This is a genomic window from Micromonospora sp. WMMD730 (assembly GCF_049178955.1).
In the GTDB taxonomy this organism is placed as follows: domain Bacteria; phylum Actinomycetota; class Actinomycetes; order Mycobacteriales; family Micromonosporaceae; genus Micromonospora; species Micromonospora wenchangensis.
Window position 1 is genome coordinate 228,922 of record NZ_JBMHML010000002.1, and the last position, 228,869, is coordinate 457,790.

Sequence of the window (228,869 nt, forward strand, 5' to 3'; positions counted from 1 at the left end):
CGGTCTCCACGCCCTCACCCGCGAGGGCAGCCGAGGGGGAGAGCGCGTGATCGACTCATGTGGGTCGAAGTTGTGGGGTGGAGGCCGGCGGATACCGCTGTTTCGGCCCAGATGAGTCGATCATCGGCCAGGCCAGGCCAGGCCAGGCCGGGCCGGGCCGGGGACGGTCAGGACAGGGCGGCGGCGATCGTCCGGGCGGCGGTGGTGACCTGCGGGCCGACCGTGTCGACCGGCAGCGGGGCCAACGAGATCACCCCGACACTCGCCTCCAGGCCGGGCACCCCGAGCACCGGCGCGGCCACCCCGTACGCCCCGGCCTGGAGTTCCCCGGCGGTGCTCACCGGGCCCGCGTGACCGGCCCGCCCGGCGAGGACGGCCCGCCCGGCGGCCCCGCGCTCCAGCGGGTGTCGGGCCCCCGGCCGGTACGCCACGTGGAACGACGTCCAGCTCGGCTCGACCACGGCCAGGGCGACCCCCTCGCCACCTTCCACCACGGTCAGGTGGGCGGTCGCCCCGGTCTGTTCGGCGAGCCGCCGCAGCGCCGGCAGGGCCCCCTCGGCCAGCAGCGGCTGGGCCCGTCGGGCCAGGTGCAGTACGCCGACGCCGAGGCGCAGCCGGCCGTCGCCGCCCCGGCGCAGCATCCCGTGTCCGGTCAGCGCGCCGACCAGCCGGTACACGGCAGCCCGGCCGATGCCGAGCCGGTGGGCGGCCTCGGTGACGGTCAGCCCGGCCGACGCGTCGGCCACCAGGTGCAACAGGCGCAGGCCCCGGTCCAGGGTCTGCGCCGTCTCGCCCCCGGCAGGAACCTGAAGCCCCGGCCCGCCCCCCGCAGGCGCGCGCGGGCCGGGCTCGCCGCCGGTAGGCATGCGGCGGCCGGGGTCGTCACCTGCCGGCACCTGGTTGCCCGGCTCGTCGGGGGCCGCCGTCGTCTCCACAGCAGGCAGCGTACGACCCGGCTCGGGCCGACCCGGGGGAGCACGGACAGCTACCCTGGTACGGTGACGCTACGCCTGTATGACACCGCCGCCCGATCGGTGCGGGACTTCGTTCCGCGACAAGCCGGCAAGGTGGGGGTCTACCTGTGTGGTCTCACCCTCCAGGCACCGCCGCACATCGGCCATCTTCGCTCGGGCGTCAACTACGACGTGTTGCGGCGTTGGCTGTCGGCCGCCGGCTTCGAGGTCACCTTCATCCGCAACGTGACCGACATCGACGACAAGATCCTCGTCAAGGCGCAGGAGCAGGGCCGCCCGTTCTGGTCCATCGCGTACGCCAACGAGCTGGTGCTGGCCCGCTCGTACCAGGCGTTGAACGTGCTGCCGCCGACGTACGAGCCGCGGGCGACCGGGCACATCCCGGAGATGCACGAGCTGATCGCCCGGCTGATCGAGACCGGTCACGCCTACCCGGCCACCGACGGGTCCGGCGACGTCTACTTCGACGTGGCCTCCTGGCCGGCGTACGGGTCGTTGTCCGGCCAGTCGCCCGACGACATGCAGTCCGCCGGGGACGCCCCGGAGCGCGGCAAGCGGGACCCCCGGGACTTCGCGCTGTGGAAGGGCGTCAAGCCGGACGAGCCGGCCGACGCCTACTGGCCCTCCCCGTGGGGCCGGGGCCGTCCCGGCTGGCACATCGAGTGCTCGGCGATGTGCCTGCGGTACCTCGGCGCGGAGTTCGACATCCACGGCGGCGGGCTCGACCTGACCTTCCCGCACCACGAGAACGAGATCGCCCAGTCGCAGGCCGCCGGGCTGCCCTTCGCCCGCTGGTGGGTGCACCACGGGCTGCTCAGCATCGGCGGCGCCAAGATGGGCAAGTCGCTCGGCAACGCCCTCGACCTCGACTACGTCGACTCGCTCGGGGTGCGCCCGGTGGAGCTGCGCTACTACTACGCGGCGGCGCACTACCGGTCCCGGATCGACTACTCGGAGGACGCGCTGCGCGAGGCCGCGGTGGCGTACCGGCGGATCGAGGGGTTCGTCCAGCGGGCCGTGGAGCGGGTCGGCGCGGGGCAGCTCGGTGAGCTGCCCGCCGGGTTCGTGGCCGCGATGGACGACGACCTGAACACCTCGGCCGCGCTCGCCGTCCTCCAGGCGACCCTGCGGGACGGCAACACCGCGCTGGCCGACGGCGATGATGTGACGGTCCGCACCACCCTCGCCGCCACCCGGGCGATGCTGGATATCCTCGGCGTCGACCCCCTCGACCCGGCCTGGACCGGTGGCGGTCGCGTCGACGACCTGCGGGGCGTGGTGGACTCCCTGGTCGCACTGGCCCTGGAGCAGCGCGCGCAGGCCCGCAGCCGCAAGGACTGGGCGGCCGCGGACGCCGTACGCGACCAGCTCAAGCAGTCCGGCGTGGTGGTCGAGGACACCCCGCAGGGCCCCCGTTGGACTATTGGAGAGCAGGACTGATGGCCGGCAACTCGCAGCGCCGTGGCCGGCGACTGACGTCGAAGGCGGGTGCCCCCAAGGGCTCCGGCGGCAAGAACAAGGACTCCCTCGCGGGCCGGGGCAAGACCCTGCCCGCCGACGAGCGTCCCTGGCACAAGGCATACTCGGGGACCGAGAAGCTGCCCCAGCGCACCGCCTGGAAGCAGGACAAGGAGCGCCGGGCGGCGGCCGAGGAGGGGCGCGCTCCCAAGATCGGCCAGCCGGGCACCAAGGACACCACCTGGGGCAGGGGCACCCGGGGCGTGGCCCCCGTCCGGTCCGGCGGCGGTGGTCGGTCCGGCGCGGGTGGCCGGGGTGGCGCCGGTGCGGGCCGCAGTGGTCCCCGGGTCGCGCCGGGGCGCAAGTCCAACCCGTCGCGCGACAGTCCGGAGCTGCTGGTGGGCCGCAACCCGGTGCTGGAGGCGCTGCGCGCCCAGGTGCCGGCGACCGCGCTCTACACCGCGCAGGGCATCGACGCCGACGACCGGGTCAACGAGATCACCCGTACGGCCGCCGACCGGGGCATCGCCATCCTGGAGATCAGCCGGGCCGAACTGGACCGGATGACCGGCGGTGTGCTGCACCAGGGTGTCGGCCTCCAGGTGCCGCCGTTCGCCTACGAACTCTTCGAGGACCTGCTGGCGACCTCCCTGGAGCAGCCCGCGCCGCTGCTGGTCGCGCTGGACGGGGTCACCGACCCGCGTAACCTCGGTGCGGTGATCCGGTCCGCTGCCGCGTTCGGCGCGCAGGGGGTGTTCGTACCGGAGCGGCGGGCCGCCGGGATCACCGCGACCGCCTGGCGGACCAGTGCCGGCGCGGCGGCGCGGGTGCCGGTCGCGCAGGTCACCAACCTGACCCGGTCGCTGAAGGCGTGTCAGGACGCCGGCTTCATGGTGGTCGGCCTGGACGCCGACGGCGACACCGACCTGTACGACCTGGAGGCCGCCGTCGGCCCGCTGGTCGTGGTGGTCGGCTCCGAGGGGCGCGGGCTGTCCCGGCTGGTCGGGGAGACGTGTGACCTGACCGTCAGCATCCCGATGATCTCCGACGTGGAGTCGTTGAACGCCAGCGTCGCCGCCGCCGTCACCCTCGCCGAGGTGGCCCGCCGCCGCGCTGCGGAGGGCTGATCCGGCGCGGGCACCCGCGCCCGGGACGAAGACACGACGAAAAGGGGCGGCCCGCCGAAGCGGACCGCCCCTTTTCCGTGCGGTGGGATCAGATGCGGTGACCGGTGGCCGCGTTGAAGACGTGGCTGCGGCCGGCCCGCGGCTTGACGAACACGGTGTCACCCATGTTCGGCATGGTCCGCCGGTCGGTGCGGACCACGAAACGCTCCTCGTGGCCCTCCAGGGCGGCGTGGCCGTAGACGTTGGCGTCCGAACCGAGATCCTCGACCAGCTCGACCACGACCGGCATGCCGCCCTCGGTGGGGCTGACCAGGTCGCAGTCCTCCGGGCGGAAACCGACGGTGACCCGGTTGTCGCCACCCTCGCTGCGGGCCGCCTCGACCTGCTCGCGGGTCAGCGGGATGTGCATCTCGGCGAAGGCCGCACCCCGCTCGTTCAGCGGAACGGTCTTGATGTTCATGGCGGGGGAGCCCATGAAGCCGGCGACGAACACGTTGGCCGGGGTGTCGTAGAGCGCCCGCGGGGTGTCCACCTGCTGGAGGACGCCGTCGAGCATGACCGCCACCCGGTGGCCCATGGTCATGGCCTCGACCTGGTCGTGGGTGACGTAGACCGTGGTGATGCCCAGCTTGGCCTGGAGCGAGGCGATCTGGGTACGGGTCTGCACGCGGAGCTTGGCGTCGAGGTTCGACAGCGGCTCGTCCATGAGGAAGACCTGCGGCTCGCGGACGATCGCCCGGCCCATCGCGACCCGCTGGCGCTGACCACCGGAGAGCGCCTTCGGCTTGCGGCTGAGGTACTCCTCCAGCTGGAGCAGGCCGGCCGCCTCCTTGACCCGCCGGTCGATCTCGGCCTTCGGGGTCTTGCGCAGCTTGAGGGCGAACGCCATGTTCTCGTACACCGACATGTGCGGGTACAGGGCGTAGTTCTGGAAGACCATCGCGATGTCGCGGGCCTTCGGCGGGAGGTGGGTGACGTCCCGCTCGTCGATGTAGATCGCGCCGTCGTCGACGTCCTCCAGGCCGGCGAGCATCCGCAGGCTGGTGGACTTGCCGCAACCCGACGGGCCGACCAGGACGAGGAACTCCCCGTCGCCGATCTGGAGGTCGAGTTGGTTGACGGCGGGGCGTTCGGTGCCCGGGTAGATCCGGGACGCCTTCGCGTACGTGACCGTAGCCATGGTGGTGCGCTTCCTTTCACCGGCAGGAACGTGCCGGACGATCCGAGTGAAGGAGCTGTCGGCACCCACGGTGCCGACCCGCGGACCCCGTCCGGAGGCAGCCTTCGCCGACCCCGGGTGTCATCCGTGTCACTGCACGGTAAACGGGATTTCCAGCTGTGCCAAGACGGGATACACCGAGTGGGACGGACGGCATACGCATTTCGGTCAGGCGGGCACGGCCGGGCATCAATCCCCTCGCCTGACGGGGTTCCGGCGCGTCGATTCGTCGGTGGCGCGGGCACAAGATTGACGTTTTCCATGCTCGGGGACCCTGCCGGCCGGGATTTCCCGACGTCAGTCGCTATGCTGACGTCGCAACACGCGCCCCTGTAGCTCAGCTGGCCAGAGCACTCGCCTTGTAAGCGAGATGTCGCCGGTTCGATCCCGGCCGGGGGCTCCAATTCCACAGCACGGCCGCCACTGGCGTTGCCGCCTGTCGATCCGTCGATAGCGGCCGGCGCACGTTCCTGCGGTCATCTGTGCGCTGCGTGACCGAATGGTCGCTTCCGGTGGATGGATCGAGCTGGTTGAGTGGGAGCACCCCACCCCACCGGCTGAGACGGACTACCCATGATCCTCGTCGCCCCGCGTCGGCTGTGCACCATCCTCACCGCCGGCCTGCTGGCGGCGACGCTTGTCGCACCCGGTGCCGCGATGGCCGCGCCGAGGACTGGCAGCGCCCCGGCCTGCATGATGCATCCACTGCCCCTGCCGCCCGGCGCGAGCCTGGCCTGGGACGCGATGCTCGTCGACCCGGCCGGCCGGTTCATCGTCGGCACCGGCAGGCGGGCCACCGATCAGGGGCAGGAGTCGCTGCTGCTGCGGTGGGACGGCCCGCGCGTCACCGTGTTGACGGGATCACCCGGTCTGCTGGTGGCCGTCAACCGGCACGGCGTCCTGGTCGGCGACAGTTCCACCAGCGCCGGCAACCGACCGTGGCGCTACCGGGACGGCCGGGTGGAGTGGCTGCCCCTGCCGCCGAACGGAATCGGCGGCTATGTCACGGCCGTCAACAGCCGAGGGGACATCGTCGGCTACGGCGGTTACCTGGAGGAGCCGGTGACCCTGCGCTGGCCGGTCGACCGGCCGGACACCGTCGAGGTTCTGGAGCCCGGTGGGATCCCGGTGGCGATTCTCGACGACGGCACCATCGTCGGCGAGGTCCCCGGCGAGGAGGACCGCTCGTCGCCCGGTCCCGGGGCGCGTGGTGCCGGCGGGCGCGGGGTGGCCCCGCCGCCCGTCGCCTGGGTGCGTCGTCCCGACGGGCGGGTCGACCGGCTCACCGCGCCCGGCGCGGTGAAGTCGACGGTACGGGCGGCCCGGGGGAACTGGGCGGTCGGCCAGGTCGCCGACACGGCGGACGGGCAGTACGAGCAGATGGTGCGCTGGGATCTGCGTACCGGGGTGGCGACGCCGGTCAGACCGGGATTGATCGCCATGACGGGCGTCAACGCCACCGGTAGCCTGCTCTCCTACTCGGAGGTCGATCACCTTGATCGCCGGGTGCCGCTGCGCAGTGTCGTCTCGGACCCGGTGACCCGCGTCGTCGCCGAGGCGATCGCCGACAACGGTCTGGTCGTTGGCAGGACCGCCGGCCTGCAGGTCACCTTTCCGGTCCGGTGGAGCGGCTGCTGAGCGTCCCGGATCTCCGCAGGGCCCACCGTCGCCGCTCGCGCGGGACCACGCTTGTCGGTCCGGCTGGGTAGCCTGGTCGGCGCGAACGGGGACGACGGGCGGGGGCCGATGAGTCGTGCGGTGGAGCAGTCGAACCGGGCCATGTTGCGGGCCCGGGACGCGATGGACCGGGCGTACGCCGAACCGCTGGACATCCCGGCGCTGGCCCGGATCGCGCTGGTGTCCGAGGCGCACTTCATCCGCACCTTCCGGGCCACCTTCGGTGAGACCCCGCACCGCTACCTGCAACGACGTCGGGTGGAACGGGCGATGTCGATGCTGGTGGAGACCGGCCGGGACGTCACCGACATCTGTTACGCCGTCGGGTTCAGCAGTCTCGGCTCGTTCAGCCGCACCTTCCGGCAGATCGTCGGTGAGTCACCCAGCGAATACCGCAGTCGCCGGTCGGCCGGCGACGCGACGGTGCCGAGCTGCTTCACCAAAGCCTGGACCAGGCCCAGCAGTTTTGGATAAGCGGCAGGTCAGCGGCCTGACATAGCGTTCCGGGCATGACGATGAACGCGATCACCCGCTCCCAGCTCTACGTCCTCGACCAGGACGAGGCGCTCGACTTCTACGTCGGCAAGCTGGGCTTCGAGGTCAACACCGACCAGGATCTGGGTTTCATGCGGTGGCTGACGGTCAACGTGCCCGGCGACCCGCAGCGGGAGGTGCTGCTGGAGAAGCCGGGCCCGCCCGCGCTGGACCCGGCGACTGCCGAGCAGGTCCGGGAGTTGCTGACCAAGGGCGCGATCGGCGGGTGGCTGAGCATCACCACCGACGACGCCCGCAAGACGTACGAGGACCTGGTCGGCAAGGGTGTCGACATCACCGACGAGCCGACCGAGCGCCCGTACGGCATCGACTTCGGCATCCGGGACCCGTTCGGCAACCGGATCCGCATCGGCCAGATGTTCCCCCGGGCCTGACCCGGCATCGCGGGTATTGCGGATGTGGGCGGTGGGGTCGCCGGGCTACTGTCGCCCGGTGACCACACCGAGCCCTACCGACCTGCCCAAGTGCGAGTTCGCCTTCCCCGGCCCGCTGCGTGACCAGCTCGTGGCCGCAGTGTTGAGCGGGGCGAAGACCTCCACCACGGGCCTGTTGCAGGACTACGGGCGCGACGACGAGCCGTTGCCGGCCGTGGGCGACCGGGCGGTGGTGGTCGATTCCGCCGACCGGCCGGTCGCGGTGATCGAGGTGACCGGGGTGCGGGTGGTCCGGCTCGGCGACGTCGACCTCGACCACGCCCGCGACGAGGGGGAGGGGTACGACTCGGTGGCGGCCTGGCGGGCCGGGCACGAGGATTACTGGCACGGGTCGGACTACCTGGGTTGGCTGGGTGATGCCGGGTTCCGGGTGGACGACGACACCCTCGCCGTCGTCGAACGCTTCCGGGTGGTGCCGGGCGTCACCGGCTGACCCGGCGCGGCCGGGACGGTGGCGGGCCGGTCAGCCGGTGGTCTGTTCCAGCTCGTCGCGGATGGTGAGGAAATCCTCCTTGCGGTCCGGCTGTTTGGTGGCGGTCAGGAAGACCACCACCCCGGCGACCTCCGGGTCGGCCCAGGCGCAGGCGGTGAGGTGGCCCTCGTCGGCGGTCCGTCCGCGCCCGCACCGGGCCTCGCCGCCGTACCGGCCGAACTCCACCGACCGGGGCTTCGGAATCCGGTACGGCTTGAGCAGCCGGTCCAGCATGGCCTGCGGGTCGGGGACGGTGCCCGAGACGGCGCTCACCACGATCGTCTCCGGGCTGCGTCGGCCCCGCCCGTAGACCGCCTCGACGGTGCTGGTGGCCGGCGTGGCCTCGCGGGTCAGCTCGTTGAGCCGGAACCGGGGCAGCCCGGCGGGCAGTGGCGTACCCGAGCGGGGCAGCCCCAGCAGGGTGTCCGGGGTCCGCAACGTCCGCGCCACAGGTGTCGGGGTGGGCGCGGAGGTCCGTTCGACGTCGGCGACCGCGCACCCGGTGGCCAGGACGGTGGCGACCACCGCCGGCAGCAACCCGATCCGGCCGAGCAGCCGGCGCGGGCCGACCGGACCGGCCGTGCGCGGCAGGCCGGGGCGCAGACGCGGGCCGGTCGGCTGCGGCGGGCGGTGTGCAACGGTCGGGCCGGACCGGTGGCCCGGACCGGCGGGTCGTCTCTTCGGCACAACGCTCCTCGCACGAATCGGAGCGGGTAGGTTATCCGACCAGTGTCACCCCGGGGTGGCGTCCGCCCACGCAGGCCGCCGTGAGCCGCGCCACCGGCGACGCAACCGGTGGCCGGCTCGCAGGAGGCGACCTCGTGGTCAGCCGGTGGTGGTGGTCTTCAGCAGCAGCGCGGCCAGTTCCCGCGTGGCGTCCGGTGGTCGCGGGCCGGTCGGGCAGTCGGTCCAGTCGACGCGGGTCGCCCCCACGATGAGCTGATAGCGGTACGTGTCGGCGCAGCCGTCGTCGGACGGGACGCCGGCATGGTCGCGGGTGGCCGGGCCGACGAGCATCCGGAGCCGGTCGAGGGCCGCCGCGTCGAGCCGGCCGGTACGCGTCGCGCCGGCCCGGTCGGTCGTGGTCCACCGGCCGTCGGGCTCGACGGTCACCGTGTCCCGGTTCCCGGCGAAGCCGCCCGAACGGGTCAGGGTGACCCGGTCCGCGCCGGCCCCCCGGGCACCGGGGTCGCCGGGCATCCCGGTCGACGGGTTTGCGGCCCCGGTCGGGGTGCCTGGGGTGGTGGTCCCGTCGGAGGTCGCAGCGGTCGTGGCCGCTGGTGGCGCGGGGGTTCCCGGCTCGGCCGCCGAGCAGCCGGTCAGTAGCGCGGCGGCGGTCGTGACGGCGGCCAGGACCAGAGCGGATGATCTCATCCCGATGGGACGTGCATCGACGTCAATCGGTTCCCTGGGCAGGGCCCCTCCTCCGTTCGGCCAGTGTCGTGTCATGGAACCGCTCCATCCCTTCTCTTTTCCCGGGTGTATCGCTATATCTACATGCGTGACTACCCCCGTCACATCTTTCCCTTGCCAGGAGGGCACGTGAAAAGACCCCTCGCCGCCGTCAGCGCAGCTCTGCTCACCAGCGGAATGCTGACCTGCGTCGCCACCGCAGCGCACGCGGCTCCCCCCGCCCCCGCCCCCGATGCCGCCCCCGCCGCCCGCGCCGAGAGTCTGCTGCGCAGCAACCCGGGCGCGGTCCAGGGCACCAGCGCGGAGGCGTACCAGGCGGTCCGCACCAAGGTCGATGCCAACGGCGCGGCGCACACCCGCTACACCCGTACCTACCAGGGGCTGCGGGTGTACGGCGGTGACTTCGTCATCCACACCGCGCCCAACGGCACCCTCGCCGGCACCTCCGTCGGCCTGGCCGCCCCGCTGACCCTCGGCACCACCGCCAAGATCAGCCCGGCGGCGGCCGCCGCGACGTCCCGCAAGGCGTTCTCCGGCAAGATCACCGAGGTGGGCGCGCCGGAACTCTTCGTCGACGCCACCTCCGGCAAGGGCCGGCTCGCCTGGGAGACCGTGCTGTCCGGCTGGAAGGCCGACCAGCAGACCCCGTCGAAGCTGCACGTGATCACCGACGCCGTCACCGGCCGGGTCATCGGCGCGCACGACGAGATCGAGTCGGTGGTCGGCAGCGGCCAGGGCATCTACACCGGCTCGGTCAGCATCGACACCACGCTCTCCGGCAGCACCTACCAGATGATCGACCCGTCGCACGGCAACGGCCGTACCTGCGACATGAACAACGGCACCAGCACCTGCACCACGTTCACCGACGCCGACAACGCCTGGGGCGACGGCACCAACGCCAACCGGCAGTCCGCCGGCGTCGACGCCCACTTCGGCGCGGCCAAGACGTTCGACTACTTCAAGAACGTGCACGGCCGCAACGGCATCTTCGGCAACGGCGCGGGCGTGCCGAGCCGGGTCCACTACGGCCGCAACTACATCAACGCCTTCTGGGACGGCGCCCAGATGACCTACGGCGACGGCGCCAGCAACTCCCGGCCGCTGGTCTCCCTCGACGTGGCCGGCCACGAGATGAGCCACGGCGTCACCGAGGCCGTCTCCGGCCTGGTCTACTCCGGCGAGTCGGGCGGCCTCAACGAGTCCACCAGCGACATCTTCGGCAACATGGTCGAGTTCTACGCCGCCGCGCCGAGCGACCCGGGCGACTACCAGGTCGGCGAGAAGATCAACATCAACGGCAACGGCACCCCGCTGCGCTACATGTACAACCCGTCGCTGGACGGCTCGTCCGACTCGTGCTGGAGCACCAGCACCAAGAACAAGGACGTGCACTACTCCTCCGGCGTCGGCAACCACTTCTTCTTCAACCTCGCCGAGGGCACCGGCGCCACGTCGTACGGCACCTCGCCGGTCTGCGGCTCCGCCCCGGCGGTCACCGGCATCGGCCGGGAGAAGGCCGAGAAGATCTGGTTCCGCGCCCTGGACGTGTACTTCACCTCCAACACGTCGTACGTCAACACCAGCACCCCGGCCAACACCGCCCGCGCGTACAGCCTCAAGGCGGCGACCGACCTGTACGGCAGCTGCTCCACCGAGTACAAGGCCGTCCAGGCGGCGTGGACCGCGGTCAACGTCGCCGGCAGCGACGCCCCCTGCTCCTCCACCGGTAACGACTTCTCCGTCTCGCTCTCCCCGACCTCCGGTTCGGTGACCGCGGGCGGTTCGGTCGCCACCACCGTCGCCACCGCGACCACCAGCGGCACCGCGCAGACCGTGACGTTCTCCGCGTCCGGCCTGCCGACCGGCGCGACCGCGACGTTCAGCCCGGCCTCGGTGACCTCGGGTGCCGCGTCGACCCTGACCATCGCCACCTCGGCCAGCACCCCGGCCGGCAGCTACCCGGTGACGGTCACCGGCACCGGCGCGGTGGCCCACTCGGCCAGCTACACGCTGGTCGTGAGCAGCGTCGGTGGCAGCTGCACCGCCGGCCAGCTCCTGGGCAACCCCGGCTTCGAGTCCGGCAACACGGTCTGGGCGGCCAGCACGGGCGTCATCGGGCAGAACGGCGCCAGCCAGCCCACCCACGGTGGCACCTGGAACGCCTGGCTGGGCGGCACCGGTGGCACCCTGACCGAGACGCTCTCCCAGTCGGTGAGCGTGCCGGCGGGCTGCTCGACGTACAACTTCAGCTTCTGGCTGCACATCGACTCGCGGGAGGTCAGCACGACCACCGCGTACGACAAGCTGACCGTGCAGGTGCTCAACTCCTCCGGCACCGTGCTGGCGACCCTGGCGACCTACTCGAACCTGAACAAGGCCACCGGGTACACCCAGCGCTCGTTCTCGCTGGCCGCGTACGCCGGCCAGAGCGTGACCCTGAAGTTCACCGGCACCGAGGACGCCTCGCTGCGGACGTCCTTCGTGGTCGACGACACCGCGCTCGACGTCTCCTGACCTGACCCCTGCGTCGGTGGGCCCGGCGGCCACCCCTCCTGGGTGGTCGCCGGGCCCGCGCCGTTATGGTCGCCGCACCGGTGACGCGACGAGAGGGGTGCGACGGTGTCGGATGCGGAGTTGGCCGTCGGGGTGACCGGCGCGGTGGCGACGGTGACCATCCGTAACCCCGGCCGGCGCAACGCGATGACCCCGGAGATGTGGCGACGGCTGCCCGTGCTGCTGGACGGGCTGGAGGCCGACCCGGCCGTACGCGCCCTGGTGCTCACCGGCGCCGACGGGGCGTTCTGCGCCGGTGCCGACCTCGGTGACCTCGACGAACTGCTGGACGCCAACGGGGACGTGGGCGACGCGGTCGCCGCCGAGGAACGGTTGGCCGCGTTCGCCAAGCCCACCGTCGCGGCGGTGCAGGGCCCCTGCGTGGGCGGTGGTTGCCTGCTCGCGGTCGCCTGCGACCTGCGGATCGCCGCCCCGGACGCCCGGTTCGGGGTGCCGCCGGCCCGGCTCGGGCTGGTCTACCCGGCCCCCACCACCCGGCGGCTGACCCGGCTCGTCGGCCCGTCCACGGCCAAGTTCCTGATCTTCACCGCCGAGCTGATCGACGCCGAACGGGCGCTGCGGGTCGGCCTGGCCGACGAGGTGGTCGACGACCTGCCCGGCCGGGTGACCGCGATCACCGCCGCCATCGCGGCCCGCTCCCAGCTCAGCATCGCCGCCGCCAAGGAGATCATCGACGACCGGGCCAGCCCGGCCCGGATCGCCTGGTGGCACCGGAAGGCACGGGACAGCGGCGAGGCCCGCGAGGGCGTCGCCGCCCACCACGAACGCCGTCCGCCCGACTTTCCCTGGTCACCGTCCGCCGGTCACTGATCCGGTCCGCCCGGCTGCCACCGTCGGGGTGGGCGCACGATCGTGGATGTAGTGGTAACGGAGCTGACGGATGCCACTACATCCGCGAAAGTGAGCCGATCACGGTGGCGGGGTCTGCGTTCCCGGTGGGGTGGTGAGGGCCGGCGGGCGTCGCACCGGGCGTTCCCCGACGCGACCCCCTGTGCCCGCCGGCCGGTCCGGTCACCGCCCGGCGAGGCCCGCCCAACTCGGCGTCGCCGGTTCCCGCCGCAGCGGCATGTCCGCCTCGGCCGGGGTCCGGTCACCCTTGTGCTGGTTGCACGGGTAACAGGCGGCGGTGGTGTTCCGCCAGGTGTTGCCGCCGCCGCGTGAGCGGGGCAGCACGTGGTCGACGGTGCTGGCCGGCCCGCCGCAGTACGCGCACCGCCCACCGTCGCGACGCAGCACCCCCGCCCGGGACCAGGCCGGGCCGGCGCTGAACCGCCAGCGGGTGACGACGTACCGGACGAGGCGGACCACCCGGGGGACGGGGAAGACCCCGATCACCCGGTCCGGCTCGGCCTCGTGGATCTCGGCGATCCGACGGCACAGCATCCGGATCGCGTGTTGGACGGTGACCCGGTGCAGCGGGCCGAGGTCGGCGTTGATGACGAGGACGGCGTCCACCGGGCTCTCCCTTCGCGGTCGGTGGGTCGATCGGGTCGGCGGGTGGGGTCAGTGGTCCGCAGTGGCGGCGACCCGGACCGGGTCGCCGCCGACGGTCGGCCCGGACGACGAAGGCCGCCCGGTCCTCGGGTGGGACGGGGCGGCCGGCGCGTACGGACACGCGTCAGTCGGGATTCCCGTCCCGGGGATCTTCGGCTCGGCAACCGCCGACGGGTAGCGTCGACCACGCGCTGGTGAGCTGCGGTGACGTCATGCTGTGCTCCCGGTTCGACTGGTTGACCGTGCGTGGATCACGCTATGCGCGGCGGTGCGAGCGGGCAACGTATTTCGATGCCACCCGCCGGCCGTGCCCTCCCCTTGAGAGCTGCCGGACCGGCAGACCCGGTTACGAGCGGACCGACCAGACGGTCACGTCGACCGAGGCCGGCGTCGCCTGGTAGCGGTTGTGGTCGATCCGGACGTAGTTGACCACCGTCGGGTCGCCCGGATCGGGCTGGCAGTAGGTGACCGGGGTGGGTTCGAGCTGTTCGAGGTCGATGCTCGGATACCGCTGCGCCTTCGGGTTCCGGCAGCCCTCGTAGCTGAGGTCGGTCGGGTCGTCGGTCCAGTCGTAGAGGGCGAGCTGGTGGTGCTGCGCCTGGAAGATCAGGGTGCCCGCCCCGGTGCCCCTCGCCACCCGGGGCCTCGGCAGGAAGTAGACCGAGTCGTCGGCGTGCAGGGTCCAGTGCGGTGCACCCGCCGGCGGCACCCAGTCCGGCCCCGCCGGCCCCCGGGTCGGCGTCGGTCCGGCGGTGGGGGTCGGCGCGGGGCCGGTCGTCGGCCCGTCCGGACCCGGGGCCGGGGTCGCCGGGGTGGTGGGTGTCGCTCCGGACGGATCCACGGTGGGTGTCGGCCCGACCGGGGTCGCCGTGACGCCGGGGTCGGCCGACGCGGCGTCGACGGAGGTCGTGGGGGAGGCGCCCCGCGCGTCCGGCGTCCGGTCCGTCGGCCAGGAGAGCACGGTCACCGTACCGACGATCACCAGCAGCAGCGCGGCGATCCCGGCCGGCAGCCGCCAGCGTCGCCAGCGGCGGCGCAGCCCCGGGCCCGACCCGGTGCCGGCGGCTCCGCCCGGTGCGTCGGGTGCGGCCGGGGTCGCCCCCGACGGCAGGGCGGCGGCGTCCGCCGCCGCCCGGGACAGCCGAGGGTCGATCGCGCTGAACAGGGACAACAGCCCGAGCGCGCTCGCGGCGAAGACGCCTGCCAGGCCCACCAGGGCATTGGCCTTGTCGACCCCGATCCGCCAGGCCAGCACCGCCACCCCGATGGCGGCCACGGCGAGCAACGTGTAGGCCTTTCGCGGTCCCGTCATGCGAATCATGGTGGCCGGGGGCGGCGGGGCACGGTGTCGGGTAGGCGACGCTGCGTGGTCACCGCTCGACATCGGGACCTTCGGCTGACCGGACACGCCCGGGACGGCGCGACGACGGGACCTTTGGCCACCGAGGGACGGGTCCTTGCGCCCCACCGCCGAGACGGCTGTCGATGAATGCTGAAGGTGTCCGAGAAGCCGCCAACCGCCGAGGTGAAAGCATGTCGACCGAACTCGCCACCACGATCGACGCCCTGGTCGCCGACGGCCTCAAGGCCCTGGCCGACTACGACCGGTACGACCAGGAGCAGATCGACCACATCGTCCGCAAGGCGTCGGTGGCCGCGCTGGACCGGCACGCCGCCCTCGCCCAGCTCGCCGTAGCCGAGACCGGTCGGGGGGTGTTCGAGGACAAGGCGGTGAAGAACATCTTCGCCTGCGAGCACGTCACGCACAGCATGGCGAAGACCCGCACCGTCGGGGTGATCGCCCGGGACGAGATCAGCGGCATCGTCGAGATCGCCGACCCGGTGGGCGTGGTCGCCGGGATCACCCCGGTCACCAACCCCACCTCGACCACCATCTTCAAGGCGCTGCTGGCGCTCAAGACCCGCAACCCGATCATCTTCGCCTTCCACCCGGCGGCGCAGCGGTGCAGCGTCGAGGCCGCCCGCACGGTACGCGACGCGGCCGTCGCCGCCGGGGCCCCGGAGCACTGCATACAGTGGATCGAGGAGCCGTCGGTCGAGGCGACCACCGCGCTGATGCACCACCCCGGGGTCGCCACCATCCTCGCCACCGGCGGCAACGCCATGGTGCGGGCCGCGTACTCGGCGGGGAAGCCGGCGCTCGGCGTGGGCGCGGGGAACGTACCGGCCTGGATCGAGGCGACCGCCAAGCTCAAGCGCGCGGTCAACGACGTCGTGCTGTCCAAGTCGTTCGACAACGGCATGATCTGCGCCTCCGAGCAGGCCGTCATCCTCGACGCGGCGATCCACGACGCCGCCATCGCGGAGTTCCGCACCCTGCACGCCCACCTGGCGACCCCGGCGGAGAAGGAGAAGCTGGAGGCGCTGCTCTTCCCAGCCGGCAAGCTCAACCCCGACGTGGTCGGCCGGACCGCCGCCTGGATCGCCGACGCCGCCGGCATCACCGTCGCCCCCGACACCTCGATCATCCTGGTCGCGGTCGACCGGGTCGGCCCCGACGAGCCGCTGACCCGGGAGAAGCTCTGCCCGGTGCTCGCCGTGCTGCGCGCCGACAGCCGCGAACAGGGCCTGCGGTACGCCGAGCAGATGGTCGAGTTCCACGGCCTCGGGCACAGCGCGGTCATCCACACCGCCGACGAGGAGCTGGTGGAGGAGTTCGGCCGCCGGGTCAAGGCGGTCCGGATCATCTGGAACTCGCCCGCCTCGCAGGGCGGCATCGGCGACATGTACAACGCGTTCCTGCCGTCGCTGACGCTGGGCTGCGGCAGCTACGGGCGTACCTCGGTGTCCGACAACGTGTCGGCGGTGAACCTGCTCAACATCAAGCGGATCGGCCGGCGGAACAACAACATGCAGTGGTTCAAGGTCCCGTCGAAGATCTTCTTCGAGGCGAACGCGATCCGCTACCTCGCCGAGATGCCCGACGTGCACCGGGTCACCGTGGTCACCGACGCCACCATGACCCGGCTCGGCTTCGTCGACCGGATCAACCGGGTGCTGCAACGCCGCCCCGAGCGGATCGCCCTGCAGATCATCGACGACGTGGAACCCGAGCCGAGCGTCGACACCGTCGACCGGGGGGCCGCGCTGATGCGGGCCTTCCGCCCGGACACCATCGTCGCCCTCGGTGGCGGCTCGGCGATGGACGCGGCCAAGGTGATGTGGCTGCGCTACGAGCACCCGGACGTGGTCTTCGACGACATGCGGGAGAAGTTCTTCGACATCCGCAAGCGCGCCTTCACCTTCCCCACCCTCGGCGCGCTGGCCCGGCTGGTCTGCGTGCCGACCACGTCGGGCACGGGCGCGGAGGTGACCCCGTTCGCGGTGATCACCGACCACCGCACCGGCAAGAAGTACCCGCTGGCCGACTACGCGCTCACCCCGACCGTGGCGATCGTCGACCCGGTGCTGACCGCCAGCATGCCGGCGACCATCGCCGCCGACAGCGGCTTCGACGCCCTCACCCACGCCATCGAGGCGTACGTGTCGGTGTACGCGAACGACTTCACCGACGGGCTCGCCCTGCACGCCATCCGGCTGATCTTCGGCAATCTGGAACGGGCGGTGGTCGACGCCGACCCCGAGGCGCGGGAACGGATGCACAACGCGGGCACCATCGCCGGGATGGCGTTCGGCAGCGCCTTCCTCGGCATCGTGCACGCCATGTCGCACACCCTCGGCGCGACGTTCCACATCGCCCACGGCCGGACCAACGCGGTGCTGCTGCCGCACGTGATCCGCTACAACGGCACCGTCCCGGCGAAGCTGTCGGGCTGGCCGCGCTACGAGAGCTACCGGGCACCGGAACGGTTCGCCGAGATCGCCGCCCAGCTCGGCCTGCCGGCGGGCACCCCGGCGCAGGGGGTGGCGTCGCTGGCCGAGGCGGTGGAACGGCTGCGCGACGCGGTCGGCATCGAACCGTCGTTCGCCGCGATCGGCGTCGACCGGGCGGCGTTCGAGGCGGCGCTGCCGCAGCAGGCCCTCAACGCCTACGAGGACCAGTGCGCCCCGGCGAACCCCCGGATGCCGATGCTCGACGACATGCAGCAGCTCATGCGGGACGCCTACCAGGGCACGTCGCGCTGACCGGCCGGTCCGCCCGGCCCGACGGGTCGGGCGGGCATCCGGGGCGGTTCACTTCCCGGCGAGCAGTCCCCGGGGGCGGATCGAGCGGACCGGCTCGGTGGCCGCCCCCGCGGCGCGCAGGATGTGGTTGGCGGCGATGATCCCGGTCGCCGCCGACCGTTCCATCAACGCGCTGGGGAAGTCGGTGCCGACGCCGTCCCCGGCCAGGTAGAGGCCCTCGGCGTCGGTGCGTACCCCCGGCCGGCCGGCGTGGCTGCCCGGGGTGAACGCCGGGGCCTGCGCCTCGACCCGGGCGCGCAGCTCCCGCACCCCCAGCCCGGCGACCTCCGGCCAGAGCGCGACCAGTTCGGCGCGCATCCGTTCGGCCAGCTCCTCGGCGGGCACCCCCTCGTCGCAGGCGTACGCGTGCAGCTCCACCACCGCGCCGCCGGTGCGTTGCGCCCACCGGCGGGACTCGTTCTCCAACCGGTGGTAGAGGGTCACCGAGTCCAGAGTGGGCTGGCGGGACACCCCGCTGAACACCGCCCGGTCGGCCCGGACGTCCCCGTCGAGCCAGTACCGCGCCACCGCGTACGGCGGGCCGGGCCGACCGAACGCGGGCATCCGCGCCACCAGCTCGGGCGCCACCGCGACCAGGCCGGGGGAGGCGTCGACCAGCGCCGCCAGCGCGGGCGGGTCGACGGCCAGCACCACCTGCCCGGCGGGGTGGACCGTGCCGTCGGCGGTGGTCACCCGCCAACCGTCCGGCTCCCGGTCCAGCCGGGTGACGGCGGCCCCGGTGCGCACCCGGCCGCCGTGCTTCTCCACGTACCTGGTCAGTGGCTGCCAGATCGCCGTGGCGTAGTCCTCGTCGGGGCAGTCGAACGCCAACCCCTCCGGGTTGCCCAGCAGATAGAAGTGGAACTGGGCGATCATCTCGGCGGCCGACATCTCGGTCTCGTGGTTGAAGAACGAGTGCGAGAAGACCTCGAACAGCATCGCCCGCGCCCGGTCGGGCAGCTTCAGCGAGGCGAGCAGCGCGTCGGCGGTGGTGTCGTCGAACTCGGCGTAGGTGCGCACCGGGTCGTAGCTGAGCAGCGGCAGCGCGGCGTCCCGGTCCATCGTGCGCAGGTCGGCCAGGCGCAGGCTGGGGCTGCGCAGCAGGAGCGCCAGCAGGTTGGCCGGCGGGGCCGGGGGCAGCCTGCCGAACTCCTCGGTGGGCCACTGCGCGGACAGGATCGGGTAGCCGGGGATGGGCTTGAGGAAACCGAGCGTCGGATCGACCCGCCGCAGGATCGACCGCCAGTTGTAGTACTGCCGGAAGAACGCGTGGAAGCCGTGCTCGTTGAGCTGGCTGCCGTCGGCGAGCGCCTCCGGCCACGCGCCGAGCCGCCCGCCCAGCGTCGGCGCGGCCTCCAGCACGGTGACGTCCACCCCGCGTTCGGCGAGCACCACCGCCGCCGACATGCCGGCGATCCCGCCACCCACCACCACGGCCGTGGTCGGTCGGGCCACCCGGGGGGCGCCACCCCCGCCCGGGTCCACCACGTGCTCGCGTACGCCGATGAGCCGACCCAGCTTCTGCGACAGCGCCATGTGCACCTTCCGACCCGAGGGACCCCCAGTCTGCCCGACCAGGGGCGATCCGGCCCGGTCAGACCGGTGCGGTGCCGCCACCGGAGTCGTCGGCGGGGTTCGGCAGCCCGGCGGCGAGCGGGGGACGGTCGGACGGCGGCCAGACGTACTCCAGATCGGACGGCACGTCGCCGAACTGCGGGCGGTAGTGCTCCGGGTCCTTGCGCAGCAGCGCCGAGCGGTGGCTGCGGTGCAGGTCCTCGCGGCCCAGCCAGGGTGGCAGCTCACCGGCGGCGGCCAGCTCGGCCTGGCTGCGGACCCGGCCGTGGCCCCGGGCGGCGGTCAGGTCGGTGACCAGGGTCGACGCGCAGGTGTCCGCCCGGCCCGTCGCCGACCAGACCGCGCACACGTCCAGCCCGTACCGGGTCAACGCCTCCTCGTAGCCGGCCCACATCTTCACCGCCGGGTGGTTGCGCCAGCCGTACCCCGGCCGGGTCAGCCCGCGCAGCACCTGGAGCGCCTCCACCCGCTGCTTGCCCAGCCGCCGCTGGTCGAGGGTCCGCGCGCTGGCCAGAAAGTCCGGGTACGGCAGGAACGTCTGCACGCCCGCTGCTCTACCCGCCGCCACGCCCACCATGCCTGCCCGACCAACCGGCACTGTCCGGTGCGCTCACCAGGGCTGCGTCCCCGGCGACCGGCTGGCTACCATCCGGGCATGGCCGAACCCCTGCGGGACCGGGCCCGGCGCGCGACCGGCTGGCGGTTACGGATGAACGGCGACACCCGCCCGCACTACGTGGTCTGCGGCAACGACCCGCTGGCGTACTGGGTGGTGCGGGCGCTGCTCGGCACCGACCTGGCCCACGGCCGGGTCCGGATCACCCTGGTGGTGCCGGAACGCCGCCGCTCCGAGGGCCCCGACGGGCGGGACGTCGACGGGGTCCAGGTGGTCCGGGCCGACCGGCTCGACGAGGCCACCTTCCACCGGGCCGGCCTGGCCGGGGCGGACGGGCTGGCCCTGCTGCACCAGGACGACGTGGGCAACATGCACGCCGCGCTCTGCGCGCAGGAGGTCGAGCCCCGGCTGCGCCTGGTGGTCCGGATGTTCAACACCAGCCTCGCCAACGGCCTGCGGCAGCTCTTCCCCGACTCGGCGGTCCTCTCCGACGCCTCGATGGCCGCCCCGGCGTTCGTCGCCGCCGCCCTCGGTGAGGTGGCCCCGACCCACTTCCGGCACGGCGGTCGCACCCTCTACGTGGCCCGCCGCGTCGACGTCCGCCCCGCCGACGTGGTCTGCGGGCTGGCCGTCACCACCGATCCGGAGCTGGTCCGGGTGCTGCCCGCCGACGAGCAGGCGGCCGACGTGGTGCTCGCCGAGGCGACGGGGCAGCCCGCCGGCACCGAGCTGGCGGCCCGCCGGCTGGTCCGGGCCCGACGTCGCCGGCGACCCCTGGCGGTGCTGCTGCGGGCGGTCCGCAGCTTCGCCACCCGCAAGATCGGCATCGCGGTGCTGACCCTGCTCGGGGTGATCGCCCTGCTCGGCTGGCTCAACGCCCGTGCGGTCGCGGTGAGCTGGACGGAGGCGCTCTACCTGACCCTGGTCACCACGCTCAGCGGCCAGGACCCGGACGTCACCAAACCGGCCGCCGCCCAGGTCATGCAGGTCGTGCTCAACCTGGCCGGGTTGGCGCTGATCCCGCTGATCACCGCCGTGGTGGTCGACGGCATCGTCAACGCCCGGCTGGCTCTGCACGCCGGGCGCATCCAGCCGGAACGCACCGGGCACGTGGTGGTCGTCGGGCTGGGCAACATCGGCACCCGGGTGATGGCGCAACTGCACGACTTCGGCGTCGAGGTGGTGGCGATCGACCGCAGCGCGGAGGCGCGGGGTGCGGCGTTGGCCCGGCGGCTGGGCGTACCGCTGATCGTCGGGGACGCGGCCCGGGAGGAGACGCTGCGTTCGGCCTCGGTTGAGCACTGCCAGGCGCTGGTGGTGGTCTCCACCGACGACGGGGTCAACCTGCGGGCCGCACTGAACGGCCGGGCGCTCAACCCGGAGCTGCGGGTGGTGCTGCGGCTCTTCGACGGCGACTTCGCCGAACGCATCCAGCGGGCGTTCGGCATCGGCATCTCGCGCAGCGTGTCCTACCTGGCCGCGCCGTCGTTCGCCGCCGCCCTGCTGGACCGGGCGGTCATCGCCACCATCCCGGTCGACCGGCACGCCCTGCTGGTGGTGGAGGTGCCGGTGGCGGCCGGCGCGGCCCTGGACGGTCGGCCGCTCGGCGCGGTGGCCCGCCCCGGCGAGGTGCGCCTGCTGGCCCACTCCCGGCCCGGCCACAAGACCGACTGGCGGGCCGATCCCCGGATGGTGATCTCGGCGGGGGACCGGCTGACCGTGGTGGCCCGGCGGGCCGGGTTGGGCGCCCTGCTCCGCGAGACCACCCCGCCCCCGCCCCCGCCCCCGGCCCCGCCGCCGCCCGCAGGGGTGCCGGCCTCACGTGATCCGCAGGAGTGACTAGCGGGGTCGGACGGCGTACCAGAGCGCGCCGAGGGCGAGCACCCCGAAACCGGCGAGGACGCTGGCGGTCGGCAGGCTGACCGCGAGCAGTACGCAGCCGACCAGCCCCAGCGCGGCGAGCGCCCGGACGGGCAGCCGTCGGGCCGGGTCCGGGCCCAGGGTCCACGCGGCGGCGTTGGTGATCGCGTAGTAGACCAGCACCGTGCAGCTGGAGAAGCCGATCGCGCCCCGGACGTCGCCGAGCGCCACCACCGCGACCACCACGGCGGCCACGGTCAGCTCCGCGCGGTGCGGGACGGAGTGCACCGGGTGCACGGCGGCCAGCGTCCCCGGCACGTCGGAACGGCGGGCCATCGCCAGCAGGGTGCGGCCCACCCCGGCGAGCAGGGAGAGCAGCACCCCGGTCACCGCCACCGTCGCCCCGGCCCGGACCACCCAGGCCAGGCCGGGCAGCCCGGCGACGGTCACCACGTCGGCCAGGGGCGCGGCGGAGGCGGCCAGCCGGTCGGGGCCGAGCACACCGACCGCGACCACCGCGAGGAGCAGGTAGACCGCCAGCACCACCCCGAGGGCCAGCGGCACCGCCCGGGGGATCGTGCGGGCCGGGTCGCGGACCTCCTCACCGAGGGTGGCGATCCGGGCGTACCCGGCGAAGGCGAAGAAGAGCAGCCCGGCGGCGGTGAGCACACCCCGGGCCGTACCGCCGCCCTCGGCGAGCCGGTCGAGCCGCACCTCCCCGGCGGTCAGGCCGGTCACCGCGACCAGGGCCAGCACCGCCAGCACCACGACCACCAGCACCTTCGTGGCGGCGACCGTGCGGGTGACGCCGCGCAGGTTCACCCCGGTCACCGCGAGCACCGCGCCGACCGCGACCAGCCGGGCCTGCCCCGGCCACAGGTACGCCCCGATGGTCAGCGCCATCGCCGCGCAGCTCGCCGTCTTGCCGACCACGAAACCCCAGCCGGCGAGGAACCCGGCGAACGGGCCGAGGCGTTCCCGGCCGTAGACGTACGTGCCGCCGGACTCCGGGTAGCGGGCGGCCAGCCGGGCCGAGCTGGTCGCGTTGCAGTACGCGACGAACCCGGCCAGCGCCAGCGCCACCAGCAGCCCGGTGCCGCCGGCCGCCGCGGCGGCCGGGGCGAAGACCACGAACACGCCCGCGCCGAGCATCGCCCCGAGCCCGACCACCACCGCGTCGGGTACGCCCAGCCGCCGCCGCAGTCGATCCACCACGGCAGGTTACGGGGCGGAGGTGAACGGGCGGCCTCGATCGGGCGACCGGCCCGGGTCGGCGGTGAACGGGCGGTCCCAGCCGCGTAGCCGGGCCGGTAGCGGCAGGTCGTCCCAGGGGATCCGGTGCAGCAGCCGGTCCAGCAGCAGCCCCAGCAGCAGCCCGGCCACCGAGTCGGTAAGCCAGTGCCAGCCCAGGTAGGTGGTGGTGCACAGGACCACCAGCGGCGGCACCACCCGCACGGCGGTGGCCAGCCGGGGTGGCATCCGCCGGCCGAGGGTCCGCAGCAGCGGGACGAGCAGCAGGGCGAGCACGCCGTACCAGACGATCGCGTTGGCCACGTGCCCCGACGGGTACGACTGGGCGTAGCGGACCGGCAGGTCGTGCTGGAACAGCGGCAGGGTCTGCTCCGGGGGCAGGAACGGTTCCTTCATGCTGGCGCTCGGGGCCGGGCGGGCCGTCCACACCTTGAGCGGGCCGATGGTGAGATAGGTGAGCACGAAGGCGACCACCGGCGGCAGCACCGGGCGCACCGAGCGCAGTCGGACGGCCAGCAGCACCCCCAGGGCGGCGGCGAGCAGCGTCAACGGGGTGCCCTGGCCGAGCAGGTTGAGCACCCGGGCGACCCAGTAGGCGGCGGTCGGCCGGTGTGCCCCGGCCCAGTCGGCGACCGCCCGGTCGACGCCGAACAGGTGGTCGGTGGCGAGCGCCCCGGTCAGCGCGACCAGGGCGGTGAGCAGCAGCAGGTCCGGCCACCAGCCGGCCGGGCGGACCGGTCTGAGCCGCACCCCGCCGCGTACCGTCGTGGTTCGCTCCCGCACGCGATCACGCTACCGGCCGGCCCGGGGGGCCGTGGTGGCACGGCCCGGGTCGATGTGTGCCGAACCACGAAGGGAAGCGTCGGACGGGGGACACCCGGCACACTTGTCCCCGTGCGGATCACCTCGGCCCTCGTCGACCCGGCGCTGCTCGACCTTCCCTGGTCGACGCCGCTTACGCAGTGGCCCGCCCGGCACCTGGTGGCGCTGCCGCAGGGCATCTCCCGGCACATCGTCCGGTTCGTCCGCCTCGGCGACTACGTGTACGCGGTCAAGGAGACCGGGGAACGGGTCGCCGAACGCGAGTACGACCTGCTGCGGGTGCTGGAACGGATCGACTTCCCGTCGGTGGAGGCGATCGCGATCGTGGCCGACCGGCAGGCCGACGACGGCACCCCGCTGGACCCGGTGCTGATCACCAGGCACCTCCAGTTCTCGCTGCCCTACCGGGCGCTGTTCTCCCGCACGCTGCGTCCGGAGACGATGGGCCGGCTGCTCGACGCCCTCGCCGTGCTGCTGGTGCGGATGCACCTGACCGGCTTCTTCTGGGGCGACTGCTCGCTGTCGAACACCCTGTTCCGGCGGGACGCCGGGGCGTTCGCCGCCTATCTGGTCGACGCCGAGACCGGCGCGCTGCACCGTTCGCTGTCCAACGGGCAGCGCGGTGAGGACCTGGAGATCGCCCGGGTCAACATCTTCGGTGAGGCACTGGACCTCCAGGCGGCCGGGCTGCTGCACGAGTCGATCGACCCGGAGGTGGTCTGCGAGGAGGTCGTGCAGCGCTACGAACGGCTCTGGCACGAGATCACCTACGAGCAGCAGGTCGAGCGGGAGGCGCGGCACGACATCGAGCGCCGCATCCGCCGCCTCAACGACCTCGGCTTCGACGTGGCCGAGGTGGCCCTGTCGACGGTCGACGACGGGCGGTACCTGGTCCGCCCGAAGGTCGTCGACGCCGGCTACCACACCCGGCGGCTGATCCGGCTCACCGGCCTGGACGCCGAGGAGAACCAGGCCCGCCGGCTGCTCAACGACCTGGACGCCTACCGGGTGGAGAGCGACCTGACCGACGAGCAGCAGGCGGCCCACCGCTGGCTGACCGAGGTCTTCGAGCCGGTCGTCCGGGCCGTCCCCGCCCACCTGCGGCACAAGCTGGAACCGCAGGAGATCTTCGCGCAGATCATCGAGCACAAGTGGCTGCTCTCCGAGCGGGCCGGCCGGGACGTGGGGATGGGTCCGGCGGTGCAGTCCTACCTGGCCGACGTGCTGGTGCACCGCCCCGACGAGCAGGCCGTCCTGGGCGTCGAGGTCCCCACCGTCTGACCTGCCCGCCCCCGCGTGCGAGCGGGGTCAGTCGAGCCAGGTGCCGGCGCGCATCACCCTGACCACGGTCAGCTCGTCGTCGAGCACCACCAGGTCCGCACGGCGGCCCGTCTGGAGCGCGCCGACCCGGTCGCCGAGGCCGATGGCGCGGGCCGGGGTGGTGGCGACCATGCGTACCGCGTCGGTGATCGGGATGCCGGCGGTGACGGCGTGCCGCAGCGCCGCGTCCATGGTGAGGGTGCTGCCGGCGATCGCCCCGTCCCGGGCCAGCCGGGCCACCCCGTCGGCCACGGCGACCGGCTGGCCGCCCAGCTCGTACTCGCCGTCGGGCATCCCGGCGGCGGCCATCGCGTCGGTGACCAGGGCGATCCGCTCCGGGCCGGCCACGGAGGCGGCGAAGGTGAGCATCCCGTCGTGCAGGTGCACCCCGTCGGCGACCAGCTCGCAGACCACGTTCGGGGCCTCCAGCAGGGCCACCACCGGGCCCGGTTCGCGGTGGTGCAGCGGGCGCATCCCGTTGAACAGGTGGGTGCCGACGCTCGCCCCGGCCGAGACGGCGGCCCGGGTCTGCTCCCAGGTGGCGTCGGTGTGGCCGACGGCGGCGACCACCCCGTGCGAGGTGAGCAGCTTGATGGCGTCCAACGCGCCGGGGCGCTCGGGGGCCAGGGTGACCATGCGGACCGCCCCGCCGCCCTCGGCGACGAGCCGGCCCAGCTCGTCGGTGGACGGGTCGCGGAGGAACTCCGGGTTCTGCGCGCCGCACCGGGCCGCCGACAGGTACGGCCCCTCGAAGTGGATGCCGGCCAGTACCCCCTCGCGGACCAGCGGCGCGAACGCGGCGGTCGCCGTGCGCATCAGCTCGAACGGCGAGCTGACCAGGCTGGCCAGCAGGGTGGTGGTGCCGTGCCGCCGGTGGAACGCGGCGGCGGCGCGGGCGGCGTCGGCGTCACCGGTGGTGAAGGTGTGCCCGCCCCCGCCGTGGGTGTGCATGTCCACGAACCCCGGCATGATCCAGTGCCCGTCGCGCTTGGCCGGGTACTCGGCGACGGCGGTGATCCGCTCGCCGTCCAGCTCCACGCACCCCTGCCGGATCACGCCGGTCGGGGTCACCACCTTGCCGGTCACCCGCTGGGTCATCGTCTCTCCAGACTGTCGAGGGCGAGCAGGGCGGCACCGAGGCAGCCGGCCTCGTCGCCGAGGGCCGCCGCGACCAGGCGCGGCTCCCGATGGAAGGTCATCCGTTCGTGCAGGGCCGCGCGGAGCGGGTCGAGCAGTTGCCCGCCGGCCCGCGCCAGGCCGCCGCCGATGACCATGGTGTCGACGTCGTAGAGCGCCTGCCCGGTGGCGAGCCCGTCGGCGAGCGCCTCGACGGCCTCCCGCCACACCCGCCCGGCCAGTTCCTCACCGGCCGCCGCGCGCCCGGCCACGTCGGCCGCGCTCGCCGTCACCCCGGCCAGTTCGGCGTAGCGGCGGGCCACGGCCGAGGCGGACGAGACGGCCTCCAGGCAGCCGGGCCGGCCGCAGCCGCAGCGCGGGCCGTCGGGGCGTACCAGGATGTGGCCGATCTCGCCGGCCGCACCGTGCGCGCCGACGGCGGCCGACCCGGCGACCACGTGCGCGGCGGCGATGCCGGTGCCGATCGCGACGAAGAGCACGTGCCGGGCGTCCCGGCCGGCACCGAGCCGGGCCTCGGCGATCCCGCCCACCCGCACGTCGTGGCCGAGCGCCGCCGGCAGCCCGAGCCGCGCCCCCACCAGATCCCGCAGCGGTACGTCCCGGAAGCCGACGTTGGCCGACCAGACCGCCACCCCGGCGGCCTCGTCGACCACCCCGGGCACGGCGACGCCGCAGGCCACCGGGGTCGACCCGGCGGCGCGGGCCCGGTCGGCCAGCCCTTCGGCGACGGCGAGGACGGTCTCCACCACGGCGTCCGGGCCGCGTCCGGCGTCGGTCGGATGCCGTTCGGCGTGCAGCACACTGCCGTCGGGGCGGACCAGGGCGCACTTCATGCCGGTGCCGCCGACGTCCAGCGCGACGACGACCCGGTCGTCGCCCGGCGGCCCGTCGGTCATGCCAGCACCACGGAACGGGTCAGGTGCCGGGGCGCGTCCGGGTCCAGCCCCCGGCTGGTCGCCAGGGCCACCGCGAAGCGTTGGGCGAGGATCAGGTCGGCCATCGGGTCGACCGGGGTCCGGCCGGCCGCCCAACTGCCGAGCACGGTGTGGCAGCCGTGGTGCCGGCTGTGCACGAACGCCGCCCCGGTGGCCGCCACGTCCTCCGGCAGGCCCTCGGGCAGCTCCCCGAACGCCCAGACCAGCCGGCCGGGGCCGGCGATCGAGATGGGGCCGTGCCGGTAGTCCATCGCCGGGTACGCCTCGGCCCAGAAGGTGGCCGCCTCGCGGCACTTCAGCGCGGCCTCCTGGGCCAGCCCGACCGTCCAGCCGCGACCGAGGAAGGTGGCCTGGTCGATGCGGGCCGGGTCGAGCGGCAGCGGGGCGCGGACGGCGACCTCGGCGTCGGCGGCCAGCGCCTCGACGTTGTCGCCGAGGTGGGCGCGCAGCAGAGCCAGGGCGGTGGTGGCGAACCGGGTCTGCACCACGGAACGCTCGTCGGCGAAGGGCATCGGCACGGCCGTGTCGGCCAGCGTGACGGCGGGCGACCCGGGGTCGCCGACCAGGACGGTGGTGGGGGTCCGGCCGCGCAGCGCGGCGAGCAGGTCGAGCACCTCGGTGGTGGTGCCGGAGCGGGTGACCGCGATCAGCCGGTCGTAGCGGCGCTCGGCGGGGAACTCGCTGGCCTGGAAGGCGTCGGTCTCGCCGTGGCCGGCCCGTTCGCGCAGCCCGGCGTACGCCATGGCCATGAACCACGAGGTGCCGCAGCCGACGACGGCGACCCGCTCTCCGGGGCGGGGGAGGGCGCTGGCGACGGTGCCGGCGAGTCGGGCCGCCTCCCGCCAGCAGTCGGGCTGGCTGGCGATCTCCGCGTCGACGTACGCCATGGGGAACTCCTCGCACAGGGGAGGGAGGTGCGCAATACGGCTCATTACCACCGTCTTTCGCGCGCTATTCTGCGCGAAACGAGGTGCGCGTGGCAACCTGCCCCCGGATCGCGCAGTCGGGGGTTTTGCGCACTGCGAGTTTCGCGCACTACTGTGCACGCATTCGATCACCCTTCGTGCAGAGTCGGAGGCCCCCCGTGGACCGGTACGCCAGGTGGAACGCTCTGCTCGAAATGCTCACCGACAGTGGTCGGGTCAGCGTCGAGGAGGCCGCCGAGCGGCTGGACGTCTCCCAGGCGACCATCCGGCGCGACTTCGACCAGCTCGCCCAGCAGCAGATGATCACCCGGACCCGGGGTGGGGCGGTCGCCAACGGCGTCTCGTACGACCTGCCGCTGCGTTACAAGACGGCCAAGCACTCGGCTGAGAAGCAGCGGATCGGGGCGGCCGCCGCCGCGCTCGTCTCGCCCGGCACCGTGGTCGGCCTCAACGGCGGCACCACCAGCACCGAGGTGGCCCGCGCCCTGGCCGTCCGCCCCGACCTGAACACCAGTGCCGAGGGTGCCCAGCTCACCGTGGTCACCAATGCCCTGAACATCGCCAACGAGCTGCTGGTGCGCTCCCGGATGAAGGTGGTGGTCGCCGGGGGTGTGGTGCGACCGAAGTCGTTCGAGCTGGTCGGGCCGCTGGGTGGGGCGCTGCTGCGCGAGGTCACCCTGGACGTCGCCCTGTTGGGCGTGGACGCGCTCGATCCCCAGTTGGGTGCCGCCGCCCACCACGAGGGTGAGGCGGCGATGAACAACCTGATGGTGGCGCGGGCCAAGCGGGTGGTGATCATCGCGGACTCGTCCAAGCTGGGCGGTCACGCGTTCGCCCGGATCTGCCCCGTGGAGCGGGTGGAGACCCTGGTGACCGACTCCGGGGCGGCCCCGGAACTCGTCGATGCGTTCCGCGCCGCCGGAGTGGCCGTCATCTGCGCCTGAGTGACCCGTTGATACACCGTCGGTAGTAATTGAGCGCCGATGCATACCGGGTATTGCCCTGGCGGGTATACCGAGTATGGTGACCGCTGTCATCAGCCACCATCGGGGGAGGCGCAGCTTGTCGGCTGTCCTGGAGATCGAAGGTCTACGTAAGACGTACAAGAGTCGCCGGCGTGGGGTCCGCAACGCGCTGGACGGCTTCGACATGCGGGTGGAGGCCGGTCAGGTGCACGGCTTCCTCGGCCCCAACGGGTCGGGCAAGACCACCACCCTGCGTACCCTGCTCGGGCTGATCCAGCCCGACGGCGGGCGGATGGCCATCCTCGGCCACGAGGTGCCCGGCGCACTGCCCACCGTCGCCGGTCAGGTCGGCGCGATCGTGGAGAGCCCGCAGTTCTTCCCGCACTTCTCCGCCCGGGACACCCTGTCCCTGCTGGCCGGGGCCGGCGACGTCCCCGCCGTACGGGTCGACGAGGTGCTCGAACTGGTGGGGCTGCGGGACCGGGCCGGCGAGCGGGTCAAGACGTACTCGCTCGGCATGAAGCAGCGGCTCGCCGTCGCCTCCGCCCTGCTCAAGAACCCCAAACTGCTGATCCTCGACGAGCCGGCAAACGGTCTCGACCCGGGCGGCATCCGGGAGATGCGCACCCTGATGCGCACCCTCGCCGAATCCGGGATGACCGTGGTGCTCTCCAGCCACATTCTCGGCGAGATCCAGCTCATCTGCGACGAGGTCACCATCATCTCGCTGGGCCGCCGGGTCGCCGCCGGTCCGGTGGAGCAGGTGCTGGCCCAGCACTCGCACGGCGGCGTACGGGTGCGGCTGGACGCCGCCGAGGACCTCGCCGCCGCCGCCGAACTACTCGGCCGGGCCGGCGTCGCGGTCACCCGCCACCCGGACCACCTGATGCTGGCCGGAGTGGACAAGCCGGCCGCGGTCAGCCGGCTGCTCGCCGAACAACACCTGTACGTCAGCGAACTGGCCCCGGTCGCGGTGGACCTGGAGAGCGTCTTCCTGGAGATCACCGCCACCGCTCCGGTCCCCGGTCAGCACCGCCAGGTCGACCAGTCCGCCAAGATCGGCGAGCCGGGCCACACCGCCGGCACCACGGGAGGGTGGGGCGCATGAGCCTGTACGTCACCGAACTGCGTCGGCTGGCCAAGCGCCGGCTCACCCGGGTCATGCTGGTCCTGCTCGTCCTCGGCCTGGCCGGCATCGTCACCGCCTTCACCTTCTCCAGCCACAAGCTCTCACCGGCCGTGATCGCCCAGGCGCAGGCGGAGTCGGACGCGAACTTCCGGGACGCCGTCCGGGAGTGGGAGCGGTCGATCGCCGAGTGCGACGCGGCCAAGGCACGCGGCGAGCAGACCGACGAGCGGTACGGCCCGAACTGCGGCCGGGACTGGAAGCCCACCGCCGAGATGTTCGACCCGAAGTGGAACCTGCCCTACCAGTTCGACTTCCGGGCCGAGTTCGGCAACTTCATCGCCATCTTCGCCGGGGCGGTGGCGTTGTTCGGCTTCCTGATCGGCGCCTCGTTCGTGGGCGCCGAGTGGAGCACCGGCGGGATGATGAACCTGCTGCTGTGGCGGCCGAAACGGCTCACCGTGCTCGGCACCAAACTGGCCGCCGTGCTCACCACGCTGACCGGGGTGACCGTGGTGCTCGGGGCGTTGTGGACCCTGGCCTTCTGGCTGATCGCCACCTTCCGGGGAACCACCGAGAAGGTCACCTCCGGGGTGTGGCAGTCCGCCGGGATCAGCGGCCTGCGGGCGCTGGCGATGATCCTCGCCGCCGGTGCGGTGGCCTTCGCCCTGGCGTCCCTGGGCCGGCACACGGCGATGGCACTCGGGGTGGCCGTGGGGGCCGGGGTGATCAGTGAGATCGGCATCCGGATCGCCACGACGATCGCCGAGGTCCGGTTCGGTGACCGGTGGGTGCTGTCCACCTATGCGCTGGCCTGGTTCCAGAAGCAGTGGGCGCTCGTCGACTACCGCTCCTGCGAACTCGTCCAGGGCGAGTGCACGCCCAAGGAGCTGCTGGTGACCTGGCAGGACTCGGCGCTGGTGTTCGGCATCGGCACCGCCGTGGTGATGGTCGCCGCGTTCTGGATGATGCGCCGGCGGGACATCACCTGATCGGGGTGCCGCCCGGTTCGGGCGGCACCCGAGGGCGACGGGCCCGGGTCGACCACGTGTCGAGCCGGGCCCGTCCGTCGTCCGGAAGCGTCGCCCACCCTGGTTAAGCTGGGTTTCCCCGGCCGGTACGCCCGGTCGTCCACCCTGCCGAGGAGCGCCGTGCCGCCGCCCACCGACGCCATGCCGCCCGTGCCCCCCGCCGACCCCCCACCGCCCGCCGACGTCCGGTCCGCGCCGCCGCCGGTGCCGTCGCCCCGGCCGGCACCGGAGGACGACGCGTCCTCACCCCCCGACGCCGACGTACCGTCGCCCCGGTCCGGACCGGCGGCCGGGTCGGCCGGTGCGCGGGCGACGGCCGGCGGCGACGAGCTGACCGAGCGGGAGCGGTCGATCCTCGCCTTCGAACAGCAGTGGTGGCGGCACGCCGGGGCTAAGGAGCAGGCCATCCGGGACACCTTCGGACTGTCCGCGACCCGCTACTACCAGTTGCTCAACGCCCTGCTGGACCGCCCGGCCGCGCTGGTCGCCGAGCCGCTGCTGATCGGCCGGCTGCGCCGGCTGCGCGCCTCCCGCGCCCGCAACCGCCGCCGCTGAGCCCTGCCCACGCTGACAGCGGAGCGTGAGGTTCCCAGCTCCGGTGGGACGACCGGCCGATACCTCCGACCGGACCGCCAGTCACCGGCCAAAAGGGTGGACGATGGCCGGCGCGGGCGGCAGACTGCGGCACGTGGCAGGTACGGTACGGCTGGAGCCGGTGGACGAGGCGAACCTGGAATCGTTGCTCTCCGTAGCGGCGGCCGAGGCGGAGCCGAGTGACGTCATGCCCCCGGTCGACGCCCCCGCCGGCTGGTCGCTCGCCCGCCGGGAGGCGTTCCGTGACTTCCACCGGGCCAGCTTCGGCGGGCTGGACGGCCCGACCCGCACCCTGATGTTCGCCGTGTGTGCCGGCGGCGAGGTGGTCGGCATGATCCGGATGACCCGCTGCGACGCCCCGGGGGTGGTGGAAACCGGGATGTGGCTCGGCCGGTCGGCCCGGGGCCAGGGCCTCGGCGCGGCGGCCCTGCGGCAACTGCTCAACGCCGCGGCGGCGGCCGGCATGCACTCCGTCGTCGCTGATACCACCCCGGACAACCTGGGGGCCGTCGCGGTGCTGCGCAACTGCGGCGCCAAGCTCCGTGAAGACGACCACAAGGTGTACGCGGAGATCTCGCTCGACGCGACGCCCCCCGCCGACGGCTGACCCCCTCGTCGGCCACCGCGCGGGCGGCGTGTCGCCGACGGTCGAGATGCCCGCAGCGAGTGATATGACTACCTGTCATATTTATGCCGCTCAGGCATACCGCTCACCGCTACATCCACCCGCCCCGACGACACGCCCGGACCGGCCGACGCAGCACCCACGGCTGCACCAGCAGGCTCAGCCCGTGTGCTTGTCGGCGTAGGCGGCCAGCCAGGCGACCTGCCCGGGGTCCAGGGAGGGGCGCACGCGGTCCCTGGCGGTGGCGACGTGCGCGGCGGTGACCGTGGCGGCCGACAGCGACTCCCGCATCGCGGCCAGCGCCGCCTCCCGCACCAGCGCCGCACAGTCCGCCGCCGAGAAGCCGGTCAACTCCTCGCCGAGCGCCGCCAGGTCGACGTCCTCGGCGAGCGGCACGGCGCGGGACGCGGCCCGCAGGATCTCCGCCCGGGCCGGGCCGTCCGGCGGCGGCACGTACACCAGCCGTTCCAGCCGGCCGGGACGCAGCAGGGCCGGGTCGACCAGGTCCGGCCGGTTGGTCGCCCCGATCACCACCACGTTGCGCAGCGCCTCCACCCCGTCCAGCTCGGTCAGCAGGGCGGCCACCACCCGGTCGGTCGTACCGCCGTCGGTGGCCTGTCCGCGTACCGGGGCCAGCGCGTCCATCTCGTCGAGGAAGACCAGCGTCGGTGCGGCCTCGCGGGCCCGGCGGAACAGCTCCCGCACGGCCCGCTCGCTCTCACCCACCCACTTGGACAGCAGCTCGGCACCCTTCACCGACAGCACGTTCGCCCGTCCGGTCCCGGCCAGGGCGGTCACCAGGTAGGTCTTGCCGCACCCGGGCGGCCCGTAGAGCAGCACCCCCCGGGGCGGCTGCACCCCCAGCCGGGCGAAGGTGTCCGGGTAGGTCAGCGGCCAGAGCACCGACTCGGTGAGGGTCTGCTTCACCTCGCCGAGGCCGCCGACGTCGTCCAGGGTGACCGTCGCCAGCTCCAGCGTGGACGCCGCCATGGTGGTCGGCCGGACCACCTCCAGCGCCGCCGTGAAGTCGGCCATCGCCACCGTCGGCGTCTGCGCCGTCTTCTGCCGCAGCGCCGCCCGCACCCCGGCCTCGCGGACCAGCGCGGCCAGGTCGGCGGCGACGAACCCGGGGGTACGCCCCGCCACCTCGTCGAGCCGGACGTCCTCGGCCAGCGGCACCTGCCGGGTCAGCACGGTCAACTGTTCCCGACGCAACGCCGGGTCGGGCAGCGGCACCGAGATCCGCAGCGACAGCAGATCCGGCGCGCGCAACCCCGGATCGACCGACTCGGGGCGCGAGGTGGTGCACACCACCGCCGTACCCGACCGGACGGCACCGGCGAGCACCTGCCGGAACACGGTGGCCAGCGGCCCGGCGTCCTCGGCCGGGGCCAGCGCCTCCACGTCGGTGACCAGCAGCACGGCCGGCCCGCCCGAGGCCAGCTCGGCGACGGTGTCGCGTAGCCGTCGGGCCGCCGCGTCGTTGGTCAACGCGGCGAGTTCCGGCGCCCACAGCGGGCGTACCCGGGCGCCGACCGTCTTGGCCACCGCCCGCACCAGCGCCGACTTGCCCGAGCCGGCCGGCCCGCTGAGCAGCACACCGAGCGAGACCGTGGTACCCAGCCGCCCCAGCACCTCGCGGTGGTGGAAGCCGAGGTCAAGCAGCTCGGTCAGCTCCTCGGCCTGCGCCCGCAGACCGGGCAGCTCGTCCACGTGCGGCACGTCGTCGTGCTCGGCCCCGCCGGCCTCCCCGGCCCCGCCGGCCTCCCCGGTCGGGCCCGTCGGGCTGCCGGCCGGAGCCGTCCCGGTACGGCCGGTCGAGCCCTGCCCGGGGCCGGTCGGGCCGGACGAACCGTGGGTGACCTGGCCGTGTTCCCAACCGACCACGGTGTCCATGGTGACCAGGCCACCGGTCTGCGGGTCGGCGGCGACCACGGTCAGCAGGGTGCTCGTCCAGGCGTACCCGACGGTGTTGGCGAGGCTGCGGCGGGCGGCCTCGACCAGACCGCGTACCGAGGCGTCGGGGAGCACGTCCTGGGGGAGCAGCGAGACGTTGTCGCCCTCGCTGACGACCTTGCCGAGCAGAGCGAGCCGGAGCATCTCCGGGGACACCGCGGCGAGCACCGACACCGGACCGGCCAGGGTCACCCGGCGGGCCGGGGTCACCGGGGCGGGACCGACCGTCACCTGCCCGCCGTCGCGCAGCCCGAGATTGCCCAACGTCAGGTCGTCGGCATAGAGCAGGGCGGCGCTGGCGGTCGGCTCGGCGGGCGCGACGATCCCGGCGGTGACCCGCCTGCCGGCCAGCCGTACCGGGTCCCCCGGGCGCAGGGCCAGGGCGGTGAGCACCTCCGGGTGCAGCCGGACGATGCCACGTCGGGCGTCCAGCGCGGCCGGGCGCAGGCTGGCGGTCAGGGTCAGATCCGGTGCGGGCATCGCCCGACAGTAGCCGCCCGCCGCCGCCGACGCCCGGCGGTCATCCGGTACGACCGCCCAGGCCAGCCGCCCGGTCGGCCCGGAAGCGGGGTGCCGCGCCCGGTCGTACCGTCAGGTGTCGTTGTCGAGCAGCGTCGGGTCCCGCCGGATCAACTCGGCGAGCCGGGCCGCCGGATCGACCCCCGGCATCTCCCGGGCCGGGGTCCACGCCGGTGGCGTCCGGTCGGCCAGCGGCCAGGCCGGCGGCGGGGTGGCCGACGGGTCGACACCCGCCCGCGCCACGACGTCGGACCGCTCGTTGCGTACCCCGTTCTCCGGTCGCTCGGTGCGTGCCCCGACGCCCGGCCGCTCGTTGCGGGCCACGGGTTGCGCCTGCTCGATCCGCAGCGGATACGTACGTCCGGCGTACTCGACGCGCAGCACCACGGTCAGGCCGGGGCGGGCGGCCACCACCCGGCGGACGGCCTCGGCCACCTCCTCCACCGGGTCGCCGTCGGGGTCGGGCGCCGGCCCGGCCCACCCGGGCCCGGTCCGGGCCAGTTCGCCAGCCGCCGGCGTGGCGGGTCCCGGCCCGGGGCGCGCCGGCCCGGTGGCGGCCGGCGCCGGGCCGGCCGGTTGCGTCGCTGCCGGCCCGGGGTGGGCCGGGGCGGTGGGCGGGTGGCCGGTGGCCCCGAAGGCCAGGGTCGGTCCGCCGTCGTCGGTCTCCGGATCGGCCGACCGGCGGCGACGGGCCTCCTCACGGCGGGCCAACCGGGCGAGTGTCTCGTCCAGACCACCCCTCATCACGTCCCCCTCTCCGATGGAAACGACCGGGCGTCGGCTCGGTCAGGCGCCCTTCTCCCGTACCGCCCGGTCCAGCGCCCGGTCCAGGACGACCAGCAGGGCGTCCCGTACCGACAGCCGTTCCCGGGCGTCGAACTGCACCAGCGGCACGTGGTCACCGATCGCCAGCGCCCACCGGATCGCCCCCAGCTCGTGGGTCAGCCGGCCGTCGAAGGTGTTCACCCCGACCACGAAGGGCAGGCCGGCCCGCTCGAAGAAGTCGACCGCCGGGTAGCAGTCGTCCAGCCGGGAGCTGTCCACCACCACCAACGCGCCGAGCGCGCCCCGCGCCAGGTCGTCCCACATGAAACCGAACCGGTCCTGGCCGGGCGTGCCGAACAGGTAGAGCTTCAGGCTCCGGTCGATGGTCACGCAGCCGAAGTCCATCGCCACCGTGGTGGTGGTCTTCCCGCTGCGGGCCCCCGGGTCGTCCACCCCGATCCCGGCGCTGGTCATCTCGGCCTCGGTGGTCAGCGGGGCGATCTCGGAGATGGCACCGACCGTGGTCGTCTTGCCCACCCCGAAACCTCCGGCGATGAGCAGCTTGACCGGGATCGGCGGAGCGGCCGGCGGGCCGCTGCGGGTGTCCGTCGTCGGTGTCGCCGACGCCGCCGGTGGTCGGTACGGCAGTGGTGCGCCCGGGTGCTGGGGTGCCGTCGGAGGGCCGCCCACGGGCTGTCCGTAGCGGGCGGAGGCACTGTTCGCGGCGAGCCCGCCGAGCGGGGCGACCGGCCATTCAGGAGATCGCACGGAGTCCATCAATCACTCGCAGGATGAGGTCGGGGTCAAATGCGTCGTCGACGGCGCCGACGTGCACGTCGAGATGGCCGGCGGCCCGCAGGTCACCGACCAGCACCCGGGTCACGCCGAGCTGCAGCCGCATCCGGGCGGAGATCTCCGCCACCGAGATCGGCTCACCACACAGGGCGACGATCGCCTGCAACTCGGGGGCCAGCAGGGCCGCCACGGCGGCGGCCCGGCCCGGCCCGGTCCGGGCGGTGACCTGGGTCTCCAGCCCGATCGCCGGGTCCGCGCCGGCCACCCGCCCGGCGGTCAGCACGAACGGGCGGGGGCTGGCCGGGCGGCCGGCCTCCGGCTCGGGGACGGGCGCGGGCGTCGGTGTCGTATCGCCCGCCGGGGTCCGCAGGTAGGGGCGGACCCGGACCATGGGTTCGGGTTCCGGTTCCTCGCCAGCGGCGTCCCGGGTCATTGCTGAACGGCGTTCTTCAGCTCGGCGATGAGTCTCGGTGTCAGCGCGCCGCCGGCCCGGCCGGCGAAGAGGGTCATCTCGTACGCGACGGTGCCCAGGTTGGCCGACCGGTCGGCGATCACGCCCAGCACGGAACCGCTGCTGATCGCCGTGATCAGCAGGTAGCCGTCGGCCATGTCCACGATCACCCGGTTGAGCCCGCCGAGGGCGTACCAGCTGGCGGCACCCCCGGCCAGGCTGGTCATGCCGGAGACGACGGCGGCGAGGCGTTCCGCGTTGGACCGGTCCTTGATGGACGACATGGCCATCAGCAGCCCGTCGGAGGAGACCGCGATGGCCTCCAGGACGCCGGCGGTGCTGGAGGTGAACGAGTCCAACAGCCAGTTGAACGTGCGCGCCTCCGGGCTGAGGTCCCCGGCCGGGTGGTTCTGGTAGTCGACGTTCTCGTGTACGTGCGGGCTGGTCACCGTGTCGTTCCTTCTTCAGTGCGGTGGTCGGTGCGGACTTCGCGCAGAGCGCGGGCGACGCCCGTCTCGAACGCGTTGATGAGATCGCGGACCTCGCCCGGATCTCCCGGATTCTCACTCGGTGCCTGCCGGGGCGGTGAGACGGTCAGGTTGGCGCCCGGGATCCGCCGGGTCAGCCGGGGCACCGCCGGTGCGGCGGAGGGTTGGGCCGCGGAGGGTTGGGCGGCGGTGGGTTGGTTGGCAGCGGGTCGGGTGGCAGCGGGTCGGGTGGCGACGGACGCGGCGGCCGGCCCGGCCTGTTCGGCCCGGTGCACCCCGGACTGGAACTGCTCGACCAGGGCCCGCGCGGCCTCCGGGTCGGCCCGGCTGCCGTCCACCGGCCCGACGACCGGTGCGGTACGGGGCAGGCTCGCGCCGGGGACCCGCTGCCGGATGCCCGGCAGCGGGGCCGGTCGGTCCGTCGTGGGCGGCGTGGTCTGCCCCACGGTGGGGAGCAGAACGGCCTGCGGGACCGCCGGGTGGGGCGCGTCGGCCACCGGGGCCACCGTGGCGGTGCCCCGGGCCGGCAGCACCGTCGTGGCACCGGCCGGGTCGCCGCCGGTGGGATAGGCCAGGTCCGGTTCGGTGCCGGGGGTACGGGCCGGCTCCTGGTCGGCCGGCGCGGTGCTGAACGCGTCCCAGGGGCCGGTGGCCGCCATGCTCATGGTCGCCTTGCTGAGCAGCGTGGGGTCGAACCCGGGCAGCGCCGTGGCGTCGACCGTCGGCCGGGCCGACGCCGCGTCGACCGTGGGCCGGGCGGGACCGGCGTCGAGCACGACCGGCGTGCGGCCGGTCCGCAGGGGGACGTCGGTGCCGGGCCCGGTGTTCGGGCCGGTCGGTCCGGGTCGTTCCCGCGTCGGCAGTCCGGCCGGCGGGGTCGTCACGGGGCGCTCCCGCGACGGCAGCGCGACCCGGCTGACGGGTTCCCCGCCACGCCCGGTCGCGGGGCGGGCCAGGGCGGAGCCGGGGAGCACCAGGCTGGCGGTCACCCCGCCGCCCGGGGTGGCGGCGAGTTCCACCGTCCAGCCGTGCCGGCGGGCGAGCCGACCCACCACGAACAGTCCCAGCACCTCGGAGGGGGCCAGGTCCAGCCGCTCCCGGCGGGTGAACCGGGCGTTCTCCTCGGCGAACCGTTGCTCGCTCATCCCGATGCCCTGGTCGATGACGGCCAGCCGGGCGCCGTCGTCGGTCGTCTCGGCGGTGACCACGACCCGGGTGTGCGGCGGGGAGAACACGGTGGCGTTCTCCATCAACTCGGCCAGCGTCAGCACCAGGTCACCGACGATCGCCGGTGCGGCGACCACCTCCGGCGGGACCTGCACGTCCACCCGGGTGTAGTCCTCGATCTCACCGAGGGCCAGCCGGACCACGTCGGCGACCGGGACCGGTGCGACGTGCGCGTCGTCGCCGGTCGCGCCGGAGAGCACCACCAGGCTGCCCGCGTTGCGGCGCAACCGGCTGGAGATGTGGTCGAGCCGGTACAGGTGCTCCAGCCGCCCCGGCTCGGTCTCCTGCTGCTCCAGCCGGTCGATCAGGGCGATCTGCCGGCCGACCAGGTTCTGGGTACGCCGCCCGACGTGGCCGAACATCTGGGCCACGTTGCGTCGGCTCGCCACCTGCCGTTCCACCAGCCGGGCGGCGGTGTTCTGCACCCGTTCGAAGGCGCGGGCCAGGTCGCCGATCTCGTCCCGGGCACCCACGTCGACCGGGTCGAGGCGTACCGGTGAGGTGGTCTCGGACTCGTCGTCGGCGACCCGGACCAGTTCGGACTCGGCGACCCGGGCGACCCGGTCGGCGGAGCGGGTGAGCCGGGTGAGCGGTCGGGCCACCGCCCGGCCGACCGCCATGGTGAGCAGGATGACCGCGATCAGGATGGTCACGATCAGCAGGGTCACCCAGTACGCCCCGGCGAGCGCCACCTGCCGGTCGGCGCGTACCTCGGCGGTGACGTCGGCGGCCAGCTTCTTCTCGACGAACTGGCCGAGCGTGATCATCGAGCCGACGGTGGGGAAGAGGGTCGCCACGTCCAGCGCGCCGATGGCGGTGGCCGGGTCGACGGCGCTCTGGTCGATGAAGTTCGGCCCGGTGCGGTTGGCGACCGCGACCTCCTCCAGGGTGAGCAGGTCGAGCTGCTCGGGGGTGACCAGGGCCTGGAGCCGGGCGCTCTCGTCTTCGAGGACGGCGAAGTTCGCCACGTAGGCGGTGACGGTCTGGGCGTTGGGCCGGGCGGCGACCAGCACGATCAGGGTGGCGCCGGCGCTGAGGCTCTCGCCGGTGCGCAGCAGGCCGTCCAGGGCCAGCACCTGTCGTCCGGCCGGGGTACGGGTGTCCGCGTTGAGCCGTAACCGCAGCGAGTCGATCAGGGCGGTGTTCACCGGCCCGTACCCGGCCATGAGCTGGTCCGGGCCGGTCTGCCCGGCGACCGCCGCCGTCCGCAGGGCGGCGAGCTGGCGTACCCCGTCGAGGGCGGTGTCGACCTCGCCGGGCAGGTCGTCGCCGAGGTCGGAGCGCAGGTCGGCGACCCGGTCGTCCACCTCGGCGATCTTCTGCACGAGGTCGGTGCGCTGCACCTGCCCGAGTAGCAGGCCGACGGCGAGCAGGCGTTCCTGCTGGAGGTGTTGCAGGATCGTGCCGACCCGGCTGGCGATCCGGACCCGGTCGGCGATGTCGCCGGCCCGCTGGGCCGCGGAGGCCCGCTCCCAGACCACCGGCACCGTGAGCCCGGCCATGCAGAGCAGCGGGACCACCACCAGCAGGGCCAGCTTGCCCCGGATTCGCAGCCTACCGAGCAGCATCGAAGGGCCTCCACCGGTCGGGTTCGGTGCCGCGGCCGGCCGGCTGGAGTACCGGCCCGGTGGGCAGGCGGCCGGGCGGCGTCGGCGGCTCCCACGGGGCGGGTCCGCCCGCGTCGGCCGGCTCGACCGCCGGGGTGCCCCGGCCCGTCGGGCGCTCACCGCGACGGGTCAGCCAACCGCTCGCGCCGAGCGCCACCAGCAGCAGCCCGGCCACGCCACCGGCGGCGAGGATCAGCAGGGCGTCGCGGTCGAGCTGGTCGATGCGCTGCCGTAGCAGCCGGTCGAGTTCGTCGAGGAGGACCGGCTGCAGCTCCCGGCTGGCGGTCTGCGCCTGGTTGCGGGCGGCGGCCAGTTTCGCCACGTCCAGCTCCTGGGCCCGGCCCCGGGGCTGGGACAGCGCCCCCAGTGCCTCGACGGCCCGCTGGTAGTTGTCGAACGGGGTGAGCACCCCGGCACCGATGTCGGCGCTCTCCGAGGTGTCGACCACCGTCTGGAGGTCGTTGACCAGGTCACCGGCCGGTTGCAGGGCGGCGAACCGGAGGGTGGCCAGCTCACCCACGGTGCGGGCCTGGTCGGCGGCGGGGCGTCGCTGCGCCAGCACGGCCAGGTCGATGAGGCGTCCGGCGGCGACCGTCGCCTCCGGCATCTCCTCGCCGACGCCGTCCTGCAGGAAGTACGAGTCGGAGCCGGGGTCGCGGATCAGGCCGGAGGTTTCGCGGATCTTGCCGTGCAGTGCCAGCAGCAGGTCGGTGACCTCGCCGTACGCGGTGAAGGCGGTTTCCGGGTCGGTGAGCGACCGGCTGGGCAGGCCCTCCAGTTTCGCGCGCAGGCCGGCCCACCGTTCGGTGCTGCGCAGTTCGCCGCCGACCCGGGTGTCGACCGCCGCGGCCTCCTCCACCGCCCGGTCCAGGGCGTCGCGGGGCACCGGCCGGCCGGCGACGGCGGCGGTCTGCGCGTCGACCAGCGCCTCGGTGACCGGGCCGAGGGCGCGCAGGTACTCGACGCCGAGCCGTTCCCGTTCGGCCAGTTCGCGGTCGGTGTCCACGAGCCGGTAGCCCTGTACGACGAGGAACGCCACCGGCAGCAGCAGCGCGGTGGCGAGTAGCAGCGGCAACAGGCGGCCCGGTGTCCTGGGCCGTCGACGGACCCGCGAGGCGGGAACGGTCATGGTTGTCTCCTCCGGCGGCGGCGCAGGGGTCGGGGATGGCGTGACAATTCGGTCCCGTGCGTCGGACCGAGAACCTAATCGACGGGCGATCCCTGGCCGGAGGTCTACGCGGGTCAGTTTTGCGTCACTTCGAGTGATGTGACGCAAGATTGACCCGCTCGTGACGCTGCGTACTGTTGTCACGGTGACATGCTCGTTTCCATAGCGATATAGCGCCTTACGCGTGAATTCACGTAATCCGAATTCGTTCTGCGTGAACGCCGGGTGACCTTGTGCGGTTTCCGCTGTTCGACCGACGATCGGCTGCCCAGGACGGACGTACGGCGGATCTCAGCCAACGCTCAGCTTCCGGGCCGTACCGTGAGCCGAATGAAATCGCCGTTGTCGGCCGCACGGGTCCGTCGTGCCCTGCCCACCGGTCGTCGCGCGGTCGCCGCGTCGGTGGTCGTCGTCCTGCTGGCGGCGGTCGTCGGCTGGGCGGTCTGGCCGGACCGGCCGGATTTCCGCACCGAGTCGACCATGCTCACCGTGCGCTCCGGGCCGGCCGGCGACGAGCCCGTCGACCTGGACACCACCTTCTACCTGCCGAAGGGCGCGTCGGCCGGCCGGAAGGTCCCGGCCGTGCTGCTGGCGCACGGCTTCGGCGGTACGAAGGACTCCGTCCGCACCGACGCCGAGGACCTGGTGGGCCAGGGCTACGCGGTGCTGACCTGGACCGCGCGGGGCTTCGGCCGCAGCGGCGGGCAGATCCACCTGGACAGCCCCGACTACGAGGTGCGCGACGCCCAACGGCTGCTGGACTGGCTGGCTGCCCGCCCCGACGTGCGTACCGACGCCGCCGGTGACCCCCGGGTCGGCGTGGTCGGCGGCTCGTACGGCGGCGGCCTGGCCCTGCTGCTGGCCGCCCAGGACCCCCGGGTCGACGCGATCGTCCCCATGATCACCTGGAACGACCTGTCCCGCGCCTTCCTGCCGGAGAGCACCGGCAAGCCGGCCACCGAGGGCGTGTTCAAGAAGGGCTGGGCCGGCATCTTCTTCGGCGGCGGCGGCAGTGCCGGTTCCGGCCCGGCCGGGCTGTCCGGCAACACCGCCGCAGTCCAGCCGGAGGGCGCTCCCGCGTCGGCCGGTGCACCCAGCCCGCAGCCGGGCAACGGGCCGGGCAGCCGGTCGCCGCGCGTGCCGGGGGCCGCCGCCGACCCGTCCTGCGGCCGGTTCGCCGCCGACGTCTGCGCCGCGTACCTGCGGATCGCCACCACCGGGCGGGCCGACCAGGCGGCGGTGGACCTGCTCCGGCGCTCCTCCCCGGCCGACGTGCTGGGCCGGATCAAGGCCCCGGCCCTGCTGGTGCAGGGCGAGGCGGACACCCTCTTCCCGCTCACCGAGGCGGACGCCAACGCGCGTGGCATCGCCGCCGCCGGCACCCCCGTGCGGGTGGCCTGGTTCACCGGCGGCCACGACGGCGGCACCGGCCCGACCAGCGACTCCGACCGGGTGAAGTACCTGACCGTGCAGTGGCTCGACCACTACGTCAAGGGCACCGGCGCGGCCCCCGGCGACGACTTCACGTTCTCCCGGATCGCCGGCTTCGACGCCCTCGACCGGGGCCTCGTCGCCACCGGTTACCGCACCGCCGACTATCCCGGGGTGACCGGGGACGCCCGGCGCGAGGTGCCGGTCACCGGGCCGGCCCAACCGGTCGCCAACCCGCCCAACGGCAACCCGGCGGCGATCTCGGCGATCCCGTTCGCCGGGTCGCTCGGCTCCCTGCTCGACGGGGTCGCCGGCGACGTGCCCGGCCAGCACGCCCGGTTCGAGTCGACGCCGCTGGCCGAGGCGGTGGACGTGGTGGGCGCACCCACCGTCACCGTCCGGGCCGCGTCGGCGACCGGCGAGGCGGTGCTGTTCGCCAAGCTCTACGACGTCGACCCGGCCGGCGCGGCGACGCTGCCCGACGGACTGGTCGCCCCGATCCGGTTGACCGGGCTGCCGGCCACCATCGACGCCGCGCAGCCGGTCCAGGTGACCCTGCCGGCGATCGTCCGCCGGGTCGAGGCCGGGCACCGGCTGCGGGTGGTGCTGGCCACCGCCGACCAGGCGTACACCACGCCGGCCGCGCCGGCCGTCTACACGGTGGCGGTCGACGGGGCGGTGAGCCTGCCGACGGTCACCGCCACGCCGATCCCGACCACCGCCACGGTGTGGCGCTGGGTGCTGGTCGCCCTGCTGGCCGCGATCCTGGTGGGGCTCGTCGTGGTCGTCGCCGTGGTCCGCCGCCGGCACCGCCGCCAGGACGACTCCGTCCATCCCGAGTACGCGGGCATCCCGCTCGCCGTCCGCGACCTGCGCAAGGAGTACGCGGACGGCTTCGTCGCGGTGTCCCGGGTGGACTTCGAGGTGCATCCCGGCCAGGTGATGGGCCTGCTCGGCCCGAACGGCGCGGGCAAGACCACCACCCTGCGGGTGCTGATGGGGCTGACCCAGCCGACCGCCGGGGAGATCTACGTCTTCGGGCACCGGCTGGTGCCCGGCTCACCGGTGCTGTCGCGGATCGGCGCGCTGGTGGAGGGGCCCGGTTTCCTGCCGCACCTGTCCGGCCTGGACAACCTGAGGGCGTACTGGCGGGCGACCGGGCGGCCGTGGGCCGACGCGCACTTCGACGAGGCGTTGGAGATCGCCGGGCTGGGCGACTCGGTGCACCGGCGGACCAAGAACTACAGCCACGGCATGCGGCAGCGACTGGCCATCGCGCAGGCCATGCTGGGCCTGCCGGAGCTGCTGGTGCTCGACGAGCCGACCGACGGGCTGGACCCGCCGCAGATCGCCGAGATGCGCCGGGTGCTCCAGCGGTACGCCACCGACGGCCGGGCGGTGCTGGTCTCCAGTCACCTGCTGGCCGAGGTGGAGCAGACCTGCACGCACGCGGTGGTGGTGAACAAGGGCCGGATCGTCGCCGCAGGCCCGGTCGAGGAGATCGTCGGCGAGTCGCCGAGCACCCTGTTCGAGGTGACCGACCAGGCCGCCGCGCGGGAGGTGCTGAGCCGCCTCGGCGGGGTCCGCGTGCTCGGCGCCGACGACGGCGGGGACGTCCCGCCGAGCGCGGGTGCGGTGGCCGGCAGCGGTGCTGCGGCCGGCGGTGCCGGTGCCGGTGCCGGTGCCGGTGCGTCCGGCGGTGCCGGTGGGCTGGTGGTGGACACGAACGGGACCGCCCGCAGCGAGGTGGTGGCCGAGCTGGTCCGGGCCGGGATCGGGGTGGACCGGGTGGTGCCACGGCGTCGCCTGGAGGACGCGTTCCTCGCCCTGGTGGGCGAGAACTCTCGGGGAAGCGGTGACCGGTGATGGCAGGTTCTTCGGTGGGCTCACCGTCGGGCGCTGGCCCGAACGGCGGTGCGGTTCCGTCCGGTGCGGCGTCGGGGGGTGCGGCGTCGGGCGGCGGTGCGCGGAGCGGCGGGTTCGGGCCGGGTGGGGCGGCGGCCGGGTACCGGCCGGGGGCGACCCTGCCGTTCGGGGCGGAGTTCCGCAGGCAGGCGTCGCGGCGGCGTACCCAGTTGGCGCTGGGGTTCATGGTGCTGCTGCCGTTGATCATCCTGGTGGCGTTCCAGTTCGAGTCCGGGGACGACGACGGCGGGGGCCGGGGCGAGTTCGCCAGCCTCGCCGACCTGGCCACCTCGGGCGGGCTCAACTTCACCCTCTTCTCGATCCTGGTGTCGGCGTCGTTCCTGCTGGTCGTGGTGGTGGCGCTGTTCTGCGGCGACACGGTGGCCAGCGAGGCGAGCTGGGGCAGCCTGCGCTACCTGTTGGCGGTGCCGGTGCCCCGGGCCCGGCTGCTGACCGTGAAGTTGCTGGTGGCGCTGGCGTACTCGGGGCTGGCCCTGCTGTTGCTGGCCGGCACGGCCCTGCTCGCCGGCACTCTGCGCTACGGCTGGTCGCCGCTGACCAGCCAGGTCGCCGCCGAGCTGACCCCGACCGAGGGGCTGGTCCGGCTGCTGGCGGTGCTCGGCTACCTGGCGGTCGTGCTGCTGGTGGTGGCCGGGCTGGCGTTCCTGCTGTCGGTGGTGACGGACGCCGCGCTGGGCGCGGTCGGTGGCGCGGTGCTGCTGTGGATCCTGTCCAGCATCCTGGACCAGATCACCGCGCTGGGGGTGCTGCGGGACTTCCTGCCGACCCACTACAGCAGCGCCTGGCTGGGCCTGCTGTCCACTCCGATGCAGACCGACGACGTGGTCCGGGGCGCGATCTCGGCGGTCAGCTACGCCACCCTGTTCTGGGGCCTGGCCTTCTGGCGCTTCACCCGCAAGGACGTCACGAGCTGACCCGACCCGTCGGGCGGGCCGCCCTGCCCGGCCCGTCGGGTGGATAGCCGTCGCAACGGGGCCGATGTTGCGCCATCCCTGCCCTCGGATACCGCAACATCGGCCCCGTTGGGGTCGATCACGACCGGGGCCGCGGGCCGGGTCAGGAGGGGCTGGGGAGGGAGACGGTGACCACGAGGCCGCCGTCGGGGCGGGGGACGGCCCGCACCGTCCCGCCGTGTGCGCGCGCCACCGCCCGGACGATGGACAGCCCCAGGCCGAAGCCCCGCTGACCGGCGACCCGCTCCCGGTTGAGCCGGCGGAACGGCAGGAACATCGTCTCGATCTCGTACCCGGGCACCACCGGCCCGCTGTTGCTGACGGTCAGGGTGGCCCGACCGTCGACCACCGCCGTGGCGACCGAGAGCCAACCGTCGACGTCGACGTTGTGCCGGACGGCGTTCTCCACCAGGTTCTGGGTGAGCCGTTCCAGCAGCACCGGGTCGCCGGCCGTACGCGCCGGGGCCAGTTCGCGGGTGACGGCGAGCGCGCTCGACCGGGCGGTCTGCTCCGCGACGTGCCCGGCGATCTCGGCGAGATCCACCTCGGCGTGTTCGGCCAGGGCATTCTCCGAGTCGGCGAGGGTGAGCAGCCCGTCGATCAGCCGTTCGTGGCGTTCGTTGACGGCCAACAGGGTCTCCCCGAGCTGCCGCAGCTCGGGTGGGGAGTCCGGCCGGGTGATCGCCAGCTCCACCAGGGACCGGTTGATCGCCAGCGGGGTACGCAGTTCGTGCGAGGCGTTGGCGACGAAGCGCCGCTGACCGTCGAAGGACCGGTCGAGGCGTTCGAGCATCAGGTCGAACGTGTCGGCCAGCTCCTTCACCTCGTCGGTCGGCCCGACCAGGGCGATCCGCTCGTGCAGCCCCCGGCCGGCCCCGTCGGCACCGGCGATCCGGCGGGCGGTGCCGGTGATCTGCTGCAACGGCTGCAACGCCCGGCCGGCGACCAGCCAGCCGAAGGCGACCGCGGCGATGGTCACCACAGCCAGCGCCACCCCGCCCTGGGTGAGCAGCGAGTCCAGGGCGTCGCGGCGGGCGTCGTCCTGCACCTGCCGGACGATGGTGCGCAGGTGTTCGGCCTGGTTGGCGCTGATCTGGGTGCCCTGCGGCAGCGAGATCGACTCCTTGCCGCCGCTGCCGCGCAGGTTGAATCCGAGACCGTGGGCGAGCCGCTGGTCGACGAGCACGTACGTCACGGCGAGCAGCACCGTGCCGGCGAGCAGGAACAGGCCGCCGTAGATGAGGGTGAGCCTGGCCCGGATCGTCGGTTTCCTCATCGGATCTGGTATCCCACCCCGGGCACGGTCTCGATGACCGGTGGGTCGCCGAGCTTGCGACGCAGCTTCATCACGGTGACCCGCAGCACGTTGGTCATCGGGTCGATGTGCTCGTCCCAGGCGCGTTCCAGCAGGTCCTCGGCGGAGACCACCGCGCCGTCGGCGCGCAGCAGCTCGGCCAGCACGCCGAACTCCTTACGGGACAGCGGCACGAAGTGCCCGTCCCGGGTGACCTCCAGCCGGGACGGGTCCAGGACGATCCCGGCCCGGCTCAGCTTCGGCGGGGCGGCCGGGCGGGTGCGGCGGGTCAACGCGTGCACCCGGGCGCTCAACTCGACGAACGCGAACGGCTTGGTGAGGTAGTCGTCGGCGCCGATGGCCAGGCCGGCGACCCGTTCCCGCACGGCGGCGGCAGCGGTCAGCATCAGCACCCGGGTGTCCCGTTCGGCACGGACCAGCGCCCGGCACACGTCGTCGCCGTGCACGACGGGCAGGTCCCGGTCGAGTACGACCACGTCGTACCCGTTGACGCCGATCCGTTCCAGGGCGGCGTCGCCGTCGTAGGCGACGTCGACCGCGAACGACTCCCGGCGGAGCCATTCGGCGATCGCGTCCGCGAGCAGCTTCTCGTCCTCGCACACCAGTACGCGCACCGTTCCATCCTCGCCTACGCCCGGATAACCACCGCGTTAACGCCACCGCTTATGCCCTGGATACCGCCTCAGGAGTTGAGTTATCCGTAATGCCGGCTCTCTGCCGGCCGAAGGGAGACCGACGATGCGACGAAATCCACTGCGCCTGCTGCTGGCCCTGCCCGTGCTGGCGGCCCTGGCCCTGAGCGGCTGCCAGGGCGGGGGCGACGACGACCCCGGGGTGGCCACCGCAGGTGGCGGCGGCGCGGAGCCCTCGGTGTCCGCCGCCGGGCTGAGCGACGAGCAGCGCCAGCTCAAGTTCACCACGTGCCTGCGGGAACAGGGACTCGACGTACCGGACCCGCAGCCGGGGGAGAAGGGCCCCCGGTTCGACTCGGGGGCGGACATCGACCTGGGCAAGGTGCAGGCGGCGCTCCAGGAGTGCCGCGAGTACGCCCCCAACGGGGGGCAACCCCGGCAGCTCGACGCCGAACAGACCGAGCAGGTCCGCAAGCTGGCCGGCTGCATGCGGGAGAACGGCGTGCCGGACTTCCCGGACCCGTCCGCCGACGGGCGCATCCAGCCCGGCAAGGCCAACATCGACCTGAAGGACCCGAAGGTGCGGGCCGCGTTCGACAAGTGCCGGGAGATCATGCCCAACCTCGGTGAACGCCGGAGGACGTCATGAGCACCACCGCCCGCCCCGCCGAGTCGACCGCCACCGCACCCGACGAGCCACCGGCCCGGCGGCGACGCCCACGCGTGGGGGTCCTGCTCGGTGCGGTGGCCCTGCTCGTCGTGGCGGTGGCGGTCGTCGCGGTCACCTCCGCAGCCGACGGCCGGGCCGACCGGTCCGCCGCCGTCGACCGGCCGCCGGCGACCGCCACCGTGACCCGGCAGACCCTGGTCGACCGGGAGACCAAGAACGGCGAGCTGGGGTACGGCACCCCGCGTGCCCGGGAGAGCCGGCTGGCCGGGACGGTCACCTGGCTCGCCGAGGGTGGCGCGACGGTCAAGCGGGGCAAGGCGCTCTACCGGATCGACGACGAGCCGGTGGTGCTGCTCTACGGCAGCCTGCCCGCGTACCGGATGCTGCGTTCCGGGGTCAGCGGCACCGACGTCAAGCAGTTCGAGCAGAACCTCGCCGCGCTCGGGCACACCGGCTTCGACGTCGACGAGGACTTCACCTCGGCGACCGCCGACGCGGTCCGCGACTGGCAGGAGGACCTGGGCCTGCCGGAGACCGGTCAGGTCGAACCGGCGCGGATCGTCTACGCCCCCGGCGAGGTGCGGGTGGAGAGCCACGCCGTGGAGGTGGGTGACACCGTCGGCGCGGGCAAGGCGGTGCTGTCGACGACCGGCACGGCCCGGCTGGTCACCTGCACCCTGGACGTCGAGGACCAGCGGCTGGCCCGCAAGGGCGCGGAGGTGACCATCACCCTGCCGGACGGCACCCGCAGCACGGGCCGGGTCGACACGGTCGAGACCGTGGTGCAGACGTCGGCGGCGTCCGGCAAGGACCCGGAGACCGAAACCAAGATCGAGGTCACCGTCACCGGGGACGACCCCAAGGTGCTGGCCGGCTACGACAAGGCGGCGGTGGATCTGGGCCTGATCGCCTCGGAACGTGCCGACGTGCTCTCCGTACCGGTCGCGGCGCTGCTCACCCTCGCCGAGGGCGGTTACGGGCTGCAGGTCGTGGAGGAGACCGGCACCCGGATCGTCGCGGTGCGCACCGGCCTGTTCGCGGACGGCCGGGTGGAGGTCTCCGGTGAGGGGGTCACCGCGGGGCTGACCGTGGGGATGCCCGGTGACTGAGCCGGCCCGGGTCGCCGGCCCCGACCACGTGGTCGAGCTGCGCGACGTCACGAAACGGTACGGCGACACGGTCGCCGCCCTCGGCGGGGTGTCGATGACCGTCGACCGGGGTGCCCTGGTGGCCATCGTCGGCCCGTCCGGGTCGGGGAAGTCCACCATGCTCAACGTGATCGGCACGCTGGACCGGCCCAGCTCGGGCGCGGTCCGCATCGACGGGTACGACGCCGCCCGGCTGTCCGACCGGGAGTTGTCCGCGCTGCGGGCCAGCCGGATCGGGTTCGTGTTCCAGCAGTTCCACCTGGCTGCCGGCGTACCCCTGGTGGAGAACGTGGCGGACGGCCTGCTCTATGCCGGGGTGCCCCGGCGGGAGCGGCGGCGGCGGGCGGAGGCGGCGCTGCGACGGGTCGGCCTGGGGCACCGGCTGGACCACCGGCCGCACCAGCTCTCCGGCGGTGAACGGCAGCGGGCGGCGATCGCGCGGGCGGTGGTCGGTGAGCCACCGCTGCTGCTGGCCGACGAGCCGACCGGCAACCTCGACTCCAGCTCCGGCGCGGGGGTGATGGAGCTGCTGCACGAACTGCACGCGGCCGGCACCACCGTCGTGGTCATCACCCACGACCGGGAGATCGCGGCGAGCCTGCCCCGGCAGGTGCAGATGCGCGACGGGCTGATCGTGGCGGACTCCGCCGCGCCGACCGAAGGGGTGCTCCGATGACCACGACCCCACTGCGGCCACCCGGCGCGCGGCGTCGGGGTGACGCCGGGCGACCGGAGCGGCTGCGACCGGCCCGGATGAGTCCACGGGACGTGCTGCGGGTCGGCGGCGTGGGGCTGCGCACCCGGCCACTGCGGGCGTTCCTGTCCGCCCTGGGCATCGCCATCGGCATCGCGGCGATGATCAGCGTGGTTGGCATCTCGTCGTCGTCCCGGGCCGACCTGGACCGGACGCTCGCCGCCCTCGGCACCAACCTGCTCACCGTCGCGCCGGGCAGCACCCTGTTCGGCGCGGACGCCCAGTTGCCGGTCGAGGCGGTCGGCATGATCAGCCGGATCGGCCCGGTACGCCAGGTGTCGGCCACCGCGCAACTGCCGGACACCCCGGTCTACCGGTCGGACCGGATTCCGGCGGCGGAGACCGGTGGCCTGGGCACCCAGGCGGTGGAGCTGGACCTGCTCGACACCGTCGGCGGTTCGCTGGCCAGCGGGACCTGGCTCAACGAGGCCACCGCGCGGTATCCGGCCACGGTGCTCGGGTCGGTCGCCGCGCAGCGGCTCGGCCTCGGCGCGGCCGGGCCGGACATCCAGGTGTACGTCGACGGGCGGTGGTTCACGGTGATCGGCATCCTGCGGCCGGTCCCGCTCGCCCCGGAACTCGACTCGTCGGCGCTGGTCGGCTGGTCGGCCGCGACCACCTACCTCGGCCTGGACGGCCACCCCACCCGGATCTACACCCGCTCGGTCGAGCAGCACGTCGAGGCCGTCCGGGCGGTGCTGGCGGCGACGGCCAACCCGGAGCAGTCCAACGAGATCCAGGTCTCCCGGCCGTCGGACGCGCTCGCCGCCCAGCAGGCCACCGACGAGGCGTTCACCGGTCTGCTGCTCGGGCTGGGCGCGGTGGCGTTGCTGGTCGGCGGGGTGGGGGTGGCCAACACCATGGTCATCTCGGTGATCGAGCGGCGGGCGGAGATCGGGTTGCGGCGGTCGCTGGGTGCCACCCGGGGGCAGATCCGGACCCAGTTCCTCGCCGAGTCGCTGCTCCTGTCCGCCCTCGGCGGCGTCGGCGGGGTGCTGATCGGTGGTCTGGTCACCGCCGGCTACGCCAGCTCGCAGGGGTGGCCGACGGTGGTGCCGCTCTGGGTGGTGGCCGGCGGCATCGGGGCGACCATCGCCATCGGCGCTCTGGCCGGGCTCTACCCGGCGATCCGGGCCAGTCGGCTCTCGCCCACCGAGGCGCTCGCCGCCCCGTGACCGCCCGCCGCCCGCCGGCCCGTGACCGCCGTCCCGGCGTCGTCCGGTCGGCGACGTGCCCCCGGCCCGCGCGTCACACCCCTCTCCGGGTGTGACGCGCGGGCCGGGGTGGCCCGCCGGCCGGTGGGGACCGTTCCGGCCGGCGGGCCACGGTCAACCGGCCGGGGTCACCGGCGGCTGACCCGGATCAGCTCCCAGCCACCCTTGGGGACGCCGGGCGTCGGGTCGGTACGCAGGTTCATCGGGTTCGCCATCCCGACGTAGAGCGTGGAGCCGTCCACGATCATCGTGCGTACCCCCTGGTTGAGCGGGTTGCCGAAGCCTCCGGTGTCGACCGCGCGGGCGGGTCGGTCCGGCGCGTCGAACGCCCAGAGGTCGGAGCCGAAGGTGGGCGGGGTGGTGGCACCGGTCGCCGGGGGCGTCGGCAGTTGACCCTCCAGCGAGATGTAGGCGAAGTCCATGGTGCCGATGTAGAGCCGGCCGCCGGCCACCGCCATCTTCCAGGCGTACAGGTTGAACGGGTCGCCGAAGCCGGAACCGCCGTAGACCGGGGTCACGCCGGTGGGTGCCGGCGCCCAGGCGCCCACGCCGTTGTTCGCGGTCGGGTCGAAGGCCGGCAGGGTGGACTCGCCGTAGAGCGTCTCGATCCGTTCGTGGGCACCGCCGAGGTTCTGGCCCCGGAAGACCGCGAACGCCCGCTGGGTGTTCTGCACGGTGGCCTGGAGCTGCGCCTGGCTACGCGGCGGGTACACCGAGACGTGCAGGGCGGTCGCCTGCAGCGGCACGTGCATGGTGCCCCAGTAGAGCCGGCCGCCGAAGGAGGCGAGCCCACCGAGGGCGTACGCCCGGCGGACCACCGGGTCCGGCTCGTACTCGGCGGCCGACCAGACCTGCGTCCAGTTCCCGGCGTCCTCCGGGTTGAGACCGGGTGCGCCGACGGCGAGCAGCGGGCTCATCCAGATGCTGGCCAGGTCGTTGGGGTCGTCGGCCGGGGGCGGTGCCAGCGGGGTGCCGCTGTCGGCGGGGGCCACCGTGGTGACCGGGGACGGGGCGAGCGAGCCCTCGACGATCGCCTTGGGCCAGGTGGAGACGTAGAGCCGGCCCTGGTGTTCGGTGAGGTCGGCGACCTGGGTGGGCAGGTCGGCGACCTCGGTGAAGGTGAACGGGGTGGTGCGGTCACCGGTCCAGCGCAGCACCTTGCCCGCCTCGCCGCCGTTGACGCCCACGCCGACCCCGGCGTAGAGCGCACCGCCGGCGACCACCCAGTGCCTGATGTTCTCGTACGCGGAGAGGTTGGTCGAGCCGAGGTACCGGCCGGTGACGCCGTCGAAGGCGAACACGTTCACCCCGCCGATCACGCTGGGCCCGGCGAGCAGCACGACCCCCTGGTGGGCGGCGGCGCTGCGCAGCCCGGCGGTGGTGTTCAACAGGTTGGCGTCCGCCGGAGAGGCCGACGTGATGTCGGCGGTGCGCTCGGTGAGCCGTTCGGTGGCCAGGTCGTAGGTGTAGACCTCGGGGGTGCGGTGGTCGCCGAGGTTGGCCGGCCAGGCCGGGTTGGCCCGGGCCGGCTGGCTCTGGTCGAACTCGCAGACGTAGTCGTCGTTGAGGATCGGCTCGCGGACCTGGTAGCCCTCGGGCTTGAGGCAGAGCACGTTGGCTCCGGTGCCGAACCAGAGCCGGCGGCCGACCTGGGCGAGCCCCCAGACGTACGACTGGTTGACCTTGGGTTGGCCCTCGGCGCAGGGCGGTCCGGGGGGATAGTCGACCCCGACCCCGGCGAAACACTCGTCGGCGGCGGCCTTGGCGAGCAGCCGTATCGATTCGGGCGGGGTGTCGGCGCTGGCCGGGGTGGCGAGAAGAGGTAGCAGAATCAGGGTGCCGAATGTGGCGAGCAGTCGTGACGGCAGGAGCGGTCGACGTCGCACGGTGGTCCTTTCCGTGAATGCCGGTCGAGGTGGCGTCAGCCGGGACGGAGAGCAGGTAGACCACTCTCGACCAGGGAGAATGGAGGGTCGACGTTGCGCACGGAATGGCAGCACCGGTTGCCTGGGTAACCTCGTCCGGTGGATGTGCGAAATTGCCGGCACGAGAATCACGGGCCGGTCGGGTGCGGTGCGGGTGACTGATGAATCCGGGGGTGGGTTCGCAGTTCCGGGCGTAACGTGGTGACGAGGTTAACGTATTACGGTGGCCGTTACCGCGATGCGGGTTGTTAAGGATTATTGAACTGCCCGGGAGGCCGGTCGGCGCGGCGGGCGGCTGTCCGGAAGCGACGTCGGGTGCCTCGACGCGGGTGCCGGGTGAATTGCTGATGGGTCCGGCTTTCGGGGTCTCCCGGGAATACCGTGCCAACCGGTTGCTGTCGTCCGAAGCCGGCGCGCGGGCCACGGCGGTCGGTCGGGGGTGCCGGCTGCCGCCGGGGCGGGTGGTGGGTCTGCATGCCTGCCGGCGTGCTCAGTGGACTCGCACGTGGCACGGCGGTGGTGCGGTGACACCGGCCGGGGTGGCGGTCGGATGCGGCGGTCGGGAGATGCGTCGGCCGCGTCGTCCGGGGTGCGGCGGTCGGGGTCGGACGGCGGTGCGGGCCGCCCCGCGACGGGCCCGCCTCATGCCACGCGAATTGTGCGCATATTCATTTACCATAAACATTGCGTATGAACTTGATGACAGTTCATTCATAGTTAACAATCATTACGTTCGGCGTCGCGCCGACCGCCGTCGGGGCGGTTGGCGCGGGCGCGGCGGGCGGGTCCGGTGCCGATCGGCCCGGCGTCGGCCGGCGGGGGGCGACCCGCGGTGCGGAGGGGCGGGGTATTGTCTCGCAGCGGGATCTTCCCAGAAACAAAGAATTTATCGATTTAACTGCTTCGATGCCTCATCATGGGGGGAAGTAATCCCTTCCATGGAGGTTCCCATGAACGTCTCTCGGCTCGGCGGGCCGACCCTGTCCCTGTACCGCATGGTCATCGGCCTACTGTTCATGCTGCACGGCCTGTCGTCGGTCTTCGGGTTGTTCGGCGGCAACCCGGTTACCGGCAAGGCTGTCCCGCTCGGCGCCTGGCCGGGCTGGTGGGCCGCGCTGATCCAGCTGGTCTGCGGCGCGCTGGTGCTGGCCGGTCTCTTCACCCGGCCCGCGGCGCTGCTCGCGTCCGGCTCGATGGCGTACGCCTACTTCGTGGTGCACCAGCCGGAGGGCCTGCTGCCACTGCGCAACGGCGGCGAGCTGTCCGCGCTGTTCTGCTGGTCGTTCCTGCTGATCGCGGTCCTCGGCCCGGGTTCCTGGGCGCTCGACACGCTGCTCGGCCGCCGGCGCTCCGACGCCCCGGCGGCCCCGGTCTCCGAGCCCGCCTCGGTGTCGGTCTGACGCGCTGACCCGTGTCGCCGGGACCGCCTCGACGAGGCGGCCCCGGCGACACGGCCGGTCAGGGGTTGTAGGGAGCGTCGGTGTGGCTCACCTCGGTGAGCGTGCTGCCGGAGAGCTTGTAGACCGAGGTGCGTTTGATGTCCAGCTCGGCCATGCCCCGGCTGGGGCTGCGGGTCAACCAGACCACGGTGGCCCGCTGTCCGGCCACGCTCACCGACACGACCGGGGTCCGGTCGCCGAGATCGGTCAGCGCCCGGAACACCGGCATGCCGCCGTTGTTGCGCCACACCGCGACGGTGTAGAAGGTGCCGCTGCCCCCGGAGTTGATCGAGACCACGCCGACCGCGTCGTCCGCGCCGTCGCCGTCGAGGTCGCCGATACCGCAGGGCTTCTGGAGCGTCACGGTCGCGCCGTCCTCGCCCGACCACTGCCCCTCGCTCAACGGCAGGTAGTCCGGATAGCCGTTGTAGGGCGTCTTGCTGCTGCCGAGCTTGGCGCCCGCCAGATGGGCGCAGGTCAACGGAGCCTTGACCACCGGTGCCGGGGGAGTGGTGGTGACCGCCGGGGCGGTGGCGGGGGCGCTCTTCTTCTGCGGGGTCGGCTCGACGTCGGTGGGCGTCGGCTCGGCCGTGGCCGCGTTCAGCACCGAGGCCGTGGAGGGCTCGGCGGACGGGCCGACCGTCGGCGCCGCCCCGTCCTTCGTGCCCTGCTCACCCCCGCACGCGGTGAGCAGGCAGACCAGGGCGAGACTGGTGAGGCTCAACGGTATCCGTCGCATTGCCGGGGGTCCTCTCTCGACATCAGATCACCCGCACCGTACTGATCGATGGCAATGCCGGTCATCGGCTCCATGGGCCGCCCGGGTCGGCCTGTCGGAGCGCGGTCAGGGGCCGACCGGAGGGCCGGCGTACGGGTTTCTCCGCCCGGTGCCTACGGACGTGTTGAGCTGGAAACTTCCCCGAAACACCGGTGCCGACCGGGGTGCCCGGTCGATGCCCGGTGGCAGGGTGGCCAACGCCATGGTTCACACCGTGGGAAGCAGGCTGGGCGATGGCCGCGAAGCTGCCTAGACTCGGTCTCACAACTGCATACCTCATCCAGAGGGGCTGAGGGATACGGCCCGACGACGCCCCGGCAACCACCCCGCGCGCTCATCGCTGAGCGTCCGGCGGGGCAGGTGCCAATTCCGTCCCCGCCGCAGGGTGCGATGCGGGGAAAGATGAGAGGAATCGACATGACGTCGACGCTCGCCGCCCCCGGTATCGACACCGCCGCCAGCCCCGCCCGTGCCCTGGTCTGCCGCGCCTGCTCCGCCCGCTATCCGCTCGCCGCGCAGCACGCCTGTTACGAGTGTTTCGGCCCGCTGGAGGTCGACTACGACGCCGCCGCGCTGGCGCGCGTCACCCGCGAGCAGATCGAGGCCGGCCCGCAGAACATCTGGCGGTACGCCGCCCTCCTGCCCGCCGGTCAGGACCCGGCCACCCGGGTCACCCTCGACCCGGGGCTGACCCCGCTGGTGGCGGCGCCCCACCTCGCCGCCGAGCTGGGCATCAGCGCGCCGCTGTGGGTCAAGGACGACAGCGCCAACCCGACCCACTCGTTCAAGGACCGGGTGGTCTCGGTGGCGCTCACCGCCGCGAAGGCGCTCGGCTTCGAGCGGTTCGCCTGCGCCTCGACCGGCAACCTGGCCAACTCGGTGGCCGCCCACGCGGCCCGTGCCGGCGCACCCTCGGTGGTCTTCATCCCGGGCGACCTGGAGCAGGGCAAGGTGATCACCACCGCCGTCTACGGTGGCGACCTGGTCGCCATCGACGGCTCGTACGACGACGTGAACCGGCTCTGCGGCGAACTGGTGGAGACCGACGAGTTCGAGGACACCGCCTTCGTCAACGTCAACGTCCGGCCCTACTACGCCGAGGGCTCCAAGACCCTCGGGTACGAGGTTGCCGAGCAGCTCGGCTGGCGCATCCCGGCCCAGGTGGTCATCCCGATGGCCTCCGGCGAACTGCTCACCAAGATCGACAAGGCGTTCACCGAGCTGGTCGAGATCGGCCTGGTCGAGGCCCCGGCCGGAGGCTGGCGGGTGTTCGGCGCGCAGTCGGCCGGCTGCAATCCGATCGCCGCCGCCCTGCACGCCGACACCGACACCATCACCCCGGTCCGGCCGACCGGCATCGCCAAGTCCCTCAACATCGGCGACCCCGCCGCCGGCCTGTACGCCCTGGAGGCGGTGCGGCGTACCGGCGGCTGGATGGAGTACGTCGACGACGACGAGATCCGCGCCGGCATCCGGCTGCTGGCCCGCACCACAGGCGTCTTCGCCGAGACGGCCGGCGGGGTGACCGTGGCGGTGCTGCGCAAGCTCGTCGAGTCCGGCCGGCTCGACCCGACCGCCGAGACGGTCGTCTTCAACACCGGCGAGGGCCTGAAGACCATCGACGCGGTTGCCGGTCAGGTCGGCCCCACCCACCGGATCAAGCCGTCCCTGCGGGCCGCCCGCGACGCCGGCCTCCTCTCCTGAACCCGGCGCGCCGCCCGCCCCTGCGTCGGTGGTCGACCCATCGGGGCGCGGGTTGCGGTGTCAGCCGGCCGGGACACCGCCACTTCGGCCCCACTGTGTCGATCATGGGCGCAGGGCGGCCCGAGTGGATCTCTGGGTGACCGGGTTTTCGCGGTGCGTGGTGAAAACCCGCCGGGAAGGACTTGACGGCAGGAACCGGGCGGCGGAAGATGCTCCGTGCGGGAGGGCTTTCGCCGGAGACTTTTCAAGTTCTTGCGACCCAACGCCGGAGGCGTTGTGCGAACGTCCCTCCCGACCAACGTGAACCGGGGGCCAGCGGAAATCCGCTGGCCCCCGGTGTCGTCCACGGGAAGACTCGCGGCGTGGCCCTGGACATCGCGACGATCGACCGGACCGATCAGCCCACCCTCGACGCCCTCTACCGGATCGCGGCGACGGTCGAGGCGACGGAATCCCCCGACCTCCCGCCGCTCTGCCGGCGACGCTTCGAGGCGTCGCTGTGGCACCCGATGCCCGGCATCGACACCCGGTGGTCGGTGGCCCGACTCGACGGGGTGCCCGTCGGCTGGGTCCGGGTCAACCTGCACCTGCTGGACAACACCGAGAACGCCAGCATCGAGCTGGCGGTGGACCCGGCGTACCGGCGGCGCGGGGTGGGGCGGGCGTTGTTCGCCCACGCCCGGCGGCTGCTCCGGGAGGCCGGCTGCAAACGGGTGGTCGGCTCCACCGTGACCCCGCTGCCGGACGGACCGGTCGGGGCGACGCCGGACGGACCGGTCGGGGCGACGCCGGGCGGTCCGGGTGGGACGACACCCGATGAGCCGGGTGCGTCGGCGTCGGGCGGGCCGGGCGGGGAGTCGTCGGTCGGCGCGGTCGGGGTCACCCCGGTGGGGGAGTTTCCCGGGGCCGCCTTCGCGGCGGCGCTCGGTGCCCGGCCGGCGCTGGTCGACGTCCGTCGCCGGCTCGACGTCACCGCGCTCGACCGGGACCGGCTGGCGGCGCTGCGGGCCGGGGCGCGGTCGGCCGCCGCCGGCTACCGCACGGTCCGCTGGCACGGCCACCCGCAGTCGGAGCATCTCGCCGACCTCGCCTACCTGGAGGGCCGGCTGCTGGCCGACGCGCCCCTGGGTGACCTGGAGTGGGAACCCGAGCGGGTGGACGCCGAGCGCATCCAGGGCATGGAGCGGGCGCTGGACGCGCGGGGCGTCCGCCGGTACAGCGTCGCCGCCGTGCACGGGGAGTCCGGCCGGCTGGTCGCGTGGAGCATGCTCAGCCTGGCCGCGAACACCACCCGGCACGCCTGGCAGCAGATCACCATCGTCGACCCGGCCCACCGGGGGCACCGGCTCGGCCTGCTCTGCAAGGCCGAGAACCTCGAACACACCCTGGCGTACGAGCCGGAGCTGAGCGTGGTCGACACCTACAACGCGGCGGCGAACAGCCACATGATCGCGATCAACGAGCAGCTCGGGTTCCGGCCGGTGGCCGGGTCCACGGAGTGGCAGTCGACCATCTGATCTGTGACACGCCCCTACTGATCTGGTCGTCATCTGTTGCATGATGGCGGGCATGACGGAGACCCCGCACCCGCTGTACGACAGGCACGCCGACACCCTCCACCGGGCGCTGACCGCGATCACCGAGCGGGGGTACTGGTCGGCGTATCCCGAATCACCCAGCCCCCGGGTGTACGGCGAGACGGCCGCCGCCGACGGGAAGGCCGCCTTCGAGGCGTACCTCGGTGGTGACTTCCCGCTCGACCAGCCCGGCACGGCCGACCGGGTCGCCACCGAGACGAGCCCGTTCGGGGTGGCCCTGGACGTGCGCTACCCGCACCCGGGCGCGGACGAGGTGGTCGCCGCCGCCTCCGCCGCCCTGCCGGCCTGGCGTGACGCCGGCCCGCAGGCCCGGGTGGGGGTCTGCCTGGAGATCCTCGACCGGCTGCACAAGCACATCTTCGAGCTGGCCAACGCGGTGCAGTTCACCAGCGGGCAGGCGTTCGTGATGGCGTTCCAGGCCGGCGGCGCGCACGCGCTGGACCGGGCCCTGGAGGCGATCGCCTACGCGTACGCCGAGATGACCCGGCACCCGGGGACGGCCGGCTGGGAGAAGGCCGCCGGCAAGGGCGACCCGCTGCGGATGACCAAGACGTTCCACGTGGTGCCGCGCGGGGTGGCCCTGGTGATCGGCTGCAACACCTTCCCGACCTGGAACTCGTACCCCGGGCTGTTCGCCTCGCTGGTCACCGGCAACCCGGTGGTGGTCAAGCCGCACCCCCGCGCGGTGCTGCCCCTGGCGATCACCGTGAAGTACGCCCGGGAGGTGCTCGCCGAGGCCGGCTTCGACCCCGACCTGGTGCTGCTCGCCCCCGAGGCCCCCGGCGAGAAGCTGGCCTCGACCTTGGCCCTGCACCCCGCAGTGAAGATCGTCGACTTCACCGGTTCCACCGGGTACGGAGACTGGCTGGAGGCCAACGCCCGGCAGGCGACGGTCTACACCGAGAAGGCCGGCCTGAACACCGTCGTGATCGACTCCACCGACGACTTCGCCGGGATGTGCCGCAACCTCGGCTTCACGCTGACCCTCTACAGCGGGCAGATGTGCACGACCTCGCAGAACATTTTGATCCCGGCCGGGGGCATCGCCACCGACCAGGGGCACAAGAGCTTCGACGAGGTGGCCGCCGGCATCGCCGCCACCATCGGCAAGCTCACCGCCGACCCGGCCCGGGGCGTCGAGCTGACCGGCGCGATCGTCAACGACGGGGTGCTGGAACGGCTCGACGAGGTCACCAAGGTCGGCGAGACCGTGCTGGAGTCGCGTACCGTCGCCCACCCGGCGCTGCCCGACGCGGTGGTCCGGACGCCCACCGTCGTCAAGCTCGCCGCCACCGACACCGAGGTCTACGGCCGGGAGTGGTTCGGGCCGATCTCGTTCGTCATCGCCACCGACTCGACCGCGCACAGCATCGAGATCATGCGGTCCACCGTGGGGGAGTCCGGCGCGCTGACCGCCGCCGTCTACTCCACCGACGAGGCGGTGCTGGACGCCGTCGAGGCCGCCGCGATCGACGTCGGGGTGCACCTGTCGGCCAACCTGACCGGCGGGGTCTTCGTCAACCAGTCCGCCGCCTTCTCGGACTTCCACGGCAGCGGCGCGAACCCGGCCGCCAACGCCGCCCTCACCGACGGCGCGTACGTGGCCAACCGTTTCCGCATCGTCCAGTCCCGCCGCCCCGCCTGACCCGCCCCCGGCCTCCCCCGCCCCGCCCCGCTCCGCCCCGCTCCGACCCCCGCTTCCGCCCCGGTGATCAAGAAGTTTGCGTCAGATCCGGGCCTCCGGTTGACCTGAACCTCTTGATCACCGGGGCCGGGTGGGCGGGGTCGGGGTGGAGCGGGGGACGGTCGGGGGTCGGGCGGCCAGGGGCGGGGTGGAGGTCAGGCGGGGCGGCGCATCTGGAGTTCGGTGAGGGCCGGGATCTTGGGGTGCGGGACGCGTACCCCGGTGTCGGTGAAGCCCAGGCGGTGGTAGGCCCGGCAGGCGCGGTCGTTGCCGACCACCACCTCCAGCATGAGCTGCGGTCGGCCGCAGGCGCGCGACCAGGCGGCGACCTCGTCGATCAGCGCACCGAGCAGTCCGCTGCCCCGCCAGGAGGGGGTCACGTAGACCGCGTAGACGACGGTCAGGTCCGGCTCGTCGGGGGAGAGGGTGCCGCCCGCGTGCCCGACCAGCCGGCCGCCGGGGTCGGCCACGAACTGGGCGGTGTGACACCCCTGGGACACGTACGCGATCCGGGCCGCGTAGTCGGCGTGCGGCCGGGCGGCGGCCTCGGCGACGGTCTCCAGGAAGGCCAGTGGCGCGTCCGCGAGCATCTCCAGCCGCAGCGCCCGCATCCGGGCCGCGTCCTGCGGACGCACCCGGTGCACGGGGGCCGTGCGGGTCGCCGGTGGGGCCGGGGCAGAGGTCATGGAGGCATGCATACCGCAGCGACGTTCACCGATGGGTAACCGGGTCGATACCCGTCTGATTTGACCCCATTTGTGGTCGTGCGCTGTCGTCACTCCTCGTGTAGCGTGCGATTTCGGTCACCGATTCAGCGGCCCTCACCGACCGCCGCAACGGTGGCTCTCCGCTGTCGGCCCGCCGGCAATCCGGAGTTGGAGAACGCCGCGCAGAGTGAGGAAGTGCACCGTGGCACAGGGCACCGTCAAGTGGTTCAACTCCGAAAAGGGCTACGGCTTCATCGCCGTCGACGGCGGGCAGGACGTCTTCGTCCACTTCTCCGCCATCGAAATGGACGGCTACAAGGCGCTCGACGACGGTCAGCGGGTGGAGTTCGAGATCGCCCAGGGCCAGAAGGGCCCGCAGGCCGAACAGGTCCGCGTCATCGCCTGACCTTCCGCCGGTCCCGCCCCGTCCCCGGTGACGGGGCGCATCGGGTTCCCACCCCGGGCTGTTGCCCCGGCGGCCGGGCGGGTTCCCACCCGTCGGGTGCACCGGGTGACGGCTGGCGGTAGCGACCGGTGCCGGGAAAGATCGTGAACCGTCCAGGCGTCCCGCTGAGGAGGGTTCATGTCCGACCAGTCGCCTTCGGGTCCACCCGACCCCGCTTCCGGGTCTCCGGGTGGTCCGTGGGGGCAACCGCCCTGGGGCACGCCCTCCGGCCAGCCCGGCTGGGGCGCGCCGCCCGGTCAGCCCGGCTGGGGGACGCCCGGGGCCTGGGCGCCGGGCTGGGGCCATCCGCCCGCCGGCAGTCTCCCGCCCGGGGTCGGTCCGTATCCGGGCCAGGGCGGCGGTCCCGCGCCGTACGCCGGCCCGTGGGGCCCCGAGGACCCGCTGGTCAACCCCCCGTACGCCGGCCTGGAGGGGTGGTTGAGCCGGTGTGCCGGCGCGGTGCGGCGCAGTTGGCGGCCCCTGCTGCCGCTGATGCTGCTCACCCAGGTCGTGCCGGCGGTGGCGGTGTCCCTGCTCTCGCTCGGCATGGGACCCGACGCCACCATGCTGCCCGCCGACGGCTCGCTGCCCGAGGACTACCTCAGCGACCTGGTGATCTACGGCGTCTCGGTGTTCCTGGTCGCGCTGGCGTTCGGGGTGGTGCAGGGCATCGGCTGGGCCGGTGGGACCTGGGTGGTGGCCCGGCAGGCCGCCGGCCAACCCGCCGACCTGCCCGGCGCGCTGCGCTACGGCGCGCGCCGCTGCCTCGGCCTGTGGGGCTGGATGCTGGTGCTGGGCGTGCTCGTCGGCGTCGGGTTCTGCCTCTGCCTGCTGCCCGGCATCTACCTGGCCTTCGCCCTCGCCCTGGCCGGCCCGGTCTACCTGTTCGAGGGGCAGAACCCGGTCGGCCGCTCGTTCCGCATGTTCCACGACCGGCTGGGCATGGTGCTCGGCCGGGTGGCGCTCGTCGCCCTGGCGGTGTTCCTCGGCAGCGTGCTCGGCAGCGTGGTGGAGTCGGTCGGCACCGTGCCGTTCGGCACCGACCCGTTCACCGCGCCGGGCACCGCCGTGGGCGCGGTGGCGGTGATCCTGGTCAGCGCGGTGCTGGTCGTCCCGGTCTACCTGGTGCAGTTGGTCGGGCTGGTCGTGACGTACGCCGAGCAGCGGGCGCAGGAGGGGCCGGTGAACGTCACACGACTGGTGGCGGAACTCGGCTGACCGGCCCCATCGTGCTTGCACTCGGCAGGGGAGAGTGCTAAACAAGTCATTGGCACTCGCATACGATGAGTGCCAATGGTCGGGGCGGTAGGGCCACGGTCACACAGACGTCTCGATGGCGTCGGGGTGGCACATGGCCGGTCGTCGCGGGCTGTCCGGCCCGACCGAGGAGGACGTCGTCGTCGCCAGGTGGCGACGTCCCCAAGGTGCGTACACCAGGCGGCCCGTCCGGGGCACAACACCCGGGTGGCCCGTGAGTGTCCAGGAGGACAACGCCGTATGGCCAAGATGATCGCGTTCGACGAAGAGGCTCGCCGCGGCCTCGAGCGGGGCATGAACCAGCTCGCCGACGCCGTGAAGGTGACCCTCGGCCCCAAGGGCCGCAACGTGGTGCTCGAGAAGAAGTGGGGTGCCCCCACCATCACCAACGATGGTGTGAGCATCGCCAAGGAGATCGAGCTCGAGGACCCGTACGAGAAGATCGGCGCCGAGCTGGTCAAGGAGGTCGCCAAGAAGACCGACGACGTCGCCGGTGACGGCACGACGACGGCGACCGTCCTGGCCCAGGCCCTGGTGCGCGAGGGTCTGCGCAACGTGGCCGCCGGTGCCAACCCGATGGCCCTGAAGCGGGGCATCGAGGCCGCCGTGGCCAGCGTCTCGGAGGAGCTGTCCAAGCTCGCCAAGGACGTCGAGACCAAGGAGCAGATCGCCTCCACCGCCTCCATCTCCGCCGGTGACAGCACCGTCGGCGAGATCATCGCCGAGGCGATGGACAAGGTCGGCAAGGAAGGCGTCATCACCGTCGAGGAGAGCAACACCTTCGGGCTGGAGCTGGAGCTCACCGAGGGCATGCGCTTCGACAAGGGCTACATCTCCGCGTACTTCATGACCGACCCGGAGCGTATGGAGGCCGTCTTCGACGACCCGTACCTCCTGATCGTCAACAGCAAGATCTCCTCGGTGAAGGACCTGCTCCCGATCCTGGAGAAGGTCATGCAGTCGGGCAAGCCGCTGCTGATCATCGCCGAGGACCTGGAGGGCGAGGCCCTCGCCACCCTGGTCGTCAACAAGGTCCGGGGCACCTTCAAGTCCGTCGCCGTCAAGGCGCCGGGCTTCGGTGACCGCCGCAAGGCCATGCTGACCGACATCGCCATCCTCACCGGTGGCCAGGTCATCAGCGAGGAGGTCGGCCTCAAGCTCGACGCCGTCAGCCTCGACATGCTGGGCCGCGCCCGCAAGGTCGTGGTGACCAAGGACGAGACCACCATCGTCGACGGTGCCGGCGACGCCGACCAGATCCAGGGCCGGGTCAACCAGATCCGGGCCGAGATCGACAAGAGCGACTCCGACTACGACCGTGAGAAGCTGCAGGAGCGGCTGGCCAAGCTGGCCGGCGGCGTCGCGGTGATCAAGGTCGGCGCGGCCACCGAGGTCGAGCTGAAGGAGCGCAAGCACCGCATCGAGGACGCCGTCCGCAACGCGAAGGCCGCCGTCGAGGAGGGCATCGTCCCGGGTGGTGGCGTCGCGCTGGTGCAGGCCGGCAAGACCGCCTTCGACAAGCTGGACCTGACCGGCGACGAGGCCACTGGCGCGCAGATCGTCAAGATCGCGCTGGACGCCCCGCTGCGGCAGATCGCCGTCAACGCCGGCCTGGAGGGTGGCGTGGTCGTCGAGCGCGTCCGCAACCTGGACGCCGGGCACGGCCTCAACGCCGCCAGCGGTGAGTACGTCGACCTGCTGGCCGCGGGCATCATCGACCCGGCCAAGGTGACCCGGTCGGCGCTGCAGAACGCCGCGTCGATCGCGGCGCTCTTCCTCACCACCGAGGCCGTCGTGGCGGACAAGCCGGAGAAGACCCCGGCCGCCCCGGCTGGCCCGGGTGGCGGGGACATGGACTTCTGAGTCCAGCTCCAACACCGGACGGGGCGGGCCGCGCGAGCGGTCCGCCCCGTTCCGTGTCCGTGCCCACCCGGGCCGGCTCACCCCGGCGACGGGGAGCGGTCAGCGGCGGGCCGCCCGCACCGCCGCGTACGCGTCGACCAGCCCGGCCCCGCTCGACGCCGTCACCGGGCCGCAACTGAGGTCGGCGGGCCCGGCCGGTTGAGCCGTGTCCCGCAGGATGCTCCGGGTCCGGGCCAGGTTGCCTACCAGCGTCGGATTCGCCGACCACATCAGCGCCACCACACCCGCCACCTGCGGGGTGGCCATCGAGGTGCCGTCCAGCGTGGCGTAACCGCCGCCGGGCATCGCGGAGGTGATCCCCTCCCCCGGGGCGACCAGATCCGGCTTGACCACCCCACCCGCGACGGGACCCCGGCTGGAGAATTCGGCGACCACCCGGTCCCGGTTCACCGCCCCCACCGTCAGCACGTCCGCGTACGGGGCCGGCGGGTCGACGATCGACCGGCAGTCCGGGCCGGTGTTCCCGGCGGCGGCCACCACCAGGATGCCCGCCGCCTCCAGGGCGGCGGTCGCCGGACGTAACGCCCCCGGGTCACAGCCCTCCACCGGTGGGCACCCCCACGAGTTGGTCAGCACGTCCGGGGCACGCGCCGGGCGTCCGTCGGTGAACGGGTCGCCACCGGCCGGGAACGGGGCCAGCATGAACTGGAGACAGTCCAGGTAGTGCGCCGGGCTGCCCAGGTTGCGATCGAGGTTGACGCAGCCCACCCACTGCGCACCGGGAGCCACCCCGATGCCGTCCCGCCCCACGGCGCTGCCCGCGGTGTGGGTGCCGTGGCCGCCGGAGTCGGCGGGGGAGCGGGTGTGGTTCCACGGGTCGTACCAGGAGTCATCGCCGCCCCGGAAGCCGGCGGCCAATGCCGGGTGGGTGCCGTCGACCCCGGAGTCCGAGCTGCCGATCACCACGCCGGTGCCGGTGACGGACAGCTCCGACCAGACCCGGTCGGCCCGGATCATCCGCAGGTTCCACTCCGGCCCGGTCGGCGCGGGCTGGTCGCCCCGGCTGACCGGGGCCGGTGCGGGCAACGGGCGGAGCCGCTGACTGACCAGCACCCGGGCCACCTCGGGCCGACCGGAGAGCCAGGCCCGCACCGCCGGCCCGCCGTCGGTCTCGATCGCGTTGACCAGGTAGTACGGCGTCGGGTCGAGGCCCAGCCGGCTCAGGTCCCGGCGCAGCCCGCCCTGGGTGCGTTCGGCGGTGGCGACGAGCCGGCGGTAGACCTCGGCGGTCCGCGCCTCCCGGCCCGCCCGGCCGGGCGCACCGGCGGGGATGCCGGAGAGGTCGGCCTGCTCGCGGAGCACCACCAGCAGCCGCTCGCCGTACAGGCCGGGCTGGCCGGCGGCCACGTCGACCACCCCGACGGTGAGCAGCAGGACGGCCGCGCCCGACGCGGCGACCAGCCGGCGCGGCGCGCGCCCGCGTGGCCGGGCGAGCAGCACCCCGTACCCGATGGCCAGCAGGAGCGCGACGGCGAACCCGACGCCGGACGCGACCGCGACCCAGTACGGGACGTCGCGGGTGGTGGCCAGCAGGACCGAGATCTCCTCCGGGTCGGTGAGCGCCAGCGGGCCGAACACCGCCAGGCCGACCAGCCAGCGCACCGGCGCGGCACCGGCGGGCCGGCCGGCCCGCCGGGCCGCCACCTGGCACGCACCCAGCGCGAACCCGACGGGCGGGACGAAGAGCAGCGCGGGAAGCTGTACGCCGGAGTGGCCGGCGCCCGCGCCGACCAGCAGCAGGACCACCCCGGCGACCAGGCCGCCGACCAGCACGGTACGGGCGGCCCGGGGTGGCCCGTCGCCGGTGAAGGGGGCCCAGAACCGGTCGTCGAGCAGCGCCCCGGCCAGCAGGCCGACCGCCGTCGCGGCGAGCGCGGCGAGCACCGTCTCCAGCAGGCCGCCCAGCGCGCCGAACCGGACCCACGGCAGCAGCAGCGCCAGCCCGGCGGCGATCGCCAGCAGGGTGACCGCCTGCGGCCGGCCGACCCCGCCACCCGGTCCGCGACCGTGGTCGGTCTGCTGGCTGCGCTGCCGGCCCTGGCCGGCGGGTGTGGCGGGCCCGTGCGTGGGGTCGGTGCCCTCGGGGGCGGTGGTCGGGGCGGGCGTGGCGGCGGCCGGCTGGGCGAGGGCGGGCGTGGGCAGCCGGGTGGCCAGCAGCGCGAGCAGGGTCGCCGTCGCGGCCAGCGCGGCCAGGTACGCCTCGTGGTGGACCTGCGGCAGTGCCCGTAGCGACCCGAAGGCGACCAGGGCGAGCGCGGCGGCGAGCCAGGCCCGGCCGGTGACCCGGACCCGGGGGGAGCGGGGGAGCAGGGCCAGCAGCAGCGCGGGCAGGCCGACCAGCAGGGCGGTGGCCAGGCTGAGCGCCGGCCAGAGCCACGCCTGCCGGTCCCATCCCGCGGCGACCTGCAACTGCTCGACCGACCAGCCGACCGCCTGGAGCAGCACGGCGAGGGTGACCGTCCAGCCGCCGGCGAGGGCGGCGGCCACCACCGGCCACGGGCTCGACGGACGGGCGGCGGCGCTCGGCGGGAAGCCGTAGCCCGGCGGAGGTGGTGTGTCGGCCAACATCCGGAAACAGTACGACGTACGTCGCCGTCCGTCGGCGGTGCCGGTCCGACGACGGTCCCCGCCCGTCGCCGGTGGACCCGGGGCGCGGACCTGCGCGGTCCCCGCCCTCGCGCGGCTCGGCTCCGCCCTGTCCGCCTCGGCGTCCACCTCCCGTGTTCCGTCGTTCTCCCCGGTCGCCGGCTCCGTCCCGTGGTCACGGAAAGTGACGGCAGGTGGGGGTGTGAACCTTCACCTCCGGATCCTTTGCTCTGCTGCCCTGGATGCGCCGATCACTGAACGTGCGCGTCGCGTGGAGAGCAGCAGAGCAAAGGGGCCGAGGGAGGGAGGTGGGGGGTGGGTGGGGAATGCGGTGATCGGGCTGGTCGCGGCGGTGGGGGGTGGTGTGGGAGGCGGAGGGGGCCGGCGGGAGACCGGCTACGGAGAGTCGTCGAGCCGATCCGGGCGAGTGTTGCTCAGTGTCACCGGGTGGACGGTGGGGAATCTGGCCGGTTCTGGGCCTGCTGCGGGTGGGACCTGGCGGGTTACGGTGGACGGGTGCGTGACCCCAATGTGACCCGATCCGCCGCCGGTCAACTCTCCCCGCCGCGCCGCGCCGCGGATCTGCGCCGGCTGCGGGCCGAGCGGTTCGACGTGCTGGTCATCGGAGGCGGGGCGACCGGGGCCGGTGCCGCGCTCGACGCCGCCTCGCGGGGGCTCAAGGTCGCCCTGGTCGAGGCCCGCGACTTCGCCGCCGGCACCTCCAGCCGGTCCAGCAAGCTGATCCACGGCGGCCTGCGCTACCTGGAGCAGTTGGAGTTCCACCTGGTCCACGAGGCGCTGACCGAGCGTGGGCTGCTCGCCACCCGGCTCGCCCCGCACCTGGTCCGGCCGGTCCCGTTCCTGATCCCGCTCCCCGCCGGGCGGGGGCTGCGCGACCTGCCGGCCCGGCTGTTCCGCCGCTCCTACTACGGGGCCGGCGTTGCCGCCTACGACGCCTTCGCCGGGCTGTTCGGCACCGGCCGGGGGATGCCGCTGCACCGGCACCTGACCCGGGAGGGCGCCCGCCGGGTCTTCCCCAGCCTACGGGCCGACGCGCTGGCCGGGGCCATCCGCTACTACGACGGGCAGGTCGACGACGCCCGGCTGGTGGTGACCCTGGCCCGCACCGCCGCCAGCCTCGGCGCGACCGTGGTGAGCAGCGCCCGTGCCGTCGGGCTGGTGCGGCAGGCCCGGGAGGTCACCGGGGTCCGGGTCCGCGACCTGGAAGCGCCCCCCGGCTCCCCGGACGCCGAGTTCGAGGTACGCGCCCGTACCGTCATCGCCGCCACCGGCGTGTGGAGCGACGACATGTCCCGGATGCTCAACGACGTCGGGCTGCGCCCCGGCGTGCGGGTCCGGGCGTCCAAGGGGGTGCACCTGGTGGTGCCCCGCTCGGCGATCACCGGCGAGACCGGGCTGATCGTGCGCACCGCCACCAGTGTGCTCTTCGTCATCCCCTGGGGCGGGCACTGGATCATCGGCACCACCGACACCGACTGGCGGCTCGACCGCTCCCACCCGGCCGCCTCCGCCCGCGACATCCAGTACCTGCTCGACCAGGTCAACCTGGTGCTGGACCGGCCGCTGTCCAGCGCCGACATCGAGGGCGTCTACGCCGGGCTGCGTCCGCTGCTCGCCGGCGAGGCCGACTCCACCTCCAAGCTCTCCCGGGAACACGCCGTCTTCGAGCCGATGCTCGGGCTGCTGCTGGTGGCCGGCGGCAAGTACACGACCTACCGGGTGATGGCCGCCGACGTCGTCGACCGGGCCGCCCACCGGCTCGGCGGCGTACGTCCCTCGCGCACCGCCGACCTGCCGCTGCTCGGCGCCGACGGGTACGCCTCGATGTGGCGGGACCGGGCCGACCTGGCCCGCCGGCACGGGGTGCCCGTCGGCGTGGTCGAACACCTGCTGGAGCGGTACGGCACGCTCACCCTGGAGGTGCTGGCGCTGATCGCCGCCGACCCGCTGCTCGCCTCACCGCTGGCCGGCGCACCCGAGTACCTGGCCGCCGAGGTGACCTACGCCACCCGCTCCGAGGGGGCGCTGCACCTGGAGGACGTGCTGACCCGGCGTACCCGGATCTCCTTCGAGACGACCCACCGGGGCCTCGACTCGGCCGGGCACACGGCGGAGCTGATGGGGGCGGTGCTCGGCTGGGACGCGGCCACCCGGGAGCGGGAGATCGCGCACTACCGCGCCCGGGTCGAGGCCGAGCGGGAGTCGCAGCTCATGCCGGACGACGCGACCGCCGACGCGGCCCGCCTCGGTGCCCCCGACGTCCGGGGTTTCGCCGCCGACCGGGGTGTCGACGGTGTCGAGGACGGCCCGCTGCACCTGCCGACCTCCTCCCGCTGACCGGCCCCGGGGCCGGTTCCACCAGGCGGTGCGGGGCCGGTCGGCCGGTTCCGGACGGCAGCGGGGTGGGATAGGTTCCGGCCCGTGGTTCCCCCTCCGTGGTCACGCGCGCTCCTCGTCCCCGCCGTCATGACGGTCACCCTGACCGGCTGCGCGATGGTCGACCGGGAGGGCGGGTCCACAGCGGAGGGCCGGGGCGCGACGACAGCGCCGGGGGCGACCCGGGTCAGCCTGATGCAGAAACTCGGCGAGGACGGTCCACTGCGCTCGCTGACCGTCGAGCCGGACGGCCGGTGGGAGTGCGCCGACTGTGCCGGTGACGGGGTCACCTCGGCCGGTTCCCTGGACCCGGAGCAGGTCCAGCGGTTGCACCGGCTGCTGGCCGACCCGCGGCTGGCCCAGGAGACCGACCAGGCCCGCCGGTACCGGGCGACCTGCATCGACGCGTTGACGTCCAGCCTGCTCACCACGGCCGGCCTGATCACCTCGCAGGACTGCCCGGGTGAGGAACGACCGGCGGTTGCCGGCGAGATCCTGCTCCTGCTCACCCAGGCGACCCCGGCCGAGCCGACCCGCTGAGCCTTCCCGGCCCGCTCAGAACACCTTGCCCGGGTTGAACAGCCCGGCCGGGTCGAGCGCCGCCTTGATCGCCTGGTGCACCCGGACGCCGACCGGCCCGATCTCCCGGGCCAGCCAGTCCCGCTTGAGCAGCCCGACGCCGTGCTCGCCGGTGCAGGTGCCACCGAGTTCCAGCCCGAGCCGGATGATCTCGTCGAAGGCCCGTCGGCCCCGTTCCAGGCTCGCCGGGTCGGCCCGGTCCACCACGATGTTCGGGTGCAGGTTGCCGTCACCGGCGTGGCCGACCACCCCGATCGGCACCCCGCACTCGGTGGCGATCCGGGCCACCCCGTCCAGCAGCGTCGCGAGCGCCCCCCGGGGCACCGCCACGTCGTCGATGATCAGGCCGCCGTTGCCGTCCGGGTAGGTGTCGACGGCGAACTTCTCCATCGCCGGGTGGGCCAGCCGGCGGGCCTGCAGCAGCGCCGCCGCCTCCACCGCGTCGGTCGCCGCGTACACCTCCTGCGCGCCGGCCGCCGCGCAGACCTCGGCGATCCGGGCCAGGTCGTCCGCCGCCCGGGGGCCGGTGTCGGCGGCGGCGAGCAGCAGCGCCTGCGCGTCGGTCCGCAACCCCATCGGCCGGTACGCCTCGATCGCCCGCAGGTGCGTCCGGTCCAGCAGCTCCAGCAGGCTCGGGGTGAGCCCCCGCGCGGCGATCCCGGCCACCGCCGTACCCGCCCCGGAGGTCGAGCCGAAGACCGCCACCATGGTCAGCGACTCCTCCGGCGCGGGCCGCAGCGCCACGGTGACCTCGGTGATCACGCCGAGGGTGCCCTCCGCGCCGACGAAGAGCCGGGTCAGGTCGTACCCGGCCACGCCCTTGGCGGTACGCCGGCCGGTGCGCAGCACCTCACCGGAGGCCAGCACCACCTCCAGCCCGAGGACGTACTCGGTGGTCACCCCGTACTTGACGCAGCACATCCCCCCGGCGTTGGTGGAGACGTTGCCGCCGATGGTGGAGGACTCCCAGGACCCCGGGTCGGGCGGGTAGTACAGGCCCTGTTCCCGGACGGCGCGGGCCAGCGTGGCGTTCACCACGCCCGGCTGCACCACGGCGATCCGGGCCACCGGGTCGATCTCCCGGATCGCGGTCATCGCGACGGTGCTCACCACCACCGCGCCGTCCACCGCGTTCGCCGCACCGGCCAGGCCGGTCCGCGCCCCCTGCGGCACCACGGGTACGCCGTGCCGGGCCGCCGCCCGGACCACCGCCACCACCTGTGCGGTGTCCCGGGGGCGGACGACCACCAGCGGCGTGCCGGCGGCGCAGAGGTCCGCCTCGTCGCGCCGGTGCAGCCGGAGCAGGTCCGGGTCGGTGAGGACGGCCTCGTCGCCAAGGGCCGCCCGCAGGTCGTCGAGGAGGGGGGAGCCAGCCATGCGGCCGAGGCTAACCGGCGGCTAGATTGGCCGCCATGCTGTACCTGGACCGGCCCGCCTGGCCGTGGCGCGGTCGGCTCTGGTCGCACCTGATCAGCGACGTCTCCCCGGCCGAGCTGCACGTGTTCGCCGAGACGCTGGGGGTGCCCCGGCGCGGGTTCGACCGGGACCACTACGACATCCCCGCCGACCGGTTCGCCGTGGCGGTGTGGCTCGGTGCCCGGGTGGTGCCCAGCCGGGAGATCGTCCGCCTGCTGTACGCCTCCGGCCTGCGCCGCCCCAAACACCTCAACCCGGGGCGCCGGTGACGCCGGACGGTGGATCAGCGTAGAGACGCCAGCTCGCGGCGGAGGTTGGCGCGGGCCGGTTCCTCCCACCGGGCGGCCAGCGGGGGCAGCCGGAACAGGGCGGGCAGGGCGAGCAGCCCGTCGAGGACCCGCGCCCGGCCGGTACGGAAGTCCGCCTCGGGCACGTGTGCGTACTCGGCGCGGATCGCGGCGGCGTACCCGTCGTACACCTCGGGGGGTGTGGCCAGGACGGCCAGGTCGGCGTCGCAGAGCAGCGCGCCGTCGCGGTCGCCCGGGGTGACCAGGTGCCCGGCGGTGAGCAGCACCAGCCGGCGGACCTCGGCCACCGTGGCGGCCGGCACCCCCAGCCCGGTGAGCAGGGTGCCGGCCAGCTCCGCGCTGGCCCGTTCGTTGGCGTCGGCGGCGGCGCGCGGGTCGTAGACGGCGTCGTGCGTCCACGCGGCGAGCGCGACCCGTTCCGGCCGGTCCGCCAGGTCGGCGTGCCGGTCGACCACGTCCAGCACCGCTCGCAGGTGGTGCGCCGTGTGGTAGCGCCGGTGCGGCTCCCGCCAGCGGGTCAGCAGGTCGGCCCCGGCGGCGGTCAGCGCCGGCCCGTCGACGGCCCCGGCGGCGAGCGCCGCCGCCACCCACCTGTCGATCAGCTCGGTCACCCGGACGATTGTGCCGCAGGGATGAACCGCTGCGACGTGGGTAGTCCCCGCCATGGCGCTGGCCCGGGACCGACAACCGTCGCTGCTGCGTCGGGCCGGGCTGCGGGACGCCGGGAACGACGTCGACACCGCGCGGATCGCCGGCGCCATGGCCTACCTGCGCACCCGGGGCCGGGCCACCCTGCACGACCGGCTGCACCAGGTGCACCTGGCTCTGGGCCTGGCCGTACAGGCGGGCCTGGCCGCCGCGCTGGCCTGGATCGTGTCGCACCACCTGCTGGGCAACCCGCAACCGGTGTTCGCGCCGATCTCGGCGGTCGGCACCCTGGCGGCCTCGGTGGGCCAGCGGCTGCGCCGGACGGTGGAGCTGATCGTCGGGGTGGCGGTCGGGGTGTTCCTCGGCGACGTGCTGATCTACTTCCTCGGCACCGGGGGCTGGCAGCTCGGGTTGGTGGTGACCGCGGCGATCGTGCTCACCACCTTCTTCGGGGCCAGTGTCGCGGTGGTGATCCAGGCCGCCGCGACGGCCGTGCTGATCGTCACGCTGAGCCCGTCCACCGAGGATCTGGAGCTGCCCCGGTTCGTCGACGCGTTCGTCGGCGGTGGCATCGCGTTGCTGGTCACCGCGCTCCTGCTGCCGCTCAACCCGCTCCGGGTGATCAATCGGGCGGCCCGGCCGGCGCTGGACCTGCTCGCCGACCAGCTCGACGTCTGTGCCCAGGCGTTGCGCGACCGGGACCGGGGAGCCGCCCAACGGGCACTGGACCGGCTCCGCGAGAACAAGGAGGAGTTGGCCACCTTCACCGAGGCCATCGAGGGGGCCAAGGAGACCAGCACGCTCTCCCCGGCCCGCTGGCACCGGCGCAGCGAACTGACCCACTACGCCGAGGCGGCCGAGCCGATCGACCGGGCGATGCGCAACAGCGGCACCCTGATCCGGCGATCGGTCACCATGATCGAGGACGACGAGCCGGTACCCGACCCGATGCCGGACGCGGTGGTCCACCTGGCCGAGTCGGTCCGCCTGCTGCGGCACGAGTTCGCCGTCGGGGACGAGCCGGAGCGGGCCCGGGAACGGTCACTGCGCGCGGTCAGCGAGGCCGGCCGGGCGTACGACCAGGGGGTCGGGTTCTCCGGCAGCGTGGTGATCGCCCAGGTGCGTACCACCGCCAGTGATCTGCTGGTCGCCTCGGGGATCGAGCAGGAGGACGCCAACCGGCTGATCCGGCAGGCGTTCGGCGACAGGGAGAAACCGGGCGGTAGTCCGGCCGAGCGGCAAGCCGCCCCGAAACCCCCGACCGCGCCGCCGCTGGGCTGACCCGGCCCCGGACCGGGCCGCCCCCGACCGGGCCGGTCCACCGGGCACCGGGAGAGCCCGGCCGAACGGGCCGGGGATGACTACGCTGATCCACATGGCCGACACCCCGCCCGGCGGGCCCCCGCCGCCGCCCGCGCCCGCCGTACCGTCGCCGGACGCCGCAGCGCCCCGGATGCCGCTGCGCCGGCTCGGCTGGCGGCGGGTCCTGGTGCTGGCCGGGGTGGTGCTGCTGATCGCGGCCTGCGCGGTCTACATGCTCTACACGCTCGGCTCCAACCTGGGTCTGGACGCGCTGCTGGTCGGGGTGACCGCGGCGATCCTGCCGGTGCCCGTCCTGGTGGCCTGCTTCCTCTGGCTCGACCGGTACGAACCCGAACCGCTGAAGTACCTGATCTTCTGCTTCGCCTGGGGCGCGTTCGTCTCGACCGCCGCGTCGCTGACCGTCAACAACAGCTTCGCCGCCCTGTTCAAGGACTGGGGGGTGTCGTCGTCGCTGACCGGGGTGCTGGTGGCCCCGTTCATCGAGGAGCTGACCAAGGCGCTCGGCCCGATCCTGCTGCTGATCTTCCGCCGCCGGGAGTGGTCCGGGATCACCGACGGCCTGGTCTACTGCGGGCTGTCCGCCGTCGGGTTCGCCATGGTGGAGAACATCCTCTACCTGGGTGGCCTCGGGTACGCCTCGGGCGTCGACCAGTGGGGGCCGGCCACCGGCGTACGCAACGTCATCGTCATCTTCATCTCGCGGATCCTCTTCTTCGGCTTCGCCCACCCGCTGTTCACCTCGATGACCGGGGTGGGGCTGGGCATCGCCGCCCGCACCGCCGACCGGCGGGTACGGGTGCTCGCCCCGATCGCCGGCCTGCTGCTGGCGATGATGCTGCACGGCACCTGGAACCTGATCCCGACGCTGGTCCAGGCCACCGGCCAGGCGGTGATCTTCTTCTACGGGATGGTCGCGGTGATGGTGCCGATCTTCTTCGGCATGGTCGGTTTCGCGGTCTGGCTGCGCGCCTGGGAGGGGCGGCTCACCGAGCGGACCCTGCCCGACTACGTGCGGGCGGGCTGGTTGAGCCCGCCCGAGGTGGCCGCCCTGGGCAGCCTGGGCCGCCGGCACGCCGCCCGCACCTGGGCGCGGCGGGTCGGTGGGGACGCCGGACTGCGCGCGATGCGCGGCTACCAGTTCGCCGCGACCCGGCTGGCGCTGCTGCGCGACGGGATGCGGCGCGGCCTGGACCGCAAGCCGGCGGAGCGGGAGAACACCCTGCGGGAGGAGCGGCAGCTGCTGGAGACGATCGCGGCGTACCGGTCGTTCTTCGTCGGCCGGGACCCGCAGACGCCGGTGGGGGTCTGGGACGGGCAGCGCTACCACCTGCGGTTCCCCGACGGCACGCAGCGGGTCGTCGACGCCCCGGACTCACCGGTGGTGCCGATCCCGGTGGTGCTGGCCCCGCCGCCGCCCCCGGCCTATCCGGCCGGCTACGGCCCGCCCGGCTGGTACGGTCCCCGCCCGGCCGCCCCGTGGCCGCCCGGCCGGTACTGACCGGCCCCGGGCGGGGTCAGGCCCGGCGGGCGGGGTCAGGTCATCAGGGTGGTGAGGAAGTCGCCGAGGCCCTGGGCCATCGCCATCAGGGCCGCCCCGATCCCCTTGAACATCTGGGCCGCCCCGTCCGGGCGGAACGCCATGAAGTAGATCAGGAAGGCGACGCTGCCCCAGAGCAGCACCTTCTTCACGAGTACCGGCATCGTCCCTCCCCAGGGCACCTGGACGTGCCTGGCTTCCCGCCGGGAAGCGGGACAAACCGGTAGACCACCCGGGACGGCTCCCGAGGGCCGGGGAGAAACCGGACCTACAGGTAGAGGCCGGTGCTGCCGGTGGACTCGCTCTCCACCCGTTCGGCGGCGACGGCGTGCACGTCCCGCTCGCGCAGCAGGACGTACCCCCGGCCGTGCAGTTCGACCTCGGAGCGGTCGTCCGGGTCGAAGAGCACCCGGTCGCCGGCCACGACGGCGCGTACGTGCGGACCCACGCCCACGGCGGTGGCCCAGGCCAACCGCTTGCCGACGGCGGCGGTGGCCGGGATGACGATGCCTGCGGTGGAGCGGCGTTCGCCCTCGCTGCCGTCCACCTTCACCAGCACCCGGTCGTGCAGCAGGCGGATCGGCAGGCCGGTGTCGAGGTTCGGGTCGGCGGTCACGCCAAGACGCTACCGTGTGGGCCGGTGACGTCCGTGCGGTGGTTGAGCCGATGCGGCGTGGGGCAATGAGTGGCGAAACTGCCCTACGGTGGCGGGCGTACGGACATACCCTGTCCGGGCCGTCGCCGTGGGCGTCCCGGTGTCGTTTCTCAGGAGGTGCGCTTGAGCCGCTTCGAGCGGGTACGCGGCCGACTCCGCCGCGCCTACGAGTCCGGACGGGAGTCGGTCCGCGCGGGGCGCGCCGATCCGACCGACGCGCCCGAGGGGGCCGGAGTGGCCACACCCGCGTCCCCCGGCCCGCCGGCCGCCCCGTCGGCGACGGTGGTCGGGGTCGAACCCCCGGCGGCCATGCACAACTCCACCTCCAGCCGCGACGACGCCGACGTGCCGCACGCGCTGCGGATCGCCGCCGCCTGGTCGTGGCGGTTGATCGTGATCGGCGTGGTCACCTGGGCGCTGCTGAGGATCGTCGGGACGATCAGCATCGTGATCATCCCGCTGGCGGTGGCGCTGCTGCTCTCCGCGCTGCTCGCCCCGGCGGTGGGCTGGCTGCTGCGGGCCCGGTTCCCCCGGTCGCTGGCCACCGCGGTGGTGATGGTCGGCGGGCTGGCCGCGGTGGTGGGCACGCTGACCCTGGTGGTCAACGAGTTCATCCAGGGCGTGCCGGAGCTGAGCGAGAAGTCGTCGCAGGGCGTCCGGCAGATCCAGGACTGGCTCAAGACCGGCCCGCTGCACCTGTCGGACAGCCAGCTCAACCGCTACATCGAAGAGGCGCAGGGCTGGATCAACGGCAACACCGAGAGGTTCACCAGCGGGGCGCTGGCCACCGCCGCCACCCTGGCCGAGGTGCTCACCGGCGCGATCCTGGTGCTCTTCGCCACCTTCTTCTTCCTGCGTGACGGCAGCCGGATCTGGCGCTTCCTGGTCCGGCTGCTGCCGGTCGCCGCCCGGTGGAAGGTCGACGACGCCGGCCGGGCCTCCTGGGCCACGCTCGGCGCCTACGTGCGGGCCACCGTGCTGGTGGCGTTCATCGACGCGGTGGGCATCGGCATCTTCCTGGTCGTCTTCGACATCCCGTTCGCCTTCCCGCTGGCCGCGCTGGTCTTCCTCGGCGCGTTCATCCCGATCGTCGGGGCCGCCCTCTCCGGCGGGGTGGCGGTGCTGGTGGCGCTGGTCGACAGCGGCCCGGTGACCGCCCTGATCATCCTGGGCGTGGTGATCGGTGTGCAGCAGGTCGAGGGGCACCTGCTGCAACCGTTGATCATGGGTCGGGCGGTGGCCATCCACCCGCTCGCGGTGATCATCGGGATCGCCGCCGGGGTGGTCCTCGCCGGCATCACCGGCGCGCTGGTCGCGGTGCCGCTGATCGCGGTGCTCAACACCGCCGTACGCCGGCTCGCCGCCCGCAGCGTGCCCGACACCCCACCGGACGCCGTGGTGGTCGCCTCCCAGGCGCCCTGACCCGGACCGGCCCGCCGCCCGTTCCCCGCCGGGGAGCGGGCGGCTGCCGTGCGGGGGTCAGGCCTTGGCCAGGCGCTCCAGCGCGCCCCGGGCCACCTCGGGCCGGGTGGTGTACCAGAACGGGGGCAGGGAGCGGCGCAGGAACGGCCCGTAGCCACGCGCCGTCTCCAACCGCGAGTCGAGGACCGCGACCACCCCCCGGTCACCGGTGGCCCGGATCAGCCGGCCCACCCCCTGCGCCAGCCGGACCGCCGCGATCGGCACGCTGACCGCCGAGAAACCGGACCCGCCGCCCGCGTCCACCGCCGCCGCGCGGGCCGCCGCCAGCGGCTCGTCGGGACGCGGGAACGGCAGCCTGTCGATCACCACGAGCTGGCACGAGTCGCCAGGAACGTCCACCCCCTGCCAGAGCGACATCACCCCGAACAGGCAGCTCGACCGATCCTCGCGGAACCGCCGCACCAGCAGCGGCAGCGCCTCCTCGCCCTGGAGCAGCACCGGCAGGTCGGTGCGCGCCCGCAGCAGCTCCGCCGCCTGCTGCGCGGCCCGCCGGGAGGAGAACAACCCGAGGGTACGGCCACCGAGCGCGCCGACCAGCCGCAGCAACTCCTCACCGGCCGCCTCGGGCAGCCCGGAGACGCTGGGCCGGGGCAGGTGCGCGGCGACGTACAGGATGCCCTGCCGGGCGTAGTCGAACGGTGAGCCGACGTCGAGCGACGACCAGCCCGGCCCCGACGTGGCCGGTACGACGCCGGTGGCGGCCCGGCTGCCCGGGGCGCTCGCCACCCCGCCGGCATCCGGGCCGGCGGCCCCGACCGCCGTACCGCCGCCGACGACGCCTGTCGACCGGCCCGCGGCGGCGGTGGCCATCGCGGCGGCGGCCGGGGACGGCGGGGCGGGGGTCGGCGCCTCCAGGCCGAGCGCCCGGGCCACCGTGTCGAACCGGCCGCCCAGCGCCAGCGTCGCCGAGGTGGCGACCACGGTGCGTTCGTCGTACAGGTGGGTGGCGAGGGTGCCGGCGACGGACAGCGGCGCGACCACCAGCGCCCGGCGGCTGCCGTTGTCCGGCTTCTCCACCCAGGCGACGTCGTGGTCGGCCTCCTCCAGCAGCCGCTGCGCGGTGGTCGACAGCTCGTCGAGCACCGCCTTGGCCTGCTGCTTGCGGACCGGGTCCGGATCGTCGGCCTTGATGTCGCCGATCGCGTCGAGGGCGGCCCGGGTGGCCGCGTCCAGCAGCGTGCACGCCTCGCGCAGCGGGCCGGGCAGGCCGCCGGTGAGCCGGCCGGCCGGAGCCTCGGCCAGCCCGACGGCGAGCGCGTCGCCGGCCTCGGTGAGCCGGTCGGCGACGTCCGGTCGCAGCAGCGGGCGGGCCCGTCGGGCGGAGCGGTCGATCTGCTCCGGCACCAGCTCGGCCTGGGCGGCCGAGGAGACCCGGTCGGCCAGCTCGTGCGCCTCGTCGACGATCAGCAGCTTGTGCGGCGGCACGATGTGCCGGCCGGCCAGCATGTCCACCGCGAGCAGGCTGTGGTTGGTGACCACCACGTCGGCCTCGCGGGCCCGGGCCCGCGACGCCTCGGCGAAACACTCCTGGCCGAACGGGCAGCGCGACGCCCCCACGCACTCGCGGGCCGGCATCGAGACCAGCCGCCACGCCTGGTCGTCGACGCCCGGGTCCAGCTCGTCCCGGTCGCCGGTGTCGGTCTTCTCGGCCCAGTCGCGCAGCCGCTGGATCTGCTTGCCCATCCGGCCGGCCTCGCCGAGCCACTTCGTCCCGCCGGCGGGCCGCTCGGCGGGGGCGTCGAAGAGAGTGTCCTCCGGCTCGTCCTCGGTGGAGTTGTCCAGCCGGGCCAGGCAGAGGTAGTGGTGCCGCCCCTTGAGCACGGCGAAGGTCGGGCGGCGGCCGAGCAGCGGCTCGACCGCGTCGGCGAGCCGGGGCAGGTCGTGCTCGACCAGTTGGGACTGCAACGCCAGGGTGGCGGTGGAGACCACCACCGGCCCGTCCACGGTCAGCGCGGGGGCGAGGTAGCCCAGCGACTTGCCGGTGCCGGTGCCGGCCTGCACCAGCAGGTGCTCACGGGCGGCGACGCTGCGTTCGATCGCCTCGGTCATCTGCTGCTGGCCCGGCCGGGTCGCGCCGCCGGGCACCGCGCCGACCGCCGCCGCCAGCAGCTCGGTGCCGCTCGGCCGGCCACCGCGCCGTCGGCCGGAGCGGGCCGAGGGGGTGCTGGGGCCGGCGGCGGTACGGGGCGGAGTCACCGTGCGACGGTACCCGCCGCCGCCGACAGTGGACGTGCCGCCGCCTCCCCGCGTGGCGCGGTCACCGTCCGGATTGTCGTGACCTCGGACGGGTCAACTCGCTGCGGCGGGGAGGGGCCGGAATCGGCTAGGGTGCGATTCATGCCGAGCGACGTGGTCCGCGTGATCTACCGCAAGTACGACGGCAGCGCCCACCGCGACTACCCGGCCCGCCGGCTGGCCGAGGACGACCTCGGGGTGTGGCTGGGGGTGACCGAGGGCACCGCCTCGGTCTACCACGGCCGGCCCTCGGTGGAGCAGATCCCCTTCGTCCTGCTGGTGCCGCACCACGCCTGGTGGACGTGCATGTTCAACCCGCCGCCCCGGACCAGCGAGGTCTACTGCGACATCGCCACCCCGGCCCGCTGGGAGGGCGACGACACCGTCCACCTGGTCGACCTCGACCTGGACGTGGTGCGCCGCCGGACCACCGGTCTGGTGGAGCTGCGCGACGAGGACGAGTTCGCCGAGCACCGGGTCCGGTTCGGCTATCCGGACGACGTGGTGGCGCAGGCGCAGGCGGCGGCGGCGAGGCTGCTCACCGCCCTCGGCGACGGCACCGAACCGTTCGCCTCGGCCTACCGGAAGTGGCTGGCTCTGGTGGTCTGACCTGGGCGTGGCCCGACCGACGCTGGGTCACCAACCGATTCCCGGGAGGCGGCCGGTGCGGTGGTGGGCGAGGATCGGGGGATGCGCGCAGACGAGGAGACGGAGGTCGTCGTACCCGAGGGGGCGACGATGCGGCAGTTGTTGCGGGTGCCCGGTGGTGGCGGCCCGGTCGACCTGGGGGCGGTCGATCCCCGGGCCACCCCGGGGTTGCCCGCCGTGGCGGGCCGGGGCCGGGACCGTAAGCCGTGGGCCCGCCGGCAGGTGGAGCTGGTCGGCACCGGGTTGGCCCGGCAGCAGGAGATGCTGTTCGCCACCGCGCGGGCGGCCGGCGAACCGGGCCCGTCGGTGTCAGCTCCCGCCAGGGACGGGGCGCGGCTGGGCCGGGGCCGGCCGGGTCGGCTGCTGCTGGTGCTCCAGGCGATGGACTGCGGGGGCAAGGACGGCACGGTGAAGCGGGTGGCCGGCGCGATGAACCCGCTCGGCCTGCACATCCGCTCGTTCGGGCCGCCGACCCGGCAGGAGTTGCGGCACGACTTCCTGTGGCGGGTCCGCCGGGCGCTGCCCCCGCCCGGGTACGTCGGGGTGTTCAACCGCTCGCACTACGAGGACGTGCTGGTGGCCCGGGTCGACGCCCTGGTGCCGGAGCAGACCTGGCGGGCCCGCTACGACCAGATCAACGCCTTCGAGCGGGAGTTGACCGACGGCGGGGTGACCGTGGTCAAGGTGATGCTGCACATCTCGCCGGACGAGCAGGCGCGGCGGTTGGCGCAGCGGCTGACCGACCCGACGAAGTACTGGAAGTACCAGCCCAGCGACCTCGACTCCCGGGCCCGCTGGGACGACTACCAGGCCGCGTACGCGGAGGCGCTGGGGCGGTGCGACACGGACGCCGCGCCCTGGTTCGTGGTCCCGGCGGACCGCAAGTGGTACCGGGACTGGGCGGTGGCGCACCTGCTGCGGGAGACGTTCGAGGGTCTTGATCTGGGGTATCCGGCTGCCGGTTTCGACGTGGAACGGGAGCGCCAGCGGTTGGCGAGTGGCGGTGGTGACGGCCGAGGTGAACAGCAGGTGAACGAGCGGTGAATCGGTTCTGACCAGGGGTAGGCCGGCGGAGACCCGCTCCGGTGGGGTACCTAGCATGCATCAGCGGACGCCCCCTGGGGCGGCGGCCACCCTTCCACCGACACGACGAGGTCCGTGCTGTGAAGTTTTCCTTCCGTCCCACCGAGGGCGCTTTCTACGAGCTCTTCACCAGGGCCGCGCAGAACCTGGTGAAGGGCACGGAGCTGCTCAACGAGCTGGCCCTGCCCGGCGTCGACGTGCAGTCGGTCAGCGAGCGGCTGACCGAGGTCGAGCACGACAGCGACCAGATCACCCACGATCTCTACAAGAAGATCAACTCCACCTTCATCACCCCGTTCGACCGGGAGGACATCTACCGGCTGGGCTCGCTGCTCGACGATGTGATGGACCACCTGGAGGCGGTCGGCAACCTGCTCTACCTCTACGGGCTCACCAAGCTCCCGTCGCTGCCGCGCGAGCTGCACGAGCTGGTCAACGTGCTCGACCTCCAGGCCAAGCTGACCGCCGAGGCGATGCCCCGGCTGAAGTCGATGAAGGATCTCGAGGACTACTGGATCGAGTGCAACCGGCTGGAGAACGACGGCGACCAGGCGTACCGGATGCTGCTGGTCCGGCTCTTCTCCGGCGAGTACGACGCGCTGACCGTGCTGAAGATGAAGGAGGTCGCCGACGAGCTGGAGGCCGCCTGCGACGCCTTCGAGCACGTGGCGAACACCGTCGAGACCATCGCGGTCAAGGAGTCCTGATCCTGTGAGTCCCGAACTCATCGCCGTGCTGGCGGTGATCGCGGTGGCCCTGGCGTTCGACTACACCAACGGCTTCCACGACGCCGCCAACGCGATCGCGACAAGCGTCTCCACCCGGGCGCTGACCCCCCGGATCGCCCTGGGCCTGGCCGCGGTCGGCAACTTCGTCGGCGCGCACTTCGGTGCCGGCGTGGCCAAGACCGTCGGCGACGGCCTGGTCACCCTCCCCACCGGGGTGGGCAGTCTCGGGGTGGTCTTCGCCGGGGTGCTCGGCGCGATCGCCTGGAACCTGATCACCTGGTACTTCGGCCTGCCGTCGTCGTCCTCGCACGCGCTGTTCGGCGGGCTGGTCGGGGCGACCCTGCTCTCCACCGGTGGCGTGGTGCAGTGGGTCACCATCGGCGAGAAGGTCATCCTGCCGATGGTGCTCTCCCCGATCATCGGCCTCACCCTCGGTTACCTGCTGATGCTGGCCATCCTGTGGGCGTTCCGTAAGGGGCAGCCGGGCAAGCTCAACCGGGGCTTCCGCTGGGCGCAGACCGCCTCGGCGGCGGCCATGTCGGTCGGCCACGGCATGCAGGATGCGGCCAAGACCATGGGCATCGTGGTGCTGGCCCTCTACACCGGCGGATTCCAGGACGACAAGACGCACATCCCGGGCTGGGTCTTCTGGACCTCGGCGACCATGCTGGCGCTCGGCACGTACGCCGGTGGGTGGCGGATCATCCGGACCCTCGGCCGTAAGATCATCGACCTGGGTCCGCCGGAGGGCTTCGCGGCCGAGACGGTGGCCAGCGCGGTGCTCTACTTCAACGCCCTGGTGCTCAAGGCCCCGATCTCCACCACCCACACGATCACCTCGGCGATCATGGGGGTGGGCGCGACCAAGCGGCTGTCCGCCGTCCGCTGGAACGTGGCCGGCAACATCGTGCTCGCCTGGATCATCACGTTCCCGGCCGCCGCCCTGATCGCCTGCCTCACCTACCTGCTGGTCCGCCCGCTGTTCTGACCGCCGTCGCCGAGGGGTGCCCCGACCCCGGGGTGCCCCTCGGCGACGCCGTGCTCAGGCGTAGTCGACGCCGATCCGGCCCCGGATGTCGTCCAGCAGGGCCATCACCTCCAGCGTGACCGCGTGCGGCACCAGCGGGCTCTCGGTCAGCCCGGCCGCCAGACAGCGCTGCACCTCGGCGGCCTCGTACTGGTAGCCGCCGCCGGCCGGGTCGTCGGTGAGCGTCTCCGGCTCGGCACCGGCCCGGTGCAGCACCGCCGAACCCGGCCGGAAGAACGGCTCGGGCAGCTCGATCCGGCCGGTGGTGCCGGTGATCGCGGCGGTCAGCGGGGTCGCCCCCACCATGCCGCAGCCGAGCGTGGCGACCGCACCCGAGTCGTACCCGAAGACGATGCCGGTGTTCTCGTCCACCCCCTCCGGGCTGAGCTTCGCCCACGCCTGCACGTGCTGCGGCACGCCGAGCAGCAGGTGCGCCAGGCTCACCGGGTAGACGCCCAGGTCCAGCAGGGCGCCGCCGCCCAGCGCCGGGTTGCGCATCCGGTGCTCCGGCGGGAACGGCCCGGCCACCCCGAAGTCGGCCCGCACACTCGTCACCTCGCCGATCGCCCCGGCCCGGACCAGCTCGACCAGGCGCAGGATCAGCGGGTTGCAGCGCATCCACATGGCCTCCATCAGGAAGACCCCCCGGGCCCGGGCCAGCTCGACCAGCTCGGTGCTGGTGGCCAGGTCCAGGGTGAACGGCTTCTCCAACAGCACCGCCCGCCCGGCCTCCAGGCAGATCCGGGCGGCCTCGTGGTGGGCGGCGTGCGGGGTGGCCACGTATATCGCGTCCAGCCCGTCGTCGGCCGCCAGCTCGGCCCACGAGCCGTACGCCCGGTCGGCCCCGTAACGGCCGGCGAACTCCTCGGCGCTCCCGATGGTCCGTGAGCCGACCGCGACCAGCTCGGCCCCCGGCACCAGCCCGAGGTCCTCGGCGAACCGGCCGGCGATGTGGCCGGTGGACAGAATCCCCCAACGTGTCATGCGCCCACGCTAACCCGCCGCTCGTCGCCGGTCGGCGGCCTGCCGCCGTCGTCCCGCCCGGCGGGGCCCGCCGGCCGGGGGCCGGGCGGGGGTCGGGCAGGGGCGGGGTCGCCGATCCGGGGGCGGTCCGGGCGGCGGGGCTAGGCTCGGCGCATGACGATCGACGGCACCGGTTTCCCCGCCCCGCCGGCCCTGGTCGAGCACGCCCGTCGGTTCCACGCCGAGGGCGGCACCCCGGCGGCACCCCGGGTCGCGGCCACCGTGCTGCTGCTCCGCCCGGCCGGCACCGACTTCGAGGTGTACGTCATCCGCCGGGTCGCCGCGATGGCCTTCGGCGGCGTGTACGCCTTCCCCGGCGGCGGTGTCGACCCGTCGGACTCCGAGGCGCACCTGGACTGGGCCGGGCCCGACCCGGCAACCTGGGCGGGGCGGCTGGGTGTCACGCCCGAGGCCGCCCGGGCGGTGGTGTGCGCCGCCGCGCGGGAGGTCTTCGAGGAGGCCGGGGTGCTGCTGGCCGGCCCCGACCCGGACACCGTGGTGGGCGACGTCAGCGGTGACGACTGGGAGGCCGCACGGCAGGATCTGGAGGCACGTCGGCGGGGCTTCGCCGGGCTGCTCGCCGAGCGGCAGCTCACCCTGCGGTCCGACCTGCTGCTGCCGTGGAGCCGGTGGATCACCCCGGAGTTCGAGCCGCGCCGCTTCGACACGTACTTTTTCGTCGCTCTGCTGCCCCGGGGGCAGCGGACCCGGGACGTCTCCGGCGAGGCCGACCACACCATGTGGGTCCGCCCGGCGGACGCCCTGGCCCGCGCGCGGGCCGGCGAGCTGACCATGCTCCCGCCCACCCTGGTCACCCTGGCCGAGGTGGTCGCCGCCGCTGCCGGTGGCGCTGCTGTGTCGGCCGGCGGCGTCACTGCCGACGGTGCCGTCGCTGCTGCCGGCGGTGCCGTCGCTGGTGGCGGTGGCGTGGCTGCCGGCGGCGCTGGTGGCGGTGGCCTGGCTGCGGTGGCGCGTGCCTCGGCGGCCCGGGACGCGGCCACCCCGGTGACCCCCCGCCTCCACGTTGCCGAGGACGGCACCCCGCACTTCACCCTCGCCTGACCCGCTGCCTTTCGCGTCGGGCGGGCGGTCCGGGGCTGCCGGCCCCGCTGCACCCGGTTCCGCCGCGCTCCACCGTGCAGGTCCACCGAGTGCGCGCCCGGCGGCGACCGGCGACCCCCGCCTGGACTGTCGCCACTCGGACCCTTTAGAGCTGATGACGCTGACGACTCACCGGCACCGCCGGTGCGGGCAGTTCGCCGTGCCACCGGGCAGGAGCACCCGTGCGGGCGGTCGGGCTGGTGACGTCGCCGGGCGGGTGAGTCGTTGAGGTCATCAGGTCGAAAGGACCCGCAGGGGTATTCCGGGGGAACCCCCACCGCTGCGGCGGTCGCCCCCGGAGCGGGCGGGGGTCAGCCGAAGCGGCCGGTGATGTAGTCCTCGGTCTTCTTCTGGCCGGGGTTGCTGAAGATCTTCTGGGTGTTGTCGTACTCGATGAGTCGGCCGGGGTCACCGGTCTTCTCGATCGAGAAGAAGGCGGTGCGGTCGGAGACCCGGGCCGCCTGCTGCATGTTGTGGGTGACGATGATGATGGTGAACTTGTCCTTGAGCTGGAACATCAGGTCCTCGATGGCCAGCGTCGAGATCGGGTCCAGCGCCGAGCAGGGCTCGTCCATCAGCACCACCTGCGGCTCGACCGCGATGGTCCGGGCGATGCACAGCCGCTGCTGCTGACCGCCGGACAGGCCCGCGCCGGGCTTGCCGAGGCGGTCCTTGACCTCGTCCCACAGGTTCGCCGCGCGCAGCGCCTTCTCGGCGGCCTCGTCCAGGATGGACTTCCGGCGGACCCCGTTGAGCCGCAGCCCGGCCACCACGTTCTCGAAGATGCTCATGGTGGGGAACGGGTTCGGGCGCTGGAACACCATGCCGATCATGCGGCGGACGGCGGTCACGTCGACGTCGCGGTGGTAGACGTCCTGGCCGTCGATGGTCAGGCTGCCCTCGACCCGGGCGCCCGGCAGCACCTCGTGCATCCGGTTGATCGACCGCAGGAAGGTCGACTTGCCGCAGCCGGACGGCCCGATCAGGGCGGTGACCGTCTTCGGCTCGACCGTCAGGTTGATGTTCTCGATCGCCTTGAAACCGCCGTAGTACGCGGTCACGTCGGTGGCGTCGATGCGCTTGGCCATGGTGGTACCTCCGGGGTTCATCGGCCGAGCCGGTTGCGGCGGGCCAGCAGCTTCGCGGCGACGGTCAGGACGAGCACGAGGACGACCAGGGTCAACGCCGCGGTCCAGGCCCGTGCCGGGGAGTACTTCGACGCCTCGCCGGCCTGCTGGTAGACGAAGAGGGCCAGCGACGACTGGTTGTTCTCGAACGGGTTGAAGTTGATCGCCGCACCACCACCGGCGACGAGCAGCACCGGGGCGGTCTCACCGGCGGCCCGCGCGATGGAGAGCATGATGCCGGTGACGATGCCGGGCAGCGCGGTCGGCAGCACCACCCGCAGGATGGTCTTCCACTTCGGCACGCCGAGGGCGTACGCACCCTCCCGCAGCGGCGCGGGGACCAGCCGCAGCATCTCCTCGGTGGAACGGACCACCGTGGGCAGCATCAGCACGCTCAACGCCAGCGCGGCAGCGAAGCCGGAGAAGCCGGGCTGGCCGTCGTTGAACCACGGGGACACGATCAGCACCCAGAAGGCCAGCACGAACAGGCCGGTGACGATGGACGGGATGCCCGTCATCACGTCGACGAAGAACCGGATGGTGAAGGCGAACCGGCCCCGGCCGTACTCGACGATGTAGATCGCGCAGAGCACGCCGAGCGGGACGGTGATCGCGGTGGCGATGCCGACCTGCTCCAGGGTGCCGACGATGGCGTGGTACGCGCCGCCGTTGGCGTCCCGGGCCCCGATGTTGTTCATCGAGCTGCCGAAGAAGTCGCCGTCGAGCCGGGCGGTGCCCTTGCTGACCAGCGTCCACACCACCGAGGCCAGCGGCAGCACGGCCAGCACCAGGGCGGAGTGGATCAGCGCGCTCCAGAACCGGTTGCGGGCCGAGCGTCGGCCCTCCACCGCGTTCGCCGCGACGAAGAGACCGGTCAGGTAGAGCAGCGCGCCGAGCACCACGACCAGGACCGGGCCGCCGAGGTCGACGCCGTAGACGATGCCGGCGGCGACCAGCAGGGCCAGCACCGCCAGGGCGGGGGCGGCGTACCCGGGCAGGCGTTTCGCCCGCAGGCTGTCCGGCTGGGCCGGCGGGCGGGAACGGCGGGGGGTGAGGGTGGTGGTCATGCGGCCGACTCCGTGAACTCGCGGCGGCGGTAGATGATCGCCCGCGCGGTGATGTTGACGACCAGCGTGATCGCGAAGAGCACCAGGCCGGAGGCGATGAGCGCGCCCCGGCCGGTCTCGTTCGCCTCCGCGAACCGGTTGGCGATGTTCGCGGCGATGCTGTTGCCGCCGTTGGCGAGGATGTTGAACGAGATGGCGTACGTCGAACCGAGGGTGAGCGCGAGCGCGATGGTCTCGCCGAGCGCCCGGCCGAGGCCGAGCATGACGGCGGCGATGATGCCCGGCCGGCCGTACGGCAGCACCGCCGTGCGCAGCATCTCCCAGCGGGTGGCGCCCAGCGCGAGGGCGGCCTCCTCGTTGGCCGTCGGGGTCTGGAGGAACACCTCGCGGGAGAGTGAGGTGATGATCGGCAGCACCATGATCGCCAGGACCAGCGACCCGAGCAGGATCGAGTTGCCGTACGGGCCGTCGCCGAAGATCGGAATCCAGCCGAAGTACCTGTTCAGCCAGGCCGACAGGTCGGCGACCGGCCCGACCAGGTAGTCCCGCCCCCACAGGCCGAACACCACGCTCGGCACGGCGGCCAGCAGGTCGATCACGAAGCCCAGCGCGGTGCCGAGCCGCCGGGGCGCGTAGTGCGACAGGTAGAGGGCGATGCCCAGCGCCACCGGCACCGCGACCAGCAGCGCCAGCAGGGCGGTGAGCACGGTGCCGAAGGCGAGCGCGCCGATGCCGAACGTGGGTGGGTCGTCGTTGGGGAACCAGCCCTCGAAGGTCCAGAAGTTCGCACTGTTGGCCCGCAGCGCCGGCACGGCCTTGGCGATCAGGAAGACCGCGATGGCCGCGATGATGACCAGCACGGCGACGCCGGCGGCCAGGGTCACGCCACGGAACGCCCGTTCCGCGCCGAACGCGCGGGCCCGGGGCAGCCCGCCGCCTCCGCCGAGGCCACGGTCGTCATCGGGGGTACGGGGGCTGACTGGTGCCTCGGCCACACGCGCCGAGGCACCGGCGGACCGCTCGTGACCCAGGGTCACGGGGTGTCCGCCGGTGCCGGCGTGTGCCGAGCGGTGAGGGGTTTCACCCATCTGCTCGCTCGCTTCGACTTGAGGGGGTGTTGTCGCTCGGGACGGTCAGGCCAGGTTCTTGACCGCGGCCTCGACCTTGGTCCGGACCGAGTCGGGCAGCGGGGCGTAGCCCAGCTCGACCAGCTCGGCCTGGCCCTCGGTGCTGGCGGCGTGGCCCAGCAGGCCCTTGACCAGCGGCAGCTTGTCGGCGGCGATGCCCTTGCTGCACACGATCTCGTAGGTCACCAGGACGATCGGGTACGCCCCGGCCTCCTTGGTGGCGTAGTCGATCGACATCTTGAGGTCGTCGCCCTGGCCCTCGATCTTGGCCCCGGCGATGGTCTTGCCGGCCGACTCGGCGGTCAGCTCGGCGTACTCGCCGGCCCCGTTCTGCACCTTGGCCTTCTTCAGGCCGGAGTTCTCGGCGTACGACCACTCGACGTAGCTGATCGTGCCCTCGGTGCTCTTGACCTTGGAGGCGACACCGTCGGACTTGGGGGCACCGAGGCCACCGGGGGCCTTCCACGCCTTGTTGTTGCCGAAGGTCCACTCGGCCGGCGCGGTCTTCGACAGGTACTTGGTGAAGTTGTCGGTGGTGCCCGACTCGTCGGAGCGGTGCACCGTCTGGATCGCCGAGGCCGGGAGCGTGGCGTTCGGGTTGTCGGCCTTGATCGCCGGGTCGTCCCACTTGGTGACCTTGCCGGCGAAGATCTGCGCCAGGGTGGTCGGCTTGAGCTGGAGGTTGTCCAGGCCGCCGACGTTGTAGACGACCGCGACGGGGCCGATCACCATCGGCAGGTTGAGCGCCGCGCCGCCGGTGCACTTGGCGTCGGCCTGCGGCTGCTCCTCCGGCTTGAGGGCGGAGTCGGAACCGGCGAAGTCGGCGGTGCCGGCGATGAACGCCTGGATGCCCGCGCCCGAGCCGGTCGACTCGTAGTTGATCGTGGTGCCGCTGCACTTCTGCTGGTACGCCTTGATCCACTCAGCCATGGCGTTCTTCTGCGCGGAGGAGCCCTGCGCGTTCAGGGTGCCCTTGCCGCAGTCGGCCGCGCTGGCCGAGCCGGAGGCGGAGGCGCTGGCCGGCTCGTTGTTGTCCGAGCCGCAGGCGCTGAGGCCGAGGACCGCAGTAAGAGCGAGGCAGGCAATGGCGCCGTGCCGCTGGAGCTTCACCTGAGGGGTTTCCCTTCACGTCTTTGGTCAGGTCGCCCGGATGGGGCCCGAGTGCCGGCGCTGACCGGCTGACACGAAAGCTAGAAGTGCCAGGTAGACGGTTCGCCGGTCGGAAGTGAACGGGGCATGAACAGCCCCGGCCGGGAAGGTGACCGCTGCCTGAGGGAGGGTTGTCCGTTAGGTGAACTGCCGTCCCGGTATCCGCATTGATGCGACATATCCGGGCAGTCGTTATCCGTGCGTGGCCCCGCCGTTACCGCACGGAGACAACGCCGGTCATGACCCCGGCCGGTCACCGGCCGGGGTGGAGTGGACGGGAGAGCGTCAGCCCAGGTGGTAGTTGACGTGCCCGCACCAGCGGGCGAACCCGAGCCGTTCGTAGAGCGCGACGGCGGCCGTGTTCGACTCGTCGACGTAGAGCATCACCCGGTCCAGCCCGCGCCGGTCCCGCAGGTAGGCCAGGCCGGCCGTGGTGAGCGCCCGGCCCAGGCCGCCGCCGTGGGCGTCCGGGTCGACCCCCACCACGTAGACCTCACCGGTACGGGCCGAGCCCGGCCGCTCGTGCACCTTGGTCCAGTGGAAGCCGAGCAGCCGCCCGGCGGAGTCGACGGCGAGCAGGAAACCGTCCGGGTCGAACCACGACTCGGCCAGTCGGGCCCGCAGGTCGTCGGTGGTCCACCGGCCCTGCTCGGGGTGCGTGGCGAAGGCACGGGCGTTGAGCGCGAGCCAGGCGTCGTCGTCCGCACCGGGGCGGAAGGACCGCAGCGTCACCCCGTCGGGCAGGTGGGGTGGCGACACCGGGGCGGTCAACGAGCGGCGCAACTGCCAGAGCACCCGGGCCCGGGTGAAGCCGAGGTCGACGGCGAGCGCCGCGGCGGACGGGTGGTCGCCGTGCGCCCAGGCCCGCAGCGGGCCGGTGGCCGCCGCGAGGACGCCCCGGACCAGCGCCCGTCCGGTGCCCCGCCGCCGGAGGGCCGGGTGCACCACCAGCTCCACCCCGACCCCGGACTCCGGCTCGGTGGTGTCCAGGTGGGCGTACCCGGTCAGGGTGCCGTCTGCGGCGCGGGCGGTCAGGTGCCCGGCCGGCGCGTGCGGGTCACGCAGCCGCAGCAGGGTGTGCTCGTCGAACGGGTCGGCCCCGTCGGCGTCGCCGCCGAGCCGGGCCAGGGCCAGCACCTCGGTCACCTCGTCCGGGGTGAGGCGGTCGGTGCGGGCCACCCGGTCGACGGTCGGTTCGACGCTGCTCATCCCGCCACCGTAGTCCGCGTCGCCCGCCCGGTCGGCCCCGCCGGCTCAGTTGGCCCTGCCGGCTCAGTTGGCCCCGCCGGGCGGTAGCGCCTCAAGCTGGAACCGGCCGGTCAGGTCGGGCAGCAGCCGACGCAGCGCGTCCACGGTGCCCTGCCGGTCGCCACCGGCGTCGTGCATGAGCACGACCGCGCCCGGCCCGGTGTCCCGGGAGACCGTCGCGGTGATCTTCGCGGCCCCGGGGACCTGCCAGTCGTTGGGGTCGACGGTCCAGTGCAGCGGGGTCATCCCCAGCCCCTCGGCGACCGACACGACGGGGTAGGTCCAGGCCCCGCCGGGCTGCCGGAAGTAGCTCACCGGGGCGTCCGGCACGGCGGCGTGGATGGCGTCGTTGGTGCGGATCAGGTCGGCCCGGATCAGGGCGGGGGAGCGCTTGCCGAGCAGTACGTCGTGGTGCCACGAGTGGTTGCACAGGGTGTGCCCGTCGGCCACGATCGCGCGGATCAGGTCCGGGTGGTCCTGGGCGTTCTCGCCGACCACGCAGAACGTCGCCTTGACCCCGTACGCGCGCAGCACCTCCAGCACCTGCGGGGTGTACGTCGGGTCGGGGCCGTCGTCGAAGGTCAGCGCGACCTCACCGGTGCCGGTGCTGGCGTGGCTGCCGAACGGGCCGTCACCGCCGCTGGCCGGCTGCGGCGTGTCCGGGTCGGCCCCCGCGGTGGGGGTGCCGGCCGGGCTGGACCCGTCGGGGCGGGTGGCGGGCGGCGCGGCCGGGTCGGCGGGTTGTTCGCCGTACTGGGCCCCGTCGACCTGCGCCGACGCGCCGAGAGGCTGACGGGGCGGGTCGGGGATCATGCTGCGGCCGAGCGCGTACGCGGACCCGAGCAGGGCGGCCAGCACCAGCGTGACGACGCCAACCGTCCCGACGGTCCCACTGGTCGACCGGGTGCGCATCAGCGCCACCGCCGGTCCGGATCGCGGGACGGCCCTCTCGTCGCCCCCGTGGTCAGTGCACGCACCGTAGCCCCTCTCGCCCCTGCTGATTACGGCACCAAGAATAGAACCGACAACAGGGGCAAAAGGGGCGTATGGAAATAGTCCTATCGGGGTGCGGTAATACCGCCCGGGATCAGACCGGCAGCGGCGCGGGCTCGGACTCGGGCAGCGACCGGGACGACGGCGGGACCACGAACTTGTAGCCCACCTGGCGGACCGTGCCGATCATCGACTCGTACTCCGAGCCGAGCTTGGCCCGCAGCCGCCGGACGTGCACGTCCACCGTCCGGGTGCCGCCGAAGTAGTCGTAGCCCCAGACCTCGCGCAGCAACTGGTCCCGGGTGAACACCCGGCCCGGGTGCTGGGCGAGGAACTTGAGCAGCTCGAACTCCTTGTAGGTGAGGTCGAGCGGCCGGCCCTTCAGCTTCGCCGCGTAGGTGTCCGGGTCGATGTTCAACTCGCCGGCCCGGATCGAGCCGCCGGCCCCGGACGTGGCGTTGCTCAGCCGACCCACGGCGAGCCGCAGCCGGGCCTCCACCTCGGCCGGCCCCGCCCCGGCCAGGATCACGTCGTCGACGCCCCAGTCGGCGTTCAGGGCGATCAGGCCGGCCTCGGTCACCACCGCGACCAGCGGCACGCCCAGGCCGGTGGCGTGCAGCATGCGACAGGTGGCACGGGCCTCGCTCAACTCGGACCGGGCGTCGACCAGCACCGCGTCCGGGCTGGGCCCGGAAACCAGGGTGCGGACGTCACGCGGTGCGGTACGGACCGAATGCGGCAACAGGTCGAGTGCCGGCAGCACCGCCGAGGGCTCACCTGCGCGCGCGGTCACCAGCAGCAGGAGCTCCACACGATCACCTCCGTCCCGGCGGCCCTTCGGCCGCACGCGACCAGCTGCCCCGCGGGTGGGCAGGGCGCTGAGAACTTGCGTGGGTCCCGGCGTCGCTGACGGGCGGGTAACAGCCTGAGCCTAACCGATTGCGCCGCTGTCACCTCGGCGTCCTTTCCTTTTTGTCGGATCTGCCCGTGATCACCGGTCAGGTTTTAACGTCGCCGAAACCGTGATCCCCGTCGGGCACCCCGTGATCCCCGCCGATCCCCGTCGGTCTGGCACGATCGGGGCGTGTTTCCCTCCACCTCGCCCGAGACCGGCCGTGACCCGTGGGCCGACGACGCCCCCGACGGGCCCGCCGGCCCGGCCGGAGGGCCCGCACCCGGTCCCGCCCCCGACGACGACGCCGGGGGCCGCCGCCAGCGCGGCCCACGCCGGTTCCGCAAGGGCGGCCAGCCGCGGCGCAGCGAGGACGACGAGGTCGAGCCGGACGAGGAACCGGTCGAACCGGTCGAGGTGCGCCGGCCGCTCTCGCTGACCGTCGCCGGTTTCGCCGCCCTGCTCGGCGTCGGCCTGGTGCTCGGCGCGCAGACCGCCGGCCCCGGTCACCGGCTGCCGTTCGCGATCATCGTGTTCGGCGTGCAACTGCTCTTCGTGCTGGCCTGGACGATGGCCATGCGCCCGCCGGCGCTGCTGCTGGTCGCGCTGACCAGCGGCGTGGTCGCCGCTGCGGCCGACGTCGCCGCCGTGCAGACCGACGTGGCCGGGCTGGCCCCGCTCGGGTACGTGGCGCTGGGCGGGTTCCTGGTCGGGGTGCTCGGCCAGCTCGTGCGCCGGGTGGACCGGGTCCGGGTGACCGACTCGCTCGGCACCACCCTGCTCATCGTGGTCGGTGTGGTGGCGTTCGCCACCCTGATCACGCTCAGCCGGATTCCCGCCGGCACCCAGGCGATCACCGTCTGCCTGGTCGCCGCCGGCGTCGCCCTCACCGTGGCCCGGCTCACCGACGCCGTGCTCGCCTGGCCCCGGCTCGCGCCGCAGGTGCCCCGGGGGGCCGCCGGGGTGGTCGTCGGGGCGATGGTCGGCACCCTCACCAGCGCCCTGCTCGGCAGCTACCTGGTCGGCTTCACCCCGACCAGCGCCGCGGTGATCGGTCTGGTCACCGCGGCCACCGCCGTGCTGGCCGACCTCGCCGTCGGCTACGCCGAGGCGGGCCGGTTGATGGCCGGCGAGCCACCCACCATGTGGATCGCCCGGCACATGCAGGGACCGCTCGGCGGGTTCGCGCTCGCCGCTCCGGCGGCGTACGCCATGTGTGTGCTCTTTCTCTGATCCTCCGACGCCGGCTGAGGCCGGCTGACGGCGGTGGGGCGCGCGGCGCGATTGGGCGCGGCGGCGCTCGGGTAGTACCGGTGCGCCGCGGGCGGCGGCATCGATGACCGGCACGTCGCGTACCCGCGACGGCGACGACGGACGGAGACGGGCGTGGCGCAGACGTACGAGGAGCGGCCCCGGCGGCGCGGGCGCAGGTGGCTCGTCGTACTTGTCGTCCTGGTGCTGATCCTGGGCGGGTTGCTGGTGGTGGCCGACCGGGTGGCGGCCGGGCTGGCCGAACGCGCCATCGCCGACCAGGTGCAGCAGGCGATCACCGATCAGGACGCCAGCTCCGCGCCGCCCCAGGTCGACGTGGGCGGCTTCCCGTTCCTCACCCAGGTCGTCGACGGCCGGTACGAGCGGATCTCCATCGTGCTGACCGACGTGCAGGGGTCGGTGGAGGGCAACGCGGTCAGCCTGCCCCGACTCGACGTGGACGCCCGCAACGTGCGCGCCCCGCTGGACACCATCCGCTCCGGGCAGGGCGAGGTGGTGGCCGAGACGGTGGCCGGCACCGGCACGGTCACCTACGACAGCCTGGCCAAGCTGCTGGACCGGCCGGGGCTCAAGCTCGGTGAGCAGAACGGCAAGCTCGCCGTCACCGCGCCCGTCGACATCCTCGGCCAGAAGCTCACCGTCACCGGCACCGCCGAGGTCACCGTGGCCGACGGCGGGAAGGTGTCGCTGAAGTTCAGCGATCTCAACGCCCAGGGGCTGCCGGCGGTGCCGCTGGCCCGGACCCTGCTGAACAACTACGCCCGGGGCATCTCGGTCGACGTGCCCCTGCCGTCGCTGCCGTTCCAGCTCAACGTGCGCAAGGTCGAGCCGCGTCCGGAGGGGCTCGCGGTGACCGCCGACGCGAAGGACGTCCCGATCAACTCGCCGAGCTGACTCGCCGCTCAGTCGTGGACGCGGACCCGCCCGGCGCTGCCCGCCAGGTGGGCCTGCGTCCCGCATGTTGGTCGTGAGCTGGCACTCTCCGGGACGGCTGGTAGGCTCCGAGCCCATGGGGACGCACCTCACCAAACGGCGCGCGGTCGACCTGTGCCGCGTGGCCACCTGCCTGTGTCGCTCCGTCATCTGACGGCGGGGCTGTCTCCGGCCGCCTAGCGGCCACCGCACCCAGGGTCCTTCCGACCTTCGGTGCCAACCCTCCGAAACGCCCGGCAGCGGCGCCGTCGCACGAACCCGTGATCCGTTCCTCTATGGGTCCCGCGCATGGTGCGACATCACCGATCTCCACCACCCGCGCTGGCTCACCACCCATCCTCACCAGGGAGTGATCTGATGAGTCGCGACACCGCACTCGTCTCGGCCGAATGGGCCGAGAAGAACCTCGACGCCCCGGGCGTCGTCTTCGTCGAGGTCGACGAGGACACCTCGGCCTACGACACCGGCCACATCGCCGGCGCGATCAAGCTCGACTGGAAGACCGACCTGCAGGACCAGGTCCGCCGGGACTTCGTCAACAAGGCCCAGTTCGAGGCGCTGCTCTCCGAGCGGGGCATCGGCAACGACGACGTCGTGGTCCTCTACGGCGGCAACAACAACTGGTTCGCCGCGTACGCGTACTGGTACTTCAAGCTCTACGGCCACCGCGACGTCAAGCTGCTCGACGGCGGTCGCAAGAAGTGGGAGCTGGACGCCCGCCCGCTGGTCACCGACGCGGTCACCCGCCCGGCCACCCAGTACGTCGCGCAGGAGCCGGACACCTCGATCCGGGCCTTCCGCGACGAGGTCGTCGCCGCGATCGGCACCAAGAACCTGGTCGACGTGCGCAGCCCCGACGAGTTCGCCGGCCGGCTGCTGGCCCCCGCGCACCTGCCGCAGGAGCAGGCGCAGCGGGCCGGGCACATCCCCACGGCGATCAGTGTGCCGTGGTCCAAGGCGGCCAACGAGGACGGCACCTTCAAGTCCGACGACGAGCTGCGCAAGATCTACGCCGACGCCGGGCTGGACGACGGCAAGGAGACCATCGCCTACTGCCGGATCGGCGAGCGCTCCTCGCACAGCTGGTTCGTGCTGCAGGAGCTGCTCGGCCACCCCAACGTGAAGAACTACGACGGTTCCTGGACCGAGTACGGCTCGCTGGTCGGCGTGCCGGTGGCGCTCGGCGACGAGCCCGGGGAGGCCTGAGCCATGACCGCTCCCACCGCCGCCGGTTGCGCCGCACCGGACCAGTCCGCGCCCCTGCCGGCCAGCCTGGACCTGGAGAAGGAAACCGTCATCACCGGCCAGGTGCTGGCCGAGTCGGGCGACGTCGTGCCCGGCGCGTACGTCCGGCTGCTCGACTCGACGGGTGAGTTCACCGCCGAGGTCGTCACCTCCCCGGCCGGGCAGTTCCGGTTCTTCGCCGCGCCGGGCAACTGGACCCTGCGGGCGCTGTCCCGGCACGGCAATGGCGACACCGCCGTGACCGCCAACCGGGGCATCAACGAGGTCACCGTCACGGTGGCCTGACCCACGCTCACGATCGGCCCGGGGCCGGTCACCCCACCCGGGGTGACCGGCCCCGGGCCGTTCCACCCTCCGGCGGCCCGCCCGACAACCGGATGTCCGCGCCCGGCAGGCACAAGGTGCCCGTCGCCCGGCAGCCCGGGTGTCCGCGCCGGTCGCCCGGCAGCCCGCCCACCGGGTCGTCGCCCGGCCAGCGGTGTCACGAGGTGCAGCCGCCCTGGTGGTCGACCCGCCGGACACAGCGGCGACGCCCACCGAGCCGCCGATCACAGAACACCTGGTGCTGCGGTTCCGTCGCGCCCTCCTCGGAGACGGTCGTCTCGCCGAGCACCAGCTCCGGCAGGAACGCCAGCGACCGGCCGATCGCGCGGGCCAGCAGCCGCGCCGCCGGCAGGTCGTCGGCGGCGACAGTCAGGTGTACGACGAACCGTTCCCGCTCGGTCGCGGCGGTCACACCCGCACCACCCGGGGCGCGAACCGGGACTGCCAGTCGCGCAGCGCACCCTTGATCCGTGCGTTCTCCTCCCGGGTACGGGCCAGCTCGGCGTGCAGCACGGTCAGCTCGTCGGCGATCCGGTGCAGGAACCCGTCCACCTCGGCCGGGTCCAACCCGTGTCGGGACCGCCGGAACCGCTGCTGCCGCACCTGGCTCGTGCAGAGCGGCCGGTACCCCACCGGTTGGTGCCGGTGCGCCACCGGTCGGTGGTGGTGTGCCGCCGGCCCGTGGTGCCCGGTGTTCTGCCGCCCCGGCGGCCCGGACGGTTGGACAGGACGGTTGCCCGTCCGGTTGCTCACGGGATGTCTGGCCGGGGCTTGGTTGGCCGGGGGCCGGTTGGTGACCCGGTGCCGGGCGGACGGCCGCTCGGCCGCCGTGGGCCGCTCGGCCGCCGTGGGCCGCTCGGCAGTCCTGGACCGGTCGGTTGTCACGGGCCGGTCGGTTGCCGTTGACCGGTTCCGGCGGAACAGCCGGAGGAACCTGCACACGATGGGACCACCTCTCCGCAGGGGGCAGCGGGGGATCGTGCTGCCGTGGAAGGTGGCCGGGGCGGGCGGGTTCCCTTCCGATTCGACACCCGCCCCGACCGGGGGAGAGCCCTGCTCGTTGCCACGCGAGGAGCGCTCGCCGACCAACTTATTTGAGGAACTTGAAAGAGTCAACGACCGGTTGCAGTGCGTAGTTGCATGCCGTGATGAGAGCGTGATCGAATCGCGGGTGCCACGCGAGGAGTGCCATGCCTGCGACCCCGGACTACATCCGGATCTCCGACGAGATCGTCGCCGACGTCAGGTCGGGTAAGTACAAGCCGGGAGACAAGCTGCCCTCGATCAGCGAGCAGTGCAGCCGGTTCAACGTCAGTCCGTCGACGATCAACCTGGTCAACGTGCGGCTTGAGGCGCTCGGAGTGATCAGCCGCCACCAGGGCAAGGGCATCTTCGTCACCGACCCGGCGACCTGGTTGCGCAAGCCCTGACCTGAATCTGACGGCGCTCTGCCGCTGTCGGTGCGCCGCTGAGTGACCGTTCCTCGGTGACTGCCCGGTGCCGGTGCCGGTGCCGGTGCTCAGGGCAGGGTCACTGCTGCACTGCTGCCCTGCTGACCTGCCGCCTCACCTTCACTGATCCCGACCGGAAACGCTGTCCCCGGAGACGGGTATGCCTGTGGGTCATAAATATGACCCACAGGCATACCCGGTTCAGAACATGGTGTGGCTCCCCGAGCCGGCGGAGAGGCCGGTCCCGGCGGCCGAAGCTCGTCAGGGCAGCACGGTCAACACGTGGTCAGTGATGTAGCGGTATCGGAGCGGGCGGATACCGCTACATCGGCCCAAGGGAGTTGATCACGGCAGACGCCGCCCCACGGGGCGGGGCGGCCGGAGGGCCGGGGCGGCCGGAGGGGTGGGCGGCCCGGGGGACGTGGCGGTGGCCGCCGACCCGGGAGGGGTCGACGGCCACCGTCAATGCGGTCAGCCGGTCAGAGGCCGGATGCCCGGACGCCGGCGCAGGTCGACGTCGGGGTCAGCCCGAAGTTGAGCGTCCCGACGATGCCCGCTTCCACGACGGTGCGCTGGACCTGGGGCACCCAACCGTCCTTGGCCACGATCACCTCGTACTTGCCCTTCGGCAGCCACCAGGCGTAGCGGCCCTGGGCGTCGGCGGTGAGCGTGACGCCGGTGGTCGAGTTGACCAGGTTCAGCCGGATCGTCGCCGGGACGCCGACGGTCTGGCCGCCGCAGGTCACCCCGGTCACCGTGCCCTGGATCTTGCCCCAGTTGTTCGGCGGCGAGACGTTCATCTCGACGCCGACCGACGACACCGGGTACGGCGTGTTCGAGGTGAGCCCCAGCTCACCCGAGTACGCCCCGGGCTGGAGCACCCCGGCCGCCGCCGTGGCGGTCAGCGTGACGGTGACCGTCTGGGACGCCCCCGGGGCGAGCGTGAAGCTGGTCGGTGCGGTGGACAGCCACGGCAGGTCACTGGCGTCCGAGCAGCCCTCCAGCCCGCCGAGCCGTTCGCTGTCCGCCGAGCCGACGAACGAGCTGGGCGAACCACCTATCTTGTACGCCCCGCAGGCGGCGGCACCCCGGTACCTGCTGAACTGGGCGTTCGGCAGGTTCTTCCAGGCACCGGCGACCGGGTCGAAGCCGAGCGTCCGGTTGGTGACCGACGTCGAACCGCCGGTCACCCCGCCGGCCAGCACCAGCATGCCGCCGGCCGACGCGTACTGGGAGCCCCACAGGTCGACCGGGAGGTTCGGCAGCGGGCTCCAGGAATCCGACGCCGGCTCGTACCGCCAGGTGTCGGTGTACTCGTCGGCGGCGACCCCGCCCGCGCAGTACACCTGGCTGCCGATCCCGCCGCAGGACACCCAGGAGACCGGGTGCGGGTACGCCGTGCCGGTGCGGAACGTGCCGGTACGCGGATCGAACACCACCAGCTTGTTGCTCTCCGTGCAGGTGCTGTCGACGCAGCCGCCGACCAGGTACACCTTGCCCCCGGCCACGGCGGTGCCGGCCGCTGCGGCGGGTGCCGGGTTGACCGCCCCGGCCAGGGTGCTCCACGCCCCGACGCCCGGGTCGAAGACGTCCACCGACGGCTCCATGCCGTCGCCTGCGCCCCAGCCGCCGATCACGTACAGCTTGCCGCTGATGCCCACGGCCGACGGCTTGGAACGGGCGTGCGGCAGGTCGGGCAGCGCCGTCCAGACGCCGGTGGCCGGATCGAACACCCAGGCCTTGCGCTCGTTGCCGGTGTCGCCACCGCCACCGACCGAGTAGACCTTGCCGTCCAGGTTGGCCGCCGCGTTGTCGTAGATCGCGGCGGGCAGGTTGGTGATCCGGGCCCACGCGTCGTCGGCCTGCGGCGCGGCGTCGGCGTTCCCGCCGCCGTACCGGGCACCGGTACGGCCGGTGCTGATCCCCTTGACCACCTGCTCCCGCAGCGGCGCGCCGCCGCTGGACAGCACCTCGAACCCGCCACCACGTTCCAGCAGCTCCACGGTCGCCGGGGCGGAACCCGTGTTGCGGACCGTCACCTTGGCGGTGCGGGTGCTGCCGTACGGCTGGTGGGCCTCGATCGTGGTGGAGCTGACGGTGAGCCGCCCCGCGGTCAGGGCCAGGTCGGCCCGGCGGGTGCTGTCGGCCACCACCGTCACCTGCTGGGTGACCGGGGTGTACGGCGGCTTGGCGGCGGTGAACGGGTGGGTGCCGGTCAGCCCCGAGAAGAGGTGGTAGAAGCCGTCCGGCAGGTTCGGGTCGTCCGGGGTGGCCGCCGAGACGGCCGTGTCGGTGGGCCGGTCGACGCTGGTCACCGTCACCCCGTTGACCGCCGCGCCGGTGTTGCGGTCGGTGGTGTTGCCGACCACCAGGCCACCCGGGACGGGCGTGCAGTCCCGGTTGACCAGCTGGACGTCGTCCACCTGCCACCACCAGGCGAAGGTGCCCTTGAACCGGAAGCGCACCAGCGCCCCCGTCGCACCGGCCGCCGGGGTCAGCGGCACCTCCTCGACCCGGGGGCCGCGCCGGCTGGCGGTCTGGTGCCAGACGTTCGTCCAGCTCGCCCCGGCGTCGGTGGAGACGTCCACGTCGGCGGTGTCGCTGATCCCGACGGCCCGCCAGTCACTGCGGAAACGCAGCAGCGGCGCGGCCGAGGCGGACAGGTCGACCGGCGGGGCGACCAGGTCGGTGTCCTGGGTGTTGCCGGTGCCGAGCTTGTCGCTGTCGATGATCGCGAACCCGCCGGTGCCGCCGGTCAGGTTGCCCCGTGCGCCCGGGTCGTTGAAGACCCAGCCGCCCTTGTCGGTGCGGTTGCGCACCGACCAGCCCTCCGGCGCGGTGGTGCCGTCGAAGCTCTGCGACAGCAGCGGCGCGCTGAGGCTGCCGGTGTAGCCGGCGGCGGCACAGGCCGCCTCGACCGGGACCGGGACGTCGGCAGTGGTGGCCGTCGACCCGACGGTCAGGTCCTTCGTCACCGTCCGGTAGCCCGGGTACTGCGCGGTGACGGTGAGCTTGTAGTCGGTGTTACCGGCCACGGTGAACGAGTACCGGCCGGTCACCGGGTCGGTGAAGACGGGTCCGCCGGGGCGGCCGGCGACCTCGATCGTGGCGTACAGCGGCCAACCGTGCCCGGAGCCGTCGGTGACCCGGCCGGAGACGGTGACCGTCGGCGTGGCCGTCAGGGCGAAGTCCCGGGTGACCGAGCCGTCCTCCGGGACGGTCACGGTGCCGGTAGCCGTGCGGAAGCCGTACGCGGAGACGGTCAGCGTGGTCTCGCCGGCCGGCACGGTCAACGAGTACCTGCCGTCGGTGCCGGTGCTGACGCTGCGCGCGCCCGTGGCGACGGTGGCACCCGCCACCGGATCGCCGGTCGCCTCGTCGGTGACCCGGCCGGCGACCTGCCCCACCGGACCGCGCGGGGCCTGCCGGACCGCCTCGTACGCGTTGAGCCGACCCTCGCCGAAGACGTTGTTGTCGGCGGCGGTGCCCCCGCAGGTGGTCGCGTCGACGTCGGTCGCGGTGCGGTCGAGCAGCTCCTCGGTGGCGGCGATGTCCCCGCGCAGGCTGGGCGCGGCCGACCAGATCAGGGCGACCGTGCCGGCGACGTGCGGTGCGGCCATCGAGGTGCCGTTGAACGACGCGTACCCGTTACCGGGGACGCTGGAGCGTACGTTGCTGCCGGGCGCGGCGATGTTCGGCTTCAGCCCGGCCGGGTCGGTGGCGTCGCCCCGGCCGGAGAACCCGGAGATGGCGTTGTTCACGTCGTACGAGCCGACCGCGTACGCGTTGGGGTTGTCACCGGGGGAGCCGGCGCTGCCGCAGGCCGGGCCGTCGTTGCCGGCGGAGAAGACCGGGAACATCCCGGCGGCCCGCCAGGCGGCCACGGTCTGCTGGTACCACGGGTCGCCGCCGTCGCCGCCCCAGGAGTTGTTGACGATGTCGGGGCGCAGGTCGGGGCGGGGGTTCTGGCCGTTGAGGTCGGTCGGGGCGAGCACCCACTGGCCGGCGGCCAGCAGCGAGGCGTCCGAGCAGTTGTTGGACTCGCAGCCCTTGGCGGCGATCCACTTCGCGCCGGGGGCGACCCCCACCTGGTTGGCGGACCCGTCGGTGCCGACCATGGTGCCCATGGTGTGGGTGCCGTGGTCGTTGTTGTCGCAGGGGGCGTCCTGCGGGCAGATGCCGGCCGGGTCGTACCAGTCGTAGTTGTGGTCGAACGTCCCGCCACCGAGGTTGCCCCGGTAGGAGTTGACCAGCGCGGGGTGGTCGAACTGCACGCCGCTGTCGATGTTGGCGACGACCAGGCCCTCACCCCGGTCGCCGAACTCGTCCCAGACGCGGGGTGCGCCGATGTTGGTCAGTCCCCACTCGACGGCGTCGGTGCCGGCGCGGGCGGCGGTGCTGCGGACCGGACGGATCAGCGGGTAGCTGCGGGTAGCGGCGATCCGCTCGACCTCGGGCCGGGCGGCGATGGTGTCCAGCAGCGCCCGGTCCCCGGTCACCCGTAGCGCGTTGGCGATCCAGTAGGCGGTGTAGGTGGCCTTCCGGTCGTCCAGCACCGTCCGCAGGTCACGCTGGGTCCGGTCGGCGGTGGTGGTGAGCAGCCGGTGCACCTCGGCAGCGCGGGCGTCCGGGCTGCGCAGCCGGGCCGCCTGCCCGAGCGGGGCCTGTTCGCGCAGGTAGACCAGGAAGGTCTCGGTGCCGTCGGCGAGCCCGTCGAGGACCTGCCGGTCCACGGTGGCCCGGGGTGCGGCCGGCGCGGCCCCGGCGGGTAGTGCGGGCTGGGCGGTGAGGCCCAGGAGTCCGGCCGCGAGCGCGGCCACCAATCGCCACCGGGACGGTCGTCCGGTCGGTCGTCTGAGCACGCTGTTCCTCCCCACGTCGTCGGGCCCGATCGGTTCGGGCCCGGCCGCGTGTGCCGGGGTCGCGGCCACGCGGAGCGGCTGAGGAGGTGGCCGGTGGTGGGTGCTGCGTGGGCCCCCACGGCCGCTGTGCATCATGCTCAGCCGGAGAACCAAGCTGATCAATGGATCGGGTCGGTCAGTATTCGGTCAGTAACCGGGCGCCACGCTGACCGCTAGGCTGACGGCAGGCCGCGCCGGCCCCCGTCGTGGGCAGACGGGCCCGTCGGGCAGCGGGCGGCGGGTGCGGTCCTGGGGAGGACGGGTGACCGGTGTCGACATCCCTTTCGTGGTCTGTGTCAGCGCTGACGTCTCGGTCCGGGAGCGGGTGGTCCGCCGGCTCGACGACCTCGGCCCGGTGGTGATCTGCGCCGACCTGGCCGAGTTGCGCGCCATGCTCTTCCCGGGCCCGCCGGTGCCGGCCCCCGCGCCCCCGCCTGAGCAGGGTCCGGTGCACTGCGGCGACCTCCTCGTCGACCCGGCCCGCCACCTGGTCACCTGGCGGGGGGAGCCACTGGCGCTGACCCGGCTGGAACGGGAGCTGCTGGCCCGGCTGGCCGGCGACCCCGGGGCGGTCTGGAGCTACGAACGGATCTTCGGCTCGGTCTGGGGCGGCACCTGGCTGGGCGACGCGGCCATCCTGCACTCGGCGGTCAAGCGGTTGCGCCGCAAGCTGCGCGAGGTGGCCGGCGGCCCGCAGGTACAGACCGTACGCGGCGTCGGCTACCGGCTCGCCGTACCGCGCGGCTGACCCCGGGCACCGGCGGGTGGGCCGGCGGCGGGCGCGTGACACGATGGCCCGGTGAACGGTGCCGTCCAGCAGGGGTACGCCCCACCGACCGGTCCGTCCGCGCCACGCCGCCGGCTGGCCTGGCTGTTGGCCGTGACGGTGACCTGGGCGGTGGTGGTGGGCGGGCTCACCTGGTGGTCGGCCCGGCACGACCCGCCGACCGTCAAGGAACAGCGCACCCTCGCCGACGCCGGCCCGGTGGTCGACCGGGCGCTCGGTGAACTGGTCGCGGCGGTCGGCGACGGGGCCTGGGCGCTGACCGGCCCGCAGGTCGAGCGCGGCTGCCGGATCACCCCGATGGCCGACGGCGCGACCCTGACCCGGGGGCTGGACGTGCTGGTCGCCGAGGGGGGCGAGCGGGCCCTGCTGGACCGGGTCGCCGACCGGCTGCCGGCCGACTGGCGGGCCGGGGTGCGGGCCGGCGCGTCCGGTCCCCGGTTGCGCGCCGACGCCGGGGAGTTCGTCGCCGTGCAGGGCCGGGTCACCAGCGGCGGCCGGGTCCGGTTCACCGCCGACACCGGCTGCCGCCCGGTCGGTGCCGGCTATCCGCAGCCGTCGGCGGCCCCCGCCGACCCCACGCTGGACGCCGCGCTGCGGGCGCTGGGCCGCCCGGCGCGGTCCGCCCCGGAACAGGTCACCGCGCCGTGCCCGGGTGGCGGCACCGCCCGTACCGTCGCCGTCTCGGCCGGCGACGCGCCGGTCGCGCTGACCGGCCTGCGTCCGCTGGCCGCCGGCTCCCCGGTGGCCGACCTCCCCGAGGTGTACGCCTACCGCAGCGGCCCGGCCACCGTGCTGGCCGACGGCACCGGCGCGCAGGTACGGCTCGCCGCCTCCACCGGCTGCCCCGGCTGACCCGCCCGCCCGGTCAGCGGCGGGGTCCGTGCTCGCGCGGGCTCCGGCTGCGGCCCAGGGCGTCGACCCGACCCCACCGGCCCGGGATGTCCAGCAGCTCGACCCGACCCATCCCCTCCGGCACCAGCGGATCGATGATCAAGTGCTCACCCTGCGGTTCCAGGCCGAGGATCACCCGCAACAGCAGCAGCGGCGTACCGGCCGACCAGGCCTGCGGGCTGCACGCCGTCGGATACTGCACCGGGTAGTCGGTGAGGGTGCGTTCGAAGCCGGCGAACGCCTCCGGTAGCCGTCCGTTGAAGAACCGGGAGGCGTCGAACATCGCCTCGCAGATCCGCCCCGCCTCCTCCCGGAAGCCGTACCGGCTCAGGCCCCAGGCGATGAACGCGTTGTCGAACGGCCACACCGTGCCGACGTGGTAGCCGATCGGGTTGTAGCGGCCCTCGTCGGTGGCCAGGGTGCGCACCCCCCAGCCGGAGTAGAGCCGGGGACCGAGCAGGTGTTCGGCGATCCGGGCCGCCCGGGGTTCGTCGACGATGCCGCTCCACAACAGGTGGCCGATGTTGGAGGTGAGCGAGTCGACGTGCCGGCCGTCCGGGTCCAGGGCGACGGCGAAGTACTCCTTCTCCGGAATCCAGAAGTCCCGGTTGAAGCGTTCCTTGAGCGCCGCCGCCTCCCGTTCCAGCCGGTCGGCGTACTCGGGGTCGTTCCAGAACAGCCGGGCCATCCGGGCGCCGCGCCGCTTGGCGTCGTAGGCGTACCCCTGGATCTCGCAGGTGGCCCGGGGGAAGCCGGGCAGCCGGCCGTCGGCGTAGGAGATGGCGTCCCAGGAGTCCTTCCAGCACTGGTTCTCCAGGCCGGTCTCCGGGTTGCGGCTGCGGTACCAGACGTACCCGGTGCCGAGCAGGTCGCCGTAGGTGTCGATCCAGTGCAGGGCGGCGCGGGCGGCGAACTCCAGCCGTTTGACCAGCGCCGCGTCCCCGGTCCACCGCTCGTACTCGTCGAGCAGGATGAGGAACAGCGGGGTCGAGTCGGCGGCCCCGTAGTAGGGGGAGTGCGGCTGCTCCTCGAAGCCGGCGGTCTCGCCGTACCGCAGCTCGTGCAGGATCTTGCCGGGTTCCTCGTCGCGGAAGTCGTCGAGCCGGTAGCCCTGCAGCCCGGCCAGCATCAGGATCGTCGGCGGCACCAGCTCCGGCAGGAACGGCAACACCTGCAACGAGGTGAGCATGCTGTCCCGCCCGAACAGGGTCATGAACCAGGGCAGACCGGCCGCGAGCAGCCGTACGCCCAACGTGATCGACTCGTACCGGAGCGCGGCCAGGTCGTGCAGGCTCTGCCGGTACGCCCCGGCGAGCGGCTCGCAGTCGCAGCCGAGTTGCGGCGCCCGGGCGACCAGGTCCTCCTGCTCGTCGCGGATGACCGACGGCCCGCGTGCCGCCCCGAGCGCGGTGATCGCCCGGACGTCCTCGCCGCGCGCGCCGTGGATGACCGGCGTCACGGTCAGCCGGGTGTTCCACTCGCTGTGCGGGGCGACGGTGATCGACCAGGTCATCCCGGCCTGGTCGACGCGGGCGTCGGTGCTGCTGGTGATCATCGCCTCGCGGTGGAACGCCTCCCGCCGGTAGGTCAGCCGCAGCGTGTTGTCCCCGGCGACCGCGCTGGTCCGGCCCTTCTTCGGCTGCTGGTGCTTGATCTCGAAGAGGTCGGCGAAGTCGGAGCCCATCTCCAGCCGCAGGTCGAAGCGCATCTCCCGGCCGGAGTGGTTGAGCACGGTGAGTTCCTCGGTGAAGTTCCCGCCGATCGACCGGGTGCGGATCATCGACACCTTGGCGTCGAGGTAGTGCGTCGGCTCGCCCGGGACGAGGAAGAACCGGGTCTGGTAGGAGTGCGCGTCGTCGACCGAGAGGGCGTGCAGCCGCTCGCCGTCGAGGGTGAGCAGCCAGGTGGACAGGAACCGGGTGTCGAACGAGAACAGCCCGGTCGGGAAGTCGAACGACGGTTCGACGTCGCCGCGCCCGTCGCAGACCAGGAAGGTGTTGCCGTCGAGGATGCTGACCCGCTGCTGCATCACGCCCGCCCGGTCTGCTCACGGGCGGTCTCCCGGGGGTCGCGCACCCCGGGCGGGGTGGGGAAGAACTGCCGGAACACCAGGAACAGCATCACGTTGCCGCTGAACGTCGACTCGTTGCGCAGCACCGCCGCGACGCCCTGGGCGCACCCGGTGACCAGCCGTTCGAAGAGGTCGGCGCTACTGCTCCAGACGGCGTCCGCCGGGCCGCTGCCCCGTTCCACCACCGCCCGGCCGGGGCTGATCCGCACCAGCCAGTGGTCGGTGTGGTCGTCGTCGACCAGGTCGATCTGGAGCGTTCCGGTGACCGGGGCACGCAGCACCGCAGGGGCACGCGCCGGCAGTGCCGCGAAGAACTCGTCCGTCGCCCGACTCACCTACGCATGGTAGGCAAAATGCGTACATACAGGTGCAACATCGGCACCGCCCGGTGGGGGCCGGTGCGGCCGGGTCAGTAGACCAGCGCCTGCGCGCCCTCGGCCATCGCCTCCTCGACGAAGACGGCCGCGCCGGCGATCCGGACGCCGGGCAGCACGTCGTCCGGGCCGATGTCCCGGCGGGCGGCGCACTGCGTGCAGGCGGTGACCTGGCCGGTGGCGAGGATGACGTCCAGCAGGTCGGTCAGCGGCGCCGAGTGCGGCAGGGTGAACTGCCCGGCCCGACCGGGCACGGCGAACCAGGTGGACTCACCGGTCAGCCAGAGCGACACGGTCACCCCGGCGGCGGCGGCCGTGGCGGCGACCGTGAACGCCTGCGCGCACCGCTCCGGGGCGTCCGCTCCGGCGGTGGCCTTGACGACGAGAGTGCGGCCCATGGGGCCCAGCATAGGATGACCATGATGGTTACCGAGATCGGGTTCGTCAGCCTGCTGGTCGCCGGCCTGGGCGCGCTCGCCGGTGGCCTGGTCTACCTGGCCGTACGCCTGTCGAGAGGTAAGTGGTGAGCGCGAGGAGTGAGCCGGGTTTGCGAGCCCCGCAGTCGCGAACGAAGGAGATCCGGTGAGCGACGAGAACCCCCTTCAGCCGCCGTGGTTGAACGCGCCGCCGGTCGAGGAGTACCCGTACCAGGAGAGCCACGACCTGCGGGTCGGTCCGAAGCTGCATCCGGCGCTGGACGGGCTGCTGCCGTACGTCGGGGTGTGGCGGGGGCGGGGGCGGGGTGGTTTTCCCACCATCGAGGACTTCGACTACGCCCAGGAGATCCGGATCAGCCACGACGGCCGGCCGTTCCTGTTCTACGAGTCCCGGGCCTGGCTGCTCGACGAGGAGAGTCGTCCGGTCCGGCCGGCCGGGCGTGAGGTGGGCTGGTGGCGTCCGGTGCTGGACGGCGAGCGGGTCACCGACGAGCTGGAGGCGTTGATGACCTCGCCGACCGGGATCATGGAGCTGCACATCGGCCGGCGCACCGGTACGCAGATCGAGTTCGCCACCGACGCGGTGGTGCGTACGGCCACCGCCAAGGAGGTGACGGCGGGCGCCCGGCTCTTCGGCATCGTGGAGGGGGCGCTGCTCTACGCCCAGGAGATGGCGGGCATGGGCCACAGCCTCTCCCCGCACCTGTCCGCCCGGCTGATCCGGGTGGCTGGCTGACGTTGATCGACTCAGGTGAGCCGATGTTGCGGCGTCCGCGAGCGGAGATACCGCAACATCGGCCCTGTCGTGTCGATCACGCGAAGCCCAGCAGCCCCCGGAAGCGGGGGGTGTGCGGGGAGGCCGGGCGGGGCTCGCCGTCGAGGGTCCTGACCTCGACCAGGCCGCGTACCGACGAGGTCAGCCAGATTCCGGCGGCGGCGTGCAGCCCGGCCGGGGTGACCATCCGCTCGGCGGGCGTCAGGCCCAGCCCGGTCACGTGGTCGAGCAGCCAGCCGCAGGTGGTGCCGGGCAGGATGCCGGTGCGGTCGGCCGGGACGGTGCACAGGCTGTCGCCGTCCAGCCAGACGACGTTCGCGCCCGGAGCCTCCAGCACGTAGCCGTCGGTCGAGACCCAGAGCACGTCGTCCACGCCGGTCCGGGCGGCCCAGCGGCGCGCGGCGCTGTTGGTGGCGTACGAGATGGACTTGATGCCCGTCGGCAGCCAGGACAGTTCGGGGCGGCCCGTGGCCGGCACCCCGAGGGGCAGGGTGGCGACGGTGACCCCGGCGTGGCGTAGCCGCTTCGCGGCGGCCGGCACCTCGGCCAGGGTGGCGTAGACGGTGGGCAGCCCGCCACCCTCCGGCCCCCGGGTGCAGACCAGGCGCAACGCGCCCTCGACCCCGTCGGGCCAGCCGTCGACGAGGGTGTCCAGCAGCTCCACCAGTGCCGCGTCGGGCGGCAGCGGGAGTTCCAGGGCGGCGGCGCCGACGCGCAGCCGGGCCAGGTGGGCGGTCAGCAGCCAGGGGCGTCCGCCGCGCAGGTGCATGGTCTCGAACAGTCCGTCGCCGCGCAGCGCACCCAGGTCGTCCCCGCGCAGCACCGGCCTCGTCGCGGGGACGACGCCCCGGCCGAGTACGGCGATCCTCGATGCCACCACGACCGCCGAGCCTAGCGGCGGCACGACGTGGCCGGGCGCGGGCCGGCGGCCGAACTATGATCGGACGGTGTCCGAATCCTCGCTGGCGGAAATGCTCCGCTCCCGCGGGTTGCGGCTGACGGCGCAGCGGCAACTGGTCCTCCAAGCCGTGCTCGACCTGGGTCACGCCACACCGGAGCAGGTGCACACCGCGGTCCGTGAGGTGGCCGCCGGGGTCAACATCACCACCATCTACCGGACGCTGGAGCTGCTGGAACGGCTCGGCCTGGTGACCCACACCCACCTGTCGCACGGTTCGCCGACCTACCACGCGGCGGGTGAGCACCAGCACATCCACCTGGTCTGCCGCGAGTGCGGCGCGGTCGACGAGATCGACCCGGAGCTGATGCGTCCGCTGGCCGACCAGCTCGCCACCGGCCGGGGCTTCCGGGTGGACATCGGGCACGTGGCGCTCTTCGGCGTCTGCCACAACTGCGAGGACGGGGAACCGACATGATCGACATCGGGGGAGCGGTCGCCGTCGAGGCGATCGACGAGGCCAGCCGGGACCAGCCGGACGCCGAGCACCGGGCGGCCGGGGTGCGGGGCGTCGCCGCGCACTACGGCGACCCGCTGCGCGAGCAGCGCACCCTGGCCACCGGGGTCGGTCTGGTGGACCGCTCGCACCGGGGGGTCGTCGCCGTCTCCGGCCCGGAGCGGATCGGTTGGCTGCACACCCTGACCAGCCAGCACCTCGCCGCGCTCGGCCCGGGGCAGGGCACCGAACTGCTGGTGCTCAGCCCGCACGGGCACGTCGAGCAGCACGCCATGGTCACCGAGGACGGCACGACCACCTGGCTGGACACCGAACCGGGAATGACCGCCGGCCTGCTGACGTACCTGGAGAAGATGCGGTTCTTCAGCCAGGTCGAGCCGCGCGACGCCACCGCCGACCACGCGCTGTTGTCGCTGGTCGGGCCGCAGGCCACCGACGCCGTCGCCACGTTGGGCGTGACCGGGCTGGCCGCACCCGAGGTGCTCGCGGTGCCGGGCCCGAAGTTCCGCTCCGGCGAGCTGCCCCCCCGCCCCACCGTCCGCTACGACGTGCAGCCCCTGACCGGCGGCGGGTGGGCCCGACGGGTCCCGCTCGGGGTTGACCTGCTGGTGCCCCGGCCGGCCCTGGACGGGGTCGTCGCCGAGCTGCGTGCCGCCGGGGTGCCGGCGGCCGGGCTGTGGGCGTACGAGGCGGTGCGGGTGGCCGCCCGACAGCCCCGGGTCGGGGTGGACACCGACCACCGGACCATCCCCGCCGAGGTGGGTCTGATCGCCCCGGCGGTGCACCTGGACAAGGGCTGCTACCGGGGGCAGGAGACGGTCGCCCGGGTGCACAACCTGGGCCGGCCGCCGCGTCGGCTCGTCCTGCTGCACCTGGACGGGGTGACCACCGACCAGCTTCCGGCGGCGGGCACCCCGGTCACCCTGGACGGCCGGACGGTCGGCTTCGTCGGCACCGCCGTGCACCACTTCGAGCTGGGTCAGGTCGCGCTGGCCGTGGTCAAGCGCAACCTCGCCGACGACGCCCGGCTGTCGGTGGGCGACACCGCCGCCGCCGTCGACCCGGAGTAGCCGATCCGGCGACAAGGATGCCCATCTGCTGCCGCAGGGACGGGAATTTCTTCGTGTAACTCCCTGCGAGTGTGCGGTTCTTCCTGTCCCGACCCGGCTGCGGCATCGACCTGGGGCGGCCTGGGCGGTTACCATCGCCGGCATGACGACAGGGACGTTGATCACGGTTGCCCCGACCGGCGCGGAGTCGGCCAAGGCGGAGGTGCCGGCGCTGCCGGTGACCCTCGACGAGTTGCTGCTCACCGCCAAGGAGTGCGAGGCGCTCGGCGCTTCCGTGATCCACGTCCACATCCGGGACGACGAGGCGCGTCCCACCCTCGACCAGGGGCGGCTGCGGGAGACGGTGGCGGCGCTGCGCGAGGGCACCGACCTGATCGTGCAGCTCTCCTCCGGCGGCGCGGTGACCGACCCGGAGGCCGACCGGCTGGCCGTGCTGGACGCCGCCCCGGACATGGCCTCCTGCACCATGGGCACTGTCAACTTCGGCGACGACGTCTTCCTCAACCGGTGGGAGTTCATCGTCGACCTGCACACCCGGATGCAGGAACGCGGCATCCTCCCCGAGTACGAGATCTTCGACCTCGGTCACCTCGCCGCCCTGTCCCGCCTGCTCGACCGGTACGGCCTGCCGCACGGCGGGCACGTGCACGTCGACTTCGTGATGGGGGTGCCGGGCGGGATGCCGGGCACCACGGCCACCCTGGTCGCCGCCCAGCAGATGCTGCGTGACCTGCCGGCGGGCACCACCTTCTCGGCCACCGGCATCGGTCGCAGCACCATCCCGGTGATGCTGGCCTCGCTGTCCACCGGCGGTCACCTCCGGGTCGGCATGGAGGACACGGTGACGTACGCCAAGGGCCGCCCGGTGGAGTCCAACATGCAGCTCGTCGCCCGCGCGGTCGGCTTCGCGCAGCTCGCCCAGCGCCCGCCGCTGACCACCACCGAGGCCCGTCGGCTGCTCGGCCGGTAGCCCGCCGGCCCGCGCGTCGGCCCGCCCTGGGGCGGTCCGGCGTCGGTAAGCCACGCTTGGCCCGGCGCTCCGTACCCTCGTGGCTGGCGTCGCAGGTCACCCGGGTGCCGGGCGCGTCGGCCCGCGTCGGTACCTTCCCAGGGTGACCAAGACGTACGAGGGTGGCGGGCCGCTCGCCGAGGTGGTCCGGTCGGGGTTCGTGGAGGGCGTGCACCGGGGCTCGGTGGTGGTGCTCGACGCCGCCGGCGCACCGGTTGCCGGTGCCGGGGACGGCACCTCGCCGATCTTCCCCCGGTCGGCCAGCAAGCCGTTGCAGACGCTCGGCATGCTCCGGGCCGGGCTGGCGGCGACCGACCCGGCCGACGTCGCGCTCGTCTCGGCGAGCCACGCCGGTGAGGAGTTCCACCTGGCCCGGGTGGCGGCGCTGCTGCGCTCCGCCGGCCTCGACCCGGACGCCCTGCACTGCCCGGCCGACCTGCCGTTCGGCGAGGCCGCCCGGGAGGCCGTGCTCCGGGAGGGAGGTGGCCCGAGCCGGCTGGCGATGAACTGCTCCGGCAAGCACGCCGGGATGCTGCTGACCTGCCTGGCCGCCGACTGGCCGCTGGACGGGTACTGGCGGCCGGAGCACCCGTTGCAGCGGCGGCTGACCGCCACCATCGAGGAGTTCACCGGCGAGTGGGCGGCGGCGGTCGGCGTGGACGGCTGCGGTGCGCCGGTGCTGGCGGTCTCGCTGACCGGGCTGGCGCGGGCGTTCCTGCGGTTGGTGACCGCCGAGCCGGGCTCCCCGGAGCGCACCGTCGCGGACGCGATGCGGGCGTACCCGGAACTGGTCGGCGGCACCGGGGCGGACGACACCCGGCTGATGCGGGGCGTACCGGGGATGCTGGCGAAGATCGGCGCGGAGGGCGTGATCGCCGCCGCGCTGCCCGGCGTCGGGGCGGTCGCCCTCAAGATCGACGACGGGGCCACCCGGGCCCGGATGCCGGTGCTGGTCTCCGGGCTGCGCCGGCTCGGCGTGCAGGCCCCCGTCCTGACCGAGTACGCCGAACTGCCCCTGCTGGGTGGTGGTCTCCCCGTCGGCGCGGTCCGTCCCGTCTGGTGACCCGCCCCCTCGTCCCCGCCCTCAGGGGAGGAAGGCGCGCAGAGCGTCGGCCACCGGGGCCGGGCGTTCCAGCGGGACCAGGTGGGCGGCGTCGGGGACGTCGGGGAGGCGGCGGGCGTCCGGAGCCTCGGCGGCGATCCGGTCGGCCAGCCGGATGATGTCCGGAATGTCGACGGCACCGGCGGTGACCAGCACCGGCATGCTCAGCTCGCCGAGCCGGTCGATGGCGGGCGGGTCGAGTTCGACGACGTCCACCGCGCTCAGCGCCTGCTCGGCGGCGAGGGCCCGCCGGTCGGACTCCTCGGCGAAGGCGACGAGCGCCGGGTCCAGATCCTCGGGCCGCCGGTACGGCCCGACCACCCAGAACCGCACCTCGCCGGCCGCGCTCGCCGCGAGATCCTCCTCGTCGACCTCACCGACGAGGGTGTTCCACAACTCCTCGGTCTGCTCCGACCACTCGTGCCCGGAGACGGCGGTGCCGAACAGCGCCAGCGCCGACACCCGCTGCGGGTACGCCAGCGCGGTGTCGATCGCCACCGCCCCGCCGAACGAGCAGCCGACCAGGGCGGCCTGCGCGATGCCGAGCGCGTCCAGCACCGCCCGGACGTCGTCGTGGTGGGCGAAGGACTCCGGCGGCAGCGCCGACTCCCCGTAGCCGCGCAGGTCCAGGCAGATCACCCGGTGCCGGTCGGCGAGGGCGTCCCGGACGCCGTGCCACATCCGCCGGTCGGCGATCCCCGCGTGCAGCAGGAGCACCGGGCTGCCGTCGCCCGTCTCGTCGTACCCCAGGGTGGTGCCGTTGACGGCGATATCCGTGGTCACGCCGTGCAAGGTACGGACCGGGCATCAGGCGTCGCAACGCGGTTTTGTTACCTCGCTAACTCTGGCAAGCGTTTTGCTTGCTGGAGCTAGCAGCGCGGACTACGGTTGGGGCATGGCCGCACCCAAGGATCTACCCGACGTCGGCGGATTCATCCGTGACCTGCGGCGGAACGCCAAGATCTCACTCCGCCAACTCGCCGAGCAGGCGGGGGTGAGCAACCCCTACCTCAGCCAGATCGAGCGGGGCCTGCGCAGGCCCAGCGCCGAGGTGCTCCAGCAGCTCGCCAGCGCGCTGCGGGTCTCCACCCCGGCGATGTACCTGCGGGCCGGGCTGCTCGACGACAAGGAGGGTCAGGGGGTGCTCGCCGCCATCGCGGTCGACCCCGACCTCACGATGGCCCAGAAGCAGTCCCTCAGCCAGATCTACGAGACCTTCCGCCGGGAGAACACCCGCCTGGCCGAGGCCGAAGCCGCCGCCAACCCGTCCGCCGAGGACGAGCCGGTGGCCCCGGCCGGGCCCACCGGCGCACCCGCCGGACCGGCCACCGCCACCGCACCGGACCCGTCCGCTGCGGGCCGGACCGAGACCGCCGTCACCGATCGGACCGCCGTCACCGACGAGACCGCCGCGGCGGCCGTCACCGACGAGATCGCCGTCACGGATCAGCCGCTCGTCACCGACGGGGCGACCGTCACGGATCAGCCGGTCGTCACCGACCGGACCGCCGCCGCGGCGGACCGGCCGGGCACGCCGGCCCCGACGGGCGGCCCGTCCGCGCCGGCCGTGCCGACCGGTGCGGCAGCCGGGATCACCCCGGCGGCCACCGGCCCGGTCACCCCGGAGGGCACCCCGACCGAGGCCGTCCTGGAATCGGTCGCCCGCACCGAGGCGGGCACCGCCCCCGCCCCGACCGGAGCGGGCAGCGCCGGGACGGCACCGCACTCCCCGGACACCGCGCCCACCACCGGCACCCGCGCCGACCGGGCGGATGCCGCATCCACGACCAGCACCAGCAGGGCCGCCGGAGCGGCCGAGGAGGAGTTGTCATGACCCAGCCGAAGACCAACCGCATCCCTGCCCCGCTCTACGCCGCCGCCGGCGCCGGAGAGCTGGCCTACCAGCAGCTGCGCAAGCTGCCCACCGTGGCGACCGAGCTGGGCAACCGGGTCGTCGCCGACGGCACCAAGGTCGTCGCCGAGCTGGGCGGCCGGGCCGTCGTCACCGGGGTCGAGCTGCGGCAGAAGGCCACCGAGACCTTCCGTACCGCCAACCTGACCGCCACCGGCCTGCGTGAGCGGGTCGCCCCGACCGAACTGAACCTGGACAAGCTCCGCGCCGAGCTGGACCTGGACAAGCTGCGGGCCGAGCTGGACCTGGACCGGCTGCGCGGTGCCGCCACCCGCAACGCGGCCGTCGTGGTCGCCGGGGCGCAGGCCGCCCAGGAGCGTGCGCTGGCCGCGTACGGTGCGTTGATCGCCCGGGGCGAGCGGGTGGTCGGTGCCGGGGTGCTGGAGGCCGCCGACACCGTCAACGCCGACATCGAGGCGACCGACGCCACCGTGCGCACCGGGACCACGGCGGACACCACGACCGGCCCGGCGGACACCGTGACCACCAGCCCGTCGGACACCGTGACCACCAGCCCTTCGGGCGGGGCCGCCGCCGACCACACGCCGACCCCGGCGGACGTGGCCGAGGTCGTCGAGGCGAAGCCGGCCGCCGCCAAGGCCACCCGGACCCGGGTCAGCAAGGCCGCCAAGGCCACCAAGCCGGCGGCGACCGGGTCGACCGCGACCGGTACGCCGGCGAAGCCGAAGACCACGAAGCGGACCCGCCCGGCCGCCGAGTGACCGTTGCCGACACCGGCCCCGGGGGCGTCCTGACGGACGTTTCCGGGGCCGTCGGCATATGCTGGCCGACATGGCCATCGCCGCGCCGATCTTCGTGTTCCACCTCGTCTACGTGATCGACCTGGTCCTGCTCGTGTTCGCACTGGCGGTGCAGGGCATCTCGCTGGTGCACGCGTTCACCCAGCGTTCGGACGCCTTCCCGGCGATCGGGACCCTCCCCAAGGGCGGATGGATCGCCATCCTGGCCGTCTGCATGCTGCTCACCCTGCTCGGTTTCGGCGCGCTGAGCATCTTCGGGCTGATCGGCATCGCGGCCGGTCTGATCTACCTGCTCGACGTCCGGGTGGGGCTGCGTGACCTGCACGACGGCAAAGGGTTCTGGTGAGAGGTTTCCGCTGGCCGCCACCACCGGACGGCGGGCCCCGCACCTGGGGCCCGGGGCCCGGGGCGCCGCGTACCGGGCGACCCGCCCTGCCGGAGCCGGAGACCGAGCTGGTCGCCACCCCGCACGACGTGCACCTGGAACGGCTGGTCACCGGCATCGGTGACCCGGTCACCGTGTTCGCGCACGGGTTCGGCAACGGCATCGCCACCACCCGACCGTTCGGCAGCGCGGTGGCCGGTCGCCGGGTCTTCTTCCAGTTCCGGGGGCACGGCCGCTCCGACGCGCCGCCCGGCCCGTGGAGCTACCTCGACCTGGCCCGCGACCTGCGGGCGATGGCGGATCTCAGCGGCGCCACCCGGGCGTTCGGGGCGAGCCTCGGCGCGGGCGCGCTGTGCCGGCTGCTCGCCGAGAGCCCGGACCGGTTCGAGAAGCTGGTCTTCCTGCTCCCCGCCGTCCTCGATCGGCCGCGTGGCCCGATCGCCCAGCAGCGGCTCGCCGACCTGCTGGCGGCGGTGTCCGGCGGCGACGCATCGGCCGTGGCGGACGCGGTCGCCCTGGAGTTGCCGCCGTCGGTCCGCAACACCCCGGCCGGTTGGGCCTACCTGCGCCAACGCCTCGACCAGTTGCTCCGGGACGGGCTCGCCGCCGGCCTGGCGGACCTGCCGGAGCAGTCCCCGCTGGCCGACCTCGCCGCCCTGGCCGGGGTGACCGCCCCGGCCCTGGTGATCGGCTGCGTCGGCGACGACCTGCACCCGACCCACATCGCCGCCGAGCTGGCCGAGGCGTTGCCGCAGGCGACCCTGCACGTCTACGACCGCCCCGGCTTCGCCTGGACCGACCGCGCCGACCTGCGGGACCGGATCTCCACCTTCCTCAACGACTAGCGTCCGCGCCCGCCGTCGGCAGGTGGGCGGCGCGGACGGCACGCAGCCAGCGTTCCACGGTGGCCTCGTCGGGCCGGTCGGGCAGCGGGGTGCGGAGCCGGTCGAAGTCCCGCTCCGCCTCGGCGACCAGGGCTTCCGCCTCGGTGAGCGCGCCGCCCGCGACCCGCTCACCGAACGCCCGGAACCACTGCGGGTCCGCCAGCCGGATCTCCAGCACGCCGGTGGCGTAGAGGGTGCGCCCCTGGTGCAGCAGCCGGGCCAGGTGCCGGGCGTGCTTGGCGCAGCGGCGTCGACCGCCCACCGTCGCGTCGCGGGTGGTCAGCTTGCGGAACTGCTGACTCGCGTACCCGAGGTAGGCGTCGCGGACGCGCGGCGCGCTGAGGAACGCCGACCGGATGGCGATCAGGCGGTCACCGAGTTCGGTGCGGGTCTCGTAGCAGTCGTCGGGGAGCCAGATCAGCTCGGTGGCCGTCGGGTTGCCGCTCAACGCCAGCCGGGCGTACTTGCCGGCCTCGTGCAGGGTGACATCCGGGTCGGTGGTGACCACCGACTCCCGGGGCGGCCGCAGGCCGTGGAAGGCGACCGTCGGGGCGGCGAAGACGCCGATCCGGTCGACGTCCGAGCCGGGGCCGGCCAGCCCGTAGGCGACCGAGCCGACGATCCCGGAGAGCAGCAGGTGCATGCCGGGAGCATGCCGGATCGAACCGTCACGCGAAACCGGACTTCGGTTGTCAGGTATCACTGCCACCCTCGACGGTATGACGACGACACCGTTGGAGGGAAAGGTCGCGCTGGTGGCCGGCGCGACCCGGGGCGCAGGGCGGCAGATCGCGGTCCAGCTCGGCGCGGCCGGAGCGACGGTCTACGCCACCGGCCGCACCAGCCGGGCCGGCCGCTCCGAGCTGGACCGTCCCGAGACCATCGAGGAGACCGCCGAGCTGGTCACCGCCGCCGGCGGCACCGGCATCGCGGTCCGGGTCGACCACCTGGTGCCCGAGCAGGTACGCGACCTGGTGGCCCGGATCGACGCCGAACAGGGCCGGCTCGACGTGCTGGTCAACGACGTGTGGGGGGCCGACCCGCTGATCACCTGGGAGAAGCCGGTCTGGGAGCAGCCGCTGGAGGCCGGGTTCCGTACCCTGCGGCTGGCCGTGGACACCCACATCGTCACCAGCCACTTCGCGCTGCCGCTGCTGATCCGCCGCCCCGGCGGGCTGGTCGTCGAGATCGGCGACGGCACCCGGGCGTACAACGACACGCACTACCGGCTGTCGGTCTTCTACGACCTGGCGAAGGTGTCGGTGACCCGGCTCGCGTACAGCTGGGGGCACGAGCTGGCGCCGCACGGGTGCACCGCCGTGGCGCTCACCCCCGGCTGGATCCGGTCCGAGGCGATGCTGGAGCACTTCGGGGTGACCGAGGAGACCTGGCGCGACGGCGCGGCGAAGGACCCGCACTTCGTGATCTCGGAGACGCCGGCCTTCGTCGGGCGCGCGGTCGTCGCCCTGGCCGCCGACGCCGAGCGGGCCCGCTGGAACCAGGCGTCCGTCTCGGCCGGCGAACTGGCCCGGGTGTACGGCTTCACCGACCTCGACGGCAGCCGGCCGGACGCCTTCCGCTACCTCAGCGAGGTGGTCGAGGCGGACCGGCCCGCCGACCCCACCGGCTACCGCTGATCCGGGGGTACGGGGGCGACGCCGTAGAGGGCGGCTGAGCGGGCCGCCGCGTCGACCAGGCGGGCCCGCAGCTCCGGTGGGTCGAGCACCTCCGCCTCCGGGCCGAAGGCGAGCAACTGGGCGTACGCCACCTCGACGGACTCGACGGGCAGCCGGGTCACCACCCACCCCTGCCCGTCGGGTGCCCCGGCGGCGGCCAGCGCCTCCTCGTACGCGAAGGGGGTGTCGGCGAGGAAACGCAGCAGGCGCAGGCCGACGGGGCTGACCCGCACGGTCACCCGCTCGGCGAGCATGCCCCGCAGGAACGACTCGGCCTGCTCCCGCCAGTAGCCGCCCAGGTCGAAACCGTCGTCGCGGACGAACGTCGCCGGTTCGGGCACGACGTCGACCACCCGGTCCACCCGGTAGGTACGCATCGCGTCACCGACCCGGCCGACGAGATACCAGGTGCCGCTCTTGAGCACCAGCCCGTACGGCTCGACCCGGCGGGTCACCTCCCGTTCGCCGCGCCGGTACCGCAGCACCACCACCCCGTCCCGCCACACCGCGCGGGCCAGCTCGGCCAGCCAGCGGGGCGGGGTGGACTCCCGGAACCAGCCGGGCACGTCCAGGTGGAACCGTTGCCCGGTACGGGCCGGGGCGTCGCGCAGGCTCGGCGGCAACGCGGCGAGCACCTTCAGCTCGGCGGACGCCACCGCGTCGGCCAGCCCCAGGTCACCGGCGGGGCCGGGAAGCCCGGCGAGGAAGAGCGCCTCCGCCTCGTCGCGGGTCAGCCCGGTCAGCCGGGTCCGGTAGCCGCCGAGCAGCCGGTACCCGCCGGCCCGTCCCCGGTCGGCGTAGACCGGCACCCCGGCGGCGGACAGCGCCAGCACGTCCCGGTAGACGGTCCGCTCGGACACCTCCAGCTCCCGGGAGAGTTCGGCGGCGGTCATCGTCTCCCGGGCCTGCAACAGCAACACCAGGGAGATCAACCGGGACGCCCGCACCCCTGCATCCTGCCGGCCCGACCCGGCGCGCAACGCCACCGGGTGTCCGGTGGCGATGGTGTACGGCCGATAGGCTCTGCGGTCGTGAACGGACCCCGTACGATCGCCGCGCCGGTGACCGGCGCCACCCGTCGCTTCTTCGGCGGCGTGGGCCTGCTCCTGCGCGGCCTCGGCCTGTACGTCCGCAGCCCGGGGCTGATGCTGCTGGGCGTGGTGCCGGCGCTGCTGTCCGCCGCGCTCTTCGTCGCCGCGTTCGCCACCCTGATCTACTTCGTGGACGAGCTGGCGGCGTGGGTGACCCCGTTCGCCGACGACTGGTCGGACACCCCGCGCAGCCTGGTGCGGGTGATCGCCGGGTTGGCTTTCCTCGGGCTCGGCGGGCTGCTCACCGTGGTCGGTTTCACCGCGGTCACCCTGGTCATCGGCGACCCGTTCTACGAGAAGATCTCCGAGCGGGTGGAGGACCGGCTCGGCGGTACCCCCGGCGCGGTGGAGGTGCCGTTCGGGGCGTCGTTGCGGCGCAGCATCGTCGACTCGCTCCGGCTGATCGGGCTCTCGGTGCTGTTCGGCATCCCGCTGTTCCTGGCCGGGTTCATCCCGGTGGTCGGGCAGACCGTGGTGCCGGTGGTCGGTGCGGCGGTGGGCGGCTGGCTGCTCGCCGTGGAGCTGGTCGGTGCGCCGTTCTCCCGTCGCGGGCTGCGGCTGCCGGACCGCCGGGCCCGGCTGAAGGCGGACCGGGCCACCTCGCTCGGCTTCGGCGTGGCGGTCTTCCTGTGCTTCCTGATCCCGCTCGGTGCGGTGCTGGTGATGCCGGCCGCCGTCGCCGGGGCGGCGCTGCTCGCCCGCCGCTCGCTGGGCCAGCACATCGAGGAGAGCTGACATGCGGGTGACCCTGGTCGAGGGGGACATCACCGCCCAGCGGGTCGATGTGATCGTCAACGCGGCCAACTCGTCGTTGCTCGGCGGCGGAGGCGTCGACGGGGCGATCCATCGCCGGGGCGGCCCGGCGATCCTGGCGGAGTGCCGGGCGTTGCGGGCCTCCCGGTACGGCCGGGGTCTGCCCACCGGGCAGGCGGTCGCCACCACCGCGGGGGACCTGCCGGCCCGTTGGGTGGTGCACACCGTCGGCCCGGTCCACTCCACCACCGAGGACCGGTCGGCCCTGCTGCGGGACTGCTACGCCAACAGTCTCGCCGTCGCCGACGGGTTGGGTGCGACCACCGTTGCGTTCCCGCTGATCTCCGCCGGCGTCTACGGCTGGCCGATCGACGACGCGGTACGCCAGGCGCTGACCGTGCTGCGCCCTGCGACGCCGGCCCAGGTCACCGAGGCCCGCCTGGTGCTCTTCGGCGTCGATACCCACACGATCGCCACCCGCGTCCTCGCCGAGGGCTGACCGGCGGCCGGGCTTCCCGGTGGTGGGGTGATCCGGCCGGATGTGTCGTCAGGTGAGTTCGCGGAGGCAGGACCAACTGGATGCCGTCTGGCGGTAGCCGAGTCGGGTGTTGATCGCCAGCATCGGGGCGTTGGCCTCGTCGTTGGCGGTGTAGGCAGTCCGTACCCCATTGCCGGCGGCCCGGTGCAGCGCGGCCTGCTTGGTCAGTCGCGCCAGCCCTCGGCCCCGGTACTCCGGCCGGGTCGCGGTGTAGTCGGACCACATCCGGTCGCCGTCCCGCTTGACCAGGCTGAGTGCGACCAGCGCACCGTCGACCTCGGCGACGGTGCTGGCGTCCCGGTCCAGCCCCGGGTTCTCCCAGCACTCCGACCGCCAGTAGGAGTAGCTGGTCGCGTCCACCGGCACGTCGCCCGGCTCGTCCGGAGCGGCGGCGTCGTCGAGGAGATAGACCTGGTACGGGTCGAGCCCGGTGAGCGGGAGCAGACGTACCCCGGCGGGCGGTTCGGGCATCGGTGGTGCCGGGCGGAGGTCGAGCGCCGAGTAGCGCAGTTCCCGGCTCGGGGTGAACCCGTGCCGGCGGGCGTACGGCAGGGAGTCGGTCAGCGCCCAGGTCCGCACCCGGCGGACCCGGAGCGACCTCAGGTGCGCCAGAGCGGCGGTGAGCAGCGCCGTTCCGGCCCCCCGGCCCCGATGCCCCGGATGCACGTGCAGGGTGGAGATGTCCCCGAAGTTCGGCTCGGAGGTCTGAGCGTTCCGGAACGCCGAAACCCAGCCGGTGATCTGCCCGTCCGTCTCGGCGACCCAGGCCGCCCAGTTCTCCTCGGGTGGTGGCTGGGCGATCATCTGCCGGGTCGACGCGATCCCCCGCACCAAATACGGATGGACGAGCGACCGCAGCGCCACCACCCTCGGCGCGTCGTCTGGTCGGGCGGTACGGATCAGCACCCGTGCCACCCCGCCCCCGGCCGGACTGCGGAGCGCTTTTCCTCGTCGCCGGGAGGCACGGGCGAGGGACGACGCGATACAGCGGTGGCAGGCATGCCCGCGAGCGTAGGCATCCGTCGCAGCCGACTGCTACGGCTTTACGTCGTCCCCTACCGTCGTCGCTCTGTGTAGCGGTTGAGAGGGAATGTGACCGTGGCTACTCCAGGTAATCGCCCGCCCACCCCCATCACTTCTCACTTCCTTCCTTTGCTCTGCTGCCCTCTGCGCGACAGGTGTCTGACCTGGCGCAGGGTGGGCGGACGCCCTGCTGATGCTTATCGTGGACGACTACTCACGGTGCCTGTCGCTTGGATGGCAGCAGAGCAAAGCGTCGAGATGGGATGTGGGTGGGCTGCGGCTATCTCACTCAAAGTGATTATGTTGGGCGATGCTCAAATATGCCGGGTGGCCGGGTGGCCGGGTGGCCGGGTGGCCGGGTGGCCGGGTGGCGGGGTTGCCGGGTGGCCGGGCGGCGGGAAGTGCGGGGAAGTGGGCGAGTAAGGCGCGAGTGGGGGCGGCGAAGGCGTGGGTGTCGGGCCGGGAGCGTCGGGCGGGGAGCAGGGGGCGGGGAAGGGAGCGTCGGGCCGGGAGCGGGGCGGGGGAAGGGAACGGGCGGAGGGGTCAGGCGGACTGCCTGATCACCAGCTCGGTCGGCAGCACCACCGCCCGCTCCACCTCCGCACCATCGGCCAGGGCCAGCAGCAGCCGGGTCATCTTCCGGCCCAGCTCGACGATCGGCTGTCGCACGGTGGTCAGCGGCGGCTCGGTGTAGGCGGCCGTCTCGATGTCGTCGAAGCCGATCACCGCGACGTCCTCCGGCACCCGCCGGCCCGCCTCGTGCAGCGCCCGCAGGGCGGCGTGCGCCATCAGGTCGGAGGCGGCGAAGACCGCGTCCAGATCGGGGTACGCGGCGAGCAGCCGACGCATCGCGATGGTCCCCGACTCGCGGGTGAAGTCGCCGTACTCGATCATCTGCGGCAGGCCGGCGGCGACCACGGTGTCGCGGTAGCCGGCGAGCCGTTCGATGCCGGCGACCATGTCCTGCGGGCCGGCGATGGTGGCGATCCGACGACGACCGTTGTCGATCAGGTAGCGGGTCGCCCTGGCGACCCCCCCGATGTGGTCCACGTCGATGTAGGGCACGTCGGCGGCGTCCAGCGGCCGGCCGCTGCACACCACCGGGATGCCCAGCCGGGCGAGCCGGCCGGGCAGCGGGTCCTCCCCGTGCAACGAGGCGAAGAGCACCCCGTCGACGTGCCGGCCGGTGGTGTAGCGGGCGACCCGGTCGTGCCCGGCGGGTGAGCCGGCGAGCATCAGCACGAGCTGCTTGTCGGCGGCCTCCAGCTCCTGGGCCGCGCCCCGGATGAGCCCGGGGAAGACCTGGTCGTCGGAGAAGACCCGGGTGGCCGCCTCCGGCAGCACCAGGGCGACCGAGTCGGTCCGCTGGGTGACCAGGCTGCGGGCGGCCAGATTCGGCACGTACCCCAGCTCGGCCACCGCCCGGCGGACGGCCTCCTGGATCGGCTCGGCGACCGTGGTGGAGCCGTTCACCACCCGGGAGACCGTCGCCCGGGACACGCCGGCCTGCCGGGCGACCTCCTCCAGGGTGGGTCGCTGTGCCGCCGTCATACCCGCCACCACCACCTCGTCACAGCCCGTTCCGGGAGATCACCTCCTGGTACCACCGGGCGCTCGACTTCGGGGTGCGCCGCTGGTTCAGATAGTCGACGTGGACGATCCCGAACCGCTTCCGATAGCCCTCGGCCCACTCGAAGTTGTCCAGCAACGACCATACGAGATAGCCGCGCAGGTCGACTCCGCGGGAGATGGCCTCGTGCGCGGCCCGCAGGTGCCCGTCCAGGTAGGCGATCCGGTCGGCGTCGTGGATCCGGCCCGCCGCGTCGGCCGCCGGGCTGCTGCCGTCGTCGGGGAACGCGCCACCGTTCTCGGTGATCATCAGCGGGAGCCCCGGGTAGTCGGTGGCGATCCGCACCAGCAGCCGGGTCAGCCCGGCCGGCTCGATCTGCCAGCCCATGTCGGACACCGGCCCGGTGGCGGGCAGGAACTCCACCGCCCCCTCGGTGCCCGGGTAGGCGCTGCTGCCCGCCCCGTCCGGGCGGCCCGCGACGTAGGTCGGCGAGTAGTAGTTGATGCCGAGCAGGTCCAGCGGCGCGGCGATGATCTTCTCGTCGCCGTCCCGGACGAACGTCGGCTCCACCATCCGGGCGACGTGTTCGAGCACGTCGGCCGGGTAGCCGGCGCCGGTCAGCGGGTCCAGGAAGATCCGGTTCTGGAGGCCGTCGACGAGACGTACCGCGGCGGCGTCGGCGGCGCTGCCCGGGTCGGCAGGCGCGACGTCCGCCGGGTTGAGGGTGATCCCGACCGTCCGCGCGCCCGCCGCCCGCAGCGCCCGCGCCGCAAGGCCGTGCCCCAGCAGCAGATGGTGTACGGCCCGGAACGCCGCCCCCGCGTCCTGCTCACCGGGGGCGTGCACCCCGTTGCCGTACCCGAGGTACGCCGAGCACCACGGTTCGTTGAGCGTCGTCCAGGTGCGGATGCGGTCACCGAGCCGGGCGTGCACCGCCAGGGCGTAGTCGGCGAAGTGCTCGGCGGTCTCCCGGCTGGCCCAGCCGCCCCGGTCCTGCAACGTCTGCGGCAGGTCCCAGTGGTAGAGCGTGACGATCGGGTCGATGCCCCGGTCGAGCAGCGCGTCGGTCAACCGGTCGTAGAAGTCCAGGCCGCGCGGGTTGACCGGGCCGGTGCCGTCCGGCCTGATCCGGGGCCAGGCCACCGAGAACCGGTACGCGGCCAGCCCCAGCTCGGCCATCAGCGCCACGTCGTCGGCGTACCGGTGGTAGTGGTCGCAGGCGACGTCACCGGTATGCCCCGCGAACACCTTGCCGGGCGTACGGCTGAAGGTGTCCCAGATGGACTCACCGCGACCGTCGTCGCGGGCCGCGCCCTCGATCTGGTACGCGGCGGTCGCCGCGCCCCACACGAAGCCCTCCGGAAATCGAACCTCATTCACGCTTTGACCGCACCTTCCATGATGCCGCCGATGATCTGGCGGCCGAACACGACGAACACCAGCAGCAGCGGCAGCGTCGCGATCGCCGTGCCGGTGAACACCTGCGACATGTCCTGGTAGTAACCGTCGGAGAGGGCCCGCAACGACAACTGCACGGTCGGGTTCTCCGGGTCGTTGAGCACAGCGTACGGCCAGAGGAAGTCGTTCCAGGTCGTCATGAACGTGAGCAGGCCGAGGACGGCGGCGGCCGGGCGCAGCGCGGGCAGCACCACGTTCCAGTAGATCCGCAGCGTGTGGCAGCCGTCGACCCGGGCGGCCTCGATCAGCTCGGTGCTGACCGCCTGAGCCGCGTACTGGCGCATCATGAACACGCCGAACCCGGTGACCAGGGCCGGGACGATCACCGCCGGCAGCCGGTCGTTCCAGTTCAGCTTGGTCATCAGCAGGTACAGCGGGATGACCCCGAGCTGGGTGGGCACCATCATGGTGGCGATGATGATCATGAGCAGCGCGTTGCGGCCCCGGAACCGCAGCTTGGCGAAGGCGAACCCGGCCAGCGTGGAGAAGAGCACCACCGAGAAGGTGACGCTGACCGCGACGATCGTCGAGTTGACCAGGCCGGTGAGGAAGTGCGCGTCGGGGTTGGCGAACAGCCGGGTGATGTTCGCGCCGAGGTTGCCACCGGGGGTGAGCGGTGGCGGAACCTGGCCCATCGCGTCGCTGCTGCGGCTGGCGACCACGAACATCCAGTAGATCGGGAAGATCGACAGCAGGGCGGTGAGCGTCAGTGCCGGGTAGGTGAGCCGGCCGGCCGACCAGATGCGGGTCATCGGTCCCCCTTGCGGGCGCCGCCGCCGAGCCGGCGCAGGATCAGTACGTTGATCGCCGCGACCACCGCGATCAGGGCGAAGAGCAGCCAGGCGACGGCCGAGCCGTAGCCGAAGTTGTAGTGCGGGGCGAAGGCGTTCTCGAACATGTACATGGTCATCGTCTGGGATTCGCGCAGCGGCCCGCCCCGGATCGCGTTGGTGCCGGAATTGAACAGCCGGGGCTCGGTGAACAGTTGCAGTCCGCCGATCGTGGAGATGATCACCGCGAAGATGATCGTGGGTTTGAGCAGCGGCACGGTGATCGACCAGAACTGCCGGGCCCGGCCGGCCCCGTCGATCGAGGCGGACTTACAGGTCGCGGGGGATGGCCTGCATCGCGGCCAGGAAGATCAGCGCGTTGTAGCCGGTCCACCGCCAGTCGACCATGGCGGAGATTGCCGTCCAGGCGGCGAGCCGGTTCGCCTTCCAGTCGATCGCGTCGACGCCGACCAGGTCGAGCAGCCAGTTGATCATGCCGAACTCGCGGCCGAACAGCACCGCGAAGACGATCGCCACCGCCGCCGTCGAGGTGACGTTGGGCACCAGCACCGCCATCCGCCAGGTGGTCCGTGCCCGCAGCCGCCGGTTGAGCAGGTTGGCCAGCCACAGGGCGGCGAGCAGCTGCGGCACCGTGGAGAGGACGAAGATGCCCAGGGTGTTCACCACCGAGTTCCAGAAGTCGGCGTCGGCCAGCAGTTGGGTGTAGTTCTGCGCGCCCACGAAGGCCGGGTCCACCCCCAACAGGTCCCAGTCGTGCAGCGACACCCAGAACGTGTACGCCAGCGGGTACAGCCCGAAGATCGCGAAGAGCAGGAAGAACGGCGTCACGTACAGGTAGGGCGAGTACCTGACGTCGAGCCGGGCCAACCGGTGCTCCCGCTCCGGCCGTCTGCTCCGGGTCCGTACCGCCCCCGGCGGCGGACCGTCGACCTGAACAACCATCTCCCGTGCTCTTCCTCTCGTGGTCCCGGCCTGCACCTGCCCGCCCGGCCGGGGGCGGGGCCGCGGATCGGGCCCGCGGCCCCGCCCCCGCACGGGGTTACTTGGCGGCGGCCTTGCGGGCGTTGGTGGTGGCGTCGGTCCAGCCCTGGGCGGGGTTGCGTTGGCCCAGCTCGACGGTGCGCACGGCGTTCTCCACCTCGGTGCGGACGGCCTGGTTCTTGGGGCCCATGTAGACCGGCTTGAGGCTCTTGGCGCCGGCGGCGAAGATCCTGCCGACCGGGGCGTCGGAGAAGTACGCATTCGTCGAGTTGACGATCGCCGGGTCGTCCAGCGCCTGCGGGGACGACGGCAGCGGCCCCTTCTCCTGGAACGCGCCGATCTGGCCCTTGGCGCTGGTCAGGAACTTGGCCAGCTCGATCGCCTCGGCCTGGTGCCGGCTCTGCTTCGGCACCGCCAGGTAGGAGCCGCCCCAGTTGCCGCCGCTGCCGGGCACCTGGGCGATGTCCCACTTGCCCTTGGCGTCCGGGCCGGCGTTGCCCTCGATCACCCCGGTCATCCAGGCCGGGCAGGCGATGGTGGCGAACTTGGCCTGCTTGAAGGCCGACACCCACTCCTCGGACCAGGCCCCGTACCGGCCGGACAGGCCGGAGTCGATGATGTCGACGGTGGTGTCGTACGCCTGGCGTACCGCCGGATTGCTGTCGACCACCAGCTTGTCGGCGGTGTCGTAGTAGCTGTAGCCGGTGGTGTTGCCGGCGGTCTGCAACAGGATGGTGTTGAAGGTGTTGGTGGCGGCGTCCAGGAAGGCCGCGCCGGTGTTCCTGGCCTTGAACTGCTCGCCGACCCGCACGTAGTCCTGCCAGGTGGGCCAGAGCTTGGACACGGCCTCCCGGTCGGTGGGCAGGCCGGCGGCGGCGAAGAGGTCCTTGCGGTAGCAGATCGCCATCCCGCCGACGTCGGTGCCCAGCCCGATGAGCTGCTTGCCGTCGGCGGTCAGCCCGCCGTTCCACTTCCACTCCAGGAAGTTGCCCCTGAGGTCGGCGGCACCGTGGTCGAGCAGGTTGACAAAGTTCTGCGGGTTGGCCTTGTACTCGACCAGCAGCCCCTCCTCGATGGCGACCACGTCCCCGGCGCCCTTGCCGGCGGCGAGCCACTGGGTGAGCTTGGGGGAGTACTCGTCGAGGTTGCCGCCGGTGCCCCGCTCCACGATCTTGATGCCGGGGTGGTCGGCCTCGTACTGCCGGTAGAGCTTCTCGTAGCCGAACTGGCCGAACACGTCGACGGTCAGCGTGACCGGCCCGCCGTCGGCGGCCTCGTCGTCGCCGCCGCAGGCGGTGGTGCCGAGCAGCGCGGTGGTGGCCACCAGGGCGATCGCCGCGAGGCGGCGGCGGGAAAAGACACCCATGGGTCGGGACCCCTCTCAGGTCGGGTGGTGGGGTGTGGACCTGCGTATGAGCGGGCCGCACGGGTCGTCGGCCCGGATTCGATCTCGGTGAGAGAGCGCTCTCACGACAGGGTGGTGGGTCGATGGGCTCCTGTCAAGAGAGCGCTCTCTCAGACCGCACGGCCCGCCCGGAGCTAACACCGGGAACGCCGAGAGCGGCCGTCCCGGCAGGAACGGCCGCTCTCGGTACGCGGCGTACGGTGGGGGCGGGCGTCAGCCGACGCGCAGGCCCTCCAGCAGGGAACGGTCCCCCGCCACCCCCAGGGTGTCGAAGCTGATCCGGCCCCAGAGCGCCAGCAGCAGGTCGCTGGCCGAGCCGGTGACCTGCACCCGGGCGTGGTGGTCGTCGTGCCCGAAGACCGTCGCGGTGTCCAGCAGCGCCACCCCCTCACCACGCATCCGCAGGTACCAGTCCTGCGCGGCGTCGCTGGCGGTCAGGTGCACCACCCCCTGCCACTGCCCCGAACCGCTGCGCCGACCGGCCGGCAGCCAGGTGTCCAGCACCTCGCTGACCCCGTCGGTGGCGAGCTTCGCCTCGATCGGGTCACCGGCGGCGATCGCGAGCTGGGCGTCCCACCGGTGCACCGCCGTCTCGTGCGCCATCCGCCGCGTCCAGAACCCGGCCTTCTTCGGCTGCGGCGCCCAGTTCCACGCCGGGGCCTCCGGGTCGAGCGCGTCGAAGAGGGTCATCAACCGGTCGTACTCGTGCTGCCAGAGCTGGAGCGGCGTCAACCCGGCGGGCAGGTCGATGGTGTCGTCGCGGCTCGCCGGCTGCGCGGTGTCCCCGGCGCCGGCCACGGAGTGCACCCAGTGGTAGAGGCCGGCCAGGTGCACGGTCAGGTCCGCCACCGTCCACCCCGGGCAGGACAGCACGGGTGTCTCCGGCGGGGCCTCGGCGACGGCCGCGGCGAACGCCGGGCCGTCGACCCGGAGCGCTCCCAACCAGAAGTCCTTCGTAGCGTGCAGTCTGCTCATCGCAATCCTCCCCGGGGTGACCCGGCGACCAGTGGGTGCCGCGGCTACCCCTCAGCCTAGGGTGAAAGGCGTGTCAGACGTCTACGCCAAACCGACAACGGACGCGCAACCCGCCGATCCGGCCGCCCTGGCGGAATACACCACCCTGCGCCTCGGTGGCCCCGCCGCCCGCTGCGTGGCCGCCACCAGCGCCGACGAGATCGTCCACCGGGTCCGCGAGGCGCACCGGCGCGACGAACCGGTGCTGGTCCTGGCCGGCGGCAGCAACGTGGTCGTCGGGGACGCCGGTTTCCCCGGCACCGTCGTGCTGATCCGGTCGCGGGGCTTCGCCGTGGTCGCCGAGGACACCGACACCGTCACCGTACGGGTCGAAGCCGGCGAACCCTGGGACGACCTCGTCGCCGCCACCGTCGGCAACGGCTGGTCCGGCCTGGAGTGCCTCTCCGGCATCCCCGGCTCGGCCGGCGCCACCCCCATCCAGAACGTCGGCGCGTACGGCCAGGAGGTCGCCGAACGGATCACCGGCGTCCAGGTGTACGACCGCGCCGAGGACCGGCTCACCACCGTCGCCGCCCAGGACTGCGGCTTCGCGTACCGGGGGAGCATCTTCAAGTACAGCGACCGCTGGGTGGTGCTCTCGGTCGACTTCCGGCTGGACCGCTCACCGGTGTCCGGGCCGGTCCGCTACGCCGAACTGGCCCGCTCGCTCGGCGTCGAGGTCGGTGACCGGGTGCCGCTGGCCGCCGCCCGGGACACGGTACTGACCCTGCGCGCCGGCAAGGGCATGGTGCTCGATCCCGCCGACCCGGACACCTGGTCGGTCGGCTCGTTCTTCACCAACCCGGTACTCGACCGGGCGGCGTACGACCTGCTGCGCGAGCGCGCCGCCGACATCGGCGAACCCCCCTCCTGGCCCTGCCCCGGTGACCTGGTGAAGGTCAGCGCCGCCTGGCTGATCGACAAGGCGGGCTTCGCCAAGGGGCACCCCGGGCCGGGTGGCACCGCCATCTCTGGCAAGCACACCCTGGCCCTGACCAACCACAGCGGCACCGCCCGGACCGCCGACCTGATCGCCCTCGCCCGGGAGATCCGCGACGGCGTCCACACCCGCTTCGCCGTCCCCCTCCACCCCGAACCCGTCCTCATCAACTGCACCCTCTAACCCCCACCCGCCCCGCCGGCCCCGCCCGTGTTGATCAAGAGGTTTGCGTCATCCTGGCCCGCCCCCGTGACGCAAACCTCTTGATCACCGAGCCCATCCCGGCGGGGCGGCGCATGGTGCCGAGGTGGCCGGTGCCGGTGGGCGTGATCAAGAGGTTGGAGCCGTTCTCGGGCGGCCAGCTGACGCAAACCTCTTGATCACCGGTGCCGCCCCCGTCGGGGTGGGGCGGGCCGGGCCGGGTGGGTCGGGTGATCAAGAGGTTTGCGTCACGCCGGCGGCGGATTCTGACGCAAAGCTCTTGATCAACACGGCGGGCGCGGGGCACGGGCGCGCGGGTGCGGGTGGGGGTGGGGGTGGGGGTGGGGGTGGGGCGGTCAGGTGGGGGCGATGGTGGGCCAGGGGAGGGTGAGTTCGCCGTGACGCCAACGGTGGGGGCGGTCGAGGACGGGCCAGCCGGTGGACCGGAGGGTGCCGACGGCGGTCAGCCACCGTTGGCGGGGGCCGAACGGGGCCAGCCCGGCGGCTGCCTGCCAGGCGTCGTCCAGGGCGCGGAGCAGGGCGTGGATACGTTCGCCCGGCACGTTGCGGTGGATCAGCGCCTTCGGCAGGCGCTCGGCCAACCGGGCCGGGCTCTCCAGCGTGGCCAGCCGGGCGGCCAGGGTCAGCGTCCGGGGGCCGGTGGAGTCGATCAGCAGCCAGCCGGCCAGCCGGCCCAGCTCGTCGCAGGTGCCCTCGACCAGCACCCCGCCCGGGGCGAGCCGGTCGGTGACAGTCCGCCAGGCGTCGGCGACCTCGCTCTCGTCGTACTGGCGGAGCACGTTGAACGCCCGGACCACGGTGGGCCGCAACCCGGCCAGTTCGAAGCCGCCCCGGGCGAACGTCAACCCCGGTGGGTCGGCGGCCGGCGCGGCGGCGGCCACCCGTACCGGATCGATCTCCAGCCCGACCACCCGGACGCCGGCGCGGACCCGGGCGGCCAGCCGGTCGCGCAGCTCGACGGCGGTGACCGGGGTGGCGCCGTAACCGAGGTCCACCACCAGCGGGTCGGCGGCGGCCCGTAGCCGGTCGCCGCAGGTCTCGACGATCCAGTTGTCGACCCGGCGGAGCCGGTTCGGGTTCGTCGTCCCCCGGGTCACCAACCCCACCGGCCGCTGCCGACCCCGGTCAGCCATCCCGGGTCACGACCCGACCCGGTGCACCTTGTGCTGGGCGGCCTGGGCCAGCGGGCGGACCACCAGACGGTCCACGTTGACGTGGTGCGGGAGGGTGGCGCACCAGGCGACGCACTCGGCGACGTCGTCGGCCACCAGCGGCTGCGCCACCCCGGCGTAGGTGGCGTCGGCCTTCGCCGCGTCCCCGCCGAAGCGGTTCAGGCTGAACTCCTCCGTCCGGACCATCCCGGGGTCGATCTCCACCACCCGGACGGGCCGGCCGCACAGCTCCAACCGCAGGGTGCCCGCCACGGCGGTCTGCGCGTGCTTGGCCGCGCTGTATCCGCCGCCGCCCTCGTAGACGGTGAAACCGGCGGTGGACGAGAGCACCACGACGGTGCCGGCGCCGGAGCGCTCCAGGGCCGGCAGCAGGGCCTGGGTGACCCGCAGCGTGCCGAGCACGTTCACGTCGTACATCCACTGCCAGTCGGCGACCGAGCCGGTCTCCACCGGGTCCAGCCCGCGCGCCCCGCCGGCGTTGTTGACCAGGACGGTGACCGGGCCGGGGGCGTCGGCGGCGGCGCGGGCCAGCCCGGCCACCGACTCGTCCGAGGTGACGTCGCAGGCCACTGCGGTGGCGCTGCCGCCGGCCGCCGCGATCTCGGCGACCAGACCGGCGAGCCGGTCGGTGCGGCGGGCGGCGGCGAGCACGTGGAAACCCTCGGCGGCGAGCCGGCGGGCGGTGGCCGCGCCGATCCCGCTGGACGCCCCGGTGACGATCGCGACAGAGGTCATCAGGTCATTCTCACCCTGGCGGCGTGACCGGCCGCTCCGGGCCCCGTGATGAGGTCCGTCACGCCCGCGGCCCGGGGCGAGGCATTTCCGAAGCCCGATGGGGAAGATTGCATCCGGCGCGAAGGTTGTCCGAGGAGCGCCGGTCGTGCGGGACGGCATCAACCGTGACAGAAGGAGCGGACGTGGCGGATCAGCACACCGGTGTCGGTCGTCAGCGAGGTTCCCTGCCGTGGCCGCGGCCCCGCCGGATCGCCACCCTGTCGGTGCACACCTCACCGTTGCACCAACCGGGCACCGGCGACGCGGGTGGCATGAACGTCTACATCCTGGAGGTCGCCCGCCGGCTCGCCGAGGCGAACGTCGAGGTGGAGATCTTCACCCGGGCCACCTCCGGTGACCTGCCCCCGGTGGTGGAGATGGCCCCCGGGGTGCACGTCCGGCACGTCACCTCCGGCCCGCTGGAGGGGCTGACCAAGGAGGAGCTGCCCGGTCAGCTCTGTGCCTTCACCGCCGGGGTGCTGCGGGCCGAGGCGGCCCGCCCACCGGGCCACTACGACCTGATCCACTCGCACTACTGGCTCTCCGGCCAGGTCGGCTGGCTGGCCAAGGAGCGCTGGGGGGTGCCGCTGGTGCACACCGCGCACACCCTGGCGAAGGTGAAGAACGCCCAGCTCGCCGCCGGTGACCGGCCGGAGCCGAAGGCCCGGGTGATCGGCGAGGAACAGGTGGTCGCCGAGGCCGACCGGCTGGTCGCGAACACCCGGGCGGAGGCCACCGACCTGATCGACAGGTACGCCGCCGACCCGGCCCGGGTGACGGTCGTCGAACCGGGGGTGGACCTGGCGCGGTTCCGACCCGTCGCCGGGGACCGGGAGGTCACGACCCGCGCCGCCCGTCGTCGGCTGGGCCTGCCCACCGACGGGTACGTCGTCGCGTTCGTCGGCCGGATCCAGCCGTTGAAGGCCCCCGACGTGCTGGTCCGCGCGGTCGCCGCGTTGCGCGAGCGCGATCCGGCCCTCGCCGACCAGGTGACCGTGGTGATCTGCGGCGGCCCGAGTGGCAGCGGCCTGGACCGGCCCACCTCCCTGATCGAGCTGGCCGGTTCGTTGGGGGTGGCCGACCGGGTGCGTTTCCTGCCGCCGCGCACCGGGGACGACCTGCCCGCCCTCTACCGGGCGGCCGACCTGGTGGCGGTGCCCTCGCACAACGAGTCCTTCGGGCTGGTGGCCCTGGAGGCGCAGGCCTGCGGCACGCCGGTGGTCGCCGCCGCCGTGGGTGGCCTGGTCACCGCCGTGCGCGACCAGGTCAGCGGCGTGCTCGTGCACGGCCACGATCCGACCGACTGGGCCCGTACGCTGGCCCGGCTGCTGCCCGACCGGGCCGGTCGGGAGACGCTGGGTCGGGGGGCCGCCCGGCACGCCCGCAGCTTCTCCTGGGAGCGCACCGTCTCCGGGCTGCTCGCCGTCTACGGCGAGGCGGTCACCGGGCACCGGGAGCGGCTGGCGGCCCGGCTGGCCGACGGTCCGGCGCTCACCGGCTCCTGGTGACCGGGTGCCCCGCCCCTCGTCGCCGGGTGGGGCGGCCACGGCGGCCGTAGAGTGGGTCCGATGAGCGCGAAGAGCGAGCTGGCGGCCCTGATCGAGGCGGTCTGCACCGAACGGGAACTGGACTGGGAAGCCACCGGCGAGGGCTCGTACGCGGTCACCCTGCCGGGCACCCACAAGCTGAAGACGATCTGCAACCTGATCGTCGGCGAGCACGCGCTGCGGGTCGAGGCGTTCGTGATGCGCCAGCCCGACGAGCGGCGCGAGGAGCTGTGGGCGTGGCTGCTGCAACGCAACGCCCGGATGTACGGGGTGGCGTTCTCGATCGACGCGGTCGGCGACGTCTACCTCACCGGGCGGGTCAACCCGTCCGCCGTCGACGCCGACGAGCTGGACCGGCTGCTCGGCGCGGTGCTCAGCTACGCCGACGAGTCCTTCGACACCATGCTGGAGATCGGGTTCGGCAGTTCCATCCGCCGGGAGTGGGAGTGGCGGGTCAAGCGGGGCGAGTCGACCGCGAACCTGGCCGCCTTCGCCCACCTGTTCACCCCGTCCGCCGGAGGTTCGGACCGGTCCTGACGGGTATGCCGCAGCGCTGCGGCGCGGCAGTGTGGGACCCGCCGCAGGCCGAGGACGGACTGTCGAGGAGCGTGTCATGGCTCAGCGGAACAGCTCAGGTCGCGGCGCGACGGCGACCGGGACCACGCGTCAGGCCGGCAACCGGACCCCGAACACGCCGGGCATCTCCGAGTCGGAGATCTCCCGGATGAGGGTCGACGAGATCCGGGGTCAGTTGCGTCGGCGGGGGGTCTCCGGGATCTCCGCGTTGCGTAAGCCGGAACTGGTGAAGGCGCTCGCGCGGACGTTGCGCGCGGAGGGACGGGCCGGCGGCGCCGCCCGCCGCAGCACCGGCCCGTCCGGCCGGGCACCCGCCCGCCGGAGCACGGCCGGGGCCGCGAAGGCCAATCCGTCGCGTACGCGGGCGAAGGCGACGCCGGCGAAGGCCGCCCGCGCCACGGGCGTGCGCACCGGCCGGTCCACCTCCCGTTCGGTGCGCTCCGCGCAGCTCATCACGTCTCCGGCGGACCGTCCGGAACGTCCCGGGCGCAGCCTGGTGACCACCAACCACCAGGTGATCCGGAACTGGGCCGCGGCCCGGGGCGCCAAGCCGGCGACCATCGCCGGTACCGAGCGCAACGGCCGGCCGGGGGTGCTCACCTTCGACCTGCCGGGTTACCGGGAGAGCCGCCGGTTGCGGGTGGTGACCTGGGACGACTGGTTCCGGACGTTCGACTCGCGCAAGCTGAACCTGATCTTCCAGGAGCAGTTGCGGGACGGCCGGCCGAGCAACTTCTTCCGGACCGAGTCACCCGATCGGGAAGACGGCTGAGGGGTTTACCGGAATGGCTGCCGGGTAGCCGCGTGTTGGCAGTCACGGAGCCCGGAACAGGAGCACCGGAGCGGGGACGGTCGGTGTTGTGACCGGCGAGACAGTGCTCGAAGGTTGAATCCGGAATCCGGGCGAACTAACTTTATTGCACCGCGTCACGCTCGGAAACGTTCGGGGGAGCGGCGGATCGATCAGATCCGTGCACCGAGCGAGACGCAATCGGGTGGGTCACACCGTTGGGGGACGGTGCCACCCGGGAACCGGCGGCGCGAGCGGGCGACGCTTACGGGGGTGAGGGTCGCCCGCCGCCGCCGGGCAGGCGGTACGAGCGCCCACCGCGACCATCGGTCGCCGGTGGGCGCTCTGCCGTTTGAACCGGTGCCACCGCAGGCGCGGTGGGGGCGTACTCAGGCGGGGGTGCGGGCCGGGACCGGCTCGGCGGGTGCGGTCGCGGCAGCCTCGGCCGACTGCGGGGCCGGCGGTCCGACGGCGGTGACCGGCACGACGGGAACCTCGGGGCGGCGCAGGCGGGTCGCCCGGCGTTCCCGGGCCGGCCCGGAGAGCAGGTGGGCCAGCGCGGTCGCCACGCCGATCGCGGCGCAGCCCAGCCAGAGCGTGGCGTTGCCGGCGTGTTCCCGGACCAGTCCGCCGAGCAGTGGGGCGACCGCCCCGGCCACCTGCCAGGACAGCGAGAAGACACCCTGGTAGCGGCCCCGTAGCTCGGCCGGGGAGAGTTCGGCGATCAGGGTGGCGTTGGACGGGGAGTTGAGCATCTCGCCGAGCGTCCAGATCAGCACGGTCAGCCCGAAGAACCAGGCGGCGTCGGCGAACGCGGTCAGCCCGAAGCCGACCCCCATCACCACCGAGGCGAGGGCGAGCACGTGCGACCGGCTCCGCCCACGGATCAGCCGGGGGACGAAGAGCTGCCCCACCACGATCAGCACCCCGTTGAGCGCGATCACCGAGCCGTAGGTGGCGGGGGACAGGCCGGCGTCGCCCATCGCGATCGGCAGCATCGAGATGTGCTGGAGGAAGACCAGCGCGCCGAAGAGGTTGAGCACGACGAACCCCAGGAACACCCGGTCGGCGGCGATGGTGCGCAGCGCACCCACCCGGGGCGGGCCGCTCGTCGCACCCTTGACGGCGCTGGTCGTCGGGGCGCGGCGGGTCTCGCCGACCTTGACGAAGATGATCAGCGCGGTGACCAGGGTGGTGGCCGCGTCGACCACGAACAGCAGCAGGTAGCCGGCCTCGGCGGCGAGGCCGGCGAGCACGGCGGCGCAGGCGAAGCCCAGGTTGATCGCCCAGTAGTTGAGCGAGAACGCGCGCAGCCGGTCCCGCTCCGGCACCACGTCGATCATCATGGCCCCGAAGGCCGGCCGGGCGGCCTCGGCGAACGTGCCGAGCAGCAGCGCGCCCACCGCGACCGCCCAGAGCGGCCGGGCGAAGCCGAGCGTCAGCATCATGGTGGCCGCGCCCAGGTGGGCGGTGAGCAGGGTGGGCCGCCGTCCCCAGCGGTCGACCAGGGTGCCGCCCACGGTGGTGCCGACCGCGCCGCCGACCCCCCACAGGCCCATCACCAGGCCGGCCTGGGCGGCCGAGAAGTGGCGGGCCTGGGTCAGGTAGATGGCGAGGAAGACCAGCACGAACGAGCCGAGCCGGTTGATCAGGGTGCCCGTCCAGAGGTACCAGAAGGTCCTCGGTAGCCCGCCTGTGGTCTCCCGGAACCAACCCCGTACCGTCCGCACGCCCGCGCCCCCGCTCAGGTAATGACCGCTGTCCTTGAAGCGCCTTACAACCTAGTTCCGGGGGCGGACACCGGTCATCCGTTTTTCCACGTGGTGGTCGTCACCACCACCGCCCGCGTGTCCCCGGACGCCGTGCGGCAGGATGATCGGCATGACTGCGAGCGAGGGGCCCACCGTCGGGACGCTGGTCCTGCTGCGGCACGGCGAGAGCGACTGGAACGCGAAGAACCTCTTCACCGGCTGGGTCGACGTCGACCTGACCGCCAAGGGTGAGGCGGAGGCGCGCCGCGGCGGCGAACTGCTGCGCGAGCACGACCTGCTGCCGGACGTGGTGCACACCAGCGTGATGCGCCGGGCGATCCGCACCGCCGAGCTGGCGCTGAACGCCGCCGACCGGCACTGGATCGCGGTGCGCCGGTCGTGGCGGCTCAACGAGCGGCACTACGGCGCCCTGCAGGGCAAGAACAAGAAGCAGACCCTGGACGAGTACGGCGAGGAGCAGTTCATGCTCTGGCGTCGCTCGTACGACACGCCGCCGCCGCCGATCGCCGACGACGACGAGTTCTCCCAGGTCGGCGACCCGCGGTACGCGCTGCTGCCGACCGAGCTGATGCCGCGCACCGAGTGCCTCAAGGATGTGGTGGCGCGGATGCTCCCGTACTGGTACGACTCGATCGTGCCGGACATCCTCGCCGGCCGCACCGTGCTGGTGGCGGCGCACGGCAACTCGCTGCGCGCCCTGGTCAAGCACCTCGACCAGATCTCCGACGAGGCGATCGCCAAGCTGAACATCCCCACCGGCATCCCGCTGCGCTACGACCTCGACCCGCAGCTGCGCCCGCTCACCCTGGGCGGGACCTACCTCGACCCGGCCGCCGCCAAGGAGGCCGCTGCCGCCGTCGCCAACCAGGGCCGCTGAGCTGACGACAGGGCTCCCGGCCCGGCGGAGATCGCCGGGCCGGGATCCCTGTCCCGTCGTCGGGCGGTGCGGGTCAGCCGGCGGCGGGGGTGGTCTCCCCGGTGATCAGGTAGACCACCCGCTCACCGGCGTTGACCGCGTGGTCGGCGAACCGCTCGTAGAACCGGCCGAGCAGGGTGGCGTCGATGGCGGTTTCCACCCCGTACGGCCACTCGTCGCCGAGCAGCATGCCGAACAGGCTCTTGTGCAGGTCGTCCATGACGTCGTCGTCGCGGTCCAGTTCGGCGGCGATGTCGGCGTCGGGGGTGGCCAGCACCTTGGCGATCTTCTCGGCCATCCGGTCGGCGACCGAGGCCATGTCGGTGAAGACGGGCCGCAGCTCGGCCGGTACCGCCGGGGAGGGGTGCCGGCGCAGCGCGGTCTTCGCCACGTGGTCGGCCAGGTCGCCCATCCGCTCCAGGTCGGCCGCGACGTGCAGCGCGGTGATCATCGCGCGCAGGTCGGAGGCGACCGGCGCCTGGCGGGCGAGCAGGTCACAGACCCGCTCCTCGACGTGCTGGTAGAGGTCGTCGATCTCGGCGTCCCGCGCGATCACGGCCTCGGACGCCTCGCGGTCGGCGGTCAGCAGGCCGCGGGTGGCCTGGCGCATCGCGGCGCGTACGCCGTCGGCCATGTCCACCAGCAGTTGGCTGACGATCTGCAGGTCGGCCCGGAACTCGTCGCGCATCGTCACTTCCTGGGGTCGGTGCCGCCGGTGGTCGCGGGGACCGTTGGCGTACGGGTTGAGCAGGTGCGCGACCCACCGTAGGCGGGGGTGACGGGAGCCCAGATGAACCCGGATGAACGACGCGGGGCCCGGGAGTGAATTTCTGCCAAAGCGAGTGTGGTTCGTCCTGTTATGGGCGATAGCCAGGTTAACAATGACCCTACGATCGCCGCATGGAATGGGCGGTGGCGATCGTGGTGGCCCTGGTGACCGGACTGGTCGCCGGGCTGCTGCTGGCGCGTCCCGTCCAGACCTGGCGACGCCGTGCGGCGTCGCCCGGGGGCGAGGGCCCCCACGGGAACCTGGGGAGGCGTGCGATTCCCGACGACCAGTCCGGCGGGCTCAGCGGGCTCGGCCGCAAGACCATCGACTCGCTGCGCGCCGGCGTCGTGGTGCTCGGCCCGGACGACGTACCGGTGCTGGTGAACCCGGCCGCCCGGGCGATGGGACTGCTCCGTACCGGCGCCACCCCCGGCTCCATCGCGGCCCACCCGCTGATCCGTACCCTCGCCGGACAGGTCCGGCGGACCGGGGTGCGACGCGAGATCGAGCTCGACCTGCCCCGTGGCCGCGACAACGCCGGGGAGAACCCGCTCGGCGTGCACCTGCGGGCGATGGGCATCGGCGGCGGGTACATCGCCGTCGAAGCCGCCGACGTGACCGAGTCACACCGGCTGGCCCGGGTCCGGCGGGACTTCGTGGCCAACGTCAGCCACGAGCTGAAGACCCCGATCGGGGCGCTGCAACTGCTCGCCGAGGCGCTCGTCGACGCCACCGAGCCGGCCGACGGTGCACCCGACCTCTCCGAGGACATGCTGGCCGCCCGCCGGTTCGCCGAGCGCATCCAGCACGAGTCGACCCGGCTCGGCCGGCTGGTGCAGGAGCTGTTGGAGCTGACCCGGCTCCAGGGCGCCGAGCCGCAACCCGCGCCGGAACCCGTCGCGGTCGACTGGGTGATCGCCGAGGTGCTCGACCGGACCCGCACCTCGGCCACCGCCCGCCGGGTCCAGGTGGTCACCGAAGGACAGCGGGGCCTGACCGCGTACGGCAGCGACAGTCAGCTCGCCACCGCCGTGTCCAACCTGGTGGAGAACGCGATCACCTACTCCGGCGAGGACACCACCGTGCGGGTCGTCACCCGGGCCGACGACGACCACGTCACGGTCTCCGTCACCGACCAGGGCATCGGCATCGCCCCCACCGACGTCGACCGGATCTTCGAACGGTTCTACCGGGCCGACCAGGCCCGCTCCCGCGCCACCGGTGGCACCGGCCTCGGCCTGGCCATCGTCAAACACATCGCCAGCAACCATGGCGGCCGGGTGGAGGTGGCGAGCACCCTGGGTGGGGGGTCGACGTTCACCCTCCGGCTACCCGCCAGCCCTCCGGACGCCCTGGAGTCGCTACTGCCGTCCGCTGGTATCGACCCGGCCCGACCGACCCTGCGCCGGGCCTGACCGTAGGAAAGGAAACACCCCGTTGAGCCGCGTACTGGTGGTCGAGGACGAGGAGTCGTTCTCCGACGCCCTGTCGTACATGCTCCGCAAGGAGGGTTTCGAGGTCTCCGTCGCCGCGACGGGCACCTCCGCCCTCACCGAGTTCGACCGGACCGGCGCGGACATCGTGCTGCTCGACCTGATGCTCCCGGAGATGTCCGGGACGGAGGTCTGCCGGCAGCTGCGGCAGCGCTCGCACGTGCCGATCATCATGGTGACCGCCCGGGACAGTGAGATCGACAAGGTGGTCGGGCTGGAGATCGGCGCCGACGACTACGTGACCAAGCCGTACTCGCCCCGGGAGCTGGTGGCCCGGATCCGGGCGGTGCTGCGCCGGCAGAGCCCCGAGGTGACCGAGTCGGGGGCCCCGACGCTGGCCGCCGGCCCGGTCCGGATGGACATCGAGCGGCACGTGGTCACCGTCGACGGGGCCGCCGTGCAGCTTCCGCTCAAGGAGTTCGAGCTGCTGGAACTGCTGCTGCGCAACGCCGGCCGGGTGCTCACCCGGGGGCAGCTCATCGACCGGGTCTGGGGGGCCGACTACGTCGGGGACACCAAGACCCTCGACGTGCACGTCAAGCGGCTGCGTTCCAAGATCGAACCGGAGCCGTCCGCGCCCCGGTTCATCGTCACCGTGCGCGGGCTGGGCTACAAGTTCGAGCCGTAGGCCGGCACGGCGTTCACCCCTGCGGGCTGGCCGGGTGCGGGGCGATCTGGCCCTGGCTCAGCCGGGCCGCGCACAGCTCGGCCAGCCTCGCGTAAGCGGGTGCGCCGACCAGCGCGGTCAGCTCCGGGCCGTACGACAGGTACATCGGCTCGGTGCCGACGTGCGCGTCGGTCGACGAGGTGCACCACCAGTCCAGGTCGTGCCCGCCGGAGCCCCAGCCCCGCCTGTCGAACTCGGCGAGCGTCGACACCAGCACCTTCGTGTCGTCGGGGCGGGTGGTCCACTCCTGGTCCCGGCGGATCGGCAACTGCCAGCACACGTCCGGCTTGTACTCCAGCGGGTGCACGCCGTCGCGCAGCGCCTGGCCGTGCAGCGCGCACCCGCCCCCGCCGGGGAAGTCGGCGTCGTTGAGGAACACGCACGGGGCGTCCTCGCCCCGGGTGGCGGTCCGTCGGGCCGGGTTCTTGCCGTCGATGGTGTCGGTCGCGGTCCAGTTCTTCGTACCCTTGCGGAAGTGCTGCCAGGTCTGCGGGGTGAGCCGCTTGACGGCCGCCCGGACCCGCTTCTCGTCGTCGGTGTCGGTGAAGAACGCGCCGTGCGAGCAGCAGCCGTCGGCGGCCCGGCCGGCGACGATGCCGTGGCAGCCCCGGCCGAACACGCACGTCCAGCGGGACAGCAGCCAGGTGAGGTCGGCGCGCACCAGGTGCCGTTCGTCGGCCGGGTCGACGAACTCGATCCACTCCCGGGGGAAATCCAGCCCGACCTCCCGGCTGCGGGGGTCGTCGGGGGCGTCCACCAGCACGTGCAGCTCCACCTGGCTCGTCACCCGGCCCAGCGTACGCGCGCCCGGTGCGGCCGGCCGGCGTGCCACCGAAACCCGGTGGCCCTAGGGTCTTCCCATGCGGCTGGGTGTGCTCGACGTCGGTTCCAACACGGTTCATCTGCTGGTGGTCGACGCCCACCACGGCGCTCACCCGTGGGCGGCGCACTCCGAGAAGGTGGTGCTGCGGCTGGCCGAGCAGATCGGCCCCGACGGCGCACTCACCCGGGCCGGTGCCGACGGGCTGGTCGAGGCGGTCGGGGCGGCCCGGGCATCGGCCACCGCGCTGGCCGCCGACGACCTGCTGGCCTTCGCGACCAGCGCGGTGCGCGACGCCACCAACGCGGCCGAGGTGCTGACCCGGGTGCGGGAGGAGACCGGCGTACGGCTGGAGGTGCTCTCCGGTGCGGACGAGGCGCGGGCGACGTTCCTCGCGGTCCGGCGTTGGTTCGGCTGGTCGGCGGGGCGGTTGCTGGCGATGGACATCGGCGGCGGCTCGCTGGAGCTGGCGGCCGGCATCGACGAGGACCCGGAGGTGGCGGTGTCGCTGCCGCTGGGTGCCGGCCGGTTGAGCCGGGACCGGCTGCACGTCGACCCGTCCGGGCTGACCCCGCCGACCGCAGAGGCCGTCGAGGAGCTGCGGGAGTACGTCGACGCGCAGCTCGACCCGGTGGTGGAGAAACTGGCCGGGGTGGGCTGGGAGCGGCCGGTCGCCACCTCGAAGACCTTCCGGACACTGGCCCGGCTGGCCGGGGCGGCCCCCTCCTCGGCGGGCCTGTGGGCGCGGCGCAGCCTCACCCGCACGGGGCTGCGGCAGGTGCTGGGGTTCGTCCGGCACATCCCGCCGGCCCAGCTGCCCGAGCTGGAGGGGGTGAGTGCCGGCCGGGCCCACCAGTTGCTGGCCGGGGCGGTGGTGGCCGAGGCGGTGCTGCGCCGGCTCGACGTGCCGGCGGTGGACATCTGCCCGTGGGCGCTGCGTGAGGGCGTCATCCTCAGACGGTTGGATCAGCTCGAACCGATGTGACGTACGCCGGTCGTTGCGCGGCTTTTGCTGCTGCTCGTCCGGAACTGTGGTGGCGGCCCCGGTTACCCTCGGGGATGTGACTTCCCGCGTCCCGGTGCTCCTGTCCAGTTCCTCGGTCTTCCCTGAGCGGACCGCGGCGGCGTTCCAGCTCGCCGCGGCACTCGGCTACGACGGGGTCGAGGTGATGGTCTGGACCGACGCCGTCAGCCAGGACGCCGGGGCGCTGCGCGGCCTCGCCAAGCACTACGGCGTCCCGGTGCTGTCCGTGCACGCCCCCTGCCTGCTGGTCACCCAGCGGGTGTGGAGCCCCGACCCGTGGGAGCGGCTGCGGCGGGCCGCCGAGCTGGCCGACACGCTGGAGGCGCCCACGGTGGTGGTGCACCCGCCGTTCACCTGGCAGCGCGACTACGCCCGCAACTTCGCCGACGGGCTGCGCACCGTCGCCGACCGGTTCACCGGGCTGCACTTCGCGGTGGAGAACATGTACCCGGTGCGGATGGCCGGCCGGCAGTTCGTGCCGTACGTGCCCGGTTGGGACCCGACCGAGGTCGGCTACCCCGCGTACACCCTCGACCTGTCGCACTGCGCCGCGTCGCACAGCGACCCGCTGGCGATGGCCGACCGGATGGGCACCGGCCTGGCCCACGTCCACCTCGGCGACGGCACCGGGGAGGGCCGCGACGAGCACCTGGTGCCCGGCCGGGGCACCCAGCCCTGCGCCGAGCTGCTGCGTTCCCTGGCCGGACGCGGCTTCACCGGCTCGGTCGCGGTGGAGGTGACCACCCGGGGCGCCAAGAGCCGCGCCGTCCGCGAGTCCGACCTCCGCGAATCCCTGGCCTTCGCCCGCGCCCACCTCACCGCCCCCACCCCCCTCAACGCCTGAGCGCGGGGGAGGGGTCAGGGGACCGGGGTGAGGGTGGGTTGTTCGGCGGCGCGCTTGCGGGCGCGGTGGGCGGCCACGTGCGAGCGGGTGGCGCAGCGCTCCGAGCAGAACCGGCGGCAGCAGTTCGACGAGGTGTCCAGGTAGACGTTGCCGCAACGTTCGTCGGCGCAGACCCCGAACCGGGCGCTGCCGTACTCGCAGAGCCACACCGACAGGCCCCACGCCGCGCCGGCCAGGTATTCGGCGCTGACCGAGGCGCCCCGGCTGGTCACGTGCATGTGCCAGTCGCTGGAATCGTGGCCGGAGATGCGCGGCTGCACCGGGAACGCCTCCAGCAGCGCGTTCAGTTCGGCCACCGCCTGGGCGTCGCGCCCCGAGGTGCCGTACTCGAAGACGTCGCGCAACCGCTTCTGCGCCCGTCGGAAGACCGCCAGGTCCCGGTCGGCCACCTCGTCGCGCATCCACGCGTTCTCGTCCGGAATGAGGGCCCGCAGGTCGTCGAGGTCGTCCAGGTGGGCGTTGACGAGGTCAACCCCGGTCCTGGCGTACGCGTCGAAGTTCACCCGACCAACGGTAGACGACTCACGCGGCACGCGGCGCGTCGATGTAGTGCGGCAGGAAGCGCGCGTAACCGTCGGTGATCAGACTTTCGCTCTCCCGGATGCCGACGCCTGCCGACTCGCCGTCGACGATCCAGCTACCCAGCACCATTCGGCCCCCGTCGAACTGTGGCAACGGCCGGAACTCCTGATAGCAGAAACCCTCGTCGCCATAGATCCCGGGATTGCTGATCTCCGTGTCGCCGGTCACGATGCGTACCGAACCACCCTCGCGGCCGAGCAGCGGCTTCGCCACGTACTCCGGCATCCCGCGTGGCGAGTCCAGGTACGCCGGCAGCAGGTACTCGTGCCCCGGGAACAGCTCCCAGAGCACGGCCAGCAGCGCCTTGTTCGACAGCAGCAGCTTCCAGGCCGGTTCGATCCAGGTGGTCGGGGTGCCCGGCTCCAGCGCCGGTCGGCCGTACGGCTCGGCCAGCATCCACTCCCACGGGTAGAGCTTGAAGCAGGTGGTGACCGGCCGGTCGGCGGCGTCGACGAAGCGCCGGCCGTCCCAGCCGACATGCTGGATCGGCAGCAGGGTCACGTCCAGCCCGGCCTGCCGGGCCGTCTCGGCCAGGTAGCCGGCGGTGATCTGGTCCTCCCCGGACTCCTCCTCGTTGGACCAGCACACGTGCACCCGCCGGTCGTGCAGCCCCGCCCCGATCTTGGCCCACGCCCCGACCAGCCGCTCGTGCAGGCTGTTCCACTGGTCGGCGTCGGGCCGGGTGTCCTCCAGCCAGTACCACTGCACGATGCTCGCCTCGACCAGGGCGGTCGGGGTGTCGGCGTTGTACTCCAGCAGCTTCGGCGGCCACGTGCCGTCGTAGGCGAGGTCGAACCGGCCGTACAGGGTGGGTGGGCGCTCGTGCAGCGACCGGGCGACCGCCTGCGCCGCCCACGCGGGGATGCCGAACTCGGCGTACCGGTTGCGGGCCACCACGTGCTCGGCGGCGGCCACCGACATCCGGTGCAGCTCCTCGGTCGCCTCCTCCAGCCGCAGCACCTCGTCGAGGTCGAAGGCGTACGCGGCGGACTCGTCCCAGTACGACATGATCTCGCCGTCGGGCAGTTCGGTGTCGACGTACACCAGGCCCTGGGTACGGATCACCGCGTCGGAGTCCGGTCGGGGGGTGACCCGCTCCCGGCGCACCGTCAGCCGCCGCAGGAGGCGAGATGGGTGCCGAATCCGCCGCGCTCCGGCAGCGCGCCGGCCACCGGGTCCGGCGCGGCGGCCCGGGGGCCGATGCCCACGGTCGGCACCTGCATGGCGAGCGCCACGGTGTCCCCGCCACCGACCGGCCCGAGGGCGCAGTCGTCATCGTCGTCGTCGGAGGTGAGGTTGCAGCCGGAGAGGGCGAGTGCCAGCGCGGTGAGCGCGCCGAGCTGCACGGAGGCCGACCGCAGCCGGCGGCGGGGGTGTCGTTCCACGTTCATGGTTGTAACTGATCCACGCCACCGGCGCGTCCCCTGACCGGCCCGCTGCCGTGGCCGGAACCGGTCCGCCCGGCCGCCGGAACCGGTCCGCCCCGCCGCCGGGCGCGGCCGCACGGTCGGGCGTTACGCTCGGCTCATGCTCCGTTCCGTCATCCTCGCCGCCTCCCGGTCATCCCAGGTCGAGCGGCTCGTCGCGACGGCCCCGTTCACCCGGGACGTCGTCCGCCGGTTCGTCGCCGGCACCGGCACCGACGACGCGTTGCGCGCCACCCGCGAACTCGTCGCCGACGGCCTGACGGTCACCCTCGACAACCTCGGCGAGGACACCGTCACCCCCGACCAGGCCACCGCCACCCGGGACGAGTACCTCGCCCTGCTGCGGGCGCTCGACGCCGCCGGGCTCACCCCGGCCGCCGAGGTGAGCGTGAAGCTCTCCGCCCTCGGTCAGCGCTTCGACGAGCAGCTCGCCTACGACAACGCGCGGGCGATCTGCGTGGCGGCCGACGAGGCGGGCACCACGGTCACCCTGGACATGGAGGACCACACCACCACCGACTCGACCCTGGACACGCTGGTCAAGCTGCGCAAGGACCACCCGTCGACAGGAGCGGTGCTCCAGGCGTACCTGCGGCGCACCGAGTCGGACTGCCGGGAGCTGGCGGGTGCCGGGTCGCGGGTCCGGTTGTGCAAGGGCGCGTACGCCGAGCCGGAGTCGGTGGCGTACCAGTCGGCCCGGGAGGTGGACAAGTCGTACGTGCGCTGCCTCAACGTGCTGATGTCCGGGGCGGGCTACCCGATGCTGGCCACCCACGACCCGCGCCTGATCGCCATCGGCGAGGACCGGGCCCGCTGGTTCGACCGGGGGCCCGGCGAGTTCGAGTTCCAGATGCTGTACGGCATCCGCCCCGAGGAGCAGGCCCGGCTGGCCGGCGAGGGCTACACGGTGCGCACCTACCTGCCGTACGGGGAGGACTGGTACGGCTACCTGATGCGCCGTCTCGCCGAGCGCCCCGCGAACCTGGTCTTCTTCGGCCGGGCCCTGGCCTCGAAGAAGTAGGCCACCGGGGAACACCAGGTCACGACCGGGTGAACGACGCCTGGAGCGCGATCAGTTGTGGGAAGGGATCGCGCAGGTCACAGCCGCCCCGCTACCGTACTGGTAACACGCGCGTTGCCGGCCCGTACGGGAGCTCCGTCGGGTGGCGCGCGCCGGGCATGGGATGGGTCGGGTGAGCCATGGCCGGGTCGCAGTCCTCCGACGGTCGGCTGTCGGACGTCAGGTTCCTCACGGTCGCCGAGGTCGCCTCGGTGATGCGGGTCTCCAAGATGACGGTCTACCGCCTGGTGCACAGCGGTGAACTCACCGCCGTGCGGGTGGGCCGGTCGTTCCGGGTGCCTGAGCACGCGGTGCACGACTATCTGCGGGGGGCGTTCCAGGAGACCGCCTGACCCCGCCGATCGCGACGTAACGGGCATCGACGGGGGCGCGTTGGTCCTGCTGACGCTCTCCGGCTACCCTGGAGCCCGATCTGACCGTGCGCCGGTGCGCCCCGACGCCACCAGGCTGGTCCAGGTCCGTTGTCCGTAAAGCGGCCACCGGCGTCACCATCTCGACGCCGAGGGTCCGTCCCGAACGTTGCATTGAAAGGCTGTCGTATGGGCTCGGTGGTCAAGAAGCGTCGCAAGCGCATGGCTAAGAAGAAGCACCGCAAGCTGCTGCGCAAGACCCGCGTCCAGCGTCGCCGTCTCGGCAAGTGACCGACGCCGGGTCACCCCCGGCGTCCGGTACCACTTGCCAACTGTCGACCCCCGGAGGCTCAGGTGATCAGGCCGCGGACATCCCGGCTCGATCACTCCTGCCGGTCAGGGCGTGCACGATGACCCCCGGTGGCACCTCAGGTGCTCCGGGGGTCGTCGTCGTGACCGGGGTCGGTCGCTACCTCGGCGCGCACGTCGCCGCCCGGCTCGCCGCCGACCCCCGGATCGAACGGGTGATCGGCATCGACCCGGCCACCCCCGGCCCCGAGTTCGCCGGCCTGCTCGACCGGGTGGAACGCGTCCGGCTGGACCTCGACTCGCTCGGCGGCCTGCTGGCCGACCTCGACGTCGCCGCCGTGGTCCACCTCGCCCTGGTCACCGCCCCCGACCCGCAGCACGGCGGTCGGGGGGCGATGAAGGAACAGAACGTCATCGGCACCATGCAGCTGCTCGCCGCCTGCCAGCGGGCGCCCCGGCTGCGCAAGCTGGTGGTCCGGTCGTCGACCGCCGCCTACGGCGCGTCCTTCCGCGACCCGGCGGTCTTCACCGAGGAGACCGAGCCCCGTGAGGTGCCGCGCGGCGGTTTCGGCCGCGACATCCTCGACATCGAGGGGTACGTGCGCGGCTTCCGCCGCCGTCGGCCCGACGTGACCGCGACGGTGCTGCGGTTCGCCCCGTTCATCGGCTCCACCGCCGACACCACGCTCACCCGCTACTTCTCCCGGCCGGTGGTGCCCACCGTCTTCGGCCGTGACCCCCGGCTCCAGTTCGTGCACTTCGACGACGCCCTGGAGGTGCTGCACCGGTCCGTCGCCGAGGACCACCCGGGCACGTACAACGTGGCCGGGCCGGGGGTGCTCTCGCTGTCCCAGGCGATCCGTCGGGCCGGCCGGGTGGCCGTACCGGTGTGGGAGCCGGGGCTGTCCGGGGCCGCCGCGATCGCCCGTAACCTCGGCTTCGGCCGCTACGGCCTCGACCAGGTCGACCTGATCGTGCACGGCCGGGTGGTCGACACCCGCCGACTGACCCGGGAGTACGGCTTCACCCCGCGTACCACGGCGGCGGCGTTCGACGACTTCATCCGGGCCCATCACGGCGGGGTGGTGGTCACCCCGGACCGGCTCGCCTCCGCCGAGCAGGCGGTGCTGGAGAGCATCCGGCAGGTCCGCTCCGCCGTCCGGGACCGTACGTGACCGCGCAGAACGGCCACCGTCGGCTCACCACGCCACCCGCCCTTGCCTCGCGCAACGGCTCGGGCCCCGACCCGACCGTCCCCGCGACGCCCCGTCCCACCCCGGCCGCCTCCGATCCGGCCGGCTCCGGTCCGGCGGGTGGGCGCTCGCCGGGGGTGGAGCGGCCCGGTGACCAGTGGGACCGTCGGGTCGCCTCCGGGCTGGCGTTCCTGCGCCGCCGCCTGTCCGGCCAGTACGAGGTGGACGAGTTCGGCTTCGACCCGGAGCTGACCGGGACGGTCTTCCACCCGCTGCTGCGGCTGCTCTACCGCGACTGGTTCCGTACCGAGGTCACCGGCCTGGAACACGTACCCGCAGACGGCGCCGGCCTGGTGGTCGGCAACCACTCCGGCACGGTGGCCCTGGACGCGCTGATCCTCTCCGCGGCCCTGCACGACCAGCATCCCGCCCACCGCTACCTGCGGCTGCTCGGCGCGGACCTGGTCTTCCGGATGCCCGTCGTCTCCGAGTTGGCCCGCAAGACCGGCGGTACGGTCGCCTGCAACCCGGACGCCGAGCGGCTGCTCGGCAACGGCGAGCTGGTGGGCGTCTTCCCGGAGGGGTTCAAGGGCATCGGCAAGCTCTACTCCGACCGCTACAAGCTGCAACGCTTCGGTCGGGGTGGTTTCGTCTCGGCGGCGTTGCGCACCGGCACCCCGATCGTCCCGGTCGCCATCGTCGGCGGCGAGGAGATCTATCCGATGCTCGCCGACATCAAGCCGCTGGCCCGGCTGCTCAAGCTGCCCTACTTCCCGGTCACCCCGACGTTCCCGTTGCTGGGGCCGCTGGGCATGGTGCCGCTGCCGAGCAAGTGGCTGATCGAGTTCTGCCCGCCGATCCCGACCGCGCACCTGACCGACTCGGCCGACGACCCGCTGGTCGTGTTCAACCTCGCCGACCAGGTCCGGGAGACCATCCAGCAGACCCTGCACCAGCTCCTGGAACGCCGCCCCGACCCGTTCGGACCCTGACCGCTCCCCGGAGCCCGGGCGACGCGGTGGCCCGGGTCAGGCCGGGCGGCGGCGTCGGTGCAGTGCCCGACCGGCGGAGACCGCGCCGGCCAGCAATCCGAGCGCGGCCGTCGACGGTACGGCGATCCGCGCGGCCCGGCGACCGGTGCGGAAGTCCCGCACCTCCCAGCCCCGTTCCCGGGCCACCCGCAGCAACGCGCCGTCCGGGTTGACCGCCACCGCGCGTCCCACGGTGGTGAGCATCGGCAGGTCGTTGCTGGAGTCGCTGTAGGCGGTGCAGCGGGGAAGGTCGAGCCCTTCGACCGTGGCGAGCTGGGTGACCGCCTCGGCCTTGGCCGGCCCGTGCATCAGCTCGCCCACCAGCCGACCGGTGTACGCCCCGTCGACCACCTCGGCGACGGTGCCGATCGCGCCGGTCAGGCCGAGTCGGGCGGCGATCACCCGGCCGATCTCCACCGGCGCGGCGCTGACCAGCCAGACCCGCTGCCCGGCGTCGAGGTGCCGCTGGGCGAGCCGACGGGTGCCGGCCCAGATCCGGGGCGCCATCAACTCGTCGAAGATCTCCTCGGCGAGCCGTTCGACGTCACCGACCCGCCAGCCCTCGACGAAGGCGAGGGCGGCCTCCCGGGCCTGTGACATGTCGCCGGCGTGCTCGGTGGCCAGCACCCGGTACCGGGCCTGCTGCCAGGCGAACCGGGCCAGGTCGCCGGTGGTGAAGTAGCGGCGGGCGGCGAGCCCCCGGGCGAACCAGTAGATCGACGCGCCGCGCATCATCGTGTTGTCGACGTCGAAGAACGCGGCGGCACGGGGGTCGGTCGGGGTGGACCCGACGGCCGTCGCGTCCGCCCATCCGGTGGTGTGTCCGTGGGCGTCGGTGCTGACCGTGACCCTTCGGGTGCCGGCCATGGCGCCTCCCCTCCGACGAGCGACCCTTCATGATCGAGCCTAGTCCGGGCGCGGACCGTGGCCGGCCGGCCGGCACGGGAAGTGTGGCGTGCGGCTCCGTCGCCGGTCAGCGGTCGGTCGGGCAGGTGCCGGGCACCGGGCCGAGGGCGTCGCTGCCGACCGGGGCGGGCAGCGCGCAGGCGAGCGCGGTACGCAGCGCGTCGGAGCGCCGGCGGATGGCGTCGAGCAGGGCGAGGGACTGCCTGGTGCGTTCCCGTTCGGCGGAGCCGGCCCCGTCGAGCAGGCCGCCGACCGCCCGGCGCTGCCCGCTGACGAAGGTGTTCACCGCGTCCAGCGCCGCCGGATCGCCGTGCTGCACGGCACCGCCGGTGAGCAGCCGTACGCCCTGGCGGGTGTCGGCGTCCATGTCGTCGAGCACCGCGCCGAACCCGGTCGCGTCGTCGCGGAGCGTGGCCGCCTCGTCGAGCCGGGTCCGGGCGAAGTCGAGGAAGAGTTGCCCCCGGCTGACGTCCGAGCTGGCCAGGGCGAGCTGGGCGCGTTCGGTGGAGCGCTTCATGCCGTACAGGGCGTCGCCCGGTACCGCGTTCTCGCTGGCGGCCGAGATGCCGGAGACGGCGACCGCCCCGGCCGCGATGCCGACCAGGATCGCGCCCCGGGCGCGGGCCCGTCGGGCGGTCGCCCCGCCCAACAGGGAGCCCCGGCCGGTGGCCTGCGACGTGCCGTCGGTGACCGGGTCGGTGGCGTGCTCGCGTTCGGCGGCGGCCACCAGCATGGCCCGCAGGCCGGCTCGGAACTCGACGTCCACCCGGATGTCGGGTCGTTCGGCGACGAGTCGCTGCCCGACCGCCACGAGCCTGGTGAGCTGGTCGTCGGCGCGGGACCGGACGTGGTGGCGTCGGCCGCCGTTGGCCTCGTCGAGAAGCTGGGCGAAGCGTACGGCCCGACGACGGGAGAAAAGGTCGCTGTCCACCGCAGGCACCCCCTCTCGCTGGTCACGGCCGGTCGGCCGCGGTGGTCCACGCGACCGGCGGCGGCGTGCACCGTCGTACCAGGGTCGTGGTCGGCGGCGCTGCTCCGGACCGGGACGGGTCCGGGGTGCGCCGGACAACCACCGGCCGCACCCGGAGAAACGCTCCGTGCCGGGCCCCGGTTACGGGACGGTCGGGAGTGAAATCACGAAGAGTGATCGTCGCGGCAGGTCAGGGCTGGAAACCGTCCGGAAGTAGACGGGCCAACGCGCGGACCGCTCGGTACTGCAACGCCTTGATCGCTCCCTCGTTCTTGCCCATCGCGCGGGCGGTCTCGGCCACCGAGAGGCCCTGGAGGAAGCGGAGCACGATGCACTCCTGCTGCTCCGGGTTGAGCCGGGTGACGGCGGTGAGCAGGGCGACGTTGGTGATGTGTTCGACCACCGCCGCTTCGGGGCTGCCCTCCGGCCCCCGGTCCTCCCGGTCGGCGTCGAGCACGTCGCCGGTGGTCACCTCCAGCCGGTAGCGGCCGGACTTGAAGTGGTCGGCGACCAGGTTGCGGGCGATGGTGACCAGCCAGGCTCCGAGGTCGCGGCCCTGCCAGGTGAAGCTGCCGATCCGCTTGAGGGCGCGCAGGAAGGTGTCCGAGGTGAGGTCCTCGGCCAGCTGCCGGTTGCCGACCCGGAAGTAGACGAACCGGAAGACGGTGTCGACGTACCGGTCGTAGATGAGGCCGAACGCCTCGGCCTCGCCGGCCTGGGCCCGCTCCACCAGCGTCCAGACCTCGGTGGCCGGGTCGGACGGGTCGGGGCGGCTCGGGAAGCCGGTGGGGGAGGTGCCGGCGGGCGGCGTCGCGGTGGCGGGCGGTCCGGCGGCCGGGACCGTCGGCTGCCCCCCGGGTACGGCCGGGATCAGGGCGGTGTCGTCGGCGGGTACGGCCGGGATGACGGCGGTGTCGTCGGCCGGCACCACCGGTATCACGGTGGTCTCCCCGCCGGCGGGATCGGTGGTGGCGGGCGGCTCGCCGACCCGTCGGGTCTGCGTCGGCATGGGGGGCCGGGAGTGGGAGGTCACCCGGCCGGCCGGCGTGGCGTTGCCGCCGGGGGCGGCGGGCCGGGGGGCCGCCTCGTTGGGGTGCGGACGCTGGTGCGGCCGGCGGGGCGTCGCCTCCGGGCGGGCCGGGTCGAGCCGTTCGTTGACCGACGCCCGGGGCGTCGGCCCGGTCAGTCCGGTGGGATGATCCGGGTAGCCGAAGGCGGTCACCGGGCCTCCCCGCAGCGGGTCACGACCGTGACCGGACGGCGGCGGGCGGCCGCCGTGCCGGGTCTGCCCCGGACGGGCAGGGCCGTGTGGGGGGGTGCCGACGCGCGGCAGATCCCCTTGAGGTGCTGGTCCAATGCGCGCACAGGCACGGGGGCCTCCTCGGGCTGAGGGGTGTCGACTCACGGCAAATGGGGTGAGCCGACCCGAGTGATGATAGGGCCAACGTCACCCGCGTGTGCCAAGTCCGTTACACAGGGCCAAAGTATTTGCCCGGCCCGCCGACCCCTGGCGGACCGGTTGTCCGTCGTGGTCGGTTGACTTTCACGTCGCGACTTGTTCCTTGATGGAAATTGCAGCCCAGGGGGGTCGTGGAGGGTCACCGGCACCCCGCCCCGCCGGTCCGGCGACGGGGCCCACGGGCCCGTCCGGCACCGCCCCGGGGGTGGTCGTGTCGGCCCCGTTCGGGTGGTCCCGGTCGACGCTGCGTGACGGTTCGGTGTGTGGGCCTGGTCGGGCGGTCGACGGCGTGCCAGACTCAGCCACCGCGCGACCGGCTCGGGCGTCCCGGGTGTGCCGCACCCGGGGACGGGCGAGACTGGGCGGGCGTGCCCGGCCCGCCGCCGGGCATCAGGCACCGGTGCGCGGCGGTCCGTCCACCGCGCGCATCCCCGTCGCGGCCGAGTCCGGCCGCCCTCACCCGGAGGTCCCGATGTCCACTGCCGCCCGGCTCGCCCTGATCACCCGCCCCGGTTGCCACCTGTGCGACGACGCCAAGGCCGCGCTGGAGCGGGTGGTGGCGGTCACCGGGGACCGGTGGGTGGAGAAGGACGTCACCGGCGACGTGGAGTTGGAGCGCGAGTACGGCGACCGGCTGCCGGTGGTGCTGCTCGACGGCAAAGAGCACGGCTACTGGCGGGTGGAGGAGGAGCGGTTGCTGCGCGACCTGACCACCCCCCAGCTCTAGGGTGGCGCGGATCACGCTGGGTCATCGAGCAAGCGCGATTGGTGAGAGAAGTCGGGATTGCGCAATAATCGCGCGGCGGCACCGCTGGCGTGCCCGATCGATCTTGTGAGATGGGGGAGCAGGTGCAGGGGGGCCGCGATTCAGCAAGATCGCGATTTGTGCACGTCTTCACAAGCGCCTACTCTGTAGTTTCGACGCGCCCTGCTAGCACGGCCGGCTCGCCCGGCCACCGGCGGGGGTCCCCCAACGGGCGGGCACCGGAGCCGGCCGAGGATCGCACCGCACGGAGTCTCATGAGTCAGCACCGTCACCCTGGCGCGCCCGGCCGCGCCGGTGCCGTACCGGCGCTCCCGGACCTCCCGGAGGCGACCGTCGCGCGGCTCCCCGAGTATCTTCGCGCCCTGCACAACCTCGCCGACGCCGGCCACGAGACGGTCTCCAGCGAGGGCCTGGCCGGGGCGGCAGGGGTCAACTCGGCCAAGCTCCGCAAGGACCTCTCCCACCTCGGCTCGTACGGCACCCGGGGGGTCGGCTACGACGTCGCCCTGTTGATCGACCAGATCGAGTTCGTGCTCGGGCTCACCCAGCGCCGGGCGGTCGCCCTGGTCGGGGTGGGTAATCTCGGTCACGCCCTGGCCGGCTACGACGGCTTCGCCAGCCGGGGTTTCCGGATCGCCGCCCTGTTCGACGCCGACGCGTCGCGGGTCGGCGAGATGATCAACGGGCTGGTCGTCCGGCACGTCGACGAGCTGCCCCGGGTCGCCGCCGAGGAGGCGATCTCGATCGGCGTGATCGCCACCCCCGCGCCGGCCGCCCAGGCGGTGGCCGAGCAGCTGGTCGCCGTCGGCGTCACGAGCATCCTCAACTTCGCGCCGTGCGTACTCTCGGTGCCGGACGGGGTCGACGTGCGCAAGGTCGATCTCGCCATCGAGCTTCAGATCCTGTCCTTCCACGAGCACCGCAAGGCGTCGTTGACCGCGCTGCCCGCCGCCGGCGGCTCCGCCCTCACCGCCCTGCCCGGCGGGCTCGCGACCCCCGACACCCAGGAGGCGATCGGCACGTGAAGCTGCTCGTCGTCGGCGCGTCCTACCGCACCGCTCCCGTGGCCACGCTGGAGCAGCTTGCCGTCGCCCCCGCCGACCTCACCCGCACCCTGGACCGCCTGGTCGCCCAGCCGTACGTCGCCGAGGCGGTGCTCGTCTCCACCTGCAACCGGGTGGAGGTGTACGCCGCCGTGTCCGGTTTCCACGGCGGTCTCGGCGACGTCTGCGCCGTTCTCGCCGAGCAGGCCGGCGCGCCGCCCGCCGCCTTCGCCAGCCACCTCTACGTGCACTACGACTCGGCCGCCGTCGACCACGTGTTCCGGGTCGCCGCCGGGCTGGACTCCATGGTGGTCGGCGAGGCGCAGATCCTCGGCCAGCTCCGCGACGCCTACCACTGGGCCTCCGGCGCGGACACCGCCGGACGGCTGCTGCACGAGCTGATGCAGCAGGCGCTGCGGGTCGGCAAGCGGGCCCACGCCGAGACCGGCATCGACCGGGCCGGGCAGAGCGTCGTCACGGCCGCCCTGGACCTCACCGCCGAACTGCTCGACGGCGACCTCGCCGGCCGGCCGGCCCTGGTGGTCGGGGCCGGCGCGATGGGCGCGCTGAGCCTGGCGACGCTGTCCCGCCGGGCCGCCGGGCCGCTCACCGTCATCAACCGGGGGGCCGACCGGGCCGTCCGGCTGGCCGAGTCGTACGGGGCGAACGCCGTCCCGATCGCCGGACTCGTCCCCGCGCTCTCCACAGTGGACATCGTAGTGGCCGCCACCGCGGCCACCGAACCGGTCCTCACCGTCGACGTGGTGACCCGGGCGCTCGACCGCCGCGACCCCGACCGGGGGCCGCTGGTCCTGCTCGACCTCGCCGTGCCCCGCGACGTCGCACCCGAGGTGGCCGGGCTGCCCGGCGTCGAGGTGATCGACATCGACCGGATGGCCGCACTGCTCGCCGACGGCCCGGCCGCAGCCGACGCCGCCGAGGTGGGCCGGATCGTCACCGCCGAGGTCGAGGCCTTCCTGAGCTGGCTGCGCGGGGCCGACGTGGCGCCCACCGTGGCCGCCCTGCGCGGACGCGCCGACGACGTGGTGACGGCCGAACTGCGCCGGCTCGCCCAGCGTCGCCCGGACTTCAGCGACGACCAGCGCGCCGAGGTGGCCCGCACGGTGCACCGGGTGGTGCAACGGCTGCTGCACCAGCCCACCGTCAAGGTCCGCCAGCTCGCCGCCGAACCGGGCGGTGACCAGTACGCCGCGCTGCTGCGCGAACTGTTCGACCTGGAGGTGCCGCAGACCTCCGGGGTCGACGCGGTGCCCGACGTGGTCCAGACCGTCGACGGCCGTGGTTCGTTCGGGGTGGCCGACGTGCCGGCGACCGACACCGACCAGCCGCCCACCGGAGGTGAGCGATGAGTACCCCCCTGCGCCTCGGCACCCGGGGCAGCGCCCTGGCGATGGCCCAGTCCGGCCACGTCGCCGCGGTGATCACCGCGGCGACCGGCCGCGCCGTCGAGCTGGTCGAGGTGGTCACCGCCGGGGACCGGTCGTCCGCGCCGGTGCAGCGCCTCGGCGTCGGCGTCTTCGTCTCGGCGCTGCGCGACGCGTTGACCGCCGGCACCATCGACCTGGCCGTGCACTCGTACAAGGACCTGCCCACCGCCGGGGCGAGCGGGCTGCACGTCGCGGCCGTGCCACCCCGGCAGGACCCGCGCGACGCGCTGGTCGCCACGGGTGGGCGTACCCTCGCCGAGCTGCCGGCGGGGGCCGTGGTCGGCACCGGCGCGCTGCGCCGTATCGCCCAGTTACACGCCCTCGGCCTGCACCTGGAGGTCACCCCGATCCGGGGCAACGTCGACAGCCGGCTCGCCCGGGTGCTCGGCCCGGACGCCGACCTCGACGCCGTCGTCGTGGCGCGGGCCGGGCTGGCCCGGCTCGGCCGGACCGACGTGATCACCGAAACGCTCGACCCGATGCTGATGCTGCCCGCGCCCGCCCAGGGCGCGCTGGCCGTGGAGTGCCGGGCCGACGACTCCGACCTGGTCGAGCTGCTCGCCGTGCTCGACCACGCACCGTCGCGGGCCGCGGTCGTCGCGGAACGCGCGTTGCTGGCCACCCTGGAGGCCGGGTGCTCCGCCCCGGTCGCCGCCTACGCCGAACTCGCCGAAGGCGACGCCGGTGATGAGATCTACCTGCGCGGGGCGGTGATCAGCCCGGACGGTTCGCGAGACATCCGGCTGTCCCGCACCGGAACGCCCGCCGACGCGGCGGAGATCGGCAAGGCACTCGCCGCCGAACTCCTCGAACTCGGCGCCGACTCGATCCTCGGCCACGAAGGAAGCACCGGCCCGGGGACCCAGCAATTTGGGAGCACAGAATGACCCGCACCCGTAAGCCCGTCGGCCGCATCGCGTTCGTCGGCGCCGGACCCGGTGACCCGGGCCTGCTGACCCGCCGGGCCCACGACGCCCTGGTCGACGCCGACCAGGTGGTGTACGACCGGGGAGTCCCCGAGACGCTGCTCGACGTGGTCCGGGCCCAGGCCCGGTCCGACGCCCAGTTCAGCCCCGCCGAGGGCGTGCCGGGCGACGTGGCGAAGATGCTCATCAGCGCGGCCCGCTCCGGGCTCAACGCGGTGCACCTGGTCGCCGGTGACCCGTTCGGCCACGACTCGGTGGTCAAGGAGGTGCAGGCGGTCGCGCGTACCGCCGCGCACTTCGAGGTGGTGCCGGGCGTCGGCCAGGCCGAGGGCGTCGCCACCTACGCCGGGGTGCCGCTGCCCGGGGTACGCACCGCCGCCGACGTCGAGGACGTCAGCGCGCTGGACTTCGACGCGCTCGCCGCGGCCGTCGCCCGGGGTTCGCTGGCCCTGGCGGTCGACGCCGGTGACCTGGCCGCCGTGCGGGACGGTCTGCTGGCCGCCGGGGTGGACGGCAGCACCGGGGTCGGGGTGACCGGCGACGGCACCGGCGAGACGCAGTACACCACCACGTCGAGCGTGGACTCGTTCGTCGCGGCGGCGCTGGGCTTCACCGGCCGGGTGGTGCTCACCGTCGGCGAGGGCGTCGGCCAGCGGGACCGGCTGAGCTGGTGGGAGAACCGCCCGCTGTACGGCTGGAAGGTGCTCGTCCCCCGGACCAAGGAGCAGGCCGGGGCGATGAGCGCCCGGCTGCGCGCGTACGGGGCGATCCCGTGCGAGGTGCCGACCATCGCGGTGGAGCCGCCGCGTACCCCGGCGCAGATGGAGCGGGCGGTCAAGGGGCTGGTCGACGGCCGGTACGCCTGGGTGATCTTCACCTCGGTCAACGCGGTCCGGGCGGTCTGGGAGAAGTTCGCCGAGCACGGTCTCGACGCCCGGCACTTCGGCGGCGTCAAGATCGCCTGCATCGGTGAGGCCACCGCCGACGCGGTGCGCGCCTTCGGCATCCAGCCGGAGCTGGTGCCCGACGGGGAGCAGTCCTCCGAGGGGCTGCTGGCCGAGTTCTCCCCGCACGACGAGATCCTCGACCCGGTCGGCCGGGTGCTGCTGCCCCGCGCCGACATCGCCACCGAGACGCTCGCCGCCGGGCTCACCGAGCGCGGCTGGGAGGTCGACGACGTGACCGCGTACCGGACGGTCCGGGCCGCCCCGCCGCCCGCCGAGATCCGCGACGCGATCAAGTCGGGCGGGTTCGACGCGGTGCTCTTCACGTCCTCCTCCACGGTGCGTAACCTCGTCGGTATCGCCGGGAAGCCGCACGCGCGTACCGTGGTTGCCGTCATCGGGCCCAAGACGGCGGAGACCGCGACGGAGTTCGGCCTGCGGGTCGACGTGCAGCCGCCGCACGCCTCGGTGCCCGACCTGGTCGAGGCGCTCGCCGCCTACGCCGTCGAACTGCGGGAGAAGCTCGCCGCCATGCCGGCGAAGCAGCGTCGGGGTTCGAAGGTGCAGGGGCCCACCGCGCTCAGGTTCCGCTAGCCGTACTGGGAGGCCCCTCATGCCGTACCCCGAGATCCGGCCCCGCCGGCTGCGTCGCAACGCGGCCGTGCGGCGGCTGGTCTCCGAGACCCGCGTCGACCCGGCCGAACTGGTCGTGCCGATGTTCGTCAAGGAGGGGCTGACCGAGCCACGGGCCATCGCGTCGCTGCCGGGGGTGCTCCAGCACTCCCGGGACTCGCTGCGCAAGGCGGCCGTGGAGGCGGTCCAGGCCGGGGTCGGCGGGATCATGCTGTTCGGGGTGCCCGAACGGCGCGACCCGACCGGCTCCGGCGGCATCGACCCGGCCGGCATCCTCAACGTCGCCATCCGCGACGTGGTGGCCGAGGTCGGCGACGCCACCGTGGTGATGAGTGACCTGTGTCTCGACGAGTTCACCTCGCACGGGCACTGCGGACTGCTCACCCCCGAGGGCGGGGTGGACAACGACGCGACCCTGGCCGCGTACGCCGAGATGGCGGTGGCGCAGGCGGACGCCGGGGTCGGCATGGTCGGCCCGTCCGGGATGATGGATGGGCAGGTGGGCGTGGTCCGCCGGGCCCTCGACGCCGCCGGCCACGCCGACGTGGCGGTGCTGGCGTACGCGGCGAAGTACGCCTCCGCCTTCTACGGCCCGTTCCGCGACGCCGTCGAGTCGGCGCTCGACGGCGACCGGCGCACCTACCAGCAGGACCCGGCGAACCTGCGGGAGTCCCTGCGCGAGGTCGAGCTGGACGTGGCCGAGGGTGCCGACCTGGTGATGGTGAAGCCGGCCCTGCCCTACCTCGACGTGGTGGCGGCGGTCCGGGCCGCCGTGGACGTCCCGGTCGCCGCCTACCAGGTCTCCGGCGAGTACGCGATGGTCGAGGCGGCCGCCGCGAACGGCTGGATCGACCGCGAGCGGGTGATGCTGGAGACGCTCACCTCGATCCGGCGGGCCGGCGCGCAGGTCATCCTCACCTACTGGGCGGTCGAGGCCGCCGAGTTGCTGCGCCAGCGCTACTGATCGCGGGGGCGGGCTGCGTGCCGCGAGCGCCGTGGCCCACCCTCGTCCGCGTCACCCGGACCGTCCCGTCGCCGTTCCCGGGTCCCGTTCCCAGCCCTGCCCCCGCCCTGGCTCCTGACCCCGGTCCCCGGCATTCGGCATTCGGGCCCGCCCCCGGTCCCGCTCCTGGCCCTAGCCCCGGTCGCCGTGACCTCCCGGCCCCGCTCCCGCCTCAACCCAGGTCCAGACCCTGCCCCGGTCGTGCCCTGGCCCTTGGCCCGGCCCCCGGACCCGCGTCGGCGAGTGGGGTTGCGGCGAGGCTTGCCTGAATCGGCGGCAACCGCCCGCTCGGCGGGCGACCGCTTTGATTACTCTCCGCACTTTATGGCTCTCCTCCCCCTACCCTCGTTCGCACACTTTGCTCTGCTGCCATCTACGCGACACTCACCGTGGGTGCCTGTCGCGGATGAGGCAGCAGAGCAAAGCTTCGGCGGGGCAGTGGGTGGGGGTGGAGAGGGGGTGGATGTTCTGGCTGTTCAGGGTGTTTCGATGGATCTTGACGGTGATGACGCCGTTCGAGCCGGCACTACTCGCAGTAATTGCGGCGAGAAGGCGGCGAAGTGACCCGGTGTGATCGGATGGAGTTCGCGAAGGGTGGGGTTTTCCACAGTTCGCGGCGTTGTCCACAGCCGACGACGGCGGGGTTGCGGCGTGGTCCGGCCGGGCGCGACGGTGGCGACATGACCGACCCCGCGCTGCCACCCGAACCCACCGCCCGCCCCACGCCGGGCACCGGTCCGGCTTCCGCAGACCCGCCCGCCCGGGGTGCGACCTCCCCGCCCGCTCCGGACGAGGAAGGGGAGGAGCCGCCGACCTTCCTCAGCACGCCGTACGACCTGCCGTGGCCGGCTGCCGGGATCGTGCGGGCGGTCCGGCGGCGTGCCGACGCGAGTCAACGGGAACTGGCGCGCTGGGCGGGGGTGCACCACGGCACGGTGGGGCGGATCGAGGCGGGCGCGCTCACCCCGAGCATCGCCCTGCTGCGCCGGATCATCGCGGCGGCCGGTTTCCGGCTGGCCGTGGTCGACGAGTTCGGTCGGGTGCTCACCCCGATGCGGGACCGCGACGACATCCGCGACGGTGCCGGCCGCCGCTACCCGTCACACCTGGACACCATCCTCGACCCGGAACCGGGTGAGTGGTGGGCGGACGTATACGGGCTCGCCCGGCCACCCGAGACGTTCTACCGCAACCGGGCCTTCCGGGACGCGATGCGCCGCCGGAGCCAGTGGGAGGTGCGGGTGGCGAAGTACCGCAACGTGCCACCGCCGCCCCGGGTGGTGCGCCCGCAACGATGACGGCCCGCCGGACCGGCGGGAAGCCGGACCGACGGGCCGTCGGAGGTGCGGAACGCTCAGTCGTCGTCGGTGATGGTGCCGGTCGCCAGCAGGTCGGCGAACCGCAGGTTCAGCGGACCGGCCACCGCGAACGCGATCTTCTCGTCCGCCTCCCGCTTGCGGTCACCACGCACGGTCACCGGGAACGCCAGCGAGGTCTGCCCGGCGGGCAGGGTCCGGCAGCCGACGTACGGCTCGAAGTCCAGCACGACCGTCGCCGTCAGCCCCACCGTGGCGGCGCAGAGCGTGGTCGGCTGGGACAGCGGGCGGGACACGGTGACCTGGAACGTCATCGTGCTGGTGCCCCGGTCACCCTCCACCACGGTGGCGTCGGCCACCCGCAGCGACGGCTGGCTGCGGAACCGGGCCACCTGCGGGTCGTGGTCGCTGGCCCCCCGGGTGCCGTCCCCGGTGAACTCCGCCGGCCAGTCCGCGTTGACGTGCGCGGCCCGGATCTGCACCAGGTCGGCATGCAGCGCGTCGTTGACGAACAGGTTGTCCAACGTCTGCGCCGACCCCTGGAAGCTGTACGAGTACGCCGCCGACGGCACGTCGGCCACCAGGTCGTCCCAGAGGTTGCGCAGGCCGGCCCGGTAGAGCGGTCCGAGCTGGTCCGACGGGGTCGGGTTCGCGCCGGTCGCGATCGGGTCGTCCGGGCGGGGGAAGACGTTCAGGTCCCCGCCGTACACCACCCGGGCGTCCGGGTCGGCCGCCTCGATCGCGGTGACGATCGCGGCCCCGTACGCGGCCTGCTCGGTGCGCTGCCCGACCCGGCTGTCCGGCCCCGACGAGTAGTGGTTGCTCAGCGCGTACAGCAGGTAGGACTCCGACCCGCCGGGCGTCGCCTTCACCACGAACTTGCCGAGCTGCGGGGCCCGGGTGAAGACGTTGTTGCCGTCCTTGCCGGTCGAGGTGTCGGTGTCGGCCGGCAGCACCGCGTTGAGCGCCTTCGGGTTCTGCACGTCCGCGTTGGACGCCAGCCCCGCCGACCGGTACTGCACCGTGGGCGCGGAACCCAGCAGCGGATCGGTGGCGCTCGCCCCGGCCAGCGACAACCGGTCGGTGCGGTACAGGAACGCCGAGGTGATGCCCCGGGCGTCCGCGCCGGTGCGGTCGTACGCCGCCGTGTAGGCGGGACCACCGGCGGCCCGGATCGCCAGCGCCAGGTCCTGGAGGGTGTCCGGCGCGCCGTCGGCGTTGTCGGTGGTGCCGCAGACCAGGCTGCTGCCGGAGACCGAGCAGATGTCCTGGTCCTCGGCCTCCTGCACCAGGATCAGATCCGGGGCGTGCAGGTCGGTGCGGATCTGCGCGGCCAGCTCGGACAGGTGCTCCCGGTAGTCGGCCTCGCCCGCCGGCACGTAGTCGAACGGCGGGGACACCCCCGGGCAGCCCGCGTTGCCGGTGAAGTCGCAGCCGTCGAACGGGTCGTCGCGGAAGTCGTACAGGTTCTCCACGTTGTAGGTCGCCACCGCGACCTCCCGGGCCCGGTCCGCCGGACGCGGCGGGTTGTTCGCCGCCGGGTCCACCCCGGCGGTCAGGGCCAGCGACTCCGGCTGCACGCTGAACTTGCTGAAGCCGTACGACACCGCGCCGAACGCGTCGGCGGAGAGGGTGTCGAAGGTACGCGCCGGCGGGAGCAGCGCCGTCGAATCACCGGCGGTGGCCTTCACGCCGCCGCCGCCGAGCAGGATGCGCTGCCCGTTGCCGTTGTCGAAGAGCTGCCCCGGCACGTCGTCCAGCGGGTGGGAGTCCCGGAACACCCGGCGGGCGTACGGGTCGGCCCGCTTCAGCAGCGGATCCGCCCGGTCCACCACCCACACCTCGGAGTCGGCGGTGGAGCCGAACACGTCCCGGGGGCCGGTGACGCCGGAGCCGCTGCGGACCCGCAGCCGGGCCCCCTCGTGCCGCTCCCAGAACCGGTCGGCCGCCGCCGCGTCGGCCGGCGGGACCGCGTCGTCCACGGTCACGGCGGTGTTCACGTCGAGCCCGGTGTCGAGCCGGCGGACCAGCGAGGCACCGGAGAGCTGGGTCTGGTCGAAATACTCCGACACCCGGCCGCGCAGCACCACCTCGTCGCCGACGGTCGGCGCGTAGCCACCGATCAGCGTGGTGAACGCGCCCATGAAGACGAAGATCCCGTCCGAGCTGAGCGGGTCGCCGTCCTCGGTGCCGGTGCGGCTCTGCAGGTAGAAGCCGTACTGGTCGGCGCCGGCCGAGGTGCGGGTCAGCGACTTCTGGGTGATCACGCCCCGCACGTCGTACAGCAGCGGGCTGGTGCCGGTGCCGGAGGGCGGGGCGAGCGGCGAGCGGTCGGTGCGCGGGTTCTCGTCGTCGCGGGTCGGGCCCTGCACCTGGCCCACCGACAGCACCCCGTTGGCCTGCACGGTGAGCGGGCAGGTGGCGGTGCCGCCGTCGGCGTCCGTCGCGGTCACGGTGACCGTGTACGTGCCGGCGGGCAGGCCGGTGGCGGTGACCGTCGCGGTCGCCGTGCCACCCGGCGCGGTCGCCGGGGTGAACGCGGTACGGCTGATCGAACCGCCCGCCGGGGCCGGGGTGACCGCGGTGACCGCCAGGTCGACGATCGTGTCGTCCGGGTCGGTGCCGGTGACCTGCCGGGTGCCCGTCGCGCCGGCCTCGATGGTCAGCGTCCCGCCGCAGGTCAGCACGGCCGGCTGGTCGACCGGGCCGCCGCCCTCGAGGGTGTGCGCGCCCAACCCGTCGAAGGTGTCGGTGGCGTAGCCGGCCCACTGGGTGGCCGGGTCGAACGCGTCGGACGGGTCGGTGTCCCCGCTGGACACCGACGGCAGCCGGCGCAGCGTGTTGTCGGCGGTGCTGGTCAGCCCGCTGCCCCACTCGGTGCCCGGGTCGACGCCCACCTGCCCGATCGCGTCGAGCACGACGGCACCCCGACGCAACACGATCGCGTCGTCCCCGTTGAACAGGCTGGCACCGGTGGTCTGGTCGGCCTGGGCGAGGATCGCCGGACCGGCCGACGCGGCGGCGAAGACGAAGACGTCCCCGGCGGCGACAGTGCCGGTGAGGGCGATCGTGGTGGCCGTGGTGGACCCGTTGAAATAGAGCTGGAGCTGGTAGCCGCCGGCGGTCAGGTCGATCGCCGCGCCGGTGCCGTTGTACAGCTCGATCGCCTTGTTGTTGGACGAGCCTTCGACGTACTCGGAGATGAACAGGTCGGTGGGCGCGGCGGTGGCCGCGGTGGGAGCGACGCCGAGCACCGGTACGGCGACGACGGCGACGGTGGCGAGCGCGGCGAATCTGCGGCGCAGGCGCATGGGGCCTCCACGATGGGTGGACGGGAACCAACGCACGTTAAGGTGCGCCGCTGTCCGCCGTCCATCCCCCCGGGGGCGATGTGGTGAATTCGCGACAGTGCCGCCCGGCGCCTCCGATCGGACGCCGCCGGCCGCCCTGCTCAGCGGTGGGTGTCGAGCCGGTGCACCAGCTCGGCGACGTCCACGCTGTACTCGCACCAGTCCCGGTCGGGCTGGTAGCCCAGCTCGGCGTTGACCTTGAGCATCGCCTCGTTGGCCTGGGCGTTCCAGGTCTGCACCTCGGTCAGCTCCGGCTCGGCGGACCGCAGCTCCAGCAGCATCCGCGCCTTGATCGCCCGGTCGATGCCGTAGCCCTGGTGGTCACGCACCACGATGGTGTCGTACTGGTCGGCGCGGGTGGGGTGCTGGACCGGCACCACCACCTCGGTCAGGCCGGCCACCGTGCCGGTGCGCTCGTGCAAGGCGAGCACGATGTACGGCTTCATGCCCCTCCGGTGCAGCGTGTCGAGGCTGTCCCGCAGCCGCTGCGGATCGTACGAGCTGGGGCGCAGTTCGCCGTCCTCGACGTCGCGGACCTCGGCCTTCGCCCGCGCGTACGCCTCGATCAGGTCGTCGGACGGCCCGCCCGGGTAGAACTCCAGGTGGTAGCCCGGGTCGACGGCGGCGGCCATCTCGGTCAGCGCCGTCCAGTCGACCGTGCCGAGGTCGAGCACGCTGCGGGTCTCGACGTACTCCCGGGTGAAGCCCAGCGACGAGTAGAACCCGATCGCCGGGGTGTCGCCGACCACCTCGACGCCGATGGACCGGAAGCCCTCCTGGTAGACCCGGCGGGCGGCGGTCAGCACCAGTTCCCGGCCCAGCCCGCTGCGGCGTACCGCCGGGTGCACCAGCACCTCCAGCACGCCGATGTCACCGAGCAGCAGCACGTGTACGTGCCCGATGATCGGGGCGGGACCCCCACCGGGCGGCGGATCGGCGTGGGCCACCCAGGAGATGCGTCGTTCGCCGGGCATCACCTCGGAGAGGTACTCCCGCAGCGAATCCTCCCGCCACGGCGGGTCCTGCGGGAGGTCGGCCGCGAGAACCGCGTTCAGCGTGTCCAGCACGGAGCCGATCTCGGCGGACGACGCGGTCCGGGGGTCCCATTCGCGCACCATCACGTGTCTAGCTTGCCGTCAACGGCTCTTCGGGGGAAGTGTCCGGTCCGGCAATGTATGCGAACGATCACCTCACGTACGGCTTGCGCTCCCGTACTCCTGGGCCTTGTCGAAGACGGCCTGCGCGTAGCGGCGCACGTCGTTGTAGGAGAGGATGGCGCCCCACCAGTCACCGGGGATGGTCATGTTCCGGCCGCCCTGGCACAGGTAGTTACCGGCGGCGAGGGCGGCGTCGTCCAGGTCGTGCGGGTCCTTGCGGCCGTCGTTGTCGGCGTCCGCGCCGACCTGCTGCCAGGTGGTCGGGATGAACTGCATCGGCCCGATGGCCCGGTCGTAGACGGTGTCCCGGTCGAACAGCCCCCCGTCGGTGTCCCGGATCAGGGACCGCCCGCCCTTGCCGTCGAGCGGATCACCGATGATCTCCGGTACGGCCCGGCCGTCCGGCCCGAGGGTCGCGCCGTTGGCCTGCCCGTGCCGGGACTCCACGTAGCCGATCGCGGCCAGCGTGGTCCAGCTCAGCTGGCAGCTCCGGTTCGTCTGGGCGAGCACCAGCTCGGCGTAGCCGTACGCCTGCATGGCGACCGGGGAGACGCCCACCTTGCTGCCCACGACCCGGGCCCAGTCGCCCAGCGCGTCGGCGGGCCGGCCGGCGGCGGGCGGTACGGCCGGTCCGCTCGGCACGGCCCCGGCCGACGGAAAGCCGCCCAGCGGCAGGGTGGGGGCGGCGGTACCCGGGAACACCGGCACCCCGGTGGTCGCCCCGGCCGACGGGACCCCGGGGCCGGCGCTGGCGCTGTCGTCCACGGCGACCGGTCGGGGTGCCCGGACCGCGCCCGGCACCACCACCGCGCCGACCGCGGCGGTCGCCGCGACCAGCGCGAACAGGAACAGGCCGGGGAGGGTCAACCGGCCGCTGGGGCGGCGTGACCAGGCCCGGGTGGCCCGGGTCGCGGCCCCCATCGCCTGCCGGGGCGGCGGCAGCCGGACGGCGTGCGCGAACGGCACCCGCCGTCGCCGACCGATCTTCGCCCCGGCCGCGGCGCTGCCGCCCGTGCCGCTCTCCCCGGTCCCGTCGCTCTCCCCGGTCCCGTCGCTCTTCGCGGCCGGCTCGGTCTTCTCCGCGGGTTCGGCTTTCGCGGCCGGCCCGGTCTTCTCCGCGGCTTCGGTCTTCGCGGCCGGCTCGGAAGCCTCCCCGTCGTCGGTCTTCGCGGTCCCGTCGGTCTTCGCGACAGGTCCGGCGGCTGGCTCGGCGGGCTTGGTCCCTTGGCCCGGGGCGGCCTGCTCGGCGGGCCCGGTCCCGCCGCCCGGGGCGGCCGGAGCGTCGGACCCGGGACCGGCGGCCGGCTCAGGAGCAGCGGCCGGCGGAGGACCTGCGGCGGGGCCGTCGCCGGCCGGGACGGCCGCCGGGGTGAGGGCGTCGTGGCGGGGACGGCGGGGGCGGGGGAGCCAGCCGCGTCGTGGAGCGGGGGGCACATCCTCGGGTGGGGTCGCTGCGCGCAGGAGCCGTTCCGTCGAATCTTCGCCGCTCACCACCGTTTGAGTATCACCCATGTCGGCCAGGGAGTCAGGTCCGGCCGTAGGGTGGGCCCATGCCCCGGTACGAGTTCCGCTGCCGCGCCTGCGGCGACACCTTCGAGGTCAACCGACCGATGGCCGAGGCCGGTGCGCCGGCTGACTGCCCCCAGGGGCACGCCGACACGGTCAAGCTGCTGTCCACCGTGGCGGTCACCGGCCGTGGGGGCGGCTCCGCCACCGGTGGCGCTCCGGCGGGTCCCGCCGCCGGCGGTGGCTGTTGCGGCGGCGGCTGCGGCTGTTGACCTGACCGGATCGGCTGGCGACCGCGCCGGAAGCGGCCGATGTAACGGTTCGACGCACCGGTGCGCCGAGATCAGTGACCCCTTGGGTCTGATATCGCCCGACCGTTCTCACGATGCGTGACCGGTCGACCATAGGGCAGCATGAACCCGACGTCAGGGGTGGAGGTCACGCATGTCGCCACGGATGCACCTCCCGAGCGGTTGGGTGACCTTCGTTTTCACCGACATCGAAGGTTCCACCAGGTTGGCGCAACTGCTCGGGCCCGACTACCGCCCGGTGCTCTGGGAGCACCGCCGGCTGCTGCGTGACACCCTGGCCGAGACCGACGGCGCGGAGCTGCTGACCGAGGGGGACTCGTTCTTCCTCGCCTTCCCGGACGCGTCGGCGGCGCTGACCGCCTGCCTGACCGCGCAGCGGGCGCTGTCCACCCACGACTGGCCCAACCCGGAAGCCGCGCCGAGGGTACGGATGGGGCTGCACACCGGCTTCGCCGAACCCCGCGACGGCGAGTACGCCAGCCCCGAGGTGCACCGGGCCGCCCGGGTGGCCGCCGCCGCGCACGGCGGGCAGGTGCTCTGCTCGGCGTCGACCGAGCGGCTGGCCCACCCGCTGCCCGCCGGGGCGACCCTGATCGACCTGGGCCTGCACCGGCTGCGGGGCTTCGACGACCGGGAACGGTTGTTCCAGCTCGTCGCGCCGGGGCTGGAACGGCAGTTCCCCCGCCCGAACACCGCCGAGGCGCTGGCGCACAACCTGCCCACCCAGGTCACCTCGTTCGTCGGCCGGGACACCGAGCGGGTGGAGCTGGATCTGCTGATCCGCCGCCAGCGGCTGGTCACGGTGGTCGGCGCGGGTGGGGCCGGCAAGACCCGGCTCGCCGTCGAGGTGGCCTCCGGTCAGGTGGAGGCGTACCCGGACGGCGTGTGGTTCGTCGACATCGCCACGGTCACCGACCCGGGGCTGGTGGCGTTCGCGATCGCCGCCGTGCTCGGGGCCCGGCCGGAACCGGGCCGCCCGATCCTGGACACCCTGGTCGAGTACGCGGCCGTCCGGCGGATGCTGGTGGTGCTCGACACCTGTGACGCCCAGCCGGCCGCCTGCGCCGAGGTGATCTCCCGGTTGCTCGCCGGAGGCAGCGGACTGCGGGTGCTGGCCACCAGTCGGGAGGCGTTCGGCCTGCCCGGCGAGGTGGTGTGGCGGATTCCGCCGCTGGCGGTCGACCCGCAGCCGGGGCGTACCGAGAGCGACGCGGTGGCGCTGCTGCTGGACCGTACGGCGGCGGCTCGGGGTGGCCGGCCGCCGGAGTGGACGGAGGCGGGCGACCTGCGCCGGGTGGTGCAGCGGCTGGACGGGTTGCCGTTGGCGATCGAGCTGGCCGCGGCCCGGTTGCGGGTGCTCTCCGCCGGTCAGTTGGCGGCCCGGCTGGACGACATGCTGGGCACCCTCGACGCCGGCCGGGGCGTGCCGGAGCGACCCCCCGAGCGGGGTTGGGCGGGCAACCAGCAGGACACCGTGGACCTGGTCGCCGCGGCCTCGGGCCAGACGCCGCCGAGCGCCGCGCACCGGGCGGTGCAGCGGTCGGCGACCGAACGGCACCTCACCATGCAGGCCACGGTCACCTGGTCGTACCGGACGTTGGGGCCCCGTGCGGCCCGGCTGCTGCACTGGTTGGCGGTCTTCACCGGGCCGGTGGACCTGGCCACGGTGGAGTGGCTGATCGGTGACGACCCGCTCGACCCGCTGTCGGTGCTGGTGGACAAGTCGATGGTGCTGGCCGAGCCGCACGCCTCGGGCAGCACCTACCGGATGCTCGACCCGATCCGGGCGTACGCGGCGCGCAGGCTGGTCGAGACCGGCGAGGAGCAGGCCGCCCGGGACCGGCACGTGGCCTGGGCGCAGCACGCGCTGCACCGGGCCCACCTGGGGGCGGACGGCCGCCCGGTCACCCTGTCGCTGTACGCGGTCGACCCGCTCGCCGGTGAGCTGCGCTCGGCGCTGCGCTGGTCGGCCACCGGGGGCAGTGCCCGGGCCGGGCTGCTGCTGGCCGGTGGGCTGGACCAGTGGTGGCGGGAGCGCGGGCTGTCCCGGGAGGCCCGGCTGTGGCTGTTCCGGCTGTACGGGCGGATCGCCGAGACCGGCGAGGCGATCCCCGAGGCGGAGCTGGCGGCGGCGTACCACCTGCACTCGCTGCACGCCGGCGCGGACGGCGAGTTCGCCGAGGAGCTGCGGTTCTCGCAGCGCGCGGAGGCGGCGGCCCGGCAGGCCGGCGACGCGGGGCTGCTGGCCCGGGTGCTCGCCGGGCGGGCCGTGCCGCTCGTCGACATGGGGCAGTTCACCGAGGCGGAGCGGGTCTGCCGGGAGGTCATCGACTGGGCCAACGAGCAGGAGGTCGGTGGGGACGCGTTGCTCGCCGTCTACCACCTGGCCGAGCTGCTGTGGCGGCGGGGCGCGCTGGTCGAGGCGGCGGAGCTGCTGGGGCGGGCCCGACCGGTGGAGGCGGCCCGCCCGGTGGAGCGCGGGCGCCGCTCGGTGGACATGCTGCTGGGCATGGTGGCGCTGGCGCGGCGTGACCTGGTGGCCGCGCACGAGCACCTGCTGGTGGCGTTGCGGGCCCGGATGGGGCACGGCTACCACGGGCGGGCCTGCGACACGGTGAACGCGGTGGCGGTGCGCTGCGCGTTGGGCGGGGAGCCGTTGACGGCGGCCCGGCTGTTCGGCGCGGCCCAGGCCACCCGGGCCCGGCTGCGCGGCACCCCGGGCATCTACGGCTCGTACTGGCTGCAGCAGCAGGCCGAGCTGCGACGCATCCTCGGCGACGCGGCCTTCGACGCCGCGTACGGCGAGGGTGGTGAGCTGGGCCTGGAGGAGGCGGCGGCGTTGGCGTTCGCGGTGGAGCACCCGGACATGGCGGCCGACTCGATCCGGTTCCGGGCGACCGGCGTGGTGACGCCCCGGCCGGTCGGCCGCCGCGAGGCGGACCGCCGGGAGGAGTGGGCCTGACCCGTCGTGCCGTCCGGGGTCGCCCGGACGGCACGACGGGCCGGGCGTCGGTCAGCCGCGCCGGGCGGCGGCCCGCTCGGCGTCGGCCTTCATCCGGGCGGCCCGGTCGAGGTCGGCCTGCGAGACGGCGGCGACCGAACCGAAGATGCTGACCGCCTGGTAGTACGTCCAGGCGAGGCTGGTGCAGGCCGGTCGGACGACGGAGTTGTAGGTGGCGCAGACCCGCTTCAGGTCCTCGTAGAAGGCGCTGTCCAGGCGGGCCTTGTTGGCCGAGAAGATCCCCATCGCCTTGTGGTTGCGGTAGCCGAAGTCGTGCCGGTAACAGGAGAGGTTGAAGGTGAAGCCGAGCGGGTTGTCCGGGCTCGACGAGCAGTAGTCGGTGGACCAGTCGAAGCCGTAGTCGGCCCAGGCGGCCTGGTTGAGGCGGCCGGCGTTCCAGGCGTTGTAGCTGCTCGCGCTGGTCTGGGTCCAGCTGCTCAGCACGCTGAGCTTCTGCGAGGTGCTCACCGCGGCGGACGCGGGTGAGCCGACGCCGAGCACGCTGAGCAGGGCGAACGTGCCGGCGGCGAGGGCGGTGGCGAGACGACGGGACAAGTTTTCCTCCGCGGGATGGGCGGTACGGTGCGTCACCGGCTGGTCACCGGAGTTCGATCAGTCTCGATCAATATCCGGTCGGTGGGGCGTGGCGGAGGCGACGTATTGGTGACATGCGTCGAAACAGACGAATGCCCCGGGTGCGTGGGCACCCGGGGCGTCCGAGGTCGATCAGATCAGCGCACCACCCGGGCCGGCGAGGCGGCGCTCTCGTTCCACAACCGGTCCAGCGCGGTCACCTGGTAGGTGTACACCCGGCCGGGCTCGGCGGTGCCGTCCACCCAGGACTGCGACTGCCCCGGGGTGGCCCGGACCGTGCCGACCAGGTGCGCGGCGTCCGCCCGGCCGCACCCGTCGACCGGGCCGGACCCGTCGAAGCGGTAGACCGCGTACGAGGTGGCGTCGGCGAGCGGGCCCTTCCCGTCCGCCGGCTGCCGCCAGTGCAGCCGTACCCCGTCGGTGGTGCGCTCGGCGCGGGTGAACACCGGGCGCGGCAGCGGCTTCGCCGGTAGGTGCGTCATGGCCGGCACCAGCGCCGGGCGGGAGTAGTGCGCGGCGGCGTAGCGGCTCGTCGCGCCCAGCCGGTCGGCCCGTACCTGCACGGCCGAGAAGTGCACGTTGCCGAGCACCTCCGGGTACGCCCGGTTCAGCGTCAGATGGTCCGACAGTTCCTGCGGGTTCATCCAGTACGTGCCGTACGCCGGGTCACCGCTCTTGTAGTCCGCCTGGCCGATGTAGAGCTGCACCCGGGTACCGCGCACCGTCTGCGCCCACCAGGGCACCAGCCGGGCGTAGTCGGCGGCCGGATACTGGCCGATGTACCAGTAGAGCTGCGGCACGATGTAGTCGATCCACTCCTGCTTGACCCACCTGCGGGTGTCAGCCGAGATGATGTCGTACGACTGGCTGCCGGTGGTGTCCGAGCCGTCCGGGTCGGCGCTGGCGTTACGCCAGATGCCGAACGGGCTCACCCCGAACTTCACCCACGGCTTCACCGCCTTGATCCGGCCGCCCATCTCCTGGATCAGCAGGTCGATGTTGTCCCGCCGCCAGGCGGCCCGGTCGGTGAACCCCCGGTGGTACGCGGCGAACGTGGCGTCGTCGGGCACCGGGTAGCTGCCGCTCGGGTACGGGTAGAAGTAGTCGTCGAAGTGCACGCCGTCGAGGTCGTACCGGCGGACCGCGTCCAGCATCGCGGTCTGGACGAACTCGCGGACCTGCGGGACGCCCGGGTCGTAGTAGAGCCGGCTGCCGGCGACGCCGGCCGGCGGGTAGGCGAAGGTCCACTCCGGGTGCTGCCGGGCCGGGTGGCCCGGGGCGAGCTGCCCCGGGTCGGCGCCCGCACCCCCGGGTGCCGGCATGGAGATCCGGTACGGGTTGAACCAGGCGTGGAACTCCAGGTTCCGCAGGTGTGACTCGGCGACCAGGAAGGCCAGCGGATCCCAGCCCGGGTCCTGCCCCCGTACCCCGGTCAGGTACTCCGACCACGGCTCGTACGGCGACGGCCAGAACGCGTCGGCGGTCGGCCGGACCTGCACCACCACGGCGTTGTGGTGCAGCCGCTGCGCGAGGTCGAGCCAACCCCGGTACTCGGCCTGCTGGGCGGCGATCCGGTCGGGGGCGGTACGCGAGCCCGCGCTCGGCCAGTCGATGTTCACCACCGACGAGATCCACATGGCCCGGAACTGCCGCTTCGGCACCGCCGGATCGACCACGCACGCGTCACCCGCCGTGGCGCTGCCGGCGGCCACCCCGGTCGTCGCGGCACCGCCACCCCCGCCGGTGGCCGCGGCCGTTCCGGTCGCCCCGCCGGTGGCTGCCGCCGTTCCGGTTCCCCCGCCGGTGGCCGCGGCCGGCCCGCTCCCCGCGAGCCCGCCGACCACCACCAGCACCAACCCGACCACACCGATCCCGAGTCTGCTCACCACACTCTCCCTCCTCCGGTCCCGGCCCACCCGCCCGCCTCCTCCGCCGCTCGCCCTACCACCCCTCCGCCTCCGGCGCCCCACCCCTCCGACCGCTCGCCCTTCCGCCTCCCCCGCCTCCCCTACCCCGCCCCCGGCCGCTCCCTGACCCCACCTCGCGGCGGTGATCAAGAGCTTTGCGTCAGTCGATCAAGAGGTTTGCGTCAGCGGACGCGCCAGAATTGACGCGAACCTCTTGATCACCCGGGCGGGGCGGGTGGGGGCGGGGAGCGAGGGGAGGGTGGCGGGAAGTGGCGGGGTGGGTGGGGGGATGGGAGGAAATTTTCATACTTGGGGGTGTGGTGCAAGGGGTGGGTTGCAGGGGATGTGGGTGGGGGGGTGACCGAAAGTGGTTAGCGGGGGACAGGGTGTTGATGTGGGTGGGGTGATTGGGGTGGGGTTGGGGTGGGTAGCAACGCCCGGCACCGGCCGTCAGCAGGGCGGTCGCGGTGGTGGGAGGGGTGAGCGCAGTGTCCGTGCTGCGAACCAAACCGATCAAGGACGTGGTTGCCCAGGGCAACGCCGACGGCAGTGACGGCACCCCCGGTCTGAAACGACGACTCGGAGCCCGCGACCTCACCGGGTTCGGCATCGGCATCGTGATCGGCACCGGCATCTTCACCCTCACCGGCATCGAGGCGCGCGACAGCGCCGGGCCGGGTGTGGTGATCTCGTTCGCCATCGCCGGGGCGGTCGCCCTGCTTGCCGCCCTCTGCTACGCCGAACTGGCGTCCAGCGTGCCGACCGCCGGCAGCGCCTACACCTACGCGTACGCCACGATGGGCGAGATCGTCGCGTGGATCATCGGGTGGGATCTGCTGTTGGAGTTCGCGCTCGGTGCGGCGGTGGTGGCCCGGGGCTGGTCCGGTTACCTCGCCGAACTGTTCGGCCTGCCGAGCACCTGGTTCGCCGAAGAGGGCAGCGTGGTCAACGTCGGGGCGATCGGCATCGTGCTGCTGCTCGGCGTGGTCGCCATCGTCGGCATCCGCGAGTCGGCCCGGATCACCAACCTGCTGGTCCTGGTGAAGGTGGGCATCTGCGTCTTCGTCGTGGTCGCCGGGTTGTTCTTCGTCAAGGCGGCCAACCTCACCCCGTTCATCCCGCCGGCCGAGCCGGCCGGTGCCGGCGACGACGGGATCAAGCAGCCCGTCACCCAGGCGCTGTTCGGGCTGGAACCCTCCGTCTTCGGTTTCGTCGGGGTGCTCACCGCCGCCGCCGTGGTCTTCTTCGCGTACACCGGCTTCGAGGCGGTGGCGAACCTGGGTGAGGAGACCAGGCGGCCCAAGCGGGACCTGACCCTGGGGCTGTTCGGCACCCTGCTGATCTCCACCACGCTCTACATCGCAGTCTCGCTGGTCGTGGTCGGCATGGTGCCGTACACCGAGATCGACCGGGGTGCCCCGATCGCGGCGGCCTTCAACGCGGTCGGCGCGGGTTGGGCCGGGGTGCTCGTCTCCATCGCCGCCGTCGCCGGCCTGACCAGCGTGATCCTGGTCGACCTGGTGGCCATGGGCCGGATCGGCTTCGCCATCTCCCGGGACGGCCTGCTCCCACCCGCCGTGGCGAAGATCCACCCGCGCTGGGGGACGCCGTACCGGATCTCGGCGGTGATGACGGTCGCGGTGGCGCTGCTCGCCGGGTTCCTGCCGCTGTCGGCCCTGGCCGACCTGGTCAGCATCGGCGCGCTCTGCGCCTTCATGATCGTCTCGATCGCGGTGCCGATCCTGCGCCGCAAGCGCCCCGACCTGGAACGGCCGTTCCGGGTCCCGTTCTCCCCGGTGCTGCCGATCTTCACCGCGCTGGCCTGCCTCTACCTGACGCTCAACCTGTCGGTCGAGACCTGGATCAGGTTCCTGGTCTGGATGGCGCTCGGCGGCGTCGTCTACTTCTGCTACGGCTACCGGCGTAACCGCCTCGCCGTCCAGGAGGCCGAGGAACGCGCCAAGGAACCCGCCTCCGCCTGACCGCCCGGCGGGTGCCGGCCGGGACCACCGGCCGGCACCCGGCCCCGCCCTGTGCCCGGCCCGTCCTGCGACCGGGCCCGGCGTCCGGCCCGATCCGGCGGGCAGGGGCGGCGCACGGCGGGGGCCGGCCCGCCGGGCCTGCCCGCCGTCGGGGCACGGTCGGGTCAGGGGCGCGGTGCGAAGCGCAGCAGATTCCAGGAGATCCCCGGCAGGCGTACGACGCAGCGGTCGCCGTCGACGGTGCCGGTGGGCAGCTCCCGGGGGGTCACCCGGTCGGGCTCGGCCTCGGTGTTCACCGCGTCCGGGTCGTCCCCGGCGACGAGGGCGAGGTGCTGCACCGGGTGCAGCCCCGACAGGCCCCGCAGGTCGAGATCCAGGGGGAGGTCGTCGGTGCCCCGGTTGACCGCGAACACGGTCAGCGCGCCGGACTCCTCGTCGTGCAGTGCGACGGTGTCCAACACCGGCACGTCGCCGTACCGCTTCGTGGCGTAGTGCGGTGAGACCGGCTCGGTGCGCAGCACGGTGCCCGTGGCGTACCGGGCGGTCAGGGCGAACGGGTGGAAGATGCTCTGCCGCCAGGCCGGCCCGCCGGTGCGGGTGCGGATCGGGGCGATCACGTTGACCAGCTGCGCCTGGCAGGCCACGCCGACCCGGTCGGCGTGCCGGAGCAGGGTGATCAGCAGGTCGCCGACGACCACCGCGTCGACAGCCGTGTACTCGTCTTCGAGCAGCTCCGGCGCCTCGACCCAGCCGCGCCGGTCCAGGTCGGCCTGGACTCGGGACTGGTACCAGACGTTCCACTCGTCGAAGGAGATCTTCAGCTTGCGGGTCTGCCGCAGCCGGGCGGCCACATGGTCGGCGGTGGCGACGACCTCGCTGATGAACTGGTCCATGTCGACGGCTGAGGCGAGCAGGCTGGCCCGGTCGCCGTCGGTCGGGTCGTAGTAGGTGTGCGCCGAGACGTAGTCGACCTGCTCGTAGGTGTGTTCCAGCACGGTCGCCTCCCAGGAGGCGAAGGTGGGCATGCCCCGGCCGGAACTGCCGCAGGCGACCAGGCTGATCGAGGGGTCGATCAGCTTCATCGCCCGCGCGGTCTCGGCGGCGAGCCGGCCGTACTCCTCGGCGGTCTTGTGGCCGACCTGCCAGGGGCCGTCCAGTTCGTTGCCGAGGCACCACAGCCGCACCCCGTACGGCTCCTGCGCGCCGTGTGCGCGGCGCAGGTCGGACAGCCGGGTGCCGCCCGGGTGGTTGGCGTATTCCAGCAGGTCGCACGCCTCCTGCACGCCCCGGGTGCCGAGGTTGACCGCCATCATCGGCTCGACCTGTGCGGCGGTGGCCCAGGTCATGAACTCGTCGAGGCCGAACGCGTTGGTCTCGATGGTCTTCCAGGCCAGGTCCAGCCGGCGGGGGCGGTCGTCGACCGGGCCGACGCCGTCCTCCCAGCGGTAGCCGGAGACGAAGTTGCCGCCGGGGTAGCGGACCACGGAGACGCCCAGTTCCCGGGTCAGCTCCAGCACGTCGCGGCGCAGGCCGGACGGGTCGGCTCCGGGGTGCCCCGGTTCGTGGATGCCGCCGTACACGCAGCGGCCCAGGTGTTCCACGAAGGAACCGAAGAGCCGGCGGTCCACCGGGCCGATCGTGAAGGCCGGGTCGATCGTCAACCGCGCTGCACGCACGGGCCCACCTCTTCCCTGAGCTGCTCGGAGCGACTGCGGTCGATGCACCGCCCCGCGTTTGTATACCGTTGTCGCCAACGTTGTAAAGGATCTGTCGCGGGCCACCGTCGGCCGGCGGACGTGGGAGGGGAGCGGGGACGTGCGCCACCGCCTCAAGGACGTCGCCGAGCGGGCCGGGGTGTCGGTCAAGACCGTGTCGAACGTGGTCAACGGCTACCAGCACGTCCGTCCGGAGACCCGGGCCCGGGTCGAGGCGGCCATCGCCGAACTCCGCTACCGACCCAATCTGTCGGCCCGCAACCTGCGCAAGGGGCGTACCGGCGTGATCGCCCTCGCCGTTCCGGAGCTGGACGTGCCGTACTTCGCCGAGCTGGCGCGGCACGTGGTGGCCGCCGCCGCCGACCACGGCTGGACCGTGCTCATCGACCAGACCGGCGGTGGCCGGGAACGGGAGAAGGTGGCCGCCGCCGGCGTGGGCGACCACATGATCGACGGGCTGATCTTCAGTCCGCTGTCGCTGTCCGCCGACGACCTCGTCGGCCTGGAACTGCCGATGGTGCTGCTCGGCGAGCGGACGGACCACGGCCGGGCCGACCACGTGATGATCGACAACGTGGCCGCCGCCCGGGAGATGACCGCCCACCTGATCGGTCTCGGCCGCCGCCGGGTCGCCGCCGTCGGCGCGCAGCACACCCCCGAGGGTGCCGGCGCCCGCCTCCGGCTGGCCGGCTACACCGCCGCCCTGGCCGACGCCGGCATCGGGTACGACGAGCGCCTCGTCGCCGACACGCCGGCCTGGCACCGCGCCGACGGGGCCGCCGCCATGCGTCACCTGCTCGCCTCGGGTGCCCGCCCGGACGCGGTCTTCTGCTTCAGCGACACCCTCGCCCTCGGCGCGCTGCGCGCCCTGCACGAGGCCGGTCTGCGGGTTCCCGCCGACGTCGCCGTCGCCGGCTTCGACGACATCGAGGACGGCCGGTTCAGCGTGCCCACCCTGACCACGGTCAGCCCGGACAAGGAACGGATCGCCCGGCTCGCCGTCGACCTGCTCGCCGGACGGCTGGCCGGTGAGCGGGACGCGCCTGCCCGGGAGGTCACCGCACCGCACCGGCTGGCCTTCCGGGAAAGCACCGCCTGACGCCTTCGTCCGCCCGCGCTACCGGCCCCCGGCGGCTGCCGTTCAGCCGCAGCCGCAGCCGCAGCCGCAGCCGCAGCCGCAGCCGCAGCCGCAGGCACCGGCGACCGGTCGGTCAGTCGAAGAAGCGGGCCAGATGGGCGGGGGACACCGGTGGCGCGTCGGCGGGCAGCGGGGTCAGGTCGGCGAAGATGGACGCGCCGTCGCAGCCGGCGTGCAGTGGATACCAGCGCGGGGTCCCCGGCGGGCGCTGGCCGCACACCCCCTTGATCGTCTGTACGTCAAGCAGCCGGACGTGGGTCGGGTCGGCCACCGCGTTGACATGCCCCCACCAGGGGCTCATCACGTGCAGCACGCCACCCGGGCGGAGCACCCGGTGGCACTCGTCCACCAGCGGCAGGAAGTCGATCAGGTGCTCCAGGATGTGCACCGTGAAGATCACGTCGACGGAGTCGTCGGCCAGCGGCAGCGACCCGGACAGGTCCGCCACCGCGTCCACCCCCGGGGCGGGGAAGATGTCCAACCCGAGGTTCGCCGGATACTGCTTCTGGCCGCCGCAGCCCAGGTCCACCACCACCGGGTCCCGACCGTCGACCCGCACCCGCCCCCACACGCCGTACACCCCGGCGAGCCGGCCGACCAGCTCGCGGACCAGCCGCAACTGCTCCGGTTCGGCCACCTCCCCGCTCAGGTGGGCGACCCCCCGGTCGAACCGCACCTCGACGGCGAGCCCGCGTAACCGCTCGTCGTGGCGGGCCTGCTCGGCCCAGGCCGCTTCGAGGAACCCGTCGAGCGCCCGCAGCCGTTCGGCCGAGGGCGGTGCCTGCGCCAACGCGACCATGGCCACCTCCCGCCGGCCGTTACCCGCTTCCCGGCCCGGCACACCACCCGATCTGTTTCGCCAGCGCCGGCCGGGTCAGCCGCCGGCACGTCGGGTGGGCCGGCCGACGGCCCGGATGCGCTGCCGGGGCGCACCTGCCGCCTTCGGGCGCTTGAGGTGATAGCGGTGCAGCTCGTTGTGGCCCTCCAGGGACGGGTCCTCGCTCATGCCGACGAGTTCCCAGCCCTGGTCACCGGCCCGGTTCAGATGCGCCAGCGCGGTGTCGCCGTAGGCGGTGACGTCGGTCATCGAGCCGTCCGGGCCGTACCAGACGAAGACGACCTCCCAGCTGAGGTCGGAGGCGGTCGGCTGGCGACGGCGGACCAGCAGCGCGTACTCCCATCTGAGCATGACCCCATTGTCACCCGGCGGCCGACGGGTGACGCCGATCAGTCCTCGGCGATCCGTCCGTCGGCGACCCGCAGCCGCCTGTCGACGCTGACCGCCTCCAGCATCCGCCGGTCGTGGGTGACCAGCAGCAGCGTCCCCGGGTAGCCGGCCAGCGCCGACTCCAACTGCTCGATGGCCGCCAGGTCGAGGTGGTTGGTCGGCTCGTCGAGCACCAGCAGGTTGACGCCCCGGCCCTGCAGCAGCGCCAGCGCCGCCCGGGTCCGCTCGCCCGGCGACAGCGTCGCCGCCGGCCGCAGCACGTGCGCGGCGCGCAGGCCGAACTTGGCCAGCAGTGTCCGCGCATCCGCCGGTGCCATTTCCGGTACGGCGGCCCCGAACGCCTCCAGCAGCGGCTCGTCGCCGAGGAACAGCCCCCGGGCCTGGTCGACCTCGCCGACCACCACCCCCGGGCCGAGCGCGGCGTGCCCGGCGTCGAGCGGCAGCCGACCCAGCAACGCCCCCAGCAGGGTGGTCTTGCCGGAGCCGTTCGCCCCGGTGATCGCCACCCGGTCGGCCCAGTCGATCTGGAGGTTCACCGGCCCCAGGGTGAAGGTGCCCCGGCGGACCACCGCGTCGCGCAGCGAGGCCACCACCGCACCGGCCCGGGGCGCGGCGGCGATCTCCATCCGCAGCTCCCACTCCTTGCGGGGCTCCTCGACCACGTCGAGGCGTTCGATCAGCCGCTCGGTCTGCTTCGCCTTGGCCGCCTGCTTCTCCGTCGCCTCGGCCCGGAACTTCCGGCCGATCTTGTCGTTGTCGGTGGCCTTGCGGCGGGCGTTCTTCACGCCCTTCTCCATCCAGGCCCGCTGGGTGCGGGCACGGGCCTCCAACGCGGCCCGGGTGTCGGCGTACTCCTCGAAGTCGGCGCGGGCGTGCCGGCGGGCCACCTCCCGCTCCTCCAGATACGCGCCGTAGCCGCCGCCGTAGTGCCGGACCTGCTGCTGTGCCAGGTCGAGTTCGAGCACCCGGGTCACCGTCCGGGTCAGGAACTCCCGGTCGTGGCTGACCAGCACCGTGCCGGCGCGCAGCCCGGTGACGAACCGTTCCAGCCGGTCCAGGCCGGCCAGGTCCAGGTCGTTGGTGGGCTCGTCGAGCAGGAAGACGTCGTAGCGGCTGAGCAGCAGGGAGGCCAGCCCGGCGCGGGCCGCCTGGCCGCCGGACAGGCCGGTCATCGGGTGGTCCAGGTCGACGGTGAGCCCCAACTCGGCGGCGACCTGCTCGGCGCGTTCCTCCAGGTCCGCCCCGCCGAGGTCGAGCCACCGCTCCAACGCCCCGGCGTACGCGTCGTCCGCCCCGGTCGTGCCTGCGGTGAGCGCCTCGGCGGCGGCGTCCAGGGCGGCCTGCGCCCCGGTGACCCCGGTCCGTCGGGCCAGGAAGTCGCGGACCGTCTCGCCTGCCCGCCGTTCCGTCTCCTGCGGCAGGTAGCCCACCGAGGCCCCCGGCGGGCTCAACGTGAGGCTGCCCTCCTCCACCGGCTGCACGCCGGCCAGCGTGCGTAGCAGCGTCGACTTGCCGGCCCCGTTGACCCCGACCAGCCCCACCACGTCGCCGGGGGCGACGACCAGGTCGAGGTCACTGAAGAGCATCCGCTCCCCGTGCCCGGCGGCGAGTCCCTTGGCGATCATCGTGGCGCTCATGAGGCCCCGAGCCTAGCGCCCGCCGATCCGGGGCGGGGACACCGAGCGGCCCGCCCTGCCGCCGCCCCGGCCACCGGCCCGTGGTCGGGCTGCCGGCTCTCGTCGGTGGAAGGTGGGGGAGGGCGGGAGAAACGGGGGCGGGTGGGGCAAGGTGGGTGGGTGGGATTGACGTTGGCGATCGACTGCGGCGGCGGCGGCATCAAGGGCTCGGTGCTGGACGGGGACGGCACCCTGCGGGCGTCGGTGATCCGGGTGGACACCCCGTACCCGTTGCCGCCGGAGCTGTTCGTCAAGACGCTGCTGGAGCTGGCCGGCCGGCTGCCCCCGGCGGACCGGGTCACGGTGGGGATGCCGGGCATGATCCGGCACGGGGTCGTGGTGGCCACGCCGCACTACGTGACCCGGTCCGGGCCGCGCAGCCGCGTCGACCCCGACCTGCTCGCCGAATGGTCCGGGTACGACGCGCGGCGGGCGGTCACGGAGGCGTTCGGGATGCCGGCGCTGGTGCTCAACGACGCCGAGGTGCACGGTGCCGGGGTGGTCGCCGGCACCGGCTGCGAACTGGTGCTGACCCTCGGCACCGGGTTGGGCAGCGCGCTGTTCGACGGTGGGCGGCTCGCCCCGCACCTGGAGCTGTCGCACGCCCCGGTCCGTTGGGGCACCACCTACGACACGTACGTCGGAGAGCCGGAGCGGCGGCGGCTCGGCGACGCCTTCTGGTCCCGGCGCATCCGGCAGGTGGTGGACGGGCTGCGCCCGGTGTTCCGCTGGGACCGGCTCTATCTCGGCGGCGGCAACTCGCGGCTCATCCGCCCCGAGCAGGTGGCCCGGATGGGCGACGACGTGGTGATCGTGCCCAACACGGCCGGAATCGTCGGCGGTGTCCGGGCCTGGCAGTTGACGGGCGAACGGGACGAGCCGGCCTCCTGAGCCACAAGTCGACCCCCAGGAACACTCGCGGTACGCCCGGTGTTGTGCCAGCGTCGGAGCAATGGCGACGTGACGCGAGGGGGTGGGTCGGGATGGATCTTCTGGCGGAGTACCGACGGGCGACCATGTACTTCGAGATGGGTGACCCGAGCGGAGCGGTCCGGCTGCTGGAGCCGATCGTGGCGGCCGAGCCCGGCAACTCCTCCGTACGTCAGCTGCTGGCCCGGGCGTACTTCCAGACCGCCCAGCTCGGCCGCGCCGAGGAGCAGTTGCGGGAGCTGGTCGACCGGGACCCCAGCGACCACTACGCCCACCACGTGCTGGGCCGGACGCTGGAGCGGTTGAACCGCTACCCGGACGCGCTGCGCCACCTGCGCATCGCGGCGGCCATGCACTCGACCAACGACGACTACGTGACCGCGCTGCGCCGGGTGGAGAGCCGGGTCGGCAACGGTCGCTGAATCGGAGACCGCGCCGGGCCGGGGGAGGGGTCTCTACCCTTCCCCCGGCCCGGTTCCGCGTCTGGTCCAGGCCAGGAAACGGTCGAACAGCTCCGCCGGGGTGGGTACGGCGTTCGGGTTGAGGGTGACCAGGTCGCCGGTGGCGTCGAACAACATCCCGGCCATGTGGACGGACAGCCCCACCCGGTCCCGCCGGTATTCGAGGATCAGCAGCAGCCGGGCGGGCTGACACGGCCAGGGCGCGGCGCACACCCGGCACAACCAGAGCGGGCGCATCGGTACGTGCGGCCGTACGGCCCCGCCTGGGCGGGCATGCACCTGGGAAACGTTCAGCGGTTTCACCGTCTCAGGGTGGCCGCTACGCTATCCCCTAGTCAAGGCCCTAGTAGGGTATCGCCCAACTAGGGCCTACCCTAGTGGGGACGTGTCTAGCCTCGCGTTCATGGGCCGGCATCTCATGGGCGCGTACGAGATCCGGATGAGGCTGGGTGTGAGCAGGCAACGCGTCGAGCAGTTGATGAAGCGCCCCGACTGGCCGAAGCCCTACGAGTCGCTCGCCACTGGTCGGATCTGGCGTACCGAGGACATCGAGGCCTGGATCCGTGAGCACCGGCCGAACCTGCCTGACGAAGCCTGAACTTCGCCTCGGCGCGTGCCGGCCTACGATGGGCCTGCCATGGCGGCTGCGCAGGTGGGGGAGGCGGGATGAAGCTCAAGCTGGACCTGCACGACATCTTCAACAAGGGTCACGACATCGACCGCGCCCTGCGCGGGATCATGGACGAGGCGGTGGCGAAGAAGGCCACCCTGGTCGAGATCATCCCGGGTAAGGGGTCCGGCCAGCTCAAGAAGAAGGTGCTGCGCTTCCTCGATCAGAAGGACGTCAAGCAGCTCTACCACCGGGTCGAGAAGGACTCCAAGAACTTCGGCCGCCTCTTCGTCCACTTCCGCTGGAAGTGACGCGGGCGTCAAGCCGCTGTCAGAGGTCCAGGACGGCGACCGTCTCCCCTTCGCTCTGCTCGCCCGTCGGCCGGAAGCCCAGCTTCAGATAGAAGCCCTCCGCCCCGCCCTCGCGGGGCACCCAGGTGACGTACGCCCGGTTGCCGCCCCGGGCGCGGATCTCCGCGCACACCGCCTCGACGGCGAACCGTCCGTAACCCTTCCCCTGGGCGTCGGCCGCGATGTTGAGTTTCCAGAGGCCGGACCGGACGTCATCGGGGTTGTCGCCCCACGCGTAGTCGAGGAAGGCCATCAGGAAGCCGACCAGCCGGTCGCCGTCGAAGATCAGCCTCGGCCAGGCGATGTCCGGGAAGACGTACGCCTCGGCCAGTGACTTGACCACCGGCCCGACCAGATCCTCCTGATCGGGGCGCACCGACAGCTTGAGCGCCGCCTCGTAGTTCTCCGGGGTGACCTTCTCCAGCCGCATCCTGCGGACCCTAGTCCGCCCCGCCGGCTCCGGCGACCGGTTATCTGTGGTCATGGATAGTTGATCGCCTTCGGCCACGTCGTCAGAACGGATAGGTGCGGGCGACCAACCGCATCGCCGACCTGTGCGACTCCCTCACTCCGCGGTGGGATCCACAGACATGCTGCGACTGGAGGGATGGCCAATGGCTCGATCAGCGGGTCGAGTAGCCTTTCCTGTTTCTGCTTTTGAGACCCGTTAGGATCAGGAAGTGAGGCGGGGTGGGGTGCGGGAGGGTGGAATCGGGGTTTCCAGAGTGGCTCGAACTACGCGCCCCTCATGATGTGAGCTGCGGCGAACTGGGCACCAACAAAAAGCACTCCTGTGGGCAGTAGGATGAGCAGTACCTTGTATGCGGCTGTGCGCCGGGCGACCGTTTCGCCGAACACTGCAGTCAAACTTATGAGGGCTACGATGCTGGTGTAAGTGAGAAGAACGGTCGTCGGAACCCAGTGAGGCATGGCAGTATCTCCGTCCTGAACAGCTCTCGGGTTGCCCGTCTGGTCGGGTGGAGCCGGAAGCCCCGCGAGTCGTTTTGTGAGGCATTGAGGTCGCCAGCGGTGCCCTGCGGGTCATAGATTGGTTCGGCGACGTCCAATCCAACGCAGCGTCAACGCTTGCTTTGGAACGCTGCGTAGGATGTCCAGCACGTAGGCGGTGCGATGCCACCATGGGGCGTTCTCGGCACGTAGGTCGTGTAACTCGCCTCGCCACTCCTCCAGCCATCGTGCTCGGGTCGAGGGGGGTAGTAGAAAGCTCAGCAAGCCCAAGATTGAGGCTCCCAGCGGAGTTGCTGACGAGGTTCCCGTCGGACCTGAGCGCGGAGCTTCCGCTACCCTCCTGCCCACCGTTGCAATTGCCATGGAAAGAGGTTTCCGCGGGAGTCGCCGTCTGCCGCGATACCTATCGGGCTCGGTATAAAGCCGCTGGCGCATTACCTCACCCCCCAACTAATGCGGCGGATCCCCATCATGCGACAAGGCCTCGTCAAGGCAGGCACCTCAGTAGCCCGGGTGAGGGCGAAGCCGCCCAGCGGTGGAGGTGCCTCTGGTGCGGGCGGAGGTTTCGGCTAGAGCGAGGCGTGCGGTTTCGGCACCGCCCGGGGCGAACTGGTAATACCGTCGCCGAGGCCGCCCTTGATCCTCGTGCTCAGCAGGATCTTCCCAATAGGATTCCACCCAGCCGGCTTGCTCAAGGCGGGCGAGAATTGGATGGAGGGTGCCCGACTTTAGGCCGGTCTCGCGAGCAATGTCACGGCCCCAGCGCGGATCGGCGGGTGTGGTAAGTAGGGCGCGAATCACCGCCACGGTCTGCGGTGTGAGGCGTGGCGTTTCGGACATGGCTCGACTCTACCTAGGTAGGTAGCCGATGTCTACCTAGGTAGGTCGCTTTGGTTCGCCAGCCCAGCCATGTGCGCGAGTATGGCCAGGGTGATCGAGGCCTTTTACCTGCTTAGGGCAGGTGAGTAGGCATGGCCGATGTCGGGAGCAAGCGTCAGAGTGGATAGGTGCGGGCGACCGCCAGCATCTCCGAGGTGTGCGACCCGACAACCCCCACCCCCGCCGGCCGCTGCCGGAACCCCGGCAGCCCCGCCAACCCGTCGCTGGCGTCCATCGCCCGCACCGCCACCTGCCCCGCCCGGGGCACCACGGTCAGGGTGATCTCGACCCCGTCGGCGGGCGGGGCGTGGAACACGATCCCGAAGCCCCACCGGTCGGCCTTCGCCTCCTCGGCGCCCGGCTGCCGCCCGACCGGCACCTCACGCCCCGCCACCTCGGCCCGGGTCACCTCGGCGGTGGTGGCGTCCACGTGCAGGGTGGCCAGCCGGACGGTGCGCTGGGGGAGCAGCCGCAGCCGCAGGGTGCGCAGCCCACCGGCGGTGGTGTCCGCCAGCACCTGCACCGTGGGAGCGGTCAGGTTCGCCGCCGGTGCCGGGCCGCCGCGCAGGTCGGGATCGCCCAGGCCGGGGAAGCCGTCGACGGCGGCGGGACCGTCGACGTACCCGGCGGTCCACGACTGCGGGTCGGCCTCCCGGGTGAGCCACTGCGCCTCGTTGGTGTCGGCGTCCAGGGCGTACATCAGGTGGGTGGGCACGGGGTGGTCGGCGTCGAAACGGTCGACCGCCAGGCCGACCCCGGCGAACAGGGTGGCGGCGAGCGCGGCGGCGACGGCCGGCAGCGCGCCGAGCCGGCGGGCGCGGGCGGCGACCATGCCCCGCTGGCCGCCGGCCGCCGGGTGCAGCAGGTCGAGCACCGGCAGCGCGGCCAGCCCCAGCAGCACCGCGAACAGGGCCGCCACCCCGCCCATCGCCATCCCCAGCGCGGGGAAGAGCAGCACCACCGTGGGTAGCAGGATCACCACGGCGACCGCGCCGGCCAGGGTCACCGCGACCACCGGCCACGGGCCGTCGATCCGGGTACGCAGCGCCACCAGGCCGGCGAGCGCGCCGGCCAGCGCCGGCAGGGTGGCCAGGTACGCCCCACCGGGCACCAGCGCGGCCAGCACCACCCCGAGCAGGGCCAGCCAGCCCAGCCCACCGACGGCCAGCGCCGCCGGGCCGACCCGGCGGCGGGTCAGCGCGTACCAGGTGAGCAGGATCGCGGCGGCGAGCGCCACCACCGCCAACCGGTACCAGACCGGACGGTACGGGTCGAGCAGCTCGGCGTAGCCGGGGCGTAGCGCGGTGATCCCCGCCCACAGCAGTTGGGCGGCGACCGGGGCGGCCACGATCGGCACCAGCGCCAGCCCGAACCCGGCGAACAGGCGACCGGTGCCGGCCCGGCCGGTGTGCCGGACCTGCCAGCCCAGCACCAGCACCCCGAGCACCGCCAGGGCGGCCAGTGGCCAGGTCAGCCAGCCGGGGTAGCGGACCAGCCCGCCCGGCACCGGGAAGTAGGTGGCGTCGTGGCCGGACTTCAGCGCCGTCAGGTCGGCGCGGCCGAACTCCCGGGCCAGCCCGAGCGCGTTGTCGCCGTGCATCTGGAGGCTGCCCCGGTCCATCGCCGCCGGGGTGTCCAGCGGGGTGTGGTAGATCGCGCCCCCGTCGATGTACGCCGCGTTCAACCCGACGAAGTCGTTGTCGAGGAACGCGGTGAAGTCGGTGTCGTTGGGCAGCGCCCGGTAGATCTCCACCGCGAACGAGGTGCCCACCGGGTGCGGGGCGCCCCGGCCGAAGGCGGCCACCAGCTCGGCGTTGTTCCGGGACGTCTCGAACATGATCACCGGGCCGGTGGAGCCCCGCGCCTCCAGGTTGAGCACCACCCCGCCGTCGGCGGCCAGCGGGTGACTCGCCGCGAACGCCGCCGCCCCGCACAGGCAGGCCTCCTCGGCGTCGGTCAGCACGAACACGACGTCGTTGCGGGGCCGGGGACCGGCGGCCAGCGCGCGGGCCACCTCCAGCACGGTGGAGGTGCCGGCCGCGTCGTCGTTGCCACCCGGGCCGGTCTGCACCGAGTCGTAGTGCGCCACCAGGAAGACCCTGCCGGTGGAGGCGGTCCCGGGCAGTCGGGCCACCACGTTGCGGACCCGGGCGAAGGTGGCCCCACCGGCCGCCCCGCTGAGCTGACCGGCCTCCGGGGCGACGGTGTCCTGCACCTCGGTCTGCAGGCCCAGCCCGCTCAGCACCCCGACCAGGTGCTCACGGACCTGGTCGTTGGCGGCGCTGCCGGCCGGGTGCGGGCGTTGCGCCACCGTCTGCACCGTCCGGTACGCCCGCCCGGCGCTGAACTCGTCGGCCGGGGCGTCGACCGGCCGGGGCGTCGGGGTGGCCAGGGTGACCAGCATCGCGGCACTCACCGCGACCAGCGCCAGCAGGGCGGCCAGGGCGGCAGGCGGACGACGCCGGGGCCGGGCCAGCGCCCGGTCGGCGGCGGAGGCGGGGGGTGCGCCCACGGGAACTCCTCGGGGGTGGTGCGGAGGTGGTGCACCATCCTGCCCCCGCCGGGGCGCAGCCGGGGCGTACCGGAACCGAACCGTGACGCTGGCCGCTGCCCGGACGCTCACCTGGTGACGGCCTTGCCCGGGAACGCCCGGACCGGGCGGACCGTGTTGTGTGCGACCGTTGTCTAATACAGGATCAGCAGGGCACTCGGAAGGAGCCCGACATCACCAGCGAACTCCCGCGTCTCGCGGCGGTGACCCGGTCGCACCGGGGGCCTGGCTCGGCCGGGCCCTCCGTCGCGCCGTACCCGCACGGCGGGCTGGGGCCGCACCCCAACCTGCCGCCGGGTGAACGGCTGCGGGTGCTGCTGGTCGAGGACGACGAGGGCGACGCCTTCCTGGTCGGCGAGCTGCTCGCCGAGACCAACTCGATGATCGACCTGCTGGTCGCCACCAGCCTCAGCGAGGCCCGGCAGCGCATCGCCGGGGTCGACTGCGTGCTGCTCGACCTCGGCCTGCCCGACGCGCAGGGCCTGGACGGGCTGCGCCGGGTGCTGGAGATGTCCAGCGGCGCGGCGGTCTGCGTGCTGACCGGCCGCTCCGACGAACACCTCGGCATCGTCGCGGTCGCCGAGGGCGCCCAGGACTACCTGGTCAAGGGGCAGGTCGACGGGGTGCTGCTGACCCGCGCCCTGCGCTACGCGGTGGAACGCAAGCGGGCCGACGAGAACGCCCGCCGGCTGCGCGAGGTCGAGCTGCGCCAGGCCGAGTCGGCCCGACTGGAACGGGGCCTGCTGCCCCAGCCGCTGATGACCACCGACGAGGTGGCGGTGCACACCTTCTACCGGCCGGGCCGGCACGCGGCGCTGATCGGCGGGGACTTCTTCGACGTGGTGCAGACCCAGCCGGACCGGGTCGACCTGATCGTCGGCGACGTCTGCGGGCACGGCGTGGACGAGGCCGCCCTCGGCGTCGAACTGCGGGTGGCCTGGCGGGCGTTGATCCTGGCCAGGGTGCCCGACGACGAGGTGCTGCCCGCCCTGGAGCAGGTGCTGATGAGCGAGCGCCGGCTTCAGGAGATCTTCGCCACCGTCGCCACCGCCCGGCTCGACCTGGCCGCCAACCGGGCCACCGTCCGGCTGGCCGGCCACCCGCCGCCGCTGCTGCTGTCCGGCGGCAAGGTCGGGCCGGTACCGGCCCGGGGGGGCCTGCTGCTCGGCGTACGACCCCGCCGTCCCGTCGCGTTCGACCTGGAGTTCGACACCGATGACTGGTCCCTGCTGATGTACACCGACGGCCTGATCGAGGGGCGGGTGGGTGACGGCGACGACCGGTTGGACGTCGACGGGCTGACCGGCCTGCTCCAGGAGCGCGCCAACCACGCCGTGCCGCTGTCCGAGCTGCCCGCCTGGCTGGTCGGTCGGGCGGAGCAGATCAACGGCGGGCCGCTCGCCGACGACGTCGCCATGCTGCTGGTCACCCGGGGCGGTGGCCGGTGAACACGTACCGCCGGGGGTGGACCCTGCGTCGTCGGGTGCTGGCGTTGCTGGCCGTGGTCGGCGTGCTGCTGGTCGGGCTGGCCGTGGCCGAGGCGGTGGTGGCGGCGAAGAACCGCGCCTACACCGACGCGCTGCTCACCCGCACCGGCCCGCTGCGCGTGCAGGGGCAGGAGATGCTCAACGCGCTGCTCGACCAGGAGACCGGCATCCGGGGGTACGCGGTCAGCGGCAACCGCGCCGACCTGGCCCCGTACGAGCAGGGGGTGCAGCAGGAGCGCGACGTGGCCGCCACGATCGCCGACCTGAGCCGCGACTACCCGGAGGTCGCCGCCGCGCTGCGCACCGCGCAGCAGCAGGCGGCGGACTGGCGGCGGACGGTGGCCGAGCCGGTGATCGCCACCACCGGGAGCAGCGGCACCGCCGCCGGTCAGGCGTTGATCACCGCCCAGGCCCGGCAGCAGTTCGACGAGATCCGGGCGTCGGTGGGTGACCTCCAGACGGCGATCCTGACCGAGCGGGAGAAGGGCGCCCGGGACATCGAGCGCACCGGCAACATGCTGGTGATGCTGCTGATCGTCGCGGCGGTGGTGGTCGTCCTCGCGGGCACGCTGATGCTGCTCTCCCTGGAGCGGATGGTGATCCGGCCGCTGACCGGCCTGGCGCAGCAGGTGCGGGAGGTCGCCGCGGGCGACTACCAGCACCACATCGCCGGGTCGGGGCCGCCGGAGTTCCGTCGGCTCGCCGACGACGTCGACGTGATGCGGCAGAAGATCGCCAAGGACCTGGCCGAGGTGCGGGCCGCCCGGGAGAACATCGAGTGGGTCAACAGCCAGTTGCAGAAGCAGGCCGAGGAGCTGACCCGTTCCAACCGTGACCTGGAGCAGTTCGCCTACGTCGCCTCGCACGACCTGCAGGAGCCGCTGCGCAAGGTGGCCAGCTTCTGCCAGCTGCTGCAACGCCGGTACGCGGGGCAGCTCGACGAGCGGGCCGACCAGTACATCGCGTTCGCGGTCGACGGCGCGCAGCGGATGCAGCGCCTGATCAACGACCTGCTGGCGTTCTCCCGGATCGGCCGGCTCACCACCGGCTTCGTCGACGTCGACCTGAACAAGGTGATGGGCGACGTGGCCAGCCAGACCGAGCCGGGCCGGCAGTACGCCGACGCCGAGCTGACCTGGGGCGAGCTGCCGGTGATCCGGGGTGAGGAGCCGCTGCTCACCAACCTGCTGGTCAACCTGGTCAGCAATTCGGTGAAGTTCCGCCGCCCGGACGTCGCGCCGAAGGTGCGGGTCTCGGCCCGGCTGGTCGGTGACGAGTGGGAGATCACCTGCCAGGACAACGGCATCGGCATCGAGGCCGAGTTCGCCGACAAGATCTTCGTGATCTTCCAGCGGCTGCACGCCAAGGACGCCTACCCTGGCACCGGCATCGGCCTGGCCATCGTCAAGAAGATCGTCGAGTACCACGGCGGTCGGGTCTGGGTCGACACCGACCAGGCCGAGGGGACGGCGATCCGGTTCACCCTGCCGGCCCGGCCGGAGGACGTCGAGGCCGCGAAGGCGGCGGCCGAGGCGGACGCGGCGGCGACCGACGGGGACACCGACGCGCCGGCCGACGGGGAGAACCCGCCGACGGCCGACGACGCCGCGCCCGGCCCGGTCGGGGAGACGGCCGACGAGGCCGGCCCGGTGGCCCGACCGACGCCGGTCGGCCGGCAACCGGACGGCACGCAGGACGAGGACCCACCCGGCGGGCCGCCGGGGCACGGCACGACGGGTGGCACGAAGGAGAGGGTCGGATGACCGCGCCGGCGGACGGCAAGAGCCCGATCGAGGTCCTGCTGGTCGAGGACGACCCGGGTGACGTGTTGATGACCCAGGAGGCGTTCGAGGAGCACAAGCTCCGCAACCGGTTGACCGTCGTCTCCGACGGCGCCGAGGCGCTGGCCTACCTGCGGCGCGAGGGCCGGTACGCGGACGCGGTGACCCCCGACCTGATCCTGCTCGACCTGAACCTGCCCCGCCGGGACGGCCGGGAGGTGCTGGAGGAGATCAAGAACGACGAGGAGCTGCGCCGCATCCCGGTGGTGGTGTTGACCACCTCCCAGGCCGACGAGGACATCCTGCGCAGCTACCAGCTGCACGCCAACGCCTACGTGACGAAGCCGGTGGACTTCGAGCGTTTCATCTCGGTGGTCCGCCAGATCGACGAGTTCTTCGTCAGCGTTGTCAAGCTGCCGCCGCGTGGCTGACCACCTGCTCGACGACGTCGACGCGCTGCTGCGGGAGACCGCGGCGAGCGTGGTGTTGCCGCTGTTCCGCAAGCTGGACGACGCCGACGTCACCGAGAAGGCGCCGGGCGACCTGGTCACCGTCGCCGACCAGCGGGCCGAGGAGCGGATCTCGGCGGAGCTGCGCCGGTTGCTGCCGGGTTCCCTGGTGGTCGGCGAGGAGGCGGTCGCCGCGGACGGGTCGCTGCTGCGTCACCTGCGCGGCGGCGGCGACGTGTGGGTGGTGGACCCGGTCGACGGGACGGGGAACTTCGCCGCCGGGCGGCGACCGTTCGCGCTGATGGTGGCCCTGCTCTCCGGTGGCGAGCCGGCCGCGTCCTGGGTGTTCGACCCGCTGGCCGGGACGATGGCCGTGGCCCGCGCCGGGGCCGGCACCCGCCTGGACGGCCGGCTGGTCCGCGAGACCCCCGTCCTGCCGCCGGATCGGCTGCGCGGCACTGCGATGGTCCAGTACCTGCCCCGGGCCACCCGGGACCGGGTGGCGGCCGGCCGCAGCCGGATCGGGGAGCTGCTGCCCGGCCAGCACTGCGCCGGGCGGGAGTACCTCGACCTGCTCACCGGTAACCAGCAGTTCGTCCTGTTCTGGCGGACCCTGCCCTGGGACCATGCCCCCGGCGCGCTGCTGGTGCGCGAGGCGGGCGGGGTGGCCCGCCGCTTCGACGGCACCGAGTACCACCCGGCCGACGACGGTTCGGGCCTGCTGGCCGCCTCCGACGAGCAGACCTGGCACGAGGTCCACGCCGCGCTGCTCGGCGACTGAACCGCCGGCCGGCTCCGGCGGGCCGTCCAGCCACCCGGCCGGCCGCCCGGCGCGCCGTCTCGGAGATCGACGGCGGTGGACCCTCGGCTACCGGTCCGACACTCCCGGTCGAGGGTCGTCGTCCGGGGCCGTCACGGGCCTGGTGACCGGGCGTGATTGCGGTAATGTGACCGGCGGTCTCCGCCCCCAGGCCGCCAACCGGGGCCGGCGGGACCGCCGCCGCACCGGCCCCCGGCCGGGCGTCGGCGGCAGAGGGAAGGACACCTGCGTGCCCAGGACCAACCTGACCCGGCCGTTGACCGTGCTGCTCGCCGCGGTGGCGCTGCTGCTCGGCGTCGGCGCGGTGCCCGCCGCGGCGGAGCCCGGCGAGGGTGGCACCAAGCAGCTCAAGGACGCGCTGACGGCGGCGGCGAAGGGGCACATCGAGGCCAAGGCCAAGCTGGACACCTCCAAGCGGCGGCAGGCCGCGCTGACCGCCGAGCTGAAGGTGATCGAGGGGCGGCTGGGTGAGCTGACCACCCAGGTGGGCGAGGTGGCCGCGCAGTCGTACCGGGTGGGCCGGTTGACGCCGACGTCGATGCTGCTCAACACGGCCAGCCCGGAGGCGTTCCTCAAGCGGGCGGCCGACCTGGACATGATGGCCCAGCGGGACGGCAAGCAGCTCCGCGCCCTGGCCGAGGCCCGGCAGACCGCCGCCGAGGCCACCCTCGCCATCAACGCCGAGGTCCGCGAGCAGCAGAAGCAGCTCGCCACGCTGGCGAAGAAGAAGCGGGACGCGGAACGCGCCCTGGCCACCGTCAGCTCGGGCAGCAGCGCCGGTTTCAGCGGCGGATCGAGTTCGGCGAAGCCGGCCCCGCGCAACTCCGACGGGTCGTGGCCCAGCGAGTCGTGTTCGGTGAACGACCCGACCACCTCCGGCTGCATCACCCCGCGCACCCTGCACGCCATGCAGCAGGCCAAGGCGGCCGGCTACAAGCGGTACGTCTCCTGCCACCGCAGCGGCGGGGGCGGCGAACACCCCAAGGGGCGGGCCTGCGACTTCTCGGCCGCCACCAGCGGCTTCAAGGACGAGACGGCCACCGGCGGGGACAAGGCGTACGGCGACAGCCTGGCCAACTACTTCAAGAACAACGCCAACCGGCTCGGCGTTCTCTACGTGATCTGGTACCGGCAGATCTGGATGCCGAACACCGGCTGGCGGGCGTACAGCGGGTCGGGCAGCCCGGCCGCCGACCACACAAACCATGTTCATCTTTCGATGTACTGACCGTCGGGCCCAGGAACGGGACGTAGCATCGCGACGGTGAGCAGCTCATCGTCCGACGTCGTGACAGTTCCGACGCCTCCCGCGCCGACGCCCTCCCGGGCCCTGCCCAACGGGCTCGCCGCGTTCCTGGTCTTCTTCGCAAGTGGCGCGGTGCTGGTGCTGGAGACGGTCTCGTTGCGGCTCGTCGGCCCGTACGTCGGGGTGACCCTCCAGGTGACCAGCTCGGTGATCGGCATCGCGTTGGCCGCCATCGCGTACGGGGCGTGGACGGGCGGCTGGCTGGCCGACCGGCGGGACCCGCGCGGGCTGCTCGCCCCGGCGTTGATCCTGGCCGGCATCGCCGCCGCGGTCACCCTGCCGGTGGTCAGGTACGCCGGTGAGCTGCTGCGCGGCGGCGCGGTCAGCGGCATCCTGCTGCTCACCGCGTTGGCCGTGTTCGTGCCGGCGGCGCTGCTGTCGGCGGTCACCCCGCTGGTGGTGAAGCTGCAACTGTCCGACCTGCGGCGTACCGGGCAGGTCGTCGGCCGGCTGTCCGGCATCGGCACCCTCGGCGGCATCACCGCCACCCTGGTCACCGGGTTCGTGCTGGTGGCGGCGCTGCCCAGCACGGTCATCCTGATCGGGCTGGCGGTGGCGCTCGGCGTGGCCGGGCTGGCGCTCGGGGTCTACCTGCGTCGGCAGGAGGCCGCCGCGCTGCCCGGACCGACCCGGGCGAAGGCCGCCCTGGCGGTGCTCGGACTGGTCGCGGCGGGGCTGAGCGCGGTCGCGCCGAATCCGTGCGACGTGGAGACCGCCTACCACTGCGCCCGGGTGGAACGTGATCCGGACCGGGCCGGCGGGCGCACCCTCTACCTCAACTCGGCACAGCACTCGTACGTCGACCTGAACGACCCGACGCACCTGGAGTACGAGTACACGCAGTGGATCGGCGCGGTGGCCGACGTGCTCGCCCCGAAGGGGCAGCGGCTGGACGCGCTGCACCTGGGCGGGGGCGGGTTCACCATGCCCCGCTACCTGAGCGCCACCCGGCCGGGCACCGACAACGTGGTCTTCGAGATCGACGGTGAGCTGGTCGACCTGGACCGGCGGGAGTTGGGCGTCCGGACCGGGCCGGGGCTGCGGGCGGAGGTGGGCGACGCCCGGATGCTGGTCGGCGGCGAGCCGGCCGACAGCCGGGACCTGGTGGTCGGGGACGCGTTCGGGCACCTGGTGGTGCCGTGGCACCTGGCGACCCGGGAGATGGCGGCGGAGGTCGACCGGGTGCTCCGCCCCGGCGGCATCTACGTGCAGAACGTCATCGACTACCCGCCGGGCCGGTTCATCCGCTCGGAGCTGGCGACCGTGGCCGCCGAGTTCGAGCACCTGGCGCTGGTCGCGCCGCCGGAGGCGATCGCCGGGCGGCAGGGCAGCAACTTCCTCATCGTCGCCTCGAACGCCCCGCTGCCGCTGGAGGCGCTGCGGACCCGGCTGGGCACGGTGGCGAAGATCCCGGACATGCTCGCCGGCAGCGAGGTGACCCGGTTCGTCGACGGCGCGCTGGTGTTGACCGACGACTACGCCCCGGTGGACCAACTGCTCGCGACCGCCTGATCGGGTGACTTTCCTGACCGATTACGACCACAGAGGTGTAGGCCGGGCCGTCCCGGGCAACTCGGTCGACCATGGGTGCAGGAGTCTGGAACGCCGCCCAGCTCCTCGGTGAGCGGTACCGGCTGATCGAGCAGCTCGGCGCGGGCGGCATGTCCGTGGTGTGGCGCGGCTACGACCAGGTGCTCGGCCGTCAGGTCGCGGTCAAGGTGCTCGCCTCGCGGCTGGCCAGCGACCGGGCCTTCCGGCACCGGATCAGGATCGAGGCGCAGGCCGCCGCCCGGCTCTGCCACCCCAACATCACCAACGTGTACGACTACGGCGAGTCCGAGCAGGTCGGGCTGACCGTGCCGTACGTGGTGATGGAGCTGGTGGACGGTGGCCCGCTCACCGCGCGGCTCGGCCGCGACGGGCAGCTTCCCTGGCGGGAGGCGGTGACGATCGGCGCGGAGGTGACCTCGGCGCTGGCCACCGCGCACGCCCGGGGGGTGGTGCACCGCGACGTGACCCCGGGCAACGTGATGCTGACGGCGACCGGGGTGAAGGTCGTCGACTTCGGCATCTCGGCACTGGTCGGGGAGAGCGAGAAGGGGCCGGACGGCGCACTGCTCGGCACCCCCGCCTACCTCGCCCCGGAACGCCTCGACAACGGCCAGGTCTCCCCGGCCACCGACGTGTACGCGGTCGGGCTGCTGCTCTACCGGATGCTCACCGGGCGGTTGCCCTGGCAGGCCAGCACCACCACGCAGATGCTGCGGGCGCACATGTACCACGACCCGGAGCCGATGCCCCCGGTCCGCGGGCTCCCCGACGAGGTGGTCGAGCTGGTCGGCCGCTGCCTGGCCAAGCGCCCCGAGGACCGGCCGTCGACGGCCGAGGTGGCCCGTACCCTCGCCTCGGCGGCCGGGATGGTCGCGGCGGTGCCCGTCCCACCGGCACCCGGGCGGGGTGACCCGGCACTGCTCGCCAACGCCGGTACCACGATCCTGCCCTGGTCGGCCGACACCGACGCGTTGCCCTTCTCGGGCCGTACCCGCACCCGCCGGGCCGCTGCCCGCCGCCGGCGGATCGAGGCCGGGGTGGCCGCCGCGAGCCTCGTCGCCGTCACCGCGGCCATCTGGGGGGTGACCTCGCGCAGCCCCGCCAGCGGTGGCGTCGACCCGCCCACCGAGGCCCGGATGGGGTTGCCCGAGACCGTCGGGTGTGAGGTCGAGTACGCGCTGCGCAGCGACTCCGGCAAGGACTTCGCCGCCCAGCTCACGCTGACCAACACCGGTCCCCGGGAGCTGCGGGACTGGACGATGAGCTTCGCGTTCCCCGGCCAGCAGACCGTCACCACGACCACCCCCGGGATACGCCAGGAGGGTCGCATGGTGCGGGTCACCCCGGCGGCCGGGCGGGCCGCGCTGGCCCCGGGCGGGTCGGAGAAGGTCGCGCTGACCGGCCGGTACACCGGGGGCAACCCGCTGCCGCTGGAGTTCACCGTCGGCGATTCGAGCTGCGGGGTACGGGTCTCCGGGGTGGCCGGTAGCGCACCCGTGGTGAAGCCACCGGCGGCGAAGAAGCCGGCGGCCAAGAAACCGGCGAAGACGTCAGGCAAGGGCGGTTCCGGCGCGGCCGGGCCGGCGAAACCCAAGCCGAAGGCCGAGAAGCCGGCCAAGGGACCGGGCCCGGCGGCGGGTAAGGGAGCGGGTGCGGCCAAGGGAAAAGCGGGAAAGTGACGGGGAAGGGAGGCAAGGGCGCAGGTGGCGGTGGCCCGGGTGGCGGTCCCGGCAAGGGGCCCCGGGGCTGAGGCCGAGGGCTGCGACCCGGTCGCGGCGGGAGGTCGGTGCGGTCAGCGTAGGGCGGCGAACCGCTGCACCTGGGCGATCCCGCCCTCGACGACGAGGATGCTGCCCGGTCCGAGCACCGTGTCCGGGTCGGCGTACCGGAAGCGTTCCCCAGCCGGTTTCGCGCCGACCACCATCACCCCGTAGCGTTCCTGCACGGCCAGGTCCCGCAGCCGGTGGCCGACCAGCGGCGGGGGCACCGGCACCTTGGCGATGGCGAAGTCGTCGCCGAACTCCATGAAGTCGAGCATCCGGCTGACGATCAGGTGGGCCACCCGTTCCCCGGTCTCCGCCTCCGGGAAGACCACGTGGTGGGCGCCGACCGAGGCGAGGATCTTGGCGTGTTTGCGGGACGTGGCCCGCGCCCAGATCTGCGGTACGCCCACCTCGGTCAGTGCCAGCACGGTGAGCACGCTGGCCTCCACCGAAGCGCCGATGGCGACCACCACCCGGGTGAAGTCGCCGATGCCGAGCTGCCGCAGCGCCTGCTCCTCGGTGGCGTCGGCCTGTACCACCCGGTCCAGCGACACCGACCATCGCTGCACCCGGTCGGGGTCGCGGTCCACGGCGAGCACCTGGTGGCCGAGCCGGGTCAACGCCCCGGCCAGGTGGCAACCGAACCGGCCCAGCCCGATCACGGCGATGTCGCCGTCGCCCTCGTCCCTAGCCGACAACGGGTTGCTCCTTCGGATAGCGGTACAGCCGGCGTCGGGTGTTCAACGCGATCGCCGAGCCGAGGGTGAGTGGCCCGATCCGCCCGACGTACATCAGCACGGTGAGCACCAGTTGCCCCGAGGGGGGCAGGTGCGGGGTGAGCCCGACGGTGAGGCCGGCGGTGCTGAACGCCGAGGTCACCTCGAACAGCGTCTCGTTGGACCGGACGTCGGTGGTGAGCACGGTCAGGCCGAGCGTGCCGACGGTCACCAGCGCGACGCTGAGCAGGGCCACCGTCAGTGCCTGGCGTTGGCTGGCCACCGCGATCCGGCGGCGGCCCACGGTGACGTCCGGCTCGCCGCGCAGCTCCGCCCAGATGACGAAGCCGAGCAGGAAGAACGTGGAGACCTTGATCCCACCGGCGGTGCTGGCGCTGCCACCACCGATGAACATCAGGGCGATGAGCAGCGGGTAACTCTCCTCACGCAGTGCGGCCACGCCGATCACGTCGAATCCGCCGGTACGGCTGAGCGCGATCTGGGTGAACGTGGCGAGCAGCTTGTCCGGGGTGTCGTAGGTGCCGATGGTGAACGGGTTGTCCCACTCGGTGGTGAGCAGCCCGACGAAGCCCACCGCCACCAGCACCACACTGCCCCAGACGGTCAGCTTGGTGGCCACCGCCCAGCGGCCCGGTCGGCGACGCTGGCGGAACGCCTCGAACAGCGCGGGGAAGCCCAACCCGCCGACGACCGCGCCGAACGCCAACGGCAGCGCCACCCACGGGTCACGGGCGAAGCCGACCAGCCCGTCGGTGTAGAGGGTGAAACCGCCGTTGTTGAACGCCTGGATCGAGTGGAACACCCCTGACCACAGCGCCCGGCCCGGGGGATAGTCGTAGGCGAGCCGGAGCCGGGCGGTGACCACCGCGGTCATCACCAGTTCGCAGCCGAACACCGTGCCGGCGATGCGCAGCAGCAGCCGGCGCAGGTCGGCCGGGCCGTACTCGGCCGTCTCGGCCTGCACCAGCAGCCGGTTGCGCAGCCCGAGTTGCCGGGTGACCGCCAGGCTGACCAGGGCCGCGCCGGTGAGGATGCCCAGCCCGCCGACCTGGGTGAGCACGGTGATCATCACCAGCCCGAACCCGTTCCAGTAGTTCGGGGTGTCGGTGACCGCCATGCCGGTGACCGAGACCGCCGAGGTGGCGGTGAACAGCGCGGTGACCGGCGGGGTGTAGCGGTGCGCGCTGGTGGCCCAGGGCAGCATCAGCAGGCCGGTGCCGATCGCGATCGTCACCAGGAAACCGAACGGCACCAGCCGGACGGGGTGACGAAGGAACCGGCGCACCAGACAATCCTGTCGATTCCGGCGGGATCGGGTCGGTGAATCGCGTATCCCGGCCCGGTCCCGGTTTCCCCGCAGGGTTCACCTGGCGGCCAGTCGGCGACCAACTGGCGGTCAGCCGCGCCCGGTCTGCTGTGAGCGCCCGTTGGGGCGTACCGGCGCTCGGCCGGGTGCCCATACGACCAAGGAGACCGCGTTGCGACGTACCCTTTCCGCTCTCGGTGTGGCCGGCGCGCTGCTCGCCGTGGCCGTCGCCGTCCCGGTGGCCGTTCCCGGCGCCGCCTCGGCCCGCGAGGACGACGCGGACCGCGCCGACCGGGCCACCCACCGGCCCCTGGTGATCGCCCACCGGGGGGCCAGCGGCTACCGCCCGGAACACACCCTGGAGGCGTACCGGCTGGCGATCCGGATGGGCGCCGACTACATCGAACCCGACCTGGTCTCGACCCGGGACCGGGTGCTGGTCGCCCGACACGAGAACGAGATCTCCGGTACGACCGACGTGGCGGCCCGCCCGGAGTTCGCCGGCCGCAAGGCCACCAAGACCATCGACGGGGTGCCGGTCACCGGCTGGTTCACCGAGGACTTCACCCTGGCCGAGCTGAAGACGCTGCGGGCCAAGGAGCGGCTGCCCCAGGTGCGGGTGGCGAACACCGCGTTCGACGGCCGGTTCGCGGTGCCCACCTTCCAGGAGGTGCTGGACCTGGCCCGCGCCGAGTCGAAGGCGCGGGGCCGCACCATCGGCGTCTACCCGGAGACCAAGCATCCCACCTACTTCGCCTCGATCGGGCTGCCGCTGGAGGAGCCGCTGGTCGCGGTGCTGCGCCGCAACAAGTTGACCCACCGCGACGACCCGGTCTTCATCCAGTCCTTCGAGACCGCCAACCTGCGCACGCTCGACCGCATGATCGACGTGCCGCTGGTCCAGCTCCTCGACGCCACCGGCCGGCCGTACGACTTCACCGCCGCCGGTGACCCGCGCACCTACCAGGACCTGGCGACCGCCGCCGGCCTGCGGGGGATCGCCCGGTACGCCGACGGGGTCGGCCTCAACAAGAACCTGATCATCCCCCGGGACGCCACCGGCAAGCTGCTCGCCCCGACCACGGTGGTCCGCGACGCGCACCGGCACAAGCTGCTGGTGCACGCCTGGACGTTCCGCGCCGAGAACCAGTTCCTCCCGGTCGACTTCCGGATCGGTGCCGACCCGAACGCCCGGGGCGACATCACCGCCGAGTACGAACTCTTCCTCGGTCTCGGTTTGGACGGCGTCTTCGCCGACCAGCCGGACACCGCCGTCGCCGCCCGCGCCGGCCTCCCCACCCGCTGACCCCCGCCCTCCGCGCTTGGCCGGGGCTGGGCTTGATCGACTCAATGGGGTCCATGTAGCGGTGTCCGGTCGACCCGGACACCGCTACGTCGGCTCAGAGGAGTGGATCAATCAGGGAACCCGTGGTGTAGGGGACACCCGCCCGCTACCCCTGACCCTGCCCATCGTTCGTGACGATGGGAGCTCATCGAAAAAGATCGGTCGGAACGCCGCTCGGCCCTTCCTGGGCGTACGGATGTTCGACAAGATGGGCTCTTCGCGATCGGAAGGAGGGCGCATGGCAGACAAGAGCGCAATCGAGTGGACGGAAGCGACCTGGAACCCGACCACCGGATGCGACCGGATCTCCGCCGGGTGCGACAACTGCTACGCCATGACGCTTGCCAAGCGGCTGAAGGCCATGGGCTCGGTCAAATACCAGACGGATGGTGACCCGCGCACCTCCGGCCCCGGGTTTGGTGTCGCACTGCATCCTGACGCCCTGGACATCCCTCGACGCTGGCGAGAGCCACGGACGGTCTTCGTCAACTCCATGTCTGACCTCTTTCACGCGCGCGTTCCCGTTGAGTATGTGCAACGGGTGTTCACGGTGATGCGTGAGACGCCTCGGCACACCTTTCAGGTCCTCACCAAGCGGGCTGCCCGGTTGGCCAAGATCGCCCCACAGATCGACTGGCCCGCCAATGTCTGGATGGGAGTAAGCGTGGAGGACGAGTCACAGCGTGAGCGGATCGACCACCTTCGGCAGGTGCCGGCTGCGTTGCGTTTCGTTTCGGCCGAGCCGCTGCTTGGTCCACTGCCCGGCCTCGACCTCGCCGACATCGACTGGTTGATTGCTGGCGGAGAGTCCGGCCAGGGTTGTCGTCACATGGATCCGTCGTGGGTTCGCGACCTGCGGGATCAGTGTGTGCGGGCGGGGACGGCGTTCTTCTTCAAGCAGTGGGGCGGGCGCACGCCCAAGGCCGGCGGGCGGTTACTGGACGACCGGACCTGGGACGACATGCCGACGCCTCGAATGCTCAGCGCGGTATGACGGCGGGATGCGCGGCCCTGCCCCGGCGTATCACGGTCGCCAGACGAGTTCTCTCCAGAAGTCGCCGGTCCCCGGGTGGTTGATCAGGCCTTGGCGGTGCAGGGATTTGGTGGCTTGCCGTACGTGCGGCACCCAGGCCTGCCCGAGCACGTCACCGTAAACCTGGGGCACTCGATCAACCATCCGGAATGACTCGTCGGGTCGCAGCATCCTGAGAATGTTCCGCTCGACGGTTCGTGACCAGCGGAGGGCGTTCTCGGATTTGTACTGCTCGGCGTCGAAGACCGGACCGTCACCGAACAGGGTTTCCGAAGAGCGCTCGCCCCGTCGGAACTGTTCCTGCACCCAGGCCTCCTCCCACTCGACGCCGGCCTTTCCCAAGGTGTCGGCGAAGTGCCAGGCGCCTTCGCCGTTTCTGGTGAAGAGAGCAAGCACGTACTTCGGCGACAGGCCGGGCCGTGGCCGTACCGGCATCTGCACGGCCTGGTAGTCGGATCCCTTGGTCAGATCCTGTGCGTATCTTGCGGCGACGCGCAACGCGACGTCGGTGGCACGCTGTTCGTCGCCTCCGTCCGAGACCTTCGAGAAGTAGTCGCGCCACCAGTTGCCACCCAGAAACCGGTCCAGCCGGTCGGCGGTCCGCTGGTCGCTGCTGGAGAGCCCGCCAAGTCTCTTTCCAGCTAGGTGGACCGCTCGTCCCATGCGAGCCACCGAGGAAACGCTGAAATGTAACAGGATCTCGGTGGGTGGCCAGTTCGGGCGGCCGAGGAGGTGGGTCCTGATCAGATCGAAGTCGAGGGCGGGGCCGAAAGGGTCGAGAAAGGCGAACAGGGAAGCCCCCTTTGCCCGGGCCAGCAACTCGGGGAGGTGTTGGTCAAGGCTGCCTTGACGTAGCACTCGTTGGACAGTGCCACCCTTGAGCCGCAGCACCTCCTCCAGATTCGCGAAGCTGTCCGGGTCCTGCTCTACGAAGAAGGCGAGCACTTCCCGAAACCCCTGGACGAACTCGGCGCATCGGGAGAGCAGGAGTGGTGAGCCAGGTTCTCCGCCCTGGTACTCGCCCCGGCCGGCGTAACCGTCGAGGAAGACGATCGGGTTCTCCTGCCCCGTCTTCGAGGCGAACACCACCGGGTACCGCTTGAGGATGCCGTGCTTGAGCACCGCTGCGGCTTTTTTTGACCGGAAAAACTCGTCGTTGGCAGACACCGCATCTCCCCACGTTGATCACTTTTGGTGATGCGAAGATAGCTCTCTGTCGGCAGGGCTGCGGACCGAGTGAAGCCGAGTCTCATCCATCTACTGTGGGGCAGCCTGGCTGAGCAGCGAAGATTCGCTTGAGAGGGGCGAGCGGCGGTGTGCTTCCGTCCATGATCTGACAGCGGTGCGGCGCGGGACGCTCCACACCTCCCGGCGCGCTCGGGCGGTCCTTCCGGGCGGTGAGTGTGGTCCGCCGATTCGGTAGCTGGCAAGGAGACTCGCAGGCAGGCGGCTGCCGGGCGTGCCCGGGGTGGTGTGGCTTTTGCCCTTGCCCTTGGGGCGGCGGGTTCGGCGGGCGATGCCTACAGTCGGGCCTATGGGGAGCGACGACCGCGTGCGGGGCTGGCTCCGCCGGTACGGCACCGAGCAGATCGCGCATCCCGGCGGCACCCTCTATGCCCACCTGTGCCGGGTCAGCGAACGGCTCGCCGCGCTCGGCTGCGCCGGTGACGTGCAGGTCGCGGGGCTGACCCACGCCGCCTACGGCACCGACGGCTTCGACCTCGCCCTGCTTGACCGGGCCGACCGTGCGGTGCTGCGGGACCTCGTCGGTGCCGAGGCCGAGGAGATCGTCCATCTGTACGGTGCCTGCGACCGCAAGCGCACCTGGCGGAAGCTGGCCGAGGCCGGCCAGGTGTTCGACCGCTTCACCGGCCAGGTGAGCACGCCGGACGCGGCGCGGCTCCGGTCGTTCACGGACCTGAGCATCGTCAACGAGCTGGACGTCGTCGAGCAGGATCCGACGGTGGCCGACCGGTACGGCGCGTACTTCCGGGAGCTGTTCGCCTCCTGGGCCCCCCTCGCCTCCGCCCAGGTCAGCCGCGACGCGCAACGGGTCCTGGGGCCGTGACGCCCGCCCCGCCGGCCGGGCCGCCGCTGCCTGCCTCACCCCCCGGTCTGGTGCGGGTGCGCGCGGTCTATCCCGGCAGCTTCGATCCCTTCACCCCTGGGCACCTGGACGTGGTGGACCGGGCCCGCGCCCTCTTCGACGAGGTGGTCGTGCTCGTCGCGGTCAACAGCAGCAAGAATCCGGGTGCCGACGAGCAGGAACGGGCCGCCGCCGTCCGGGCCAGCCTGCCGGCCGGCTGGACCTCCGTCACCGTCGCCGCCTGGCGCGGGCTGACCTCCGCCTACTGCCTCGGGCACGGGGCGGGGGTGATCGTCCGGGGCGTGCGGAACACCACCGACCTCCAGGCCGAATGCCGGCTCGCCGCGATGAACCGGTCGCTGGGCGTCCCCACGGTCTTCCTGCCCGCCCAGCCCGAACTGGCGGCGATGTCGTCGACCGTCGTACGCACGCTCGGGAAGCCGCTGCCGCGATCGGGGTAGCTGTGGTCCAGCCTGTCAGATTGTGGAGAGTGTTGTCGCCTGGGCCCGCAACAACTCTCCACAATCCAACGGCCCGACTGGTGGAGCCCCCCTATGGGGAATGACGCGGGCGGTGGGCCGGTGCGCCTCCCTGACTGCCGCCGGCGCGTCCGTGGGTGGTGTGGCAGGTGCTGATCCACGCCGTGTCCCGACGTGGCGGTGTCTTGCCGGCCGGACACCGCTACATCGGCTCAGGGGAGTGGTGTGACGCCGGAGCCTGGGGCGGGCGAGGGCACGGCCGCCGGGGTCGGCGTCGGGCGGGGTGGAATGCGTCGATCCGAGGCGGGTGGAGGATCGGTCGCCGCCGGGGTAGGGACGTGGATCAGTGGCCACCGGCGCGACGGCGTACCGCCGGGAGTCCGGTCAGAGACTCCCGCCCCCGGTGCTGCGGAGGTTACTGCCGTCCGGCGGGTTCCGGTGGTCGTCCAGGCGGCGGCGGGCCTGCTCCGATGCCGCCAGGTCACGTACCTGCTGGTCCCCGTCGGTCGCGGACCGGCGGCCACGACGCCACCATGCCACGGCTGCGAGGGCCGCGAGTACGACGACGAGGATGATGAGCCAACGCATGCCTGCCTCCAGAGGGTGAGGGCTCTGCCACCCAGGGTGGCCCCTGGGGTCAAGGACCACCAACAAGGCGCCCCGCCCCGCCCGGTCGCCCCGGTGATCAAGAACTTTGCGTCACCCTGAGCGCGGATCATGACGCAAACCTCTTGATCAACTGCGTGGGAGGTCGGGGTGTCCGGTCGGGGTGGTAGGAATGCCGGATGAGTGGGGATCGGACGGCGGTACGGGAGCGGGCCGAGGAGGTGCTGCGGCGGCTGGCCGGCGCGCACGCCCGGCTGCGGGAGGACCAGTGGCGGGCCATCGAGGCGCTGGTGGTGGACCGGCGGCGGGTGCTCTGCGTGCAGCGCACCGGGTGGGGCAAGTCGGCGGTCTACTTCGTGGCCACCGCCCTGCTGCGCGAACGCGGCGAGCACGGGCCGACGGTCATCGTGTCGCCGCTGCTGGCGTTGATGCGCAACCAGGTGGAGGCGGCGGCCCGCGCCGGCATCCGGGCCCGCACCATCAACTCCGCCAACCTCGACGAGTGGGACGAGATCACCGCCGAGATCCACGCCGGCACGGTGGACGTGCTGCTGATCAGCCCCGAGCGGCTCAACAACCCCGACTTCCGGGACGCCGTCCTGCCGAGGCTGGCCGCCACCACCGGGCTGCTGGTGGTCGACGAGGCGCACTGCGTCTCCGACTGGGGGCACGACTTCCGGCCCGACTACCGCCGGCTGCGTACCTTCCTGGGCAACCTGCCGGAGCGGACCCCGGTGCTCGCCACCACCGCCACCGCCAACGAGCGGGTGACCCGGGACGTCGCCGAACAACTCGGCACCGAACCCACCCCACCCACCGCCGACCACCACCCACCCCGCGCCGCACCCCCCGCCGACCGCGCCGTGTCGCCCGCCGGGCCGCGCGCCGACGGCGGTGCGCCGACCGCCGAACCTGCCACGTCGCCCGCCGACGCAGGCAAACGACGGGCCGACGTGCTGGTGCTGCGGGGCACCCTGGACCGGGAGTCGTTGCGCCTCGGCGTGCTCGACCTGCCCAGCCCGGCTCACCGGCTGGCCTGGCTCGCCGACCACCTGGACGCGCTGCCCGGTTCGGGGATCATCTACACGCTCACCGTGGCGGCGGCCACCGAGACCGCCGACTTCCTGCGCGGGCGCGGCTGGTCGGTGGCCTCGTACACCGGCCAGGCCGAGGACGCCGACCGCCGCGCCGCCGAGCAGGACCTGCTCGACAACAAGATCAAGGCGCTGGTGGCGACCAGTGCGCTCGGGATGGGGTTCGACAAGCCCGACCTCGGTTTCGTGGTGCACCTGGGTGCGCCGCCCTCGCCGATCGCCTACTACCAGCAGGTCGGCCGTGCCGGTCGGGCCGTCGAACACGCCGAGGTGCTGCTGCTGCCCGGCGTCGAGGACGCCGCGATCTGGCGCTACTTCGCCTCGCTCGCCTTCCCGCCGGAGGAGCAGGTACGCGCCGTGCTGGCCGCCCTGCACACCGACCGGCCGCTCTCCACCCAGGCTCTCGAACCCATCGTCGACCTGCGCCGGACCCGCCTCGAACTGATGCTCAAGGTGCTCGACGTCGACGGCGCGGTCCGCCGGGTGCGCGGCGGCTGGCTCGCCACCGGCGAACCCTGGACCTACGACGAGGCCCGGCTGCGCCGCGTCGCCGAGGCCCGCACCGCCGAGCAGCAGGCCATGCGCGAGTACGCCGCGACGCCCGGCTGCCGGATGCGGTACCTGCGGGACTGCCTCGACGACAGCGGGGCGGACGACTGCGGCCGGTGCGACCGCTGCGCCGCGCCCCTGTTCACCGCCGACGTGTCCGACCCCGCGCTGACCGCCGCGCAGACCTTCCTCGGTCGCCCCGGGGTGCAGATCGCCCCCAAGAAGCTCTGGCCGACCGGCCTCGACGCGGTCGGGGTACCGCTGAAGGGGCGGATTCCGCCGACGGAGCAGGCGTTGGCCGGTCGGGCCGTGGGGCGGCTGTCCGACCTGGGCTGGGGTGGCCGGCTGCGTGCCCTGGTCGGCCCCGGCACGGCCGACGGCCCGGTGCCCGACGACGTGGCGGCGGCCGTGGTGGAGGTGCTGAAAGCCTGGGCCCACGGCGACGACCCGTGGCCGCGCCGCCCGGCCGGGGTGGTCGCGGTCGGCTCCCGCAGCCATCCGACCCTGGTCGCGTCGCTCGCCGAGCGGATCGCCACGGTCGGTCGGCTGCCACTGCTCGGCCTGGTCATCCCCACCGGTCCGGCCGGGGGCGGCGGGCCGCGCGGCAACAGCGCCCAGCGGGTACGCGCCCTGCACGACGCCTTCACCGTCACCGACGAGCTCGCCGGTGCGCTGGCCGGGCTGGACGGCCCGGTGCTGCTCGTCGACGACCTGGTCGACTCCGGGTGGACGATGACGATGGCGGCCCGCCTGCTGCGCCGGGCCGGCGCCCCCGACGTCCTCCCGCTGGCCCTCGCCGTCGCCGGCTGACCCAGGCCCGGGTCGATGGTGGCGGTGAGCGGCTCCGCCGGGGGGTCGACCACCGGCCGATCCGGCTCGGGTCGACCGAGGCGGCGAGCGGCCATCCCACGCCGCCGGCAGCCGGTGGGTCGATCCGGGTCTCGGACCTACCGACGGTCGACGGGGCGGGCGGAAAAGTTCCCCGGCCGGCCGTGATGCGACCGCCGCCACGGTGTCCGGCCGTCGCCCCGGTGCCGGCGGGGTCGACGGTACGGTGGGCGAATGGCCGACCAGCGATCCGTCACCCGGCCCGCCGGCCCGGCAGGCCACGGCGGCCCGGCCCCCGACCAGGACACCGGGGTGGGCCGGCCGGGCCGGGGTGCCGACGCGGGCACCGCGCGACCGACGGACCAGCAGGACCGGGGCAGCGACGCAGGGGTCGCGCAGCCGGCGGACCAGCAGGACCGAGGTAGCGCGCAGCCGGCGGACCAGCAGGAATCGGGCGGCGCGGAACCCGGCGGATGGACCCTGTCAGCCGGGACTACGGCCGGGGACGGGGCGTCGACGATGGGGCCGGACCGGGCCACGTTGCGGCTGGCGCTGGTGGTGGGCGGTCTGGTGCTGGCCGTCCTGCTCGGCTTCGGGCTCGGCCGGGCCAACGGGCGGCCGACCGACCGCACGGCGGCGACCGCCGCGACCGCCGCCGGAGACCACACCCACGCTCCGGGCACCGGGGCGCACCAGCACGACGGCACCGGCGGGGACTCCTCCGGTGATGCGGCGACCGGCCTGTCCGTCAGCTCCGGCGGTTACACACTCGCCCCGTCGGGCGGGGAGTTCACCGCCGGGCGGGCCGGTGAACTGCGGTTCCAGATCCGCGACGCGCAGCGCCGGCCGGTCACCCGGTTCGCGATCGTGCACGACAAGCCGATGCACCTGGTGGTGGTACGCCGTGACCTCACCGGATTCCAGCACCTACACCCGACGATGGCCGCCGACGGCACCTGGTCGATCCCGCTGACCCTGCCGCAGCCGGGCGTCTGGCGGGCATACACGGATTTCACGGCGGTCGCCGACGACGGCCGGCAGACCCCGGCGACGCTGGGCGTGGACCTGGTCGCCCCGGGGGAGTACGCGCCCCGCCCGCTGCCGGCCCCGGCCACCCGGGCGGCCGTCGACGGGTTCACCGTCGACTACGAGGGCACCCCGCAGGTGGGCGCCGCCGTGCCGCTGCGGTTCACGGTCCGGGACCCGGCGGGACGCCCCGCCGCCCTGGAGCGCTACCTCGGCGCGTACGGGCATCTGGTCGCCCTCCGCGAGGGGGACCTGGGCTACCTGCATGTGCACCCGGGCCCGGGGCCGGCCACCGACACGGTGACGTTCTGGCTGACCGCGCCCGGACCCGGCAGCTACCGGATGTACCTGGACTTCCAGGTGGCGGGCGTGGTGCGCACCGCCGAGTTCACCCTGACCGTGCGCTGAGGCCGGTGGCCCCGGGCGGGCGGGCCCCGGCACGGCCCGGATGGACCGGGGGACGGCGCGGCGGTCAGCCGGCGCGGCGGACCGGGCGGCGGGCCAGGTAGCGCAGCAGGTCCCGGATGTGGTGTTTCTCCTCGGCGGGTACCGCCGGATCGGCCAGCCGGTCGAGGATCACCCGGACATCCGCCTCCACCGGCCCGTCGTCGGCGCGGCGGCGGGGGGTGGGCCCCGAGTCGGGCAGGCCGAGCGCCCGGAAGGCCGCCGCGACCGGCAGGTCGAGGGCGGCGCAGAAACCGCGCACCTTGGCCAGCTCGGGGTAGTCCTGCCAGTCACCGGCGAGCCAGCGGAACACGGTGGACCGACCGACACCGGTGTGGGCAGCGAGGTCGCTCACCGTCCAACCCCGCTCGTCACGGGCGTCGTCGATGGCCCGTCGCACGAAGCGGGCGAACGCCATCTGGGGTGAAACCTCTGTCGAACCCATGCCTGGAGATCGTCCTCTTCGGGTGGGAGCCGGGGTGTCCGGTGCGCCCTCCGAGGGTAGTACGACGACGGTCCGGTGCAATTCCCCGTACCGGTCGTCCGAGCGCCCGTACGACGTCCACCCGGGGTAACGGCGCAGGTCGTGGCCGGTTGCGGTGCCGGTCGTGACGCAGCGTCAGTTGCCGTAGGTCAATTGAATCCGGCGGGTCCGTCCACCCGTCGCGCATCCGGTGAGGAGCAGCATGGCCGAGTCCGACCGTCCGGTGCCGCACCGCCCGGGTGCGGTCAGCCTCTTCTTCGTCGTCAAGGCGGCGGTGTTCGCCCTGGGTTTCTGGAGCTGGCTGCTGGTGTTGGTGTTCACCGGTGACGCGGTGACCGGGGCGCACGTGCTGGCGGCCGCCGGCGCCGTCACCACCACCCTGGTGGGGGTGCTGCTCGGCGTCCGGCTGGCCCTGCAACGCAGCGCCGCTGTCCGGCACGCCGAACTCAAACGGCTCCTGGTTGACATCTCCTGGAACGCGTTCGCCGCCGCCGGCAACGCCGAGCTGTCCGGCACCGTGGTGCCGTTCCCCACCGCGCCCGGCGACGACGAGCGGGGGCCGCGTCAGCGGATCTCCTCGATCGTCGACCGGGGGCCGGGGGAGCGCCCCGGCGGCCGGCGGCGCTGAACCCGGCTCAGCGCGGCGCGGTGACCGCCCCGCCGTCCCGCACGGCGTCCCCGTCCGGGTCGGCCAGCAGCGTGGCCAGTCGCGGGGTCACCTGCCACTGGTCGACCAGTTGCCGGTACTCGGCCGACTGCGGGTCGCCGCCGCCGGTGCCGGTCCGGCGGGCCCGGATCAGCAGGTTCCGGGGGGTGTGCCGGGAGTCGACGAACTCGACGACCTCGGCCCGGTAGCCGTGCGACCGCAGCAGCCCGGCCCGCAGCGCGTCGGTGAGCACGTCGGCGAAGCGTTCCCGCAGGATGCCCTGCCGGGTCAGCAGCTCGTACGGTGCCGGGGCCGGCCGGGCGCGTAGCTGCGCCGCGAGGTCGTGGTGGCAGCACGGCGCGGCGAGGACCCACCGGGCGTTCCAGCGCACCGCGCGGGCCAGCGCCTCGTCGGTGGCGGTGTCGCAGGCGTGCAGGGCGAGCACCAGGTCGGGGGCGGGTTCCACCACCGCGTCGGCGATCGTCCCGGCCACGAAGGTGACCCGGTCGGCCCAGCCGAGGCGTTCGGCCAGCTCGCTGTTGCGCTGCCGTTGGTCCTCCCGCACGTCCACCCCGACCAGTTCCACGTCGAGCCCGCGGGCGGTCAGGTAGCGGTAGGCGGCGAAGGTCAGGTAGGCGTTGCCGCAGCCCAGGTCGACCACGCGCAGCCGCCCGGTGAGGTCGTCGGGCAGGGTGGCGGCCAGCGCCCGCAGGAAGGCGTCCACCTGCCGGCGTTTCGCGGCGTTGCCGCCGATCTCGGCGAAGATCGGGTCACCCGGGTCGAGCAGGTACTCCTTGGCCCGGTCGTGGTCGTCCGCCGGCGCGGCCGGCCGGCTGGCCGTCGCCCGGTGCACCTGCGCCTCGCCGGACTTGGTCACCCGCAGCTGGAGGGTCGCCCCGGCGGTCTCCACGTGCCAGTTGCCGAAGGGCTCGGCGAGCAGCGCGTCGACCGCCGCGCCGGCCTCCGCGCCGGGGGCCACGTTCCGGGTGTACGGCCGGGCGCCGTCGGACGTGGAGATCTGCAACCGGGGGCCGGCCTTGAGGGCGACCGGGCGGAGTTCGGCCCGTACCACCGAGGGGCGCTGGCCCCGGCGTCGGCCGGCGGCGACGGCACGGGTCAGGGCGGGGTCGAGCAGCAACGCCCGGACCTCGGTCAGGGCGGCGTCCAACGGTTCCGGCATGGGTCCATCATCCTTTCCACCCCGGCGGCTGCCGCTCCCGGCCCGCCCCGGCTGGGACGTCGGCCACCGGTGTGTGCCGCCTCCGGGCGGGCTCCGGCAGGGGCGCGGGGCCCGGTAGGGCGTGGGGCCGCCGGGGCGACGTGTCCACGGGCGCAGACGGGACATCCCCCGGACCGTCGGACGGCCGGGGGATGTCGTCGGTGCTGTCGGGTCAGTCGGCGGTGGCCTCGGCCGGCGCGTCCGCGCCGGAGCCTCCCCCACCGCGCCGGCGACGGCGGCGACGCGGCCGGCCCGGCTCACCTTCGGTGGCCGACCCGGCGGCGACGGCGGGCTCGCCGGTCGCGCCGGCGGCGGTGTCGGTGGACCCGCCGGTGGTCACCGTGGTCGACTCGCCCCCGACCACCTCGCCGGCCCGGCGACGACGCCGGCTACGAGGGGTACGGGTGCCTTCCTCGGCGGCCTCCACCGGCGTTCCGGTGGCGTCCGGCACGTCGGAGTCGGGGCGGGCCCGACGCCGGTCACCGCGTCCACCGCCCCGGCCGCTGCTCTCGCCGCGCCCCCGGCTCTCGCCGCGCCGACCGCCCCGGCCACCGCTCTCGCCCCGGCGGGGCCGCCCGCCCAGGTCCTCCTCGACCTCGGCGGAGAGCCCGGCGCGGGTCCGCTCGGCGGTCGGCAGGGTGCCGGTCATCTCGGGGGAGATGTCCAGGTCGGTGTAGAGGTGCGGGGAGGTGTGGTAGGTCTCCGGCGGCTCGGGCATGTCGAGGCCGAGCGTCTTGTCGATGATTCGCCACCGGGGCATGTCGTCCCAGTCGACGAAGGTGACCGCGACCCCGGTCGCCCCGGCCCGGCCGGTACGACCGATCCGGTGGGTGTAGGTGTCCTGGTCCTCGGGGCAGTCGTAGTTGATGACGTGGGTGACGCCGCTGACGTCGATGCCCCGGGCGGCCACGTCGGTGGCGACCAGGGTGTCGATCTTGCCGGCCCGGAACGCGCGCAGCGCCCGTTCCCGCGCGCCCTGGCCCAGGTCGCCGTGCACGGCGGCCACCGCGAAGCCCCGGAAGTCGAGGTCCTCGGCGACCCGGTCGGCGGCCCGCTTGGTCCGGGTGAAGATCATGGTCAGCCCGCGCCCCTCGGCCTGGAGGATCCGCGCCACGATCTCGATCTTGTTCATCGAGTGGGTGCGGTACGCCAGCTGCTGGGTCTGCGGGGACGGGCCGGTCTCGGCGGTGTGCCCGGCGTGGATCGTCACCGGCCGGCGCAGGAACCGCCGGGAGAGGGTGACGATCGGGTCCGGCATGGTCGCCGAGAAGAGCATGGTCTGCCGGTCCTCCGGCAGCATCGCCAGGATCTTCTCGACGTCGTCGAGGAAGCCCAGGTCGAGCATCCGGTCGGCCTCGTCGAGCACCAGCGCGCGGACCCGGTCCAGCCGCAGGTGCTTCTGCTTCTGCAGGTCCATCAGCCGGCCGGGGGTGCCGACCAGGATCTCCACGCCCTTGCGCAGCGCGTCGATCTGCGGCTCGTACGCGACGCCGCCGTAGATCGGCAGCACCCGGACGCCCCGGGTACGGCCGGCGGCGGCGAGGTCCTTGGCGACCTGGATGCCCAGCTCGCGGGTGGGTACGACGACAAGCGCCTGCGGCACTCCGTCACTGCCCTCGCCGGGGGCCAGGAGCCGCTCCAGCAGCGGTACGCCGAAGCCGAGGGTCTTGCCGGTGCCGGTCGGCGCCTGCCCGATCATGTCGGTGCCGCGCATCGCGATCGGGATCGCGTACTCCTGGATGGCGAAGGCGCGGGTGATGCCCGCCGCGGCCAGGGCCTCGACGGTCTCGGGTCGCGCGCCGAGCGCGGCGAACGTGGGGGCCTCCGGGCGGACCGGGGCGGTGGGGGCCAGTTCCTGGCCCTCCAGTTGGTCGAGAATCTGTTCGCTCATCTGGATCTGGGGGTGCCCTCTCGTGGTGCGCCCCGTGGTGTCCTCAGGGCGCGGTCGGTATGGCGTGGGCCACGCGATCGACGGCGGAGAATCGCCGTGTCAGACCGGGCCGCACGCGCGCCGTGGGCAGGACTTCGATCAAATCGGCGCCCACGGCAACTACCTCATCCTACCCGAGCGGGTGGGTACACACCCCTGACCTGGGTGGTCGGCTTTTCGGCAGGGGTGAAAAATGTGACCCGCGTCACCGGGTCGCCCTGCGGCGGGCAGCGCCCGCCGCAGGGTCGGACCGGTTCAGCGAACGGTGAAACCGACCGCGCGGGCGGACGCCTCGGCGATCTCGACGTAGGCGACCTTGGTGACCGGCACGATGACCCGTCGACCCTTCTCGTCGGTCAGGGAGAGCGTCCCCTCCGCCTTGGCGAAGGCGTCGGTCACGATCTGCTCGATCTCGGCCGGCGACTGCGCGCTCTCCAGAACCAGCTCGCGCGGCGCGTACTGCACGCCGATCTTGACCTCCACTGTGCCTCCTCAGGTGGGCGAGATAGCCGCCGATCGGAAGGCTATCCGATCTCGGGGCCGGATGTTCAGGCCGACTCACCCTGGAGCGGGAAGCTCGCGATGCCCCGCCACGACAGGGCCGCGACCAGCGCCTCCGCCTCGGCCTTCGGCACCTGCCGGCCACCGGCCAGCCAGAACTGGGCGGCGGTCTCGGCCGCACCGACCAGGCCGGAGGCGAGCAGCTCGGCGTGGGCCTGGCTGACCCCGGTGTCCGAGATGATGGTGTCGGTGATCGCCGCGATGCAGCCCTGCTCCACCCGCTCGACCCGTTGCCGCACGGCCGGGTCGTTGCGCAGGTCGGATTCGAAGACGAGCCGGAACGCCTCGCTCTCGTGGTCGACGAAGTCGAAGTACGCCTGCACCGACGCGCCGACCCGCTCCTTGTTGTCGTTGGTGCCGCGCATCGCGTCGTGCACCTTGGCGACGATGGCGTCACAGTGCGTGTCCAGCAGCGCCAGGTACAGATCCATCTTTCCCGGGAAGTGCTGGTACAGCACCGGCTTGGAAACCCCGGCCCGCTCGGCGATGTCGTCCATGGCGGCGGCGTGGTACCCCTGCGCCACGAACACCTCCTGCGCCGCCGCGAGTAGCTGCTTACGGCGTGCCGAACGGGGCAGCCGGGTGGGCCGGCCGGCAGTCTGCGCACCGTTCCCCACAGCGGTCATGGGAACCTCCGAGTTTCGTCATTCCAGCCGGCACTTTTACCCCGTACCGGTCAGGGCACTCACCCCGGCCCCGGAATTGGCCCGCCGCTGTAACTTATCGCCACTGTCACCACACGGTAGCCTCAGCGGGGGCGACCAAGGAGCGCGCGGTGAGTGAAACAGGGCAACCCGGTGCCGCCACCCCGGGAGAGCACGGCGACGGGACGGGTCAGCAGGACGACCTGGCCCGTTCCGCCAGTGGGTGGGCACCTGCGACCGGGTGGTCCGGCGGCGACGCCCCGGGTTACCGGGAGGCCGGGTCGCCGTGGAACCGACCCGATCCCGCCGGGGGCTGGGGCGGCCAGCCGGCACGGCACGGTGATCTACCTGCGCCGTTCGCCACCCCGCCCGCCGAGGAGGAGACACCCCGCAACGGTCGGGCCCACCGCAATGGTCACGACTCGGCACCGGATTTCCCGGCCCCGCTGCGTCGCCCGGTGAGCGCCCCGCCCGGCGGGCCGGGGCACCCCGTCGCCGATCCCCGGGTCACCGACGGTGACCGGCTGGTCGTGCCGGCCCCCCGGCCGGCGTCCCCGACCGGGCCGCCCGATCCGGAAGCCGCCCGGCACGCCTCCGACGACCCCGCCGCACCCCGGCCGGCCCACTGGCCCGCAGGCGACCTGCCCACCTCGGCCCCACCCGCGGTGCAGGTCCCCCCGGTGGGCACCGCCGCCTCCGGCTTCGAGGTGCCCCCCGGCTTCCACGCCCCCGAGCGGGGCGGGGCCGGTTCCGCTCCGGGCGACGACCCCCGCGACCGCTTCGCCGGGCCGTTCGGGCCAGGCGGGACCGACCGCCCCGAACCCACCGCCGGCACCGGGCCGTCCGGGACGGACCCCCGGGGCGTCGGCGCGCGCGGTGCCGGGGAGCCGTCGCCGGGCGAGCGCCGGGCGACCGCCGGGCCGGACGAGCCGGACTGGTCCGGACCGAGTTGGAACCGGCCGAGCTGGGGCGGGACCTGGGCACCCTCCTGGTCGCGGGACGAGGAACCCCCCGCCGGCCGACGGACCCGTGCCGAACGCGCGGCGGAGTGGTCGGCCGAGCCCGCCCGGCCGTACGAGCCGGTGCGTGCCGAGCCGGCCCGCCCCTACGAGCCGGTGCGCGCCGAGCCCGCCCGGCCGTACGAGCCGGTGCGCTCCGAGGTGCCCCGCCCGTACGAGCTGACCCGGACCGAACCGGCCACCCCACCGACCCTCCCGGAGCCCACCGCGGAGCGGCCCGGTCGGGAACGGCCGGCCGCCGAGCGGGTCGCCCCGGGGCGTCCCGGTGTCGACAACCCCGAGCGCGCCTGGTCCGGGCACACCGGGGAACACCCCCTGCCGAACCGGGACGAGCGCGCCGACCGGCCGGAACGGCACGAGCCCACCGACCGCTCCGAGCGCGACCGGCCCGGCCCGGACTGGTCCGAGCGGGGCACCCGACCGGAGCGGGACTGGTCCGACCCCGCCGGGCGGGACTGGGCCGACCGTTCCGGGCGGGACTGGGCCGACCGGTCCGAGCGGGACTGGGCCGAGCCGTCCGGGCGGACCTGGTCCGCTTCCGGCGAGCGGGACCGGTCGCCGGTCGAGCCGTCCGCGCCGCAACGGTTGCACCCCGCCGACCGGCCCGGCTGGTCGACGGGGGGATCCGCCGAGGCGCCCCCCGCACCCCGGGACGTGCCGGCCGGCCCGCCGTCCCCGCCCCGGGACGAGCCCGCCGGTCGGGCCGAGCCGGGTGCCGTGCCGCCCCCGACCCGCGACGAGCCCTCCGGCCTGCGGGAGGAACGGGCCGCCACGCTGCCCGCCGCCGTCCGCGCCGACCAGCCGTTCCGGCTTCCGCGCGACGAACCGTCGCCCCGGCCGGCGACCCCCCCGGCCGTCCGCGCCGACCAGCCGTTCCGACTCCGGTCGGTACCGACCGAGCCGGCCGCCCCCACCGACCTGCCCGGCCACCCGCCGGAGCCCGCCCCCACCGCCGGTGCCCCCGCCACGAGCGGGCCACGCCGCCTGGACCAGATCGCCGCAGCGCCCGCCCCGACGAGCGCGCCCCCCTACGCGGCCCGCCGATCCGCGCCCGACCCGCTGACCACGACCGAGCCGGTGGTGGACGGACGGAGACCGGACCGGGGCACGGTGGTGCTGCCGCAGCGCGTCCCCGCCGAACCGGACGTGCCCGTCGTGCCGGAGCCGCCAGCCGTGGAGCCCCCCGCCGAGACCCCGGAACTCGCCCGGATCGCCACCCACCTGCGCCGCGACGACGAGCCCGCGCCGCTGCGGGAACGTCCCGAGGGCTTCGACGTCAACGCCATCCTGGACGCCGTACGTGAGGTGGCCGGGGTCCGCGACGCGGCGCTGCGACGTACCCCGGCCGGGGCGCACAGTCTGCGGCTCGACCTGTCCGACGGGGCCGACCCGGCGGAGGTGAGCCGGCTGGTGGCCCGCCTGCTCCAGGAGCGGATGGGTCTCGCCGCCGCACCGCAGAGCCTGTCCGGTGAACCGAGCGCCGCGGTGCCGCCGCCGATGCGCCGCCGTACCGGTGAACCCCGCGTCGTCGAGCCGACCGCCGGGCTGCCGACCCCGGCGGCCGAGCGGCCGGCCGGTGATCCGGCCCGGTCGGCGGCGGAGCCACCGGCCGCCGGGGCGCGCACCGACACGGCGACCGGCGGCCCGGCGCGTGACGCCGAGGACCCGCCGGCAGAGCAGTCACCGACGGTGTCCGGGGTGCCCCGGCGACGCCGGCAGTCGACCCCGCACCGGGGCCGGGCCAGTGTGGAGGAGACCCTCCCGGGGGCCCTGCCGCCCACCGGCAGCCCGGCGACGCTCAACGCGTCGTACTCGGGCGGGCAGATGACCACGACGGAGACCGCGCCCTCGCGCCCGCTGGACACCGGCGGCGTGCCGGGGCCCCGGGTGGTCATCGACCACGTCCAGGTGAGCACCTTCGGCCTGGACGCCAACGTCGAGGTACGCCTGCTCACCGCCGGTGAGCCGGCCTCCGGGCACGCCACCGGCCCGGCCGTGGACGGGTACGTCCTGCGGCTGTGCGCGGTGGCCGCCGCCGCGGCGGTCGACGAGTTGCTGCGGCACGCCGAGCGCACCGCCGAACGGGGGCGGTGCTTCGTCGAGCACGCGGCCGTGGTGCCGTTCGGCAACTGCGAGGTGGCGACCGTGGTGGTGCTGCTGGTCTGCGACGGCTGGGTGGAGCAGCTGGCCGGGTCGGCGCTGGTCTCCGGTGACCCGCGTCAGGCCGTGGTGCGGGCGACCCTGGCGGCGGTCAACCGTCGCCTGGAGGCGTTGCTCGCCTGATCCGTCACATTGTCGGTACGGGGCCGGAACGGGAACACTTGCCGGTATGAAGCGCGCCGCCCTCTGGCCCGAGGAGCACCTGCCCCCGCACCGGCTGCCCCCGCCCTGGCCCGGCCGGCCGGTACGCCTCGACGGCACGGTCACCTATGTCCGGGACACCCCGGCCACCGGCCCGGACGCGGAGCCGGCGCTGTACGTGCACGGGCTGGGTGGTTCGTCGCAGAACTGGACGGACCTCGCCGGACTGCTCGCCGACCGGCTCGACGGGCAGGCCATCGACCTGCCGGGCTTCGGGCGCAGCGAGCCGGGGCTGCGGTACACGATCCCGGCCTTCGCCGACCGGGTGGTGCGCTGGATCGAGCACTCCGGGCGGGGCCCGGTGCACCTGTTCGGCAACTCGCTGGGCGGCGCGGTCTCGGTGTACGTCGCCGGTCGCCGGCCGGATCTGGTGCGTACCCTGACGCTGATCTCCCCGGCGCTGCCGTTCCTGAACTTCGGCCGCTCGTTGCAGGGGCGGATGCTGCCGCTGCTGGCCATCCCGCGCGGGGAGCGGCTGGCCGCCTGGCGGCTGGCCCAGCTCGCCCCGGAGGTGATGGCCCAGCAGGCGATGGAGGCGTGCGTGGCCGACCTGAGCCGGATCAGCGAGCAGCGCCGGCAGGAGGCGTTGGAGGAGATCCGGGTCCGCTACGAGGCACCGCACTACGCCGCCGCGTACGTCCGCACGTTCCGGGGGCTGGTCGCCAGTTTCCTGCGGTCGTACCTGCCGGGGCCGGAGTCGCTGTGGCGGATCGCCGCCGGCATCGGCGCACCCACGCTGGTGGTCGGGGGGATGAAGGACCGGCTGGTGGACGTCCGGGTGGCCCCGCAGACCGCCCGGGTCATCCCGGACAGCCGGCTGATGATGCTGGCCGGCGTCGGGCACGTGGCCCAGTTGGAGGTGCCGCGTACGGTGGCCCGCGCCGTGTTGCACCTGCTCGCCGAGTCGACCCCGGGCCCGTCGCCGCAACGTCCCGCGACCCTGCCCGGGGATGACGCGCCGGGGTCCGGCGATGACGGAAGGTGGCGTCCCGGCGTGGCATCCTGAGCCGGATGTCTGCGCTCCCCTCCCGTGGCCCGCGTCCGATCCGGCTCCCGCGGCCGACGTCCGGCACCGCCCGGTGGCGTCCGATGGCGCTGGTGCTCCTGCTGCTGGTGGTGACCTCCGGCGGGCTGGCCGTCGCCACCCCGCCGCCGGCTGCCGGTCGGCCGGTCGCCGGTCCGGCGGTGACGCCGGGCGGCCCGAAGAACGCCGGTCGCCCGCTGGGCCCGGCCGGTCCACCCGGCGTACGCGCGTCCGGTGTCATCGCCGGACCGCCCGGTCTCGCCGGAGCGTTCGGTGCCCCCGGATCGTTCGGTGCCGGGGGATCCCTCGGTGCTGGCGGGCCGGTCGTGGCGGCCGGGCCGGTGGGTGCGCCCGGCGGGGTCGGGTCGGTCCCGCCGGTGTCGGCGTCGGCCGGTGCCGTGGCCCCGGCGGCGACCGTGCCGCCGTTGGCGCTGTCCGGTCCGGTGCCGGTGACCGGCCGGGGCACCTTCCGCTACGACGACCGGGCCGGGTCGACGCTCGGCCGCTCGGGCGGCCTGCGGCGCTACCGGGTGGCCGTGGAGGACGGCTCCGGCGAGGACGTCCGGGACTTCTCCGACCAGGTGCAGACGGCCCTGGCCGGGCCGGGGAGCTGGGTCGACGGCGGCCGGTTGCGGCTGCGCCGGGTGCCGGGGAACGCGCCGTCCGACTTCACCGTGCTGCTGGCGACCCGCGGCACGGCGGGGCGGCTGTGCCGGGCCGGGGGTGTGGACATCCGGGTCGGTGGTGTGCCGTACACGTCGTGCCGCGCGCCCGGGAAGGTCATCATCAACCTGGACCGGTGGCGGACGTCGGTGCCGCACTTCGTCCGGGCCGGGGTGCCGCTGCCGGTCTACCGGACGTACGTGGTGAACCACGAGGTGGGCCACCAGTTGGGGCACCGCCACGAGGGGTGCCCGGGGGTGGGCCGGCCGGCGCCGGTGATGCAGCAGCAGTCGCTGTTCCTGCGGGGCTGCACGGCGAACCCGTGGCCGTACCGCGACGGCCGCCGGTACGCCGGCCCGGCGCTCTGAGTTCCCGGTGGTGTGTCCGGGCAGGCGCTGGTTGTCGGACGGTTACCGGAGAAGTGAAACATGTTCTTATAATTTGCGGCAATAGCGCATTTATGCCCGATTAGTCTGCCATGCTGGCCGGGTGAGCACCGAGTCCGCCGAGCGCCCGGAGCCGCCGGCCGCCGGCCGGCCCGACCCGCGCCACACCGACCCGTACCGGGCCGACCCGCGCCCCACCGAGGCGTACCCGCGTCACGCCGAGCCGTACCGGGCCCGGCCGCGCCACGTCGGCCCGCGCTCGGCGTGGTGGCACGGCGAGCCGGGCGTCGGGCCGCGCCGCAGCCGCCGGATGCGCCGTCGGCGACGGCGGGCCGTCCTGCTCGGCCTGGCCCTGCTCGGCGCCGGCGTGGGCGGGTTCGTCACCCTTCAACCGGAGCGCGGCCCGAGCAGCCCCGAGCAGGTCGCCGGCCGGGTGGCCGACGGGGCCGGCGGTGGCCGGCTGCCCGACGGGATACGCGCGGAACGGACCACCGTCGCCTATCCGCGCAGCGGCCCCGGCCGCTTCACCGCCGCCGACGGCCGCTCCGAGGTGTACGGCTTCGACGGCCCGCTGCACCGCTACCGGATCGAGGTGGAGCAGGACACCGGGCAGGACGTGGACGCGTTCGCCGCCGCCGTCGACGCCACGCTCGGCGACCCGAACAGTTGGATCCGCTCCGGCGAGCTGCGCCTGCAGCGGGTGCCGGAGATCGCCGCCGCCGACTTCACCATCTATCTCGCCACCCCCGCCACCTCCGAGCGGATGTGCGCCGAGGGTGGGCTCGACACCGAGGGCTACACCTCCTGCCGACTGCCCGGTCGGGTGGTCATCAACCTGGCCCGCTGGATGGAGGCGGTGCCGGACTACGGCGCACCCCTGTCGGTCTACCGGACGTACGTGGTGAACCACGAGGTGGGGCACGAACTCGGCGAGGAACACCAGGCCTGCCCCGGCCACGGTGAGCCGGCGCCGGTGATGCAGCAGCAGACGTACGGGCTGGACGGCTGCGTGGCGAACGCCTGGCCGTACGTCGACGGCTCGCTCTACTCCGGCGATCTCGTACCCGGCAGTTGAGATATTCCCGCTCCCGCATGTCGGACGGGGTGTCACTGCTCATGGCCGAAGGGTGGTCGTCCGAGCAACAATGGCTCGGTTCGCCATCAGCCGATCACCGGGGAGTCCACCGTGTCGTTGCCCCCGCTCGTCGAACCCGCCGCCGAGCTGACCGTTGACGAGATCCGTCGCTACTCCCGTCACCTGATCATCCCCGATGTGGGGGTCGAGGGGCAGAAGCGGTTGAAGAACGCCCGGGTGCTCTGCGTGGGTGCCGGTGGCCTCGGTTCGCCGGCCCTGATGTACCTGGCCGCCGCCGGGGTCGGGACGCTCGGCATCATCGACTTCGACACCGTCGACGAGTCCAACCTGCAGCGCCAGATCATCCACGGCGTCTCCGACATCGGCCGGTCCAAGGCCGAGTCCGCCGCCGCGTCGATCCGCGAGATCAACCCGCTGGTCCAGGTGGAGATCCACAACACCGCCCTGGACCGGGAGAACGTCCGGGACATCTTCGCCCAGTACGACCTGATCGTCGACGGCACCGACAACTTCGCCACCCGCTACATGGTCAACGACGCGGCGGTGCTGCTCGGCAAGCCGTACGTCTGGGGGTCGATCTACCGGTTCGACGGCCAGGCGTCGGTGTTCTGGGCCGAGCACGGCCCCTGCTACCGCTGCCTCTACCCGGAGCCCCCGCCGCCCGGCATGGTGCCGTCCTGCGCCGAGGGTGGCGTGCTCGGCGTGCTCTGCGCGTCGATCGGGTCGATCCAGGTCAACGAGGCGATCAAGCTGCTCGCCGGGATCGGTGAGCCGCTGGTCGGCCGGCTGATGGTCTACGACGCCCTGGAGATGAGCTACCGCAAGATCAAGGTCCGGAAGGACCCGAACTGCGTGCTCTGCGGGGAGAACCCCACGGTCACCGACCTGCTGGAGGACTACGAGGACTTCTGCGGCGCGGTCTCCGAGGCGGCCCAGGAGGCGATCGTCGACGCGACCATCACCGCCACCGAGCTCAAGGAGTGGCAGGACGCCGGCAAGGACATCTTCCTGGTCGACGTCCGGGAGCCCGCCGAGTACGAGATCGTCCGGATTCCCGGCTCCACCCTGATCCCCAAGGGCGAGATCATCTCGGGCGAGGCGCTGGCCAAGCTCCCCCAGGACAAGCAGGTCGTGCTGCACTGCAAGTCCGGGGTCCGCTCCGCCGAGGCGCTCGCCGCGCTCAAGGCGGCCGGGTTCCGCGACGCGGTGCACGTCCAGGGCGGGGTGCTCTCCTGGATCAAGCAGATCGATCCCTCGCTGCCGGCGTACTGACCTGGGCCCGGAGCCGGGGGCGGTGCCGAACCGTCCCCGGCCCCGACCGATTCCCCGAGGCGGGATCGCGTTCGCGCCGGTAGCGTCAACGTCGTGGTGGACTTGGATGCCGCGGTCGGCTTCGTCGTGGCGCACGGCGACGCGGTGGATCGCGCCCGGCTGTCCCGGTTGCGCACCGGTGCGCCCGTACCCCCCGACCTGCTCGACGCGGCCGAGGTCGGGCAGACCCTCGACGGCGGCTGGCCGGCCCTGCTCGGCGGTGACGTGCCGTCCATCGACGCCACCTGCTTCCGCCTCGCCGAGTTGGACGACCTCGGCGCGCTCGGTCGGCCGGCGGCCCGGCACGCCCTGGACTGGCTGGCCGCCCGGCAACTGCCCGACGGCGGCTGGGACGAGGACCCGAGACTGGCCGGCAGCGCCCCCGAATGGGCCACCCCGGGTAACCCGGAGGCCCGGCTCTACCTCTCGGCCAACGCCGCGTACTGGCTCAGCGTGGCCGGTCGGGACGCCCGCGCCGCCGGACCGCTCGACCACCGCGTCGGCGGCGCGTACGCGGGGGTGGTGCAGGCGGCGGCGCAGGCCCTGGCCGGTCAGCTCGCCCCCGACGGGAGCTGGCCGTCGTTCCTGGCCGCCGGCTGGTTGAGCGCGGCCGTGCTGCACCGCCAGCAGCTCTACTACGAGTCGGCCCGGATCCAGGCGGTGCTGGCCGAGCGCATTCCGAAGCTCTCCCCGGCCGACGTGGCCGCGCTGGCCGCCACGCTGCGCCGGGTCGAGGTGGGCGAGGAGCAGTGGGTGCTGGTGTCGGCCCGCCGACGGCTCGCCGAGACCCAACGCAGCGACGGCGGTTGGGACAGCGACGACGGCCACCAGTTCGACGTGCACACCACGCTCACCGCGATCCGCGCCTGCCGTCCGATCGGCCCGGTCCTTCCGCCCGGCTCCCCGAGCGCCCCGATGGGCTCGCCGGTGACGCCACCCGGCTCACCTGCCGTGCGCCGGGCCCGGCCGGTCCCGCCGACCGACGACGAGCCCGGCACCTGGTGACCTGGGCGGTGGCTCAGCGCAGGTGACCGTCGCCGGTCACCACGTACTTGGTGGAGGTCAGCTCGGGCAGCCCCATCGGGCCCCGGGCGTGCAGCTTCTGGGTGGAGATGCCGATCTCCGCGCCGAAGCCGAACTCGCCGCCGTCGGTGAACCGGGTGGAGGCGTTGACCATCACCGCCGCCGCGTCGACCCGGGCCACGAACTCCCGGGCGGCGGCCTGCGAGTCGGTGACGATCGCCTCGGTGTGCCCGGTGCCGTAGCGGCGGATGTGCGCGACCGCGGCGTCGAGCGAGTCGACCACGGCGACGGAGATGTCGGCCGAGAGGTATTCGGTGGCGAAGTCCTCGTCGGTGGCGGCCACCACGGCGGGGGAGTACGCGGCGACCTCGGGGGAGCCGTGCACGGTCACCCCGGCCTCGGCGAACGCGGCCAGCACCGCCGGCAGGAACGCGTCGGCGACGTCGGCGTGCACCAGCAGCGACTCGGCGGTGTTGCAGGTGGAAAGGCGCTGGGTCTTGGCGTTCAGGGCGATCGCCACCGCCTTGGCCGGGTCGGCGGCGGCGTCCACGTAGACGTGGCAGTTGCCCACCCCGGTCTCGATCACCGGCACCGTCGACTCCTCGACCACGGTGCGGATCAGCGACGCACCGCCGCGCGGGATCAGCACGTCGACCAGGCCCCGGGCCCGCATCAGCTCCTTGACCGAGTCGCGGGAGCCGGCGTCGAGCAGCTGCACCGCGTCGGCCGGCAACCCGGCCCCGGCCACCGCGTCACGCAGCACCGCCACCAGCGCCGCGTTGGAGTGCGCCGCCGAGGACGACCCGCGCAGCAGCGCCGCGTTGCCGGACTTCAGGCAGATGCCGGCCGCGTCCACCGTCACGTTCGGCCGGGCCTCGTAGATGATCCCGACCACCCCGAACGGCACCCGCACCTGCCGCAGCTCCAGCCCGTTGGGCAGGGTCGAACCCCGGACCACCTCACCCACCGGGTCGGGCAGCGCGGCCATCTGGCGCAGCGCGTCGGCGATGCCGGCCACCCGGTCCGCGTCGAGGGCGAGCCGGTCCAGCACGGCCGCGCTCAGCCCGGCCTCCCGCCCGGCCGCCAGGTCCGCCGCGTTCGCGGTGAGGATCTCCGGCGTACGCGTCACCAGCGCGTCGGCCATCGCGTGCAGCGCGGCATCCTTGACCGTACGGGTGGCGACGGCGAGGGCCTCCGCCGCGTCCCGGGCCCGGCGGGCCTGCTCGACGACGCTCATTGCGTACTCCTTCGGATCTTCCGGAAGCGCCCGCGTGGGACGCCTGATGTCACAGCAGCACCAGGTCGTCGCGGTGGACGACCTCACGTTCGTACGCCGGGCCGAGCGCCGCGGCGAGTTCGGAGGTGGAGCGGCCGAGCAGCCCGGGCAGCTCCACCGCGTCGTAGTTGACCAGCCCCCGGGCCACCGACGCCCCGTCGACGTCGACCAGGTCCACCGGGTCCCCGGCGGTGAAGGTGCCGTCCACGGCGGTGATCCCGGCCGGCAGCAGCGACTTGCGCCGCCCCACCACGGCCTGCACCGCGCCCGGGTCCAGGTGCAGCCGGCCCCGGGGCGCGGTGGCGTGCGCCAGCCAGAACAGCCGGGCCGCCGGGCGTCGCCGGGCCGGGTGGAAGAAGGTGCCCACCGGTTCCCCGGCCAGCGCGGCGCCGGCCAGCGGGGCAGCGGTCAGCACCACCGGGATGCCGAAGCCGGTGGCGATCCGGGCCGCCTCGACCTTGGTGACCATGCCGCCGGTGCCGACCCCGGCCCGGCCGGCCCCGCCGATGTCGACGCCGGCCAGGTCGGCCTCGCCGCGTACCTCGGTGATCCGGGTGCTGCCGGGGCGGGTCGGGTCGCCGGTCCAGAGCGCGTCGACGTCGGAGAGCAGCACCAGCAGGTCGGCGTCGACCAGGGCGGCGACCAGGGCGGCCAACCGGTCGTTGTCGCCGAACCGGATCTCCTCGGTGGCGACCGTGTCGTTCTCGTTGACGATCGGCACCGCCCGCAGGTCGAGCAGCTTGCGCAGGGTCCGGTACGCGTTGCGGTAGTGCGCCCGCCGGGTCACGTCGTCGACGGTGAGCAGGACCTGCCCGACGGTGAGCCGGTGCCTGGCGAAGCCGGCCGCGTACCGGCCGATCAGCAGGCCCTGGCCGACGCTGGCGGCGGCCTGCTGGGTGGCCAGGTCGCGCGGACGGCGGGGGAGCCCGAGCGGGGCGAGCCCGGCGGCGATCGCCCCGGAGGAGACCAGCACCACCTCGCGGCCGGCGGCGGCGAGCGCGCCGAGCGCGTCGACCAGGGTGTCGACCCGGGCGTCGTCCAGGCCGCCGGTCGCGGTGGTCAGCGAGGACGAACCGATCTTGACGACGATCCGTCGGGCCTGGGTGACTGCTTCGCGCACCCGCCCATTCTGCGTGGTCGGTGCCGGCGGACCCCGTCGCGTTCCCATATCCTGGCCGGTCGTGACGCCTGAGGAGTACGTGGAGGCGGTGCTCGCGCTGGTCGAGCGGATTCCGCCGGGCCGGGTGATGTCCTACGGGGCGATCGCCGACGCGTTGGCCGAGCGCTCCGGGCGGGCCTCGGCCCGACTGGTCGGCGCGATCATGGCCCGGCACGGTGGCGGGGTGCCCTGGTACCGGGTGGTGAACGCGGCGGGCCGGCTGCCACCCGGGCACGAGGTGCGGGCGCGGGCCCTGTTGCGGGCCGAGGGCTGCCCGCTGCGCGGTGCCGGGGTGGATCTGGATGCCGCCAAATGGTGGCCGGATGAGGGGCGGTGACCCGGCGGTAACGTGAGTAACATTCGGCCGCATGGAAGCGCCACCGGCCGGGCCCGGCTCCCCACCCGCCGGCCCGCCCGCGCCGGTCGCCGGGCTGCCCGCGCCGGCCGGTGGGCCGCGTGCGTCGGCTGACGGCCCGCCCGCGCCGACCGCCGGGCCGACCAGGTCGACCGGTGCCGGCGGGGCCGGGTTGCCGCGTCGGGTGCACGCCGGCTACGCGCTCGGCTCGCTGGCCACCGGGGCGTTCGGGACCGTGCCCGGGTTGCTGCTGCTGCCCTACCTGACCGACACCCTCGGGGTGGCCGCCGGACTGGCCGCCCTGCTGGTGCTGCTGCCCAAGGCGTGGGACGTGCTGGTCAACCCGGTCGCCGGGCGCATCTCCGACCGCACCCGCTCCCGGTGGGGGCCGCGCCGGCCGTGGCTGCTCGGCGCCGGGCTCGCCCTGGCGGTGCTCTTCGCCGCCATCTTCGCCGCGCCCTTCGGCGTCGGGCCGGCCGCCGGGGCGTACGTGGCCGTCGCGTTCCTCGCCACCGCCACCGCGTTCGCCTTCTTCCAGGTCCCGTACGTGGCGATGCCCGCCGAGCTGACCGACGACGCGGCGGAGCGTACCCGGCTGATGGGCTGGCGGGTCGCGGTGCTGGCGCTGGCCATCCTGATCTCCGGCGCGGTGGCCCCGGTGGTGGTGACCGCCGGCGGCGAGGGGGTGGCCGGGCACCGCTGGATGGGGGTGTTCGTCGCCGTGCTGATCGCGCTCGGCGCGCTCGGCGCGTTCCTCGGCACCCGGTCGGCGGCGACCGGCACGGTGACCGCCACCGAGCCGACGCTGCGCGCCCAGCTCGCGGTGGTCGCCGCCGACCGGCCGTTCCGGGCGCTGCTGCTCTGCTTCGTCGTCCAGTCCGCCGGGGTGGCGACCGTCCTGGCCGGGGTCAGCTACTTCGCCGCCCAGATCCTGCGCGACCCGACCACCGGACCGACCGTGCTGTTCGCCTGCTTCGTCGGGCCGGCGCTGCTGGTGATGCCGCTGTGGACCCGGCTCGGCGCGCGCCTGGGCAAGAAGACCGCGCTGGTCGCCGCCTCGCTGCTGTTGGCCGCCGGTGCGGCGGCGCTGGTGGCCGCGCCGGTGCTGCCCGCCGTCGCCGTCTACGCGGTGGTCGCGCTGCTCGGCGTCGGGTACGCCGGCCAGCAGGTCTTCGCGCTGGCGCTGCTGCCCGACTGCGTGGCCGCCTCGACCGCGCGTACCGGTCGACGCCAGGCCGGCGTCTTCACCGGCCTGTGGACCGCCGGCGAAACCTTCGGTCTGGCCCTCGGCCCCGGCATCTACGGCCTGGTCCTGGCCCTGTCCGGCTACGTCTCCTCGGCCACCGGCACAGCCGCCCCCCAGACCCCCATCGCCCGTCTGGGCGTCCTCCTGGGCTTCACCCTCGTCCCCGCCCTCCTCATCGCCCCCGCCACCCTCCTCCTCCGCCCCCACCCCTACCTCCCCCCAACCCCCACCCACCTCGTCGATCATGGAGTTGCGGCGGGGACGAAAGCCGCGAAAACCCACGGAGAGGCCACCACAAATCCATGATCGACAAGAACGGGGTGCCTGCCGAGCGGGTGCTGGACGAGATCCGACAGCTCAGGGCGGGGGATCGGCCGGTGCACGGGGGGCGGTTGTTCGCCTACGTGTACGACCCGGGCGTCGGCGGGCTCGACGCGCTGGGGGCGGCGGCCCACGCGGAGAGCGCCCACGTCAACGGGCTCGACCCGACCGCCTTCCCGTCCCTGCTGGCGATGGAGAACTGGCTCGTCGGGGCGGCCGGCGGGCTGCTCGGCGGCGGGCCGGGCAGCGCCGCGCCGGACGTGGTCGGCAGCGTCACCAGCGGCGGGACCGAGTCGCTGATCCTGGCCGTCAAGGCCGCCCGGGACGCCCGCCCGGAGCTGACCGCACCCCGGATCGTGGTGCCGGCCAGCGGGCACGCCGCCTTCGCCAAGGCCGCCCACCTGCTGCGGGTCGGCCTCGACACGGTTCCCGTCGACCCGGTCACGTTGCGCCCGTCGGTGGCGGACATGGCCGCCGCGATCGGTCCGGAGACGGTGCTGGTCGCCTGCTCCGCCCCGTCGTACGCGCACGGGGTGGTCGACCCGGTGGCCGGGATCGCGCAGGTCGCGGCGGCGGCCGGAGTGCGCTGCCACGTGGACGCCTGCTTCGGCGGCTGGACCCTGCCCTACCTGCGTCGCCTCGGCGTGCCGGTGCCACCGTTCGACTTCACCGTCGACGGGGTCACCTCGATCTCCGTCGACCTGCACAAGTACGCGTACGCCCCGAAGGGGGTGTCGGTGCTGTTGCACCGGGACGCGACGCTGCGCTCCCCGCAGTACTTCGCGTACGCCGACTGGCCCGGCTACACCATGGTCAACCCGGTGCTCGCCTCGACCCGCTCGGGTGGCCCGATCGCCGCCGCGTACGCCACGCTGCGGCACCTCGGCGACGACGGCTACCTGCGGTTGGCCGCCACCACCCGGGACGCGGTCGGCACCCTGGCCGCCGCCGTACGCGGGGTCGACGGGCTGCGGCTGATGGCCGAACCGGAATCCACCGTGGTCTGCTTCACCGGCACCGACCCGGCACTCGACCTGTTCGTCCTGGTCGACGAGCTGACCGCCCGGGGCTGGCACACCCAACCCCAGCTCCGGTACGCGGACCTGCCCGCCAGCGTGCACCTCACGGTGACCGCCTCGGTGGCCCCCCGGGTGGCCGAATTCGGCCCGGACCTGACCGCCGCGGTGGCCGCCGCCCGCCGGGCCGGGCCGGTCGAGCTGCCGGCCGACCTGCTCGCCCTGGCCGGATCGTTGACCCCGGAGGCGCTCACCCCCGAGCTGATCGGTGGACTCGCCGCCGGCCTCGGGCTCGGTGCCGGGCCACCGGACCGGATGGCGGTGGTGAACACCCTGCTCGACGCCGCCCCCGCCGCGCTGCGGGAACGGCTGCTGGTGGAGTTCGTCGGCCTGCTGCAACGCCCCACCTGGTGACCCTGCGTCCCGGCCGGCGGTCGGGCCGGCCGGGACGGGTGGTCACCGGTAGCGCAGCGGGGTGACGTTGTCGTACTCGACGACCTCCGCGACGACCCGGTGGTCGGCATCCAACGCGTGGGCGGTCAGCTCGGCGGTGCCCGAGCCGGGCAGGTCGTCACCTGCCACCCGCAGGCCCAGGGCGAGCCGGATCTCGGCACCGGGTGCCAGCCCGTCCAACTCGCAGCGCACCGGCCCGCCGGCCGTCCCCGGAGCGTTCCGGCAGGCGGACCAGCCGTCGCCGTCCGGGCGCAACGCCGCCGGCAGGTCGAACCGGAGCGCCACCGACCGGGCCGGCGTGGTGCCCGTGTTGCGGACCCGCACCGTCGTGTTTGCGGTACGGGAGCCGTCCGGCGCGACGCCGAGCACCAGTTCGGTGGCGGTGACCACCAGGTTCACCTCGTGGGGGTTG

198 protein-coding genes, 1 tRNA gene, 8 pseudogenes and 1 riboswitch (1 of these 208 running past the window's edge) are annotated in these 228,869 nt (G+C 73.5%); of the genes and pseudogenes, 114 read left to right on the forward strand and 93 right to left on the reverse strand.

Translation table 11 applies throughout. The features are described from left to right. Positions 1-167: 167 nt before the first annotated feature. Positions 168-866 (reverse strand): IclR family transcriptional regulator, encoded by a 699-nt coding sequence (locus ACN265_RS01080; RefSeq protein ID WP_421411302.1) that lies wholly within the window; start codon positions 864-866, stop codon positions 168-170. 132 nt (positions 867-998) lie between these two features. Between ACN265_RS01080 and cysS the strand changes: the two genes are divergently transcribed. Beyond that, positions 999-2,414, forward strand: a complete 1,416-nt coding sequence (cysS, locus tag ACN265_RS01085; protein WP_204924669.1) for a cysteine--tRNA ligase — start codon at positions 999-1,001, stop codon at positions 2,412-2,414. Then, positions 2,414-3,559, forward strand: coding sequence for a 23S rRNA (guanosine(2251)-2'-O)-methyltransferase RlmB (gene rlmB / locus ACN265_RS01090; RefSeq protein WP_357925942.1), 1,146 nt, complete (start codon positions 2,414-2,416; stop codon positions 3,557-3,559). Before cysS ends, rlmB begins: the two co-directional genes overlap by 1 nt. A gap of 88 nt (positions 3,560-3,647) precedes the next feature. Here rlmB and ACN265_RS01095 read toward each other — a convergent pair whose 3' ends face one another. Further along, positions 3,648-4,739, reverse strand: coding sequence for an ABC transporter ATP-binding protein (locus tag ACN265_RS01095; RefSeq protein WP_420116979.1), 1,092 nt, complete (start codon positions 4,737-4,739; stop codon positions 3,648-3,650). Positions 4,740-5,104: 365 nt separating this feature from the next. Here ACN265_RS01095 and ACN265_RS01100 point away from each other — a divergent pair. The 5 genes from ACN265_RS01100 to ACN265_RS01120 all read left to right on the forward strand — a co-directional run bounded on the left by ACN265_RS01100 (position 5,105) and on the right by ACN265_RS01120 (position 7,877). Next, positions 5,105-5,181: transfer RNA gene (locus tag ACN265_RS01100), tRNA-Thr, on the forward strand. A gap of 170 nt (positions 5,182-5,351) precedes the next feature. Continuing rightward, complete coding sequence (locus tag ACN265_RS01105; protein WP_421405755.1) at positions 5,352-6,416, forward strand: hypothetical protein; 1,065 nt, start codon at positions 5,352-5,354, stop codon at positions 6,414-6,416. A 108-nt stretch (positions 6,417-6,524) separates the two neighbouring features. Then, positions 6,525-6,929, forward strand: coding sequence for a helix-turn-helix domain-containing protein (locus ACN265_RS01110; protein WP_420116981.1), 405 nt, complete (start codon positions 6,525-6,527; stop codon positions 6,927-6,929). Positions 6,930-6,964: 35 nt separating this feature from the next. Further along, positions 6,965-7,384 carry a VOC family protein gene (locus tag ACN265_RS01115; RefSeq protein ID WP_204924674.1) on the forward strand — a complete coding sequence of 140 codons (420 nt, stop codon included), beginning with the start codon at positions 6,965-6,967 and terminating at the stop codon, positions 7,382-7,384. A gap of 58 nt (positions 7,385-7,442) precedes the next feature. After that, positions 7,443-7,877 (forward strand): ASCH domain-containing protein, encoded by a 435-nt coding sequence (locus ACN265_RS01120; RefSeq protein WP_421405757.1) that lies wholly within the window; start codon positions 7,443-7,445, stop codon positions 7,875-7,877. A 30-nt stretch (positions 7,878-7,907) separates the two neighbouring features. Here ACN265_RS01120 and ACN265_RS01125 read toward each other — a convergent pair whose 3' ends face one another. After that, a complete protein-coding gene (locus tag ACN265_RS01125) occupies positions 7,908-8,603 on the reverse strand; it encodes a hypothetical protein (RefSeq protein WP_421405758.1) in 696 nt (231 codons plus the stop codon). Between the two features lie 138 nt (positions 8,604-8,741). After that, entirely contained in the window at positions 8,742-9,290 is a 549-nt protein-coding gene (locus tag ACN265_RS01130) for a hypothetical protein (RefSeq protein ID WP_421405760.1), read from the reverse strand. A gap of 168 nt (positions 9,291-9,458) precedes the next feature. Between ACN265_RS01130 and ACN265_RS01135 the strand changes: the two genes are divergently transcribed. Both ACN265_RS01135 and ACN265_RS01140 read left to right on the forward strand, forming a co-directional pair. Then, positions 9,459-11,846 (forward strand): M4 family metallopeptidase, encoded by a 2,388-nt coding sequence (locus ACN265_RS01135; protein ID WP_420116985.1) that lies wholly within the window; start codon positions 9,459-9,461, stop codon positions 11,844-11,846. A 105-nt stretch (positions 11,847-11,951) separates the two neighbouring features. Beyond that, a complete protein-coding gene (locus ACN265_RS01140; RefSeq protein ID WP_420116986.1) occupies positions 11,952-12,716 on the forward strand; it encodes an enoyl-CoA hydratase/isomerase family protein in 765 nt (254 codons plus the stop codon). A 201-nt stretch (positions 12,717-12,917) separates the two neighbouring features. Here ACN265_RS01140 and ACN265_RS01145 read toward each other — a convergent pair whose 3' ends face one another. Further along, the gene (locus tag ACN265_RS01145; RefSeq protein ID WP_421405761.1) at positions 12,918-13,361 is read right to left on the reverse strand and encodes an HNH endonuclease; all 444 of its coding nucleotides are present in this window, start codon (positions 13,359-13,361) and stop codon (positions 12,918-12,920) included. Positions 13,362-13,746: 385 nt separating this feature from the next. Beyond that, on the reverse strand, positions 13,747-14,712 hold the full coding sequence (locus ACN265_RS01150; RefSeq protein WP_421405763.1) for a hypothetical protein: 966 nt from the start codon (positions 14,710-14,712) through the stop codon (positions 13,747-13,749). 221 nt (positions 14,713-14,933) lie between these two features. Here ACN265_RS01150 and adhE point away from each other — a divergent pair, with 221 nt between their 5' ends. Then, positions 14,934-17,507, forward strand: a complete 2,574-nt coding sequence (gene adhE / locus ACN265_RS01155; RefSeq protein WP_421405764.1) for a bifunctional acetaldehyde-CoA/alcohol dehydrogenase — start codon at positions 14,934-14,936, stop codon at positions 17,505-17,507. Between the two features lie 48 nt (positions 17,508-17,555). Here adhE and ACN265_RS01160 read toward each other — a convergent pair whose 3' ends face one another. Both ACN265_RS01160 and ACN265_RS01165 read right to left on the reverse strand, forming a co-directional pair. After that, positions 17,556-19,082, reverse strand: a complete 1,527-nt coding sequence (locus ACN265_RS01160) for a hydroxysqualene dehydroxylase (RefSeq protein ID WP_420116990.1) — start codon at positions 19,080-19,082, stop codon at positions 17,556-17,558. A gap of 58 nt (positions 19,083-19,140) precedes the next feature. Next, on the reverse strand, positions 19,141-19,665 hold the full coding sequence (locus tag ACN265_RS01165; RefSeq protein WP_421405766.1) for an MSMEG_6728 family protein: 525 nt from the start codon (positions 19,663-19,665) through the stop codon (positions 19,141-19,143). 111 nt (positions 19,666-19,776) lie between these two features. Between ACN265_RS01165 and ACN265_RS01170 the strand changes: the two genes are divergently transcribed. Beyond that, positions 19,777-21,576 carry an NAD-binding protein gene (locus tag ACN265_RS01170; RefSeq protein ID WP_421405767.1) on the forward strand — a complete coding sequence of 600 codons (1,800 nt, stop codon included), beginning with the start codon at positions 19,777-19,779 and terminating at the stop codon, positions 21,574-21,576. On the opposite strand, the gene ACN265_RS01175 is transcribed toward ACN265_RS01170, so the two are convergent. Both ACN265_RS01175 and ACN265_RS01180 read right to left on the reverse strand, forming a co-directional pair. After that, entirely contained in the window at positions 21,577-22,809 is a 1,233-nt protein-coding gene (locus ACN265_RS01175) for an APC family permease (protein ID WP_421405768.1), read from the reverse strand. A gap of 9 nt (positions 22,810-22,818) precedes the next feature. Continuing rightward, the gene (locus ACN265_RS01180; protein WP_421411305.1) at positions 22,819-23,598 is read right to left on the reverse strand and encodes a phosphatase PAP2 family protein; all 780 of its coding nucleotides are present in this window, start codon (positions 23,596-23,598) and stop codon (positions 22,819-22,821) included. 144 nt (positions 23,599-23,742) lie between these two features. On the opposite strand from ACN265_RS01180, the gene ACN265_RS01185 reads away from it, so the two are divergent. Continuing rightward, positions 23,743-24,951 carry a DUF4032 domain-containing protein gene (locus tag ACN265_RS01185; protein ID WP_421405770.1) on the forward strand — a complete coding sequence of 403 codons (1,209 nt, stop codon included), beginning with the start codon at positions 23,743-23,745 and terminating at the stop codon, positions 24,949-24,951. A gap of 27 nt (positions 24,952-24,978) precedes the next feature. Here ACN265_RS01185 and nagA read toward each other — a convergent pair whose 3' ends face one another. The 3 genes from nagA to ACN265_RS01200 are packed head-to-tail and all read right to left on the reverse strand — an operon-like array spanning position 24,979 to position 27,949. Next, positions 24,979-26,088 carry an N-acetylglucosamine-6-phosphate deacetylase gene (nagA, locus tag ACN265_RS01190; RefSeq protein ID WP_421405771.1) on the reverse strand — a complete coding sequence of 370 codons (1,110 nt, stop codon included), beginning with the start codon at positions 26,086-26,088 and terminating at the stop codon, positions 24,979-24,981. Then, a complete protein-coding gene (locus ACN265_RS01195; RefSeq protein WP_421405772.1) occupies positions 26,085-27,023 on the reverse strand; it encodes an ROK family protein in 939 nt (312 codons plus the stop codon). The genes nagA and ACN265_RS01195 overlap by 4 nt, the downstream gene beginning before the upstream one ends. Continuing rightward, the gene (locus tag ACN265_RS01200; protein ID WP_204924688.1) at positions 27,020-27,949 is read right to left on the reverse strand and encodes an SIS domain-containing protein; all 930 of its coding nucleotides are present in this window, start codon (positions 27,947-27,949) and stop codon (positions 27,020-27,022) included. Before ACN265_RS01200 ends, ACN265_RS01195 begins: the two co-directional genes overlap by 4 nt. 197 nt (positions 27,950-28,146) lie before the next feature. Between ACN265_RS01200 and ACN265_RS01205 the strand changes: the two genes are divergently transcribed. The 5 genes from ACN265_RS01205 to ACN265_RS01225 all read left to right on the forward strand — a co-directional run bounded on the left by ACN265_RS01205 (position 28,147) and on the right by ACN265_RS01225 (position 32,311). Further along, positions 28,147-28,932 (forward strand): DeoR/GlpR family DNA-binding transcription regulator, encoded by a 786-nt coding sequence (locus tag ACN265_RS01205; RefSeq protein WP_204924689.1) that lies wholly within the window; start codon positions 28,147-28,149, stop codon positions 28,930-28,932. Positions 28,933-29,050: 118 nt separating this feature from the next. Further along, entirely contained in the window at positions 29,051-30,061 is a 1,011-nt protein-coding gene (locus ACN265_RS01210) for an ABC transporter ATP-binding protein (RefSeq protein ID WP_357925993.1), read from the forward strand. Next, the gene (locus ACN265_RS01215) at positions 30,058-31,071 is read left to right on the forward strand and encodes an ABC transporter permease (RefSeq protein ID WP_204924690.1); all 1,014 of its coding nucleotides are present in this window, start codon (positions 30,058-30,060) and stop codon (positions 31,069-31,071) included. Before ACN265_RS01210 ends, ACN265_RS01215 begins: the two co-directional genes overlap by 4 nt. 159 nt (positions 31,072-31,230) lie before the next feature. Then, the gene (locus tag ACN265_RS01220; protein WP_307826134.1) at positions 31,231-31,665 is read left to right on the forward strand and encodes a DUF3263 domain-containing protein; all 435 of its coding nucleotides are present in this window, start codon (positions 31,231-31,233) and stop codon (positions 31,663-31,665) included. 133 nt (positions 31,666-31,798) lie between these two features. Next, entirely contained in the window at positions 31,799-32,311 is a 513-nt protein-coding gene (locus tag ACN265_RS01225; protein WP_204924691.1) for a GNAT family N-acetyltransferase, read from the forward strand. Positions 32,312-32,488: 177 nt separating this feature from the next. On the opposite strand, the gene ACN265_RS01230 is transcribed toward ACN265_RS01225, so the two are convergent. The 7 genes from ACN265_RS01230 to ACN265_RS01260 all read right to left on the reverse strand — a co-directional run bounded on the left by ACN265_RS01230 (position 32,489) and on the right by ACN265_RS01260 (position 41,266). After that, positions 32,489-34,765 carry an AAA family ATPase gene (locus tag ACN265_RS01230; protein ID WP_421405773.1) on the reverse strand — a complete coding sequence of 759 codons (2,277 nt, stop codon included), beginning with the start codon at positions 34,763-34,765 and terminating at the stop codon, positions 32,489-32,491. A 111-nt stretch (positions 34,766-34,876) separates the two neighbouring features. After that, positions 34,877-35,548 (reverse strand): hypothetical protein, encoded by a 672-nt coding sequence (locus ACN265_RS01235; RefSeq protein WP_421405774.1) that lies wholly within the window; start codon positions 35,546-35,548, stop codon positions 34,877-34,879. 42 nt (positions 35,549-35,590) lie between these two features. Beyond that, complete coding sequence (locus ACN265_RS01240) at positions 35,591-36,346, reverse strand: ATP/GTP-binding protein (RefSeq protein WP_363650644.1); 756 nt, start codon at positions 36,344-36,346, stop codon at positions 35,591-35,593. Continuing rightward, positions 36,324-36,797, reverse strand: coding sequence for a DUF742 domain-containing protein (locus ACN265_RS01245; RefSeq protein WP_204924695.1), 474 nt, complete (start codon positions 36,795-36,797; stop codon positions 36,324-36,326). Before ACN265_RS01245 ends, ACN265_RS01240 begins: the two co-directional genes overlap by 23 nt. Further along, positions 36,794-37,264: a roadblock/LC7 domain-containing protein gene (locus tag ACN265_RS01250; RefSeq protein ID WP_067305308.1), complete on the reverse strand. Its 471-nt coding sequence runs from the start codon at positions 37,262-37,264 to the stop codon at positions 36,794-36,796. The genes ACN265_RS01245 and ACN265_RS01250 overlap by 4 nt, the downstream gene beginning before the upstream one ends. Further along, positions 37,261-40,098 carry a nitrate- and nitrite sensing domain-containing protein gene (locus ACN265_RS01255; protein WP_421405775.1) on the reverse strand — a complete coding sequence of 946 codons (2,838 nt, stop codon included), beginning with the start codon at positions 40,096-40,098 and terminating at the stop codon, positions 37,261-37,263. The genes ACN265_RS01250 and ACN265_RS01255 overlap by 4 nt, the downstream gene beginning before the upstream one ends. Then, positions 40,085-41,266 carry a hypothetical protein gene (locus ACN265_RS01260; protein WP_420115839.1) on the reverse strand — a complete coding sequence of 394 codons (1,182 nt, stop codon included), beginning with the start codon at positions 41,264-41,266 and terminating at the stop codon, positions 40,085-40,087. The genes ACN265_RS01255 and ACN265_RS01260 overlap by 14 nt, the downstream gene beginning before the upstream one ends. Positions 41,267-41,635: 369 nt before the next feature. Between ACN265_RS01260 and ACN265_RS01265 the strand changes: the two genes are divergently transcribed. Together ACN265_RS01265 and ACN265_RS01270 are read left to right on the forward strand one after the other, a co-directional pair. Further along, positions 41,636-44,602, forward strand: coding sequence for an alpha/beta fold hydrolase (locus ACN265_RS01265; RefSeq protein ID WP_421405777.1), 2,967 nt, complete (start codon positions 41,636-41,638; stop codon positions 44,600-44,602). Further along, the gene (locus tag ACN265_RS01270) at positions 44,602-45,576 is read left to right on the forward strand and encodes an ABC transporter permease (protein WP_420115841.1); all 975 of its coding nucleotides are present in this window, start codon (positions 44,602-44,604) and stop codon (positions 45,574-45,576) included. Before ACN265_RS01265 ends, ACN265_RS01270 begins: the two co-directional genes overlap by 1 nt. A 142-nt stretch (positions 45,577-45,718) precedes the next feature. Here ACN265_RS01270 and ACN265_RS01275 read toward each other — a convergent pair whose 3' ends face one another. Both ACN265_RS01275 and ACN265_RS01280 read right to left on the reverse strand, forming a co-directional pair. Further along, entirely contained in the window at positions 45,719-46,891 is a 1,173-nt protein-coding gene (locus ACN265_RS01275) for a sensor histidine kinase (protein WP_421405778.1), read from the reverse strand. Continuing rightward, a complete protein-coding gene (locus ACN265_RS01280) occupies positions 46,888-47,544 on the reverse strand; it encodes a response regulator transcription factor (RefSeq protein WP_088643197.1) in 657 nt (218 codons plus the stop codon). The genes ACN265_RS01275 and ACN265_RS01280 overlap by 4 nt, the downstream gene beginning before the upstream one ends. 124 nt (positions 47,545-47,668) lie before the next feature. Between ACN265_RS01280 and ACN265_RS01285 the strand changes: the two genes are divergently transcribed. From ACN265_RS01285 to ACN265_RS01300, 4 genes are all read left to right on the forward strand, one after another. Then, the gene (locus tag ACN265_RS01285; RefSeq protein WP_204924701.1) at positions 47,669-48,211 is read left to right on the forward strand and encodes a hypothetical protein; all 543 of its coding nucleotides are present in this window, start codon (positions 47,669-47,671) and stop codon (positions 48,209-48,211) included. After that, entirely contained in the window at positions 48,208-49,341 is a 1,134-nt protein-coding gene (locus tag ACN265_RS01290; protein WP_420115843.1) for a peptidoglycan-binding protein, read from the forward strand. Before ACN265_RS01285 ends, ACN265_RS01290 begins: the two co-directional genes overlap by 4 nt. Positions 49,342-49,369: 28 nt before the next feature. Further along, positions 49,370-50,056 carry an ABC transporter ATP-binding protein gene (locus ACN265_RS01295; RefSeq protein ID WP_363792820.1) on the forward strand — a complete coding sequence of 229 codons (687 nt, stop codon included), beginning with the start codon at positions 49,370-49,372 and terminating at the stop codon, positions 50,054-50,056. Positions 50,057-50,133: 77 nt separating this feature from the next. Continuing rightward, positions 50,134-51,309, forward strand: coding sequence for an ABC transporter permease (locus ACN265_RS01300; protein ID WP_204924996.1), 1,176 nt, complete (start codon positions 50,134-50,136; stop codon positions 51,307-51,309). Positions 51,310-51,476: 167 nt separating this feature from the next. Here the strand turns inward: ACN265_RS01300 and ACN265_RS01305 are convergent, their stop codons facing one another. Next, a complete protein-coding gene (locus tag ACN265_RS01305) occupies positions 51,477-53,234 on the reverse strand; it encodes a hypothetical protein (RefSeq protein ID WP_421405779.1) in 1,758 nt (585 codons plus the stop codon). Between the two features lie 989 nt (positions 53,235-54,223). Between ACN265_RS01305 and ACN265_RS01310 the strand changes: the two genes are divergently transcribed. Beyond that, positions 54,224-54,673 carry a DoxX family protein gene (locus ACN265_RS01310; protein WP_204924703.1) on the forward strand — a complete coding sequence of 150 codons (450 nt, stop codon included), beginning with the start codon at positions 54,224-54,226 and terminating at the stop codon, positions 54,671-54,673. Positions 54,674-54,731: 58 nt separating this feature from the next. Here ACN265_RS01310 and ACN265_RS01315 read toward each other — a convergent pair whose 3' ends face one another. Then, positions 54,732-55,436 (reverse strand): hypothetical protein, encoded by a 705-nt coding sequence (locus ACN265_RS01315; protein WP_204924704.1) that lies wholly within the window; start codon positions 55,434-55,436, stop codon positions 54,732-54,734. Positions 55,437-55,763: 327 nt separating this feature from the next. Beyond that, a riboswitch (SAM riboswitch) is annotated at positions 55,764-55,899 on the forward strand. A gap of 8 nt (positions 55,900-55,907) precedes the next feature. On the opposite strand from ACN265_RS01315, the gene thrC reads away from it, so the two are divergent. The 3 genes from thrC to paaN all read left to right on the forward strand — a co-directional run bounded on the left by thrC (position 55,908) and on the right by paaN (position 60,437). Then, complete coding sequence (thrC, locus tag ACN265_RS01320; RefSeq protein WP_204924705.1) at positions 55,908-57,194, forward strand: threonine synthase; 1,287 nt, start codon at positions 55,908-55,910, stop codon at positions 57,192-57,194. A gap of 362 nt (positions 57,195-57,556) precedes the next feature. Further along, on the forward strand, positions 57,557-58,711 hold the full coding sequence (locus tag ACN265_RS01325) for a GNAT family N-acetyltransferase (protein ID WP_421405781.1): 1,155 nt from the start codon (positions 57,557-57,559) through the stop codon (positions 58,709-58,711). 52 nt (positions 58,712-58,763) lie between these two features. Continuing rightward, positions 58,764-60,437 carry a phenylacetic acid degradation protein PaaN gene (gene paaN, locus ACN265_RS01330; protein ID WP_420116117.1) on the forward strand — a complete coding sequence of 558 codons (1,674 nt, stop codon included), beginning with the start codon at positions 58,764-58,766 and terminating at the stop codon, positions 60,435-60,437. A 194-nt stretch (positions 60,438-60,631) separates the two neighbouring features. Here paaN and ACN265_RS01335 read toward each other — a convergent pair whose 3' ends face one another. Further along, a complete protein-coding gene (locus ACN265_RS01335) occupies positions 60,632-61,162 on the reverse strand; it encodes a GNAT family N-acetyltransferase (RefSeq protein ID WP_421405782.1) in 531 nt (176 codons plus the stop codon). A 223-nt stretch (positions 61,163-61,385) separates the two neighbouring features. On the opposite strand from ACN265_RS01335, the gene ACN265_RS01340 reads away from it, so the two are divergent. From ACN265_RS01340 to groL, 3 genes are all read left to right on the forward strand, one after another. Then, positions 61,386-61,589 (forward strand): cold-shock protein, encoded by a 204-nt coding sequence (locus ACN265_RS01340; protein ID WP_204924708.1) that lies wholly within the window; start codon positions 61,386-61,388, stop codon positions 61,587-61,589. Between the two features lie 477 nt (positions 61,590-62,066). Further along, the gene (locus ACN265_RS01345; RefSeq protein ID WP_204924709.1) at positions 62,067-62,846 is read left to right on the forward strand and encodes a hypothetical protein; all 780 of its coding nucleotides are present in this window, start codon (positions 62,067-62,069) and stop codon (positions 62,844-62,846) included. Positions 62,847-63,125: 279 nt separating this feature from the next. Continuing rightward, positions 63,126-64,748: a chaperonin GroEL gene (gene groL, locus ACN265_RS01350; protein WP_204924710.1), complete on the forward strand. Its 1,623-nt coding sequence runs from the start codon at positions 63,126-63,128 to the stop codon at positions 64,746-64,748. Positions 64,749-64,847: 99 nt separating this feature from the next. Here the strand turns inward: groL and ACN265_RS01355 are convergent, their stop codons facing one another. Continuing rightward, entirely contained in the window at positions 64,848-67,376 is a 2,529-nt protein-coding gene (locus ACN265_RS01355; RefSeq protein ID WP_421405783.1) for a S8 family serine peptidase, read from the reverse strand. A gap of 534 nt (positions 67,377-67,910) precedes the next feature. Here ACN265_RS01355 and ACN265_RS01360 point away from each other — a divergent pair. Together ACN265_RS01360 and ACN265_RS01365 are read left to right on the forward strand one after the other, a co-directional pair. After that, positions 67,911-69,752 carry a glycerol-3-phosphate dehydrogenase/oxidase gene (locus ACN265_RS01360; protein WP_421405784.1) on the forward strand — a complete coding sequence of 614 codons (1,842 nt, stop codon included), beginning with the start codon at positions 67,911-67,913 and terminating at the stop codon, positions 69,750-69,752. Between the two features lie 129 nt (positions 69,753-69,881). Continuing rightward, positions 69,882-70,331, forward strand: a complete 450-nt coding sequence (locus tag ACN265_RS01365) for a hypothetical protein (RefSeq protein WP_204925001.1) — start codon at positions 69,882-69,884, stop codon at positions 70,329-70,331. A gap of 15 nt (positions 70,332-70,346) precedes the next feature. On the opposite strand, the gene ACN265_RS01370 is transcribed toward ACN265_RS01365, so the two are convergent. Continuing rightward, a complete protein-coding gene (locus tag ACN265_RS01370; RefSeq protein ID WP_420116377.1) occupies positions 70,347-71,747 on the reverse strand; it encodes an FAD-binding oxidoreductase in 1,401 nt (466 codons plus the stop codon). Between the two features lie 35 nt (positions 71,748-71,782). Between ACN265_RS01370 and ACN265_RS01375 the strand changes: the two genes are divergently transcribed. Beyond that, positions 71,783-72,055 (forward strand): DUF4031 domain-containing protein, encoded by a 273-nt coding sequence (locus ACN265_RS01375; RefSeq protein ID WP_364309580.1) that lies wholly within the window; start codon positions 71,783-71,785, stop codon positions 72,053-72,055. A 14-nt stretch (positions 72,056-72,069) separates the two neighbouring features. Here the strand turns inward: ACN265_RS01375 and ACN265_RS01380 are convergent, their stop codons facing one another. After that, entirely contained in the window at positions 72,070-72,705 is a 636-nt protein-coding gene (locus ACN265_RS01380) for a metal-dependent phosphohydrolase (RefSeq protein ID WP_421405786.1), read from the reverse strand. 52 nt (positions 72,706-72,757) lie between these two features. Here ACN265_RS01380 and ACN265_RS01385 point away from each other — a divergent pair, with 52 nt between their 5' ends. Next, on the forward strand, positions 72,758-74,023 hold the full coding sequence (locus ACN265_RS01385) for an FUSC family protein (protein WP_420116379.1): 1,266 nt from the start codon (positions 72,758-72,760) through the stop codon (positions 74,021-74,023). A 57-nt stretch (positions 74,024-74,080) separates the two neighbouring features. Continuing rightward, positions 74,081-75,563: pseudogene (locus ACN265_RS01390) on the forward strand (PrsW family intramembrane metalloprotease); the annotation flags it as partial. Positions 75,564-75,598: 35 nt separating this feature from the next. Here ACN265_RS01390 and ACN265_RS01395 read toward each other — a convergent pair. Next, complete coding sequence (locus ACN265_RS01395) at positions 75,599-75,766, reverse strand: hypothetical protein (protein ID WP_204924719.1); 168 nt, start codon at positions 75,764-75,766, stop codon at positions 75,599-75,601. A gap of 104 nt (positions 75,767-75,870) precedes the next feature. Beyond that, positions 75,871-76,218 carry a GroES family chaperonin gene (locus ACN265_RS01400; protein WP_204924720.1) on the reverse strand — a complete coding sequence of 116 codons (348 nt, stop codon included), beginning with the start codon at positions 76,216-76,218 and terminating at the stop codon, positions 75,871-75,873. Between the two features lie 105 nt (positions 76,219-76,323). On the opposite strand from ACN265_RS01400, the gene ACN265_RS01405 reads away from it, so the two are divergent. After that, a complete protein-coding gene (locus ACN265_RS01405) occupies positions 76,324-77,679 on the forward strand; it encodes an AI-2E family transporter (protein ID WP_421411310.1) in 1,356 nt (451 codons plus the stop codon). Positions 77,680-77,736: 57 nt separating this feature from the next. Here ACN265_RS01405 and ACN265_RS01410 read toward each other — a convergent pair whose 3' ends face one another. Continuing rightward, positions 77,737-79,935, reverse strand: a complete 2,199-nt coding sequence (locus ACN265_RS01410) for an ATP-dependent DNA helicase (protein ID WP_421405788.1) — start codon at positions 79,933-79,935, stop codon at positions 77,737-77,739. 141 nt (positions 79,936-80,076) lie between these two features. On the opposite strand from ACN265_RS01410, the gene ACN265_RS01415 reads away from it, so the two are divergent. The 4 genes from ACN265_RS01415 (at position 80,077) to ACN265_RS01430 (ending at position 83,421) form a co-directional block, all read left to right on the forward strand. Then, complete coding sequence (locus ACN265_RS01415) at positions 80,077-80,583, forward strand: DUF402 domain-containing protein (protein WP_420116381.1); 507 nt, start codon at positions 80,077-80,079, stop codon at positions 80,581-80,583. Positions 80,584-80,664: 81 nt separating this feature from the next. Further along, complete coding sequence (locus ACN265_RS01420) at positions 80,665-81,666, forward strand: PPK2 family polyphosphate kinase (RefSeq protein ID WP_421405789.1); 1,002 nt, start codon at positions 80,665-80,667, stop codon at positions 81,664-81,666. Positions 81,667-81,785: 119 nt separating this feature from the next. After that, positions 81,786-82,412: a DUF47 domain-containing protein gene (locus ACN265_RS01425; protein WP_067311399.1), complete on the forward strand. Its 627-nt coding sequence runs from the start codon at positions 81,786-81,788 to the stop codon at positions 82,410-82,412. 4 nt (positions 82,413-82,416) lie between these two features. Beyond that, entirely contained in the window at positions 82,417-83,421 is a 1,005-nt protein-coding gene (locus ACN265_RS01430) for an inorganic phosphate transporter (RefSeq protein ID WP_204924724.1), read from the forward strand. Positions 83,422-83,475: 54 nt separating this feature from the next. Here ACN265_RS01430 and ACN265_RS01435 read toward each other — a convergent pair whose 3' ends face one another. Continuing rightward, positions 83,476-84,444 (reverse strand): Gfo/Idh/MocA family protein, encoded by a 969-nt coding sequence (locus ACN265_RS01435; RefSeq protein ID WP_204924725.1) that lies wholly within the window; start codon positions 84,442-84,444, stop codon positions 83,476-83,478. Between the two features lie 153 nt (positions 84,445-84,597). On the opposite strand from ACN265_RS01435, the gene ACN265_RS01440 reads away from it, so the two are divergent. After that, positions 84,598-85,545, forward strand: coding sequence for an NUDIX hydrolase (locus tag ACN265_RS01440; RefSeq protein WP_421405790.1), 948 nt, complete (start codon positions 84,598-84,600; stop codon positions 85,543-85,545). A gap of 350 nt (positions 85,546-85,895) precedes the next feature. On the opposite strand, the gene pstB is transcribed toward ACN265_RS01440, so the two are convergent. From pstB to ACN265_RS01475, 7 genes are all read right to left on the reverse strand, one after another. After that, positions 85,896-86,672, reverse strand: coding sequence for a phosphate ABC transporter ATP-binding protein PstB (gene pstB / locus ACN265_RS01445; RefSeq protein ID WP_145921987.1), 777 nt, complete (start codon positions 86,670-86,672; stop codon positions 85,896-85,898). 17 nt (positions 86,673-86,689) lie between these two features. Then, positions 86,690-87,778, reverse strand: a complete 1,089-nt coding sequence (gene pstA, locus ACN265_RS01450) for a phosphate ABC transporter permease PstA (RefSeq protein ID WP_204924727.1) — start codon at positions 87,776-87,778, stop codon at positions 86,690-86,692. Beyond that, positions 87,775-88,866, reverse strand: a complete 1,092-nt coding sequence (gene pstC / locus ACN265_RS01455; RefSeq protein ID WP_088643170.1) for a phosphate ABC transporter permease subunit PstC — start codon at positions 88,864-88,866, stop codon at positions 87,775-87,777. Before pstC ends, pstA begins: the two co-directional genes overlap by 4 nt. 45 nt (positions 88,867-88,911) lie before the next feature. Then, positions 88,912-90,015 carry a phosphate ABC transporter substrate-binding protein PstS gene (gene pstS / locus ACN265_RS01460; protein WP_421405791.1) on the reverse strand — a complete coding sequence of 368 codons (1,104 nt, stop codon included), beginning with the start codon at positions 90,013-90,015 and terminating at the stop codon, positions 88,912-88,914. Positions 90,016-90,339: 324 nt separating this feature from the next. After that, positions 90,340-91,263 (reverse strand): mycothiol synthase, encoded by a 924-nt coding sequence (gene mshD, locus ACN265_RS01465; RefSeq protein ID WP_204924729.1) that lies wholly within the window; start codon positions 91,261-91,263, stop codon positions 90,340-90,342. A gap of 63 nt (positions 91,264-91,326) precedes the next feature. Further along, complete coding sequence (locus tag ACN265_RS01470) at positions 91,327-92,214, reverse strand: polysaccharide deacetylase family protein (RefSeq protein ID WP_420117265.1); 888 nt, start codon at positions 92,212-92,214, stop codon at positions 91,327-91,329. 175 nt (positions 92,215-92,389) lie between these two features. Further along, positions 92,390-93,106, reverse strand: a complete 717-nt coding sequence (locus ACN265_RS01475; protein WP_088643167.1) for a winged helix-turn-helix transcriptional regulator — start codon at positions 93,104-93,106, stop codon at positions 92,390-92,392. Between the two features lie 273 nt (positions 93,107-93,379). On the opposite strand from ACN265_RS01475, the gene ACN265_RS01480 reads away from it, so the two are divergent. From ACN265_RS01480 to ACN265_RS01500, 5 genes are all read left to right on the forward strand, one after another. Continuing rightward, positions 93,380-94,420: a hypothetical protein gene (locus ACN265_RS01480; RefSeq protein WP_420117266.1), complete on the forward strand. Its 1,041-nt coding sequence runs from the start codon at positions 93,380-93,382 to the stop codon at positions 94,418-94,420. A 153-nt stretch (positions 94,421-94,573) separates the two neighbouring features. Continuing rightward, positions 94,574-95,353 (forward strand): DUF2993 domain-containing protein, encoded by a 780-nt coding sequence (locus ACN265_RS01485; protein WP_420117267.1) that lies wholly within the window; start codon positions 94,574-94,576, stop codon positions 95,351-95,353. A 115-nt stretch (positions 95,354-95,468) separates the two neighbouring features. After that, entirely contained in the window at positions 95,469-95,546 is a 78-nt protein-coding gene (locus ACN265_RS01490) for an Ms5788A family Cys-rich leader peptide (RefSeq protein WP_323135737.1), read from the forward strand. A gap of 203 nt (positions 95,547-95,749) precedes the next feature. Then, positions 95,750-96,598 (forward strand): sulfurtransferase, encoded by an 849-nt coding sequence (locus ACN265_RS01495; protein ID WP_421405793.1) that lies wholly within the window; start codon positions 95,750-95,752, stop codon positions 96,596-96,598. Between the two features lie 3 nt (positions 96,599-96,601). After that, a complete protein-coding gene (locus tag ACN265_RS01500) occupies positions 96,602-96,922 on the forward strand; it encodes a DUF1416 domain-containing protein (protein WP_204924734.1) in 321 nt (106 codons plus the stop codon). Positions 96,923-97,124: 202 nt separating this feature from the next. Here ACN265_RS01500 and ACN265_RS01505 read toward each other — a convergent pair. Then, a pseudogene (locus ACN265_RS01505) lies at positions 97,125-97,373 on the reverse strand (hypothetical protein); the annotation flags it as partial. Continuing rightward, the gene (locus tag ACN265_RS01510) at positions 97,370-97,615 is read right to left on the reverse strand and encodes a DivIVA domain-containing protein (protein WP_372444573.1); all 246 of its coding nucleotides are present in this window, start codon (positions 97,613-97,615) and stop codon (positions 97,370-97,372) included. The gene ACN265_RS01510 and the pseudogene ACN265_RS01505, both read right to left, overlap by 4 nt. 536 nt (positions 97,616-98,151) lie before the next feature. Between ACN265_RS01510 and ACN265_RS01515 the strand changes: the two genes are divergently transcribed. Then, positions 98,152-98,391, forward strand: a complete 240-nt coding sequence (locus tag ACN265_RS01515; RefSeq protein WP_421405794.1) for a winged helix-turn-helix domain-containing protein — start codon at positions 98,152-98,154, stop codon at positions 98,389-98,391. 500 nt (positions 98,392-98,891) lie between these two features. Here the strand turns inward: ACN265_RS01515 and ACN265_RS01520 are convergent, their stop codons facing one another. After that, positions 98,892-103,274, reverse strand: coding sequence for a S8 family serine peptidase (locus ACN265_RS01520; RefSeq protein WP_421405795.1), 4,383 nt, complete (start codon positions 103,272-103,274; stop codon positions 98,892-98,894). Positions 103,275-103,575: 301 nt separating this feature from the next. Here ACN265_RS01520 and ACN265_RS01525 point away from each other — a divergent pair, with 301 nt between their 5' ends. Beyond that, positions 103,576-104,061 carry a winged helix-turn-helix domain-containing protein gene (locus ACN265_RS01525; RefSeq protein ID WP_307826139.1) on the forward strand — a complete coding sequence of 162 codons (486 nt, stop codon included), beginning with the start codon at positions 103,576-103,578 and terminating at the stop codon, positions 104,059-104,061. A 114-nt stretch (positions 104,062-104,175) separates the two neighbouring features. After that, positions 104,176-104,952, forward strand: coding sequence for a hypothetical protein (locus tag ACN265_RS01530; protein WP_204925009.1), 777 nt, complete (start codon positions 104,176-104,178; stop codon positions 104,950-104,952). A 13-nt stretch (positions 104,953-104,965) separates the two neighbouring features. On the opposite strand, the gene ACN265_RS01535 is transcribed toward ACN265_RS01530, so the two are convergent. The 3 genes from ACN265_RS01535 to ACN265_RS01545 form a co-directional block, all read right to left on the reverse strand. Next, positions 104,966-107,020, reverse strand: a complete 2,055-nt coding sequence (locus ACN265_RS01535) for a glycogen debranching N-terminal domain-containing protein (RefSeq protein WP_421405796.1) — start codon at positions 107,018-107,020, stop codon at positions 104,966-104,968. After that, entirely contained in the window at positions 107,020-107,397 is a 378-nt protein-coding gene (locus ACN265_RS01540) for an SCP2 sterol-binding domain-containing protein (protein ID WP_420117320.1), read from the reverse strand. Before ACN265_RS01540 ends, ACN265_RS01535 begins: the two co-directional genes overlap by 1 nt. Positions 107,398-107,471: 74 nt before the next feature. After that, a complete protein-coding gene (locus ACN265_RS01545) occupies positions 107,472-107,846 on the reverse strand; it encodes a DsrE family protein (RefSeq protein WP_145921867.1) in 375 nt (124 codons plus the stop codon). Between the two features lie 12 nt (positions 107,847-107,858). Here ACN265_RS01545 and mtfM point away from each other — a divergent pair, with 12 nt between their 5' ends. Both mtfM and ACN265_RS01555 read left to right on the forward strand, forming a co-directional pair. Beyond that, positions 107,859-107,963, forward strand: a complete 105-nt coding sequence (mtfM, locus tag ACN265_RS01550; RefSeq protein WP_067315095.1) for a small membrane protein MtfM — start codon at positions 107,859-107,861, stop codon at positions 107,961-107,963. 55 nt (positions 107,964-108,018) lie between these two features. Next, positions 108,019-108,609, forward strand: a complete 591-nt coding sequence (locus ACN265_RS01555; RefSeq protein WP_204924739.1) for an FABP family protein — start codon at positions 108,019-108,021, stop codon at positions 108,607-108,609. A gap of 76 nt (positions 108,610-108,685) precedes the next feature. Here ACN265_RS01555 and ACN265_RS01560 read toward each other — a convergent pair whose 3' ends face one another. Further along, a complete protein-coding gene (locus tag ACN265_RS01560; RefSeq protein ID WP_421405797.1) occupies positions 108,686-109,528 on the reverse strand; it encodes an aminotransferase class IV in 843 nt (280 codons plus the stop codon). A 91-nt stretch (positions 109,529-109,619) separates the two neighbouring features. Here ACN265_RS01560 and ACN265_RS01565 point away from each other — a divergent pair, with 91 nt between their 5' ends. The 4 genes from ACN265_RS01565 (at position 109,620) to ACN265_RS01580 (ending at position 113,205) form a co-directional block, all read left to right on the forward strand. After that, positions 109,620-110,024, forward strand: coding sequence for a Fur family transcriptional regulator (locus tag ACN265_RS01565; RefSeq protein WP_204925011.1), 405 nt, complete (start codon positions 109,620-109,622; stop codon positions 110,022-110,024). After that, positions 110,021-111,133, forward strand: a complete 1,113-nt coding sequence (locus tag ACN265_RS01570; RefSeq protein WP_204924741.1) for a YgfZ/GcvT domain-containing protein — start codon at positions 110,021-110,023, stop codon at positions 111,131-111,133. Before ACN265_RS01565 ends, ACN265_RS01570 begins: the two co-directional genes overlap by 4 nt. A 142-nt stretch (positions 111,134-111,275) precedes the next feature. Next, positions 111,276-112,103, forward strand: a complete 828-nt coding sequence (locus ACN265_RS01575) for a 3-keto-5-aminohexanoate cleavage protein (protein ID WP_377682048.1) — start codon at positions 111,276-111,278, stop codon at positions 112,101-112,103. A 142-nt stretch (positions 112,104-112,245) separates the two neighbouring features. Further along, positions 112,246-113,205, forward strand: coding sequence for an asparaginase (locus ACN265_RS01580; protein WP_421405798.1), 960 nt, complete (start codon positions 112,246-112,248; stop codon positions 113,203-113,205). A gap of 21 nt (positions 113,206-113,226) precedes the next feature. Here ACN265_RS01580 and ACN265_RS01585 read toward each other — a convergent pair whose 3' ends face one another. Next, a complete protein-coding gene (locus ACN265_RS01585) occupies positions 113,227-114,027 on the reverse strand; it encodes an alpha/beta fold hydrolase (protein ID WP_421405799.1) in 801 nt (266 codons plus the stop codon). A gap of 112 nt (positions 114,028-114,139) precedes the next feature. On the opposite strand from ACN265_RS01585, the pseudogene ACN265_RS01590 reads away from it, so the two are divergent. The 4 genes and pseudogenes from ACN265_RS01590 to ACN265_RS01605 form a co-directional block, all read left to right on the forward strand. Continuing rightward, positions 114,140-114,883 (forward strand): annotated as a pseudogene (locus tag ACN265_RS01590) (helix-turn-helix domain-containing protein); the annotation flags it as partial. Positions 114,884-115,074: 191 nt separating this feature from the next. Beyond that, positions 115,075-115,878, forward strand: a complete 804-nt coding sequence (locus ACN265_RS01595) for a hypothetical protein (protein ID WP_421405800.1) — start codon at positions 115,075-115,077, stop codon at positions 115,876-115,878. Positions 115,879-115,948: 70 nt separating this feature from the next. Then, entirely contained in the window at positions 115,949-116,263 is a 315-nt protein-coding gene (locus ACN265_RS01600; protein WP_088643267.1) for a DUF2516 family protein, read from the forward strand. After that, the gene (locus ACN265_RS01605) at positions 116,260-117,147 is read left to right on the forward strand and encodes an alpha/beta fold hydrolase (protein WP_420117327.1); all 888 of its coding nucleotides are present in this window, start codon (positions 116,260-116,262) and stop codon (positions 117,145-117,147) included. The genes ACN265_RS01600 and ACN265_RS01605 overlap by 4 nt, the downstream gene beginning before the upstream one ends. Here ACN265_RS01605 and ACN265_RS01610 read toward each other — a convergent pair. Beyond that, the gene (locus tag ACN265_RS01610; protein ID WP_204924747.1) at positions 117,137-117,829 is read right to left on the reverse strand and encodes a nucleotidyltransferase domain-containing protein; all 693 of its coding nucleotides are present in this window, start codon (positions 117,827-117,829) and stop codon (positions 117,137-117,139) included. The two genes, ACN265_RS01605 and ACN265_RS01610, sit on opposite strands and share 11 nt — an antisense overlap. Before the next feature lie 76 nt (positions 117,830-117,905). Between ACN265_RS01610 and ACN265_RS01615 the strand changes: the two genes are divergently transcribed. Then, positions 117,906-118,823, forward strand: coding sequence for an SDR family oxidoreductase (locus tag ACN265_RS01615; RefSeq protein ID WP_421405801.1), 918 nt, complete (start codon positions 117,906-117,908; stop codon positions 118,821-118,823). On the opposite strand, the gene ACN265_RS01620 is transcribed toward ACN265_RS01615, so the two are convergent. Then, positions 118,814-119,809 (reverse strand): helix-turn-helix transcriptional regulator, encoded by a 996-nt coding sequence (locus tag ACN265_RS01620; RefSeq protein WP_421405802.1) that lies wholly within the window; start codon positions 119,807-119,809, stop codon positions 118,814-118,816. The two genes, ACN265_RS01615 and ACN265_RS01620, sit on opposite strands and share 10 nt — an antisense overlap. Before the next feature lie 84 nt (positions 119,810-119,893). On the opposite strand from ACN265_RS01620, the gene ACN265_RS01625 reads away from it, so the two are divergent. Both ACN265_RS01625 and ACN265_RS01630 read left to right on the forward strand, forming a co-directional pair. Further along, positions 119,894-120,688, forward strand: a complete 795-nt coding sequence (locus tag ACN265_RS01625) for an EI24 domain-containing protein (protein ID WP_204924750.1) — start codon at positions 119,894-119,896, stop codon at positions 120,686-120,688. A gap of 1 nt (position 120,689) precedes the next feature. Then, entirely contained in the window at positions 120,690-121,205 is a 516-nt protein-coding gene (locus ACN265_RS01630) for an O-acetyl-ADP-ribose deacetylase (protein WP_421405803.1), read from the forward strand. Between the two features lie 48 nt (positions 121,206-121,253). Here the strand turns inward: ACN265_RS01630 and ACN265_RS01635 are convergent, their stop codons facing one another. From ACN265_RS01635 to ACN265_RS01665, 7 genes and pseudogenes are all read right to left on the reverse strand, one after another. Next, a complete protein-coding gene (locus ACN265_RS01635) occupies positions 121,254-122,150 on the reverse strand; it encodes a GNAT family N-acetyltransferase (protein ID WP_421405804.1) in 897 nt (298 codons plus the stop codon). Between the two features lie 660 nt (positions 122,151-122,810). Next, positions 122,811-123,818: a LacI family DNA-binding transcriptional regulator gene (locus ACN265_RS01640; protein WP_421405805.1), complete on the reverse strand. Its 1,008-nt coding sequence runs from the start codon at positions 123,816-123,818 to the stop codon at positions 122,811-122,813. A gap of 19 nt (positions 123,819-123,837) precedes the next feature. After that, complete coding sequence (locus ACN265_RS01645; protein WP_357926135.1) at positions 123,838-125,217, reverse strand: GH1 family beta-glucosidase; 1,380 nt, start codon at positions 125,215-125,217, stop codon at positions 123,838-123,840. Beyond that, positions 125,214-126,047 (reverse strand): carbohydrate ABC transporter permease, encoded by an 834-nt coding sequence (locus ACN265_RS01650; RefSeq protein ID WP_204924754.1) that lies wholly within the window; start codon positions 126,045-126,047, stop codon positions 125,214-125,216. Before ACN265_RS01650 ends, ACN265_RS01645 begins: the two co-directional genes overlap by 4 nt. Continuing rightward, positions 126,044-127,028: pseudogene (locus ACN265_RS01655) on the reverse strand (carbohydrate ABC transporter permease). The gene ACN265_RS01650 and the pseudogene ACN265_RS01655 overlap by 4 nt, the downstream one beginning before the upstream one ends. A 97-nt stretch (positions 127,029-127,125) precedes the next feature. Beyond that, positions 127,126-128,433 (reverse strand): ABC transporter substrate-binding protein, encoded by a 1,308-nt coding sequence (locus ACN265_RS01660; protein WP_421405806.1) that lies wholly within the window; start codon positions 128,431-128,433, stop codon positions 127,126-127,128. Positions 128,434-128,685: 252 nt separating this feature from the next. Beyond that, positions 128,686-129,447: a maleylpyruvate isomerase family mycothiol-dependent enzyme gene (locus tag ACN265_RS01665; RefSeq protein WP_421405807.1), complete on the reverse strand. Its 762-nt coding sequence runs from the start codon at positions 129,445-129,447 to the stop codon at positions 128,686-128,688. Positions 129,448-129,517: 70 nt separating this feature from the next. Here ACN265_RS01665 and ACN265_RS01670 point away from each other — a divergent pair, with 70 nt between their 5' ends. Continuing rightward, positions 129,518-130,609 (forward strand): UDP-N-acetylmuramate dehydrogenase, encoded by a 1,092-nt coding sequence (locus tag ACN265_RS01670; RefSeq protein WP_420119108.1) that lies wholly within the window; start codon positions 129,518-129,520, stop codon positions 130,607-130,609. A gap of 374 nt (positions 130,610-130,983) precedes the next feature. On the opposite strand, the gene ACN265_RS01675 is transcribed toward ACN265_RS01670, so the two are convergent. After that, entirely contained in the window at positions 130,984-131,781 is a 798-nt protein-coding gene (locus tag ACN265_RS01675; protein ID WP_421405808.1) for a class I SAM-dependent methyltransferase, read from the reverse strand. 6 nt (positions 131,782-131,787) lie between these two features. After that, entirely contained in the window at positions 131,788-132,555 is a 768-nt protein-coding gene (locus ACN265_RS01680; RefSeq protein ID WP_421405809.1) for an SDR family oxidoreductase, read from the reverse strand. 182 nt (positions 132,556-132,737) lie between these two features. On the opposite strand from ACN265_RS01680, the gene mshA reads away from it, so the two are divergent. The 3 genes from mshA (at position 132,738) to ACN265_RS01695 (ending at position 135,489) form a co-directional block, all read left to right on the forward strand. Next, on the forward strand, positions 132,738-134,102 hold the full coding sequence (gene mshA, locus ACN265_RS01685; protein WP_377682039.1) for a D-inositol-3-phosphate glycosyltransferase: 1,365 nt from the start codon (positions 132,738-132,740) through the stop codon (positions 134,100-134,102). A 60-nt stretch (positions 134,103-134,162) separates the two neighbouring features. After that, positions 134,163-134,678: a YbjN domain-containing protein gene (locus ACN265_RS01690; protein ID WP_088646095.1), complete on the forward strand. Its 516-nt coding sequence runs from the start codon at positions 134,163-134,165 to the stop codon at positions 134,676-134,678. A gap of 76 nt (positions 134,679-134,754) precedes the next feature. Further along, positions 134,755-135,489, forward strand: coding sequence for a hypothetical protein (locus tag ACN265_RS01695; RefSeq protein ID WP_420118553.1), 735 nt, complete (start codon positions 134,755-134,757; stop codon positions 135,487-135,489). Between the two features lie 407 nt (positions 135,490-135,896). Here ACN265_RS01695 and ACN265_RS01700 read toward each other — a convergent pair whose 3' ends face one another. Next, entirely contained in the window at positions 135,897-137,237 is a 1,341-nt protein-coding gene (locus ACN265_RS01700) for an MDR family MFS transporter (RefSeq protein WP_204924763.1), read from the reverse strand. A gap of 151 nt (positions 137,238-137,388) precedes the next feature. Here ACN265_RS01700 and ACN265_RS01705 point away from each other — a divergent pair, with 151 nt between their 5' ends. Continuing rightward, complete coding sequence (locus tag ACN265_RS01705) at positions 137,389-138,156, forward strand: phosphoglyceromutase (protein ID WP_088646098.1); 768 nt, start codon at positions 137,389-137,391, stop codon at positions 138,154-138,156. Between the two features lie 73 nt (positions 138,157-138,229). Here ACN265_RS01705 and phoU read toward each other — a convergent pair whose 3' ends face one another. Further along, on the reverse strand, positions 138,230-138,883 hold the full coding sequence (phoU, locus tag ACN265_RS01710; protein ID WP_420118550.1) for a phosphate signaling complex protein PhoU: 654 nt from the start codon (positions 138,881-138,883) through the stop codon (positions 138,230-138,232). Between the two features lie 212 nt (positions 138,884-139,095). Between phoU and ACN265_RS01715 the strand changes: the two genes are divergently transcribed. Further along, a complete protein-coding gene (locus ACN265_RS01715) occupies positions 139,096-140,379 on the forward strand; it encodes a sensor histidine kinase (RefSeq protein WP_421405811.1) in 1,284 nt (427 codons plus the stop codon). 22 nt (positions 140,380-140,401) lie between these two features. Then, a complete protein-coding gene (locus ACN265_RS01720) occupies positions 140,402-141,085 on the forward strand; it encodes a response regulator transcription factor (protein WP_067314784.1) in 684 nt (227 codons plus the stop codon). A gap of 13 nt (positions 141,086-141,098) precedes the next feature. Here the strand turns inward: ACN265_RS01720 and ACN265_RS01725 are convergent, their stop codons facing one another. Continuing rightward, entirely contained in the window at positions 141,099-141,911 is an 813-nt protein-coding gene (locus ACN265_RS01725; RefSeq protein WP_421405812.1) for a hypothetical protein, read from the reverse strand. A gap of 73 nt (positions 141,912-141,984) precedes the next feature. Between ACN265_RS01725 and ACN265_RS01730 the strand changes: the two genes are divergently transcribed. Both ACN265_RS01730 and ACN265_RS01735 read left to right on the forward strand, forming a co-directional pair. Then, positions 141,985-142,929, forward strand: a complete 945-nt coding sequence (locus ACN265_RS01730; protein WP_421405814.1) for a Ppx/GppA phosphatase family protein — start codon at positions 141,985-141,987, stop codon at positions 142,927-142,929. A 76-nt stretch (positions 142,930-143,005) separates the two neighbouring features. Continuing rightward, positions 143,006-143,812, forward strand: coding sequence for a sugar phosphate isomerase/epimerase family protein (locus ACN265_RS01735; RefSeq protein ID WP_204924768.1), 807 nt, complete (start codon positions 143,006-143,008; stop codon positions 143,810-143,812). 14 nt (positions 143,813-143,826) lie between these two features. Here ACN265_RS01735 and ACN265_RS01740 read toward each other — a convergent pair whose 3' ends face one another. Genes ACN265_RS01740 through ACN265_RS01750 form a run of 3 tightly spaced genes read right to left on the reverse strand, consistent with a single transcriptional unit; the run spans position 143,827 to position 145,839 of the window. Next, positions 143,827-144,375: a CGNR zinc finger domain-containing protein gene (locus tag ACN265_RS01740; protein ID WP_088646103.1), complete on the reverse strand. Its 549-nt coding sequence runs from the start codon at positions 144,373-144,375 to the stop codon at positions 143,827-143,829. A 19-nt stretch (positions 144,376-144,394) separates the two neighbouring features. Continuing rightward, positions 144,395-145,561, reverse strand: a complete 1,167-nt coding sequence (locus tag ACN265_RS01745) for a glutathionylspermidine synthase family protein (protein ID WP_421405815.1) — start codon at positions 145,559-145,561, stop codon at positions 144,395-144,397. Positions 145,562-145,563: 2 nt separating this feature from the next. Beyond that, entirely contained in the window at positions 145,564-145,839 is a 276-nt protein-coding gene (locus ACN265_RS01750; RefSeq protein ID WP_421405816.1) for a hypothetical protein, read from the reverse strand. 142 nt (positions 145,840-145,981) lie between these two features. Between ACN265_RS01750 and ACN265_RS01755 the strand changes: the two genes are divergently transcribed. The 5 genes from ACN265_RS01755 (at position 145,982) to ACN265_RS01775 (ending at position 149,806) form a co-directional block, all read left to right on the forward strand. Further along, positions 145,982-146,902 (forward strand): proline dehydrogenase family protein, encoded by a 921-nt coding sequence (locus tag ACN265_RS01755; RefSeq protein ID WP_204924770.1) that lies wholly within the window; start codon positions 145,982-145,984, stop codon positions 146,900-146,902. A 179-nt stretch (positions 146,903-147,081) separates the two neighbouring features. Next, the gene (locus tag ACN265_RS01760) at positions 147,082-147,294 is read left to right on the forward strand and encodes a helix-turn-helix domain-containing protein (RefSeq protein WP_088646105.1); all 213 of its coding nucleotides are present in this window, start codon (positions 147,082-147,084) and stop codon (positions 147,292-147,294) included. Between the two features lie 207 nt (positions 147,295-147,501). Further along, positions 147,502-147,603, forward strand: coding sequence for a 30S ribosomal protein bS22 (locus tag ACN265_RS01765; RefSeq protein WP_007465623.1), 102 nt, complete (start codon positions 147,502-147,504; stop codon positions 147,601-147,603). Positions 147,604-147,722: 119 nt separating this feature from the next. Beyond that, on the forward strand, positions 147,723-148,796 hold the full coding sequence (locus tag ACN265_RS01770; RefSeq protein ID WP_204924771.1) for an NAD-dependent epimerase/dehydratase family protein: 1,074 nt from the start codon (positions 147,723-147,725) through the stop codon (positions 148,794-148,796). Positions 148,797-148,951: 155 nt separating this feature from the next. Continuing rightward, positions 148,952-149,806, forward strand: coding sequence for a lysophospholipid acyltransferase family protein (locus ACN265_RS01775; protein ID WP_204925012.1), 855 nt, complete (start codon positions 148,952-148,954; stop codon positions 149,804-149,806). Positions 149,807-149,842: 36 nt separating this feature from the next. Here the strand turns inward: ACN265_RS01775 and ACN265_RS01780 are convergent, their stop codons facing one another. The 3 genes and pseudogenes from ACN265_RS01780 to ACN265_RS01790 all read right to left on the reverse strand — a co-directional run. Continuing rightward, on the reverse strand, positions 149,843-150,712 hold the full coding sequence (locus tag ACN265_RS01780; protein ID WP_421405817.1) for an HAD family hydrolase: 870 nt from the start codon (positions 150,710-150,712) through the stop codon (positions 149,843-149,845). A gap of 106 nt (positions 150,713-150,818) precedes the next feature. Further along, on the reverse strand, positions 150,819-151,682 hold the full coding sequence (locus tag ACN265_RS01785) for a DUF5667 domain-containing protein (RefSeq protein WP_420118541.1): 864 nt from the start codon (positions 151,680-151,682) through the stop codon (positions 150,819-150,821). Between the two features lie 229 nt (positions 151,683-151,911). Further along, positions 151,912-152,757, reverse strand: a pseudogene (locus ACN265_RS01790) (ECF subfamily RNA polymerase sigma factor, BldN family); the annotation flags it as partial. A gap of 895 nt (positions 152,758-153,652) precedes the next feature. On the opposite strand from ACN265_RS01790, the gene ACN265_RS01795 reads away from it, so the two are divergent. From ACN265_RS01795 to ACN265_RS01825, 7 genes are all read left to right on the forward strand, one after another. Continuing rightward, positions 153,653-153,907, forward strand: a complete 255-nt coding sequence (locus tag ACN265_RS01795; protein WP_204924775.1) for a glutaredoxin family protein — start codon at positions 153,653-153,655, stop codon at positions 153,905-153,907. Between the two features lie 293 nt (positions 153,908-154,200). Beyond that, positions 154,201-154,971: a redox-sensing transcriptional repressor Rex gene (locus tag ACN265_RS01800; protein ID WP_145921832.1), complete on the forward strand. Its 771-nt coding sequence runs from the start codon at positions 154,201-154,203 to the stop codon at positions 154,969-154,971. Further along, positions 154,968-156,359 carry a glutamyl-tRNA reductase gene (locus tag ACN265_RS01805; protein ID WP_420118538.1) on the forward strand — a complete coding sequence of 464 codons (1,392 nt, stop codon included), beginning with the start codon at positions 154,968-154,970 and terminating at the stop codon, positions 156,357-156,359. Before ACN265_RS01800 ends, ACN265_RS01805 begins: the two co-directional genes overlap by 4 nt. Beyond that, entirely contained in the window at positions 156,356-157,324 is a 969-nt protein-coding gene (hemC, locus tag ACN265_RS01810; RefSeq protein WP_421405818.1) for a hydroxymethylbilane synthase, read from the forward strand. The genes ACN265_RS01805 and hemC overlap by 4 nt, the downstream gene beginning before the upstream one ends. Beyond that, positions 157,321-158,901 (forward strand): uroporphyrinogen-III synthase, encoded by a 1,581-nt coding sequence (locus ACN265_RS01815; protein WP_420118537.1) that lies wholly within the window; start codon positions 157,321-157,323, stop codon positions 158,899-158,901. The genes hemC and ACN265_RS01815 overlap by 4 nt, the downstream gene beginning before the upstream one ends. 19 nt (positions 158,902-158,920) lie before the next feature. Next, complete coding sequence (hemB, locus tag ACN265_RS01820; RefSeq protein WP_377682266.1) at positions 158,921-159,904, forward strand: porphobilinogen synthase; 984 nt, start codon at positions 158,921-158,923, stop codon at positions 159,902-159,904. A 719-nt stretch (positions 159,905-160,623) separates the two neighbouring features. After that, complete coding sequence (locus ACN265_RS01825; protein ID WP_421405819.1) at positions 160,624-161,241, forward strand: helix-turn-helix transcriptional regulator; 618 nt, start codon at positions 160,624-160,626, stop codon at positions 161,239-161,241. Between the two features lie 56 nt (positions 161,242-161,297). On the opposite strand, the gene ACN265_RS01830 is transcribed toward ACN265_RS01825, so the two are convergent. From ACN265_RS01830 to ACN265_RS01840, 3 genes are all read right to left on the reverse strand, one after another. After that, complete coding sequence (locus tag ACN265_RS01830) at positions 161,298-164,570, reverse strand: lamin tail domain-containing protein (RefSeq protein WP_421405821.1); 3,273 nt, start codon at positions 164,568-164,570, stop codon at positions 161,298-161,300. Between the two features lie 140 nt (positions 164,571-164,710). Beyond that, a complete protein-coding gene (locus ACN265_RS01835; RefSeq protein WP_204925013.1) occupies positions 164,711-165,727 on the reverse strand; it encodes a GNAT family N-acetyltransferase in 1,017 nt (338 codons plus the stop codon). 72 nt (positions 165,728-165,799) lie between these two features. Next, positions 165,800-167,257: a lytic murein transglycosylase gene (locus tag ACN265_RS01840; protein ID WP_421405822.1), complete on the reverse strand. Its 1,458-nt coding sequence runs from the start codon at positions 167,255-167,257 to the stop codon at positions 165,800-165,802. Positions 167,258-167,316: 59 nt separating this feature from the next. Between ACN265_RS01840 and ACN265_RS01845 the strand changes: the two genes are divergently transcribed. Beyond that, positions 167,317-167,544 (forward strand): FmdB family zinc ribbon protein, encoded by a 228-nt coding sequence (locus ACN265_RS01845; protein WP_204924783.1) that lies wholly within the window; start codon positions 167,317-167,319, stop codon positions 167,542-167,544. Positions 167,545-167,716: 172 nt separating this feature from the next. Continuing rightward, entirely contained in the window at positions 167,717-170,545 is a 2,829-nt protein-coding gene (locus tag ACN265_RS01850) for an ATP-binding protein (protein ID WP_420117664.1), read from the forward strand. Between the two features lie 51 nt (positions 170,546-170,596). Here the strand turns inward: ACN265_RS01850 and ACN265_RS01855 are convergent, their stop codons facing one another. Beyond that, positions 170,597-171,139: a phospholipase gene (locus ACN265_RS01855; RefSeq protein WP_357926206.1), complete on the reverse strand. Its 543-nt coding sequence runs from the start codon at positions 171,137-171,139 to the stop codon at positions 170,597-170,599. 176 nt (positions 171,140-171,315) lie between these two features. Continuing rightward, positions 171,316-172,815 carry a glycoside hydrolase family 10 protein gene (locus ACN265_RS01860; protein ID WP_421411317.1) on the reverse strand — a complete coding sequence of 500 codons (1,500 nt, stop codon included), beginning with the start codon at positions 172,813-172,815 and terminating at the stop codon, positions 171,316-171,318. A gap of 749 nt (positions 172,816-173,564) precedes the next feature. Between ACN265_RS01860 and ACN265_RS01865 the strand changes: the two genes are divergently transcribed. Continuing rightward, positions 173,565-175,067, forward strand: a complete 1,503-nt coding sequence (locus tag ACN265_RS01865) for an amino acid permease (protein ID WP_372444575.1) — start codon at positions 173,565-173,567, stop codon at positions 175,065-175,067. A gap of 164 nt (positions 175,068-175,231) precedes the next feature. On the opposite strand, the gene ACN265_RS01870 is transcribed toward ACN265_RS01865, so the two are convergent. Next, complete coding sequence (locus ACN265_RS01870) at positions 175,232-176,743, reverse strand: alpha-N-arabinofuranosidase (RefSeq protein ID WP_421405824.1); 1,512 nt, start codon at positions 176,741-176,743, stop codon at positions 175,232-175,234. Between the two features lie 139 nt (positions 176,744-176,882). Between ACN265_RS01870 and ACN265_RS01875 the strand changes: the two genes are divergently transcribed. Beyond that, complete coding sequence (locus ACN265_RS01875; protein ID WP_204924787.1) at positions 176,883-177,881, forward strand: LacI family DNA-binding transcriptional regulator; 999 nt, start codon at positions 176,883-176,885, stop codon at positions 177,879-177,881. Positions 177,882-177,993: 112 nt separating this feature from the next. On the opposite strand, the gene ACN265_RS01880 is transcribed toward ACN265_RS01875, so the two are convergent. The 3 genes and pseudogenes from ACN265_RS01880 to ACN265_RS01890 form a co-directional block, all read right to left on the reverse strand. Then, positions 177,994-178,719: a methyltransferase domain-containing protein gene (locus tag ACN265_RS01880; RefSeq protein ID WP_421405825.1), complete on the reverse strand. Its 726-nt coding sequence runs from the start codon at positions 178,717-178,719 to the stop codon at positions 177,994-177,996. A gap of 144 nt (positions 178,720-178,863) precedes the next feature. Next, positions 178,864-179,109 (reverse strand): annotated as a pseudogene (locus ACN265_RS01885) (hypothetical protein); the annotation flags it as partial. A gap of 38 nt (positions 179,110-179,147) precedes the next feature. Next, positions 179,148-180,785, reverse strand: coding sequence for an ABC-F family ATP-binding cassette domain-containing protein (locus ACN265_RS01890; protein WP_421405826.1), 1,638 nt, complete (start codon positions 180,783-180,785; stop codon positions 179,148-179,150). Positions 180,786-180,944: 159 nt separating this feature from the next. On the opposite strand from ACN265_RS01890, the gene ACN265_RS01895 reads away from it, so the two are divergent. Both ACN265_RS01895 and ACN265_RS01900 read left to right on the forward strand, forming a co-directional pair. Beyond that, the gene (locus ACN265_RS01895) at positions 180,945-181,715 is read left to right on the forward strand and encodes an ROK family protein (protein ID WP_363650813.1); all 771 of its coding nucleotides are present in this window, start codon (positions 180,945-180,947) and stop codon (positions 181,713-181,715) included. Positions 181,716-181,807: 92 nt separating this feature from the next. After that, positions 181,808-182,176 carry a tetratricopeptide repeat protein gene (locus ACN265_RS01900; protein WP_088644718.1) on the forward strand — a complete coding sequence of 123 codons (369 nt, stop codon included), beginning with the start codon at positions 181,808-181,810 and terminating at the stop codon, positions 182,174-182,176. 33 nt (positions 182,177-182,209) lie between these two features. Here the strand turns inward: ACN265_RS01900 and ACN265_RS01905 are convergent, their stop codons facing one another. Beyond that, entirely contained in the window at positions 182,210-182,494 is a 285-nt protein-coding gene (locus ACN265_RS01905) for a hypothetical protein (protein ID WP_421405828.1), read from the reverse strand. Between the two features lie 106 nt (positions 182,495-182,600). On the opposite strand from ACN265_RS01905, the gene ACN265_RS01910 reads away from it, so the two are divergent. Continuing rightward, positions 182,601-182,813: a helix-turn-helix transcriptional regulator gene (locus ACN265_RS01910; RefSeq protein WP_421405830.1), complete on the forward strand. Its 213-nt coding sequence runs from the start codon at positions 182,601-182,603 to the stop codon at positions 182,811-182,813. Positions 182,814-182,881: 68 nt separating this feature from the next. Then, positions 182,882-183,136, forward strand: coding sequence for a Smr/MutS family protein (locus ACN265_RS01915; protein WP_067315484.1), 255 nt, complete (start codon positions 182,882-182,884; stop codon positions 183,134-183,136). Positions 183,137-183,155: 19 nt separating this feature from the next. Here the strand turns inward: ACN265_RS01915 and ACN265_RS01920 are convergent, their stop codons facing one another. The 4 genes and pseudogenes from ACN265_RS01920 to ACN265_RS01935 form a co-directional block, all read right to left on the reverse strand. Next, complete coding sequence (locus tag ACN265_RS01920; protein ID WP_420116414.1) at positions 183,156-183,605, reverse strand: GNAT family N-acetyltransferase; 450 nt, start codon at positions 183,603-183,605, stop codon at positions 183,156-183,158. 884 nt (positions 183,606-184,489) lie between these two features. Beyond that, a pseudogene (locus ACN265_RS01925) lies at positions 184,490-184,579 on the reverse strand (M23 family peptidase); the annotation flags it as partial. A gap of 66 nt (positions 184,580-184,645) precedes the next feature. Then, positions 184,646-184,984, reverse strand: coding sequence for a PadR family transcriptional regulator (locus tag ACN265_RS01930; RefSeq protein ID WP_420116415.1), 339 nt, complete (start codon positions 184,982-184,984; stop codon positions 184,646-184,648). A 154-nt stretch (positions 184,985-185,138) separates the two neighbouring features. Next, on the reverse strand, positions 185,139-187,535 hold the full coding sequence (locus tag ACN265_RS01935; protein ID WP_421405834.1) for a M28 family peptidase: 2,397 nt from the start codon (positions 187,533-187,535) through the stop codon (positions 185,139-185,141). A gap of 242 nt (positions 187,536-187,777) precedes the next feature. Here ACN265_RS01935 and ACN265_RS01940 point away from each other — a divergent pair, with 242 nt between their 5' ends. From ACN265_RS01940 to ACN265_RS01970, 7 genes are all read left to right on the forward strand, one after another. Next, positions 187,778-189,022: a PP2C family protein-serine/threonine phosphatase gene (locus ACN265_RS01940; RefSeq protein WP_421405836.1), complete on the forward strand. Its 1,245-nt coding sequence runs from the start codon at positions 187,778-187,780 to the stop codon at positions 189,020-189,022. Then, the gene (locus ACN265_RS01945; RefSeq protein ID WP_421405838.1) at positions 189,019-190,824 is read left to right on the forward strand and encodes a sensor histidine kinase; all 1,806 of its coding nucleotides are present in this window, start codon (positions 189,019-189,021) and stop codon (positions 190,822-190,824) included. The genes ACN265_RS01940 and ACN265_RS01945 overlap by 4 nt, the downstream gene beginning before the upstream one ends. Continuing rightward, positions 190,821-191,273: a response regulator gene (locus ACN265_RS01950; RefSeq protein ID WP_088644726.1), complete on the forward strand. Its 453-nt coding sequence runs from the start codon at positions 190,821-190,823 to the stop codon at positions 191,271-191,273. Before ACN265_RS01945 ends, ACN265_RS01950 begins: the two co-directional genes overlap by 4 nt. Continuing rightward, a complete protein-coding gene (locus tag ACN265_RS01955; RefSeq protein WP_421405841.1) occupies positions 191,266-192,072 on the forward strand; it encodes an inositol monophosphatase family protein in 807 nt (268 codons plus the stop codon). Before ACN265_RS01950 ends, ACN265_RS01955 begins: the two co-directional genes overlap by 8 nt. A gap of 268 nt (positions 192,073-192,340) precedes the next feature. Continuing rightward, a complete protein-coding gene (locus ACN265_RS01960) occupies positions 192,341-193,339 on the forward strand; it encodes a coiled-coil domain-containing protein (RefSeq protein ID WP_363650832.1) in 999 nt (332 codons plus the stop codon). Positions 193,340-193,375: 36 nt separating this feature from the next. Further along, on the forward strand, positions 193,376-194,929 hold the full coding sequence (locus ACN265_RS01965) for a fused MFS/spermidine synthase (protein WP_421405843.1): 1,554 nt from the start codon (positions 193,376-193,378) through the stop codon (positions 194,927-194,929). Between the two features lie 71 nt (positions 194,930-195,000). Continuing rightward, positions 195,001-196,647, forward strand: a complete 1,647-nt coding sequence (locus ACN265_RS01970; RefSeq protein ID WP_421405845.1) for a serine/threonine-protein kinase — start codon at positions 195,001-195,003, stop codon at positions 196,645-196,647. Between the two features lie 113 nt (positions 196,648-196,760). On the opposite strand, the gene ACN265_RS01975 is transcribed toward ACN265_RS01970, so the two are convergent. Both ACN265_RS01975 and ACN265_RS01980 read right to left on the reverse strand, forming a co-directional pair. Further along, positions 196,761-197,429 carry a potassium channel family protein gene (locus ACN265_RS01975; protein ID WP_232377629.1) on the reverse strand — a complete coding sequence of 223 codons (669 nt, stop codon included), beginning with the start codon at positions 197,427-197,429 and terminating at the stop codon, positions 196,761-196,763. After that, positions 197,419-198,753 carry a TrkH family potassium uptake protein gene (locus tag ACN265_RS01980; RefSeq protein WP_420115296.1) on the reverse strand — a complete coding sequence of 445 codons (1,335 nt, stop codon included), beginning with the start codon at positions 198,751-198,753 and terminating at the stop codon, positions 197,419-197,421. Before ACN265_RS01980 ends, ACN265_RS01975 begins: the two co-directional genes overlap by 11 nt. 193 nt (positions 198,754-198,946) lie before the next feature. Here ACN265_RS01980 and ACN265_RS01985 point away from each other — a divergent pair, with 193 nt between their 5' ends. Both ACN265_RS01985 and ACN265_RS01990 read left to right on the forward strand, forming a co-directional pair. After that, on the forward strand, positions 198,947-200,080 hold the full coding sequence (locus tag ACN265_RS01985) for a glycerophosphodiester phosphodiesterase (RefSeq protein WP_421405848.1): 1,134 nt from the start codon (positions 198,947-198,949) through the stop codon (positions 200,078-200,080). Positions 200,081-200,357: 277 nt separating this feature from the next. Continuing rightward, entirely contained in the window at positions 200,358-201,113 is a 756-nt protein-coding gene (locus ACN265_RS01990) for a DUF5131 family protein (RefSeq protein WP_421405850.1), read from the forward strand. Between the two features lie 30 nt (positions 201,114-201,143). On the opposite strand, the gene tcmP is transcribed toward ACN265_RS01990, so the two are convergent. Then, entirely contained in the window at positions 201,144-202,319 is a 1,176-nt protein-coding gene (gene tcmP / locus ACN265_RS01995; RefSeq protein WP_421405852.1) for a three-Cys-motif partner protein TcmP, read from the reverse strand. Between the two features lie 367 nt (positions 202,320-202,686). On the opposite strand from tcmP, the gene ACN265_RS02000 reads away from it, so the two are divergent. Further along, a complete protein-coding gene (locus tag ACN265_RS02000) occupies positions 202,687-203,220 on the forward strand; it encodes a DUF6817 domain-containing protein (protein WP_421405854.1) in 534 nt (177 codons plus the stop codon). Then, positions 203,217-203,699, forward strand: a complete 483-nt coding sequence (gene coaD, locus ACN265_RS02005; protein WP_421405855.1) for a pantetheine-phosphate adenylyltransferase — start codon at positions 203,217-203,219, stop codon at positions 203,697-203,699. Before ACN265_RS02000 ends, coaD begins: the two co-directional genes overlap by 4 nt. Before the next feature lie 402 nt (positions 203,700-204,101). On the opposite strand, the gene ACN265_RS02010 is transcribed toward coaD, so the two are convergent. Next, positions 204,102-204,305 carry a hypothetical protein gene (locus ACN265_RS02010; RefSeq protein ID WP_420115298.1) on the reverse strand — a complete coding sequence of 68 codons (204 nt, stop codon included), beginning with the start codon at positions 204,303-204,305 and terminating at the stop codon, positions 204,102-204,104. A gap of 197 nt (positions 204,306-204,502) precedes the next feature. Here ACN265_RS02010 and ACN265_RS02015 point away from each other — a divergent pair, with 197 nt between their 5' ends. Together ACN265_RS02015 and ACN265_RS02020 are read left to right on the forward strand one after the other, a co-directional pair. Then, entirely contained in the window at positions 204,503-206,776 is a 2,274-nt protein-coding gene (locus ACN265_RS02015) for a DEAD/DEAH box helicase (RefSeq protein ID WP_421405856.1), read from the forward strand. Positions 206,777-207,028: 252 nt separating this feature from the next. Beyond that, positions 207,029-208,228 (forward strand): hypothetical protein, encoded by a 1,200-nt coding sequence (locus ACN265_RS02020; protein ID WP_421405857.1) that lies wholly within the window; start codon positions 207,029-207,031, stop codon positions 208,226-208,228. Between the two features lie 64 nt (positions 208,229-208,292). Here ACN265_RS02020 and ACN265_RS02025 read toward each other — a convergent pair whose 3' ends face one another. Further along, entirely contained in the window at positions 208,293-208,709 is a 417-nt protein-coding gene (locus tag ACN265_RS02025; protein ID WP_088644737.1) for a helix-turn-helix domain-containing protein, read from the reverse strand. Between the two features lie 241 nt (positions 208,710-208,950). Between ACN265_RS02025 and ACN265_RS02030 the strand changes: the two genes are divergently transcribed. Next, on the forward strand, positions 208,951-209,376 hold the full coding sequence (locus tag ACN265_RS02030) for a hypothetical protein (protein ID WP_204924807.1): 426 nt from the start codon (positions 208,951-208,953) through the stop codon (positions 209,374-209,376). Positions 209,377-209,383: 7 nt separating this feature from the next. Here the strand turns inward: ACN265_RS02030 and ACN265_RS02035 are convergent, their stop codons facing one another. From ACN265_RS02035 to ACN265_RS02050, 4 genes are all read right to left on the reverse strand, one after another. Continuing rightward, positions 209,384-210,574 (reverse strand): class I SAM-dependent methyltransferase, encoded by a 1,191-nt coding sequence (locus ACN265_RS02035; protein WP_421405858.1) that lies wholly within the window; start codon positions 210,572-210,574, stop codon positions 209,384-209,386. A gap of 211 nt (positions 210,575-210,785) precedes the next feature. Continuing rightward, entirely contained in the window at positions 210,786-212,504 is a 1,719-nt protein-coding gene (locus ACN265_RS02040; RefSeq protein ID WP_421405859.1) for a DEAD/DEAH box helicase, read from the reverse strand. A 294-nt stretch (positions 212,505-212,798) separates the two neighbouring features. Beyond that, complete coding sequence (locus ACN265_RS02045; protein WP_088644741.1) at positions 212,799-213,026, reverse strand: DUF3107 domain-containing protein; 228 nt, start codon at positions 213,024-213,026, stop codon at positions 212,799-212,801. 65 nt (positions 213,027-213,091) lie between these two features. After that, entirely contained in the window at positions 213,092-213,730 is a 639-nt protein-coding gene (locus ACN265_RS02050) for a TetR/AcrR family transcriptional regulator (protein ID WP_204924810.1), read from the reverse strand. Positions 213,731-214,926: 1,196 nt separating this feature from the next. On the opposite strand from ACN265_RS02050, the gene ACN265_RS02055 reads away from it, so the two are divergent. The 6 genes and pseudogenes from ACN265_RS02055 to ACN265_RS02080 all read left to right on the forward strand — a co-directional run. Further along, positions 214,927-217,050: a hypothetical protein gene (locus tag ACN265_RS02055; RefSeq protein ID WP_421411320.1), complete on the forward strand. Its 2,124-nt coding sequence runs from the start codon at positions 214,927-214,929 to the stop codon at positions 217,048-217,050. A gap of 46 nt (positions 217,051-217,096) precedes the next feature. After that, a complete protein-coding gene (locus ACN265_RS02060; RefSeq protein WP_421405860.1) occupies positions 217,097-218,134 on the forward strand; it encodes an alpha/beta fold hydrolase in 1,038 nt (345 codons plus the stop codon). 83 nt (positions 218,135-218,217) lie between these two features. Next, complete coding sequence (locus ACN265_RS02065) at positions 218,218-219,183, forward strand: DUF3152 domain-containing protein (protein ID WP_420118166.1); 966 nt, start codon at positions 218,218-218,220, stop codon at positions 219,181-219,183. A gap of 121 nt (positions 219,184-219,304) precedes the next feature. After that, positions 219,305-220,276, forward strand: a complete 972-nt coding sequence (locus ACN265_RS02070; RefSeq protein ID WP_421405861.1) for a DUF3152 domain-containing protein — start codon at positions 219,305-219,307, stop codon at positions 220,274-220,276. A gap of 111 nt (positions 220,277-220,387) precedes the next feature. Then, entirely contained in the window at positions 220,388-221,569 is a 1,182-nt protein-coding gene (gene moeZ, locus ACN265_RS02075; RefSeq protein ID WP_302738538.1) for an adenylyltransferase/sulfurtransferase MoeZ, read from the forward strand. Positions 221,570-221,662: 93 nt separating this feature from the next. Continuing rightward, positions 221,663-222,481, forward strand: a pseudogene (locus ACN265_RS02080) (hypothetical protein); the annotation flags it as partial. A gap of 145 nt (positions 222,482-222,626) precedes the next feature. Here the strand turns inward: ACN265_RS02080 and ACN265_RS02085 are convergent. Further along, positions 222,627-223,868 carry a glutamate-5-semialdehyde dehydrogenase gene (locus ACN265_RS02085; protein WP_421405863.1) on the reverse strand — a complete coding sequence of 414 codons (1,242 nt, stop codon included), beginning with the start codon at positions 223,866-223,868 and terminating at the stop codon, positions 222,627-222,629. Positions 223,869-223,917: 49 nt separating this feature from the next. Then, on the reverse strand, positions 223,918-225,075 hold the full coding sequence (proB, locus tag ACN265_RS02090; protein WP_421405864.1) for a glutamate 5-kinase: 1,158 nt from the start codon (positions 225,073-225,075) through the stop codon (positions 223,918-223,920). 13 nt (positions 225,076-225,088) lie between these two features. Between proB and ACN265_RS02095 the strand changes: the two genes are divergently transcribed. From ACN265_RS02095 to ACN265_RS02105, 3 genes are read left to right on the forward strand one after another with little or no spacing between them, the layout of a single operon-like run. Then, positions 225,089-225,403 (forward strand): MGMT family protein, encoded by a 315-nt coding sequence (locus ACN265_RS02095; RefSeq protein ID WP_421405865.1) that lies wholly within the window; start codon positions 225,089-225,091, stop codon positions 225,401-225,403. Positions 225,404-225,434: 31 nt separating this feature from the next. Continuing rightward, positions 225,435-226,973, forward strand: a complete 1,539-nt coding sequence (locus tag ACN265_RS02100; RefSeq protein WP_421405866.1) for an MFS transporter — start codon at positions 225,435-225,437, stop codon at positions 226,971-226,973. Beyond that, positions 226,970-228,418 (forward strand): pyridoxal phosphate-dependent decarboxylase family protein, encoded by a 1,449-nt coding sequence (locus ACN265_RS02105; protein ID WP_420119103.1) that lies wholly within the window; start codon positions 226,970-226,972, stop codon positions 228,416-228,418. The genes ACN265_RS02100 and ACN265_RS02105 overlap by 4 nt, the downstream gene beginning before the upstream one ends. A 42-nt stretch (positions 228,419-228,460) precedes the next feature. On the opposite strand, the gene ACN265_RS02110 is transcribed toward ACN265_RS02105, so the two are convergent. After that, positions 228,461-228,869 carry the final stretch of a hypothetical protein gene (locus tag ACN265_RS02110; RefSeq protein ID WP_421405867.1) on the reverse strand. The gene runs 797 nt beyond the window's last position, so the window shows 409 of its 1,206 coding nt (coding positions 798-1,206); its start codon lies beyond the right edge, outside the window; its stop codon occupies positions 228,461-228,463.

Excerpts from the sequence above, each read along its gene's own strand:
- ACN265_RS01760 (WP_088646105.1), top strand. The coding sequence starts at position 147,082 with ATGGCCGGGTCGCAGTCCTCCGACGGTCGGCTGTCGGACGTCAGGTTC.
- ACN265_RS01265 (WP_421405777.1), top strand. The coding sequence starts at position 41,636 with ATGAAATCGCCGTTGTCGGCCGCACGGGTCCGTCGTGCCCTGCCCACC.
- ACN265_RS01365 (WP_204925001.1), top strand. The coding sequence starts at position 69,882 with ATGACGGTCACCCTGACCGGCTGCGCGATGGTCGACCGGGAGGGCGGG.
- ACN265_RS01500 (WP_204924734.1), top strand. The coding sequence starts at position 96,602 with ATGACCGCTCCCACCGCCGCCGGTTGCGCCGCACCGGACCAGTCCGCG.
- ACN265_RS01850 (WP_420117664.1), top strand. The coding sequence starts at position 167,717 with ATGTCGCCACGGATGCACCTCCCGAGCGGTTGGGTGACCTTCGTTTTC.
- ACN265_RS01115 (WP_204924674.1), top strand. The coding sequence starts at position 6,965 with ATGACGATGAACGCGATCACCCGCTCCCAGCTCTACGTCCTCGACCAG.
- ACN265_RS01290 (WP_420115843.1), top strand. The coding sequence starts at position 48,208 with ATGAGCACCACCGCCCGCCCCGCCGAGTCGACCGCCACCGCACCCGAC.
- ACN265_RS02060 (WP_421405860.1), top strand. The coding sequence starts at position 217,097 with ATGAAGCGCGCCGCCCTCTGGCCCGAGGAGCACCTGCCCCCGCACCGG.
- hemC (WP_421405818.1), top strand. The coding sequence starts at position 156,356 with ATGAGTACCCCCCTGCGCCTCGGCACCCGGGGCAGCGCCCTGGCGATG.
- ACN265_RS01285 (WP_204924701.1), top strand. The coding sequence starts at position 47,669 with ATGCGACGAAATCCACTGCGCCTGCTGCTGGCCCTGCCCGTGCTGGCG.
- ACN265_RS01595 (WP_421405800.1), top strand. The coding sequence starts at position 115,075 with ATGACCCAGCCGAAGACCAACCGCATCCCTGCCCCGCTCTACGCCGCC.
- ACN265_RS01780 (WP_421405817.1), bottom strand. The coding sequence starts at position 150,712 with ATGGCCGGCACCCGAAGGGTCACGGTCAGCACCGACGCCCACGGACAC.
- ACN265_RS01435 (WP_204924725.1), bottom strand. The coding sequence starts at position 84,444 with ATGACACGTTGGGGGATTCTGTCCACCGGCCACATCGCCGGCCGGTTC.
- ACN265_RS01215 (WP_204924690.1), top strand. The coding sequence starts at position 30,058 with ATGAGCCTGTACGTCACCGAACTGCGTCGGCTGGCCAAGCGCCGGCTC.
- mtfM (WP_067315095.1), top strand. The coding sequence starts at position 107,859 with ATGGTTACCGAGATCGGGTTCGTCAGCCTGCTGGTCGCCGGCCTGGGC.
- ACN265_RS01600 (WP_088643267.1), top strand. The coding sequence starts at position 115,949 with ATGGCCATCGCCGCGCCGATCTTCGTGTTCCACCTCGTCTACGTGATC.
- ACN265_RS01545 (WP_145921867.1), bottom strand. The coding sequence starts at position 107,846 with ATGCTGGGCCCCATGGGCCGCACTCTCGTCGTCAAGGCCACCGCCGGA.
- paaN (WP_420116117.1), top strand. The coding sequence starts at position 58,764 with ATGACGGAGACCCCGCACCCGCTGTACGACAGGCACGCCGACACCCTC.
- ACN265_RS02010 (WP_420115298.1), bottom strand. The coding sequence starts at position 204,305 with ATGCGTTGGCTCATCATCCTCGTCGTCGTACTCGCGGCCCTCGCAGCC.
- ACN265_RS01150 (WP_421405763.1), bottom strand. The coding sequence starts at position 14,712 with ATGACGGGACCGCGAAAGGCCTACACGTTGCTCGCCGTGGCCGCCATC.
- ACN265_RS01900 (WP_088644718.1), top strand. The coding sequence starts at position 181,808 with ATGGATCTTCTGGCGGAGTACCGACGGGCGACCATGTACTTCGAGATG.
- ACN265_RS01705 (WP_088646098.1), top strand. The coding sequence starts at position 137,389 with ATGACTGCGAGCGAGGGGCCCACCGTCGGGACGCTGGTCCTGCTGCGG.
- ACN265_RS01880 (WP_421405825.1), bottom strand. The coding sequence starts at position 178,719 with ATGGTCGCGTTGGCGCAGGCACCGCCCTCGGCCGAACGGCTGCGGGCG.
- ACN265_RS02040 (WP_421405859.1), bottom strand. The coding sequence starts at position 212,504 with ATGAGCGAACAGATTCTCGACCAACTGGAGGGCCAGGAACTGGCCCCC.
- ACN265_RS02020 (WP_421405857.1), top strand. The coding sequence starts at position 207,029 with ATGGCCGACCAGCGATCCGTCACCCGGCCCGCCGGCCCGGCAGGCCAC.
- ACN265_RS01310 (WP_204924703.1), top strand. The coding sequence starts at position 54,224 with ATGAACGTCTCTCGGCTCGGCGGGCCGACCCTGTCCCTGTACCGCATG.
- ACN265_RS02035 (WP_421405858.1), bottom strand. The coding sequence starts at position 210,574 with ATGCCGGAACCGTTGGACGCCGCCCTGACCGAGGTCCGGGCGTTGCTG.
- ACN265_RS01755 (WP_204924770.1), top strand. The coding sequence starts at position 145,982 with ATGCTCCGTTCCGTCATCCTCGCCGCCTCCCGGTCATCCCAGGTCGAG.
- ACN265_RS01825 (WP_421405819.1), top strand. The coding sequence starts at position 160,624 with ATGACCGACCCCGCGCTGCCACCCGAACCCACCGCCCGCCCCACGCCG.
- ACN265_RS01240 (WP_363650644.1), bottom strand. The coding sequence starts at position 36,346 with ATGGACTCCGTGCGATCTCCTGAATGGCCGGTCGCCCCGCTCGGCGGG.
- ACN265_RS01835 (WP_204925013.1), bottom strand. The coding sequence starts at position 165,727 with ATGGTGCGCGAATGGGACCCCCGGACCGCGTCGTCCGCCGAGATCGGC.
- ACN265_RS01375 (WP_364309580.1), top strand. The coding sequence starts at position 71,783 with ATGCTGTACCTGGACCGGCCCGCCTGGCCGTGGCGCGGTCGGCTCTGG.
- ACN265_RS01275 (WP_421405778.1), bottom strand. The coding sequence starts at position 46,891 with ATGAGGAAACCGACGATCCGGGCCAGGCTCACCCTCATCTACGGCGGC.
- nagA (WP_421405771.1), bottom strand. The coding sequence starts at position 26,088 with ATGACCCAGCGGGTGACCGGCAAGGTGGTGACCCCGACCGGCGTGATC.
- ACN265_RS01490 (WP_323135737.1), top strand. The coding sequence starts at position 95,469 with ATGGGGACGCACCTCACCAAACGGCGCGCGGTCGACCTGTGCCGCGTG.
- ACN265_RS01950 (WP_088644726.1), top strand. The coding sequence starts at position 190,821 with ATGACCGCGCCGGCGGACGGCAAGAGCCCGATCGAGGTCCTGCTGGTC.
- ACN265_RS01660 (WP_421405806.1), bottom strand. The coding sequence starts at position 128,433 with ATGGGTGTCTTTTCCCGCCGCCGCCTCGCGGCGATCGCCCTGGTGGCC.
- ACN265_RS01800 (WP_145921832.1), top strand. The coding sequence starts at position 154,201 with ATGAGTCAGCACCGTCACCCTGGCGCGCCCGGCCGCGCCGGTGCCGTA.
- ACN265_RS02065 (WP_420118166.1), top strand. The coding sequence starts at position 218,218 with ATGGCGCTGGTGCTCCTGCTGCTGGTGGTGACCTCCGGCGGGCTGGCC.
- ACN265_RS01845 (WP_204924783.1), top strand. The coding sequence starts at position 167,317 with ATGCCCCGGTACGAGTTCCGCTGCCGCGCCTGCGGCGACACCTTCGAG.
- ACN265_RS02015 (WP_421405856.1), top strand. The coding sequence starts at position 204,503 with ATGAGTGGGGATCGGACGGCGGTACGGGAGCGGGCCGAGGAGGTGCTG.
- ACN265_RS02050 (WP_204924810.1), bottom strand. The coding sequence starts at position 213,730 with ATGACCGCTGTGGGGAACGGTGCGCAGACTGCCGGCCGGCCCACCCGG.
- ACN265_RS01860 (WP_421411317.1), bottom strand. The coding sequence starts at position 172,815 with ATGTGGATCTCGTCGGTGGTGAACATCGACTGGCCGAGCGCGGGCTCG.
- ACN265_RS01565 (WP_204925011.1), top strand. The coding sequence starts at position 109,620 with ATGCTCCGCTCCCGCGGGTTGCGGCTGACGGCGCAGCGGCAACTGGTC.
- phoU (WP_420118550.1), bottom strand. The coding sequence starts at position 138,883 with ATGCGCGACGAGTTCCGGGCCGACCTGCAGATCGTCAGCCAACTGCTG.
- ACN265_RS02030 (WP_204924807.1), top strand. The coding sequence starts at position 208,951 with ATGGCCGAGTCCGACCGTCCGGTGCCGCACCGCCCGGGTGCGGTCAGC.
- ACN265_RS01230 (WP_421405773.1), bottom strand. The coding sequence starts at position 34,765 with ATGCCCGCACCGGATCTGACCCTGACCGCCAGCCTGCGCCCGGCCGCG.
- ACN265_RS01795 (WP_204924775.1), top strand. The coding sequence starts at position 153,653 with ATGTCCACTGCCGCCCGGCTCGCCCTGATCACCCGCCCCGGTTGCCAC.
- ACN265_RS01615 (WP_421405801.1), top strand. The coding sequence starts at position 117,906 with ATGACGACGACACCGTTGGAGGGAAAGGTCGCGCTGGTGGCCGGCGCG.
- ACN265_RS01830 (WP_421405821.1), bottom strand. The coding sequence starts at position 164,570 with ATGCGCCTGCGCCGCAGATTCGCCGCGCTCGCCACCGTCGCCGTCGTC.
- ACN265_RS01920 (WP_420116414.1), bottom strand. The coding sequence starts at position 183,605 with ATGCGGCTGGAGAAGGTCACCCCGGAGAACTACGAGGCGGCGCTCAAG.
- ACN265_RS01235 (WP_421405774.1), bottom strand. The coding sequence starts at position 35,548 with ATGAGGGGTGGTCTGGACGAGACACTCGCCCGGTTGGCCCGCCGTGAG.
- ACN265_RS01610 (WP_204924747.1), bottom strand. The coding sequence starts at position 117,829 with ATGCACCTGCTGCTCTCCGGGATCGTCGGCTCGGTCGCCTACGGGCTG.
- ACN265_RS01420 (WP_421405789.1), top strand. The coding sequence starts at position 80,665 with ATGCGCGCAGACGAGGAGACGGAGGTCGTCGTACCCGAGGGGGCGACG.
- ACN265_RS02085 (WP_421405863.1), bottom strand. The coding sequence starts at position 223,868 with ATGAGCGTCGTCGAGCAGGCCCGCCGGGCCCGGGACGCGGCGGAGGCC.
- ACN265_RS01665 (WP_421405807.1), bottom strand. The coding sequence starts at position 129,447 with ATGAGCAGACTGCACGCTACGAAGGACTTCTGGTTGGGAGCGCTCCGG.
- thrC (WP_204924705.1), top strand. The coding sequence starts at position 55,908 with ATGACGTCGACGCTCGCCGCCCCCGGTATCGACACCGCCGCCAGCCCC.
- ACN265_RS01680 (WP_421405809.1), bottom strand. The coding sequence starts at position 132,555 with ATGACCTCTGTCGCGATCGTCACCGGGGCGTCCAGCGGGATCGGCGCG.
- ACN265_RS01695 (WP_420118553.1), top strand. The coding sequence starts at position 134,755 with ATGGCTCAGCGGAACAGCTCAGGTCGCGGCGCGACGGCGACCGGGACC.
- proB (WP_421405864.1), bottom strand. The coding sequence starts at position 225,075 with ATGGGAACGCGACGGGGTCCGCCGGCACCGACCACGCAGAATGGGCGG.
- ACN265_RS01260 (WP_420115839.1), bottom strand. The coding sequence starts at position 41,266 with ATGACCGTTCCCGCCTCGCGGGTCCGTCGACGGCCCAGGACACCGGGC.
- ACN265_RS01915 (WP_067315484.1), top strand. The coding sequence starts at position 182,882 with ATGAAGCTCAAGCTGGACCTGCACGACATCTTCAACAAGGGTCACGAC.
- rlmB (WP_357925942.1), top strand. The coding sequence starts at position 2,414 with ATGGCCGGCAACTCGCAGCGCCGTGGCCGGCGACTGACGTCGAAGGCG.
- ACN265_RS01890 (WP_421405826.1), bottom strand. The coding sequence starts at position 180,785 with ATGAGCGCCACGATGATCGCCAAGGGACTCGCCGCCGGGCACGGGGAG.
- ACN265_RS01730 (WP_421405814.1), top strand. The coding sequence starts at position 141,985 with ATGCGGCTGGGTGTGCTCGACGTCGGTTCCAACACGGTTCATCTGCTG.
- groL (WP_204924710.1), top strand. The coding sequence starts at position 63,126 with ATGGCCAAGATGATCGCGTTCGACGAAGAGGCTCGCCGCGGCCTCGAG.
- ACN265_RS01370 (WP_420116377.1), bottom strand. The coding sequence starts at position 71,747 with ATGGCTGGCTCCCCCCTCCTCGACGACCTGCGGGCGGCCCTTGGCGAC.
- ACN265_RS01770 (WP_204924771.1), top strand. The coding sequence starts at position 147,723 with ATGACCCCCGGTGGCACCTCAGGTGCTCCGGGGGTCGTCGTCGTGACC.
- ACN265_RS01690 (WP_088646095.1), top strand. The coding sequence starts at position 134,163 with ATGAGCGCGAAGAGCGAGCTGGCGGCCCTGATCGAGGCGGTCTGCACC.
- ACN265_RS01105 (WP_421405755.1), top strand. The coding sequence starts at position 5,352 with ATGATCCTCGTCGCCCCGCGTCGGCTGTGCACCATCCTCACCGCCGGC.
- ACN265_RS01470 (WP_420117265.1), bottom strand. The coding sequence starts at position 92,214 with ATGCGCACCCGGTCGACCAGTGGGACCGTCGGGACGGTTGGCGTCGTC.
- ACN265_RS01575 (WP_377682048.1), top strand. The coding sequence starts at position 111,276 with ATGACGACAGGGACGTTGATCACGGTTGCCCCGACCGGCGCGGAGTCG.
- ACN265_RS01255 (WP_421405775.1), bottom strand. The coding sequence starts at position 40,098 with ATGCTGCTCGGTAGGCTGCGAATCCGGGGCAAGCTGGCCCTGCTGGTG.
- pstB (WP_145921987.1), bottom strand. The coding sequence starts at position 86,672 with ATGGCCAAGCGCATCGACGCCACCGACGTGACCGCGTACTACGGCGGT.
- ACN265_RS01395 (WP_204924719.1), bottom strand. The coding sequence starts at position 75,766 with ATGCCGGTACTCGTGAAGAAGGTGCTGCTCTGGGGCAGCGTCGCCTTC.
- ACN265_RS01640 (WP_421405805.1), bottom strand. The coding sequence starts at position 123,818 with ATGACGGCGGCACAGCGACCCACCCTGGAGGAGGTCGCCCGGCAGGCC.
- ACN265_RS01440 (WP_421405790.1), top strand. The coding sequence starts at position 84,598 with ATGACGATCGACGGCACCGGTTTCCCCGCCCCGCCGGCCCTGGTCGAG.
- ACN265_RS01160 (WP_420116990.1), bottom strand. The coding sequence starts at position 19,082 with ATGGCGCTGTCGCAGAAGCTGGGTCGGCTCATCGGCGTACGCGAGCAC.
- pstC (WP_088643170.1), bottom strand. The coding sequence starts at position 88,866 with ATGGGTGAAACCCCTCACCGCTCGGCACACGCCGGCACCGGCGGACAC.
- ACN265_RS02025 (WP_088644737.1), bottom strand. The coding sequence starts at position 208,709 with ATGGGTTCGACAGAGGTTTCACCCCAGATGGCGTTCGCCCGCTTCGTG.
- hemB (WP_377682266.1), top strand. The coding sequence starts at position 158,921 with ATGCCGTACCCCGAGATCCGGCCCCGCCGGCTGCGTCGCAACGCGGCC.
- ACN265_RS01245 (WP_204924695.1), bottom strand. The coding sequence starts at position 36,797 with ATGACCCGGGACGCCGCTGGCGAGGAACCGGAACCCGAACCCATGGTC.
- mshD (WP_204924729.1), bottom strand. The coding sequence starts at position 91,263 with ATGAGCAGCGTCGAACCGACCGTCGACCGGGTGGCCCGCACCGACCGC.
- ACN265_RS01195 (WP_421405772.1), bottom strand. The coding sequence starts at position 27,023 with ATGACCGACGGGCCGCCGGGCGACGACCGGGTCGTCGTCGCGCTGGAC.
- ACN265_RS01570 (WP_204924741.1), top strand. The coding sequence starts at position 110,021 with ATGATCGACATCGGGGGAGCGGTCGCCGTCGAGGCGATCGACGAGGCC.
- ACN265_RS01495 (WP_421405793.1), top strand. The coding sequence starts at position 95,750 with ATGAGTCGCGACACCGCACTCGTCTCGGCCGAATGGGCCGAGAAGAAC.
- ACN265_RS01630 (WP_421405803.1), top strand. The coding sequence starts at position 120,690 with ATGCGGGTGACCCTGGTCGAGGGGGACATCACCGCCCAGCGGGTCGAT.
- ACN265_RS01355 (WP_421405783.1), bottom strand. The coding sequence starts at position 67,376 with ATGTTGGCCGACACACCACCTCCGCCGGGCTACGGCTTCCCGCCGAGC.
- ACN265_RS01650 (WP_204924754.1), bottom strand. The coding sequence starts at position 126,047 with ATGACCCGCATCTGGTCGGCCGGCCGGCTCACCTACCCGGCACTGACG.
- ACN265_RS01335 (WP_421405782.1), bottom strand. The coding sequence starts at position 61,162 with ATGACCTCTGCCCCGGCCCCACCGGCGACCCGCACGGCCCCCGTGCAC.
- ACN265_RS01675 (WP_421405808.1), bottom strand. The coding sequence starts at position 131,781 with ATGGCTGACCGGGGTCGGCAGCGGCCGGTGGGGTTGGTGACCCGGGGG.
- ACN265_RS01990 (WP_421405850.1), top strand. The coding sequence starts at position 200,358 with ATGGCAGACAAGAGCGCAATCGAGTGGACGGAAGCGACCTGGAACCCG.
- ACN265_RS01170 (WP_421405767.1), top strand. The coding sequence starts at position 19,777 with ATGGCCGAACCCCTGCGGGACCGGGCCCGGCGCGCGACCGGCTGGCGG.
- ACN265_RS02105 (WP_420119103.1), top strand. The coding sequence starts at position 226,970 with ATGATCGACAAGAACGGGGTGCCTGCCGAGCGGGTGCTGGACGAGATC.
- ACN265_RS01095 (WP_420116979.1), bottom strand. The coding sequence starts at position 4,739 with ATGGCTACGGTCACGTACGCGAAGGCGTCCCGGATCTACCCGGGCACC.
- ACN265_RS01930 (WP_420116415.1), bottom strand. The coding sequence starts at position 184,984 with ATGTCCGAAACGCCACGCCTCACACCGCAGACCGTGGCGGTGATTCGC.
- pstA (WP_204924727.1), bottom strand. The coding sequence starts at position 87,778 with ATGACCACCACCCTCACCCCCCGCCGTTCCCGCCCGCCGGCCCAGCCG.
- ACN265_RS01385 (WP_420116379.1), top strand. The coding sequence starts at position 72,758 with ATGGCGCTGGCCCGGGACCGACAACCGTCGCTGCTGCGTCGGGCCGGG.
- ACN265_RS01110 (WP_420116981.1), top strand. The coding sequence starts at position 6,525 with ATGAGTCGTGCGGTGGAGCAGTCGAACCGGGCCATGTTGCGGGCCCGG.
- ACN265_RS01715 (WP_421405811.1), top strand. The coding sequence starts at position 139,096 with ATGGAATGGGCGGTGGCGATCGTGGTGGCCCTGGTGACCGGACTGGTC.
- adhE (WP_421405764.1), top strand. The coding sequence starts at position 14,934 with ATGTCGACCGAACTCGCCACCACGATCGACGCCCTGGTCGCCGACGGC.
- ACN265_RS01130 (WP_421405760.1), bottom strand. The coding sequence starts at position 9,290 with ATGAGATCATCCGCTCTGGTCCTGGCCGCCGTCACGACCGCCGCCGCG.
- ACN265_RS01815 (WP_420118537.1), top strand. The coding sequence starts at position 157,321 with ATGACCCGCACCCGTAAGCCCGTCGGCCGCATCGCGTTCGTCGGCGCC.
- ACN265_RS01415 (WP_420116381.1), top strand. The coding sequence starts at position 80,077 with ATGCCGAGCGACGTGGTCCGCGTGATCTACCGCAAGTACGACGGCAGC.
- ACN265_RS01270 (WP_420115841.1), top strand. The coding sequence starts at position 44,602 with ATGGCAGGTTCTTCGGTGGGCTCACCGTCGGGCGCTGGCCCGAACGGC.
- ACN265_RS01200 (WP_204924688.1), bottom strand. The coding sequence starts at position 27,949 with ATGGCGTACGTCGACGCGGAGATCGCCAGCCAGCCCGACTGCTGGCGG.
- ACN265_RS01970 (WP_421405845.1), top strand. The coding sequence starts at position 195,001 with ATGGGTGCAGGAGTCTGGAACGCCGCCCAGCTCCTCGGTGAGCGGTAC.
- ACN265_RS01515 (WP_421405794.1), top strand. The coding sequence starts at position 98,152 with ATGCCTGCGACCCCGGACTACATCCGGATCTCCGACGAGATCGTCGCC.
- ACN265_RS01080 (WP_421411302.1), bottom strand. The coding sequence starts at position 866 with ATGCCTACCGGCGGCGAGCCCGGCCCGCGCGCGCCTGCGGGGGGCGGG.
- ACN265_RS02100 (WP_421405866.1), top strand. The coding sequence starts at position 225,435 with ATGGAAGCGCCACCGGCCGGGCCCGGCTCCCCACCCGCCGGCCCGCCC.
- ACN265_RS01765 (WP_007465623.1), top strand. The coding sequence starts at position 147,502 with ATGGGCTCGGTGGTCAAGAAGCGTCGCAAGCGCATGGCTAAGAAGAAG.
- ACN265_RS02000 (WP_421405854.1), top strand. The coding sequence starts at position 202,687 with ATGGGGAGCGACGACCGCGTGCGGGGCTGGCTCCGCCGGTACGGCACC.
- ACN265_RS01535 (WP_421405796.1), bottom strand. The coding sequence starts at position 107,020 with ATGCAGCAGCGGGTCAGCATCCTCGACGGCAACACCTTCCTGGTCTGC.
- ACN265_RS01300 (WP_204924996.1), top strand. The coding sequence starts at position 50,134 with ATGAGTCCACGGGACGTGCTGCGGGTCGGCGGCGTGGGGCTGCGCACC.